174 protein-coding genes and 16 pseudogenes are annotated in these 218,837 nt (G+C 69.6%); 85 read left to right on the top strand and 105 right to left on the bottom strand.

Annotation, left to right across the window (positions count from 1 at the left end):
* Nucleotides 1-23: 23 nt before the first annotated feature.
* Nucleotides 24-320 carry a zf-HC2 domain-containing protein gene (locus ACFQ6S_RS06255; protein ID WP_383404226.1) on the bottom strand — a complete coding sequence of 99 codons (297 nt, stop codon included), beginning with the start codon at nucleotides 318-320 and terminating at the stop codon, nucleotides 24-26.
* Nucleotides 313-837: an RNA polymerase sigma factor gene (locus ACFQ6S_RS06250; protein WP_383404355.1), complete on the bottom strand. Its 525-nt coding sequence runs from the start codon at nucleotides 835-837 to the stop codon at nucleotides 313-315. The genes ACFQ6S_RS06255 and ACFQ6S_RS06250 overlap by 8 nt, the downstream gene beginning before the upstream one ends.
* An 84-nt stretch (nucleotides 838-921) precedes the next feature.
* On the opposite strand from ACFQ6S_RS06250, the gene ACFQ6S_RS06245 reads away from it, so the two are divergent.
* From ACFQ6S_RS06245 to ACFQ6S_RS06230, 4 genes and pseudogenes are all read left to right on the top strand, one after another.
* The gene (locus tag ACFQ6S_RS06245) at nucleotides 922-1,527 is read left to right on the top strand and encodes a cupredoxin domain-containing protein (RefSeq protein ID WP_383404224.1); all 606 of its coding nucleotides are present in this window, start codon (nucleotides 922-924) and stop codon (nucleotides 1,525-1,527) included.
* A gap of 99 nt (nucleotides 1,528-1,626) precedes the next feature.
* Complete coding sequence (locus ACFQ6S_RS06240; protein WP_383404222.1) at nucleotides 1,627-1,899, top strand: hypothetical protein; 273 nt, start codon at nucleotides 1,627-1,629, stop codon at nucleotides 1,897-1,899.
* Nucleotides 1,900-2,324: 425 nt separating this feature from the next.
* Nucleotides 2,325-2,589, top strand: a pseudogene (locus ACFQ6S_RS06235) (DUF5302 domain-containing protein).
* Nucleotides 2,590-2,646: 57 nt separating this feature from the next.
* A pseudogene (locus ACFQ6S_RS06230) lies at nucleotides 2,647-2,970 on the top strand (RNA polymerase subunit sigma-24); the annotation flags it as partial.
* A 166-nt stretch (nucleotides 2,971-3,136) separates the two neighbouring features.
* Here the strand turns inward: ACFQ6S_RS06230 and ACFQ6S_RS06225 are convergent.
* Complete coding sequence (locus tag ACFQ6S_RS06225) at nucleotides 3,137-3,376, bottom strand: hypothetical protein (RefSeq protein WP_383404220.1); 240 nt, start codon at nucleotides 3,374-3,376, stop codon at nucleotides 3,137-3,139.
* A 72-nt stretch (nucleotides 3,377-3,448) separates the two neighbouring features.
* Here ACFQ6S_RS06225 and ACFQ6S_RS06220 point away from each other — a divergent pair, with 72 nt between their 5' ends.
* Nucleotides 3,449-3,814, top strand: coding sequence for a DUF2180 family protein (locus tag ACFQ6S_RS06220; RefSeq protein WP_383404218.1), 366 nt, complete (start codon nucleotides 3,449-3,451; stop codon nucleotides 3,812-3,814).
* 782 nt (nucleotides 3,815-4,596) lie between these two features.
* Here the strand turns inward: ACFQ6S_RS06220 and ACFQ6S_RS06215 are convergent.
* On the bottom strand, nucleotides 4,597-5,190 hold the full coding sequence (locus ACFQ6S_RS06215) for a TetR/AcrR family transcriptional regulator (protein ID WP_383404217.1): 594 nt from the start codon (nucleotides 5,188-5,190) through the stop codon (nucleotides 4,597-4,599).
* A 58-nt stretch (nucleotides 5,191-5,248) separates the two neighbouring features.
* Here ACFQ6S_RS06215 and ACFQ6S_RS06210 point away from each other — a divergent pair, with 58 nt between their 5' ends.
* Both ACFQ6S_RS06210 and ACFQ6S_RS06205 read left to right on the top strand, forming a co-directional pair.
* Entirely contained in the window at nucleotides 5,249-6,199 is a 951-nt protein-coding gene (locus ACFQ6S_RS06210) for a patatin-like phospholipase family protein (protein ID WP_383404215.1), read from the top strand.
* Nucleotides 6,196-7,677, top strand: coding sequence for a flavin-containing monooxygenase (locus ACFQ6S_RS06205; protein WP_383404213.1), 1,482 nt, complete (start codon nucleotides 6,196-6,198; stop codon nucleotides 7,675-7,677). The genes ACFQ6S_RS06210 and ACFQ6S_RS06205 overlap by 4 nt, the downstream gene beginning before the upstream one ends.
* Before the next feature lie 119 nt (nucleotides 7,678-7,796).
* On the opposite strand, the pseudogene ACFQ6S_RS06200 reads toward ACFQ6S_RS06205, so the two are convergent.
* The 5 genes and pseudogenes from ACFQ6S_RS06200 to ACFQ6S_RS06180 form a co-directional block, all read right to left on the bottom strand.
* Nucleotides 7,797-8,030: pseudogene (locus ACFQ6S_RS06200) on the bottom strand (Tn3 family transposase); the annotation flags it as partial.
* 274 nt (nucleotides 8,031-8,304) lie between these two features.
* Complete coding sequence (locus ACFQ6S_RS06195) at nucleotides 8,305-11,133, bottom strand: tetratricopeptide repeat protein (protein WP_383404211.1); 2,829 nt, start codon at nucleotides 11,131-11,133, stop codon at nucleotides 8,305-8,307.
* A gap of 49 nt (nucleotides 11,134-11,182) precedes the next feature.
* Nucleotides 11,183-11,761, bottom strand: a complete 579-nt coding sequence (locus tag ACFQ6S_RS06190; RefSeq protein ID WP_383404209.1) for a hypothetical protein — start codon at nucleotides 11,759-11,761, stop codon at nucleotides 11,183-11,185.
* Nucleotides 11,762-12,531: 770 nt separating this feature from the next.
* Nucleotides 12,532-12,981: a hypothetical protein gene (locus ACFQ6S_RS06185; RefSeq protein WP_383404207.1), complete on the bottom strand. Its 450-nt coding sequence runs from the start codon at nucleotides 12,979-12,981 to the stop codon at nucleotides 12,532-12,534.
* Nucleotides 12,982-13,559: 578 nt separating this feature from the next.
* Nucleotides 13,560-14,138, bottom strand: coding sequence for a peptidase inhibitor family I36 protein (locus ACFQ6S_RS06180; protein ID WP_383404205.1), 579 nt, complete (start codon nucleotides 14,136-14,138; stop codon nucleotides 13,560-13,562).
* A gap of 627 nt (nucleotides 14,139-14,765) precedes the next feature.
* Between ACFQ6S_RS06180 and ACFQ6S_RS06175 the strand changes: the two genes are divergently transcribed.
* Complete coding sequence (locus ACFQ6S_RS06175) at nucleotides 14,766-15,788, top strand: DNA-directed RNA polymerase subunit alpha (RefSeq protein ID WP_383404203.1); 1,023 nt, start codon at nucleotides 14,766-14,768, stop codon at nucleotides 15,786-15,788.
* 749 nt (nucleotides 15,789-16,537) lie between these two features.
* Here the strand turns inward: ACFQ6S_RS06175 and ACFQ6S_RS06170 are convergent.
* A complete protein-coding gene (locus ACFQ6S_RS06170; RefSeq protein WP_383404201.1) occupies nucleotides 16,538-17,449 on the bottom strand; it encodes a LysR family transcriptional regulator in 912 nt (303 codons plus the stop codon).
* A 136-nt stretch (nucleotides 17,450-17,585) separates the two neighbouring features.
* Between ACFQ6S_RS06170 and ACFQ6S_RS06165 the strand changes: the two genes are divergently transcribed.
* Both ACFQ6S_RS06165 and ACFQ6S_RS06160 read left to right on the top strand, forming a co-directional pair.
* A complete protein-coding gene (locus ACFQ6S_RS06165) occupies nucleotides 17,586-18,419 on the top strand; it encodes an inositol monophosphatase family protein (protein ID WP_383404198.1) in 834 nt (277 codons plus the stop codon).
* A gap of 40 nt (nucleotides 18,420-18,459) precedes the next feature.
* Nucleotides 18,460-19,056, top strand: coding sequence for an NADPH-dependent F420 reductase (locus ACFQ6S_RS06160; protein ID WP_383404196.1), 597 nt, complete (start codon nucleotides 18,460-18,462; stop codon nucleotides 19,054-19,056).
* 254 nt (nucleotides 19,057-19,310) lie between these two features.
* Here ACFQ6S_RS06160 and ACFQ6S_RS06155 read toward each other — a convergent pair whose 3' ends face one another.
* The 5 genes and pseudogenes from ACFQ6S_RS06155 to ACFQ6S_RS06135 form a co-directional block, all read right to left on the bottom strand.
* Nucleotides 19,311-19,538, bottom strand: coding sequence for a transposase (locus ACFQ6S_RS06155; protein ID WP_383404193.1), 228 nt, complete (start codon nucleotides 19,536-19,538; stop codon nucleotides 19,311-19,313).
* Entirely contained in the window at nucleotides 19,526-19,804 is a 279-nt protein-coding gene (locus tag ACFQ6S_RS06150) for a winged helix-turn-helix domain-containing protein (RefSeq protein WP_383404189.1), read from the bottom strand. The genes ACFQ6S_RS06155 and ACFQ6S_RS06150 overlap by 13 nt, the downstream gene beginning before the upstream one ends.
* A 390-nt stretch (nucleotides 19,805-20,194) precedes the next feature.
* A pseudogene (locus ACFQ6S_RS06145) lies at nucleotides 20,195-20,456 on the bottom strand (IS1380 family transposase); the annotation flags it as partial.
* A 323-nt stretch (nucleotides 20,457-20,779) separates the two neighbouring features.
* Nucleotides 20,780-21,013 (bottom strand): hypothetical protein, encoded by a 234-nt coding sequence (locus tag ACFQ6S_RS06140; protein WP_383404186.1) that lies wholly within the window; start codon nucleotides 21,011-21,013, stop codon nucleotides 20,780-20,782.
* 361 nt (nucleotides 21,014-21,374) lie between these two features.
* A pseudogene (locus ACFQ6S_RS06135) lies at nucleotides 21,375-22,214 on the bottom strand (LysR substrate-binding domain-containing protein); the annotation flags it as partial.
* Here ACFQ6S_RS06135 and ACFQ6S_RS06130 point away from each other — a divergent pair.
* Nucleotides 22,197-22,313 carry a darcynin family protein gene (locus ACFQ6S_RS06130; RefSeq protein WP_383404353.1) on the top strand — a complete coding sequence of 39 codons (117 nt, stop codon included), beginning with the start codon at nucleotides 22,197-22,199 and terminating at the stop codon, nucleotides 22,311-22,313. The pseudogene ACFQ6S_RS06135 and the gene ACFQ6S_RS06130 overlap by 18 nt on opposite strands.
* Before the next feature lie 106 nt (nucleotides 22,314-22,419).
* On the opposite strand, the gene phoU is transcribed toward ACFQ6S_RS06130, so the two are convergent.
* The 3 genes from phoU to ACFQ6S_RS06115 all read right to left on the bottom strand — a co-directional run bounded on the left by phoU (nucleotide 22,420) and on the right by ACFQ6S_RS06115 (nucleotide 26,341).
* The gene (phoU, locus tag ACFQ6S_RS06125; protein ID WP_383404351.1) at nucleotides 22,420-23,094 is read right to left on the bottom strand and encodes a phosphate signaling complex protein PhoU; all 675 of its coding nucleotides are present in this window, start codon (nucleotides 23,092-23,094) and stop codon (nucleotides 22,420-22,422) included.
* A 130-nt stretch (nucleotides 23,095-23,224) separates the two neighbouring features.
* Complete coding sequence (locus ACFQ6S_RS06120) at nucleotides 23,225-25,744, bottom strand: SpoIIE family protein phosphatase (protein ID WP_383404183.1); 2,520 nt, start codon at nucleotides 25,742-25,744, stop codon at nucleotides 23,225-23,227.
* A 387-nt stretch (nucleotides 25,745-26,131) separates the two neighbouring features.
* Nucleotides 26,132-26,341 carry a hypothetical protein gene (locus ACFQ6S_RS06115; RefSeq protein ID WP_383404181.1) on the bottom strand — a complete coding sequence of 70 codons (210 nt, stop codon included), beginning with the start codon at nucleotides 26,339-26,341 and terminating at the stop codon, nucleotides 26,132-26,134.
* Between the two features lie 957 nt (nucleotides 26,342-27,298).
* Between ACFQ6S_RS06115 and ACFQ6S_RS06110 the strand changes: the two genes are divergently transcribed.
* The 13 genes from ACFQ6S_RS06110 to ACFQ6S_RS06050 all read left to right on the top strand — a co-directional run bounded on the left by ACFQ6S_RS06110 (nucleotide 27,299) and on the right by ACFQ6S_RS06050 (nucleotide 40,691).
* The gene (locus ACFQ6S_RS06110) at nucleotides 27,299-28,309 is read left to right on the top strand and encodes a lytic transglycosylase domain-containing protein (RefSeq protein ID WP_383404178.1); all 1,011 of its coding nucleotides are present in this window, start codon (nucleotides 27,299-27,301) and stop codon (nucleotides 28,307-28,309) included.
* 54 nt (nucleotides 28,310-28,363) lie between these two features.
* Nucleotides 28,364-29,443 carry an RNA polymerase sigma factor gene (locus ACFQ6S_RS06105; protein WP_383404175.1) on the top strand — a complete coding sequence of 360 codons (1,080 nt, stop codon included), beginning with the start codon at nucleotides 28,364-28,366 and terminating at the stop codon, nucleotides 29,441-29,443.
* 164 nt (nucleotides 29,444-29,607) lie between these two features.
* On the top strand, nucleotides 29,608-30,555 hold the full coding sequence (locus ACFQ6S_RS06100) for an ABC transporter ATP-binding protein (RefSeq protein WP_383404172.1): 948 nt from the start codon (nucleotides 29,608-29,610) through the stop codon (nucleotides 30,553-30,555).
* On the top strand, nucleotides 30,552-31,322 hold the full coding sequence (locus tag ACFQ6S_RS06095; protein WP_383404170.1) for an MlaE family ABC transporter permease: 771 nt from the start codon (nucleotides 30,552-30,554) through the stop codon (nucleotides 31,320-31,322). Before ACFQ6S_RS06100 ends, ACFQ6S_RS06095 begins: the two co-directional genes overlap by 4 nt.
* A 3-nt stretch (nucleotides 31,323-31,325) precedes the next feature.
* The gene (locus ACFQ6S_RS06090) at nucleotides 31,326-32,141 is read left to right on the top strand and encodes an ABC transporter permease (protein ID WP_147996197.1); all 816 of its coding nucleotides are present in this window, start codon (nucleotides 31,326-31,328) and stop codon (nucleotides 32,139-32,141) included.
* A gap of 8 nt (nucleotides 32,142-32,149) precedes the next feature.
* A complete protein-coding gene (locus ACFQ6S_RS06085; protein WP_383404167.1) occupies nucleotides 32,150-33,397 on the top strand; it encodes an MCE family protein in 1,248 nt (415 codons plus the stop codon).
* Nucleotides 33,394-34,446: an MCE family protein gene (locus ACFQ6S_RS06080; protein ID WP_383404164.1), complete on the top strand. Its 1,053-nt coding sequence runs from the start codon at nucleotides 33,394-33,396 to the stop codon at nucleotides 34,444-34,446. Before ACFQ6S_RS06085 ends, ACFQ6S_RS06080 begins: the two co-directional genes overlap by 4 nt.
* 197 nt (nucleotides 34,447-34,643) lie before the next feature.
* Nucleotides 34,644-35,624 carry an MCE family protein gene (locus tag ACFQ6S_RS06075; RefSeq protein ID WP_383404349.1) on the top strand — a complete coding sequence of 327 codons (981 nt, stop codon included), beginning with the start codon at nucleotides 34,644-34,646 and terminating at the stop codon, nucleotides 35,622-35,624.
* A 44-nt stretch (nucleotides 35,625-35,668) separates the two neighbouring features.
* Entirely contained in the window at nucleotides 35,669-36,772 is a 1,104-nt protein-coding gene (locus tag ACFQ6S_RS06070) for an MCE family protein (protein ID WP_383404161.1), read from the top strand.
* Nucleotides 36,769-38,073, top strand: a complete 1,305-nt coding sequence (locus tag ACFQ6S_RS06065; RefSeq protein WP_383404158.1) for an MCE family protein — start codon at nucleotides 36,769-36,771, stop codon at nucleotides 38,071-38,073. Before ACFQ6S_RS06070 ends, ACFQ6S_RS06065 begins: the two co-directional genes overlap by 4 nt.
* Nucleotides 38,070-39,347, top strand: a complete 1,278-nt coding sequence (locus ACFQ6S_RS06060; RefSeq protein WP_383404155.1) for an MCE family protein — start codon at nucleotides 38,070-38,072, stop codon at nucleotides 39,345-39,347. Before ACFQ6S_RS06065 ends, ACFQ6S_RS06060 begins: the two co-directional genes overlap by 4 nt.
* A gap of 17 nt (nucleotides 39,348-39,364) precedes the next feature.
* Complete coding sequence (locus ACFQ6S_RS06055) at nucleotides 39,365-39,856, top strand: hypothetical protein (RefSeq protein ID WP_383404152.1); 492 nt, start codon at nucleotides 39,365-39,367, stop codon at nucleotides 39,854-39,856.
* A gap of 40 nt (nucleotides 39,857-39,896) precedes the next feature.
* Entirely contained in the window at nucleotides 39,897-40,691 is a 795-nt protein-coding gene (locus ACFQ6S_RS06050; protein WP_383404149.1) for a hypothetical protein, read from the top strand.
* A 173-nt stretch (nucleotides 40,692-40,864) separates the two neighbouring features.
* Here the strand turns inward: ACFQ6S_RS06050 and ACFQ6S_RS06045 are convergent, their stop codons facing one another.
* Complete coding sequence (locus ACFQ6S_RS06045; RefSeq protein ID WP_383404147.1) at nucleotides 40,865-41,161, bottom strand: hypothetical protein; 297 nt, start codon at nucleotides 41,159-41,161, stop codon at nucleotides 40,865-40,867.
* Between the two features lie 256 nt (nucleotides 41,162-41,417).
* Here ACFQ6S_RS06045 and ACFQ6S_RS06040 point away from each other — a divergent pair.
* Nucleotides 41,418-41,778 (top strand): annotated as a pseudogene (locus ACFQ6S_RS06040) (winged helix-turn-helix transcriptional regulator).
* Nucleotides 41,779-41,897: 119 nt separating this feature from the next.
* Nucleotides 41,898-43,130 carry an MBL fold metallo-hydrolase gene (locus tag ACFQ6S_RS06035; RefSeq protein WP_383404144.1) on the top strand — a complete coding sequence of 411 codons (1,233 nt, stop codon included), beginning with the start codon at nucleotides 41,898-41,900 and terminating at the stop codon, nucleotides 43,128-43,130.
* A gap of 106 nt (nucleotides 43,131-43,236) precedes the next feature.
* On the opposite strand, the gene ACFQ6S_RS06030 is transcribed toward ACFQ6S_RS06035, so the two are convergent.
* On the bottom strand, nucleotides 43,237-45,504 hold the full coding sequence (locus ACFQ6S_RS06030) for a M4 family metallopeptidase (RefSeq protein WP_383404141.1): 2,268 nt from the start codon (nucleotides 45,502-45,504) through the stop codon (nucleotides 43,237-43,239).
* A 713-nt stretch (nucleotides 45,505-46,217) separates the two neighbouring features.
* Between ACFQ6S_RS06030 and ACFQ6S_RS06025 the strand changes: the two are divergent.
* Nucleotides 46,218-46,790 (top strand): annotated as a pseudogene (locus ACFQ6S_RS06025) (IS5 family transposase); the annotation flags it as partial.
* 67 nt (nucleotides 46,791-46,857) lie between these two features.
* On the opposite strand, the pseudogene ACFQ6S_RS06020 reads toward ACFQ6S_RS06025, so the two are convergent.
* Nucleotides 46,858-47,155, bottom strand: a pseudogene (locus tag ACFQ6S_RS06020) (transposase); the annotation flags it as partial.
* 6 nt (nucleotides 47,156-47,161) lie between these two features.
* Between ACFQ6S_RS06020 and ACFQ6S_RS06015 the strand changes: the two are divergent.
* Nucleotides 47,162-47,608, top strand: coding sequence for a GNAT family N-acetyltransferase (locus ACFQ6S_RS06015; protein ID WP_383404138.1), 447 nt, complete (start codon nucleotides 47,162-47,164; stop codon nucleotides 47,606-47,608).
* Nucleotides 47,609-47,868: 260 nt separating this feature from the next.
* On the opposite strand, the gene ACFQ6S_RS06010 is transcribed toward ACFQ6S_RS06015, so the two are convergent.
* Both ACFQ6S_RS06010 and ACFQ6S_RS06005 read right to left on the bottom strand, forming a co-directional pair.
* Nucleotides 47,869-48,654 carry a hypothetical protein gene (locus ACFQ6S_RS06010; protein WP_383404135.1) on the bottom strand — a complete coding sequence of 262 codons (786 nt, stop codon included), beginning with the start codon at nucleotides 48,652-48,654 and terminating at the stop codon, nucleotides 47,869-47,871.
* Nucleotides 48,655-48,791: 137 nt separating this feature from the next.
* Nucleotides 48,792-49,076 carry an Atu4866 domain-containing protein gene (locus tag ACFQ6S_RS06005; protein WP_383404132.1) on the bottom strand — a complete coding sequence of 95 codons (285 nt, stop codon included), beginning with the start codon at nucleotides 49,074-49,076 and terminating at the stop codon, nucleotides 48,792-48,794.
* 355 nt (nucleotides 49,077-49,431) lie between these two features.
* Here ACFQ6S_RS06005 and ACFQ6S_RS06000 point away from each other — a divergent pair, with 355 nt between their 5' ends.
* Complete coding sequence (locus tag ACFQ6S_RS06000; RefSeq protein ID WP_383404129.1) at nucleotides 49,432-50,187, top strand: Atu4866 domain-containing protein; 756 nt, start codon at nucleotides 49,432-49,434, stop codon at nucleotides 50,185-50,187.
* Between the two features lie 204 nt (nucleotides 50,188-50,391).
* Complete coding sequence (locus ACFQ6S_RS05995; RefSeq protein ID WP_383404126.1) at nucleotides 50,392-51,783, top strand: amidohydrolase family protein; 1,392 nt, start codon at nucleotides 50,392-50,394, stop codon at nucleotides 51,781-51,783.
* Between the two features lie 178 nt (nucleotides 51,784-51,961).
* On the opposite strand, the gene ACFQ6S_RS05990 is transcribed toward ACFQ6S_RS05995, so the two are convergent.
* Both ACFQ6S_RS05990 and ACFQ6S_RS05985 read right to left on the bottom strand, forming a co-directional pair.
* The gene (locus tag ACFQ6S_RS05990; protein ID WP_383404124.1) at nucleotides 51,962-52,336 is read right to left on the bottom strand and encodes a hypothetical protein; all 375 of its coding nucleotides are present in this window, start codon (nucleotides 52,334-52,336) and stop codon (nucleotides 51,962-51,964) included.
* A gap of 106 nt (nucleotides 52,337-52,442) precedes the next feature.
* Nucleotides 52,443-53,318, bottom strand: a complete 876-nt coding sequence (locus ACFQ6S_RS05985; protein ID WP_383404121.1) for a helix-turn-helix transcriptional regulator — start codon at nucleotides 53,316-53,318, stop codon at nucleotides 52,443-52,445.
* Between the two features lie 262 nt (nucleotides 53,319-53,580).
* Here ACFQ6S_RS05985 and ACFQ6S_RS05980 point away from each other — a divergent pair, with 262 nt between their 5' ends.
* Nucleotides 53,581-54,453 carry a helix-turn-helix transcriptional regulator gene (locus ACFQ6S_RS05980; protein ID WP_383404118.1) on the top strand — a complete coding sequence of 291 codons (873 nt, stop codon included), beginning with the start codon at nucleotides 53,581-53,583 and terminating at the stop codon, nucleotides 54,451-54,453.
* A 95-nt stretch (nucleotides 54,454-54,548) separates the two neighbouring features.
* On the opposite strand, the gene ACFQ6S_RS05975 is transcribed toward ACFQ6S_RS05980, so the two are convergent.
* A complete protein-coding gene (locus tag ACFQ6S_RS05975) occupies nucleotides 54,549-55,406 on the bottom strand; it encodes an alpha/beta fold hydrolase (protein ID WP_383404115.1) in 858 nt (285 codons plus the stop codon).
* Nucleotides 55,407-55,506: 100 nt separating this feature from the next.
* Here ACFQ6S_RS05975 and ACFQ6S_RS05970 point away from each other — a divergent pair, with 100 nt between their 5' ends.
* The gene (locus tag ACFQ6S_RS05970) at nucleotides 55,507-55,917 is read left to right on the top strand and encodes a winged helix-turn-helix transcriptional regulator (protein WP_383404112.1); all 411 of its coding nucleotides are present in this window, start codon (nucleotides 55,507-55,509) and stop codon (nucleotides 55,915-55,917) included.
* Nucleotides 55,918-55,970: 53 nt separating this feature from the next.
* Here ACFQ6S_RS05970 and ACFQ6S_RS05965 read toward each other — a convergent pair whose 3' ends face one another.
* From ACFQ6S_RS05965 to ACFQ6S_RS05955, 3 genes are all read right to left on the bottom strand, one after another.
* Nucleotides 55,971-57,416, bottom strand: a complete 1,446-nt coding sequence (locus ACFQ6S_RS05965; protein ID WP_383404109.1) for a DUF6777 domain-containing protein — start codon at nucleotides 57,414-57,416, stop codon at nucleotides 55,971-55,973.
* Between the two features lie 95 nt (nucleotides 57,417-57,511).
* Nucleotides 57,512-58,231 carry a hypothetical protein gene (locus ACFQ6S_RS05960; RefSeq protein WP_383404107.1) on the bottom strand — a complete coding sequence of 240 codons (720 nt, stop codon included), beginning with the start codon at nucleotides 58,229-58,231 and terminating at the stop codon, nucleotides 57,512-57,514.
* Between the two features lie 347 nt (nucleotides 58,232-58,578).
* A complete protein-coding gene (locus tag ACFQ6S_RS05955) occupies nucleotides 58,579-60,372 on the bottom strand; it encodes a histidine kinase (RefSeq protein ID WP_383404104.1) in 1,794 nt (597 codons plus the stop codon).
* Nucleotides 60,373-60,578: 206 nt separating this feature from the next.
* On the opposite strand from ACFQ6S_RS05955, the gene ACFQ6S_RS05950 reads away from it, so the two are divergent.
* The 7 genes from ACFQ6S_RS05950 to ACFQ6S_RS05920 all read left to right on the top strand — a co-directional run bounded on the left by ACFQ6S_RS05950 (nucleotide 60,579) and on the right by ACFQ6S_RS05920 (nucleotide 68,517).
* Nucleotides 60,579-62,006, top strand: coding sequence for a TRAP transporter substrate-binding protein (locus ACFQ6S_RS05950; RefSeq protein WP_383404101.1), 1,428 nt, complete (start codon nucleotides 60,579-60,581; stop codon nucleotides 62,004-62,006).
* A 42-nt stretch (nucleotides 62,007-62,048) separates the two neighbouring features.
* Nucleotides 62,049-62,441, top strand: a complete 393-nt coding sequence (locus ACFQ6S_RS05945) for a response regulator transcription factor (RefSeq protein WP_383404098.1) — start codon at nucleotides 62,049-62,051, stop codon at nucleotides 62,439-62,441.
* Nucleotides 62,438-63,964 carry a sensor histidine kinase gene (locus ACFQ6S_RS05940; RefSeq protein WP_383404095.1) on the top strand — a complete coding sequence of 509 codons (1,527 nt, stop codon included), beginning with the start codon at nucleotides 62,438-62,440 and terminating at the stop codon, nucleotides 63,962-63,964. The genes ACFQ6S_RS05945 and ACFQ6S_RS05940 overlap by 4 nt, the downstream gene beginning before the upstream one ends.
* Entirely contained in the window at nucleotides 63,964-64,626 is a 663-nt protein-coding gene (locus tag ACFQ6S_RS05935; RefSeq protein WP_383404092.1) for a LuxR C-terminal-related transcriptional regulator, read from the top strand. The genes ACFQ6S_RS05940 and ACFQ6S_RS05935 overlap by 1 nt, the downstream gene beginning before the upstream one ends.
* Before the next feature lie 332 nt (nucleotides 64,627-64,958).
* Nucleotides 64,959-66,320, top strand: a complete 1,362-nt coding sequence (locus ACFQ6S_RS05930) for a glutamate decarboxylase (RefSeq protein ID WP_383404089.1) — start codon at nucleotides 64,959-64,961, stop codon at nucleotides 66,318-66,320.
* Nucleotides 66,321-66,530: 210 nt separating this feature from the next.
* Entirely contained in the window at nucleotides 66,531-67,673 is a 1,143-nt protein-coding gene (locus ACFQ6S_RS05925; protein ID WP_383404348.1) for a lipase, read from the top strand.
* Between the two features lie 160 nt (nucleotides 67,674-67,833).
* Nucleotides 67,834-68,517: an MBL fold metallo-hydrolase gene (locus ACFQ6S_RS05920; protein WP_383404086.1), complete on the top strand. Its 684-nt coding sequence runs from the start codon at nucleotides 67,834-67,836 to the stop codon at nucleotides 68,515-68,517.
* Here the strand turns inward: ACFQ6S_RS05920 and ACFQ6S_RS05915 are convergent.
* The gene (locus ACFQ6S_RS05915; protein ID WP_383404083.1) at nucleotides 68,465-69,724 is read right to left on the bottom strand and encodes a PP2C family protein-serine/threonine phosphatase; all 1,260 of its coding nucleotides are present in this window, start codon (nucleotides 69,722-69,724) and stop codon (nucleotides 68,465-68,467) included. The genes ACFQ6S_RS05920 and ACFQ6S_RS05915 overlap by 53 nt on opposite strands.
* A 714-nt stretch (nucleotides 69,725-70,438) precedes the next feature.
* On the opposite strand from ACFQ6S_RS05915, the gene ACFQ6S_RS05910 reads away from it, so the two are divergent.
* The 3 genes and pseudogenes from ACFQ6S_RS05910 to ACFQ6S_RS05900 all read left to right on the top strand — a co-directional run bounded on the left by ACFQ6S_RS05910 (nucleotide 70,439) and on the right by ACFQ6S_RS05900 (nucleotide 75,424).
* A complete protein-coding gene (locus tag ACFQ6S_RS05910; RefSeq protein ID WP_383404080.1) occupies nucleotides 70,439-72,199 on the top strand; it encodes an MOSC domain-containing protein in 1,761 nt (586 codons plus the stop codon).
* 110 nt (nucleotides 72,200-72,309) lie between these two features.
* Nucleotides 72,310-73,761: pseudogene (locus tag ACFQ6S_RS05905) on the top strand (dihydrolipoyl dehydrogenase family protein).
* A 664-nt stretch (nucleotides 73,762-74,425) separates the two neighbouring features.
* Nucleotides 74,426-75,424 (top strand): DUF6215 domain-containing protein, encoded by a 999-nt coding sequence (locus tag ACFQ6S_RS05900; protein ID WP_383404077.1) that lies wholly within the window; start codon nucleotides 74,426-74,428, stop codon nucleotides 75,422-75,424.
* Between the two features lie 95 nt (nucleotides 75,425-75,519).
* On the opposite strand, the gene ACFQ6S_RS05895 is transcribed toward ACFQ6S_RS05900, so the two are convergent.
* The 5 genes and pseudogenes from ACFQ6S_RS05895 to ACFQ6S_RS05875 form a co-directional block, all read right to left on the bottom strand.
* A complete protein-coding gene (locus tag ACFQ6S_RS05895; protein WP_383404074.1) occupies nucleotides 75,520-75,999 on the bottom strand; it encodes an HIT family protein in 480 nt (159 codons plus the stop codon).
* A gap of 69 nt (nucleotides 76,000-76,068) precedes the next feature.
* Nucleotides 76,069-76,335 (bottom strand): hypothetical protein, encoded by a 267-nt coding sequence (locus ACFQ6S_RS05890; RefSeq protein WP_383404071.1) that lies wholly within the window; start codon nucleotides 76,333-76,335, stop codon nucleotides 76,069-76,071.
* 407 nt (nucleotides 76,336-76,742) lie between these two features.
* A complete protein-coding gene (locus ACFQ6S_RS05885; RefSeq protein WP_093907424.1) occupies nucleotides 76,743-76,946 on the bottom strand; it encodes a cold-shock protein in 204 nt (67 codons plus the stop codon).
* Between the two features lie 251 nt (nucleotides 76,947-77,197).
* Nucleotides 77,198-77,525: pseudogene (locus tag ACFQ6S_RS05880) on the bottom strand (MerR family transcriptional regulator).
* A 430-nt stretch (nucleotides 77,526-77,955) separates the two neighbouring features.
* The gene (locus ACFQ6S_RS05875) at nucleotides 77,956-78,897 is read right to left on the bottom strand and encodes a GNAT family N-acetyltransferase (RefSeq protein ID WP_383404068.1); all 942 of its coding nucleotides are present in this window, start codon (nucleotides 78,895-78,897) and stop codon (nucleotides 77,956-77,958) included.
* Nucleotides 78,898-79,122: 225 nt separating this feature from the next.
* On the opposite strand from ACFQ6S_RS05875, the pseudogene ACFQ6S_RS05870 reads away from it, so the two are divergent.
* Nucleotides 79,123-79,263 (top strand): annotated as a pseudogene (locus tag ACFQ6S_RS05870) (IS5/IS1182 family transposase); the annotation flags it as partial.
* 15 nt (nucleotides 79,264-79,278) lie between these two features.
* A pseudogene (locus tag ACFQ6S_RS05865) lies at nucleotides 79,279-79,572 on the top strand (transposase); the annotation flags it as partial.
* Nucleotides 79,573-79,665: 93 nt separating this feature from the next.
* Here the strand turns inward: ACFQ6S_RS05865 and ACFQ6S_RS05860 are convergent.
* The 3 genes from ACFQ6S_RS05860 to ACFQ6S_RS05850 form a co-directional block, all read right to left on the bottom strand.
* Nucleotides 79,666-80,496 carry an SDR family oxidoreductase gene (locus ACFQ6S_RS05860; protein WP_383404066.1) on the bottom strand — a complete coding sequence of 277 codons (831 nt, stop codon included), beginning with the start codon at nucleotides 80,494-80,496 and terminating at the stop codon, nucleotides 79,666-79,668.
* Nucleotides 80,497-80,985: 489 nt separating this feature from the next.
* Nucleotides 80,986-82,446 carry an MFS transporter gene (locus ACFQ6S_RS05855; RefSeq protein ID WP_383404063.1) on the bottom strand — a complete coding sequence of 487 codons (1,461 nt, stop codon included), beginning with the start codon at nucleotides 82,444-82,446 and terminating at the stop codon, nucleotides 80,986-80,988.
* A gap of 167 nt (nucleotides 82,447-82,613) precedes the next feature.
* Nucleotides 82,614-83,756, bottom strand: coding sequence for a transposase (locus ACFQ6S_RS05850; RefSeq protein WP_383404059.1), 1,143 nt, complete (start codon nucleotides 83,754-83,756; stop codon nucleotides 82,614-82,616).
* 234 nt (nucleotides 83,757-83,990) lie between these two features.
* Here ACFQ6S_RS05850 and ACFQ6S_RS05845 point away from each other — a divergent pair, with 234 nt between their 5' ends.
* The 6 genes and pseudogenes from ACFQ6S_RS05845 to ACFQ6S_RS05820 all read left to right on the top strand — a co-directional run.
* Entirely contained in the window at nucleotides 83,991-85,055 is a 1,065-nt protein-coding gene (locus tag ACFQ6S_RS05845; protein ID WP_383404056.1) for an LLM class flavin-dependent oxidoreductase, read from the top strand.
* A 255-nt stretch (nucleotides 85,056-85,310) separates the two neighbouring features.
* Nucleotides 85,311-85,934 carry a hypothetical protein gene (locus ACFQ6S_RS05840; RefSeq protein ID WP_383404053.1) on the top strand — a complete coding sequence of 208 codons (624 nt, stop codon included), beginning with the start codon at nucleotides 85,311-85,313 and terminating at the stop codon, nucleotides 85,932-85,934.
* A gap of 104 nt (nucleotides 85,935-86,038) precedes the next feature.
* Nucleotides 86,039-86,242 (top strand): hypothetical protein, encoded by a 204-nt coding sequence (locus ACFQ6S_RS05835; RefSeq protein WP_383404050.1) that lies wholly within the window; start codon nucleotides 86,039-86,041, stop codon nucleotides 86,240-86,242.
* A 651-nt stretch (nucleotides 86,243-86,893) separates the two neighbouring features.
* On the top strand, nucleotides 86,894-88,141 hold the full coding sequence (locus ACFQ6S_RS05830) for a ThuA domain-containing protein (protein WP_383404047.1): 1,248 nt from the start codon (nucleotides 86,894-86,896) through the stop codon (nucleotides 88,139-88,141).
* Nucleotides 88,142-88,462: 321 nt separating this feature from the next.
* On the top strand, nucleotides 88,463-88,672 hold the full coding sequence (locus ACFQ6S_RS05825; RefSeq protein WP_383404044.1) for a DUF317 domain-containing protein: 210 nt from the start codon (nucleotides 88,463-88,465) through the stop codon (nucleotides 88,670-88,672).
* A 512-nt stretch (nucleotides 88,673-89,184) separates the two neighbouring features.
* A pseudogene (locus ACFQ6S_RS05820) lies at nucleotides 89,185-89,463 on the top strand (ATP-binding protein); the annotation flags it as partial.
* 79 nt (nucleotides 89,464-89,542) lie between these two features.
* Here ACFQ6S_RS05820 and ACFQ6S_RS05815 read toward each other — a convergent pair.
* The 4 genes from ACFQ6S_RS05815 to ACFQ6S_RS05800 all read right to left on the bottom strand — a co-directional run bounded on the left by ACFQ6S_RS05815 (nucleotide 89,543) and on the right by ACFQ6S_RS05800 (nucleotide 93,687).
* Complete coding sequence (locus ACFQ6S_RS05815) at nucleotides 89,543-90,067, bottom strand: hypothetical protein (RefSeq protein ID WP_383404041.1); 525 nt, start codon at nucleotides 90,065-90,067, stop codon at nucleotides 89,543-89,545.
* 111 nt (nucleotides 90,068-90,178) lie between these two features.
* Nucleotides 90,179-90,562 carry a PPOX class F420-dependent oxidoreductase gene (locus tag ACFQ6S_RS05810; RefSeq protein WP_383404346.1) on the bottom strand — a complete coding sequence of 128 codons (384 nt, stop codon included), beginning with the start codon at nucleotides 90,560-90,562 and terminating at the stop codon, nucleotides 90,179-90,181.
* A gap of 103 nt (nucleotides 90,563-90,665) precedes the next feature.
* Nucleotides 90,666-92,018, bottom strand: a complete 1,353-nt coding sequence (locus ACFQ6S_RS05805; protein WP_383404038.1) for an aldehyde dehydrogenase family protein — start codon at nucleotides 92,016-92,018, stop codon at nucleotides 90,666-90,668.
* Between the two features lie 79 nt (nucleotides 92,019-92,097).
* Nucleotides 92,098-93,687: an MFS transporter gene (locus ACFQ6S_RS05800; protein ID WP_383404035.1), complete on the bottom strand. Its 1,590-nt coding sequence runs from the start codon at nucleotides 93,685-93,687 to the stop codon at nucleotides 92,098-92,100.
* A gap of 116 nt (nucleotides 93,688-93,803) precedes the next feature.
* Between ACFQ6S_RS05800 and ACFQ6S_RS05795 the strand changes: the two genes are divergently transcribed.
* Both ACFQ6S_RS05795 and ACFQ6S_RS05790 read left to right on the top strand, forming a co-directional pair.
* Complete coding sequence (locus ACFQ6S_RS05795; protein WP_383404032.1) at nucleotides 93,804-94,220, top strand: MarR family winged helix-turn-helix transcriptional regulator; 417 nt, start codon at nucleotides 93,804-93,806, stop codon at nucleotides 94,218-94,220.
* A gap of 1,492 nt (nucleotides 94,221-95,712) precedes the next feature.
* Nucleotides 95,713-96,363: a class I SAM-dependent methyltransferase gene (locus tag ACFQ6S_RS05790; protein ID WP_383404030.1), complete on the top strand. Its 651-nt coding sequence runs from the start codon at nucleotides 95,713-95,715 to the stop codon at nucleotides 96,361-96,363.
* 504 nt (nucleotides 96,364-96,867) lie between these two features.
* Here the strand turns inward: ACFQ6S_RS05790 and ACFQ6S_RS05785 are convergent.
* The 3 genes from ACFQ6S_RS05785 to ACFQ6S_RS05775 all read right to left on the bottom strand — a co-directional run bounded on the left by ACFQ6S_RS05785 (nucleotide 96,868) and on the right by ACFQ6S_RS05775 (nucleotide 99,225).
* Nucleotides 96,868-97,344, bottom strand: coding sequence for a type 1 glutamine amidotransferase domain-containing protein (locus tag ACFQ6S_RS05785; protein ID WP_383404027.1), 477 nt, complete (start codon nucleotides 97,342-97,344; stop codon nucleotides 96,868-96,870).
* A 662-nt stretch (nucleotides 97,345-98,006) separates the two neighbouring features.
* The gene (locus ACFQ6S_RS05780; protein ID WP_383404024.1) at nucleotides 98,007-98,420 is read right to left on the bottom strand and encodes a DUF4345 domain-containing protein; all 414 of its coding nucleotides are present in this window, start codon (nucleotides 98,418-98,420) and stop codon (nucleotides 98,007-98,009) included.
* Nucleotides 98,421-98,463: 43 nt separating this feature from the next.
* On the bottom strand, nucleotides 98,464-99,225 hold the full coding sequence (locus ACFQ6S_RS05775) for an SDR family NAD(P)-dependent oxidoreductase (RefSeq protein WP_383404022.1): 762 nt from the start codon (nucleotides 99,223-99,225) through the stop codon (nucleotides 98,464-98,466).
* 132 nt (nucleotides 99,226-99,357) lie between these two features.
* Here ACFQ6S_RS05775 and ACFQ6S_RS05770 point away from each other — a divergent pair, with 132 nt between their 5' ends.
* Nucleotides 99,358-99,966: a TetR/AcrR family transcriptional regulator gene (locus ACFQ6S_RS05770; RefSeq protein WP_383404019.1), complete on the top strand. Its 609-nt coding sequence runs from the start codon at nucleotides 99,358-99,360 to the stop codon at nucleotides 99,964-99,966.
* Between the two features lie 1,097 nt (nucleotides 99,967-101,063).
* Here ACFQ6S_RS05770 and ACFQ6S_RS05765 read toward each other — a convergent pair.
* Nucleotides 101,064-102,551: a long-chain fatty acid--CoA ligase gene (locus ACFQ6S_RS05765; protein WP_383404017.1), complete on the bottom strand. Its 1,488-nt coding sequence runs from the start codon at nucleotides 102,549-102,551 to the stop codon at nucleotides 101,064-101,066.
* 149 nt (nucleotides 102,552-102,700) lie between these two features.
* On the opposite strand from ACFQ6S_RS05765, the gene ACFQ6S_RS05760 reads away from it, so the two are divergent.
* A complete protein-coding gene (locus ACFQ6S_RS05760) occupies nucleotides 102,701-103,885 on the top strand; it encodes a PucR family transcriptional regulator (RefSeq protein WP_383404014.1) in 1,185 nt (394 codons plus the stop codon).
* Here ACFQ6S_RS05760 and ACFQ6S_RS05755 read toward each other — a convergent pair.
* Complete coding sequence (locus ACFQ6S_RS05755) at nucleotides 103,879-104,121, bottom strand: hypothetical protein (protein ID WP_383404012.1); 243 nt, start codon at nucleotides 104,119-104,121, stop codon at nucleotides 103,879-103,881. The two genes, ACFQ6S_RS05760 and ACFQ6S_RS05755, sit on opposite strands and share 7 nt — an antisense overlap.
* Nucleotides 104,122-104,158: 37 nt before the next feature.
* Complete coding sequence (locus tag ACFQ6S_RS05750) at nucleotides 104,159-104,488, bottom strand: histidine kinase (RefSeq protein ID WP_383404009.1); 330 nt, start codon at nucleotides 104,486-104,488, stop codon at nucleotides 104,159-104,161.
* A 148-nt stretch (nucleotides 104,489-104,636) separates the two neighbouring features.
* On the opposite strand from ACFQ6S_RS05750, the gene ACFQ6S_RS05745 reads away from it, so the two are divergent.
* The gene (locus tag ACFQ6S_RS05745) at nucleotides 104,637-106,388 is read left to right on the top strand and encodes a cellulase family glycosylhydrolase (RefSeq protein WP_383404007.1); all 1,752 of its coding nucleotides are present in this window, start codon (nucleotides 104,637-104,639) and stop codon (nucleotides 106,386-106,388) included.
* A 100-nt stretch (nucleotides 106,389-106,488) separates the two neighbouring features.
* Nucleotides 106,489-107,550 (top strand): AraC family transcriptional regulator, encoded by a 1,062-nt coding sequence (locus tag ACFQ6S_RS05740; protein ID WP_383404005.1) that lies wholly within the window; start codon nucleotides 106,489-106,491, stop codon nucleotides 107,548-107,550.
* Nucleotides 107,551-107,584: 34 nt separating this feature from the next.
* Here the strand turns inward: ACFQ6S_RS05740 and ACFQ6S_RS05735 are convergent, their stop codons facing one another.
* The 6 genes and pseudogenes from ACFQ6S_RS05735 to ACFQ6S_RS05710 all read right to left on the bottom strand — a co-directional run bounded on the left by ACFQ6S_RS05735 (nucleotide 107,585) and on the right by ACFQ6S_RS05710 (nucleotide 114,999).
* Nucleotides 107,585-109,015, bottom strand: a complete 1,431-nt coding sequence (locus ACFQ6S_RS05735) for an aldehyde dehydrogenase family protein (RefSeq protein WP_383404002.1) — start codon at nucleotides 109,013-109,015, stop codon at nucleotides 107,585-107,587.
* The gene (locus ACFQ6S_RS05730; protein WP_383403999.1) at nucleotides 109,012-109,887 is read right to left on the bottom strand and encodes an SDR family NAD(P)-dependent oxidoreductase; all 876 of its coding nucleotides are present in this window, start codon (nucleotides 109,885-109,887) and stop codon (nucleotides 109,012-109,014) included. Before ACFQ6S_RS05730 ends, ACFQ6S_RS05735 begins: the two co-directional genes overlap by 4 nt.
* Entirely contained in the window at nucleotides 109,884-111,230 is a 1,347-nt protein-coding gene (locus tag ACFQ6S_RS05725; RefSeq protein WP_383403997.1) for a flavin-containing monooxygenase, read from the bottom strand. Before ACFQ6S_RS05725 ends, ACFQ6S_RS05730 begins: the two co-directional genes overlap by 4 nt.
* Before the next feature lie 169 nt (nucleotides 111,231-111,399).
* Nucleotides 111,400-111,777: a hypothetical protein gene (locus ACFQ6S_RS05720; protein WP_383403994.1), complete on the bottom strand. Its 378-nt coding sequence runs from the start codon at nucleotides 111,775-111,777 to the stop codon at nucleotides 111,400-111,402.
* Between the two features lie 128 nt (nucleotides 111,778-111,905).
* A complete protein-coding gene (locus tag ACFQ6S_RS05715) occupies nucleotides 111,906-113,471 on the bottom strand; it encodes a non-reducing end alpha-L-arabinofuranosidase family hydrolase (RefSeq protein WP_383403991.1) in 1,566 nt (521 codons plus the stop codon).
* Nucleotides 113,472-113,581: 110 nt separating this feature from the next.
* A pseudogene (locus ACFQ6S_RS05710) lies at nucleotides 113,582-114,999 on the bottom strand (RICIN domain-containing protein).
* A gap of 341 nt (nucleotides 115,000-115,340) precedes the next feature.
* On the opposite strand from ACFQ6S_RS05710, the gene ACFQ6S_RS05705 reads away from it, so the two are divergent.
* Together ACFQ6S_RS05705 and ACFQ6S_RS05700 are read left to right on the top strand one after the other, a co-directional pair.
* Nucleotides 115,341-116,771: an alpha-L-fucosidase gene (locus ACFQ6S_RS05705; protein ID WP_383403989.1), complete on the top strand. Its 1,431-nt coding sequence runs from the start codon at nucleotides 115,341-115,343 to the stop codon at nucleotides 116,769-116,771.
* A complete protein-coding gene (locus ACFQ6S_RS05700) occupies nucleotides 116,738-117,682 on the top strand; it encodes an RICIN domain-containing protein (protein WP_383404344.1) in 945 nt (314 codons plus the stop codon). Before ACFQ6S_RS05705 ends, ACFQ6S_RS05700 begins: the two co-directional genes overlap by 34 nt.
* Nucleotides 117,683-117,861: 179 nt before the next feature.
* Here ACFQ6S_RS05700 and ACFQ6S_RS05695 read toward each other — a convergent pair whose 3' ends face one another.
* Complete coding sequence (locus ACFQ6S_RS05695) at nucleotides 117,862-118,242, bottom strand: substrate-binding domain-containing protein (RefSeq protein WP_383403986.1); 381 nt, start codon at nucleotides 118,240-118,242, stop codon at nucleotides 117,862-117,864.
* Nucleotides 118,243-118,330: 88 nt separating this feature from the next.
* Here ACFQ6S_RS05695 and ACFQ6S_RS05690 point away from each other — a divergent pair, with 88 nt between their 5' ends.
* From ACFQ6S_RS05690 to ACFQ6S_RS05675, 4 genes and pseudogenes are all read left to right on the top strand, one after another.
* Nucleotides 118,331-119,764, top strand: coding sequence for a glycoside hydrolase family 43 protein (locus tag ACFQ6S_RS05690; RefSeq protein ID WP_383403983.1), 1,434 nt, complete (start codon nucleotides 118,331-118,333; stop codon nucleotides 119,762-119,764).
* Between the two features lie 50 nt (nucleotides 119,765-119,814).
* Nucleotides 119,815-120,105: pseudogene (locus tag ACFQ6S_RS05685) on the top strand (hypothetical protein); the annotation flags it as partial.
* A gap of 122 nt (nucleotides 120,106-120,227) precedes the next feature.
* Nucleotides 120,228-120,500 carry a hypothetical protein gene (locus ACFQ6S_RS05680; RefSeq protein ID WP_383403980.1) on the top strand — a complete coding sequence of 91 codons (273 nt, stop codon included), beginning with the start codon at nucleotides 120,228-120,230 and terminating at the stop codon, nucleotides 120,498-120,500.
* Entirely contained in the window at nucleotides 120,409-122,205 is a 1,797-nt protein-coding gene (locus ACFQ6S_RS05675; protein WP_383403977.1) for a TIM-barrel domain-containing protein, read from the top strand. The genes ACFQ6S_RS05680 and ACFQ6S_RS05675 overlap by 92 nt, the downstream gene beginning before the upstream one ends.
* Before the next feature lie 15 nt (nucleotides 122,206-122,220).
* Here ACFQ6S_RS05675 and ACFQ6S_RS05670 read toward each other — a convergent pair whose 3' ends face one another.
* Nucleotides 122,221-122,943, bottom strand: coding sequence for a FadR/GntR family transcriptional regulator (locus tag ACFQ6S_RS05670; protein ID WP_383403974.1), 723 nt, complete (start codon nucleotides 122,941-122,943; stop codon nucleotides 122,221-122,223).
* Nucleotides 122,934-123,766, bottom strand: a pseudogene (locus ACFQ6S_RS05665) (aldo/keto reductase); the annotation flags it as partial. The gene ACFQ6S_RS05670 and the pseudogene ACFQ6S_RS05665, both read right to left, overlap by 10 nt.
* Before the next feature lie 383 nt (nucleotides 123,767-124,149).
* On the opposite strand from ACFQ6S_RS05665, the gene ACFQ6S_RS05660 reads away from it, so the two are divergent.
* Nucleotides 124,150-125,094 carry an expansin EXLX1 family cellulose-binding protein gene (locus ACFQ6S_RS05660; protein ID WP_383403971.1) on the top strand — a complete coding sequence of 315 codons (945 nt, stop codon included), beginning with the start codon at nucleotides 124,150-124,152 and terminating at the stop codon, nucleotides 125,092-125,094.
* A 31-nt stretch (nucleotides 125,095-125,125) separates the two neighbouring features.
* Here ACFQ6S_RS05660 and yicI read toward each other — a convergent pair whose 3' ends face one another.
* Both yicI and ACFQ6S_RS05650 read right to left on the bottom strand, forming a co-directional pair.
* The gene (yicI, locus tag ACFQ6S_RS05655; protein WP_383403968.1) at nucleotides 125,126-127,408 is read right to left on the bottom strand and encodes an alpha-xylosidase; all 2,283 of its coding nucleotides are present in this window, start codon (nucleotides 127,406-127,408) and stop codon (nucleotides 125,126-125,128) included.
* Nucleotides 127,405-128,799: a GH1 family beta-glucosidase gene (locus ACFQ6S_RS05650; protein WP_383404342.1), complete on the bottom strand. Its 1,395-nt coding sequence runs from the start codon at nucleotides 128,797-128,799 to the stop codon at nucleotides 127,405-127,407. Before ACFQ6S_RS05650 ends, yicI begins: the two co-directional genes overlap by 4 nt.
* A 253-nt stretch (nucleotides 128,800-129,052) precedes the next feature.
* Between ACFQ6S_RS05650 and ACFQ6S_RS05645 the strand changes: the two genes are divergently transcribed.
* From ACFQ6S_RS05645 to ACFQ6S_RS05630, 4 genes are read left to right on the top strand one after another with little or no spacing between them, the layout of a single operon-like run.
* Nucleotides 129,053-131,038 (top strand): beta-galactosidase, encoded by a 1,986-nt coding sequence (locus ACFQ6S_RS05645; protein ID WP_383403965.1) that lies wholly within the window; start codon nucleotides 129,053-129,055, stop codon nucleotides 131,036-131,038.
* A gap of 16 nt (nucleotides 131,039-131,054) precedes the next feature.
* Entirely contained in the window at nucleotides 131,055-133,190 is a 2,136-nt protein-coding gene (locus tag ACFQ6S_RS05640) for an alpha-galactosidase (protein ID WP_383403962.1), read from the top strand.
* Between the two features lie 41 nt (nucleotides 133,191-133,231).
* Nucleotides 133,232-134,743 carry a glycoside hydrolase family 43 protein gene (locus tag ACFQ6S_RS05635; protein WP_383403959.1) on the top strand — a complete coding sequence of 504 codons (1,512 nt, stop codon included), beginning with the start codon at nucleotides 133,232-133,234 and terminating at the stop codon, nucleotides 134,741-134,743.
* A gap of 35 nt (nucleotides 134,744-134,778) precedes the next feature.
* Entirely contained in the window at nucleotides 134,779-136,545 is a 1,767-nt protein-coding gene (locus ACFQ6S_RS05630) for a cellulase family glycosylhydrolase (RefSeq protein ID WP_383403956.1), read from the top strand.
* 68 nt (nucleotides 136,546-136,613) lie between these two features.
* Here the strand turns inward: ACFQ6S_RS05630 and ACFQ6S_RS05625 are convergent, their stop codons facing one another.
* From ACFQ6S_RS05625 to ACFQ6S_RS05605, 5 genes are all read right to left on the bottom strand, one after another.
* The gene (locus ACFQ6S_RS05625; protein ID WP_383403953.1) at nucleotides 136,614-137,594 is read right to left on the bottom strand and encodes a LacI family DNA-binding transcriptional regulator; all 981 of its coding nucleotides are present in this window, start codon (nucleotides 137,592-137,594) and stop codon (nucleotides 136,614-136,616) included.
* Between the two features lie 262 nt (nucleotides 137,595-137,856).
* The gene (locus ACFQ6S_RS05620) at nucleotides 137,857-138,573 is read right to left on the bottom strand and encodes a hypothetical protein (RefSeq protein WP_383403950.1); all 717 of its coding nucleotides are present in this window, start codon (nucleotides 138,571-138,573) and stop codon (nucleotides 137,857-137,859) included.
* Nucleotides 138,574-138,709: 136 nt separating this feature from the next.
* On the bottom strand, nucleotides 138,710-139,636 hold the full coding sequence (locus ACFQ6S_RS05615) for a carbohydrate ABC transporter permease (protein ID WP_383403947.1): 927 nt from the start codon (nucleotides 139,634-139,636) through the stop codon (nucleotides 138,710-138,712).
* Nucleotides 139,633-140,685 carry an ABC transporter permease gene (locus ACFQ6S_RS05610; RefSeq protein ID WP_383403944.1) on the bottom strand — a complete coding sequence of 351 codons (1,053 nt, stop codon included), beginning with the start codon at nucleotides 140,683-140,685 and terminating at the stop codon, nucleotides 139,633-139,635. Before ACFQ6S_RS05610 ends, ACFQ6S_RS05615 begins: the two co-directional genes overlap by 4 nt.
* Entirely contained in the window at nucleotides 140,685-142,352 is a 1,668-nt protein-coding gene (locus ACFQ6S_RS05605) for an extracellular solute-binding protein (RefSeq protein WP_383403941.1), read from the bottom strand. The genes ACFQ6S_RS05610 and ACFQ6S_RS05605 overlap by 1 nt, the downstream gene beginning before the upstream one ends.
* 472 nt (nucleotides 142,353-142,824) lie before the next feature.
* Between ACFQ6S_RS05605 and ACFQ6S_RS05600 the strand changes: the two genes are divergently transcribed.
* On the top strand, nucleotides 142,825-145,278 hold the full coding sequence (locus tag ACFQ6S_RS05600) for a SpoIIE family protein phosphatase (RefSeq protein WP_383404340.1): 2,454 nt from the start codon (nucleotides 142,825-142,827) through the stop codon (nucleotides 145,276-145,278).
* A gap of 13 nt (nucleotides 145,279-145,291) precedes the next feature.
* On the opposite strand, the gene ACFQ6S_RS05595 is transcribed toward ACFQ6S_RS05600, so the two are convergent.
* The 3 genes from ACFQ6S_RS05595 to ACFQ6S_RS05585 form a co-directional block, all read right to left on the bottom strand.
* The gene (locus tag ACFQ6S_RS05595) at nucleotides 145,292-146,776 is read right to left on the bottom strand and encodes an RICIN domain-containing protein (protein ID WP_383403938.1); all 1,485 of its coding nucleotides are present in this window, start codon (nucleotides 146,774-146,776) and stop codon (nucleotides 145,292-145,294) included.
* Nucleotides 146,777-146,841: 65 nt separating this feature from the next.
* Nucleotides 146,842-147,114, bottom strand: coding sequence for a hypothetical protein (locus tag ACFQ6S_RS05590; protein ID WP_383403934.1), 273 nt, complete (start codon nucleotides 147,112-147,114; stop codon nucleotides 146,842-146,844).
* On the bottom strand, nucleotides 147,111-147,929 hold the full coding sequence (locus tag ACFQ6S_RS05585; RefSeq protein WP_383403931.1) for a phytanoyl-CoA dioxygenase family protein: 819 nt from the start codon (nucleotides 147,927-147,929) through the stop codon (nucleotides 147,111-147,113). Before ACFQ6S_RS05585 ends, ACFQ6S_RS05590 begins: the two co-directional genes overlap by 4 nt.
* 73 nt (nucleotides 147,930-148,002) lie before the next feature.
* Between ACFQ6S_RS05585 and ACFQ6S_RS05580 the strand changes: the two genes are divergently transcribed.
* On the top strand, nucleotides 148,003-148,797 hold the full coding sequence (locus ACFQ6S_RS05580; RefSeq protein ID WP_383403928.1) for a helix-turn-helix domain-containing protein: 795 nt from the start codon (nucleotides 148,003-148,005) through the stop codon (nucleotides 148,795-148,797).
* A gap of 337 nt (nucleotides 148,798-149,134) precedes the next feature.
* On the opposite strand, the gene ACFQ6S_RS05575 is transcribed toward ACFQ6S_RS05580, so the two are convergent.
* A complete protein-coding gene (locus ACFQ6S_RS05575; protein WP_383403925.1) occupies nucleotides 149,135-150,307 on the bottom strand; it encodes an epoxide hydrolase family protein in 1,173 nt (390 codons plus the stop codon).
* 91 nt (nucleotides 150,308-150,398) lie between these two features.
* On the opposite strand from ACFQ6S_RS05575, the gene ACFQ6S_RS05570 reads away from it, so the two are divergent.
* The gene (locus ACFQ6S_RS05570) at nucleotides 150,399-150,974 is read left to right on the top strand and encodes a CGNR zinc finger domain-containing protein (protein WP_383403922.1); all 576 of its coding nucleotides are present in this window, start codon (nucleotides 150,399-150,401) and stop codon (nucleotides 150,972-150,974) included.
* 91 nt (nucleotides 150,975-151,065) lie between these two features.
* Here the strand turns inward: ACFQ6S_RS05570 and ACFQ6S_RS05565 are convergent, their stop codons facing one another.
* Nucleotides 151,066-151,839: a TIGR03084 family metal-binding protein gene (locus tag ACFQ6S_RS05565; RefSeq protein ID WP_383403919.1), complete on the bottom strand. Its 774-nt coding sequence runs from the start codon at nucleotides 151,837-151,839 to the stop codon at nucleotides 151,066-151,068.
* Between the two features lie 532 nt (nucleotides 151,840-152,371).
* Between ACFQ6S_RS05565 and ACFQ6S_RS05560 the strand changes: the two genes are divergently transcribed.
* The gene (locus ACFQ6S_RS05560) at nucleotides 152,372-153,556 is read left to right on the top strand and encodes a type III polyketide synthase (protein ID WP_383403916.1); all 1,185 of its coding nucleotides are present in this window, start codon (nucleotides 152,372-152,374) and stop codon (nucleotides 153,554-153,556) included.
* A 96-nt stretch (nucleotides 153,557-153,652) separates the two neighbouring features.
* Here ACFQ6S_RS05560 and ACFQ6S_RS05555 read toward each other — a convergent pair whose 3' ends face one another.
* Nucleotides 153,653-155,815 (bottom strand): SpoIIE family protein phosphatase, encoded by a 2,163-nt coding sequence (locus ACFQ6S_RS05555; protein ID WP_383403914.1) that lies wholly within the window; start codon nucleotides 155,813-155,815, stop codon nucleotides 153,653-153,655.
* Between the two features lie 808 nt (nucleotides 155,816-156,623).
* Between ACFQ6S_RS05555 and ACFQ6S_RS05550 the strand changes: the two genes are divergently transcribed.
* Nucleotides 156,624-157,586 carry a hypothetical protein gene (locus ACFQ6S_RS05550; protein ID WP_383403911.1) on the top strand — a complete coding sequence of 321 codons (963 nt, stop codon included), beginning with the start codon at nucleotides 156,624-156,626 and terminating at the stop codon, nucleotides 157,584-157,586.
* Between the two features lie 263 nt (nucleotides 157,587-157,849).
* Here ACFQ6S_RS05550 and ACFQ6S_RS05545 read toward each other — a convergent pair whose 3' ends face one another.
* Both ACFQ6S_RS05545 and ACFQ6S_RS05540 read right to left on the bottom strand, forming a co-directional pair.
* Nucleotides 157,850-158,335, bottom strand: coding sequence for a hypothetical protein (locus ACFQ6S_RS05545; protein WP_383403908.1), 486 nt, complete (start codon nucleotides 158,333-158,335; stop codon nucleotides 157,850-157,852).
* A gap of 235 nt (nucleotides 158,336-158,570) precedes the next feature.
* Nucleotides 158,571-159,038 (bottom strand): hypothetical protein, encoded by a 468-nt coding sequence (locus ACFQ6S_RS05540; RefSeq protein ID WP_383403905.1) that lies wholly within the window; start codon nucleotides 159,036-159,038, stop codon nucleotides 158,571-158,573.
* 253 nt (nucleotides 159,039-159,291) lie between these two features.
* Between ACFQ6S_RS05540 and ACFQ6S_RS05535 the strand changes: the two genes are divergently transcribed.
* Nucleotides 159,292-160,746 carry a DUF1996 domain-containing protein gene (locus ACFQ6S_RS05535; RefSeq protein WP_383403902.1) on the top strand — a complete coding sequence of 485 codons (1,455 nt, stop codon included), beginning with the start codon at nucleotides 159,292-159,294 and terminating at the stop codon, nucleotides 160,744-160,746.
* Nucleotides 160,747-160,827: 81 nt separating this feature from the next.
* On the opposite strand, the gene ACFQ6S_RS05530 is transcribed toward ACFQ6S_RS05535, so the two are convergent.
* The gene (locus tag ACFQ6S_RS05530) at nucleotides 160,828-162,081 is read right to left on the bottom strand and encodes a low temperature requirement protein A (protein ID WP_383403899.1); all 1,254 of its coding nucleotides are present in this window, start codon (nucleotides 162,079-162,081) and stop codon (nucleotides 160,828-160,830) included.
* Between the two features lie 395 nt (nucleotides 162,082-162,476).
* Between ACFQ6S_RS05530 and ACFQ6S_RS05525 the strand changes: the two genes are divergently transcribed.
* The 9 genes from ACFQ6S_RS05525 to ACFQ6S_RS05485 all read left to right on the top strand — a co-directional run bounded on the left by ACFQ6S_RS05525 (nucleotide 162,477) and on the right by ACFQ6S_RS05485 (nucleotide 173,141).
* Nucleotides 162,477-163,919 carry an FAD-binding protein gene (locus tag ACFQ6S_RS05525; protein ID WP_383403896.1) on the top strand — a complete coding sequence of 481 codons (1,443 nt, stop codon included), beginning with the start codon at nucleotides 162,477-162,479 and terminating at the stop codon, nucleotides 163,917-163,919.
* A gap of 5 nt (nucleotides 163,920-163,924) precedes the next feature.
* Entirely contained in the window at nucleotides 163,925-165,010 is a 1,086-nt protein-coding gene (locus ACFQ6S_RS05520) for an NADP-dependent oxidoreductase (protein ID WP_383403893.1), read from the top strand.
* Between the two features lie 214 nt (nucleotides 165,011-165,224).
* Nucleotides 165,225-166,289, top strand: coding sequence for an ABC transporter substrate-binding protein (locus ACFQ6S_RS05515; protein ID WP_383403890.1), 1,065 nt, complete (start codon nucleotides 165,225-165,227; stop codon nucleotides 166,287-166,289).
* 68 nt (nucleotides 166,290-166,357) lie between these two features.
* Nucleotides 166,358-167,497: an ABC transporter ATP-binding protein gene (locus ACFQ6S_RS05510; RefSeq protein ID WP_383403887.1), complete on the top strand. Its 1,140-nt coding sequence runs from the start codon at nucleotides 166,358-166,360 to the stop codon at nucleotides 167,495-167,497.
* A 4-nt stretch (nucleotides 167,498-167,501) separates the two neighbouring features.
* Nucleotides 167,502-169,232 carry an ABC transporter permease gene (locus tag ACFQ6S_RS05505; RefSeq protein ID WP_383403884.1) on the top strand — a complete coding sequence of 577 codons (1,731 nt, stop codon included), beginning with the start codon at nucleotides 167,502-167,504 and terminating at the stop codon, nucleotides 169,230-169,232.
* Between the two features lie 21 nt (nucleotides 169,233-169,253).
* A complete protein-coding gene (locus tag ACFQ6S_RS05500) occupies nucleotides 169,254-170,063 on the top strand; it encodes an SDR family NAD(P)-dependent oxidoreductase (RefSeq protein ID WP_383403881.1) in 810 nt (269 codons plus the stop codon).
* Nucleotides 170,064-170,130: 67 nt separating this feature from the next.
* The gene (locus tag ACFQ6S_RS05495; protein WP_383403878.1) at nucleotides 170,131-171,333 is read left to right on the top strand and encodes an acyl-CoA dehydrogenase family protein; all 1,203 of its coding nucleotides are present in this window, start codon (nucleotides 170,131-170,133) and stop codon (nucleotides 171,331-171,333) included.
* On the top strand, nucleotides 171,330-172,370 hold the full coding sequence (locus ACFQ6S_RS05490) for a phosphotransferase family protein (RefSeq protein ID WP_383403875.1): 1,041 nt from the start codon (nucleotides 171,330-171,332) through the stop codon (nucleotides 172,368-172,370). The genes ACFQ6S_RS05495 and ACFQ6S_RS05490 overlap by 4 nt, the downstream gene beginning before the upstream one ends.
* Before the next feature lie 15 nt (nucleotides 172,371-172,385).
* Nucleotides 172,386-173,141 (top strand): SDR family NAD(P)-dependent oxidoreductase, encoded by a 756-nt coding sequence (locus ACFQ6S_RS05485; protein WP_383403872.1) that lies wholly within the window; start codon nucleotides 172,386-172,388, stop codon nucleotides 173,139-173,141.
* Between the two features lie 15 nt (nucleotides 173,142-173,156).
* Here ACFQ6S_RS05485 and ACFQ6S_RS05480 read toward each other — a convergent pair whose 3' ends face one another.
* The 17 genes from ACFQ6S_RS05480 to ACFQ6S_RS05400 form a co-directional block, all read right to left on the bottom strand.
* A complete protein-coding gene (locus ACFQ6S_RS05480) occupies nucleotides 173,157-174,212 on the bottom strand; it encodes an MBL fold metallo-hydrolase (RefSeq protein ID WP_383403869.1) in 1,056 nt (351 codons plus the stop codon).
* Nucleotides 174,209-175,741, bottom strand: coding sequence for a class I adenylate-forming enzyme family protein (locus ACFQ6S_RS05475; RefSeq protein WP_383403867.1), 1,533 nt, complete (start codon nucleotides 175,739-175,741; stop codon nucleotides 174,209-174,211). Before ACFQ6S_RS05475 ends, ACFQ6S_RS05480 begins: the two co-directional genes overlap by 4 nt.
* Before the next feature lie 31 nt (nucleotides 175,742-175,772).
* On the bottom strand, nucleotides 175,773-176,093 hold the full coding sequence (locus tag ACFQ6S_RS05470; RefSeq protein WP_383403864.1) for an EthD family reductase: 321 nt from the start codon (nucleotides 176,091-176,093) through the stop codon (nucleotides 175,773-175,775).
* A 38-nt stretch (nucleotides 176,094-176,131) separates the two neighbouring features.
* Nucleotides 176,132-176,521, bottom strand: coding sequence for a hypothetical protein (locus ACFQ6S_RS05465; protein WP_383403861.1), 390 nt, complete (start codon nucleotides 176,519-176,521; stop codon nucleotides 176,132-176,134).
* 18 nt (nucleotides 176,522-176,539) lie between these two features.
* A complete protein-coding gene (locus tag ACFQ6S_RS05460) occupies nucleotides 176,540-176,890 on the bottom strand; it encodes a nuclear transport factor 2 family protein (RefSeq protein WP_383403858.1) in 351 nt (116 codons plus the stop codon).
* A gap of 106 nt (nucleotides 176,891-176,996) precedes the next feature.
* Complete coding sequence (locus ACFQ6S_RS05455; RefSeq protein ID WP_383403856.1) at nucleotides 176,997-177,623, bottom strand: TetR/AcrR family transcriptional regulator; 627 nt, start codon at nucleotides 177,621-177,623, stop codon at nucleotides 176,997-176,999.
* An 81-nt stretch (nucleotides 177,624-177,704) separates the two neighbouring features.
* Complete coding sequence (locus ACFQ6S_RS05450) at nucleotides 177,705-178,514, bottom strand: enoyl-CoA hydratase/isomerase family protein (protein ID WP_383403853.1); 810 nt, start codon at nucleotides 178,512-178,514, stop codon at nucleotides 177,705-177,707.
* Nucleotides 178,499-179,260 (bottom strand): SDR family NAD(P)-dependent oxidoreductase, encoded by a 762-nt coding sequence (locus ACFQ6S_RS05445; protein WP_383403851.1) that lies wholly within the window; start codon nucleotides 179,258-179,260, stop codon nucleotides 178,499-178,501. Before ACFQ6S_RS05445 ends, ACFQ6S_RS05450 begins: the two co-directional genes overlap by 16 nt.
* Nucleotides 179,257-180,033, bottom strand: coding sequence for an SDR family oxidoreductase (locus ACFQ6S_RS05440; RefSeq protein WP_383403849.1), 777 nt, complete (start codon nucleotides 180,031-180,033; stop codon nucleotides 179,257-179,259). Before ACFQ6S_RS05440 ends, ACFQ6S_RS05445 begins: the two co-directional genes overlap by 4 nt.
* Nucleotides 180,030-181,244, bottom strand: coding sequence for an acyl-CoA dehydrogenase family protein (locus ACFQ6S_RS05435; RefSeq protein ID WP_383403846.1), 1,215 nt, complete (start codon nucleotides 181,242-181,244; stop codon nucleotides 180,030-180,032). Before ACFQ6S_RS05435 ends, ACFQ6S_RS05440 begins: the two co-directional genes overlap by 4 nt.
* 15 nt (nucleotides 181,245-181,259) lie before the next feature.
* On the bottom strand, nucleotides 181,260-182,228 hold the full coding sequence (locus tag ACFQ6S_RS05430) for a phosphotransferase family protein (RefSeq protein ID WP_383403843.1): 969 nt from the start codon (nucleotides 182,226-182,228) through the stop codon (nucleotides 181,260-181,262).
* On the bottom strand, nucleotides 182,225-183,463 hold the full coding sequence (locus ACFQ6S_RS05425) for an acyl-CoA dehydrogenase family protein (RefSeq protein ID WP_383403840.1): 1,239 nt from the start codon (nucleotides 183,461-183,463) through the stop codon (nucleotides 182,225-182,227). The genes ACFQ6S_RS05430 and ACFQ6S_RS05425 overlap by 4 nt, the downstream gene beginning before the upstream one ends.
* Before the next feature lie 25 nt (nucleotides 183,464-183,488).
* Nucleotides 183,489-184,625 carry a thiolase family protein gene (locus ACFQ6S_RS05420; protein WP_383404338.1) on the bottom strand — a complete coding sequence of 379 codons (1,137 nt, stop codon included), beginning with the start codon at nucleotides 184,623-184,625 and terminating at the stop codon, nucleotides 183,489-183,491.
* 23 nt (nucleotides 184,626-184,648) lie between these two features.
* Nucleotides 184,649-185,002, bottom strand: coding sequence for a Zn-ribbon domain-containing OB-fold protein (locus ACFQ6S_RS05415; protein WP_383403837.1), 354 nt, complete (start codon nucleotides 185,000-185,002; stop codon nucleotides 184,649-184,651).
* Nucleotides 185,003-185,007: 5 nt separating this feature from the next.
* The gene (locus ACFQ6S_RS05410; RefSeq protein WP_383403834.1) at nucleotides 185,008-185,796 is read right to left on the bottom strand and encodes an enoyl-CoA hydratase/isomerase family protein; all 789 of its coding nucleotides are present in this window, start codon (nucleotides 185,794-185,796) and stop codon (nucleotides 185,008-185,010) included.
* Nucleotides 185,797-185,864: 68 nt separating this feature from the next.
* Nucleotides 185,865-187,037 carry an acyl-CoA dehydrogenase family protein gene (locus ACFQ6S_RS05405; protein WP_383403831.1) on the bottom strand — a complete coding sequence of 391 codons (1,173 nt, stop codon included), beginning with the start codon at nucleotides 187,035-187,037 and terminating at the stop codon, nucleotides 185,865-185,867.
* Between the two features lie 85 nt (nucleotides 187,038-187,122).
* Nucleotides 187,123-187,926, bottom strand: a complete 804-nt coding sequence (locus tag ACFQ6S_RS05400; protein WP_383403828.1) for an SDR family NAD(P)-dependent oxidoreductase — start codon at nucleotides 187,924-187,926, stop codon at nucleotides 187,123-187,125.
* A gap of 62 nt (nucleotides 187,927-187,988) precedes the next feature.
* On the opposite strand from ACFQ6S_RS05400, the gene ACFQ6S_RS05395 reads away from it, so the two are divergent.
* A complete protein-coding gene (locus tag ACFQ6S_RS05395; protein WP_383403825.1) occupies nucleotides 187,989-189,125 on the top strand; it encodes an NAD(P)-dependent alcohol dehydrogenase in 1,137 nt (378 codons plus the stop codon).
* Nucleotides 189,126-189,157: 32 nt separating this feature from the next.
* Here ACFQ6S_RS05395 and ACFQ6S_RS05390 read toward each other — a convergent pair whose 3' ends face one another.
* The 8 genes from ACFQ6S_RS05390 to ACFQ6S_RS05355 all read right to left on the bottom strand — a co-directional run bounded on the left by ACFQ6S_RS05390 (nucleotide 189,158) and on the right by ACFQ6S_RS05355 (nucleotide 199,333).
* Complete coding sequence (locus tag ACFQ6S_RS05390; RefSeq protein ID WP_383403822.1) at nucleotides 189,158-189,673, bottom strand: hypothetical protein; 516 nt, start codon at nucleotides 189,671-189,673, stop codon at nucleotides 189,158-189,160.
* Between the two features lie 84 nt (nucleotides 189,674-189,757).
* Nucleotides 189,758-190,828 carry a YncE family protein gene (locus ACFQ6S_RS05385; RefSeq protein ID WP_383403819.1) on the bottom strand — a complete coding sequence of 357 codons (1,071 nt, stop codon included), beginning with the start codon at nucleotides 190,826-190,828 and terminating at the stop codon, nucleotides 189,758-189,760.
* A gap of 22 nt (nucleotides 190,829-190,850) precedes the next feature.
* A complete protein-coding gene (locus ACFQ6S_RS05380; RefSeq protein WP_383403816.1) occupies nucleotides 190,851-194,786 on the bottom strand; it encodes an amino acid adenylation domain-containing protein in 3,936 nt (1,311 codons plus the stop codon).
* Nucleotides 194,783-195,013 carry a phosphopantetheine-binding protein gene (locus ACFQ6S_RS05375; RefSeq protein WP_383403813.1) on the bottom strand — a complete coding sequence of 77 codons (231 nt, stop codon included), beginning with the start codon at nucleotides 195,011-195,013 and terminating at the stop codon, nucleotides 194,783-194,785. Before ACFQ6S_RS05375 ends, ACFQ6S_RS05380 begins: the two co-directional genes overlap by 4 nt.
* Complete coding sequence (locus ACFQ6S_RS05370) at nucleotides 195,010-195,648, bottom strand: isochorismatase family protein (protein ID WP_383403810.1); 639 nt, start codon at nucleotides 195,646-195,648, stop codon at nucleotides 195,010-195,012. Before ACFQ6S_RS05370 ends, ACFQ6S_RS05375 begins: the two co-directional genes overlap by 4 nt.
* 11 nt (nucleotides 195,649-195,659) lie before the next feature.
* Nucleotides 195,660-197,288, bottom strand: coding sequence for a (2,3-dihydroxybenzoyl)adenylate synthase (locus ACFQ6S_RS05365; protein ID WP_383403807.1), 1,629 nt, complete (start codon nucleotides 197,286-197,288; stop codon nucleotides 195,660-195,662).
* Complete coding sequence (dhbC, locus tag ACFQ6S_RS05360; protein ID WP_383403804.1) at nucleotides 197,285-198,484, bottom strand: isochorismate synthase DhbC; 1,200 nt, start codon at nucleotides 198,482-198,484, stop codon at nucleotides 197,285-197,287. The genes ACFQ6S_RS05365 and dhbC overlap by 4 nt, the downstream gene beginning before the upstream one ends.
* Before the next feature lie 423 nt (nucleotides 198,485-198,907).
* Nucleotides 198,908-199,333, bottom strand: a complete 426-nt coding sequence (locus ACFQ6S_RS05355) for a DUF3291 domain-containing protein (RefSeq protein ID WP_383403801.1) — start codon at nucleotides 199,331-199,333, stop codon at nucleotides 198,908-198,910.
* 86 nt (nucleotides 199,334-199,419) lie between these two features.
* On the opposite strand from ACFQ6S_RS05355, the gene ACFQ6S_RS05350 reads away from it, so the two are divergent.
* On the top strand, nucleotides 199,420-200,094 hold the full coding sequence (locus ACFQ6S_RS05350) for a MerR family transcriptional regulator (protein WP_383403798.1): 675 nt from the start codon (nucleotides 199,420-199,422) through the stop codon (nucleotides 200,092-200,094).
* 206 nt (nucleotides 200,095-200,300) lie between these two features.
* Nucleotides 200,301-201,200, top strand: a complete 900-nt coding sequence (locus ACFQ6S_RS05345) for a BTAD domain-containing putative transcriptional regulator (RefSeq protein ID WP_383403795.1) — start codon at nucleotides 200,301-200,303, stop codon at nucleotides 201,198-201,200.
* 74 nt (nucleotides 201,201-201,274) lie between these two features.
* On the opposite strand, the gene ACFQ6S_RS05340 is transcribed toward ACFQ6S_RS05345, so the two are convergent.
* The 7 genes from ACFQ6S_RS05340 to ACFQ6S_RS05310 form a co-directional block, all read right to left on the bottom strand.
* A complete protein-coding gene (locus ACFQ6S_RS05340) occupies nucleotides 201,275-202,564 on the bottom strand; it encodes an NAD(P)/FAD-dependent oxidoreductase (protein ID WP_383403792.1) in 1,290 nt (429 codons plus the stop codon).
* An 11-nt stretch (nucleotides 202,565-202,575) separates the two neighbouring features.
* The gene (locus ACFQ6S_RS05335) at nucleotides 202,576-203,307 is read right to left on the bottom strand and encodes a 4'-phosphopantetheinyl transferase family protein (protein ID WP_383403789.1); all 732 of its coding nucleotides are present in this window, start codon (nucleotides 203,305-203,307) and stop codon (nucleotides 202,576-202,578) included.
* Between the two features lie 25 nt (nucleotides 203,308-203,332).
* A complete protein-coding gene (locus ACFQ6S_RS05330) occupies nucleotides 203,333-205,126 on the bottom strand; it encodes an acyl-CoA dehydrogenase family protein (RefSeq protein ID WP_383403786.1) in 1,794 nt (597 codons plus the stop codon).
* Between the two features lie 10 nt (nucleotides 205,127-205,136).
* Entirely contained in the window at nucleotides 205,137-206,825 is a 1,689-nt protein-coding gene (locus ACFQ6S_RS05325; protein WP_383403784.1) for an acyl-CoA dehydrogenase family protein, read from the bottom strand.
* A complete protein-coding gene (locus tag ACFQ6S_RS05320) occupies nucleotides 206,825-208,447 on the bottom strand; it encodes a PfaD family polyunsaturated fatty acid/polyketide biosynthesis protein (RefSeq protein ID WP_383403781.1) in 1,623 nt (540 codons plus the stop codon). The genes ACFQ6S_RS05325 and ACFQ6S_RS05320 overlap by 1 nt, the downstream gene beginning before the upstream one ends.
* Nucleotides 208,448-208,532: 85 nt before the next feature.
* Complete coding sequence (locus ACFQ6S_RS05315; RefSeq protein WP_383403778.1) at nucleotides 208,533-216,101, bottom strand: beta-ketoacyl synthase N-terminal-like domain-containing protein; 7,569 nt, start codon at nucleotides 216,099-216,101, stop codon at nucleotides 208,533-208,535.
* A 134-nt stretch (nucleotides 216,102-216,235) separates the two neighbouring features.
* On the bottom strand, nucleotides 216,236-218,837 hold a 2,602-nt coding region (locus ACFQ6S_RS05310), incomplete at its 5' end, for an SDR family NAD(P)-dependent oxidoreductase (RefSeq protein WP_383403775.1).

Here is a 218,837-nt window from a genome sequence, read left to right as displayed (position 1 = left end):
ACCCCCGACCGACCCCCCCCCTCCTATCCCCCCTCTCCCCCCCCCCCCCCCCCCACGGCGGCACGTGGTCGCCGCCGTCGTGCGGGCCGGTTCAGGCGCAACCGGTCCATCACCCGTGTCTCGAAGCCGACGGGCGGCTCGCTGCCCGGCAGGAGACAGAGCAGTCCGTCTGCGACGGGCGTCAGCTGCTCGACGTGCTCCCGGCAGGTGGCGCAGCGGTCCAGGTGGGCGATGGCCTCGGCGCGCTCCTGACCGGAGAGGACACCCAGCGCCAGCTCGTCGGCGACGGACCTCAGCCACGCGCAGTCCCGGTCAGTCATGATCGGCTCGCTCGGGTCCCAGAACCGTCCGCAGTCTCCCCATCGCCGTCCTGATCCGCGTCTTCGCGGTGCCCAGAGGGATCCCCTCCAACTCGGAGATCTGCCGTGCGGTCATCCCGTAGATCCCGGCCATGACCACGGCACGCGCCTGCTCGCGCGGCAGGCCACCCACCGCGGCCCGTATCCGGGAGGCCGTCTCGTCGGCCACGGCCCACTGTTCGGGCGTCCGGGTCACGATGCCGAGCAACGCGTCGAGGTCCTCGGGCGAGACCGGGGTCGCGTTGCGCGAGCGGACGGCGTCGACCGCCAGATTGTGCGTGATGGTCCCCAGCCAGGTCTTCACCGATCCACGCCGGGAGTCGTAGACCTGCGCGTGACGCCAAGCCCTTTCGAAGGCCTGCTGGGCGATGTCCTCGGCGAGCTGTGAGTCGTCAACGACAGCGATGGCGATGCCGAAGACCATGCGCTGGAACCGGCGGACGAACGCGAGGGCGCTCTCCGGGGCGCCTGCCGCCATTCCCGCCAGCAGCGCCTCGTCCGAGAGCCGCCCAAGTGGCAGGCCCGATCCGCGCACACCAGTGGATACGGCGAAACTCGCCCAATGGATTCCCCCAGTGCCACGCGGGATCACGGCCCCATTCTCCCGCTTGATGCTGTTTGCCGGAAATCCCCTGGCGCGGCCCGTCCGTACCTCTGGGCAGGACGATTTCTCACGGAGGGCCGAGACATGGCGACGACGCTCATGACGTTCGTGCGTAGGAACGTCGGGCCCGGGCTGGCTGCCGGAGCAGTGGCGGGCATTCTCGTGGCGTGCGGAGGCGGTAACGGCGACGGTGGCGGCTCTTCATCGCCGGCCCCGGAACAGAGTGGCGAGCCGGGAACCACCCAGGTGGACGTCAAGATGACCGACTTCAAGATGCAGCTTTCCGAGACGACGCTGAAAGCGGGTGACTACACCTTCGTCGCCAAGAACGACGGAGGCCACGACCACGCCCTGGAGATCGAGGGCTCAGGAACGGAACAGAAGACGCGGACGCTGGAACCCGGGGAGTCGGCGAACCTCACCATCACGCTGAAGGACGGCACGTACGAGGTCTACTGCCCTGTCGACGACCACAAGGGCATGGGCATGAAGACCGAGCTCACCGTGGGCGGCACCACCTCACCGGACGACAGCACCAACACCAACGACAGCAATGGCTACTGAGCGCACGACCGCGCTCACCGCGCTCCGGCCGGCCGCGGCGGGAACGGCCGTGGCCATGGGCGCCGCCACCTCCACCTTCGGTACGACGGCTGCCGCTATGTGGAGACGATCGGCCGACTGTTCCTCCTGAACGCGATCGGGGCCGGGCTGCTCGCCGTGTCACTCCTGATCACACCCACCCGTCTGCTGCCCATCCTCGCGACGCTTGGCACGCTTCGTGGCCGGCACACTGGGGGCCCTGATCGTGAGCCTTACCTCGGGTCTCTTCGGGCCCAGGAGGCTTTCGACGCGAACATGGTCAAGCCGATCCTCACCGTCGATGCTGCAGGGTGCGTTCTGTTGATGGCGCTTGCCTTGCTGAGCAGACGCTGACCGACACGCGTGATGAGTCGCCGGCCGCGGCGCGGTCCTGGGTGATCGATCGGCTGCGCGCAAGCATCAGGCCGAGCAGAACATCCGGTCCAGGACGTTCCGCACTGCAGACATCTGGCCGTCAGGCCGACCTGGCCGCCGCGGTCCTTGCCCGCACTCGCCGCATCCGCCGCCAGTGCCGCGAGCGACACCCGCCGAGCAGAACACCGCCATCGCCTTCGCCGCCGGCCAGCGGACCACCACAGCGGCGGCATAGCCGCGGCCCCTCCATCGTCGTCCATGGCAACGACCAGACACAGTCGGGGCAGCACGTCCCCGCCCATGGGACCAACGTACGTTCGGCAACCGCATCCGCCCCCAGTTGGGGCGGATCCGCCACAAAGGGGCGAGCCGTTGACCTGCACCAACAGGCCAGCCAACTTGTCATGCAAGGACCCGAAACAGCTTCTCAGCTGTCTTTTACCTCTGAGGCTTCGGAGCCTGCCGAGCCCGAGAGCGCTGTCCTGGCGCCCGGCGGGGACGGCGAGTATGACCTGAAGGGCAAGTTTCGGGATGCCATGGCGCGCAGGCGCGCCAAGCAGGAGGAGGCCTCGGCCGCTCTGTCTGCGAACGCCGACGCGTCGAAGGTTCGAGGCGTGCGTGGTCCCCGCTGCCACTCAGCGGTCGTTTCGGCGAAAGAGCGGCGGCTGAGTTTGCTCCCCTGATTCCTCCCGTATCGGCGGGAGGAACGCCTTCTCAGCTGACGCGGTGGTGGCCGCGATCGACCGCTCCGAGGTGGAAGGGCTGCTCACCCTCATACTGCTCCGCCACACCCGGCGCGCCGCCCCGACGCGGCCTCTGGGACACCGCGTCGATCGCCGAAGGCGTCCAGATCCTGCAAGAGGCCTTCGCCCGCAACCAGCCGGGCGAGTACCAGGCCCATGCCGCGACCGCGGCCTCCACGCCGACGCACCCACGACCGATCAGACCGAGCGGGTACAGATCGTCAAGTGGTACGACGAGCTCAACCGCCTGACCGGCAGCCCGGTCGTCCGCCTCAACCGTGCGGTCGCCGAAGTCGACGGACCGCGCTGGCCTGGGCGAATCCGGATCCAGTGACACAGCCGTCGACGAGGCCGGGCGGAGCTGAATGTGGCACAGGCCCCGGCGGAGGATGGGGCCGGGCACGCCTGGCGGAGTGCCATGGCCTCAGGCGCGGCGGTGGGCTCGCCACGTCCTCTCCCCCATCCCTGAAGGCCTACTCGGAACTCACACGCGCGGCTGCCCGTGGGCGCCCGGCGACTTCGAGCGGGGCGAGGGCGAGCACGGTCAGGACTTCTAGGAGCCGGCTGGCACCGCTGAGTGCTTCGCTGATGAGGGTGGAGCGGTGGCTGGCGAGGAGTTTGCCGATCCGGGACTGCAGGTCGTCGAAGGTGTCCGCAGGGAGGCGGAAAGGCGGCTCTTCCAGTCGCCGTTCGATGCGATCGATGCCTGCCAAGAACTCAGAGTGGGCCGCCGCGTGACGTGAACCGAGAGAGCGACGCGATGTACCACCTCATCGCCTACGGTCATGGTCAGCTACGAGGGCACCGTCGGCGGGGCGACCGCCGGGCGCGGGCCCGACTTCACAGAGCTCCCGCCGCAGCGGGACCTCGATGCCCGCGACAAGCGATTCCGGCCCTCGGGCGATACGCTCGTGGTGTCTCCTGCACGACGGAGAGGCATGGGGATGAACTGCTACGAATGCGCCCAGTCGGGGCGCACCACGGAGGCAGTAGCTGTCTGCCGAGTATGTGGGGCCGCTGTCTGCCCCGAGCACGTGCGTTCTGAGTCGGTGGTCCTGCGGGGGACCGCCCAACCCGGCGAGGTGATCCACGACCGGCCGGCCAGGCGGTTGACCTGCCCGATGTGCCGTGAGGCGGAACAGGCTCCCTGAGCCGTTCGCCGACCGCACGACAGGTCAGGTATCCAGGGAACTCAGATCACGCCGGAGTACGACGCGAGCCGCTTCGCTTGCGTTTCCATACGACACATCGAAGTCGACGCGATCTCGTCGGGCGCAGTGAGGCATGTCCTCGCGCATCCTCCGACAGGAGACGAGACCCACCGGTAGCCAGCAGCAGCCTTATGTCCGAGCTTCTGTGTAGGAGCGATCACGGACGGCTACGTCTTGTGAGCCGACATCTGATTCGCAGTCATCCTCCGATGGCCGCGTCTGGTCCGGCCCTCGGGGGTCTGTGCTGCCTGCAGTGCCTGGACCGGCGGAGCGGAATGGTGTCCACGGCCTGCTGCGGCGGTGCTCGGCGGATGCCGACTCATGCGAGGGTGTCGGTTTCCCGCCCTCGGTCAGGACTTGGAGCACCGTGGCGAACAGGTCGTACGACTCGCCCTCCCGGTCGGCGGAGGTCTTGGACTCGCATCGACCGCAGGAAATACGGCGTTTTCGTGGACTGCTGGAGCCCGAGAGTGCCGGTGGCGCGAAGCTCGGCCCGCTCACGCGCGAGCGCTCCGCCTCGGCCAACTGGCCGTACAGCAAGCCTCACTGCGCGGCGCGCCAAGAGCCGTCCGCGGGGGTTCCGGGTCGGCGACGGCTCCGCCAGTGGTGCAACGCCCCAGCGCCCCTCGGCATCACGGCTTTCGCGCAGATCGCCCCGCTCGCCTCCGAGCCGCCCCTTCCAGCCGGGTGCCCGCACCGTCAGCACAGCAGCATGGGCACCCTCAGGGGCGCCCACTCATGACGCTGCGCAGCAGGTCGACGATGGGCTGCACCGGGACGGTCGGGTCGAAGGCGCGCTGGACGCCGAGCCCGATGCCGAGGCTGAGCAGGGTCAGGGCGGCGGTGTCGGCGGGCAGGGCAGGTGTAGTGCCGAGTTCGTCCGCCTGCGCCCTGATCAGGTCTGCGAGCGCGCCGGTGACGGTGCGTCGACGCTGGGCGAGCTGCTCGCACACCTGCTTGTCACGGCGGTTGGCGGTGGCGAACTCGACTTCCAACGAGGTCCACGAGCTGTCGCCGATGGTCTCGTCGGCCCAGCGGGCGAATCCCGCGATCCGGTCCTCGAAGCGGGGCGCGTCACCCATCGCGGCGGCCAACTGTGTCACCTGTTCCGCGGCGATGCGGTCGAGCACGGCAAGGCACAACTCGTTCTTGGTGGCGAAGTTGGAGTACACCGCCCCCTTCGAGTAACCCGCCGCCTCGGCGACACGCTCCATTGACGTCGCTGTGAAGCCGGCGTCCAGGAAGAGCGCGTACGCGGTGTCGAGGACGTGTTCGCGGGTGCGGGCCTGGCTCTCGGCCCGGGTCAGTCTTGCCATCCCCGGAGGATACCGCTAGCTTTCAGATTCCCTTGGGATTCAAATACCAGGAGAATCTATGACGGGGAGTCAACGACGCGGGCTGGTCGTCGGGTGCGGCGGCACCCTCGGCTTCGCATGGGCGGTTGTAGCGCTGGCCGCGGTCGAGGAGCAGCTCGACTGGGATGCCCGCACGGCAGAGGTGCTGGTGGGGACGTCGGCGGGGGCGGAGGTGGTATCCGCGCTAGGGTCCGGCCGGTCGGTCTCCGACCTGCTTGCGGCACTGCAGGGCCGGTCCGAGGCGGACCCCCTGCTCCTGCGGCACGTCGACGCGCACCCGGGCGCCCTGCCACCGGTTCCGTGGCCGGGACTGCCGGGCGCCGGGCTGACGGCGGCGGCAGCCCGGGGCCGTGTCCCGCTCGGGTCGGGGCTGCTCGGCCTCCTGCCGCGCGGCCGGGGAGACGCGGGGTGGCTGCGGGGCTTCGGCACAGCCCTGGCGGACGGCCACCTGTGGCTCGCCTCGTCACGTACATGGCTGGTGGCGACCGAGACACGCTCCGGCAGACGGGTCGCGTTCGGTTCGCCGGACGCCCCGGTCGCCGACATCGGCAGCGCGATGGCCGCGTCGTGGGCGATCCCGGGCTGGTTCCCTCCCGTACGGATCGACGGGCGCACCTACCTCGACGGAGGGATGTTGTCGCCGACGTCGGCCGACCTCGTTGCCCCGCTCGACCTGGACGAGGTGGTGATCGTCGCCCCGATGGCGACGTCCGGGGGCGCGCCCGCCACCGGGCTGAGCCGCCTCGAACGCGTCGCCAGGCGCTGGATGACCCGAACCCTCGACGGGGAGGAACGCCTGCTTCGGGCAGCGGGGACCCGCGTCGTCCGGATCGAGCCCGGCGCCGAGGAACTGGCCATCATGGGCTTCAACTTCATGAACGTCGCCCGCCGCCCGGCCACCCTCGATGTCTCCCTGCGTACCGCGCCCGACCGTGTCAAGCGAGCCATCGATAGGAGCACCACGGCATGAGCCCCCATTTCGAGGTCATCGTCATCGGCGCCGGCATCTCCGGGGTCGGCGCGGGGGTCCGGTTGCGCGAGGCCGGGATCCGGGACTTTCTGATCATCGAGACCGCCGACGACTTCGGCGGCACGTGGCGGGCCAACACCTATCCTGGCTGCCAGTGCGATGTGCCGTCCCGGCTCTACAGCTACTCGTTCGCGCCGAACCCGGACTGGACGAGGGTGTACGCGCATCAGCCGGAGATCCTCGCCTACGTGAAGGGAGTCGCCGACCGGCATCGGCTGCGCGAGCACACCCAATTCGGCGTGCACGTGACCGAAGCGCGCTGGCAGCCGGACGCGGCACGGTGGCGGATCAGCACCAATGCCGGCGAGTTCACCGCCCGGTTCCTGATCGCCGGTGCCGGGCCGTGGAACGAGCCTCTCGTCCCCGAGATCCCGGGTCTTGCGGAGTTTCCCGGTGAGGTGTTCCACTCCGCGCGCTGGAACCACGACTACGACCTGCGCGGCAAGCGGGTCGCGGTGCTCGGCACCGGGGCATCGGCCGTGCAATTCATCCCGGCCATCACCCCGCAGCTGGACCGGCTCCACCTGTTCCAGCGCACTGCCCAGTGGGTGCTGCCCAAGCCGGACCACCGCATACCGAAGGCCGAGCGGTGGGTGATGCGGCACGTGCCCGGCGCCCAGGCCGCGGTGGCCGCGGTGGAGTACCGGGCCATGGAGATGTTGGGCCGCGGATTCCGCAGGCCCTCGCTGCTGCGCGGTGTACAGGCCGTGGCGCGCGCACACTTGCGCGCCACGGTCCGCGACCGTGAACTGCGCCGCAAGCTGACACCCGACTACACCATCGGCTGCAAGCGCATCCTGTTCTCCAACCACTACTACCCGGCTCTCACCGGCCCGAATGTGGATGTGCACGCCTGCGCCGTCCGCACGGTCGACGGCAGCACCGTCATCGGCACCGACGGCAGCAGCGCCGAAGTGGACGCGATCATCCTCGGCACGGGCTTTCACATCCTCGACATGCCCCTGTCGAACCTCATCCACGACGGCGGCGGACGTTCCCTCGCCGACCACTGGCAGGGCTCCCCCGAGGCGTACCTCGGCACCGTCACTGCCGGGTTTCCCAACGCGTTTCTGCTTCTCGGTCCCGGTCTGGGCACCGGACACAGCTCCGCGTTCACCATCCTCGAAGCCCAGCTCGATCTCACCTTCGGCATGATCCGCTCAGCACGCGCCGAGAGGTGGGCGTCGGTCGAGGTACGCCGCGACGTGCAGACCGCCTACAACACCGAACTGCAGGCCGCCCTCTCGGGCACCGTCTACAACACCGGCGGATGCCGGAGCTACTACCTCGACGCCAACGGCCGCAACAGCTTCAGCTGGCCCTGGTCCACCGGCCGGCTCCGCACACGGGTGGCACGCTTCGACGCCCGCGACTTCACCGTCGTCCACCCCAGCAACCGGCAGGAGCTCAGCGCATGAGAATCCCGCCATCGACATGAGCGGCGCCGACATCGCCGTCACCGGCGCCGCACGCGGCATCGGACTCGCCACCCGCGAAGGCGTACACCCCCGGGTGCCCATGTCACGCTCGGCGACGTGGTGTCGGCCACCGGGTCGACCACACGCAGCAGATGCACGGACTTGCCGATCCGGCCGTACTCGGTGAACACCTGCCCCAGCGTGGCAGCCGCCCCAGGCGGCCAAACATCCGCAGCAGGTGGCACGGACGGACCTGCCCGGCCACCAGGGAGCTGGCCACCCCGCAGCGTGTCCGGCCAGTGCGTGCTCACCTTGGTCAGGTTGGCCTTGTTGCTGGCCAGCGACAGAACGGCTGGTGGTCCAGATCATTGAAGCGCGAGGAGAGGAATGTGCAGCGAGTCGAGCGGCGCGCCGGGCACCACCATCTGTCCGATGCCCGTCCAGGACACCCGCGGCCTCGACGATCACACCGCCTACAAGGTCCCGGATCCCTCAGCACACCCGTCTTCACCACCGCCACCGAGGGCGGCCATGGTTCACGCAGAAACGCCCACCGGTGTGGTAGATGCCGGGACTCACAGCCGCCGCCTGGCAGGTCAGGGAGCGCGCCCTGTGGGCCTCGGCGCCTCAGCCACGTTCGCCCAGGTCCAGCTGTGGCAACTGATCGAATACCTCGTCCGCGAGGACGGTCAGCTGGTTGCTCTCGAGCGGGCCGGTATCGGGGTGATCTCGTAAGACGGTTCTGGCGTAGCGAAGAATCCTGACGCTGTCCCGCATGAGCGGCAGGCTGCTCCTGCGCAGGAGCGGTAGTACGAACTGGCGAATGCTCTGCCATCGGCCGATCTGGTGAATCCAGACCGGTGCGTTGTGAACCGCATCCCGTATCACCTCGTCGTCGCGCCGGTAGTGCCGCCGCAGGACGTCGAACAGGCGGTCAGCCAGTTCCTGCGCGTAGGGCGCGTGCCGGCTCCATTCGTCCGCGGCACGGCTGAAAGCTTCGTGGGCCTCGGTGGGGCGCTGCAGCCACAGCAGTGTCAAGGCGAGGCCAAGGTGTGCCCACTCATAGTCGGGTTCCAGGACAACCGCACGTTCCAAATCGGGCAGTGCCTGCGCCGGTTTGCCGGCTGCCCAGTACAGCCAGCCGCGGGCGGCGCTCGGCCATGAGTCGTTGGGCGCCATGGCCACGGCCCGATTGAGATCATCGAGGGCTGCGTCAGCGTGGCCCAATCGCCCAGTAGCCCAGCCCCGCCATGTGAGGGCCCAGACGTTCTCCGGCTCGACGTCCAGCGCACGGTTAAGAGCGGCTACGCCGTCCGTCAGCCTCCCCAGCCGACACAGCACAAAGCCATGATTGGCGTGCACATAGGTTGTGTCGTCCTCAAGTTCAAGCGCACGCTCAATTGCTTCCAGAGCCTCCACGGCGCGGTCGGCGTGGTACAGGCACGCGGCTCGTTCCACCAACGCCCACGCCGATTCGGGATGCTGCTCGACAGCGTGGTCGAAGTCGGCCAAGGCCCGGGCAAGGTGCCCCTTGCGACGCAAAAGCCGTCCTCGGTGCACGCGGGCCCCGAGATGTTCCCCGGCCGTCTCGACCGCATGGTTGAAGTCCTGGAGCGCGGCTTCGTCTCCGCCCAGCGTTTCGAACGTCAGCCCTCGGAAGACGAGTGCCTGGACATGGTCCGGTGCGGCGGCTAGAACCTGGTGGAAGTCGTCCAAGGCGTCGTGGTGCCGTCGCATCAGTCGGTAGACATAGCCGCGGCGTGTCAGAGTGTCCGCGTTGTCCGGTTGGAGCTGCAGCACGCGATCGACGTCCGCCAGGCACGACTCCAGTCGGTTGGCGAGTTGATGCAGCCAGGCTCGTTCGGCGAGCGCGGCGATCCGATGGGTCTGGTCCAGGCGGCTGTCATCCAGCAGCATGGAGAGGAAGTCGGTGCAGTCCCTTGCATCGTCGCCCACGGTGGCAGCAAGCGATGCGCCGAGCCTTGCCACTCGAGCAGCGGCGGAGTTCTCGCCCGCTTGGGCCATCGCTTCGGCCAGTTGTCGTGCCATGACCGTGCCGACTTCGGCTGCCCGCACCGCCGCGCACAACGCACTGGCCAGGGCGCCTTCCTGATACGCGCACAGAAGATGGTAGGTCTCCTCCACCGTGCAGTCCTGCCAGTTCGGATCCCACCAGCCGTCCCGCTCGTCCATGCGCAGGCCCTCTCGCCAGCTGCGCCATGCGCCTGCCAGGTCATGATGCCGCTGTCGCCACCGCTGGGGTGAGCGGCTGCGTTCCAGCCGTAGCATCGCGGTGCGCACAACGTCGTGGAACCGGACCTGCCCAGCATCCTCTTGGACGAAAGGCAACGTTCGCAGCCATGGGTACAACTCGCGGCTGACAGGCTCACCGAGCAGGACGTCCATCACATCCTGGTTGACCACACGGGGCAACGCGCAGGCCAAGGCCGCCGCATGGCGCTCCGGCGGCTCCCACCGCAAGAACCGGTCGACGGCATCGCCCGCGTGATCACTCACCGCGGTGATGTCAGCCGGTCGGCTCTCGGCCAGCATGGCCACCAGCACGGGGAGGCACCCGGTCATCTCGAGGATCGCCTCCACAACGGGCTCTGTCGTAATACCCCTGGCGGCCAGCAACAGGCGTGCTTCTTCGTCTGTGAACGGCTGCAACGGCAGGTAGGTGATGGCACCCAGATAGGGCGCCCAGATTCCGGGATGCAGGCGACGCTGTCCCGCGACGGTCAGTACCAGGTTCGCCGGCAAATCCCCGTAACGGCCGCCCACCAGGTCGAGCAGCCATTTGCCGAGGAACACCTCGGTGCGCTCATAAGTGTCAAAGAACAAGGCCAGCCAGGGGGCATCCCCGGAGAGCCGGCGCAGGAGGTCTACGAACGGTCCGCTGAGAGCCGCTGCGGGAGTAAGCGGCATACTGTCGGTATTCCAAGCCCGCTCCGCCAACGCCGATCCCACGCGACTCGCGGCCTGACTCACCTCCTGCGCGGTGACGACGCTGGCCAGCGGACCGACCACGGGCATGCTTTGCGCCACCGCCAGCCCGACCCCAGCCGCAATCCGTCCCGTTGCGGAGGGGCCTTCCGCAGCAGCAAGGTCCGGTACGTTCTGGGCTTCCCGCAGTTGTTGACGGTGCGCCGCAAGCGCCTTGTCGAATGCCTTCGCTGCGCCCTTCGGCGCCAACTGGCCAACCAGCGCCTCCAGGGTGGCAGCCAAACTGTCCGACGACTCATCCGCTCGCGCCGTCAGTGCTCCCGCCTCTTCCCTCGCCACGCGCTGGAACTGCTCTGTCAGCAGCGTCTTCCCAACGCCTGCGTCACCGTAAATGCTGAACAGGAACCGTCGTTGCTCTTCAGCAGCTGAGAAGTTGCCACGAAAATCGCCAAGTTCACTCTGCCGACCGACAAAGCCGGCCTGCCGTCGACGCCGGATCAGCTCCTGCATGCTCGGGGCCTGAGCCACCGTGCCACCCCCTTGGCGCTGGACACTTCCTTTAATGTGACAGCGGCCAGGACTGCGCGCACCAAGAAGCACAAGCCGTATTGCGGTTCGTCCGTGGAGGCTGCGGCTGGAGGCGCGCCCCTTTCGGCGACCATGCGGCTGAGTACATCTCGTCCGGGTCGTCCATGCGATCGACCGCGTTTCTGAGAAGGACGAAGAACAGGTCGTCGAAGGTGGTGTCCGTGAGGTTTTCGACCCGCATGGCGAAATCGTGCCAGCGGCTGCCTGCCGTGATGTCCGCAGGGAGGCCGGAGAGTGTGAGCCTCAGGCCCTGGTCCCCACGCCTGTATTCATACAGTTCACAGTCCTCCTCGGTCCATCGCGGCAGGGATGTGGAGGGGGAGGCTGTCTGGGACGGGGACGCCGGTCCGGACATGGTCGGCGACGGCGACTGTGCCGCGGGCACGGCTTCGGGAGCGGACGCGGACCAGAAGGGCGCGCCGGACGTGATCGGAGCCGTGACCGTGGGCGGCGGCAAGTCGGCGGAATAGGCGGTGGTGCCGGTCAGCAGCGCCGCCGGGAGCAACACGGCGGCGGTGACCAGCAGCGGCTGACGGCTCTTCATGACCACACCTCGGATGCGGGAACCATTGTGTTACGAGTGACCGCTATAACGAGAGGTCGATGGTGGTGGCCCAGCATCGCGTCACCGGAAGTTCTCCCGGGCTTCGCTGCCGGCCCCCGCCCTACCGAGAGCCTTTGGCCAGGCGGATCTCTCTGGCCAACTACCACGCTCATAGTGGCCAACTGAGGGGTTGTGGCCACACCTCAGTGAGGGATGGGCTCGATGCGGTGGAGGCTGACTGTGCAAGGGTCGCAGTCGCCACTGAGCCGAGGAGGCTGGGCAGTGGCTGACTCCGCCGCACGCCAGGACCTCGGGCCGCTGGGGCTGCAGGCCGGTCGTGCGAGTGCGCGGCCGCGGCTCCAGACGGGTGTCAATGGCGGGTATGACCTGCTACAAGCCCGATGAACGGTCACGGATGTTCTGCGCGGTCCGGGAGTACACAGGGCGCAAAGACCAGCCGAAAGGCTTCTGCTGGCGCGACTTCCGCGACCTGATCGTCCGGGCCCGCATCCAGCTCGGCGGCCCTGTCGTGCTGGTCTGGGACAACGTCCGCCTCCACCTGACGCGCCCACTACGGGACTTCATCGCTGCGAACGAAGAGTGGCTGACCATGAAGCGGCGCCCTCCAGGGCGGCCAGCTCGCCGTTGTCGACGGCCAAGGTCCAGCGGAGTTTCGTGCGGCCCAGAGCGCCGACTGCCGGACTGCTGACCAGCTTTCCCCCACACACAGCTGCGGCGGGTCACCGGAAGGGCCGGTAGCCCGCCGCAGCCCGTGCTCAGTACCAGGCGGTCCAAGCCATGTCGTGGCCGTCGCAGGAGAGGACGGCTCGCGACACACGGCCGTTGAGGTTGTTGCCCATCTTCGTGTAGGCGTAGTTGATGCCCGCATCGACCGTCTCGGAGACCCAGCCGTCGTTGCGGCCCACGCCGTCGTTGGAACGCTGCAGCACGGCCACGCAGTTCTCCCGGGAGTTCTCGATCCGGGCGAACGAGCCGCACTTGTCGGAGTAGAAGTATTTCAGGGCCATGTTCCCGGCGTACTGAGTGGATCCGACCTGCCGGAACGTGCCCGTGCAGTAGTTCGTGGTCGGGTACTGCCCTTCCATCCCGTAGGCCCCGTAGTTGCCACCCGAGAACGAGGCGGCGTGGGCGGAGGTCGGCAGGAGCGCCATCACCGCGGCGGCGCTCCCGGCGGCCAGCAGTGTCCTGAGCGATCGGCGGCTCATGAGTCCTCTTTCGTGTGTCGGCGAGTGTGGTGGGCGTGCGCGGGCGACCGGCAGTCCGGCCGGCCCTCGCTCACCCTTGGTGACCGTACGATCGGTCACCCGCCCCGCGACACCTGACATGTATCAGGGTCCGGCCCCTGGACGTCCTCGCATGTCCCGGTACGTCCGGGCAGGCTCCTTTCGTGGTTGGCAGGGCGATGCAGACGGTCCTGCCAGGTAGCGACCATGAGCATCAGCTCCATAAGCAGCCGCTCGGCTGTGTCGTTGCCTCGCTGCATCCGGCCCTGGCGACGACCTTCTCCAGATCATGGGCGGCGATCCAATCGCCCTGGTGCACGTCTGTTCCGCATCGGACGCCGCACCTCGACCCGGGCAAACCGGCTGCCCACCCGCAGGAACAACTCCTCCAGCTCGGTCGTCCACGGCCCCGTAACGAAGTCCGCCATCACGACCCGACCGTGTGCGGCCTCGCCCGCCGAACCGACCGGCTTGCTCGAACCGTTCCTGATGCCACGTCAACCCACGAGGCTCGAAACTACGCCTCTGACCTGCGGGAATGGCGAAGTCCCTCTGCGGTATCAGCAGGGCCTGACGTACCAGACGGGGGTCCAGTCATAGCTCGGGTTGCCATAGGGAGCGCCAGGCGTGACGTGGATGACCGTACGGTTCTGGTTCTTGAGCAGTGCCTGGGTGCCACGGGTCTGGAGGTTGTAGTAAGAGCCCTCGCCGGTCCAGTCCTGCAGGGCGTAGTCCTGACAGTAGTACAGGGCAAGTCGGTCGCCCATGCCCAATTGCTGGCGGTACATGCAGAAGTACTCGTCGGCGCACTCCCACTGCGCCGCGGCGGCACGGCTTCCGGCCGACGTGCTCAGCTCACGCACATACTTCTCGCCGGGAACGGTGACCGTCAGCGTGGCACCTTCGGCCAGGACGATCTCATTCGCCGCGACCTGCCGTCCGTCGTGGCGGGCAAGGTAGCGGTCCACCTTCGTCTGGAGAGCCTTGGCATCGTCTCGGCTGAGGCCGGCAGCCCGGGCCTGTTCGCCGAAGGCCGCCTGGGTGCGCGTTGTCTCCGCGGATGCCGGTCCCGCAAAGCCCACAGACAACACAGCCACGGCTGCAGCTGCGAGGGATGCGTAGCGCTTCATTTTGGACATGCAATTCCTTTCCTGACGAAACAAGAGGCAACTAGGAACTGGTCCGGGTGCTGGGCCGCCCCCGGGCAACGGGTGCGCCGGGAAGCAACGGACATGGGGCACACCGGTTGGTCACCTGGCGTGTGCGCCCGCCGCTAAGCGGTGGGCTCACGCGCCGATGCACAGCAGCGCGTAGGGGAACGTATTCGGCCTGCGCTGCCGTGCCTTCCTGACATCTGTCAGGTAGACACGCAAAGGGACCACGCCCCGGCGCTGACTCCAGGGGGCGCTAGCTGCATACAGCCGGCTCCCTTCGCGGTTCCGTGCCGGGACGTATCGGCTGAGCACAGCGCCGTGAGCGGTGCACACCACCCCTGCCAACCAGCCCGGCCAAGGCCCAGGCCATGATCACGACATCACCAGATCGTGACCGAGCCTGCCCGGCTGTCATGAGCGCCCGAGAGCTGGACGCGGGCAAGGCAGAATCGCCGTCGGAGCGACGGGCGGAAAGGAGTCCCGAAGCCCTTTCGCTGGGTTGGTGGCGGGTGGTCCGGCCTGTGTGGCGACCGGATCGCCCTTATCGGACGTACCCTTCATGGTGTCTACGGCGTCACATAGCGGGCGCCAAACCACTGGAGGCAACACCTCGTGCTGATTGCTCAGCGTCCGTCCCTGACCGAAGAGGTCGTCGACGAGTTCCGCTCCCGGTTCGTGATCGAGCCGCTGGAGCCGGGCTTCGGTTACACCCTCGGCAACTCCCTGCGTCGTACCCTCCTGTCCTCGATCCCGGGTGCGGCGGTCACGTCCATCCGTATCGACGGCGTGCTGCACGAGTTCACCACCGTGCCGGGCGTCAAGGAGGACGTCACCGACCTGATCCTCAACATCAAGCAGCTGGTCGTCTCCTCGGAGCACGACGAGCCGGTCGTGATGTACCTGCGCAAGCAGGGTCCGGGTCTGGTCACCGCCGCCGACATCGCGCCCCCGGCCGGTGTCGAGGTACACAACCCCGACCTCGTCCTCGCCACGCTGAACGGCAAGGGCAAGCTGGAGATGGAGCTCACGGTCGAGCGTGGCCGCGGCTATGTCTCCGCCGTGCAGAACAAGCAGGTCGGTCAGGAGATCGGGCGCATCCCGGTCGACTCGATCTACTCGCCGGTTCTGAAGGTCACGTACAAGGTCGAGGCCACGCGTGTCGAGCAGCGCACCGACTTCGACAAGCTGATCGTCGATGTCGAAACCAAGCAGGCGATGCGTCCGCGTGACGCCATGGCCTCCGCCGGTAAGACCCTGGTCGAGCTGTTCGGTCTCGCCCGCGAGCTGAACATCGACGCCGAGGGCATCGACATGGGCCCGTCCCCCACGGACGCCGCCCTTGCCGCCGATCTGGTGCTGCCGATCGAGGAACTCGACCTCACCGTCCGTTCGTACAACTGCCTCAAGCGCGAGGGCGTCCACTCCGTGGGTGAGCTCGTGGCTCGTTCCGAGGCCGACCTCCTCGACATTCGTAACTTCGGTGCGAAGTCCATCGACGAGGTCAAGGCGAAGCTGGCCGGCATGGGCCTGGGTCTCAAGGACAGCCCGCCCGGATTCGACCCCACGGCCGCTGCCGACGCCTTCGGCGCCGACGACGACGCGGACGCGGGTTTCGTGGAGACCGAACAATACTGAACCCTGCGCCGGGCCGGTCGTAGAGAGACTTCGCCTATGGGGACGGGAGAACATCAAGCTGTTCCCTGCCCTCTGGGCGACCTCGGCCGGGTCCGGGCCCGCACACAAAGCCTGGCGAAGGCAGCCGGCCGCCAGGCGGCGCAGCTCCGGCGCTACACATACAACCCGCCGCTCGGCCAGCAGCTTCCGGCAGACCACGTGTGACCTGCCTGAATCTGGCCGACAAACACCGAAACCCAGACGGCTTGGTGGGTCGTAGCCGTTTGGGCCCTGGCTCTGCTCATCCGGCTGTTTCCGACCTGGTGCGGCACGGCCGCGGGTTGGATGGACGGTGGCGGACAGCACACCTGCCGGTCGGCCACCGGGCTTGCGTCAGGTCCCCTCCGGAGGGGCTGTTTCCCAGGGGACAGGGAGGGCCTGCCGCGCGCGGGGGGAGGAATCGGTACTCGGTGCGAGGCGGTGAACCCGTCGTGCGGTGGCCTCGGCACCGTCTCGTACGGAGACCGCGGGGAGGCTGAACGCGCCGGTGGGCCGCAGCGCGACGCACACCACGGGCCAGCCCGGCCACACCAACGACGAGGTCCTCTCCCCCATCGTGGCCCCGCGTACCCACGCACAACGCCACAGGAATCGACACGCCGCCCTGGGCGACCCCCCCCCTCGGGCACGCCACCAGTCAGGTTCGACGATCACCCGACGCACCGCCGCGAGCGGCCCTCGCACAGCACAGTGGCGTGCGGCCGCTGTCTCTAAGGGTGTGGGTTAGGCCGGGGCGCCAACGCGGTCCGCGCCAGATCGCGTAGCCAGATGTGTGCGGGGTCGGTGTCATAGCGCTGATGCCATGACAGGTACACCACGGCCGGTGGCAGTTCGAACGGCAGTGGGAGCAGGGTCAGACCGAGAACCGTGGCCGCTGAACGCGTCGTCGATTCGGGGGCTGTGACGATGAGGTCGGAGCCGCGCACGAACTCGAACGCGGCCCCTTCGGTGGGCGCGGTCGCCACTACCCGTCGGGTGAGGCCGAGCCGCGCGAGAGCGTCGTCGAGGGCGTTGCCGAGCCTTCCGCGCCGCGAGACGGTGATGTGATCGGCCGCGGCGTACCTCGCAGCGGTGACAGCCTTGACCCGGGTGAGCGGGTGCCCCCGCCGCACAACGATGACGTGCTGGGTCTCAGCCACCCGATCGGCGCGAATGTCGGGCGCCGTCGGGCGGTTCGCGTTCGCCTCCAGGTCGACCTCGCCGCGCCGCAGCCCGGGGGTGTCGACGCTCGATTCCGCGATGAAGCGCAAACGCACGCCCGGCGCCTGCTTGCATACGGCCGCGAGAAGCGCGGGGCCACTGAGGGCGACGAGTGAATCGTGCCAGCGGAGTGTGAAGGTGCGCTCGAGCGTCGTGAGGTCGAGTTCGCGGCTCGGTGCCAGCACGCCCTGGACCTGCTGCAGCAGCTCGTGCACCTGTTCCCGGACGGCGATCGCGTACGGCGTCGGGGTCATCGTGCGCCCGGTGCGCACCAGGATCTGATCCCCCGTCGTGCGCCGGATCCGGCCGAGGCTTCGACTCATCGCGGGGGCCGTGACGTGCAGGCGCTCAGCTGCTCCGGCCACGCTGCCTTCTTCCAGGAGCGCATCGAGCGCGGCGAGCAGGTTCAAATCCAATTGCATGAGACTCATCCTAGCCGTGCTTTACATGCACTTGCAGTTAATGATGGGTCCTCCTACCTTCGAGATGCGGGCGCGAAGGAAACACGGTTTTCGTCTGGTCCGCCTCATCACCCCCTACTCAGATGGGAGCACCGCCATGCCCGAGTCGATTCAGACCACCGGAATTGCTGCAACCGCCGGCTTCGGGTCCGACGCCGACCTGCTGGCGCAGACCGCGATCGCCGTGCGCGCGGCGGGTTCGGCGCTGCGGGAGCGGTTCGGCGACGTGGTCCGCTACGAGACCCGCGAAGAGCTGATGCTCGCGCTCGCCGCCAATGACGACGCGGCCCTTGACGTCCTGCGCCCCCGCCTCGCCCTCCTGCGCCCGGACGCCGGCTTTGTGGAGGACGAGCTCGCGGGCGGGGCCCTGCCCCCCGGTGAATGGTGGGTCCTCGATCCGGCCGAAGGCAACGTCAACCACCTGCACGCCCTGCCGGAGTGGGCGGTGACCGCCACTCTCGTGCGCGACAACCAGCCTGTGCTCACCGCAGTTCATCTGCCGTTGACCGGCGAGACATACACCGCGCTCACCGGCGCCGGCGCACACCTCGACGGCCGCCCGCTGCACGTGTCCCAGACCACGGACCTCGGCCTGAGCCTCGTAGCCACGAGCCAGGCCAGGCCGGATGAGGACGAGAAGGTCGTGCGGCGCATCGGCTCCTCGATCACCGCGATGCTCTTCGATGCGCTCGTGGTGCGGACATCCGTGCCCGCCACCCTGCACCTGCTGAATGTGGCCGCCGGCCGGATCGACGCTTTCTGGCAGTTCGCCGGCGCCCGCGCGGACCTGCTGCCCGGAGCGCTGCTCGTCACCGAGGCCGGCGGGCAGATCTCCGACGCCCAGGGCCGCACCTGGACCCCGCAGAGCGAGAGCTTCCTGGCCGCCGCGCCCGGCGTGCACACCGAAGCCGTCACCACGCTCTCCCGCTGACTCCCACGAGAACCACAAGCACCGGAAGGACCACATCAGCATGACCATGATCGCCGTACTCGGAAACGGCCGCGTCGGCGGCAGCCTCGCCCTAGCCCTCACCCGGGCCGGGCACAAGGTGGCCGTGGCGGACCGCTCACCAGGCTCTGCCGCCGACGCCGCCCGGACAGCGCAGATCGTCATCAACGCCACCCCGGGCGCCGGCTCGCTGGAGCGGCTCATCGCGCTGCGCGAGGAACTGCGGGGCAAGATTCTCGTGGACGTCTCCAACGCCACCGTCGACGGACCAGACGGACTGCCGACCGACCTGCTCTACCCCGGCTCAAGCCTCGCGGAGCAACTCCAAGAAGCGCTCCCCGACACGCGCGTCGTCAAGACGCTCAACACGATGCTCTACACGGTCATGACCGCTCCCGCCGCGCTCGCCCAGGCACCGACCGCCTTCCTCTCCGGCCAGGACCCGGAGGCCAAGCAGGTCGTACGCGGGCTTCTCGCCGACCTCAGCTGGCGGCAGGAGTGGATCACGGACCTCGGCGGAATCGAGACCGCGCGGGCGGCCGAGGCCGCGATCCTGTTCGTACCACACGTGATCCGATCCAGCGGATTCGCACCCTTCGCAATCTCGATCACCCGCTGAAAGCCCGACGCAACTCTTCCGGAGTGCCCGAACGGCTGTCAGGGCGGTGGGTGTGTCAATCCAACGACCCTGTCTCACATTCGGTGGTGACGGAGGGTGCTGCTAGAGATCTTTAACTGAGGTTACGGCGGTTGGAGGTCGAGCCCGGGCTTGGCGATGAGGCCCTCGATGAGCGACCGCTTCAGGTGCGACCGCACGCCCTCGACGGGGTTGAACTCGGGGGCGTATGGCGGCAGCTGGTAGACGATCAGCCATTATCGGGCGGCGACAAGAACCTGCATGGTGCGGCTGACATGTGTGTTCCGGTTGTCCCCGACCAGAACGATGGGGCCGCCAAGCGGTTGGTGCACGGCATCCAGCAGGCGGGCGTAGTCGGTCTCGGTGAAGCCCTTGCGACGGCCCTTGGCGGGACCACCGTCGAGCTGGATGCGGTGGATCAGCCGTGGCCGGTGGCCGGCTTTGGTGCAGATCAGCGCCGCCATCGAGACACGTTTGATGCCCCCGGTGGTGACCCGCACCACCGGGGTGTGGGGCCCCGGCGGCTCCAGGTGCGGCCCTTGGGCGCGGCCTCAGGCCCTGGCCGGCTTCGTCCTCGGAGCAGAGCCAGGCGCCCCAAGTCCGCCGCCCCCTTTATGACGGGCGACTGCTCTTCCTTCCAGACGGCGATCTTCACCTCGTTCCGCTCGATGGCCTTGGCGGAGGGCACCTGCCCGCTCCAGCCGATGCGCTGCAACAGGGTGTCGAGCATGTCCGATGCCGGGCGCCACTTCTCCCGATGCGTGGCCTTGGGCGGGAAGATGGTCTTGGCGCGGCGGTCGCTGTCTGAGGCCCATTCCTCAACCAGGAACAGGCGTCACGCAGCGGGCAGGGGGCCCGATACCCGCCGAACAGGTACAGCAACGGTGGCCGCTCTGCCTGCCATGAGTGCCGCGAGGGCTGCTGCGGCTCCGCCGATGGCAGTGCTGAGCGTTCTCCTGCTGAAGGCGGGCCGTCGTAGCCTACGGCGGTGCGTCGGACAGGAGATGCCGCGACTCGTTCGTACCCCGGTCCCCCGGCTTTGCTCTGCGTCCAAGCGGTGCCGCGTCACATGCCAACATCCCTACACATTCGCGGACTTAAGCCCGAGCCGCCGCATCCGCCCGAACACCGACGATTCGGCCCGCAGCATGCCCACGTCCGCCAGTCAGTCCCGCTCAGCGCGAACGAGGGCGCACATCCAGCAGGATTTTGCCCGGCTCAAGCACCAACCGCGGATTGCGCCAGGTCGCCGCCGAAATTGCCTCATCAAGACCGGACTTGCGGACCGTCGCCACCAACAGCACAGTCTCAGCCTGGGACACCATCCCGCGGCCACCGCGCTCGACGCGGACACGCGAGTACGACCCGGTGCCATTCTTCACCCGAAGAGTGCTCCCTTCATGCGACGAATTTGGACCCTAGATAGTCCCATCACCGCAGGTCAGAAGCACTCTTCGCGTTTATGATCACCTACCGGACGCTCTGCCTCGTGAGAACGCGAGGCTAGTCATCACGGCCATTGAGTTCTTCGATCACTGAGCATTTGCCGCCCCGGCCGGCGCAGTGGGCGCAGGCCTCCAGTTGTGGCCGACAGTACGGTCAGGAAGAGAGATCCTGCCCCCTGTTCTGCCCGCCCCGGGGGTGGGTGGGCCTCCTCCATGTGCGGTTGTGTGGTCTGCGGGCAGGAACTGCCCTCGGTTGTCCGTCAGTTGCAGAAGTTCAGGATGGGCAGGAGGCCGTTGCCGCACTGGAAGTGCTCGCCGTCCTCGCCGCCGTAGGCTGGGACGGCCTTGGCGGCGACGTGCGTAGCGGGCGTCGCCGCCACGGCAGATGTGGCAGTTGCCACCCCCGCCGCACAAGCGATGCCCACGGCGGCACACACCGCGAGTGCTCGCGGAATCCGGGAAACTGCCTTCTTGGGGTGAGGTGTAGTGTTCATGAACTCACCATGCACACCCCCGCGACCAGTTGCCCGCCGAGCGCATCCGAGCGGGTGAGCCACTCCCACGGGGCCGGATCAAACGTCGCTTGCAGCCTCGACATCATGACGGCTCACCAGGCCAACTGGCGGACCATCTCGGCTGGTTGGGCCGCTGGCCGACAGAGGAAGGGACCGGCTGCCGCGCCGGACGGGCGCCCGGTTCCACGGCACCGGCGGGCCAGTGCGGGTTCGGAGGGGCGGGAAGGCTGCAGGTCAACCTGGTCGTGTTGCGCTCCTTGCCGGAACCGAGCGGCCAGCCGCCGACCTTCCCCCGCCGGGCCCGGCTGGCGGCCTGGTCGGGCTTCTCGGCGGTGTCGTACTACTCGGGGTCGTTGGCGTCCGCCGCGGTGATCTCAGAAGCTGCTGTCGGTGTGCAGAGAGTCCGGCGGAGGGTGTCGCGGAGCCAGTGGTGGGGCGCCGTCGGCCGTGTGTCGGGGGTGCCCGGCCATGCCGATGGTCAGTGGTGGCAGCGCCAGCGGGATGTCGAGGAGGTGCAGTCCGAGGGCGTTCGCGTCGTGGGTGAGGGCCGAGGGGGCCGCGCCGGGGGGGGCGGCGGGTACGAGGCAGACGAGGTCGCTGCAGGCAACGAGGGTCATCGCGGCCAGGTGGCTGGGGAGAACGACGCTGACCCCCCGGTGGAGATTCAGCTCGGCGAGGACGGTGTCGAGGGGGCCGGTGAAGCGGCCGCGGCGGCTGACCGCGACGTGCTGGGCGGCAGCAGGCCGGCTGGGGTGAGCGGTCCTTCGGTGAGTGGATGGCCGGGCCGGACGGTCGCGACCATTCGGAGGCCGACCAGTTCTTCCATCTGGGTCTCGGGGTCCACGTGGTCGATGGATCCGATCTCCAGATCGATCCGGCCATCGCGTAGCGCGGGTCCGGCCTCCAGTTCTTCGGTCCGGATCGGGAACTGGACCCCCGGCACCTCCCGCCGGGCCAGTTGCAGCAGCCCGGGGTCCAGAGCCGCGCCGACCAGGTCGACGGTCTGGAGGGTGAAGGTGCTGCGGAGGCCGGCGGGGTCGACGCTCGCGCCGGGCTGAGCAGCGCTCCGAGGCTGCGTACCACCGTGGCGGCTTCCTCGCGCAGGGCCTGGGCGCGTGAGGTGGGAACCATGGTCTGTCCGGTCCCGGACCAGGAGAGGGTCCTGGAGGGCACAGCGCAGAGGTACCGCTACTTCGATGTCATCGACTTTTTCGTCGGCACTGAGAACGGCTACGCACGAACCCACGGTCTCGAACCCGTCGCCACCATCACCACCTGACACACCGCCCCTCGCGCAGAAGAGCCAGAGGTATCGGCTGTCCGGAGCGGAATGGTTCTGCCGAGTCTCGTCGAGTCGTTGATGGGACTGTGGGAGATGGGCAGGGTCAGGCGGTTGCGGGCGAGTCGCTGGGCGGTTCGTCGGCGTGCTCCCCTGTGGCGAGGTAGACCACACGCCGGGCCACGGACACGGCGTGGTCGGCGAACCGCTCGTAGTAGCGGCCTGCCAACGTGGCGTCCACAGCCGTTTCCACGCCGTGGTGCCACTGCTCGTCCATCAGATGCTGGAATATCAGGCGATGCAGCTCATCCATGCGGTCGTCGTCCTGCTCCAACTGGCGCGCCGCCTCGATGTCATGAGTGATGAGCACCTCGGCGGCCTGCGCCATCAAACGCTGCGCCAGCTGGCCCATTTCCAGGATCGTGCGGCGTAGGTCGCGCGGCACCGACCGCTCGGGATAGCGCAGCCGCGCCAGCTTGGCCACATGCTGGGCCAGGTCTCCCGACCGTTCCAGGTCTGCGCTCATCCTCAGTGAGGTGACCACGATCCGCAGATCCCTGGCGACCGGCTGCTGCCTAGCCAGCAGAGCGATCGCCCGGTTCTCCAGATCACGTTGCAGGTCATCGACCTTCTCGTCGGCTGAGATCACGCTCTCGGCAAGCTGTAGATCGGCATCGAGGAGAGCGGTGGTGGCCCGGCCGATGGCCGAGCCGACCAGGTGGGCCATCTCCACCAGTCCGTCAGTGATCGATTCCAAGTCTTCGCGATAGGCCGTCCGCATCGCTCGCCTCCGTATGTCGTTGTCCATTCTCAGCCTCCGTTGCTGGCCAGGCTTGCACACCTCACGCAGGCGGCCACCGGCCGTTACCGCCCGCATCCCATCGAACCCTGCTGTGCAGCTCGGTGCAGGGTCACCGATCGGACGGTCGCGAGCTGGGGCTGTACTGGGTGAGGAGGAGCGCAATGTCGTCGGTGCGATTCGGCGCATGGCGGGCGCTGTGCAGGAGGGTGTCGGCGAGGTCGTCCAGGGAGTCCATGTCGGCGTGGGCGAGTCGGGTGCGCAGCCGGTCAAGGCCGATGGTGATGTCTGCATCACGGGTTTCGACCAGCCCATCGGTGTAGAGGGCGAGGATGCAGCCGCGCGACAGGGTCAGCCGAGTCTGCGGATAGTGGGCGCTGCGGTCGATGCCAAGCAGCGGACCGCCGGGCAACTCCAGGATGTCCGTAGCGCCGTCGGGCTCGTGCAGCAGAGGTGGGCAATGTCCGGCCCGGACTACGTCGGCGACTGCTTTGCCCGGGTCGAGAAGGACGTAGCAGCAGCTGGCGAGATGGTCGGGGCCGAGGTCGATCAGGAGGCGGTTGGTGCCGGCGATCACCTCGGCCGGTGTGTGGCCGGCGGTGGCAAACGCCCGTACCGCGCTGCGCAGTTGGCCCATGGTGGCTGCGGCGGCGACGTTGTGGCCCTCGACGTCGCCGACGATGAGCGCGATGCCCTGGTCGGTGGGGATCACGTCGTACCAGTCGCCGCCGATGTCCATCCCGCGCGTAGCGGGCACGTATCGGCCGGTGACCTGTATGCCGCTAAGGGCGGGCAGTTCCTGCGGGAGCAGGGCGTTCTGCAGTCCGTGCGCGAGGGCGTTCTTGGCGTCGTACAGCCGAGCGCGTTCCAGTGCCTGCGCGATCAGGCCGCTGAGTGCGGTGAGCAGGCTGCGCTCCTGCGCAGGGAAGGAATGTTCCCCGTCGAAGCCGAGGGCGAGGACCCCCACGGGGTGGTTGGAGGCGATCAGCGGCAGGATAACCAGGGAACGGGAGACGGCCTCCAGTTCGGAGTAGGTTCGTGCGAGTTCGTCCGGCGTTTCGATGAACAGCGGGGTTCCGGAAGCCAGCGCCCCGCTCACCGGTCCCCAGTTGTGTTGCAGTGACAGGCCCTCGAACTGTTCCAGGAAGCTCTCGCGGTAGCCGCGCTGGCGAAGCAGATGGAGGCGCCGCTCGCGCACCACGTAGACGGCCACCCGTTGGCCACCGAAGGCCGGCAGCAACTGGTCGGCGACGACCTCGCACACGTCACGCGCAGTCACCGCCTCGGTCAGCGCACTGCTCATCTCCAGGACGCGATACAAGGCACCGGGACGCGCCGGCGAGGGCTTGGTGGCGACCGGAGTGGGCCCTCCTGCGGCCGTGGCGAGGTCGGGTCGCTCGGTTGCCGGATCCGGGGGCGCGGCTGCGGCTACCCATCCGGTAATGCCCTGAGCATCCGGACGCAGTGAGAACGTCAGCCACCCGTCCGGGCCGCGGGCGAGGAAGCTGACAGTCTGCTGGGAGACCTGCGCGGCCCGGAAACGGTCTTCGTATTCGGGATCGGCCAAGCCCGGCAGGACCTCCCAGGGGCGCCGGCCCACCAGATCACCACGGCGCACGTGGACCATCCGCACCAGTCGGTGGTTGGCATAGGAGATCCGCCACTCCCGGTCGAGCGCGAAAAATCCGTCTGCGAGCCGCTCCAGGGCCGCGACGGCGGCCATCCCGGTCCCGAGGTCCAGCACCCCTCCCACCAGGTGGGAGCTCGCTTCGCCCTCGGAAGTGGAGCCGGCTATTCGCCCCCACAGCTCCACGGTTCGATGCCCGCCGCCCGTTTCCGGGATGCGGAGACACTGAGCGAGGACACGGCCTTCCTTGGCCGCGGTTCGGGCGGCGGCCCGGAATGCGGGACGGTCCGCTGGGTGTACCTGAGCAGCGAGGGTGGCCGCCCGTCCGTCGTACTCGTCCGGGGCCAGACCGAAGATCGCACGCACGGTGGCGTCGGCGACGAAGGTTCCGGTGGCCACGTCCCAGTCGAACAGGCCCACCCGCACTGCGGAAGTGGCGGGAATCGCGATCTCCAGCGCATCACCGCCCAAGCCGCCCACTCCATCAGCACCGTCCGCTCGCAACCCGGCCAGCGACACGCCCAAGCGCGCAGCCGTGGTGCGCAGGTGGCGCCGCTTTGCCTTCGACAGCCCCTGCCCGCCGGGCCGAGCGGCCCACACCACGGCCAGAGCCCCCAAGCGCTCCTCCCCCGCCGCGACTGGCACGGAGGCCGAGCCGAACGGGTAGGGAATGGCGACGGCCAGCTGGGGAAACCTGCGCATGGTCGCCTCGGCGTCAGCCAGGTGGACCATCCGCCCGCACCGGAACGCCTCGGCCACCGGAATCGGACTGCTCACCGGGATCCGCCGCCAGCCGCCCAGCAGCGAGGGCGGCAGCCCGGCCGCCGCGGCCAGCAACAGCGTGCGACCATCATCCGAGGCCAGGAACACGCTGCCCGCATGGGCCCCGGTCACCTCGACCGCCCGGAGCACCGCATCTATCAGCGCATCGTCACGCTCCGCGGCCCTCTCGGAGCTCGTCGTACCGAAAGGGTGCGTGCCCAACCTGCTGGTGGTGGACGACATGCTGACCCCGATCACTGCACTGGTGACGCGGCAGGCATATGCGAGGCTTTTGCACCATTCTCGTACGGGACAGACCGAGGTGAAACCTCGGCGGGGGCGTCATCAAGCACGAGACGACTGTGCTTGCAACGCTCAAGAAGCACCGGCTCGGTCAAGCCGTCGCCGCCGGGTCGACTGGCCGTGCAGACGGACGGAGAGCTCGGGGCGGCTGGGCCCTTCGCTCGACGACTGGTGAACGAGCACGAAGCTCCTGGCAGAGGCGGGTGATCTTGATCAAGAGCCCGCGGCCGCCAGGAGCTTCACCTTTCCGTACCGCCCGCCTGCGCCAACACCCCGACCACACCCTCGGGTTGGCACGGAGTCACGGACTGGCGATCGGACTGCAGATCAGAGGGAGGCGCTGACGCTGACGTGGTTGTACTGGCCGGCGGCGCCCAGAACCTCGTTCTTGACGGCGTCGAGCTGAGCCAGGACATCCGCACTGCTGACCGCCGCGGGGCCGGCGACGAGGCTGGCCTGCGGGTTCAGGCCTCCGGAGATGTTGTCGAGCGCAGCGTCGGAGATCGCAACGGTCTGAACCTGGGGAGCGGAGTTCATAAGGAAACTTCCCTTTCGTATGGATGATCCACAAGAGGGGCGGCCTCGCCGGGGACAGAGAGCGGGCCTCGGTTGCAGGGGCGCGCGACACCCGTTCCCGGACACTTTCGCGCGGCTCCCGCGGTGCGGAGGATGAAAGCACGGAGCTCACTGGGTGATCAAGCAACCGGAGCACGCATCCGGGACGTTGAACGAACAGGCTGCGTATCCGTGCAGGCATGCGCACGACTCGAGGACAGCTTCTCCATATGCCGCGCGACACCGGAGCCGACCAGCACTGCAACCTCTCTTCGAACAGGGCACTCCACATCAACAGAGCATCATCGGGTCGGCGCTTTTGCGGATCCCTCGCGTAGCGCGCCGAGGTTGCGACTCCGATGTGCAGATTCGCTGAAGCCGGGGTACGACCCCACCTCGGACACCGAATGTCATCAATCGATCGCAGCATGTATCCACAGCTCAGGGTGGCGCTATGCCGAGCATCGTCTGCCCTGCGGCAACGGTGTGGACGACGACTGCTTCGATGTGCGATCAGCCGACTTGCTGCTCTGGGACCACCGTCACCGGGCAGGCATCGTGACACAGCACCGGTTGCCCCACCCGACCGAGATCCATCCGCAATGCCCTTAGCGCAGTCAGCGTACGGAACCCTTGACGAGGACACGGCGCACAAGGGTGCGGGCAGCTCGTCCATGGGGCGGTCCATGGCGGCAAGGGCTCCATCAACCAGGAAGCGGGCACGCTGGCCGGAGCCTCGTCCTTCTGGACGAGGCACAAGCCCGCGCGACACCGGACCGCGGTCCCGAGCCTCCCCCGGTGCGCAGCCTCGAAAGCCGCCGCAGCGGCACGCGCGGAAACCGTGCGACGGACCCGCCCTCCCGCCCCGTAGAGCAGAGGACAGACGGACGTCTGCAGCGAGGGGGCAGAAAGTTGGCAGGGCACGGAGCGAGATCCGTCATGGGTACGGCGGCCGCGGTGGCGGCGATGGTGGCGCTGACCGCGTCACAGGCGCCGAAGGCGATCCCGGCGCCGACCTCGGCACCGGCACCCGCCGGGCCCGGACCGAGCGTCTCCGGCGACACCCCGTACCGCACCGACCTGCCGCCACTGCGGGCCGGGAAGCGGAACGGCGACGCGGCGCCGGCGGAGGTGGGCGCCGCGCTGTCGGCGAGCGTGTTCGCCGCCTACCGGCGGGCGGAGGAGCGGCTCTCGCATGAGACGCCCGGCTGCCGGTTGCTGTGGCAGCTGCTGGCAGCGATCGGGCAGGTGGAGTCCGGACAGGCGCGAGGTGGTCGAGTGACGTCGGACGGGACGACGGTGACGCCCATCCTCGGGCCACGGCTGGACGGCGTCGCATTCGCGCAGATCCGGGACACCGACGGCGGCATTCACGACGGGGACACGGAGTACGACCGGGCGGTCGGGCCGATGCAGTTCATCCCGTCGACCTGGGCCCGCTGGGGCGCGGACGGCAACGGCGACGGGCGTGCGGATCCGAACAACGTCCTCGACGCGGCGCTCGCCGCCGGACGCTACCTCTGCGCGGGCGGGCGGGATTTGTCGGATCCCGCCCAGCTGGACCGGGCGATCCTCGGCTACAACCACTCGACGGCGTATCTGCGCACGGTCCGGGCCTGGTACGGGTACTTCCTGGACGGGCACCGGGTGCTGCAGGACAGCTCTGCCGTTGCGTCGGCCCGCCCCGAGCCGTCGCCCTCGCCCTCCAACCCGGACTCACGCACACCCTCCCCCAGCCCGAGCGCCACCCCGTCCCCTACCTCGCCGACCCCCACCACCTCCCACCCGGCCCCCGACCCCAGGGAGACGGAGGAACCGCAACTCCCCCTGCCCGCCCCGGATATCGAGCTCCCCGCCGACGACCTGCCGCCCAGCGCCGACCTGCTGACCAGTAACAGCGCGGACTCGATGACCGCCGCCCCCTCAACAACCACCGATACTCGGCGGTAATGTCGCCCCCCGCCGGACGGCACGAGACCGGCGGGTGAGCGCGAAGGGGCCCTCATGGCGACGGACAGGCCTGCAGAGCAGCCGGCAGAGACCACTGCGGAATCGCCCGCAGAAATACCTGCGGAGCTGCACGCCGACGACGACCGTTGGCAGCGCATGTGGAGTCACCGCGAGCAACTGCTCAAGGTGGCCCGGCGCCGGTCGATGAGTGCGGAGGACGCCGAGGACGCGGTGCACGAGGCGATGCTGCGCGCCGCCGAGCGCCCTGACCTGGACGATGAGCGACTCGGGGGCTGGCTGACCACGGTCACCATGCGGCTGTGCGTCGACCGCTATCGGCAGGTGAACCGCGACGCCCAGGTCCGCACCAGCCCGACGCTCATCACCCCCGGCCCGGTGCCCGTCGAGGAGGCGGTGTGCGATCGGGCCGAGGCGAAGTGGCTGGCGGTACGCAGTGGTGAGCTGCCCGCACGGCAGGCCGAGGCGCTGCGGCTGAGGTCGGAGGATCTGGATGTCGGCCAGGTCGCCGTTCGGATGGGGCTGAGCTACCGGACCGTCGAGTCGCTGCTGGCCCGGGCGCGGCGGACGCTGCGGCAGTCGCTGGCGGCCACGCTCGGGGTCGCGCTGTTGCTGATCAGGTGGGGGCGGCCGCGCGGCGGCGGCAAGGTGCAGGCCGTTGCGGTCACCTCGACGGCGGCGACGCTGGCGGTGGCGGGGTTCGTGCTGCCGTATGTCCTTGAGGGAGGCGGGGACGGTGGCGGCACGGCACCTCAGCCCACCGTCGCCTCGCCCGGCTCGGAGGCACTGCGGTCGGACGACGGTGGCGAGGGACGTACGCCTCAGGGGAACAGGCCCACGCCGACCGATCGGAGAGCAGCCGAATTCCCTACGAGCGAACGGTTCCTGCCGCTCACCGTGCCGACGCTGCCGGAGGTTTCCGTGTCCCGCCTGCCGGTGCTGTCCGCGCCGGCGGTGCCGCCTGCGCCCAAGGTGCCGGACGTCCCGGAGCTCCCCGAGGTCCCCGATCTGCCGGTCACGCCCTCCACCGTTTCCACCGACGCGGCGCTCCCGGACGCCTCCACGGTCGTACCGTCCGCCTCGCTCCCCGTTCCGACGGCGACTCCACTGCCGTAACTGCGGACACGCGGTCGCAGATCCCCGCGAACCCCTCGGCAAATCACCGCTAACCCCTCGGCCGGAAACCCGCTCGAAAAAATCCTCGATCCGAGCGACGGACGCCCGCCCCCTCCCCGTAGAGCAGATGTCAGAGCTGCTCCAGGGGCTGAAGGGTGGACCGGATGGGTGTCGAGATCTGTGTGGAAGGGCTGACCAAGTCCTTCGGTCACCAGGTCATCTGGCAGGACGTCTCGCTGACGCTGCCCGCCGGGGAGGTCTCGGTCATGCTCGGCCCCTCGGGCACGGGCAAGTCGGTGTTCCTCAAGACGCTCGTGGGACTGCTGAAGCCGGAGCGCGGCTCGATCACGATCCAGGGCCGGGACATCACGAGGCTGCGCGAGCACGACCTGTACGAGGTGCGGAAGCTGTTCGGCGTGCTGTTCCAGGACGGCGCGCTGTTCGGATCGATGAACCTGTACGACAACGTCGCCTTTCCGCTGCGCGAGCACACCCGTAAGTCCGAGAGCGAGATCCGGCGCATCGTGCTGGCGAAGATGGACATGGTCGGGCTGATCGGCGCCGAGGGGAAGCTGCCCGGCGAGATCTCCGGCGGGATGCGCAAGCGGGCCGGACTGGCCCGGGCACTCGTTCTCGACCCGGAGATCATCCTTTTCGACGAACCCGACTCGGGCCTCGACCCGGTCCGCGTCGCCTACCTCAACCAACTCATCGTCGACCTCAACGCCCAGATCGACGCGACCTTCCTCATCGTCACGCACGACATCGCCTCGGCCCGCCAGGTGCCGGACAACATCGGGCTGCTGTTCCGTCGTGAGCTGGTGGTGTTCGGGCCGCGCGAGGACTTGCTGACCAGCAACGAGCCGGTCGTACGGCAGTTCCTGAACGGCCGGATGCAGGGTCCGATCGGGATGGCGGAGGAGAAGGACGCCGCGCAGGTCGAGCAGGAGCTGGCCGCGCTCGGCGACGACGGCAAGGGCACACAGTCTCCCGGCAGTCAGGATCTGACTCCCCGCCTGCTGCCGGGGCCGGGTATTTCCCGACCGCCACGCTGGGAGGTCATCGCCCGGCGCGAGGCGGCGCAGCACCAGAAGGCGGGGGCCGGCGCATGAGTCTGTCTCCGATCGGAGCACTGCGGCACTCGGGGAGCCTGTTCGCGATGGCGCTGGACGTCCTGCGGACGATCCCCCGACGGCCCTTCCAGGCACGGGAGTTCATCCAGCAGGCGTGGTTCGTCGCGAGCGTCACCATCCTGCCGACGGCCCTGGTCTCCATCCCCTTCGGCGCGGTCATCGCGCTGCAGATCGGCAGCCTCACTCGGCAGCTCGGCGCCCAGTCCTTCTCCGGAGCCGCCTCCGTGCTGGCCGTGCTGCGCGAGGCCTCGCCGATCGTCACCGCGCTGCTGATCGCGGGCGCCGGCGGCACGGCGATCTGCGCGGACCTCGGGGCGCGGAAGATCCGCGACGAGATCGACGCGATGCAGGTGCTGGGCATCGACCCCATCCACCGCCTGGTCGTCCCGCGGGTGCTGGCGTCGATGGTGGTGGCGGTGCTGCTCAACGGCCTGGTGTCGGTGGTCGGCGTGGCGGGCGGCTACTTCTTCAACGTCGTTCTGCAGAACGGCACTCCCGGCGCCTACCTCGCCTCCTTCACCACGCTCGCCCAGCTCTCCGACCTGTGGGCGGCCGAGGTCAAGGCGCTGGTGTTCGGGGCGATCGCGGCGATCGTCGCCTCGTACAAGGGGCTCACGGCGAACGGCGGCCCGAAAGGTGTGGGCGACGCGGTGAACCAGTCGGTGGTGATCACCTTCATGTTGCTGTTCGTGACGAACTTCGTGATGACCGCGGTGTACTTCCAGGTCGTCCCGCAAAGGGGTTAGCCGATGAGACTTCTCGACCGACCCTTGCGCTCTCTCGAAGCGCTCGGCATCCAACTCGCCTTCTACGGCCGCTCGCTGGCGTGGACCGGCCGTACCCTGCGCCGCTACAAGAAGGAGATCCTGCGGCTGCTCGCCGAGGTGAGCTTGGGCCGGGGGGCGCTGGCGGTGGTGGGCGGCACGGTCGGCGTGATCGCCTTCCTGTCGTTCTTCACCGGCACCGAGGTCGGCCTCCAGGGCTACGCGGCCCTCAACCAGCTCGGCACTTCCAACTTCGTGGCGTTCCTCTCCGCGTACTTCAACACCCGGGAGATCGCCCCGCTGGTGGCCGGGCTCGCGCTCTCGGCGACCGTCGGCGCCGGATTCACCGCGCAGCTCGGGGCGATGCGGATCAGCGAGGAGACCGACGCGCTCGAAGTCATGGGCGTGCCTTCGCTGCCGTTCCTGGTGACGACCCGGATGATCGCCGGGTTCATCGCCGTGATCCCGCTGTACGTGATCGGCCTGCTGTCCTCGTACCTCGCCGCCCGCACCATCACCACCGGCTACTACGGACAGTCGGCCGGCACCTACGACCACTACTTCCAGCAGTACCTGCCACCGGTCGACGTGCTGTGGTCCTTCGGCAAGGTACTCGTCTTCGCCGTGCTGATCATCCTGGTGCACTGCTTCTACGGCTACTACGCGAGCGGCGGCCCGGCCGGCGTCGGCGTGGCGGTGGGCCGTGCGGTGCGGACCTCCATCGTGGCGATCAACGTCCTTGACTTCTTCCTGTCGCTCGCGATCTGGGGCGCCAACACGACCGTAAGGATCGCGGGGTGAGCGGCCGTATGAGGGTGCTGAGACTGCGGTTGTACGGCCTCGTCTTCATCGCCGTACTCGCACTGCTGCTGTCTCTGTCGGTCGCCGTCTACCGGCAGGTGTTCACGCCGGTCGTGCGGATCACGCTCGAGGCCGACAGCGTCGGCAACCAGCTCGATCCGCGCGCCGACGTCAAGCTGCGCGGGCTGCTGGTCGGCGAGGTCCGTGAAGTGCGGGCAGACGGGACGAAGGCGACGCTCGACATCGCGCTCAAGCCGGAGCACGTCGCCCACATCCCTTCGGACGTGCGGGCGCGGCTGCTGCCCAAGACGCTGTTCGGGGAGAAGTACGTCGACCTGGTCGCGCCCGCGCGCTCCGAGTCCTTGTCAGCTCGCCCGATCCGCGCCGGTGACGTCATCACCCAGGACCGTACCCGCGTCGGCATCGAGGTGCAGCAGCTGATGAACGACCTGCTGCCCCTGCTCCGGACGGTGCAGCCCGGCAAGCTCAACGCCACGCTCTCAGCGTTCGCCACCGCCCTCGAAGGCCGCGGCGACCGCATCGGCGACAACCTCATCCGCCTGGAGGCCTACCTGCGCCGCCTGAACCCCCATCTGCCGTCCCTCACCGAGGACATCTCCCGTTTCGCCGAGGTCGCCGAGGTCTACGGCGACGCGGCACCCGATCTGATGGAGATCCTGCGCAACACCGTCACTACCAGCCGCACGGTCGTCGAGGAGAAGCACCGGCTGTCAGCGGCATTGAAGACCACGGCAACCGTCGCGGGCACGGCGGAGGACTTCCTCGACGTGAACGGCGGCCGGCTGATCACCCTCGGCCGGGTCTCGCGTCCGACGCTGGAGCTGTTCGCCCGCTACTCCCCCGAGTATCCGTGCCTGCTGGCCGGCCTGGTCCGGCAGGAGAAGGCTTCCGAGGAGGCGTTCCGGGGCGGAAAGATGCACATCACACTGGAGGTCGTACGGCCGCAAGGGGCGTACGAACCGGGCGAGGAGCCGCGCTACGGCGAGCGGTCGGGGCCCGACTGCCGTGATCTGCCGAGCCCTGCGGTGCCGGCGCCCGGGGCCCACCTCAACGACGGTTCGACGTCGCCGAGTTCGTGGTCGGGTCCGGCCGGCGTCTCCGCCACGCAGGCCGAGCAGCGGGCCGTCGGCTCGCTCGTGGCCCCTGTCCTGGGCGTGCCCGCCGACGAGGTGCCGCCGGTGGCGACGCTGCTGTTCGGGCCGCTGGCGCGTGGGACGGCGGTGAGTGTGGCATGAGGACCGGTCGTATCACGAGCGCAGGAGCCCGGCAGACCGCTGCCCCGCTCATCAAGTTCAGCCTGTTCGCACTGGTGACGATCCTGGCCACGGCCCTGCTGGCCGCCACCATCGTGAACATCTCCTTCACCCCCGAGCACAGGTACCGCGCGGTGTTCAGCGACGTCACCGGTCTGGAGGAGGGAGACGACATCCGGGTGGCCGGGGTGCGGGTCGGCGAGGTCGAGGGCATCCGGATCAAGGACCGGACGCTGGCCGAGGTCACCTTCACGGTCAGCCAGGACCGGCCACTGCTGACCGGCACGGGCGCGGTCATCCGGTACCGCAACCTGGTCGGGCAGCGGTACCTCGCGCTGACCGAGGGCGCGGGCGACGGTACCCGGCTGCGGCCGGGCGCGACGATCCCGCTGGCGCGCACGCAGCCCGCCCTCGACCTCAACGCGCTGCTGAACGGCTTCAAGCCGCTGTTCGCCGCGCTCAGCCCGAAGGACGTCAACCAGCTCGCCACCGAGATCATCAAGACCCTCCAGGGCGAGGGCGGCACCGTCAACAGCCTGCTCGTGCACACGGCGTCGCTCACCTCGACGCTGGCCGGCAGAGACAAGCTGATCGGCTCGGTGATCGACAACCTCAACACCGTGCTGGGGACGCTGGACAAGCGCGGCGCCCGCTTCTCCGGGCTGCTCAAGCAGCTGCGCCGGGTGATCTCGGGACTGTCCGCCGACCGCAAGCCCATCGGGCGGTCGCTGGTGAACATCGGCGATCTCACGGAGGCCACCTCGGGCCTGCTGAAGGACGCGCGCCCGCCCCTCAAGGACGACATCGCCGGGCTGACCGAGCTCACCGGAACGCTGAACGAGAGCGAGAAGACCGTGGAGGGCGTGCTGAAGCGGCTGCCGAACAAACTCAACGAGCTGACGGGGACGGCTTCCTACGGCTCGTGGTTCAACTTCTACCTCTGCGACTTCGACGGCCGGATCGTGCTGCCGAAGACGAAGCAGGTACTCACGCCCGACATGCATGTGGCGAGGGCGAGGTGCGGGGCATGAGCCGTAGGAGCCGTAAGAACCGCCGCCCGGAGCCGCTGTTCAAAGTGCGTGTGGAACCGCCGAGGCTGCCGCGCGTACGGCTGTCGAAGGTACGGCTCCTGCCGCGCCGCAACCCGCGCCCGCGCCGCCCGGAACCGCTGATCAAGGTGCGGGTCGAGCCACCGAAGCTGCCGAGGATACGGATCCGCCGCCCTCGCCTGAGCCCCTTCCGTGAGCGCAACCCGATCACCATCGGCGCCGTCGGCCTCACCACCCTCGCGCTGTTGGCCGTGGCCGCGTTCAACGCCGACCGCCTGCCGTTGATCGGCGACGGCGAGACCTACAGCTCGGCCTTCGCGGAGGCCGGCGGACTCAAGCCCGGTGACGAGGTGCGGATCGCCGGGGTCAAGGTGGGCAAGGTCGAAGAGGTCGACCTGGACGGCGACCACGTCAAGGTCACCTTCAAGATCAAGGGCGAGCCGGACTTCGGCAGAGAGACCGGCGCGTCGATCCGGGTGAAGACGATCCTCGGCGCGAAGTACCTGGCGCTGCACCCCAAGGGTGGGGGCCAATTGGCGCCCGGCAGCGAGATACCGCTGAAGCGCACGGTCCCCGCCTACGACGTCGTACAGGCCTTCAGCGACCTCACCACCACGACGGAGGAGATCGACACCGACCGCGTGGCGAAGGCCCTCGACACCATCTCCACCACCTTCGAGGACTCACCGCAAGAGGTACGGGCGTCCGTCAAGGGCCTGTCGCAGATCTCTCGGACGGTGGCCTCCCGCGACAACGCGCTGCGCGAGCTGCTCGACCACGCGAACGGCGTCACGGGCGTCCTGGCCGACCGCTCCGGGGACTTCACCGCCCTGGTCAAGGACGGCGACAAGCTGTTCAAGGAGATCAGCAGGCGGCGCGAGGCGATCCACAAGCTGCTGAAGAGCTCCGCCGCACTGGGCATCCAGCTCTCCGGCCTGGTCCAGGACAACGAGAAGGAGATCGGGCCCGCGCTCAAGGGCCTGAACCGGGTGGTGGACATGCTCGAACGGAACCAGTCCAGCCTGGACCGGAGCGTCAAGCTCCTCGCGCCCTACGTGCGCGTCTTCACCAACACCCTCGGCAACGGCCGCTGGTTCGACTCCTACGTCCAGAACCTGGTCGCCGCTCCGGTGGTGCCGCGGACGGGAGGAGCACAGTGAGGAGCCGTTGGAGAGGCGCACTGAGCGGCCGTTGGAAGAAGCGTGTGGCCCTGCTGACCACCCTGGCCCTCGTCGCGGCGCTCGCCTATGTCCTGTGGCCGGGCCCCGAGCCGATCCGTGTCACGGCGTACTTCCCGCGCACGGTCGGCATCTACCCCGGTTCGGACGTCCGTGTCCTCGGGGTCCGGATCGGTGAGGTCAGGAAGATCACGCCGGAGGGCGACCGGGTGCGGGTCGACCTGGAGTACGACGCCGGCCGCAAGGTCCCGGCGGACGCACAGGCGGCGATCATCAACTCCTCGGTGGTCAGCGACCGTTATGTGCAGCTGCTGCCGGTGTACCGGAGCGGTCCGGTGCTGCGGGACGGGGCGGAGATCCCCGAGTCGCGCACGGCCGTACCCGTAGAACTGGACCGCGTCTTCGACAGCCTGCACACCACGGCAGAGGCGCTCGGCCCCGAGGGGGCCAACAAGGACGGCTCCCTGTCGCGGCTGCTCGGGGTGAGCGCGGACAACCTCGGCGGCCAGGGCAAGAATCTCAACCAGACGGTCGAGGACCTCTCGAAGGCGGTCACGACCCTGTCCGACGGCCGCACGGACCTGTTCGGCACGGTCCGCAACCTCCAGGTCTTCACGGCGGCGCTGGCGGCCGACGACAAGAGCGTGCGGTCGTTCAACAGCAGCCTCGCGAAGGTCGCCGGCCAACTCGCGGGCGAGCGCCAGGACCTGGCGGCGGCACTGAAGAACCTCGGGACGGCGCTGGGTGACGTGTCCGACTTCGTGAAGAAGAACAAGAAGTCGCTGACCTCGAACGTGGAGGGTCTCAGCAAGGTGACCAAAGTACTCGTCACCCAACGGGCCGCGCTGGAGGAGCTGTTGGAGGTGGCCCCGACCGGCATGTCGAACCTCAACAACGCCTACAACCCGTCGGCCGGCACTCTCGACACCCGCAACAACGCCGCCCAGGCGCAGGATCCGGCATCGCTGCTGTGCTCCGTACTCAGGACGACCGGGGACGAGGGCGGCAAGAACCCCGGCTGCGAGGAGCTGAGGGACCTGTTCGACTCCCTGCCGGAGGTCCCGCAGGGCCCCGCGGTGACGGGCACGGTCGACCGGACCCTCGGCGGAATTCTGGGGGTCGGCGCATGAGCGGGCCACGCAAGGGCGGGGCGGCGGCCTGGGCGGCGGTCGGTTCACTGCTGTTGACCGGCTGCGAGTTCAACGGCTGGTACGACGTCCAGCTCCCCGGCGGCGCGGCCTCGGACGGAAACGCGTACCACATCACCGTCGAGTTCCGTGACGTACTCGACCTCGTGCCGCAGTCGGCGGTGAAGGTCAACAACGTCACCGTGGGCGCGGTCGAGAAGGTGGAATTGGACGGCTGGCACGCGCGCGTGCGGCTGAGGGTCGCCGACTCGGTGAAACTGCCCGGCAACGCGATCGCCGAGCTGCGGCAGACCAGCATGCTCGGCGAGAAGTACGTGGCGCTGTCCAAGCCGGTGGGCACGGCGCCGGTCGGGCGGCTCGGCGCCGGCGATGTGATCCCCCTGTCCCGCAGTGGCCGCAACCCGGAGATCGAGGAGGTGCTGTCCGCCCTGTCCGCACTGCTCAACGGAGGCGGGGTGGCCCAGCTCAAGACGATCACCGTGGAGCTCAACAAGGCACTGGAGGGACGGGAGAACCGGGTCAAGTCCCTGCTCAAGGAGTTGAACGTCTTTCTGGGTGGCCTGGACGCCCAGAAGAAGAACATCGTCCGGGCCCTGAAAGCCGTGGACCGACTCGCAAAGAGACTCGGCAAGGAGAAGGAGACCATAGCCGCGGCCGTGAACGCGATGCCGCCGGCCCTGAAGGTGCTGGCCGACCAGCGCCGCGACCTGACACGCATGCTGACCGCACTGTCGAAGCTCGGCACGAGCGGCACGAAGGTGGTCAACGCCTCGCACGACGACACGGTCGCCAACCTCAGGCAGTTGCGCCCGATCCTGCAACAGTTGAACAAGGCCGGTGACAACCTGCCCGACTCCCTTGAGTTGCTGACCACTTACCCGTTCCCGCGCAACGCGGTGGACGCGATCAAGGGCGACTACGTCAACCTGCACATCACGGCTGAGATCGACCTGGCCGGGATCTACGGCAACCTGACGGACGAGCCGGGCAGCGGGGGCGGCGACGGGGAGACCCCGGGACCCGAGCTTCCTGACACCCCGGAACTGCCGCACCTACCGGACGTACCGGACCTGCCAGGCGTCCCCACCCCCACCGCCCTGCCGAGCCCACCGAGCGTGCCGTCGTCCCCTTCGGCCCCGTCCGGGGGTGACGGTCACCCGTTGTGCCCGCCGGTGTGCACCAGCGCATACAGCAGCTATGGCGGTTACGGCGCAGGGGCCGAATGGCCAGAAGGCATCGACCTGGACCTGGCCGAACTGATGCTGAAGGGAGTCCGGCCGTGATCACACGTACGGTCAAGGCCCAGCTGCTCGCCTTCGCGACCATCACCGCCGTAGGAGTGTCGTACGTCGGCGCCGAGTACACGGGTTTGGTGGACGAGATCCTGGACCGCGGCTACACCGTGCGGGCGGACTTCGCCGACTCCGGGGGCATCTTCCCCGGCGCCGAGGTGACGTATCGCGGAGTGCCGGTGGGCAGGGTGGGCGCGCTGCACCTCACGGGCCCCGACGGCGTGTCCGTCGCCCTCGACATCGACGGCGAGGCGCCGCGCATCCCGGCGGACACACTGGCGGTCGTGGCGAACCGTTCGGCGGTGGGCGAGCAGTACGTGGACCTGCAACCGCGAACGTCCGACGGCCCGTACCTCCTCGACGGCAGCACGATCTCGCGCACGAGCACGCGCGTTCCGCTCCCGACGACCGACCTGGTCCTCAGCCTTGACCGCCTGGTGAACTCGGTGGGCAAGGACGATCTACAGGTCACGGTCGACGAGTTGGGCAGGGCGTTCGCGGGAACGGGCCCGAACCTGAGCCGCCTGGTGGACTCGGGCAACGGCCTGATCGAGTCGGCGTCGGAGGCACTGCCGGAGACGATCGCGCTCATCGAGGACTCACGGAGGGTCCTGAAGACCCAGGCGGACCAGGGTTCGTCGATCAAGTCGTTCGCGAGCGATCTGGCGGCCCTCACGGCCCAGTTGAAGTCGAGCGACGGTGACCTGCGCAAGCTGATCGGCAACGCGCGGCCGGCGGCGCAGGAGGTGAACTCCCTGCTGAAGTCGGCCGGGCCGGAGCTGTCGGTCCTGCTGGCGAACCTGATCAGCGGCGGCCAGGTGACGCTGGCCCGCCTGCCCGGAGTGGAACAGGCCCTGGTCACCTTCCCGGTGATGGTGGCGGGCAGCCACACGGTCGTGCCGGGCGACGGCACGACCCACTTCGGCCTGGTGATCAACGCCGACGACCCCCCGGCGTGCACCCAGGGCTACGGGACGGCGCGCCGCGACCCCGCCGACACGAGCCGCCGCGAGGCGAACACCAACGCCCGCTGCACGCTCCGGCGGGGCAGCCAGTCGTCGGTACGGGGCGCGCAGAACGCCCCAGGCGCGTCTGCCGCCGACGGAGGCGCCCAGCAGACGGCGCACGTCACGCCGTACGACCCGGAGACCGGCACCACCACCGGCCCGGATGGAAGGGCTGTCGAGATCGGCTCGACGGGCGGCCAGCGGGCCGTGTTTGGAAAGGAGTCGTGGCAATGGCTGCTAGTCGGACCGATGGCGTGAGGAAGGCGGTGGAGGCCATGGTCAAGACACTGTCGGGACGAGCGTGGTCACTGGGCCTGGCGACGGCGACGGTCGTGGTCACCGCGCTGGTGATCTCACTGACCCTCGACCTCTACGAACAGCACCAGGCGGACGAGCGCCGCCAGGACATCCTGTCCGCGGCCCGCCAGTCAGCACTGAACTTCACCTCCCTGGACTACCGGCACTACGACCGCGACAGCGCGAACGTCCTGGCAGGCGCCACGGGCGACTTCAGGAAGCAGTTCGCGGCACAGACGGACCAGTTGACCCGGCTGGTGGCCCAGAACAGATCAGTGTCCGAAGGCCAGATCCTGGAGGCCGGCATCGTCCGCTCCGGCGAGAACTCGGCCCGTGTCCTGGTGGTCGCCGACAGCAGGGTGACCAACACGGCCGTGCCCCAAGGGGAGGCGCGCACGTATCGCCTGCAACTGGATCTGGTGCACCGGGACGGCCGCTGGCTGACGTCGGACGTCGAGTTCGTCGGCTGACCGGCACCGCCGCGAGAAGCCCTTACCAAGGAGTACGACGATGCCGAAGACGACCCCCAGCCGCACCCCCGGGACCACCACCCGCCGCACGATGACGGCGGCAGCCCGCGCGGCAGCCAAGCGCGCGGCACGCAATCACCACGACGCCGGCTCGGTGACGGTCACCGCCGACAAGGCCGCGGGCCGGTCCGAGGACCCGCACACGGGCCGCACCGTGCTCATCGAGGCCCCGAAAGGCGGCTGGCAGGACCCACCGGAGCCGTCGCCGGATGAGTTCGAGGGGGCCGACACACCCCAAAGGCCGGAGAAGCCCGGCAAGCCCGGCAAGGTCAGCCGTCGAAGGCTGCTCACGGTACTGCTCGGCTTCCTGCTCGTGGCGGGCTTGGTGGCACTCGCCGTGCTGGGGTGGCACTACCGGGATGGACGGCAGACGGAGGCCGCCCGCACCGAGGCGGTCGCGGCCGCACGCAAGGCGGCACCGACCATCCTGTCGTACGACCACCGCCACCTGGACCGCGACTTCGCGAAGGCCCGCGCCCACCTCACCGGTGGCTTCAGCAGGGAGTACGGGAAGACGACGAAGACCGTGGTGGGCCCAACGGCCAAGAAGTACCGGGGCGTGGTGAAGGCAACGATCGCCGCCCCTGTCTCCGGCGGAACCCCGGCGGTCTCCGTCGTGTCGGCCTCCCCTGACGAGGTCGTGGTCCTGCTCTTCGTCAACCAGGTCACCGAGAGCACGCAGGTCTCGGGGTCCCGATTGGACCTCAACCGGGTGCGGATGACGATGTCCCACACGACGGACGGGTGGAAGGTGAGCGCGGTCGACGCACTCTGACAGGGATTCGATCGTCACAGACGGCGATATCGCTGAAACCTGAGGTAGTGGATCGCTATCAGGAACAACCCGCCCATCGGTGGGCCCGGCCTGCGCGTACGCGGGACCAAGGCGACCATCCCAGTACCCGCGCGGGCTGGGCCCCAACCGACAGGGAGTCTTTCCGACCGGCCTTAGAAGGCGGTGTTGTTGCAGCCCATCGTCGAGCCCAGGTGCGTCTTCTGCGCACCGGGGTCGCCTTCGCCGTTGAGCGCGCTGCCCAGCAGCCCGTTGAGCAGGCCGACCTGGCCGAGGATGTCGAGGTTCAGGTCGTGGGACTTGCAGTTGCTGCTCTGCAGGACGCTGTAGCTGCCCCCGTCCTTCTTGTCGCCGTGGCCGTCGAGGCCCTGGGCGGTGGCGGTGCCGGCGCTCAGGAATCCGGCGCTGCCGAGGGCGACGACCACGAGGGCAGCCTTGCGAAGCTTGTGCATTTCATCTCCGATGAGAATGAGGGGGTGACGATCCGTGAGGGATCGACGTCGTACGGTCACAGGAAATTAGAATCAGAAATCTCGAGATGCCCTCGTTGACACACCGAGGGTTCTGATCTCATGGCCGCACGGTCAGGCGAACGGCCGGATTCGATTTCCTTCGGCAACTACGTATGCGGCATTGCCCGCGGGACGGGGACAACCTGGCCTCCGGCCGACGACTGCCCGAAGCGTCCCGCCCTATGAACGACACTGACTGCATGCATCTGAGCAAGACGAACCCGACTCGGCCGCATGCCCCAGTCGGCCACTGCTGGATCTGATCGGGGCCAAGTGGACGATCCTGGTCGTCGGTTGCCTGACCCGGGGTGCGCGGCGGTTCAGCGAACTGGCCGTCGAACTCGAGGGAGTCACCCCGAAGGCGCTCACCCAGACACTGCGGCAGCTCGAACGCAACGGCCTGGTCCTGCGCACCACGCACCCCGCCGCATGTCGAGTACGAGCTGACCCCTCTGGGACACACCCTCCGCGAGCCCGTCGAAGCGCTGCTCGACTGGACCGATGCCCACATCGAGGAGTGTTCTGCGGCACAACGCGTCTACGACGCTGACGCCTGAGCTGCACGCTTCACTCGGATATAGCGACTATAGAGAAAGTACACACTTCAAGTACTTTCCGCGCATCCCTAGCGTGACCGAGGTACCGACAACGGCACCCGGCCTCCAGGGAGTACGTCATGTGTGAAGCAGAGCACGATCATCAGTCACCGTCCCGCCGCGGCCTCCTGCGCTGGGGCGCGATGGCCGTGCCCGCAGCCGCGGGGGCGACCGCCCTGGCCTGGCCGACGCAGGCCAGTGGCACAACGCCCGCCGCGGCGGGCGGCGGTGCGTCTTACCAGGCCGCCCGCGGAGACACCCTGCGCAGCATCGCCGGCCGCTTCCTCGGCTCCGAACAACGCTGGACGGAGCTCTATCGCTTGAACCGGAAGATCCTGGATAGGAGTGGTGAGCCGCGGCCCGGCCAGCGCCTGGAGCTCCCCGAATCCCCGGACGGCGCCACGACCCGGAACTTCGCGCCGCTACCGGCCACCGCCAAACCCCTGCCCGTCCCACCCGAGGTCTACCGGCTCGACCGCATCGGCGACGCGTTCTACGCCGTTACCGCCGGTGGTACGCAGGCGGCCTTCCTCGTCACCCACGCCGGAGTCGTCGTCATCGACGCCCCGCCTGCGCTCGCGGAGGCACTTCCGGCCGCGATCCGCCGCGTCACCAGCCGCGAGGTCACCCACCTCGTCTACAGCCACGACCACGCCGACCACACGGCGAACGCGTCGGCGTTCGGCGACGTGATCCGCATTGCGCACACGGCGACGGCGGAGCGGATCAAGGCCAACCAGGACCCGGGCCGCCCGATGCCCACCGTGACCTTCACCGACCGATACCGCCTCGACCTCGGCGACCAGCGACTGCTCCTCAGCTACCCGGGCGCCAACCACGAGGCCGGCAACATCCTGATCCATGCTCCACGCCAGCGCGCGGCCATGATGGTTGACCTCGTGATGCCCGGCTGGGCACCCTTCCGGGCCTGGGGCACCGCCGACAGCGTCCCCGGTGTACTGCGGACCCACGACGAGCTCGCCCGAATGGACCTGGACACCTACATCGGCGGCCATGTCCACCGGCTCGGCACCAAGGAGGACATCAAGGTCTCCCGCGAGTTCGTGCAAGATCTGTGGAACGCCACCAGTAAGGCCATCGCCGCCACCGACATGGCCCCGTTCTTCGGCAAGGTCGAACCGGGCAACAACTGGGCCGGCTTCAACCTCTACCTGCAAGCTGTCGCCGACCAGGTGGAGCCGGTAATTCTCCGCAAGTGGCTCGGCCGCCTCGGAGCAGTGGACGTGTTCACCCGCGAGAACGCCCTCACTGTGGCGCTCTCCCAGATCGTCGACACCCCGCACGACCTCTGACTCCCGTTGACACTTGGCCACCCTGTGCGTCACAGGGTGGCCAATTCGGGCGAAGCGTTAGGCGGCAGTTCCACTGACCACCGCGGGCGGCCTCAACAACCCCTGCTTAGGGGGTCAACGTCCAGCGGGCGATGTATCCGACGTCGATGGATGCCCGGTCCTGCACGCGCAGCGTCCAAGTGCCGTTGAGTGGCTGTGCGGAGGCGTCGACCGTGAAAGTCTGGTCGACGTTGTCGGCGGAGCCGCCACTTCGGTTGAGCAGCGGGTAGACGGTGCCGTTCGGGCCGACGAGGTCGACGGTCAGGTCACCGCGGTAGGTGTGGATGATGTTGACGTAGACCGTGGTGGTCGCGGCGGCGTTGCCGTCACGGCCGGTGATCGTCACGGGCGATTCGACGGCCGCCCCGTTGTCGGGGATGTCCACGCGGGTGGTGTTGGCGTAGACGTAGGCGATCTGCCAGCTGAAGGTGTCTGACGCGGTCGCCCCTGTGCTGTCGGTGACCGTGATGGTGACGTCGCCGGTGCCGAGGGTGGTCGGGGTGCCGCTGATCAGTCCGCTCGGGCTGACGCTCAGGCCCTCGGGCAGCCCGTTGGCCTCGTAGGTGAGGGACGCTCCGGAGTTGGTGGTGTAGGCGTCCAGTTGAAGGCTGACCTCCTGGTTGACGCCGCTGACCTGGTCGGCGATCGGGGCGAGGTTGACGCCGAGAGCGATGCGGTTGCCGACGTTGATCGCGGCCCAGGCGTCGGCGACAGCGAGGTAAGTCGGGCTGTAGGCGCCGAACAGGTCCGCGGCTGCCGACAGGGTGGCGGTGCGGGCACCCGCGTAGTTGGTCGTGGAGGTCATGTACGTCGTCAGCGCGCGGTACCAGATCGCGGCGGCGTTCTGGATGCCGATGCCGGTGACGGGCTGCCCGTCGTACGTCGGGCTGTCGTAGGACACTCCGTTGACGGTCTTGGCGCCGCTGCCCTCGGAGAGCAGGTAGAAGAAGTGGTTCGCGGGGCCGGACGAGTAGTGGACGTCGATGCTGCCCAGGGTGGAGCTCCAACTGTCCTTGGAGGCACCGTCCTTGGAGGGCTTGTCCATGTAGCGCAGCGGGGTGCCGTTGCCGTTGATGTCGATCTTCTCGCCGACGAGGTAGTCCGCGGGGTCGGCGGCCAGATCCTCGTGGAACTCGACGGCGGCGGCGAAGATGTCGGAGGTGGCCTCGTTGAGCCCGCCGGACTCGCCGGAATAGACCAGGCCCGCGGTGGCGGCGGTGACGCCGTGGCTCATCTCGTGGGCGGCCACGTCGAGTGCTGTCAGCGGGTGGGTGTTGCCCGAGCCGTCGCCGTATGTCATGCAGAAGCAGGAGTCCTGCCAGAAGGCGTTGACGTAGTTATTGCCGTAGTGGGCGCGGCTGTAGGCGGCGACGCCGTCGTTTCGGATGCCGTTGCGGCCGTGCGTCTCCTTGTAGTAGTCCCAGGTTGCCGCGGCGCCGAAGGCCACGTCGACGCCGGCGGTCTGACGGTTGGAGGGCTGGCCGTCGCCCCAGATATCGTTGTCGTCCGTGAACAGGGTGCCGGTGCCCGAGGTGCCCTGGTTGAGGTCGTACGTCTTCTGCCCGGCGCGGTCGGGGTCGACGAGCAAGTACGTCGATTCGGACAGGGTGGTGCCGAGCGGGACCGTGCCGGCGTACTGGCCCGTTCCGGAGCCGGTGTGCACCTTCTCGGCGGCCAGGAGCTGCTTGCCGGTGACGGCGTCGGTGACGACCTGGAGCTCGCTGGGCGTGCCGTCCTTCTGGGTGCCCCCGACGAGGGTCTCCCAGGCCAGGACGGGCTTGCCGGTACCGGCCCACACCACGAGCCGGGGCGCCTGCTCAGTCTCGGAACCCTTGACCTCGGCCTTCTTCGACACACCGAGTGCCCTGTCGGCGGCCTCGGGAGCTGTGATCTTCGGGCTGAGGGAGGACAGCCGGAGGTTGGCCTTGCTCGCCTTGGTGACGGTCGTACGACCGCTCTTGACGTGGACGACGAGGTCACCGCCGAGGACGGGTATCCCCGCGTAGGTGCGTTCGTATCGGGTGTGCGTGCTGCCGTCGGCGTCCTTGATGACGTCCTTGGCGACGAGCTTCTCCTTCACGCCGAGGCCGATCCGCTCTGCCGTGCCCCTCGCCGCGGACTGAGCGGTCTTGATCAGGGCGGTGCGGCGAGCGGGTGTCAGGGACGTCTGGTCGGCGCCTGCTCGGGGTGTGGCGGTGATCTTCGCAGGGGCCGGGTCGGCCGGGACCGCGGTGGCCAGGCCGGGGGCGGCCAAGGCCAGCATGGCCCCAACCGCCGTGAGGGCGACAGCGGTGGCACGTCTGCGCCGGGTGAGGGCGCGGTGTCGCAGGGACAACGGGATCTCCTTCAGTACGACGGCCGGCCCGTGGTGGGGGCCGTGGACGAGATGGAGCGGCGGGGTATGCCGGTCCGAAGCGCTGCACGGCATGCGGGTGGAAGGAGGTGGGGGGTGGAGGGAGAGCGGTTGTGTCGTGTGGTGGACACGTCAAGGAATGGTGAACTTCTGCAGAAGAGTGGCATCGCACATACGGGGTTGTCATGCCAATGCCAAGGTGACGGCTTGAATTGACCATGCACGTCAGGCAAATTGGTGCGGAGAGCGCAGATTTTCGGCCTCACGCAGCCGGGCGACCATCCAACACGGGGCGACTGGACCGGAAGAGTCCCACCCGTCAGCGTTGATCCGTGGGAGAGAGCGCACCGGCCGCCCTCGCAGAGGCTCTCCCTCACCCGGTGCTGTGGAGTTGGAGCCCTTCTTGTGGTGTGAGGGACTGCTGTATGCCTCGCCCGTCACCGGGTCGGGGACTCTGGCCGCGTCGTGGCGGATGGCCGGCCAACGGATCTCCGAGACCGGGCCAGGCGGTGTCCCACCGATCGTCAGGCGATGGGCAGTTGACCGGGCGGCTGGCGTTCATCCGCCTTGGCGATGAACAGAGCGGGCCCTTCGGCCCGAACGTGCCGGCGCCGCCTCGAAAAGGGTCTGCAGTTTGCCTAGGGCCTGTCCGGCGGATCTTGTGACCATCTCGCTTCTGGTTCGTTGGCATGCTCATGGGGCAGGGAGATCTCACAAGCGAAGAATGGGCCCGGTTGAAGCCACTCCTGCCGAAGTCCGGTCAGCGGGGCGGCCGTTGGACTGGCCACCGTAGGATCATCAACGGGATCTTGTACCGGAACCGGACCGGGGTGCCGTGGCGGGATGTGCCTGCACGCTTCGGCAAGTGGAAGACCGTTTACGAGCGGCATCGGCGCTGGTCAGCGGATGGCACGTGGGACAGGCTCTTCGCGGCCGTCCTGGCCGATGGCGACGCGGAAGGCCGCATCGACTGGTCGATGGTGAGCGTGGACTCCACCTCCTGCCGGGCCCATCAGCACGCCGCTGGAGCACGCAGGAAGCCTCCGCGGCTGCCGGGAAAAGGCGCACGCCCCTGCGGCACCGCCCCGATGAGGGACTAGTCGCTCCCGGGGCGGCCTGACCTGCAAATCCATCTCGCTGGTGAGGGCGGACGCCGCCCGCTGACCCTCTTGATCACCCCGGGCCAGCGGGGCGACGCCCCGCAGTTCATCCCGGTCATGAATCGGGTCCGTGTCGCCCGCGTGGACGGTGGGCGTCCGCGGACTCGGCGTCAGGGCTGCGGGAGGCGGGGCCGGGTCGACCCTGGGACCTGGCCGGCAGGTCATGGGTGGAGCAGAGCCGGATTGAGGCGAGGGTGACGGTGCCGTGGAAGATGTTGGCCCTCTTGTCGTACCTCGTGGCCACGGCCCGCGAGTTCTTGAGGGCGTTGATCGTCCGCTCGACTTCGTTCCTTCGCTTGTAGGTCGTCTTGTCGAAGCCAGCGGGGCGGCCACCCTTTATTTCCGCGGGCCTGGCGGTTGACCCGCTGATTCCTCGGTTCGGGGATGGTGTGCTTGATCTGGCGTCGTCGTAGGTAGCGGCGATTGCGGCGGGAGGAATACGCCTTGTCTGCGCCGAGATGGTCGGGTTTGCTATGCCGATGAATGACCTTTGTATCCACGCGGTAGGCACCGACGCCTCGATCCGCGATTGGCAGTACGCCCACAATCTGATTGTGCCCGGCGACGTGCTGTCGCTCGACGACGTCCGCGCCCGCTCGGGTCGTAACCGCATGGAGGTCGCCTACCTCGGCGACGTCCTGATCGGCTGCACCACCGTGCGCCCGCCCACCAAGGACAACCGCGCCACCGCCACGGTAATAGCCCGCGTTCTGCCTGAGCACCGCCGCCGCGGCCTCGGCACTCGGCTCTACGAGCGCGCCCTGGAGCAGGCCCGTTCTCTGGATGCACAGGTCATCGAGACCGTGGTACTGGCCTCCAATCCGGATGGGCTGCGCTTCGCCGAACAGCACGGCTTCGTCGAGCTCGAACGCTATCTGCTGCGCGAGGGCGACACCGTGCCCTGGATCGACCTCCGTCTGGCCTGATCCGCGGGACAGGGCCTCGTGTTGTCAGGTCGAGCACGCCGATCCGGGTGTTCCAGGTCTGGGTGACGGGTCGTAAGTGGGCACGGCGCGTTGCTGGTTCCAGCTGGTGTCGTGGGCGCGCGCCGACTGGGGCGGGACCTTGAGCAGCCGGGTTCGCTGGGGCGCGGGGTCGTACGACAGAACGGGGCCGTCGGATGCGATCCGACGGCCCCTTCGATTCGATCCCTGTCCTCGAACTCCGAGAGCCCTTCCGGTGCCTGCTACTTCAGGGTCACGGCGTCCCCGGCCGACACGACCCGCGCGGTTGTGGTTGTTCCCGGGAAGTACCAGCGCCAGCTTCCCGCCGAGGTGGCGGTGACCTTGGTGCTCAGCTGACCGGACTCGCCCGTCTTCACTGTCTTGACCGTGCTGTACTGGGCACTACCGGCCTTCTTGAACTGAAGCTTCACGTCCTGCCCGGCGTATCCGTGGTACTTCAGGTCCTCCCAGTTGGCCCGGGACAGCTTGCCGGTGACGGTGAGCTTGGCGCCCTTGGCCACGGGCTCGGGCGCGGCGTTCGTCGTGAGCTTGGAAGCGCGCTTCATCTTGAACTCGGCGATGTGGTCGGAGATCCAGTAGTCACCGTCGTTGGCCTTGACGGTGGCGTTGACCTGCCAGACGCCCGCGGCGCGGTTCACATCCTCGGGCAGACTGCCCGGGAGCCAGGCCGGGGCGATCGTCATCGTGGCCGTGCACACCGACGTGGTGGAACTCTTCTTCTCGCATCGGGTGTCCACCCAATCGCTGAAACCCCAGCCGTTCGTCTTGTTGAACACACTCACATGCGACAGGCCCTTCACACCGGAGTTGTCCCGGATGGTGATGGCGATCGGATAGGTGACGCGCGCCGATGTGCCGATGATGACGTTGTTACCGCCGTTGACGACCGTCTTGGTGACCCGGATGTCCCCCCTGCCCTCCGCATGGGCCCCCGTCGCGGACAACAGCGTCAGGGCCACCGCCCCGCCGGCCACGATCCAAGCCGCTCTGGTCGTTCTACCTCGCATGATCCCTCCCCTTTGATGTGGGAAGCGAGGTTACACAGCCAGCCGGGCCGGGTTCGCACAGAGGTTCGCCTTGGAGCGCGGCATCATGGCGGCGGCACCCGTAACGGCGGTACTGGTGTCGATCGGGGCAGTTCACGTCATGGTTCCCGTCGGGTGTATTCGTCGCCCTCGCGGTAGAGGACCAAGTGCTCGTGGAAGAGGACGCCGTCGCGGATGTCGCCGGCGGCGGTGAAGCCGGTGTCGTCGACGTAGTCGATGTGGTTGCCGGTGACGGTGTAGCTGCCGGTGTAGGCGCTGCGGCGGTTCCCGCGAGCTTCGTCATAGCGGCCGTTGGGCAGGAGTTCCTGGCGGATGAAGCCGTCCTCGGTCACCCACATTCCGACGTGGGGGTGCGGGTCTCGGGGCGTGTCGTTGCTGGTCATGGCTCTACGATCGCCGCGGCGGGCGGTGGCAACCAGGCCGCGGTCTGCCCAGGTGAGGGCTTCCTGGGTGTGGCGCACCCAGCCTTCCGAATGACGGGGCCCACGGTGCGGTGCGGTGCGGTGCCGTGCGGCAGTGGCGCGGGCTGGACGCCCCCTTGCCCCTGTGTCGTAGGCGGTGGGACGGATCGTGGGTGTCAGACACCTAGGGACAGGGCGGCCTGGTTCCGGCTGCACCGCGCGACGAGTCTGGTGGTCAGGCGGTCACTGGAGCTGCCGAACTCTCGCCCCGGACCTGCACCGACGCTCATCTCGCGCGCGGGGAAACCGATGAAGGCACCCCACTGAGGAGCATGCAATGAGCATCACCGACACCAGCAGCGTGGACTGGAACCCCGAGGTCCTCAAGGAGATCCTCTCGAATGACCAGGGACGGCCCGTCCTGTTCACCAACGCCCGCATCCTGACGATGGATCCGCTGATCGGGACCATGACCGGCGCCGACCTGCTGTTCGTCGGCTCACTGCTCGTGGGTGTCGGCCCAGGCATCGTCACGGCCGCGGAGGACGACAACGCCATCGTCGTCGACTGCACGGGCATGACCATCGCTCCAGCCGTCGTGGACACCATTGCGCTGGCCGGAGGCCGCGGTCACCGCTCGGCGTATGTCGCGACGCTGACCCCGGGCAACACGACCGACTTCCTGGTGATGCCCGACTCGCTGGCCGCCGACGTTCCGAGCGCGGTGGCCACCCTCATGACCCGGCCGGAGCAGGTCCGCGCACTCGTCGCGGCTGGCCGGCCAGTCCTGTGGGCCGGTACCGATGTCCCCGGTCGAGCCACCGCGCCCGAGGCGGGCATCCCGGCCGCCGCGGACCTGACCGGCAGCCCGCGCATCGGCGTCTGGATCGACAGGAACGACTTCCTGCACCAGGAACTCACCGCCGACGGCCGCTACGACGAGACCCGGGGCGGGCGCCCGCACGCGTACCAAGGCCGCTACTGGATCGACGGCGACCGCATCGACTACCTGGACGACCTGGGCTTCTGGGCCTACGGGGAGTTCCAGGGCGACGAACTGCACCACGCGGGCTACGTCATGAAGCTCGGCTGACCTCTGTTTCGGTCGGCGCCCCCTCACGGTTCCGATCCAGGGTGCGCGACACCTGGGGAAACCGCGGCCTCGTTGCCGCAGTGGGCGCGCTCGAGGCTGACGGTCGAGCACCTCGGCCGGCCGGAGGCGATCGGCACACCCAGCCCTCTCCAGCGGATGGCCCGTCTTCCGGGTCCTGTCTGCCGTACGGAAAGAAGACCTCTCATGCACGTCAACGACACCACCAGCGCCGCCGTCCTCGAAGAGCTCCGGCGTCGGCCCGCCGACCGTCGGCGCATCCTGTTCACTGGCGCGACCATCGTCACCATGGACCCCGACCTCGGCGTCATCGACGGCGGCGACCTCCTCGTCGAGGGCGACACGATCACCGCTGTCGGCCGCGACTTCGACGTGGACGGTGCTGTGGTCGTCGACGCCGCCGGCACGATCCTCACCCCGGGCTTCGTCGACACCCACAGGCACGCTTGGCAGGCTCAGCTGCGCCGGATCATGCCGGACGTCGACGACCTCGGCGGCTACGTCATGGCCACCCTGGCGGGCTACGCCACCATCTACCGGCCCCAGGACATGTACATCGGCACCCGGCTGGCCGCCCTGACCGCGATCGACAGCGGCATCACGACGATGCTCGACTTCTCCCACAATTCCCGCACCCGCGAGCACTCCGATGCCGCCGTCGAGGCCCTCATCGACACCGGCATCCGCGGCGTGCACGCCTCCATGGGCCCGCACTTCGGCGAGTGGGACCGGCAGTGGCCCGGCGACCTGACTCGCCTGAAGAACGAGTACTTCAGCAGCAACGACCAGCTGCTCACGCTGCGCCTGGCGACCCTCGCCACCGACGAGATCGCCGGACCTGCCCTCTCCTATGGGTCCGAACTCAATCGCCTCGCAAACGAGTTGGGCATTGGAGTGAGCGTTGATGCCGTCTTCGGCACGTCCTCGTCCGACGCGGTCCTGCGCTGGGCCAAGGACGGCCTCCTCAGCCCCGACGTCACCCTCATCCACTCCACCGGACTGACCTCCGAGGCATGGAAGGCCATGGGAGAAACGGGCACCACCGTGGCCCTCGCCCCTACCTCCGACGCGCAGATCGGCCTGGAGACCGCGATCCCCGCCGTCGACGAGGCACTCGCCGTCGGTATCCGCCCCGGACTGAGCATCGACGTCGAAGTCGCCCTGGCCAGCGACATGTTCACGCAGATGCGGGCCCTGCACGCCATCCAGCGGATGCGGGCGGTCAACGCCGCCTATGGCACCGACCAGCAGCCCTTGCGCGTCACCACCCACGACGTCCTGGACTTCGCCACCCTCCAAGGCGCCCGCACCAACGGCCTGGCCGACGTCACCGGCTCACTCGCCCCGGGCAAGAAGGCCGACCTGCTGGTCATCCAGGCCGAGGACCTCAACAACATGCCGCTCAACGACCCGATCGGCACGATCGTGCTGGGCTCCGACGCCCGCAACATCAGCGCCGTACTCATCAACGGGGAACCCCGCAAGTGGGATGGACACGTCCTCGACGTCGACCTGGCCGCCCTGCGCAGTGAGGTGCACGCCTCGCGCGAGTACCTGCTGAACACTCCGGCCACCTGAGCGGCCCTGCCGCCCGGGCACTCCCTTCCATCGTCCCCCGGCCGCTCCCCCACGGCCGGGGGCACCACTGCAGCCCCGGTCGCCCATCGGCCGATCGTGCTGCGCGCGCAACATAGGGGTGCGGCAACAAGCCACCCGGGCGTCGCAGCACTCGCCGAGCAGTGGGTGAGTTAGTTAGTTAGTTGAAAGCGTCAGTCATGCAGTCCACCCTGCAGTCCGCGGCCTCAAAGCGCTGGCGGAGGGCGGCAGCTGCCTCTTCGTGTTCCACGAAGAAGTCCCCGTAGTGCTGGAACGCCACTTTGGTCACGTTCCCGACCGTGACGATGGCCGTTTCGCCCTGTGCGGCGCGGCGGCGCGCTTCGGCGATCGCCATGTCCGCAGAACGCAGGAGGTTTCTGGAACGGTCCCGGGTCTCGGCCGCCTGGGCCCGTTTCACAGAGAGGGGGCGCAGGACACGTCCCCGCCAGACGAAGCCGGCGGCGACGAGTACGAGACCGAGCGCTACGAACAGAAGTCCGCCGGGGGCGTGAGGCATCTGTCCAGTCTTCACCATTCGCACGGTGACCGTCAGGCTCGCGCGCCCGCGTGACGCTGCCGATTTCTCGCAGCGACTGGTGTTGAGTCGAGCCCCTGCGGCGATTTTCCGGCGGCCTCCTGGTTCAGCCGCCGTGTGCGGGACTCTGCTGGTGCGGTACCTCGGGTGCGCTGAGGGAGCCCAGCAGGGCCAGTCCGTCGGCGGAGGGCGAGCCCGGCTCGGCCTGCAGGATGATCAGCTGCTGTCCTGGGGCGCTGCGGATGTTGAGGGCCTCGTGCCGCAACTCCAGGTCTCCCACGACGGAGTGGCACACCTGATTGTGGTCGTAGGGCGGGATCCGCGTGTACTCACGTGCCCACAGCGACCGGAACTCGCCGCCGCGCACCGACAGTTCACCGACGAGTTCCAGGATGCGGGGATCCTCCGGAGTGCTTGCGGCGGCCTGCTGGAGGTCGGCGACCGCACGATGACGGGCCCGCTCCGGGTTCCGGTGGAAGGCCTTCGCCGCGGGGTCCAGGAAGAGCATGCGCAGCACGTTGTCGCGCTGGGCGAAGTCGCAGTAGAGGGCGTCGGCCAACGCGTTGGTGGTCAGCAGGTCCTGGGCGTGCCCGACGATGAAGGCCGGTGTCCTGGTCCAGCTCTCGATCAGCAGTCGCAGGTGCGGACGGACACGCTCGACCTGGACCGGGGACTTCGTGCGGCGGGCACTCGGCCGGGCCAGCCGGAAGAGCTCCCCTCTGTCCTCATCTCCGAGCTGCAATGCGCTGGCGATGGCCTCCAGCACCCGGGGCGAGGGGCTGACGTCACGGCTCTGCTCAAGACGGCTGTAGTAGCTCAGGCTCACCCCGGCGAGCATCGCAACCTCGTCGCGCCGCAGGCCAGGCACCCTTCGCCGACCCGCACCGGACAGTCCTGCTGCGGTAGGGCTAAGGCGTTCCCTGCGGGAGCGGAGGAACTGACCCAGCCCTCCAACCGGGTCAGGGTGCGCGTTGTTGCCCATGCTGCCAAGGCTATGTGGAGAACACCGGGCATGGTTCTGCCGACGGTGGGTGCATTACACCCAGGAATGCGGATGCCACCTAAGGGGCAACAGCACGAGAGGGACCACGGGACGTCTTCAGGCAGCACGCGTCACCAGGCCGCGTAGCCCCATCATCCGACCGGGAATTACCCTGTGTGAACAATGAGGCACGTGGTGCCATATATGCCGTCTTGCGCGACTGATGGTTTCTCGTCGGCCGAACGGCATCTAGTCTTGCCATATGAGCAATGGGACACCTCTGGGTGATTTCCTCAGAGCCCGTCGAGAAGCCCTCAAGCCACACGACGTCGGTCTTCCCGAGCACGGGCGACGCCGAGTGCCGGGACTGCGTAGAGAGGAAGTCGCTCTACTCGCCGGGGTCAGTTCCGACTACTACATCAGGCTGGAACAAGGGCGCGAGAACAGCCCGTCCCCACAGGTTCTGGATGCCGTGGCACGGGCCTTGAAACTGGACGCGGAAGCCACCGCCCATCTCCACCGCCTCTGCCTCACCGCCTCGCAGCGTCCGCGCGACTGGGGCGAGACGGACGTCAGCCAGCAGTTGTTGGAGCTGATGGACGGATGGGAGCACACGCCGGCCTTCGTCGTCGGCCCGGCCGTCGACATCATGGCGGCCAACTCCCTCGCAATAGCCCTCCACAACGGGTTCGAGAAGTTCGACAACCTCGCCCGCATGGTGTTCATCGACCCGGCTGGGCGCGAGTTCTTCCAGGAATGGGCGCGAGCTGCGCACTCCTGCGTGGCCGAAATCAGGGCGGCCTACGGACACGCCCCCGAATCAGCCCGCATCGCCGAAGTCGTAGCGGAACTGTCCGCCCAGAGCGAGGAATTCGCCGAGATCTGGCACATGCACGAGGTGAAGGGCAAGTCCCAAGAGGGCAAGCACCTCAAGCACCCGCAGGTCGGAGACCTGCACATCAAGTTCACGGCTTTCACCGTCAACGGCGCTCCGCACCAGCAACTGGTGGTCTATCAAGCTGAACCGGCGAGCCCGACAGCGGCCGCCTTCGAGACGCTGCGGGCCATTGCCGCCCAGCCGAAGCATGCCCAGGCAGCGGTGCCCGCGGCCGGCTTTACCGTCACGGAGCAGTAGCGGCGTAGATGGGCACATGAGCCATGGGCCCGGTGGAGGCTGACCTGCCTTACGAGCGTCGCGACGCCGACCGTGATTCTTCGCCCCGGCTCTGGTCACTTCGGCAGATCGGCGGAGAGGAAGGGAGCAAGGAGCGCGAACAACGCGTCGGGGCGGTCGAGGGGGATGATGTGGCCGCAGTCCTGGAGACGGTGTCCGACCAGGTCATCGGCGAAGGGACGGAGTTGGCGTTCGAGCCCGGTGCCGACAGGGTGAGAGCCGACGGCCATGGTGGGCATGGTCAGCCGAGCCGTAGCGACGGCGTCCTGGATCTGCTGCGCGCTGGTGGGCAGGGCCCGGTAGTAGGAGAACGCGCAGCGCAGGGCCTCGGTCCCGGTATACGCGTGGACGAAGGCCGTACGGATGTCGTCGGGTACTCCTCGCCCGAGCGTCCCAGAGTCGAGGAACCAGTCGATGTACGGGGTCTCGTTGCCGGCCAGGACGGTCTCGGCAAGGCCGGGGACGGCGTGGAAGCCGAACCACCACGGAGCACCGCCCGCGACGACGTGTTCTGCTCCGGGCAGGCGGCCGAGCAGTGCCTCCATCACGACCAGGCGCCGGACGAGGCCGGGCCGGCGCAGCGCGAGCAGGACGGCGGGGGCGGTGCCCGCGTCGATGCCGACCACCGCTGCCGAGGGCTCGCCGAGTGCGTCGAGCAGCCCTTCGGCGTCGGCGGCGAGGGTGCCTGCGTCGTACCCCTCGACGGCACGTGCACTGTCACCGAAGCCTCGTAGGTCCGGGGCGATGACCCGGTACCGCCCGGCCAGTCGGTCCATGATGCCGCTCCAGAGTTGCCAGGTGTGCGGGAAGCCGTGCAGCAGGAGAACCGCAGGTCCGTCCCCGGCGATTGCGACGTTGAGTTGGACGCCGTTCGTCGTGATGCGGTGCAGTTGGTGTGCGGGGGTGAGGGGCATGACGGTTCCTCCGGCTGGTTACCATTGGTGACCCCAGAACGATAGGTAACTGTCCGACCGCTTCCTAGACGGCACTTTCAGGGAAGGTGGTGAGCCACGGGTGACCACCCGAGGAGCCCGGGCCGCCGGTCGCGGGGTACGCGGCGATCTGTTCGATCCCCAGTGCCCGACGCGGCAGTTGCTGGACCGCATCGGTACGAAGTGGACGTCGATGGCCGTCAAGACGCTCGCCGATGCCGCACCGGACGAGGTGCGCTTCGCGGAGCTGAAACGCCGGATGCCCGGCGTCTCGCAGAAGATGCTGTCCGTGACCCTGCGAAGCCTGACCCACGACGGGCTGGTGTCACGCCGGGTCGAACCGACCGTACCGCCACGGGTCTTCTACCGACTCACCGGACTCGGGCTCTCCCTGGAAGCCGCGCTTGCGGGGCTGCGGACCTGGGCGGAGGAGCACATGGCCGAGATCGACCGCGCCAACGAAGCCGCCGACCAGGAGGTCGATGAGGGATAGGTAGGTAGAGGGGGGTGGGTGCGCAGCCGCACCCACCCCCCGTCAGGGATCCGTCACTGCCCTGCCTGCAAGGCCGCCCACGTCTCGGGCCCCACCACGCCGACGGGGTCGAGGCCGCGAGAGGACTGGTACGACCGCACGGCCTCCCCCGTCGCCGGGCCGAACTCGCCGTCGATGACAACCGTCTGCCTCAGGGCGGCCGTCAGGGCGCGTTGCACCCGGGCAACGGGCTCTCCGCTCGAACCCGGCTCCAGCGCCGAGGCGTCGCCGCGCGCCAGCAGGACCGTCCAGGTCTTCGGACCGACGTTCCCCAGTGTCTGCAGCCCGTAGTCGGCCTGCAGGCTCCGTGCGGCGGCTGCCGTCGCCTGGCCGAACTCCCCGTCCACCGGGCCGGGATCGTAACCCGCGGCTTTCAGCAGGCATTGTGCGGCTGCGACGAGGTCACCGCTCGACCCCTGTGCGATCGGGTCATACGCCGTGAAGTCGACGCCCACCTCGGCACAGTCGGCCACCGGTCCGCCGGCGTCCTCCGGGAGGTACAGCGTGACCGTCATGCCCTTGACCGCGACGGTGCCGGCTTCCGGATCCTGCCGTACGACCTGGCCGGCCTCCGCCCCGCCCTCTGCCGCGGTGGCCGTCTCGACCTCGAACCCCGCTTCCCGCAAGGCGAGTTCGGCTTCCTCGGCCTGCTTGCCGACGACGTCCGGGACCTCGATGTCCTCCAGGGTCGTAGGGTCGGTCTCCAGCACCTGGTCCTGCTCGCCGGCCGTACCGGTGGGCCGTTCCAGCCCGGTTCCCTCCGTGGTGTGCTCGACGAGGATGACAGCGGCCAGCGGGTCCTCGGCGGACTCGACCTTCACGATCTTCTTCTGGTCGAAGCCCTTCCACTCTTTGCCCTTCTTGCCCTTTCCATCGCCCTTCCCGTCGCCCTTGTTGCTCTTGTCCACCTCGAAGTCGATGTCCACGTCGTCCGGCGACTTGTCGAAAGACTGCATCGGGTTACCGCAGCGGCACTGCACCACGGGCAGGCCGTAGGCGTCGATGAGAACGGCCACACCGGCTTCCAGCAGGGCGTAGAACGACTTGGGTTTCTTCTTGCGGGGGTCGAAGTCGAAGTTCTTGACCAGGGTGTCGTTGCGCAGCAGCACCGGGGTGAGCTTCTTGATGTATCCCTCGATCTGCTTGACGTCGATGCCCCGGACCTCCGCCCAGGCCGCTGCCTTGTCCGCGTTCTCCTCGAGGTACTTGATGAGCTGCCACTTGTCGCAGCTCGACTTCTTCCGCGTCCCGCCGTAGAGCCCGGGCGTGGCACCCGACTTCGAACCGCCCTCCAGCACGGAGATCGTGCCGAGGAGGTCGACGGCCAGGCCGGCCGTGCGGAGGAAGGGCGAAGCACTCATGGCGCCCCTGGCCAGCGCCCTCACGGCGACCTTGGAGCTCGGGCACCCGGCGGCCCCGATGGTGAGCATCAGTACGGCAGCCAGACCGAGTGTGGTCATCCGGACCGCCCGGTTCCTCGCGGCGGGCCGCAACACCCGAGATAACGCCTTGGACCAGGCCATTTGTCCCCTCCTGTCCCGTCCTCCGCCCCAGCTCACGGATGCACCACCGCCGCGGACGACGCCCTCCACACCTGCCACGCCACCAGCCCGTACAGCACCCCGAGAGCTGCCAGGGCCAGGCCGGAGACCAACCCCTCGGCCACGAAAAGGACGACGTTGACGACGATCACGGCCGGCGGCAGCCATACCGGTACGGCGCGCGCCCGCCATAGCGCCACAGCCAGCAGCAACTGAGCCAGTGTCATCACCAGGAACCCGGGAACGACCACGCCGAGCGCCGGACCGCCTTCTTCGTTGACGTACTCGATCAGCCCCTTCCCTGCCGCCAAGGGAAGCGCGTCAGACTCCGTCGCGTACGCGCCCAGCAGGCCGAACGAAACGGAACCCGCCGAGAACACCAGACCGCCGAGCACGGCCAGGGCGGCTCCGACGGTCGCCCAGCGGGCGCCCCGGGCCTGGACGAGGAGGCAGACCGCGAAGGCCAGGCCGACCATGAGCAGTGCGGTGCCGAGGCCGTCCAACAGGTGCCAGGTCAGCCAGCCGCCACGGTGCGAGCGGACCCCCTCGAACGGGAGGTCGTCGCCGGTCCGCAGCTCATCGACGGGCGTCCACACGCCCACGGCGATCCAGGCGGCGGCCCCGAGCGCGAGTGCGGCGGCGAGCAGTCGGATACGGGCTGCTGTCGGCCGCGCCGCGAGCGCGTCACCGCTCCCCGCGAGGTCGTCCGTCGTCTGGGTGGTGTCTTCAGCCATTTCTCCCCCTAAGGCCTGTGTACGCGCGGACCGCGTCAGACGCCAGAGTGCCGCCCACCGTGCTGTCCGCTCATCAGGGACAGCCCTCGATTCACCGCGCCGGAACGAGGGCCGGCCCGGAATACAGCCGCGCCGACGGCGGTGCATGGTGACGGCGGGTGGGAGGAGAGTGCACTGGCGGCGCGGCCCGCCGCCGGTGCATTCTCCGCGGCGCCACGGCAAGTCAGAGCACCGCCTCCAGCGACCGGCCTGCGGACAGCGCACGGACGGGTGCCGGCTGGGTTGGGAGCGGATGGCCCCGTGCGGCGGCTGCTCGAACTCGATGGCCGGAGTGAGCTGACGTCTGCTCATATCCGCTTGGTGGCACGGGTGTCAGGGAAGTCCGAGTGGACGGTGTGGCGGTCGCTGTCGGTGGCGTGGGCGGCGTCGCCGTCCGGTGGCGGCAGGCGGAGGGTCAGGGTCCAGCGGGTGTCGTCGGCGCCGGGGGTGGTCAGGGTGCCTGCCAGCGTGGTGACGCGGTCCGCCAGGTCCGTCAGGTCCGGCCGGGCGGAGCCGTCGGTGCGCACCGTGACGACCAGCCGATCCCTCTCGGCCTCGACATCCACGGTGGCCGGCTGCCGCTCGGTCAGGCGGTCGACGAACCCGTACGCCGTGGACTCCGTCACGCCTGGGAAGCGGCCCAACGGCACCTGCATCAGCCGCAGGCTGCGCTCCTCCGTGAGGGCGTCGAGGGCTACCGCCAGGCCCGCGTCCTTCAGCAGGACGGGATAGATGCCCCGGGCGAGCCGTCGCAGCCCGTTGATCGCCGCCCGCACCTCGTCCTCCGCCGACTGCAGCCGGGCCTCCTGCCCAGAGGCGCGCGTACGCAGTCCTCGCAGGCCCAGTACGAGCCCGACCAGGCGCTGTTGCGCTCCATCGTGGAGATCGCGTTCCAGCCGGCGGCGTTCCTCGTCGCCGGCCGCGACGACGCGTGCCCCGGATGCGCGCAGGTCCGTGAGCTGGTCGAGGAGTTCCGCGTGGAGTCGTGCGTGCTCCAGGCCCAGGTATACGGCCGAGACGAGATCGTCCACGGCGCCGGGGCGGTCGAGGAGGCCCGGACGGTGTATCAGGGTGGCGATCTCCATGTCTCCGTAGCGCAGAGGCGTCGCCGCCGTGCCTTCGGGCAGGGGCAGGAGGAGCGGGCGGGCCCTCTCGTCGACGTGCCGGCCGCCGTCGACCGCGTAGGCGATGTCGAGTGCGGGATCGCCGAGTCGCCGGCCGATGGCTTCCCGCAGCCGGGACGGGCTCGTTGCTCCGCCCAGCTCGATGACCAGGCGGGTCAGTCGCTGGTGTGTGCGTCGGGCCTGCAGCAGTCCGGCCAGGACCGCGAGGGAGAGCAGGGCAAGGGCCAGGGCCTGGAGCAGCCAGAGGCGGCCGTCCCGGGAGTCCGAGCCGAGGAATCCCCGGTCGAGGCTGTACACGTAGGAGGCGCCGACCGCCGCTAGGCAGGCGCCCGCGCAGAGGGTGACCGGGGCGATCGCCCGGCGCCGGGCTGCGCTCACGCGTACCAGGTCCCATGCCAGGGAGCACAGCACCAGCGTGGTCCAGGCGGCACCGGCGCGTACGCCCAGCAGTTCCATGGCCGTGGAGCGGTCGGGATCGTCGGCCAGCGCCCACCAGTTGGGTGGGCAGTTCGTGCAGCCGCGGGCCGTCGGTTCGAGGAAGACGGCTGTTCCCACGCCCTGCAGACCGACGGTCACGGCATAGCCCGTTGCGGCCAGGGCCCTTCGCGCCCAAGAGCGCAGGTGTCCGGTCGGGAAGGACAGCGCCGCATGGGCCACGATCGCGGGCCAGGCCGCGTACAGGGCGAGGCCCAGGGAGAAGGACCAGCCGGCGGCGGCGCCCGGGGTGTCCCACTCGGCCAGGAACCATCCGCAGCCTGCGAGGAACAGCAGTCCGGCGGAGCGGCCGGCCGGGCGACGCTGAGCGAGGGCGAATGCGGCAAGCATCAGCGCCCAACCTGCTGCGAGCAGAGCGAACTCACCGTACGGGGTCGTAAAAGCGGTCGAGTAGACGGGCCTGCGTGCGGCGAGCGCCATCGTGCCCACACCAAGGGCGATGCCGCCGAAGGCGGGCAACAGCAGCAGTACGCGTACCGGCATACCCACCCCCTTGGTGGTTCGGTCGCCCACCGTCCGCGCTCCCGGGGCGACAACTCACTGGTTCCGCACGCATGATGCGGCTGCGCGGCCCGGCGCGCGAGAGGGCTGTCCCCGATTGCGTCCGGGCCCTCATGCAGGGCGGTCCCCGATGCCGCGGCTGCGGCGGCTTCCTATGGTCGTGGGGCATCGGGAGAGGGAGGTGCCCAGTGAACGGACACAGACACCGACTGCGGGCGATGGCCGCGGCGTTGGCGGGACTGCTGTTGGCCGTCCCGGCCTGCCAGTCCCGGGACCGGGCCGGCGGAAACGCCGGTGCGGAGGTCACCGTGATCACCATGGCCAATATCGGCGGAACCATCAGGCCAGGGCAGCTCAACGAGTGGGCACAGGAGGTGCAGCGTCGCTCGAAGGGTTCGCTCAGGATCGAGTTCCGGGACGAGTACCGCGAGGGCGAGAAGAACGCCGAGGTCGCGACCGTCGAGGACCTGCGGCGGAACAGGATCGACCTGGCCTGGATCGGGGCACGGGCGCTGGATCGGGTCGGCGTACAGCATTTCCAGCCCCTGCTTGCGCCCATGCTGGTCGACAGCTACGAGCTACAGGCCAAGGTGTTCGAGGCGGGGATCCCGGACCGGATGCTGGCCGGACTGAACGAGGCGGGGCTACGCGGAGTCGGCGTGCTGCCCGGGCCGTTGAAGCGCCTGGTCGGGGTGGAACGTCCGGTGGTCGGCGTGGAGTCCTTCGTCCGGCGGAAGTTCGCCGTCTCGGATTCGGCGCTCGTGGATCTGACCTACAAGACGCTCGGCGCGTCTGCGGTGCCCGCCCCCGCGGACGTGGACCTGGCAGGATTCGACGGCGTCGAGTTCCAGCTGGGGACGGTCGTGGGTCGGCACACCTATCGCCAGGCGGATTTCGTGACCGGCAATCTGGTCCTGTGGCCCCGTCCACTGGTGGTGGTGATGGCGCCGGCGGCACAGGACAGACTCACCGGTGACCAACGGCGGATACTCGCCGAGGCACTCAAGAGCAGGCAGGCGGCGGCGATCGATTCGGCCCGGCAGGAGGACCGGGAGTCCGCCGAGACCCTGTGCCGGCTCGGCATGAAGATCCCGCACGCCTCCCCGGCACAGCTGCGCGGTCTGCACGAGGCGGTGCAGCCCGTGTACCGGGAGCTGAGGAAGAACGAGCGCAGCGCCCGCTGGCTCAGCGAGATCGAAGCCCTCAAGGAGACGACGGGAGCCGGACCGGACAGCGCATCCTGTCAGGAGAAGACGACAGGAGCGAGCCCGCTGGAGGGCACCTGGCAGCGCGACATGACGGACGGCGACTGGATCGCTCTGCCACCCGACAGGGCGGACGGGCCGCTCAACGGCACTTGGACGATCACCTTCCGGGGAGGTGTGCTCACCAAGACGGATCCCGGCGGAGACATCGAGCAGTGGCCGTACGAGACCTTCCGGGACCGGATGCACACCTCGGGAACGGTCAACATCGACGCGACGTTCCGTATCTCGGGCGACCGCCTCACCTTCAGCGACTTCGGTTTCGGTAAATGTATGGACTGCGAAGGCTACGAAGTCACTTTCGGCGGCGGCAAGAAGCCCTGGATCAGGACACGGGACCGACGGGACTGAACGGACGGCACGGGCCGGGATCGCGCATGAGGGGCAGCCCTGATGCGTGATCCCGGCGCATGCTGCCATCATCGGCTCGTGAAACCAAGGCTGTTGCTGGTGGACGACCACGCCGGCTTCCGGTCGTTCGCCCGGGCGCTGCTGGAGGCCGAGGGCTATTCCGTGGTCGGGGAGGCCGCGGACGGAGCGTCGGCCATCCGGGGCGCCGAGCGGCTGGCACCCGAGATCGTGCTGCTGGACGTGATCCTCCCGGATCTGGACGGTTTCGAGGTCTGCGAACGGATCACCGGGAAAGGAGCGCGTCCCATCGCGGTGGTCCTGACCTCGAGCCGCGATCCGGCGGCGTATCGCGACCGGCTGGCACGCAGCTCTGCACGCGGCTTCATCGCCAAAGAGGACCTGACCGGGGCGGCGCTCGCCGCGCTGACGGGATGAACACGATGGCCTCGCAGCTGCTGGCGGCCGCGGATGTCACCGTCGGCGTGGTCCTCCTCGGCGCGTCGGCTGTGGCCTGGGCGGTCCGCCGGGGCAGCCGGGTGGGGCCGGTGATGGCCATTGCGGGCGGATGCTGGTTCCTGGGCAGCGTCTTCCCGGGCCTGGTCTTCCTGCACCGGGGAGCGATGGCCCATCTGCACCTGTCCTATCCGACGGGCAGGCTGCACCGCCGGCCGGCCGCCACGGCCGTGGTCGCGGCCTACGCCGCCGCCGTCTATGAGGGCTTCGCCGACGCGGCCTGGCTGACGGGCGGGCTGGCCGTGCTGATCGCAGTGGTCGCCGTCGACACATTCGTACGCACTTCGGGAACCGCACGGAAAGCGGGCCGGCCGGCCCTCGCGGCGGCGCTGGTGTTCGCCGCAGTCCTGGCCCTCGGCACGGCGAACGCCAGGCTCGGGCTCGAAGCCGATCTCGAGGTCGCGTTGGCCTACGATGCCGCGTTGTGCGCCGTGGCCGTCTGGCTGACCGTGGATCTGCTGTACGGACGCTGGACCGACGCCACCATCGCCGAACTCGTGACCCAACTCGGCGGACGAGGCGGCAACGCGGACCTGCGGGCAGTGCTGGCCCGCACTCTTGGCGACCCGAGTCTGGTCATCGGCTACCGGGTGCCGGGGCAGGAAGCGTACGTCGACGAGGCCGGGCGCCCGCTGGACGTCGTAGCGGCCGGACGGGTGCTCACGTCGGTCGAGGACGACGGGGAGCCGGTCGCCGTCCTCCTGCACGACCCGGCCGTGCTGGAGGACGGCCGGCTGCTCGACGGGGCGAAGGCCGCGCTGCGTCTCACCGTGGCCAACGCCCGGATGCGGGCCGAGGCCCGGGCCCGGTTCGATCGGCTCGCGGCGGCTCGGCGCCGGCTCGTTCAGACGGCGGACGAACAGCGGCGCGTCCTGGCACAGCAGGTGAGCTGCGGTGCGGAGCGCAACCTCGCCGAAGCGGACCGGCTGCTCGCGGAGCTGGAATCCGCCGCCGTGGGCGAGGTCCGCAAAGAGGTCGGTGCGATACGGGCCGAGGTGACCGCGGGCCGGCAGGAGCTGCGGTCCTTCGCCCACGGAATTCGGCCGCGGAGTCTGCACGACGGCGGGCTCGGCGCCGCGCTGCCCGAATTGGCCGACCGCGCGGGACTGCCGGTCTCGGTCACCGTCGGCATCGACATCGGCCGGCTCGAGCCGTCGCTGGAGGCGGCGGCCTACTTCGTCTGCGCCGAGGCCCTGACCAACGTCCGCAAGCATGCGCGGGCCAGCTGTGTGAGCATCGAGTGCGTCCAGCAAGGCGACGGCCTCACGGTGCGGGTGGCCGATGACGGCCGGGGCGGGGCGGATCCCGGCGGGTCGGGTCTGCGCGGGCTCGCCGACCGGGTGGCGGCGCTGGGTGGGCGATTGCGGGTGACAGAGCGAGCCGCTGGGGGGACCGTGGTGGAGGCCGGGTTCCCGGTCAAGGGGGGTGGGGCGCTGTGCGAGTGATGATCGCCGACGATTCCGCGCTGGTCCGGCGCGGGACCACGGGGCTGCTCACGGACGCCGGATGCCGGGTGCTGGCGGCGGTGGACCATGCCGAAGCCCTGCTGCTGGAAATGGAGGAGGAGGTGCCCGATGCGATCATCGTGGACATCAGAATGCCTCCCACCTTCTCCGACGAAGGCATCACTCTCGCGCAGGAGGCGCACACCAGGCATCCCGAACTGGGGGTGCTGGTTCTCTCCCAGTATCTCGAGACGCACTACGCGCTGCGGCTGATCAGCGAGGTGCCGGAGCACGTCGGCTACCTGCTCAAGGAACGAGTCGCCGACGCCGCGGTGCTGACCGACGCGCTGCGCAGGGTCGTCGACGGCGACTGCGTCGTGGATCCGACCATCGTCACCCGGCTGATGCGCCGCTCACGCACGCGAGAGCCGATGGAGTCACTGACCGCCAGGGAGCTGGAGGTCCTGGCGCTGATGGCGGAGGGCAGGTCCAACTCGGCCATCGCACAGCGTCTGTTCATGAGCCCCAAGACGCTGGAGTCCCATATCCGGCAGCTGATGCGGAAGCTCGATCTCCATGAGTCAGCGGCGGATCACCGGCGGGTACTGGCTGTGCTGACGTACATGCGGGCGAGGAACGGGGCGGGGTCTGCCGGTGGCTGATGGGGTGTCGGCGGTGATGCGACGGTGACACTACGCTTCCGGCTGCCCGGCCCGGCCGCGCAGCCAGGCCGACCCCGGCAGCAACGCCGGACAGGTTCCTGCCGACACCGGTAAAGACGCCGGACACGTTCCGGGTCACGAGTACGAGTCGGACCAGGACCTCATCGACCGCAGCGTCGCGACAACAGCCGGTATGCACAGGGGAAAATCCAGTTCATCAGTCTGCAAATCGATCACTGGATCGGTGTAATCGGCACGGATGGCGGGCCGCCCGTGGATCTAGCGTCGGAGGTGCACGGGGTCACACAGGCCAGAAAGGCATTCACGTCCTCATGTCCATCCCGCAAACCGACGCCATGCCCGTAACCGAGTTCGACGCTCCCGCCCCTTCACATCACCTCGGTCTCCAACCCACCGACGCCCTCGTGCTGCCGGTCGACGAACTGCCCGAGTCGGCGTCGTCGCCGGAACTGGTCAGCCGCCGGGTGCGTGACGAGCTGATGCTCGACGGCAATGCCCGGCTGAACCTCGCCACGTTCGTGACGACGTGGATGGAGCCGCAGGCTCAGCAGCTGATGGCGGAGACCGCGGAGAAGAACCTCGCCGACCGCGCGGAGTATCCGCAGATCACGGCCATGGAGGAACGCTGCGTGCGGATGCTGGCCCGGCTCTGGCACGCGCCGCACCCGGAGCAGGTCCGCGGCTGTTCCACCACCGGATCGAGCGAGGCGGCCATGCTTGGCGGACTCGCGCTGAAACGCCGCTGGCAGGACCGCCGGCGCACCCAGGGCAGGGACACTGGCCGCCCGAACATCGTGATGGGCGCGAACGTCCAGGTCTGCTGGAAGAAGTTCGCCAACTACTTCGAGGTGGAGCCCCGTTTCGTCCCGATGAAACCGGGCCGCTACCACCTCACCCCCGACACCCTCACCGCCCACTGCGACGACAACACGATTGGCGTGGTGACCGTCCTCGGCTCCACATTGGACGGCTCCTACGAGCCCGTTGCCGACATCTGCATGGCTCTCGACGGATACCAGGCCGCCACCGGCACCGATATCCCCGTCCATGTCGACGGTGCGTCCGGCGCCATGGTGGCGCCTTTCCTCGATCCGGGCCTCATGTGGGATTTCCAGCTCGAACGAGTCGCCTCCATCAACACCTCAGGGCACAAGTTCGGGCATGTCTTCCCCGGCCTGGGCTGGGCCCTTTGGCGCAACGCCGAAGCCCTCCCCGACGACCTGGTCTTCGAGGTCGACTACCTCGGCGGCCACTCCCCCAGCTTCACCCTCAACTTCTCCCGCCCGGGCGCGCACGTCGTCGCGCAGTACTACAGCTTCCTCAGGTACGGCTTCGAGGGGCTGCGAAACCTGGCGGCCCAGAACCGGACGACGGCCCGCGTACTCGCCACCCGTATCCAGACCATCTCCCCCTACGAGCTGGTCACGGACGGCTCCGAACTCCCGGCCTTCGCCTTTCGCCTGACACCCGGCACGCAGGGCTTCACGGTCGTCGACGTCTCGCAAGCGATGCGGGCGCGAGGCTGGCATCTTCCCGCCTACGCCTTCCCCGCTCCCTGCCAGGACGTCTCCGTACTGCGCCTGGTGGTACGCACCGGATTCACCGCCGAGCTCGCGGCAATGTTCATCGCCGACCTGACCGAGGTCACAAAGCAACTCCACACCACGTACTGACGTTCAGGACAGGCGCAACCACTGGTCAGGCTCCACCAGAGACTCGCCTGCGGCTTGTTTGGCGCCATTCAAAGGCTGATGATCACGGGACGCGTACCCGGCGAGCGCTGCATGGCACGGAGCACTGGTGCGCTGCCCGCGCGGGAACTCGCAGGCGTGTGCGCGAGTTCCGATCCTTGGTCGACCTGAGCAGGATTGGTGGCGGTGGCGATGCGAGTGGTTCCGCTGGTGGGCGGGCCGGTTGAGTTACGGGGTGCGCTGGATCTGGAGAGCAGGCCGGCGGGGGTGATGCCGCGCCGGTTGCCCGCGTGGACCAAGGAGCAGTATCAGGACCCGTCGGTCTACGGGGTGACCCTGATGCCGTCGGGTGTACGTCTGGTGTTCCGCACCGATGCGCGTGAGCTGGAGCTCGAAGTCCTCACCTCCACCGGGCAGCTCGACACCGACCCCGAACCCCGCCCGACCGGGATGCTCGAGCTGGTGGTCAACGGCACCCTGGCCGGGCGTCGCCGAGCGCCGGTGGGCAACGTCGTGCGGATGGCGGGCCCGGGGGCCGTGCAGCGAATGATCCCGGGCGACCCGAGCACCGTTCGGTTCGGCGGGCTGCAGGCAGGCATGAAGAACGTCGAGCTGTGGCTGCCGCAGCAGACCCCCACGGAACTGGTGGCATTGCGCGCCGACGGTGAAGTACTTCCGCCGCTGCCGGACGGTCGACGCCGCTGGGTGCACCACGGCAGCTCCATCAGCCACTGCATCGAGGCCGACGGCCCGACCGGCACCTGGCCGGTAGTTGCGGCCGCCCTCGCAGGAGCGGAGGTCATCAACCTCAGCCAGGCGGGCAACGCACTGCTGGACCCCTATGTCGCCCGGACCATCCGCGATATGCCCGCCGACCTGATCAGCCTCAAGGTGGGCATCAACATCGTGAGTCTGGCCGCCTTCCGGCTACGCACGTTCGGCCCGGCGGTGCACGGGTTCTTGGACACGATCCGGGACGGGCACCCGGGTACCCCGTTGCTGCTCATCTCCCCCGTGAGCTGTCCGGCGCTCGAAGAGACCCCCGGCCCGACGGCGATGGGCCCGGACGGGAAGATCACAGCTTTGGGTGACCCGGCACAGGTGGCGGCCTCTGGAGCGTTGTCGCTGGCGGTGGTCCGCGCCGAGTTGGAACGGATCGTGACCGCCCGACAGCCCCGCGATCCCCACCTTCACTATATGGACGGCCGCGAGTTGCTGGGCCCGGAGGAGACGGACGATCTGTCCGACGGCCTGCACCCCACCGCCGCCGCGTACCGCCGAATGGGCAAACGCTTCGCCACCCAGGCCTTCGCGAACGACGGTCCCTTTCGTTGAGCTTGTCTCTTGACTCGGCCTGCGCCGTCTCCCGGCCCAGGTCTGCTCGCTGGTCGGATTTTCCTGGGCCCGGACGAGGCGTACGACTCGCACGACGGTCTCCTACCCATTGCGGACGCGTACCCGCGTAGCAGAGCGCTGCTCGCCCGGCGGTTCCCGGATGAGGAGACCAAGCGCTGAAGAGGACTTCAGGACGTTCAGCGGTCCTTCAGCGTCCGGGAGCGATCATTTCTTCGGTGCTCCCGCCGTGCTCGAACGCTTCCCGGACGCCCGGGTCGTCGCCACACCGGGAGTCGCCGCGCATCTGGACGCTCAGCGGGGACCTCGCTGGTTCGACGGATTCTGGGAGCCACGCTTCCCCGGCCAGATCTCCGGCCGACAGGTCCCGGCAGAACCTTTGCCCGACGGCCTGATCGACCTCGAAGGACACCAGCTCCACGCCGTCGAGCTGGGGCACACCGACACGGATGGCACCAGCGCTCTGTCTGTGCCCTCCATCGGATTGGTCGTAGCGGGTGATGCGGTGTGCGGCGACATTTACCTGTGCCTGGCCGAATCGCCAGGGAGCGGCCGACAAGTCTGGCTGCACGCCCTGGATGCAAACCATCATGGCTTGAGCATCCGGCATCGAGGATCGTCGTCATCGAGCCTGGGCGCGAGGGGCGGCCTTCACGACCCGCCAGCGCCTGCTTCCGCACACATTCGGGAGACGAGGTGGCCAAGCGCGGGGGCTGACCGTCGTCCGCGTGAGCGGCGCTGTCCGGTTGGGACTCGGTTGACGTCCAGGCTGCTCAGTCAACAACCGCGAGATGGTCGGCGACGCCACCGTGCCACTCGACCATGAAGAGGGTGGCGTCGTCGCTGGTGCGCCCGCCCCGTTCACTCTTCAGCGTGTGGGAGAGCCGTCGCAGATCCGCTCGCACGCCCTGTGACGGCTCTTCTCCCAGGCGGTTGACCAAGTGGATGAGGCGATCCTCGCCGAACGGCTCGCCGCCGGCTACGTGTTCCTCGATGATGCCGTCGGTGTAGCACAGCACCCGGTCGCCCGGCTGGAGCGTGTGCTCTCGGACCCGGGGCTCCTCACCGCCGAAGCCGACAGGCAGCGTCGTCGCGCTCTCCAACTGCCGCAGGACCCGGCCTGCCCGGATCAACAGCGGTGCGGGGTGGCCCGCGTTGACCAGTTCCAGCTCACCGGTGGCGACGTTGATGTGCATCAGCTGCGCCGTGACGAAGTGATCGGGCCCGAACTGCCGGGAGATCGCGTCGTCCATGAACGCGTACTTCTCGGCCAGGCTCACGAACACGCGCCGGGCATGCCGGTAGGCGCCGATGGCCACGGTCGCCATCACGGCGGCATCCAAGCCGTGGCCCATCGCGTCGATCACCGCCATGTGCAGGATGTTGCCGTTGAGGGCGTAGTCGAAGCTGTCGCCGGCGACGCGGTACGCGGGCTCCAGTATGCCGGCCACCTCGATCTGCGGCATGGTCATCGTCAGCGGTGGCAGCAGGCTCCACTGGATCTCCGCGGACACACTCATCGGCTCCCGGCGCCGGGCCAGGAAGAAAAGGTCGGTGTAGGCGTTCTTGGTGACCAGCACGTCGGCGACCAAACTGGCGAGCCTGCGCAACAGGCGTCGGTCGTCGTCGCCGACGGCATCCAAGGTCAAAGCCATCACCCCCACCTGATCGCTGCCGTCCAGCAGTGGCAGATACATCCGCACGCCGCCGTGGGCCTGCGGCACCTCGACGACGTCCACGCTCAGGAAGGCCTGGCCTGCGGGGGAGTCGGCCATCGGCTCGGGCTGGCCGACGTGCAATTTCCTGCCCGAAAGCGGCACCAGCACTTCCTGCGCATAGTCCTGGAGCAGGATGGAGACGTCACGACCACCGATCCCGGCCACCTCCTCCGCGATCAACGGAGCGATCAGCTGTGGCGGCATCAGATGTGCCCGATCCAGCAGCAGGCCGAGCAGCCGCTCGCCAAAACCCTCCGTCCGGTCCACCCTCTTCTCGCCCATGACCCGCCTCGCCGCCTCCTGCCTGCTGCCCATACCGGCCGCCGCCTCCGCACAACGTGACCTGGGAAGCCGCTGGAGCCGCTCCATTACGCCATGCGCGGCATGTCGGGGCCGGTGGCGCGACACGGCTGGGCGCGGGTCTTTCTCCTCGGCGTCTGGTGTGAGGCGCCCCTTTGGGTCTCCACGCCTCCGAAGCCGGCCCGCGCCGTCCAGTGCAGCGCGGCGAGCTTCCAGGCGGGGATCTCGCGGCCGAGGCAGGAGCCTTGCCCCAGCCATTCCTGGAGACGGTCGCTGGCGATCACCCGCTCGGGCCCTGGGGCGTTCGTCGAAGGTCGCCGTCGCCACGTACGTCTGATCGGGTCGGAAGCGCCTGGGCGTGCTGCGGGTGAAGGATCAGCGTGCCTCGACCTCGTCGACGTCCAGGCCGCGGTCGACGCCGTGTCGACGTCGTTCACCAGGCGGATGACGACCTCGAGCCCGTACTCCATGTGATCATTCTGGTGCGCCACAGTGCAGGCCGCCCACCTTGCGAGCATGCACGATACGAATGGTTCGCCCAGGAAAACGAATGGGCATTGGCCTTCCGCGCCGGCCCCTCCATTTCGAAGAATCTCAGCGAATGCCGCGATGGATTCGTGATCACGAAATCGCGGCGGCACCACCACACGAACTAGGATCGATCTCAGGCACAGATCACAGCGCCATGAGGGGCTGCCCCGCCCGGACACCCCCCGCAGGAGGTCCGCAATGGCGACGCTGCTGTCCGTCAATGTTGGGATGCCCAAGGACGTCCCCTGGCAGGGAAGAGCGGTCCACACCGGAGCCTGGAAGTCCCCCGTCCAGGGCCCCCGAATGGTTCGGCAGCTGAACGTCGATGGAGACGGTCAAGGGGATCTGGCCGGACACGGCGGCGAAATTCGAGCCGTCCTCGTCTATCAGGCGCAGTCCTACCAGTACTGGCAAAAGCAACTCGGCCGCGACGACCTGACCTTCGGGATCTTCGGGGAGAACTTCACCGTCGACGGCCTGCCCGACGACGAAGTATGCGTCGGCGACCGATACCGCATCGGTGAGGCCGAATTCGAAGTCACCCAGCCGCGCGTCACCTGCTATCGCGTCGGCATGCGTCTGGGCGAACCGACCATGGCATCCCTGCTGGTCGCCCACCACCGCCCCGGCTTCTACCTGCGCGTCCTCACCGAAGGGCGCGTCGCGGCCGGCGACGAGATCAGCCTCACCCGCAAAGGTCCAGAGCAACTCAGCGTTGCCGAGATCGACGCACTGCTCTACCTCCCCGGCCGCGACCCCGCGAAGCTGCGCAAGGCACTGAACATCCCCGCCCTCAGCCCCGGATGGCAGCAGTCCTTCCGCGAACTCGCCGCCGCCCAGCAGCCCCCACAGGAACCGGGATGGCCAGGCGAACGCGCCAGCAATCAGCAGCCCAGACAAGAGCCGGGATGGCCTGGCTTCAAGCCCATGCGGGTCGCCCGCATCGTTCCCGAGACGCCCACCGTCTCGTCGATCTACCTCGCCGCCACCGACGGCGCGCCCCTGCCCGAAGCCCGACCGGGCCAGTACCTCTCCATCCGCCTCACCGTCGGCGAGGCCGCCCCCACAGTGCGTAGCTACTCACTCTCCTCCGCACCCACCGCCGACACCTACCGCTTCAGCGTCCAGCACGAACCCCACGGAAAAGTCAGCAGCTACATCCATGCCGTGCTCCGCCCCGGGGACCTCGTGGACGTCGCGAGCGCCCGCGGAACGTTCGTACTCGAAAAGAGCACCCGCCCGATCGTCCTCATCTCCGCAGGGATCGGGGTCACTCCCGTACTCGCGATGCTCCACCAGCTCGCCTCCACGCGAGACCCGCGCCCCGTCTGGTGGATCCACACCGCTCACGACCGCGCCCACCACGCATTCGCGGACGAGAGCCACGCCCTCCTGGCCCGCATTCCCCATTCCCACGAGCACATTTACTACACCTCCCAAACTCCACGTTCAGACGAGCCCCACATCACCCACGGCCGACCGACCGCCCCATCACTCGCGGCCATCAATATCCCCAGCAACGCCGACGCCTATCTCTGCGGACCAACCGCCTTCATGGACGACCTCAGTTGCATCCTGCGCGATCACGGTCTGGGCATAGAGCAGATCCATACAGAACAGTTCAGCGCCCTTCCGGCCATCAACCCCGGCGTCACAGCCACCGCCACCGTCCGGCCGCACCAACCGCCTGGTCCACAGGGGACGGGCCCACTCATCACGTTCACCCGCAGCGGCATCACCACCCCGTGGTCACCCGCCCACCCATCACTCCTCGATCTCGCCGAAGCCTGCGACATCCCCACCCGCTGGTCCTGCCGCACCGGCGTCTGCCACACCTGCATCACCCACCTCGTGGCAGGCGACATCAGCTACACCACCCCACCCCTCGAACCCCCCGAAGCCGGCACCATCCTCGTCTGCTGCAGCAAACCGACCACCGAGGTCGTCCTCGACCTCTAGCCGGCCGGCAACAGCACAGGCCGGGCAACAGATCCGCTTGGTGGCTTTCCGGCGTCGGGCAATCCCGTACTCGAACCCATGATCCAGCCCGATCCTGATGCGAGGACACCGTGAGCGAAGCACAGGCAACCGAGAGAAGCGGCACCTACGACGTGATCGTGCTGGGTGCCGGCCCGGTCGGCCAGAATGTCGCCGACCGCGCCCGCGCCGGCGGCCTCACCGTAGCCGTCGTGGAGCGAGAGCTCGTGGGCGGCGAATGCTCCTACTGGGCCTGCGTCCCCAGCAAGGCGCTGCTGCGGCCGGTAATCGCCATCGCGGACGCCAACCGCGTGGACGGTGCCCGAGAGGCCGTCACCGGCCGGATCGACACCGGCCAGGTCTTCGCCCGCCGCAACCGCTACGTCAGCGACTGGAACGACAGCGGCCAGGCCCAGTAGGTGAAATCCATCGCCGCCGACCTCTTCCGGGGCCACGGCCGGATCGACGGCCCACGCCGCGTCACAGTCACCCGAAACGACGGCGCACAGCACATCCTCACCGCCCGTCACGCGGTGACTGTCGCCACCGGCAGCCGACCGGCGCTGCCCGATATCCCGGGCATCGAGGAGGCCCGGCCCTGGACCAACCGGCATGGCACCGACTCCAGCGCCGTGCCCACCCGGCTCGTCGTGGTCGGGGGCGGCGGGGTCGGCGTGGAGATGGCCACCCTGTGGCAAGGCCTCGGCTCGCAGGTCACCCTGCTCGCCCGCCGTCGCCTGCTCCCCCGCATGGAGCCCTTCGCGGGCGAGCTGATCGAGCAGAGCCTCACCGCAGCCGGCGCCGACGTACGGATCGGGGTACAGGTGATGGCCCTGCGCCGCCCGGACCCCACCGGCCCCGTCACACTCACCCTCGACGACGGCAGCGAACAGGAGGCGGACGAGGTCATGTTCGCCACGGGCCGCACCCCGGCCACCGACGACATCGGGCTGGACACGGTCGGCCTCACCCCCGGCTCCTGGCTGGACGTCGACACCACCTGCCTCGTCCGGGGCGTCGAGGGAGACTGGCTGTACGGCCTCGGCGACGTCAACCACCGCGCCCTGCTCACCCACCAGGGCAAGTACCAGGCCCGCACCGCCGGCGACACCATCGCCGCCCGCGCCGCCGGTCGCTCCCTGGATGACGCCGCCTGGGGCGACGACGCCACCACCGCCGACCAGCACGCCGTACCCCAGGTCTTCTTCACCGATCCCGAGGCGGCGGCTGTGGGACTGACCACCGAGCAGGCGGCCGACGCCGGCCACCGGATCAAGACGGTCGACGTCGACTTCAATGCCGCCCAAGGCGCCAACCTCTACGCCGACCGCTACCGCGGAAAGGCACGGATGGTCGTCGACCTCGACCGGGAAATCCTCCTCGGGGTCACCTTCGTCGGCCCCGGGGTCAGCGAGCTCCTGCACTCCGCCACCATCGCGGTCGCCAGCGAAGTCACAATCAAGCGGCTCCGGCACGCGATCGCTTGCTTCCCGACCGTCAGTGAGATCTGGCTCTTCCTCCTCGCCGCCTACCAGCGCGACTGACCTGTCGCCTGCCCCGGATGCAGGGCCTGGTCAGCCCGGGTGCACGGCTCCTACCTGCGGTCTCGCGGACGTACCGAGTGCCGGGCGAAGGGTGCTACTCCGGTTGCGAGTTCGGCGGTTTCGGTGCTGGAACACCAGGTGTCAGCGCCGGACCTTCGTGGAGCAGACATGCGGCCTTACTGGCCGGACCGGCGCCCGGCTGACCGCGTCCATGGCGTGTCCGTCAACCAGGAGCCCTGCGCCTCGTCGAGTCAGAAGGACACACGGGTCCGCGACTGGGCCGCGGCCAATAGCGTCGAACTCGCCTACCCCCACGACCAACAGCTCCTGGCTGAATCGAATCGAGGCCCAGTTCACCAGAGCATCAGGCAGCTCTGACTCAGCCCTTGACGGCGGAGCAGGCGCCGACCTTGACGAACCATCGCTGGATGAACGCGAAGACGATCCGCGCGAGCCGGACGAGGAGGACGCCGAGGACGCCGAGGACGCCGAGGACGCCGAGGACGCCGAGGACGAGAACCTGGCCGCAAACGCCTGCCCCCGGCCGTCCCGATAGCGATCTCGGGATCTCGGTTTGGCGTCTCTTGCTTCGGCAGGCCCCGCACGCGCCGGAACTGTGGCTTCCACCACGGCGAATGTGTTCTTGACCTGGTGAGATCACCGGATGCTCGGTTTCCTCCTCCGTCTCCTGCCGTTCTGGGTCCGCGAGCCCCTACTCATCGCGGTCGGCTCGGTTCTCGGCGTACGCATCATGTATCTCGCCATCCGCGATCACGATCGGGTCGCGGCCGGTCTCGGCGTGGTGTTCCTCGTGTTCACCGCCATACGCGTCTACGTGGTGGTCCGGGCCCTGCGCGCACGCCGGAACCCCAGTCCGGCAGCCTCCGCAGACGGGGCGCCGGTCGATGCCGCCGTCCAGGTCAGCGCTGTAACTGGGCCGCGTCCCGGCCCGCATACTCCGGAGAAGGAGCCCAACGCATGGGGCCAGGCCATCGCGGCTGTAGCCGTGTTCGGGGCAATCGCGGCCGCGCTGTGGGTGGGCCCACGCGTGATGCCGTCCGACGACAGCACCCCGCAGCCCGCCTCATGTTCGGACGGGACACACGAGGAGCTGCCCAAGGCCTACCAGCAGACGCCCCAGCCCGTGACCGGTGAAGAGTTGTGCAAGGCACTCAACCGGCCAGACCTGGCCAAGCTCCTGGGAACGCCTGGAGAGACCGCGACCACCGCTTCCGGCACCAACAACACCGCTCCTCTGACTGATGGGAAGGTCGCCCAACCGGAGGCGCAGGTCGCGTTCGACACGTACACCGTGAACGTCTCGGCCACGTACAACGACCTGTCGACTGACCAGTACGTGAAGCTGATGGAGTTCGGGGATGAGAAGGACATCAAGACGCTTACTGTCCTTGGTCGGCCCGCGGTGTTCTTCTCGGATCACACCATGAAGCTCGAGATCGATTTCAATGGTGGCGGATCCGGCGGACCGGTCCAACAGGGTCCCCTGGCCAGGACGCTGTCCGTGGCCCTGGACCGTAGTGACCGGGGCGGCTCCTTCGACATCACCGTGTGGAGCACGTCCGGAGCTCTCCCGGACGACAGCGCGCTCCTAGCCATCGCTGAGAAGGTTCTTCCGAAGATCCCCGAACGGCCTGTCCGTTGAGACGCCGAGAACAGCCCACCTAGCACCCGGACCCAGCCACCGCGTTGGGCATATCGGCTTCACCGGCAGATCTTCGGGTCAACGGGCTCACCCTGTCAGGCGACCGACCCCAGCTGGTCCAGTTCGCTGCCGATCGCATCCCGCAGTACATCGTGCTGGGGACCGAGCCGGAACCGCTCGTCACTCCACCGGTCACGCGGATACAGCCACACCGGCTTGCCTACCAACTCGGCCGACTCCCACTCGAACCGCGGCCAGACGTGGGCATGCAGGAACGGGTCCGTGTTGCCGAGGATCTCCAGGTTGACCCGCCGGAAGCCGGGGTCCAGCCGCCGGCAGGCCCGCTCAACGGCCTCCCCCAGTTGGTCCATGTCGGCAAGGAACGACAGGCGCTTGGCTCTCGGCAGGTCAGACAGCCGTCGAACACCCGGTTCGTCCGTGAGGAGAACTGAATACCCGGGCAGGAACTGAACGTCACCGATCGCCGCGAAACCAGACCCAAGTCGCCGCAGCACGGTCGGGTTCTCGCCCCGCAGAGCAGCCCCGACCCGGTCCGTCCGCCAGTCACCGGTCATGGACCGACGTTACCCCGGTTGGCCCCGGCCGATTTCAAGCCGTTGTCTCGATTGGCGAACGTGCCGTGGTTACAACTCGCACCAATCGCCCAGATCGCCAGGCACCCCTGTCTGGATGAAGTTGCCCACGAGGGCCCATGCGCGATCGACAGTCAGGACGAAGTCGCCACTGAATGCGGCCAGGTCATCCATGACCGGGACCTCGACCACGCCATCGGCCCCGACGGTGCCGTCGCCGACGAGCAGGGACGACGTCTCCGGATCGTCGAACAGATGGATGACCGCTTGATCACCTTGAAAGCCGAGAGTTAGCTGGGGGAACTCGCTGCCGGTCATTCGGACTTCGAGGTACCCCTGACCGCGAGAGCGCAGTGCGTTGAAGTGATCAGCCAGCTCCCTGACGTCCGAATCCCTCTCAACGGCGGAGTGCCGTCCCGACGGCTCCAGTGCCGTTGCCGTCCATGTCACTCGCGTCACTGCACCTCCGACGCGCACCCCGCTCCCTGGCCATCTCATGAGAACTCGAAGTATGTCGTGATCTGGTGATGCTCGGTGGCAGATCAAGGCACCGGCCAAGCCGACGGGGGCCAGGAGGCTCACTCTTGCACTTGCAGAGGAGGGCTTCGGAGGATCCGGACCCGGCAAACAGAACAGGGGCCCGCACCCAAGGTGCGGGCCCCTGTTTCGCCGTATGCGCATACGAAACGACGTCAGACGCGTTCAGGCAGGTTCGCTCGCGAGTGTCAGGCGGGAACGATGTTCTCCGCCTGCGGGCCCTTCTGGCCCTGCACGACGTCGAACGTCACCTTCTGGCCTTCCTGCAGCTCACGGAAGCCCTGAGTTGCGATGTTCGAGTAGTGAGCGAACACGTCAGGGCCGCCACCCTCCTGCTCGATGAAGCCGAAGCCCTTTTCCGCGTTGAACCACTTGACGGTACCGCTGGCCATGCTGATTCTCCTGAGGCAGTGCTGGAGACCCGCACCTCGCGAGCCCCCTGATCGCTGCGATGATCACCTGCCCCGGGAATCCGAGATACGGCAACCACAACTGCAATTTACGTTAAGCATAGCACCGAAAATAGCCAGCAACCAGGGGGAGGGAAAACCATGAGGCAAAACTACCCGAAAAAGCCGAAAGAGCGATTTGAATAGACTCCTAATTGCATCGGTCAAATTTATGCTCTGGCGCCATCAAAATTTTACTCGCCGCTACCGTCGGCCCCTCTTCCGGACAGCTCAGCGTTGGCGTCCAGGACCGCCTCCAGCCGGTCCTCGAGGTCGATGATCCGGCAGGCGGCCTCGATCGACGTCCCCTGATCGACCATCTCGCGGGCCCGAGCGACAGGGCGCAGCTGGTGACGCGAGTACCGCCGCCCTTCTGCCTCCTCGGCGTGCTAGGCCCGCTCCTCCGAGGGCCCGGAGGAAACCGGGTGTCACCCGATCACCCTCGGCGGCACGGCCCAGGGCGCACGACGGGTGGTCGTCGTCGAGCCGGTCGGCAGCACGCGGCCGGTCCTGCGAGGGCATCTGCGCCTTCCCGCCGGCCGTCGAAGTCACGGCCCGCCCAGGGGAGCGGATTCCCCATGCGGAACCCTAGTGGCCCTGGCGAAAGCCTGCCGTCGTCGACACAGATGTCTTCTATCTCTCGGCTCCCGGTCCGCTCCCCGTCAGCGGAGAACCAGGACTCGGCAGGGAGGAGCGCACAACTCCAGTTCCATGCTGTGGCCGCTTGGCGCATGTCGTCGGGATCGGTGCCGGTGGTGAAGCTGCCGGGGGCGTCGGTGGCGGTGCAGGTGAAGGCCTCGGCGTCGACTCACTCCCCCGTCCTCGGCTCGGGTTGCCGGGCTCACTCCCTAGACGAAAGAGAACGCCGAGTTGCAGAGCGAGATCGCGCCGAGGATGAGCGCGCCGCCCTTACGCAGGCCTCCAGTCTCACGTTGGGTGGGGAGGTGCCCGATCAGTCCCAGCGCATGTCGATGCGCCCGGCGAAGTTGTCATACCCGGCACGCTCGAATGCCCGGGCCATCGGCTGGTTTCCCAGATCGGTGTCTGCGGTGACGCGTTCGGCCCCCTGGGCAGCCAGCACCTGGGTCCCTTCGGCGAGCAGGTCGTTGACGAAGCCCTGGCCTCGGTGGCCGTCGATCACGCCGAGGTAGGCGATCACGAAGCCGTTCGGGCTTTGCGCAGGAACAACCAAGCCGATCGGTTCGCCGTCCGGGCGGACCCCGATCCGCCACCATGCGCGCGGACTGGGATAGCTCAGCAGTTCGTCGTGGTACTGCACGCGTGCGTAGTCGTTGGCTGAGGAACGGGCGACGTCGGCCTGGCTGTAGGCATCCAGCGTGCCCGGAAGGATGCGGGTGAGAAGATCGATCGCTTCCTCATCGCTGCCGACCGGGCGGAAGGTCAGGCTGCCTCGGTGTGAAGGCACTGGTGTGCTGGACGTCCAGCGATAGCGGAGCCTCTCAACGAAAATCGTGCCGCCGGTGCGCTCCACCACCTCTATCCGGTCTTTGATACGACGTTCAGTAGTGGCGTCGTCGCTCCAATTCGCCGGGAGGGGCTGGAGAACGTACGGGGGCGGCAGGGTGCCCGCAGGGAAGAGCGCGGTGAGGGCGGTGCGCAGAAGACGCGTGCCGATGTCCATCCGGAGCGGGGCGCCGTGGGCGTCGTCGATGTCGAGGGTTTCCATCACTTCGGGCCTGATGCCGCTGCGGGACCACCAGCCGACCCGTGCCACCGGTCGGCCGTCTCGCAGGGCCACCCACATCCAGTCGGATTTGCAGTGTCCGTTCTGGAGATCTTCTGCGAGACGGTCGTTGTAGGGGCCAGGCAGAGCATTGAAGAGTTTGACCTCCTCCAGACCGGTGATGGGGCGGAAGATCAGGTCACTTGTCACGTAAGGCTCCATGGGCAGCGAGGTTGAGTGCATGTACCAGGTGCACGACGCCGCCCCTTCGCTCCTCCTGCCTGCTCGGCGACCGGGCCGCTGACCCGACTCGCCGCTACTTGGCCGGCGGGGGCAACACGCGAGACGGCGTGGGCCCTGCCGTGGAGGTATAGACGATCAACGTCTCATCCGCATGTGATTTAAGGGCTCTGCCAGATGCGGTGATCACGAGTCATCGCCGGAGTGATCACGGCGTCGGAGCCTTCCTGGACAGCCCTCTTCAGCGGACTGAGCCCACGTCAGTTCGGCAAGCTTGTAGCTGCATTGCGCCGCGAGGGTGCAGACCGTGTTCGCAGGGGCCGACCGTCGAGCCTCATCCGGGGGTGTGGGGTGGCTCGGCCGAAGCCGGGGGAGGTCGACGACGAGTTGTGGGCGGTGATCGAGCCGCTGTTGCCCAAGGTCGAGCGTCGGACCCGGCACCCGGGGCGCAAGCGGCATCCTGACCGGCTGGTGTTCCGGGGCATCCTGTTCGTGCTGCCCACCAGGATCGCCTGGGAGCATCTGCCGCAGGAGCTCGGCTTCGGTTCGGGCATGACCTGGTGGCGGCACCTGGCCCAGTGGACTGAGGCCGGTCTGTGGCCCCGGCTGCACGAGGTCCTCCTCGCCGGGCTCGAGCGATCAGGAGCTCACCTTCGACCCATCAACCGAGCATTTAGGTCCTGGAGTGATTCGCCAGGCGGCGATACCAAGGACAGGCGGACCGTTGCACGCAGCCATTCATTGAGTTCCCTTGGCCGCCCCGGCGATCGACCTGACCCTGCGGTCGAACTCCCTGTTGAGCAGCGGCATCAACACACTGCCGAAACGCGCCAGCGCCCGTGTGCCTGTGTCAGGGCAGATCACGAAACGCCGCCGGTCGATTCCTGCCACGATCGCGGCCGCGACCTTCTCAGCGGTCAGCGGTTTGATCGTTCCGCCGACCGCCCGGGTCTCCTCCGGCTTCCATCGGTTCTCCTCGGCGAGCTGCGGAGTGTCGACGTCCGGTGGGAAGACGACACCGACGTGCACTCCGCGCGGCGTCAGTTCGGCCCGTATCGACTCCATCAGCCCGCGTACGGCGAACTTGGCCGGTCCGTAAGCGCTGTAGCCGAAGATCCCGATCAGCCCGGCGGCCGAGGACACCGCGACCACGCTGCCCCGCCCGCGTTCCACCATGCCGGGGGTCACGGCCCTGAGCGCGTTCAGCGTCCCGAAGTAATCGACCTCGATCATTTCTCGGAAGACCTCGTCCGACAGCTCCAGGAAGTACCCCGGGCGAGCGAGCCCCGCCGACGTGATCAGGATGTCGCAGGGCTGTCCCTGTTCATGCTCAAGCTCGGTGATCGCGAGGGTCAGGGCCGCCTGATCGGCCACGTCGGCCGCCCGCGCGACGGCCGACAGCTCCTTGGCCGCAGCAGCCAGACGGTCCCGTCCCCGCGCGATCAGGGACACCTTCGCGCCCCGCTCCGCGAGCAGCCGGGCCGTGGCCAGACCGATGCCGCTCGACCCACCGGTCACGATCGCATGGGCCGAACTGACCTCCAGGGCACGTGCTTTCTTCACGGTCATGCCCTGAACAGTAGCGGTGGCCGAACCGAGGAACGCGGTTCGAACTGGGCAAATGCTCCTACTCATGGCGGGTGTACCAGGGTTCGGTCTGCTGGACCCCGCCTGGGCCGCTAGGTCGCCGAAGCGAGACCGCCGCGGAACCCGTCGTATCAACGGTGAAGTCCTGATGACCGGTGCCGTGCACGAACTCCATGCGTCCCGCCAACTGCCGTTCTGTCAGGGCGAGGTCGAGTGGGCAAGTGAACTAGTAAGTCCAGAGGCGCGGCATCGCAAATCTCCGTCTGAGCCGCGCGGCCACGTCGCGATGGACCGCCCACACGCCGAACACGAAAGGCAGACCCTCTGCATAGTCCCGGTGCGCAGGCTGAGGTGCGAGCAGCTCCACCACCGGCCTTTCCATCGGTGCGATCCACCTTGCAGCAGGCATTGCTCCTTCTCCTCACGACATTTCCGGGCTCGTTGATCGCGAGGTGTCGGTAGGAACAGCCCTCAGCATCGACGCCCCTGGCAAGGTACCGGCGCCCGTTCCGTTTCGGCTGGTCTCGCACGCCTGGACAAGGCGACGAGGAAGGTCAGGACGATGCCCCCAGCTACCACGAACAGGGTGGTACTGATGCCTTCTGCCGTCTCGTTCTGGAGTCGCTCGCCAGTCAGGTCATCAAGACCGGCTGTCGCCACGAGAACCAGGATGGCGAGGCCCACCGCAGCACCCATCCCCGAGCCGGTAGAGGCGATCCCTGAGGCGATGCCCTGATCCCGGTCGGACACACCGGTTCCGGCGGCGATGAACATGGTCGTGAACACGATTCCGTCGCCGATGCCGAGCGCGACGAGCCCCGGGATCAGCGAGGCGTACGAACCGTCCGGGGAGATGGCCAAGCCGAGCAGGACGGCACCGAGCGCACCAATGGCGAGAGCACCGAGCAGCGTCCAATTGAGTCCGAATCGCGTCACCATCTGGCCGGCCGTTGTCGAACCTGCGACGACAACCACTGTAGGAATCAGGAACCCGGCGCCGGTTTGCAAGGCGTCGTAGCCGAGGATCTCTTGGAAGTAGATCGAGAGGAAGTACAGCACGGAGCCGAATGTCGCCATGAACATGAAGGCGATGACGAGGCTCGTGATGAGGCTGCGGTTGGCGAGCAGCCGTGGCGGCACGAGCGGGTCGCTGCTGTTTCGCTCGATGAGCGCGAAGACTCCCAGCAGGAGGAGTCCGGCCGTTGCGCTGAAGAGGATGCCGGGTGAGAGCCAGCCCAGTCCCGGCCCCTGAACCAGGGCGAACACGATCATCGTGACCGCGAGGGTGACGCTGAGCGCACCGGGCAGGTCGAACTTGCGTCCTCTGTCGCGCTGTCGGTCCTTTGGAATCAGCACGAACGCGAGGACCAGGGCCGGACCTGCCAAAGCGACATTGACCAGGAACACCGCTTCCCATCCGAATGCGCGCGTCAGCAGTCCCCCGAGGAGTACGCCGATCACCAGTCCGGCCGCGCCGGCGCCGCCCCAGATCCCCAGCGCGCGGTTACGTGCGCGGCCTTCGGCGAACATGACGTTGATGAGCGCCAGCGTGGTGGGAAAGACGAGCGCGCCACCGAGGCCCTGGAACGCGCGCGCTGCGAGGAGCACCTCGCGCCCAGTCGCGAGTCCGCCCACGAGTGCCGCACCGGCGTAGAGGGCAAGGCCGGTGACCAGGACCCGGCGTGGTCCGATGAGGTCTGCTGCGCGCCCGCCGAACAGCAGAAAGCCGGCGGAGGCAACGGCATAGGCGCTGATCACCGACTGGAGTGTTTGCGCTGAATAGCCCAGGTCACGTGCGATGTCAGGCAGTGCCACAACAACGATGTACTGGTCGAGCGAGACGATCAACATGGCGAACGACAGCAGCGCCAGCGTCGCGGTCTCACGGTTCCAGCCGAGCCCGCCTTGCGGAGACCCATCGACGGATGCCACAGCAGCACTCCTGGGCGAGAGCCTTGTAAGTCCGTTACAGACAGAAACATAGCAATACGTCACCCCATGATGAATGTGAGAGCTCGCTGCCAGCGCGTTGCCGTTGAGCAGCACCGGAAGGCTCCGCCGAGCGTCGGCGTGTGACGTCGCTTCGGAGGTCGACCTCCTCAGACGCTGCCCGTAGCGGATGTGATGTTCGCGCCATGGCTGCAGGAACTGAGCTCGTCCCATCTCTGAGGCGAGCTGTCGTCAACGCGACCATTCGCGGCCTGGATCTGGCGCAGCTGGTGAAGAAGCAGCCGGGAGGGGCCTATCTCCCCCGAGGACGCCATCGCGGCCGTGAAGGCGATGTCGAGGAAGGACGAGGCGACGTCCGGTACGGATGCGGCTGGCGTCCTCGGCGCAGGTTGTGTCGCGCACGAAGTGCAGCCGGTTTTCGATAGCCAGTGCGAGCGTGTCAGGTCGCCGAGCTGCTGCGGTGACGCCTGCGTCGAGGGCAAGTCGGTAATCGCGTCGGTCGTCTTGCGGGTGAGTCGGCCGGTTCCGGCGTTCGCGCGAAAGCGCGTGATCCGGGCGGCCTGGACCGCGCCGGGAAAGTCCAGCCCCAGCCCGTCAACGGTCAGCTCCCTGACGACCCGCAGTTCGCGCCGCCGGTCCCCGCGCGGCTGCTGGCCGCAGGGCGAGCGGTGACCCGGCTCCAGGGCAGCGAGCGCAGCGCCGCGAATCGGGACGGGGTTGTTCTCGACCACCAGCAGGTAGTGCGCCTGCTTGTCCTGGGTGAGGAAGCGGACGTGCTCGCGCTGGGTGTGCGGCGCGTCGGCGGTGACGACGATCCCGGTCAGGTCGAAGGGGGCGAGCAGCCGGGCAAAGCCCGTGAGCTCGTTGGTCTTGTCCGGCACCCGTAGCTGACTGATCGTCTGCTCGTCGCCGGTCATCGCGGTCAGCAGATGTGGAGGCGGGACGTGCCCGTCGCGGGAACCGCGGGCACTCTTGCCGTCCACCGCGAGTGTGGTGGCCCCGGCCGAATCGCCACCGGTCAAGTCGGCCAGCCCACCTGGGCATACCCTCTCCAGCACCCGGCGGATGGTCGCGGCACCGCGATACGCAGCACGAAGACGCCGACGAGACGGGTACCCAACCGGGCCAGGGTGGTCTGCCAGGGCGGCAGCAGCGCATTGCCCGATCGCCGTGTACGAGCGGGCGGCGGCCACCGCAGACGCCACGATCAGCACCACACTCACGAACGGATAACGCACTCCCCGCCCACGACGCGGGTCCGGCAACCTGACCAGCCGCTCCGTCAGCGACATGCCCGCCACCCGGGTCTTGACGAGACCCGGGTGGCAGACTGACGGCGCATCGAAGCTCCGTTGCAGGCACACGACTTGGGAAGGTCATCCGCATCAACGGGGCTTCGTTGCGTCAAGCACGGCCACCCCGCCCTGCGACGCTTCAAGACCACGCGACTCCGCAACGGCCCTGCGCCGGGATCTGCCATGCTGAGCAGGCGGTTTCGTTTCGATCCTCACACCTTGGAGGTTCTGATGCGTGCAGGCGTCGTTGTCGCCGCGCAGCCCGGTGTGGAGGACCTCGCCGTGCGGGCCGAGGAGTTGGGCTTGCACAGCTTCTGGGTCAACGACACTCCGATGGTCCACGGCGATCCCTTCGTCGCCTTGAGCCTGTGCGCGAAGGCCACCAGCCGCATCAGGCTCGGCATCGGCGTGACCTCACCGGCGCTGCGCTCGGCCCCGGCCGCCGCGAGCGGGCTCGCCAGCCTCAACGCCCTGGCACCGGGCCGGATCATCTGCGGCGTCGGCACCGGAAACACCGCCCGGCGTACCCTGGGCATGCGGCCGACCACGCCGGTCAGGCTGGAGAACTTCACTGCCGCACTGCAGGACCTGTGCGCGGGCCGTTCGGCCGAGTATCGCGAAGGTGACCGGGTCCGCGACATCCGGTTCCTGCACACCGGAGGGCACGTGAACACCGCCGACCCGATCGAGTTCGTCGTGGCCGCGCTCGGGCCGCAGGCCGCCGCCGTCGCCGGCCGCCACGGCACCGGCCTCATCTCCTTCGGCCTGCTGGACCCCGCCGCCTGGCAGGCGCTGCACGACGCCCGCCGCCAGGCCGCCCACGGCACACCGCGCGAACCCGGCTCGCGCCCGGGCTCCTACGTGGTCACCTCGCTCCACCTGCTCGCCGAGGACGAGGATCCACACGGCGACGCGGCCCGGGACGCGACGGGCCACCTCGTCCTGTCGCTGCTGGCCTTCGCCGCGGACACTGCCGCCGACACACCCGCCTTCGACGAGCAACTCGGCCCCGAGGAACGCGAGGCGGTGCGGCGGCTCCTCGACCGGCGCGGCACCACGGCCACCGCGCCGGACCGGCACACCAGGCTCTACCCCAACTACCTTGGACGCATCGCACCGCAGGACCGGGACCTGGTTCTGCCCTCACTGATGAACACCCTGGCCCTGGTCGGAACCCGCGACGACATCCTCGCCCGCATCACCACCCTGGAACAGGCCGGCATCGAGGAACTCCTCATCCAGCCGGTGATCGACCCGCCCTCCGAGATGGCCCAGCTCGCGAAACTTCTCACCTGAGTGGAACCGACGGCCGCACGCCCATGATCTGCACCTACAAGATCGCCAAGGCGTTGCAATCGCCTCGCTTCCTCCTCCTACGTGGTGAACGTCCGCACCGGCTCGCTGAGTTGGACCAGGCAGCCACGTGGGAGGCCGGTGGCGGGTTCCTATTGAGGTCCACTCCTGGGTACCGGGCCGAACGGTAGATCGACGGGGCGCCGGTGCCCCATGATGGAGGCGCCCGTCCCGTCAGAAGCGAGGTGCCGCGTCGCGATGAATCGCAAGACCAGAATCCTCCTCGCGGGCCTGGCCTCCGTGGGCGGCGTCGTCGCCGGCGCCGGCCTGCTGCACAACCGCCGGCCTGATCGTAGGGAACACCTCCACGTCACGGTGTTCAGCGAGCCCGACTACATGGGCCGCAACGAGAGCCTGACCTGGGCCGGCGGCGAGCACGAGGTCGTCCCGCTCACCCGGATCCAGCTGCCGCGCATGGGCTCGGTCAGGCTGGAGAGGTTCGTGTACCGCTTCCAGCCCGAGGTGCGGCCACCGAACATGTACATCCTGTGGCACGCGCTCACCGAGCGCCCGGACCGCACGGATCCCGAAAGCGGCGTGGCCAGTTTCATCGCCATGCACCAACTCGCCGGCATGTTCTCGATGGGTTTCTGGGAGACGGTCAGCGAGTCCGAGGCGCGGTCAGGAGTGCGGCTCTGGGCCGGGCGCCCCGGCCATCCGCTGCCCGCGAACCACGAGGGGGACCCTTCCGGCAAGCCTGCATCTCCCGGTGCCCAGCCCTGGCACGACGTCCTCGCCAACACGCCTGACCTTGGCTCTTGGAGCACTCGCACCCGCTACCTCGAACTCGGCTACCACGACGCGAGCGGCCCTCGCGCCTGACCGGCCACCTGCCAAGTCTGCTCCCCCGGCCGCTCCCTCGGCAGTTGGCGACGCGGGCGGTCAGGCGGGTGATGCGGTCCACGCCGTGCACGGTGACACTCCGCATGCTGATCCAAGAGCTGGGCGACGACGACATCGAGAAGGTCGCGGTGCGGGAGCTCCGGCTGCCGCTCCGGCGTGAAGGCGCCCGGGTCCTCCCGGGCGATGATCGCCAGCAAGATGCAGACGAAGCCGTACGCGTTGCGGTAGTTGACCCGAACCAGGCTGCGGCGATGAACGTACATCCCAGGTACTCCCCCTCGTCCTGAGCTCGGTCCATCGGCAGCCTGCGGTGCCAGTCTGGTGCGCAATCCGGCGGCTTCCGGTCCTTGCTGGTGATCGGAGCTGGGTCCAGCGCCTACGACGCCCGCGACTTCCTATCCTGCTTTGGCCTCAGCCGCGGCAACCATCACACGGAAGCGCTGCATGAAGAGCGTCGGCCCGCTTCGCCTTTGGCGTCACGGGCCGACGGAATGCACCTCAGCCGCCCCAACTGCCGGACACACGCGGCCAAGGCCATCCGGTCGCTTCCGCGACACGCCTGGGCCGCGCCTTACGAATCCCTCCCGCATGCATCTCACGCCTGGCTGCGACGGTGGCCGCGGATCTGACCCGGTGCCCAGCGAACCGCCGACCCTGAGTCGTGGCCCACGACAGCGCAGCGACCCGTCCGGACTGCCGACGGGCTGGGGTTGCCGGGCCGGGCATAGCGATTGGCCTATACCAAAGCCTTGACAGTGCATTCCCGCCCTCCTTAAATCATGCAGTGAAATAAGTACCGTGTCATGCCCACGCCGAACGACCTTCCCCCACACAGCCGCTTCGTCGGCCGAGGAGAAGACATGCCTCACACTCCACGACGCCAACCCGGTGAATCGCCCGTGAGGCGGCTCGCAGTACGGCTGTTGGCAGGGCTTGCGATGGTGCTGGGACTTACAGCAGCCCCGACACCCGCCTCGCCCGCTGCTTCCGTCGCACCCCAGGCACCCGCCTTCAAAGTCATCGCCTTCTACAACGGCACCTGGGACGCCGCGCACATCGACTTCGTGAAGGAAGCCAACGAGTGGTTTCCGCGCACCGGAGCCCAGAACAACTTCACCTACACCGCGACGACCAACTGGGATCTCCTCGCGAACGGCGGCGTGAACGACTACCAGGTCGTCCTCTTCCTCGACGACGCGCCGGACAGCGCGGCACAGCGGGCCGGATTCGAGCGGTACGTGCGGGCCGGCGGCGGCTGGATGGGCTTCCATGTCTCGGCGTTCACCACGGACGCCGGATCGTGGCCCTGGTACTACAACACCTTCCTCGGCAGCGGAAACTTCCGTTCCAACACCTGGGGGCCGACGACCGCAGTGCTACGTACCGAGGACCGGACCCACCCGTCCACCACCGGTCTTCCCTCGACGTTCACCTCGGCGGTCAGCGAGTGGTACAGCTGGTCCAACGACCTGCGCACCAACCCGAACATCAAGATCCTGGCGTCCGTCGATCCGTCGAGCTTCCCTCTGGGTACCGACCCCAACCAGTCCTGGTACAGCGGCTACTACCCGATCCTGTGGACCAACACCCAGTACCGGATGCTGTACGCCAACTTCGGCCACAACGCCATGAACTACGCCACCAACACACGACTGTCGTCCACCTTCGACAGCCCCACCCAGAACCGCTTCCTCGTCGACGGGCTCAAGTGGCTCGCAGGCGCGAGTGGCACCCCCACACCCACCGACCCGATCTCGGACACGGCCTGGTACTCACTGGCCAACACCGCGAACGGCGCCTGCGTCGACGCCCGGGCGGCGGCAACGGCCAACGGCACCGCGATCCAGCAGTACACCTGCAACCAGACCCTGGCCCAGCAGTTCCAGTTCCGCCCCACGGACAGTGGCTACGCACGCATCGCGATCCGCAGCAATCCCCAGCAGGTCGTCGATGTCACCGGCGTCTCGACCGCCGACGACGCGCCCCTGCAGTTGTGGTCCTACGGCGGTGGCGGCAACCAGCAGTGGCGTCCCGTGCGGGAGTCATCGGGAAGCTACCACTTCGTCGCGCGGCACAGCGGCAAGTGCCTGAGCTCCACGGGCAGTTCGGCGAACGGCGTGCAGCTGGTGCAGCGCACCTGCAACGACTCGGCTGCGCAGTCCTTCCGCCTGGCCGAACAGCCCTGACGGGGGGTGATCCTGGCCCCGTCCGCCCGCCGACGAGTCGCCGTCGCGTCTCAAAGAGTCGGCGGGCGGCGGGGCCGTTTCCGTGAGGCGCGGTGGTCTCGCCGTGAGTCCGCAGTTCGCAACGACGCTGGGGGCGGCCGAGTCGTCGGTGACCAGAGTTCAGCCCTCAGGCAGCATCGTGGTCGCTGTGAGCGGCCAGCAGGTCCCGGTGGAGATCGTCGCCAGCCAGGACCGACGCCCTCGCCCCCCGCCCACGCAGCCACCGTCTGGGCGCCCCAGGATGAGCAGGACTGGCATACGCGTGTCGAGGGCGAACACAGCATGACGACCAGCCCCGACCGCACCGCGTGGATTCAGTATCACCATGGCCTCGACGGCGAGGCGATGTGGTGCACCGGAGCGAAGGACAACCAGGGCAACGTCTGGACGGCCAACTACTCGCCGAAAACTCCGATACACCCGGCGCAAGGGTTCTCGGCTGAACTCGCCAGCCCCAATCCCGTGATCGCCCGCGCGGACGCGTTCCGTTGAGCGCGCAGATCCGCACCTGGTCGGTCTCCGTCAAGCCCGCCCAGCTCATCGCATGGCAGCAGGCGCGGATCACGGCGACCCGCGCCGCCACCTGGGCCCGCAACAGCGCCCAGAATGCCCGGCCGCCTACAACGCCCGTCCCTACACCCCGGCCGGCGGCGCCCGAACCCGCCCCTGACCCGACGCCCCGTTCCAAGTACCTGGTGCCCGCACTCACCCCGGACACCATCCGCACCGCGACCGAAACCCGGTCTGACCTCACCGACTATCTGCGCGAGAATCCCGACCCGGTGAAGGCACTCACCCTCGTCGAGCCCCTCCTGGACGAGTACACGGGCCTGCCCGTCCAGCTCGCCGACACCCCGCGCGTCCTCCACCACGCCGTGCAGGATCCCCGAACACCCCGCGCAGTACGGCCACCGACCTCACGCTCGACGAGTTGCGCACAGCCGCCTGGGAGCAGACCCACCAGCACACTCTCCACTACGCCCTGGACGATGTCCGAAACCAGCACTCTGGTGATGGCCATGGCTGTCCTGGTCGAGCAGTATTGGCGCGAGATCAGCATGGGCCTCGTTCAACATGCCATCCCAGTACGGCACTTCGACCTCCACTCGGCCAAGACACCCTCCGGAGGCGCATCGGGAGACACTCTTGTTGGCCCCTCCCCATTCCGCCTCAAATGCCTCAAGCCCTATGCCGAGGCGGCCACCTGGCTACACGAGGAGGCCGAGGTCATCGACACCACTCACCTCAAGCCCGCCCAGGCCGCCCTACTGATCGCTGGCGCACCGCCGCTGGGGCGTGATGTGGACGTCGGTCCACGGCGAGGCTCCTCGTCCCGCGGAGCGGGCCGGCCCGGTGGGAGGGTCAGGCGGCGCGGCTCAGCATCACTGGGCCTGCGGGTATTGCGGTGCAGGCCGCGGTCGCGTGCACGTGACGGGCGGCGCGAACTGTGGCCGCGGCCTGCGAGCGGCTCCGCCTGAAGACAACGAGGCGCAGCACCGCGAACCGCGCGACACCGGCGAATGCGGAGGCGGACAGGTAGACGACTTGCTCGAGTACCACACCGGGTGCCGCCACCAGTTGCTGCAGGGCAAGCATCGCCACGGAGGTCACCGCATACGCGGCCGCCGCGGACCCAGCCGACTGCGCATGCTGGCGCCAGGTCGCGCGCTCGCCTGCGCCGAAGGTGAAGCGGGCATGCAACTCGGTGGCGAGGAGCGTGGAAGCCGCGGTGATCAGAGCGTTGGCCAGGCCCCAGTAGATCCAGGAGGCGAGGGCCGCCACGGCGAAGCTGGAGGCGAGCCCCACTCCGCCGCCGAAGAGTACGAAGCGGGCGAAGGCGGTGAAGGTGCCGGGTACCGCCTGCTGCTGACTCAGCGTTGTCTCCATAGTCCGACCCCCTTGAAGGTTCGCTCTTGTGTGCCGTGACCGTCTGATGGCATTCACCAACGCCATCCGACAGGCGGCGCCCGATGCGGGAGCTGATGATGCGTCAATCCGTCACGGTGTGAGCCGCACACGGATGCCCAGCGTCCGGTTCGCTCCCCGCAGCCAGCTGTCGAAGATCATGAGGCGGCCGACGATGCCGTACTTGCGCGCGATGAGTGAGCGGTAGCGGACGCCGGTAGCCGCGTCGGTGATCTCGGCGGTGGCCGGGACCGGATCGCCCGTCGGGTTGCCGCGCAGGTCGCAGGGGCCAACGAGGATGTCGCCGCGGGCCCGGATCCGCTTGACCTTCCAGGAGTCTGCGGGGGTCCGCACGCCCAGGGTGTCTCCGTCGCGCACCACCCACACCGGGGTGGCGACCGGGGTGCCGTTCTTGCGGTAGCTGGTGATCAGCATGTACTTGCCGGCGCCGAGCTGCTCCAACAGCGTGTCGTTCATGGCTCGTTTCTGCTCCTTGCTGCCGAGTTCGGGGTCGTCGGCCACCGGCGTGGCGTACTGCGATGTCACTTCGTGCATGGGGAGGCCTTCTTCAGTGGAGGTTTCAGCTCAGGGGCACGTCGAGGACGGCCTTGCGGTGACTGAAGGTCTCGATGGAGTAGCGGCCGTGGTAGTTGCCCATGCCGCTCTCACCTACACCGCCGAACGGAAGCGTCGGCACGGCGAGGTGGTGCATCGGCAGGCCGAAGTTGAGACCGCCCGAGGAGGTCTCGGCGGCGAGGCGCCGCTTGGTGGTGTTGTTCTCGGTGAAGGCGTACAGGGCGAGCGGCTTGTCACGGTCGTTGATGAACGCGATCGCCTCGTCCAGGTCCGCCACGGTCAGGATCGGCAGGATGGGGCCGAAGATCTCCTCCTGCATCACGGGCTCGTCGGGCCGGACATCGGCCAGCACGGTCGGGGCGATGTACGCGTCCGCGCGATCGGTCTGCCCGCCGGTGACGGGGTGGCCGGAGCCCAGCAACGCGGACAGCCGGTCGAAGTGCCGCTCGTTGATGATCCGTCCGTAGGCGCCGGAGGTCTGCGGATCCTCACCGAACTGCCCCTTGATCGCGACGACCAGGGCGGCCTGCAGCTCGGTCGCGGTGTCCGGGTCGGTCAGGACGTAGTCGGGGGCGACGCAGGTCTGTCCGGCGTTGGCGAACTTCGTCTGCGCCAGGCGCTGCGCGACCGTGGTGATGTCGGCGTCCCGGTCCACGAACACCGGTGGCTTACCGCCGAGTTCGAGGGCGACGGGGGTGAGGTTCTTCGCGGCGGCGGTCATCACGATGCGGCCGACGGTGCCGTTGCCCGTGTAGAAGATGTGGTCGAAGTGCTGCTCCAGCAGCACCGTGGTCTCCGGCGCGCCGCCCTCGACGACCGCGGTCGCGTCGGTGTCCAGGTACGCGGGCAGCAGCTCGGCCAGCAGTGCCGAGGTGTGGGCGGCGTATTCGGCGGGCTTGATGACGACGGCGTTCCCGGCGGCGAGTGCGCCCGCGACGGGCACGAGCAGCAGGTTGATCGGGTAGTTCCACGCCGAGATGACGAGGGCGACACCCAGGGGGTCGAACTGGGTGCGGGCGGTGCTGCCGGGGACGCCGGGCACCGTCACGGGGGCGGGCTGCGGGGCTGTCCACTCCTCCAGGTGCTCCAGGTAGTCGTCGATCTCGACGATCGTGGTGCCGATCTCCATGGCGTCGACCTCGGCGCGGTTCTTGCGCAGGTCGGCGTAGAGGGCGTCGGCTATCGCCGCGCGGTTGTCGGTGAGCAGGTCGCGCAGGCGGGTCAGCTGCTGTCGGCGCCAGGCCAGGGGCTTGGTGCGGCCGGCGCGGAAGGTGGCGCGCAGCCGGTCGACCAGCGCGGTGGCTTCGGCGGCGGTGAAGGTGTCGTCGAGGGTGAAGGCTGCCTTGGTGTCGGTCACGGTCGTGTCCTGTTCGGATCGGAGGGAGAGCCGGTCGGCATCGAGGGGAAGGAACGTCGTGGCCGGGCCGGTGTTGCGGTCAGGCCGTGACAGCCGTGCGTTCGGGCGTGGTCTCGCCGTCGCTCGACGGGGCGAGCGTGGGTTCGCCTTCGTCGCTCGACGCGGCGGGCTTTCCGATGGCGGACGACGCAGGCCTTCGGCGGATCGCCAGGCCGACCATGGCCACGCCGATGACCAGCAGGAACGCCATGCCCGCGAGGGCGAAGCTGAGGGTGTACTGGCTCTCGGCGGGCAGCGCGGGGACTCCGGCGGGCAGGTTGTCGAGCGTCTTCGAGGCGAGCAGCGAGGTGACGACCGCGCTGCCGATCGCACTGCCGGTGGAGCGGGAGATGGAGTTGATGCCGTTGGCGATGCCGGTCTGGTGGTGGGGAACACCGGCCACGATCAGGGCGGGCATCGCGGCGTAGCCGAAGCTGATGGCGACGCCGACGACCATGCCGGCCAGGATCACCGACGCGGTGGTGTCGTGGGCGAGGGTCAGCCAGGCGAACCCGACGACGCCGAAGACGGCACCGGCGGCGAGGGTGAGACGCGCACCGATGCGGCGCACCAGCACGCCTCCGAACTGTGCGGCGACCAGCGAGACGAGAGCGGAGGGCAGCAGGTAGACGACGGAGGCGCGCAGGACGGAGGCGCCGAAGCCGTAGCCGGCGATCTCGGAGGGCGTCTGGACGAGGTAGGAGACGCCGATGAACTGCGCGAACATGGCGAACCCGACGAGCAGCCCGGCGACGTTGGTGAACAGCACCGGCCGGTGGACGAACATCTTCATGTCGACCAGCGGGTCCCGGACCCTGCGTTCGACGACGACCCAGAGGGCCGCCGTGACGACGGCGCCGGCGAACAGGGCGAGCGTGCGGGCCGAGGTCCAGCCCCAGGTGTGCCCCTGCGAGATGGGCAGCAGGATCAGCACGAGCAGCAGGGCGAGACCTGCGGCGCCGAGCCAGTCGGTGCGCCCGCCCGTCCGGGTCCGCGGCGCGGGGACGACGACCGCAACCGCGATCAGGGCGGCGACGGCGAGCGCGGCGGCCAGCCAGAAGACCAGGTGATAGTCGGGGTCGGCACCCGTGGTCAGCAGGCCGGCGCTCACCAGGGCGAGGCCGCTGCCGAACCCGAGCGTCCCGCTGACCAGGGCCATGGCGCCGGGCAGCCGCGCGGGTGCGACCTCCTGGCGCAGCACGGACAGCGCGAGCGGGAAGATCGCGGTGGCGGCACCCTGCATCACACGGGCCACGATGAGCCACAGCATCGAACTCGTGGTCGCGGCAAGCACTGATCCTGCGACCATCACCACCAGCACGCCGAGCAGCGTCGGCTTCGTCCCGCGCTGGTCACCGAGGCGGCCCAGCAGCGGCGTGAACACCGCGGCCGACAGCAGCGTGGCGGTGGTGACCCAGCTGACCTGGGCCGTGGTGGCGTCGAGGTCGTTCTGGATGATGCCGAGGATCGGGATGACCAGGGTCTGCATCATCGACACGACCATGGCGGCAAGGCCCAGCACCAGGACGAGGCTGAGGCTGCCGGTGCGGCGTTCCGGCGCGGCGGCGAGGGAGGACTTCACGGTCTTCTTTCCGGTGGAAGGTTGTGGTCGCCCGAAGGGCGGAAGCATTGGATGGTCGAGGAGTCAAACCATTGAGGTACTCGATGCTTGAAGACATCAAATAATAAGACGCCGGTAGATGTCAAAGGTTGAGGTGTTCAAGCTTTGCGCGGTACTCTCGACGCATGCCACCCATCCCGTCCAAGGCGCAGCTCATGGAGCTGCTCGCCCATTCGGTCAGTACGCACTACGCCGACTTCACGGCCGCGGCCGCCGACATGGGCCTGACCTCCAGCCAGGCAAAGACCCTCACCGTGCTGCGCCGCGCGCCCGCCTCGATGCGCTCGCTGGCGACCACCCTCGCCTGTGACGCGTCGAACATGACCGGGATCATCGACCGGCTCGAAAAGCGTGACCTGGTCCACCGCGAGGTCAGCACCACCGACCGCCGTGTGAAGAACGTCGCCCTCACCGAGACGGGTCAGAAGGCAATCGACGCGATCCGTGAGCGTATGGAGCAGACGCAGACCGGCCTGGACAAACTGTCCGACGAAGAGCGCGCCGAGCTCTTCCGCCTGCTGACGGTCGTGTTCCCGCGCTGATGTGGGCAGGTGCCGTTCCGTCGAACACGGAGCGGTGACTGAATAGTCGAGACCTGTACGTCGGATGACTCGCGTTCGTGGGGGTGGCGGAGGCGATGACGGTTCTCATCCAGTGTCTGAAGCGTCACTGCGGTTACCGACGTACGGATCGGTCTCGACGTCGCCGATCGGCGAGGAAACAGTGATGGACCGGCCTCTTGGCCTCGTCCCGTCGGCGTCGCGGTGGTGGTGGCGCCGGCCGCGTCGACGGACCGACGGCGGTGGCATCGTGTTGTCGGTATGTTCGCCCGGCGGTGAGTGCAGGAACGTGTACGGCGTCCGCACCCAAGGACGGTCACTCGCGGTTCCGGGCGCCTTTCGCCGACAGCCACAGTGAGCCGAAGCCGAAGAGACGCTGGCGTTGATCCGCGAGGCTCGGCCCCGCGCAACCGTCGGTTGACAAGGGTCGGGTCGAGGTGGGCTGTGGCGAAAGTGGACTCAGCGGGCTCGCTCGTCCCCAGATGGACCCAGCGTTCGGTGGGGAGTCGTACACCCGCAGCTCGCCCTCGTCGTCGGTGATCTTCTCGACCGCCTCGGGGACTACGCGTTGCGGAGCCGGGTGAACGTCTGGACCCGCCCGACTCGCGGTAGCCGTCCTTGAGCGCGACCAGCTCCTGGCGCCGTCCGCCCGCGCGTACGCCGACAAGGACGAGTACGCAGGCTTGGCCTCTTCCGGGCGGACGTTGAAATGGATGCCGTCGACCCACGCACAGACGCGGTCGACCTACGCGCGGTCGCGGTCAAGAACGCGGCGTGGCCGGCCTGCCGCTGCGGGGTCAGGCGGGTGATCTCCGGATTCTTGCGGCACCAGGAGGTCTTCCATGTCGGTGGTGGACGAGTGAGGGATGCCTCAGTCGGGCCGAGTACTGGCACGAGGCCACCGGGGGGAGCTATCGTCGAGCGCAGTAGAGTTACCGGTCATCCTACCTAGCAAGGACTGCCACGGGGTTCCCGGTGCACGTCAAACAGGGATGAAGAATCTCCATGAAACCAATCCGCTCCCCCATTGGGGTCACCCCCGCAGGTGAGTCCCTCGCCAGCCTGACGCGTTGCGCCAGGGACCAGTTGGCCAGTTCCGAGCCGGTGCGCGACGCCCTGGGCGACCGATCTCGCGCGGCCCTGGTCGGGGTCAGCCTCTTGTGGGCGGCCGTCGAGTCGTCCAGATAGCCGGGCTGCCATCGGTCGATTGCCTCCTCGGGCGGGTGTCCGGCCGCCAGCGGTACGGCCCCCTCACGGCAGTAGGCGCCCTTGGTCACCAGATGGGACACGACCAAGTCCTCCTTGGAGGCGAAGGGCCGGCAGGAGGCGCCGCGTATTCCAGCGTCGACGTCGCCCTTCCAGCCCTCCCGCCTTCAACAGAACCGGCCACTGCACCACCAAACGGACCTCACCGCGCATTGCCCCTTCACGCCGACACGATCGAGCATCCGCACTCCCCGACAAGGGCATCGACATGACCACCAGCACCGCGCGCCGCACAGCCCGGCAGTGCCGTCTCTGCACGCCCTCGCAGGAGCCGAACGACTACACCCTGTTCCTGCGACAGTGGGTGCGCTCACCGGCCCGCATGGGGGCCATCGCGCCCAGCTCGCGGCACCTGGCCGAGGCGGTCTGCGCTCCGGTGCCCGAACGCGGTGAGCCCGTCGTGGTGGAACTGGGTGCCGGCACCGGGCCGTTCACCGCCGAGATCCAGCGCCGGCTCGGCGGACGCGGCCGCCACCTGGCCGTCGAGATCGATCCGCTCCTCGCCCAGCGTCTGCGCCACCGCCACCCGGGTGCGGAGGTGATCCAGCGCGACGCCGTTCATCTGCGCCATCTGCTGGACGATCGCGGCATCGAGCGCGCCGACGTGGTGGTCAGCGGCCTGCCCTGGGCCCTCTTTCCCACCCCCACCCAGCACCAGCTCATGGACGCGACAGCCGCGGTGCTCGCCCCGGCGGGGGCCTTCACCGCGTTCACCTACCTCCACGCCGTTCCCCTCACTCCCGCTCGCCGGTTCCGCGACCTGTTGGCCGACCGCTTCGAGGAAGTCGTCCCCAGCCGCACCATATGGCGCAACACACCCCCCGCCTTCGTCCTTCATGCACGCAGACCCCGCACGTGACCCCCTTGAACAAGGGCGGGCCTGACGCCACTTGGGGTCGCGATGGTGATCTCCCGGACAGCCTGTGTGAAGGTCTCGTGGGGCATCGCCGGCTCCTCGTCCAGGGGTAGAAGACGGCGGCGTAGTCGGCGAGGTCGACGTCCTCCAGCCTGATGGGGCGCCGGATCTCGCTGATGGAGGAGCCAGGCTGCCCTGCTCTAGGGCGGCACGACGCCGCCCGGCATGGCGATGACGAGCTCGTGGCCGGCGGCTGTGAACGCCTCGTAGGGGGTGACCCGGGGCCTCCTCGGCCCAGAAGCCGGTCGGGGCTCGGTGCCGTCCCCGGCGTCCGGTGGTCGGCGCCCGCCATCACAAAAGGATCTTCGACATGATGCCGTTTCTTCGAGCTCGGTTTATCGGGTGACGCCTCGCAGCTGCCGGCGCCCCAGGTTTCTGTACTGGTTACTGGGTCTCGGCCAAGGCAGTGAGAATCAAGTCGCTGACGGCCTTGGTGGACACGGGGATCTAGCCCGTGGTCAGGCGGCCGTCGCGCACGTCGTGCGGCTTCATCGGGACGGTGGAGCGCACATACTTGGCTCCCTTCGCGCGCAGTTCGTCCTCCAGGAGGAACGGCACCCTGCTCTTCACGGCGGCAAGTCTTTCCTCGACCGTCGCGAAGCCTGTGACAGTGCGGTTCTGTACGAGTGGATTCCCGTCGGCGTCATGAAGGTTGATGAGGGCGCAGGCGCCGTGGCGGACCGATGAGACGATGCCGCCCCCGGCGTAGATGGCCTCGGCTGTTCCTCGCAGGTCGGCATTGTCGGGAAAGTCCCACATGGTGCCGTGTCCACCCGTGAAGAAGATCGTGGAGTAGTCGTCCGGATCCTCGCCGGCAATAGAAGCCGTGGACTTCAGGGAGGCCATGAAGGCCGGGTCGGCTCGATAATTGCGAACCGTCTGGTCGGCGAACGACCGGCCGAGGCTTCGCGGGTCGAGGGGCACCTCTCCGCCCGCCGGGCTGACCACATCCACGGTGTGGCCGTCCTTGACCGCCTTGTCGTAGAAACAATGTCGGCCGACTGCGCATTCGGAACCGGGTGAGGAAGCACGACACCGACGCTGGTGGTCGATAGAACCCAGTGCTCTTAGGTCTCAAAACCAAAACTGCTGAAGTAACCGCGCCAAGGAAGAGACCGATGCCAGGTATCGATGCCCCGATGACTCTTCCCCGCCCTGGAGAACCCCCTGGGCCGCGAGCTGTTCGACCGCCGAGCGCAAGGCGTCACCCCGCTGTCCCACGCGGACGAACGACTGCCGGTAGCCATCGGGCTGGCCCAACCGCCGCTCGCGATCACCGTCCCCGACCTGCGCAGCTTCCTCACTGCCGTCGGCACCGGCGCCGGCGCCAGCTGGAGCGTCCTGCCCGGCTGTCTCTGCCAGAGCGAACTCACCTCCGGCGCCCTCCGGTCGCCGCACCAGCCGGAGGACCGCCGATCAACACCGCCTACCTCGTCCAACGCCCGGGCAGCTCCACCAACCCGAACGTGACACTCGTCCGCGAGCAGCTCCTGGCGGCGGCGAAAATCTGGCGAGCCGACCCCGCAACGCCGAGCCCAATTCGACGCATCGTGCCTCCTGCCGCTCTGCCGCCCGGGATCGCCGCCTCAGGCGGCGGCCACCACTCGTCTGGACCTGAGTGCGATGGAGTGCGCCCAGACGATGACGATCGGGAGGACGAACTCCAGGAGGGCGGAGGCGAGGAAGACTCCCGCCGGGCTGGGCATGCCGTCCCGGGCGAAGGAGACCAGCCGCCCGATGCCACCGAGGAAGATCGGGACGGCCAGGAAGTAGACGAGTACTCCCTGCCAGCGGATCGTTGCCGCCACCCAGGCGAACAGGGGAGCCCAGCCTACGTAGACGCCCGCCAGGAAGCGGTGCGCGTTGTCCGCGTCCGCCGTGCCCGCTGGGCCTCCCTGCGCCAGTTGTTGCAGGCCGTCTCCGAGCGCGATGGCAGCGGCCAGCAGCAGGCAGACACGGACGATGGTGTTGGCTGCTGTGACAGGGGTGCCGGCCGCCATCATGACTCCTTGCTTGTCTCGGAGTTGGCCCCGGTGTCGGTGTTCAGGCCTGCTCGGTGGGGCGTACGAGCAGTTCGGCGACGGCCACGTGCCGGGGGCGGGTGACGATGTAGCCGACGGTGTCGGCGATGTCCTGGCTCTGCAGCCGCTCGATGTCGCCGAGGGCGGCGACGATGTGCTGCTGGATGACGTCGGGGTTGTGCGTGCGCAGTTCGGTGTCGACGCTGCCCGGCTCGATGACCGACACGCGGACGTGCTGGCGTGTCAGTTCCTGGCGCAGCGCCTCGCTGAAGGCACCGACGCCGAACTTGGTGGCGCTGTACACGGCGGACATGGCGTAGGCGTTGCGGCCGGCGAGCGAGCCGACGTTGACGATGTCGGCGACCCGACGCGGCTCCTCGGCGGCGGCCTTGACCAAGTGGGGGACGGCCGCATGGGCGGTGTACATCAGGCCCATGAGGTTGATGTCGATCATGCGCCGCCAGTCGTTCAGGTCCGCACCGGGGGCGGGACCGAGCAGCATGAGGCCGGCGTTGTTGACCAGCGTGTCCAGGCGGCCCAGGCCGTTGACAGTCCGCTCGACCGCTTCCGCGGCGGCCTCGGCGGTGGTGATGTCAGCGGGCACGACCAGGGCCTTGCCACCGGCGTTGGAGATTTCCGCGGCGAGGTCGGTGAGCCGGTCCTCACGCCGGCCGACCACGGCCACCGACGCGCCCTCGCGGGCAAGCTCCAGGGCGGTGGCGTGGCCGATGCCGCTGGATGCTCCGGTGACAAGGGCGACGGTTCCTTCAAGACGACGAGTCATCGTTCAAGCCTTTCGATACGCGGCACGGCCACCTTGCTGCGAGCCGTGCGGGATAAGGGGGATACGGTCCTGCTGATGGGGCCGTAGAGGGGTGCAGGCCTCTCAGGCCCGGGCCGAGGGCACAATGGGGAAGTGAGCATCACTGGGAAGAAGACCACCAACGCCGGACATCAGGGGGCCAAGACCGTGGCAGACCTCCCGCCTCGCGAACGCCTCGTGCAGGCCGCGTCGCGGCTGTTCTATTACGAGGGCGTACGCGCGGTCGGCGTGGAACGGCTGATCTCCGAGGCCGGGGTGACGAAGGTGACCTTCTACCGGCACTTCGCCTCCAAGGACGACCTGGTCGTGGCCTATCTGCTGACCAAGGACGCCTACTACAAGGAGGTGGCCGAACCGCTGGCCGCCGGACACCCGCCCGCGGAGGCGATCGACCTGATCTTCGAGGCGATCGCCGAGCACGCCCGCGAGCGCGGCTTTCGCGGATCGCCGTTCCTGAACGCGGCCGCCGAATACCCGGACGCCGACCACCCGGTCCGCGCCCTGGTGACATCCCACCGGGACTGGATCCGCACCCTCTTCCAGGACCTGCTCACCCGGCTCGGCCACACCGACCCGGAGTCGGCCGCCGGTGCACTGCTGATGCTGTACGACGGTGCGATGGCAGCCGGCTACCTGGACGACTCGACAGCCGCCCACAAGACCCTGCTCGATGCGGTCCGGCTGATCCGGTCGGGAGGCTGACCCCATCGAGGCCGCGCGAAACACCGGCCCTCTGTTGGACCCCGGGCAAGCCGGGGCGCGGATTGGCTTCATGGAGCTCTTCATCTCTGTTCGACATGCACCGGGACCCACTGGCAGTTCCTTGCCCGGTTGGCAGTCCCGCCCGGAAGGCCGAGGCGTCTCTGTGAGGTAGGGTTACCGGTCATTCTACCTCTCGTAGATAACGCCCTGGGCGGCCACGCGCCAGCGGGGTGGTCCGTTTGTGGGATCCCCCACGGGCTGCTGCTGCCCGGAGGGCCTTGTCTGTCGCGGCGTCGAAGGTGAAGACCCACCCGGGCGGTGACGGAGGTCAGGCGTAGTCGCAGCGGACAGTTCCCGGCGGGATACCGCGGTGGACCAGGACCTCGTCAACAGCCTGGAGGGACGGCCAGGGCGGCAGCCCTTGCGGCCAGACCGGGAGCATCCCGGACGGATCAAATATCAAGGAGTTCCACCTCCGCGAGCGGCCTAGGGCAGAAGGCGCGGCGCAGGACGGCGGCGCGTCCGATGACGCCGGGCCCGAGCCTGTCGCGGACGTGGTCGACGGCCGCGCTGCAGACCGACGGCGTCCATCAGCTGGTGGGCGATCACGCGCAGGTCGTCGTCGGGCGCGGACGGCTCGGTGAGGCGCGGGTCTTCTCCAGGTTGCTGCCGCCGGCGAATGGAGCAGCGCGAACTCCATTGGCTTGAGGGTCGCGATATGGCGGGTGACGGTAGCCGCTTCGACGTGCGCCGGCACGCGGGCCAAGCCTCCTGGCACGGACGGAGGAAGTGCGCGCCATCGGATAGCTGGGCGCCGCCCTGGCCGACAAGGCCGAAAGCCGTGAGCCGTCCAGTCGTTCTCGGAAGTGGCGAGAGTCTGGCCACGAGTGACTAGCAGGCCGCTGCGGCAGTCTGAAGGGCGGCACCAAACGGTCCCGGCCACGGATCAGGCGGAGAGAAGTGGCACCCGAACAGGCGTAACCGCTCTGCCAAGTCATCTGGTGTCGCCGCCGGTCGTCGGCCGGGAGCCGGCGAGAACCCGGGGGCGCGTAGGCGTTGCTGCTCGTCGATCCCTGGCCGAGTCGACCACGTCGACCTCATACCGTCGGCGCGCTGATCTCCCTTTTGAGGATCTTGCCGCTGGGGCCGGTCGGCAGCGTGTCCACGAGCCACACCTCGCGCGGGTACTTGTACGCCGCCACCCGCTCCTTCACGAACTGCCGGAGCTCGTCGGGCGTGACCTGCGCCCTCGGGCGCAGCACCACCGCGGCCGCGATCTCTTCGCCCAGATGCGCGTGGGCCACGCCCACCACCGCGGCCAGCGCGACGGCCGGGTGCTCGTGGAGCACCTCCTCGATCTCGCGAGGGTAGACGTTGTAGCCGCCGCGGATGATCATGTCCTTCTTGCGGTCGACGATGTACAGGTAGCCGTCCTCGTCCTGGCGCGCGAGGTCACCACTGCGTAGCCAGCCGTCCGGGATGGTGGCCGAGGTCTCCTCCGGGCGGTTCCAGTACCCCTTCATCACGTTCGGCCCGCGAACGGCCAGTTCGCCGATCTCGCCGGGAGCCACGTCCTGGCCCTTGTCGTCGAGGAGCCGCACTTCCACGTCCCTGATCGGGGTACCGATGGACCCGGCCTTGCGCGGCCGGTCGGGGTGGTTGAAGGTGACCACCGGACTCGTCTCGGACATGCCGAAGCCCTCCAGCACCACGCAGCCGAAGCGCCGCTCGAAGCCGTGCAGGATCTCCACCGGCAGTGAGGCTCCGCCGGAGACGCACATCCGCAGCGTGGACACGTCGGCCTCGGACGGGTGCTGGAGCAGTGCCGCGTACATGGTCGGTACGCCCTCGAAGATCGTCGCCCGGTCGCGGGCGATGGCGTCCAGCACGGTCTGCGGGTCGAAGCGGGGGATCAGGGTGAGCGAGGCACCGGCGCGGACGGTCACGCTCATCGTGCAGACCTGGCCGAAGATGTGGAACAGCGGCAGACAGCCCACGACCACGTCCTGGGCCGTCATCCGCTGCACCTCGACCGCGTTGACCTCGGTGTTGTGCCGGAGCCCGGTGTGGGTGAGGGTGGCGCCCTTGGGGCGGCCGGTGGTGCCGGAGGTGTACAGCAGCACGGCCACGTCCTCACCGTCCGGCTCGCTCACCTGCGGCAGCGGCGCGTGTTCAGCCAGGAGGCCCGCGAAGGCGGCGGGCTCGACGGCCCTGTGCCGCACTCCGGCGGCGGTCGCCCCCTGCGCGCCCTCCCCCGGCGCCTGATGCCACTCGAAGAGCATCTGCGCGCCCGAGTCGCGCAGGTGGTACTCGGTCTCCCGGGTCTTGAGCAGCGGGTTCATCGGCACCACGACCGCCCCGGCGCGCAGCACGCCGTAGTACAGGACGACGAACTCGGGAACGTTGGGCAGCATCAGAGCGACCCGGTCTCCCGGCCGTACGCCCTCGGCCCGCAGCAGCGCGGCGGCGCGGGCGCTGCCTTCGTCGAGCTCCGCGTAGCTGGTGACCTGGCCGCCCAGTCGCAGCGCGGGGCGTTCCGGCTGCCGCCGTGCCGTCTCCACCAGGAACTGAGCCAGATTGGCCATGACCGCCTCCACGAATGTCACCGTCGAAATGCGCTGTTCACGTTGACGACATCGTGCAGATGTCGGTGGCGACGGCCTATATGGGCCATGACAGCGTCTGGCCTCCCGGATTGTTCCCGAGGACAAAACAGGGGCGTTACGCTGCGGGAATGAACCTCACAGGGGTGGTCTCGGCGCTTCAGGCGAGGCTGCCGGAACTGGGCGAGCGGATGGCGCAGCGCATCCGCTCGGACGTCGATGCCTACAAAGACGAGTCGCTGATCCCCTTCGACTCGCTGCGCCGCTCGTGCACCGCCAACGCGGACCTGCTCCTGGACCAGCTCGGCCGCGCGGGCGCGCAGGACCCCAGCCCGGCGCGCGAGACCGGCCGCATCCGCGCCGAGCAGGGCGTGCCGCTGGCGGACACCCTGCACGCGTACCGGATCGGCTTCGAGCTCCTGTGGACGGACATCCTCGCCGAGGCACGCAACCGTCCCGAGGTCACCGATGCCCAACTGGTGTCCCAGTCCGCGGAGATCTGGGCCCTGTTCGGCCGCTACGCGGAGGCGGTGGCGGCGGCCTACCGGGAGACGACCGCCGAGCTGACCTCACGGCGTCAGGCACGCCGCTCGGCGCTGGTGGAGGCGCTGTTCACCGGAGTCATCGCCGACCGCACGCTGTGGGAGGCCGCCCGCGAGCTGGGTCTGCCCGACCGGGGACCCTATGTGGTCGCCGCGGCGGCGGCCGACGCGCCCGGCGAGGAGCCGCTGGCGGGGACGGAAGCAGCGCTGCGTCAGGCCCAAGTCCCCTTCGCCTGGCGGCTGCTGCCCGACCAGCAGATCGGTCTGGCCGCCCTGCCCACGGCGACGGCGGAGAGCACCTGTCTGAGCATCCTGCGCCGGTCGGGCGCCCGCGTAGGCGTCAGCCCGTGCTTTCACTCCCTGCAGGACACCCCCAGGGCTCTGCGCTTCGCCCGTCTGGCTCTGGTCGGCCTCCAGGGCACCGGCCCCGGCGTCGCGCGGTTCGACGACAACCCGCTGGCCATGGTTCTCGCCGCCGCCCCGGCCGAGGCGGCGCACCTCGTGGAGGTGGTCCTCCAGCCCCTGCTCGATCTGCCGGCAGCGGAGCGTTCCCGTCTCCTGGACACCCTGGAGCACTGGTATGCCGCCGCCGGCTCCGCCACGGACGCGTCGCGGAATCTCTTCGTCCACCCCAACACCGTCCGCTACCGGCTGCGCCGCGTCGAGGAGTTGGCGGGCCGCCCGCTGTCCGATCCACGAGCGGTGGCGGACATCGGCGCGGCCCTCCTAGCGCTCCGCCGGGCGGGCGCTTCATTCAGTGACGTCATTCAGTAACTTGGCTGCGTACTTCTGCTGGCGTCCGAGGTGTCGCAGGTCTGAACGACGAAGTACCGGCATCGATCCGCGACGAGCCACGGGGCGCGCACGGCAGCGTTGAGTAATTGGGGCAGATGGCTCCTCGCGATCCGGTACGCGGCCAGATCGACCGGGGCGGGCAGCGAGCGTTCCGCCCCGGTGCGAACGATCTCCGTGAGCCCCGTCGGCTTCGCCGAAGGCGCCAGCTCGTCCACCCGGCCGAGTCCCGGCGCGGGTGCCGTGGGCGCTTCCTCATCGACCTGGCGGAGCCCCCCGGCTGGCCCGAAGCTCCCGCAGGGTCTCCCGGCTCCCCGCTTTGATCGCACCGAGCGCCTCCTCGGCCTGTGCCGCATCCTTCTTCAGTCGATGAAGCGCCGCACCCGCTTGCACATTGCTCAACAGGTGGTAGTCACCCGTGGCCAGCGCCGTGAACCAGCCCACCGCCACCGGATACCGGCGCCGGAACAGCGGTGCTCCGCACACCGCGGCGATCAGCAGCCAGGACGCGACAAGCGAGGGCGTCGAGCCCTCTCCGCTCCGCAGCATCTGCCCGTCCGCGACCGCGACCGCGACCGCGACCAAGACGAACGTCCCGAGGCAGGTTGAGCAGCCGGTACCTCTGCGAGGGCGGTGGCCGTTTCTGTGCATTGCCTGTGATCGACGGCAACCTCCCGCCCATCGGCGGCCACTAAGGACCGACACCGGCTCGATCTTCCAGAACGGATGAGCAATGAACAAGCAGCAGGCCCCACAGCACCGCCGGCGCCGGCTTCGGCTCGCAGTGGGTACACCGCTGGCGCTGGTCGCCGCGGGCGTCGTCGCCTACGGCACGGTCTTCGGGGCGTTCGGCGACGACGCCAAGCCTGAGGCGTCCGCCGCCCCGGCCCCGGTTCCCGACAGCGCGATGGCGGCCGTGGCCGCAATGCAACCTGGATGGAACCTGGGCAACACTCTGGACGCCATTCCCGACGAGACGTCGTGGGGTCAACCCCGTACCACCAAGGCCTTCCTGGCCAAGATCCGCGCGCAGGGCTTCAACAGCATCCGCATCCCGGTGACTTGGAGCGACCACCAGGGAGCCGCGCCGGACTACACCATCGATCCGGCGTACTTGAGCCGTGTCAGGCAGGTCGTCGACTGGGCGATCGACGAGGGCTTCTACGTCGTCCTCGACGTCCATCACGACTCATGGCAGTGGGCCGGGACGATGTCCACCGAGCACGACAAGGTGCTGGCCCGCTTCAGCACGACCTGGAAGCAGCTCGCCACGGCGTTCCGGAACGAGTCCGCCAAGCTGGTCTTCGAAAGCATCAACGAGCCCAAGTTCGACAACGCCGACAACGCTCGCCAGGCCGAGCTGCTCAATGAGCTGAACACGTCCTTCCACAAGGTCGTGCGCGCGTCGGGAGGCAACAACGCCAAGCGCCTGCTCATGCTGCCCACCGAGGTCTGCACCCCCGACCAGCGGCTGATGGACAACCTGGCCACGACGATCAAGTCGCTGCACGACCCCCGGCTGATCGCCACCGTGCACTACTACGGCTACTTCCCGTTCAGCGTGAACGTCGCGGGCTCCACCCGCTTCGACGCGCAGGCCCGGGGAGACCTGGACAAGACGTTCAAGCGGATGCGCGACACCTTCGTCGCCCGGGGCATCCCCGTCGTCCTCGGCGAGTACGGCCTGCTCGGCTACGACCACGGTCCCGGCGCCGTGGAACGCGGCGAGATGCTGAAGTACTTCGAGGCGCTCGGCCACGCCGCCCGGAGCAACAAGGTCACCACCGTGCTGTGGGACAACGGCTCCTTCTACGACCGCGACAAACTCCAGTGGAAGGACGCGGGGCTCTTCCAGCAGCTCAAGTCGAGCTGGACGACGCGATCGGCAACCGCTTCCTCGGACGACGTATTCGTACCGAAGTCCGGTCCAGTCAAGGACCGTACGCTCACACTGAACCTCAACGGGGCGGCCTTCAAGGCCCTCAAGCAGGGCACCGCCAAGCTGGTCAGCGGCAGGGACTACACCCTCTCCGGCAACCGGCTCACCCTGAAGGCGGCCACGCTCACCCGGCTGGTCGGTGACCGTTCCTACGGGGTCAAGGCGACGCTCCAGGCCGAATTCTCCCGAGGCGTCCCCTGGCGGATCCGGGTGATCTCCCACGACGCCCCGGCGCAGTCGGGCACGACCGGAACGGCCGGTTCGTTCCGCATCCCCACGCAGTTCCGGGGTGACGTGCTGGCCACGATGAAGGCCGAGTACGCCGACGGCGGCAACGCCGGTCCGACCAGTTGGACTCCGTACCAGCAGTTCAACACCGCCTTCGCGCCGGACTACGGCAAGAAGGAAATCCGCCTCACTCCCGCCTTCCTCGACGCGGTGAGGGACAACGCGCGGGTGAAGCTCACCTTCCACTTCTGGAGCGGCGCGACGGTGACGTATCACGTGGCCAAGTCGGGAAGCACGGTGACCGGAACGACGTCCTGAGTTGAGCCGGTGCCCGCCCGGGGAGGCTCCTGGGCGGGCGGCTCGGACAGGACGCTTCTACTGTGTGCACAGCGAGCAAAGCCCGGTCACAAGGATCGCCATGTCCGAGAGCCCTGCCCCGGCGGAGTCGCCGGGAACCAGCCGCAGTACCTCGGCGACCATCGCGCCGAACATTTTGCGCTGTCTCACGCCGGTCACCGACGGGTACGGAGTCGACCTCCGGCCCGAGCTGAGCCGGGTCGGGCTGGACGAGGGGACGATGGGCTCGGCGGCGCTGCGGGTCTCCTACCGCCAGGGCAGTGCCGTCATCCGGCGTGCGCTGGAGCTCACCGGTGACGCTCACCTGGGTCTGCGGGTGGGTGCCGTGCAGCACCTGACCTCCTGGGGCCTCCTGGGGTTCGCCCAGATGGCCGCGGCGACCCTGCGGGAGGCCATCGAGACGGGCGTGCGCTTCCAGAACCTGTCCGGGGCGATGGTGGTCTGGTCGGCCGGCCAGGAGGAGGCCGGCTACGTGCTGCGGGCCGCACTGCCCGACCCCGCCCTCGATCCGGCGGTCGCCGTCTTCCTGGCGGAGGAGGCGTTCGCCAGCGTCGTCGCCCTCACACGGTTGAGCTCCGGGGAGGAATTCGCCCCGCAGAGCGTCGAGTTCGCCTTTCCCGCCCCGCGCGACATCGGGCCGTTCACCGAGCTGTTCCGGTGCCCGGTACGGTTCGACGCCGCGGGGAACCGCATGGTGTTCCCCACGGCGTGGGCCGGGCGGCCGATGCCGGGCCGCGACCGGGTCACCTACACCGGTGTCGTGGAGCTGCTGGCGGAACAGGTGGCGTCGAGGCGCGATCAGCAGGATCTGCTGGAGGTGCTGGAGATCTCGATCGCGCAGAGCCTGCCCGATGTTCCGTCCTTCGTCGAGCAGGCCCGACGGCACGCCTCCAGTGAGCGCACGCTGCGCCGTCGGCTGGCCGAGTGCGGCACGACGTACGAGGCGGTCGTCGACGGAGTGCGTCGCGAGCGGGTCGAGCAGCTGCTGCGCCGACCCGAGCCGACCCTGCGGGACGTCGCCCGGCAGGCGGGTTTCTCCGACGTGCGAGCGCTGCGGCGGGCGGTGCACCGCTGGCACGGGGTGACCCCGGCCCGGCTGCGCGAGGAGGGCACGGGCCAGTGACGGGAGTGCCCACGCCCATCAGCGGGCCACCGTGTCAACGCGTGCGGATCCAGATGGTCTTCTCCCTGGTCCACTGTGCGAAGGCGTCGGTGGACTTCTCCACGCCGCCGAAACCCGACTGCTTCCACCCGCCGAAGGGGGTGGTGATGTCGCCTTCGCTGTAGGCGTTGACGGAGACCACCCCGGCTTCGATGCCCCGCGCGAGCCGGAGCGCGGTGTCGAGGTCGCGGGTCCAGACCGAGGCGGCGAGTCCGTATTCGGTGGCGTTCGCCAAGCTCAGCGCCTCGTCCTCCGAGGTGAAGGTCTGGACGGTGACGACAGGGCCGAACAGCTCCTTGGTGAGCACGTCGCTGCCCGCCGGGGCCCGGCTGATCACGGTGGGCGGGTAGTAGGCGCCGCGCGGCGGCAGACCGTGCGGCAGTCCACCGGTGTGGATGTGGGCTCCGGCGGAGCGGGCACCGTCCACCGCCGCCGCGACCCGGTCGAAGGCGGCACGGCTGATGAGCGGCCCCACCTGGGTGCGTGCGTCGGCGGGGTCGCCGACGGTGAGGCTCTTCGCGGCCCGGGTGAAGCGGTTCAGCACCTCTTCGGCGATGCTGTGGTGGACCAGGACGCGGGAGCCGGCGGTGCAGTTCTGCCCCATGGTCAGGAACGCGGCCTCGACCATGTGGTCGATCAGTTCGTCGCCGTATGCGAGCGCGTCCGGCATCAGAACCTGGGGGCTCTTGCCGCCCATCTCCAAGGCGACCCGCTTGAAGTTGGTCTCCGCCGCGCCCGCCAGGATGCGGCGTCCGGTGGCCGTGGATCCGGTGAACGACAGTGCGCGCACGAGGGGGTTGCGGGCGAGCGCCGTACCGGTGACGGTGCCGTGGCCGGGCAGCACGGTGAGCACACCGTCCGGCAGGCCCGCCTCGGCCGCCAGCGCGGCCAGGTGCAGGGTGGAGCGCGGGGTGGCCTCGGCGGGTTTGAGCAGCAGGGAGTTGCCCGCTGCGAGCGCGGGCCCGACCTTCCAGGCGGCCATCGCCAGCGGGTAGTTCCAGGGCAGGATCGCGGCGGCCACCCCGACCGGTTCCCGGCTCACCAGGCCCAGGCTCTCGTGACCGGTGGGGGCGACCCGGCCGAAGACCTTGTCCGCCGCCTCCGCGAACCAGCGGGTCGACTCGATCGCCGCGGGCACGTCGCCGGTACGGCACTCCGTGATCGGTTTGCCCGCGTCCTCGCAGTCCAGCCGGGCCAGCAACTCGGCGTCGCGCTCCATGAGACCGGCAAGGCGCAGCAGCACTGCGGCCCGCTCCCGCGGGGACCGGCCGGCCCAGACGCCGCTCTCGAAGACCTTGTGCGCCCGCTCGGCGGCCAGCGCGACGTCCTGCTCGCTCGCCGCGATCACGGTCGTGATCAGCTCGCCCGTCGCGGGGTTGACGACGTCGAGCGTCACCTCGTCACCGGTGAGGTGGGTCCCGCTCATGCTTCCTCCATCAGTTCCCACCGGCCGCCGACCTGACGGGCCAGTCCCCTGCGGCGCAGGTCCTCCAGATAGCGGGCCATGCCTCGCTCACCCCGCTTCCGGAACAGTGGGAAGAGCCGGGGCAGCAGGTTCGGCGCCAGCAGCGCGCACCGCACCAGCCGGGACTCACCGGGGCGGACGTAGGCCTCCAGGCGAGGTTTGTCCAGCAGGCTCACAGCCGCTCTGACGACATCGGAGGGCTGCTGCGGCGCGTCCTGGAACTGCATGGAGTTCCCGCCCTCGACGGCTTCCTGACGGAGCATCCGCGTGTCGGTCGCCGACGGCAGCACCGAACCCGCTTGGATGCCCTTGCTCCGCAGATCCAGCCCGATGGCGAGCATCGCGCCCCGCAGCCCGAACTTCGAGGCGGTGTAGACGGGGGTCTCGCCCAGCGGGAAGATGCCGCCGAGGGACACGGTCGTGATCACCCGAGGGTCGCCGGAGGCCCGCAGCAGCGGGATGGCGAGCCGGGTGGTGACCAGTGGGGAGACCAGGTTGAGGTCGATCTCCAGCTCGATGCTCTCGACGCTGCGCGCGTCGAACCGTTCGGAGCTGGTCATGCCCACGTTGTTCACCAGGACGTCGATCCGGCCGTGGGTGGCCGCGACACCGTCGAGCATCTCCTCCACCCCGGCACGGTCCAGCAGGTCGCAGCCGAGCCCCGCGTGCCCGCTCCCCGGCAACTCGGCAGCGGTCCGCCCGGCCCGCACCTCGTCGATGTCGACCACGACGAGACGGGCACCGCCCGCGGCGAAGCGGTGGCACAGGGCGCTGCCGATGCCTCCGGCGCCGCCTGTCACCAGGATGACCTTGTCACGGAAGTCGTACGTCATGACGCCACCGCCTCCTGCCGCAGGGACGTCGCCCGAGGCGGCAGGCCCGCGGTACGCCAGCCCATCCCTTCCGCGACCTTGCCGAGGTACTTCACGATCGCTTCGCTGTGGACATAGCCGGTGTGGCGCGGCGAGTCGACGAACTTCAGTCCGCCGGACAGATCGGGCCGGTCGCCGCGGACCATGCGGGCGAACCGCTCGGCCGTCGGCAGCCCGGCCTTCGTGTCCCGGATGAAGGAGGCGATCAACTGGGCCTGCCCGTCGAAGAGTTGATAGGCACCGGAGTTGGTCTCCACGAAGCCGACACCGAACAGGCCCTCGTGCTCGCGGGAGAACGAGGACAGGTAGAGGTCGGGATGCTGCTCGTCGCCGAAGTACCGCTGCGCGACGGGGACTTTGTGGACGTATCCCGTGGCCAGCAGGATCAGATCGAAGTCGTCGCTGGTGCCGTCGGTGAAGTGCACCGTCCTGCCCTCGGTGCGCGCGATGCCGGGCCTGGCCGTGATGTCGCCGTGCTGGAGGTGATGGATCAGCAGCGAGTTGAGGGCAGGGTGGGTCTCGAACAGCTTGTGGTCGGGCTTTTGCAGGCCTAGCCTGCGCGGGTCGCCGTTGAGGAGTCGCAGCAGGCCGCCGAACAGCTTCTGCTGCACCCACATCGGCAGGTGGGGTCCGCCTGCCGCGATGGTGTCCACGGGCCGGCCGAACAGATGCTTCGGTATGAACCAGTAACCACGGCGCATGCTGATCGCCGCGTGGTCGGCGGACCGCGCCGCGTCGCAGGCGATGTCCAGTCCGGAGTTCCCCGCGCCCACCACCAGCACCCGCTTGCCCCGCAGTTCGGCGCTGCTGCGATAGGTGACCGTGTGGCGGACCTCGCCGGTGAAGTCGCCGGGCAGGTCGGGGACGTTGGGGTGCCACTGCGCCCCCGTGCACACCACGACCTGCCGGTGAGTGCCGGCCCGGCCGTCGGCCCGGGTGACCGTCCAGGTGCCGTCCGGGTTCTTCGCCACGCCGCGGACCTCGGTGCCGAACTCGATCCGGTCCCCCAGCCCGTACGCCTCGGCGAACGACGTCAGATAGGACAGGATCTGCCGGTGCGGCGGGTAGTCGGCGAAGTGGTCCGGCATCGGATAGCCGCCGAACCCGGAAAGGGTCTTGCTGGAGATGAAGTGGGCCGACTCGTACATCGGGCTGCCCGGGTTGTCGATGTCCCACAGCCCGCCCGGTCCGGTGTGGCGCTCGATGTGGGTGTACGGCAGGTCCCGCTCGGCCAGCGCCCTCGCGACCGCCAGGCCCGCCGGTCCGGCACCGATCACACAGGTGTCGTACTGGTTCTCACTCACCAGTCCGCCTCCTTTCTGGGATGTCTCAGATGTTGTTTGCCAGGAACCTATGCACCGGGCGACCAGCGGGAACTGACCCCTGCGGCCACAGAGGGGACCGCAGCGGCCAGCGGCGGGCCGCTGATGCCCGGCCATGCCTCGGCCGTGTCGGACGACCCGGCCGAAGTGCTCACCCGGGCTCGGTGGAGGAGGGCTCGAGCCCCTTCTCGGGCGATGCCTTCGTGCCGCCACCGTCATCCGGAGCAGGGCAGCGCGGCGACGACGGTGCCGAGCGCCAGGACGATGCCGAGCACGTCGGCCCCGGCGGCGTCGAGGACGGCTCCGACGGCCAGGGGTCCGATGCCGGTACCCAGGGCGCCCGCCCCGGTGAGAGAGGCGAACAGGCAGCTCTGGTCGGGGCGATGAGCGCGGCGGCGGCGAGCATCTGCACCCGGACGGCCAGTTGGCACTCCTGCCGGAGGACGGCCGCGACGGTGAAGAGCACGGGGTCGTGGGTGAGAACCAGGACCGCCATCGCGAGAGCCTGTGCCGTGACGAAGACGGCCATGGAACCGGACGCTCCTTCGCGAGGAGTTGAGGGCGCCCGCGACCGGCGGGAGCGCGGAAACAGCACGTCACCCCGCCGGGCAGGCCGCCCGGCGGGGTGACGTGGATACTCGATGACGGTTCGGGCCGTCAGCAGGGGGAGTTGGTCTGGGTGAGCAGGCCCATCCGCCAGGGCAGCGAGTTGTAGTCACCGCCCGCCTTGGGGTCCAGGCCTTGGTAGACGTACTGCATACGGCAGGGGTCGATCGGGAGGGTCTGGTCGTTGCCGGCGCGGACCATCTCGCCGTGGCTGATGTCCTCGGTCCAGGCGCCGTTCGGGAAGGTGACGTTGCTGCGGCCGGCGAAGGGTTCGTCCCATGTGTGGGCGAGGGGGGTCCAGCCGCCGGTGAGGCTGGTCGAGGTGAAGGAACGGAAGTAGCGCCGGCCCGTGTTGTTGCCGATGGCCTCCTGAAGGAGCAGGTACTGGTTGGTGCCGGCCACCTTGTACACGTTGGTCGCCTCGAACAGGTTGTTCTTGGTGTCCGACATCACGATCTGCGTGTTCCCGAAACCGTTCGGGAAGTTCCCCAGGCTGGTCTCGGCACGGTAGATGTGGCCGTTGTCGTCACTGAAGAACAGGTGGCAGTTGGCCGTGTCGCAGATGACCCAGAAGTCGATCCAGGTGCCGTTGCCCTTGTTCTCCGTGACGATCGGCGGCTCCTTGTCGATGAAGGTACGCGGCGCGGACCACGACTTCGGGTCGGCGGGGTTGGTGCTGGTGGAGTAGGTGGGCGCAGGGGTCTGGTAGACCATGTACCAGAGGTTCTGCGGCGCGAAGTAGAACACCTGGGGCGCGGCCCGGTAGCCCGGCCCCATCGGCGACTGGTCCAGGTACGAGTGTGGTGCCGACCCGGCCTGTGACCAGTCACCGAAGCTGAACTGCTCCAGCCCGTAACCGAAGTTCGGGCCCACGGCCGAGGCGTAGACCAGCCACTGGTTGTTGTGGCGGATCACCGAGAAGTCCTTGATGGCCACGGTGTTGTGCTGGCCGTCCTGCTTCGGGCCGGCCAGCACGCCGCTGGAGGACCACCGGAACGTCGACGGCAGTGAGCCGCCACCGCCACCGCCGCCGCTGCCGCTGCCGCTGCCGACGCGGACCAGTTGCCACTGCTGGTTTGCCCCGCCCCAGTCGGTGAACTGCACGACCTTGGCACCGTCCGCGGTCGAAGCGTTGTCCACCTCCACGGCTTTGCCGCTGCTGCGGACGATCAGCCGGACATGACCGTCCGACGAATCAGCCAGCCGGAACTGCTGGTTGGCACTGTTGGCGTCACCCCACTGCACGATGTCCGCGTGGTCGGCCATGGAGTTGTTCAGCACGTCCAGGACCTTGCCCGAGTGCTGCGCCTTCAGCCGGTAGTAGCCGCCCCCCGAGTCGACGAACTGGAACCGCTGGTTGGCGTTGTCGGTGCGGGTCCACTGCGTGAGGCTCGCACCGTCGGCGGTGCTGACGCCCGCCACATCAAGAGCCTTGCCGCTGCCCCGGTTGACCAGCACATACCACGCACTCGTGTCCACAGTGGCCGCCTGCGCCGTCCCGGCGGCGCCCAACCCGGTCAGCAGCGTTGCCATCAGGGCGGTCACCGCGGCGAGCACGGCCGTTCGCCTGCCGCGTCGCCACCACGGCACCCTGCATGCCGTACGCATGCCCGTCATCTGCTTCTCCTTCACTGAATGCGGCCGCCCGGCCGCAGTGGGGGGACGCGCCCCGGGAAGGACCGGGGCGCGCTGCTGTTGGAGATCGTCGGTCGGCGTTGCCGCCCGTCTCACACCGCGGGCCGCTGGAACTGCTGGTTGGCGCCGGTACCGCAGGGCCACTGGATGAGGCGGGCGCCGTTGGCCGTCGAGGCGTCGGCGACGTCGAGGCACTTGCCGCTGTGCCGGGCCACCAGGCGGTGGTAGCCGCCTCCCCGGTCGTCGAACCGCCACTGCTGGTTGGTGCCCGTCGTGCAGTGGTACTCGCTTACGAATGCGCCGTCAGCGGTGGAGCCTCCCTCGACGTCCAGGCACTTGCCGCTGTGCTGGGCGAGCAGGACGTAGCCGCCGCCCGCGTCCTGAAGCCGCCACTGCTGGTTGAGGCCACCGTTGCAGGTGTACTGCAGCGCGATCGCGCTGTCGGCGGCCGAGTTGTCGGCGATGTCGAGGCACTTTCCGCTGTGCCGGGCAACCAGGCTGTAGTACGGGCCGCCGGCCACGCCCGTGACCGTGCCGGCGGCCGTGTCGATGGCGACCTGCGGGTACCACGGCAGGTTCATGGTGGTCCGGGTCGGGAAGGTCAGCGGCAGCCACACGTACTGCGAGTCGTTGACCGTGCCGCCGATGGAGTTGCCCCAGCGGTCGCCCATGTAGAGGTAGGAGGTGCCCGAGGTTCCCTGCACCGGCAGCACGAACGCCGTCTGGGAGCCGTAGGCGGTGGCGTCGCCGATCTCGGTCATGGGGGTCCAGGGGCCGGCCAGGCTGGTGGCGGTGGCGTACCTCTGCTGGTTGGGATTCCAGCCGCTGGTGCCGGACGTGAGCATGAAGCAGACGCCGTCGCGCTTGAACAGCGCGGGCGATTCGCGGTAGTTGTTCGGCCACGGGCTGACGATGAGGCTGTCGTAGCCGGTGTGGTCGGCGGTGAGCTTGTAGATGTGCAGATCGGCGTTGCCGGCCGCGGAAGTGACCTGATACGCCGTTCCGTCGTCGTCCTTGAACAGGGTCATGTCCCGTGACGTGGTGCCGGACGGCGGCCGGAAGCTGCCCCGCCAGGCGTAGTCGCCGTCGACGGCGGAACGGGACTCGTTGTAGTCGCTGCCGTTCTCCTTGTGCATCCACATGACGAACTTGCCGGTCGCGCTGTTGTAAATGACCTTCGGCCGCTCGATGTTGGCGACCGCGAGCTCGGGGTCGCTGGCCTGGGTCAGCACGTGGCGTCTGAACTCCCAGGTCTTCAGGTCGGTGGAGCGGTATGCGGATACGGCCTTGAAGGTGTTGTCGGCGTTGCGGTTCTCGCCGAACCAGTAGTGGTACGCACCCACCTTGATCACCCGCCGCCATGGGCGCGCACCACGGCTCCGGTGGTGTCGGTGAACTGCGTCCCGTTGGTCACGGTGACCGGGGCTGCCTGGGCCGGCGCGCCGGAGACGAGCAGCGTGAACACGCCCAGGACGAGGACGAGAAGAGAGGGGAAGGCACGTCTGAGCATGGGTACTCCGCTCCGGGCGACAGGCTTCCTGTTGTTGAAATCTGTGCGGATCCGTCGCAGGACAGTAGGCACAGGGCATGCCCTCGTCAATGGCTACTCCAGGGTAAATACATCCTATGTAAACGGTTCGGCCATCAGGGGCCTACACTCACGCGTTCTGCAACTTTGAGGCATTCCCGTCGAACCTCTGGACAACTGACGCCTCAACACCCGGTAATACATCCCATGTTCTTTCGTGGTGCAGCGACATGCGGATCACCGTGGGGCTGCCCTCTCTGTACTTGCTCCCCCCTAGGCCGCAACACCGTCCGTGCGGTTCTGCGAACAGTCAGGAGAGAACCTTGCCCGAACCGATCAGTCGCCGCAGAGTGCTGACCGGCATGGCCGCAGTGACGGTTGCCGCAGCCGTCTCGCCGACGCTGGCGACCCCCGCCCACGCCGCCGCCTCCCCACAGCCGCTACCTCTCCTCCCACTGCGGGTCCCCCAGCCGGACCTGGGCATCGAGCAGCAGTCCGACGAGAAGATCAGGTGGCTGCAGGACGCCAAGCTCGGCATGTTCATCCACTGGGGGGTCTACTCCGGCCCGGCCAGGGGCGAGTGGTACATGGAGAACGCCGCCGTCACCCCGGAGAACTACCGGAAGTACGTCACCGACGCCAACGGCGAGCAGTTCACCGCGGCTGCGTACCACCCTGCCGACTGGGCGCAGCTGGCCAAGGACATGGGCGCCCGGTACACGGTGCTTACGGCCCGTCACCACGACGGGTTCGCGCTGTGGCCGTCCACGCACCCGAACGCCTGGCACAGCGGACAGGCGCCCCTGCAGCGCGACTTCATCGGCCGGTACGTCACCGCCGTGCGCGACGCCGGGCTGCGGGTGGGTCTGTACTACTCGCCGTTGAGCTGGCGCTACCCCGGCTATTACGACGTCCGCGGCACCAACTGCCTCCCGAACAAGTGGGGTTACGTCACCGATCCCGCGCACAAGGAGAACGCGCGGATCATGAAGAACGAGGTGTACCAGCAGGTCAAGGAGCTGGTCACCCAGTACGGCAAGATCGACGACCTGTGGTGGGACGGCGGCTGGCTCGGCCAGCAGGGTACCGACGCGGACGCCGCCTTCTTCTGGGAGCCCGGCAAGTTCCGCGATCCCGCCAACGAGTGGCCGGTGGACGCCGCGTACAGCGAGACCGACTCCGCCACCGGCAGGCCGTTGGGGCTGACCGGCTTGGCGCGCAAGCACCAGCCCGACATCGTCACCACTCTGCGCTCCGGCTGGATCGGCGAGTTCACCAGCGAGGAAGGCGGTTCCGTGCCGAGCGGCGCGATGCGCACCGGCAGGCTGGCGGAGAAGTGCTTCACCATCGGCGGCGCCTGGGGCTACACGGCGGGCGCGCCCGTGATGAGCTTTGGCAACATCATGAACATCCTGGTCAACGCCTGGGTGCGGAACATGACCGTCCTCCTCAACGTCGGCCCCGACCGCACCGGCGTGGTCCCCGCGACCAGGCGGCGGCGGCGCGCAAGGTCGGCTCCTTCCTGTCCACCTGCGGCCAGGCCGTCTACGGAACGCGCGGCGGGCCGTGGGAACCGGTGGACGGCCAGTACGGCTTCACGCAGAAGGACAACACCTTCTACGTCCATCTGCTGCCCGGGTACAGCGGCACGGCCTTCACCACCCCGTCCACCGGGGACGCCAAGGTCACCCGCGTCTTCGAGGTCGCCACGGGTACCGACGTGTCGTACACCGTCGGCTCGGACGGGAAGGTGACGATCACCGGCATCAACCGCACCCGCATCCCCGAGGACAGCGTCGTCGGGGTCACGCTGGACCGCTCAGTGCAGCCGGCCGACATCGCGGTCGGCAAGACGGCCACGGCCGGCAGCGAGGAGGCCTCCAAGGGCAACACGGCGGCCAAGGCCGTCGACGGCTCCACCGCCACCCGCTGGTGCGCGAGCAACGGCGACACGGGGCAGTGGCTGAAGGTGGACCTGGGGTCGGCGAGGTCGCTGACCGGAACCCGTATCGCCTGGGAGTCCACGGCCACGAACTACCGCTACCGGATCGAGGGTTCCACCGACAACGCCAACTGGACCACTCTGGCCGACCTGACCGCGACCACCGGCACCAGTCAGGTGCAGGTCTCGGTCTTCCGCGCTCAGGCACGGTATGTGCGGGTGACGGTCACCGGGCTGCCCTCTGGTATCTGGGCGTCGATCCGCAGCCTGGAGGTCTACGACCGGCCCTTCAGCGCGGACGTCGGCACCGTCCGGCTGGTGAACCGCAAGAGCGGCAAGGTACTGGACGTCCGCGACGGCTCGACCGCCGACGGGGGCGCCGTCATCCAGTGGCCGTGGGGCGGCGGCACCAACCAGCAGTGGAAACTGCTGCCCAACACCGACGGCTCCTACCGGCTGTCCAACGTCCGCAGCGGAAGGGTGCTGCAAAGCCCGAGCGGCTCCGCCCAGGGCGACGGCCTGAACCAGTGGAGCGACGACGGCGGCGACAACCAGTCGTGGAAGCTGGTTCCCTCCCAGACCAGCGGCTACCACCAGCTGGTGAACGTCCGCAACGGGTGGTGCGCCGACGTGAAGGACGCCGCCACCGCGGACGGCGCTCCGGTCATCCAGTGGCCCGCCACCGACGGCTCCAACCAGGACTGGCAGATCCTCGCGCTGTGACACACCGGGCGGGGGCCGTGCCGCGCGACGGCGCGGTCCCCGCGGCGGGACGGACAGGCCGTGCGGTCACGACGTGTCGTTTATCCTCCGCACCGCCCGCCGTGTGGACCGTCGAGGGAGCAGCACCGGTTGCACGAGCCGGTGCCGGTCGACGCCGCCGCGGGCGTTGATGACGGCGATCAGCAGGTCGACCGCCTCGTCGCCCACCAGGTCCGGACGGGGGCTGATCGTGGTGACGGGCGGGTGGTCGCCGCGTAGTCCGGATCCTCGCTGATGCACGCGACCAGCAGGTCCTGCGGCACCCGGTGCCGGTGGTGGCGAGCGGCGGCGAGGATGTTGTGACCGGAGTCGGAGTAGACGCCGAGGACGGCGTCCGGTCGTGGATCGTGGTCGAGCAGCCGTCTGACCGCGTCCAGTTCGGCCGTGAAGGGGTCGGGCAGCGGGGCGTACTCCTCCACGAGCGCGTGCATGCCGTGTTCGTCGCACCAGGGCCGGTAGGCGTGCGCGATCAGGCGCGGGTAGCGGATGTCGAATGTATTGACGCCTCTTGCTGCCCACACTTAGCGTCTGCCCGAGCTTACGAACAATGTTCGACACATCGAACGACTCGAAGGCCGGAGAGCGTTCGCAGAACGACAGGAGAAGTACATGCCCGCGCTTCGCGCCCGGCTGTCGGCGATATTGCTCGCCGCGTGCCTCCTCTTCACAGGCCAAGCCCTGACCACACCGCAGCGGGCCGCCGCCGCTGACCCGGGCTACCTGATGGTGCACTTCACCGGGGACGGGTCGACCGGTCAGCAGATGTACCTCTCGCACAGCACGGACGGCCTGCACTGGAACGACCTCACCGGCGGCGGCATGGTCCTGCGCTCCACGGTCGGCACGCAGGGGGTGCGCGACCCCGCACTCGTGAGATCCCCCGACGGAAGCAAGTACTGGATCATCGCGACCGACCTGTGCATCGGCTGCGGGCAGAACTGGGACCAGGCCGTGAACAACGCCAGCCGCAACCTGGTGGTGTGGGAGTCGAAGGACCTGGTCACCTGGTCCCAGCCGTGGCTGCTCAACGTCGCCGGCGCGATCCCCGACGGCCGCAACGCCTGGGCGCCGGAGGCGATCTGGGACCCGGCCACCAACGACTACGTCCTGTACTGGGCGACGAACGCGACGCTGAACGGCGTGCTGAAACACCGCATCTACTACGCCCGCACCAGCGACTTCCGCACCATCACCGCCCCGCAGCTCTACATCGACCGCCCCGGCACCCAGAACATCATCGACACCCAGATCATCGAGGTGCCCTCCGGAGTGGGTGGCTTCCGCTACGTACGGGCCTCCGGCGACGGCCAGATCACCCTCGAAGGCAGCAACTCGATCCTGGGGACCTGGACCAGGATCGGCGACCTCTCCGGCATCGGCCTGACCGGCTCCCAGGTCGAGGGCCCGATGTGGATGAAGTTCAACGGCACCAACAAGTGGGGGCTCTACCTCGACCAGTACGCCAGCAACGGCGGTTACATGCCGGTCGTGACGACCGACCCATCCAATCCCGCTGCCTACCAGAAGCAGACGTCGGGAAGCTACAACATGGGCGGCACCAAGAAGCGCCACGGCTGGATCCTGAACATGACGGCCGCCGAGGAGAGCCGTGTGCTCGCCCGCTGGCCCAACACCGCGGTCAACCGGATCCAGTCGTTCAACTTCCAGGACCGGTACGTACGGCACACCAACATGGACGTGCGCATCGACCCGAACGTCAGCCCCGCCGACGACTCCCGCTTCCGGCCGAGGCCCGGCCTCGCGGGCTCCGGCACCGTCTCCTTCGAGTCGGTCAACTTCCCCGGCTACTTCCTGCGGCACTCCAACTTCGACTTCCAACTGACCTACAACGACGGCACCCCCCAGTTCGCCGCGGACGCCACCTTCCGCCAGGTCGCCGGGCTCGCCGACGCGAACTGGTCGTCCTTCCAGGCGTACAGCCACCCCGACCGGTACATCCGCCACTACGGATACGCACTCCGCCTCGACCCGATCACCACCGCGACGGGACGCGGCGACGCCACCTTCCGAGTGACGAACTGACCCGGCGCGCACACACGTCAACGCAGACGGCTCACAGAAGGGGACGCAGCATGACAAGGTCATGGGTCTTACCTCTGATCACGCTGGCCGGAAGCAGTACGGGCAACGGCTACCGGGGCCCGTTGTGGGACAAGCTCGCGGCCGACGGTCATCCGCTGGACTTCGTCGGCACGTTGCGGGGCGGTTCGATGTCCGACCCCGACAACGAGGGCCACTCCGGATACAAGATCCACCAGATCGCCGCACTCACCGACGCCTCGCTGACCCGCTACCGGCCCAACGTCGTGACGCTGCACATCGGTACCAACGACCTCAACGAGAGCTACCAGGTCTCCACGGCCGACGGCACGCAGCTCCACCTGTGGGACTGCACCGGCGCCTCCAACCAGAAGTGGACCACTCTGACCGTGGGATGACCCCCGCTCCCTGTCAAGGCCGGCACGACGTACACGAGAGGAACGCTTTGCCCTACAACATCCGCGCGGGCGGTCTGGAACGGCACACCGCCGAAGAGATCCTCCGCATCGAGCCCTGGGGCCCACACGGCGTCCGGGTCCGGGCCGCTGCCGGGACCCTCGATCCCGACGCCACCGGCGCGTTGGAGAGCTCCTCCCCCTCCCCGCACGCCGAACTGTCCGTACGGGATGACGGATCCGCCCGCCTGGTCAACGGCCGCCTCGCCGTCGGCCTCGGCCCACGGCCGGCTGAGGTTCCTGCACGCCGACTCGGGTCGTGAACTGCTCGCCGACAAGACTCCGTACCACCACCACGGCGGACCCCGCGTGCATGCGGCGGACGGCCGTACGGAACAGCACTTCGAGGGGTACGACGGTGAACGGCTGCACGGCCTCGGACAGCATCTGCACGGGCGCCTTGACCAGAAGGGCTGCGTGATCGACCTCGTCCAGGGCAACACCGTGGCCGCCATCCCCTTCCTGCACTCCTCGCGCGGCTACGGACTGCTGTGGAACAACCCCGCCACCGGCCGTGTCGAACTGGGCACCGACACCACCCGATGGACCGCCGACGGGGGCGGACGCGTCGACTACTGGGTCACCGCGGGCGACACCCCGGCCCAGATCATCGACGCGTACACCCAGGTCACCGGACGGCCGCCCCTCCTCCCCGAGTGGGCGTCCGGTTTCTGGCAGTCGAAGCTGCGCTACCGCACCCAGGACGAACTCCTCGCGGTGGCACGGCAGTACAAGGAGCGCGGACTGCCGCTGTCCGTCATCGTCTGCGACTTCTTCCACTGGCCGCACATGGGCGACTGGCGTTTCGAGGAGAGCGAGTGGCCCGACCCCGCGGCCATGGTCAAGGAGCTGACCGAACTCGGGGTGCGGCTCGCGGTCTCGGTGTGGCCGACCGTCGAGCCCGGCAGTGACACCTACGACGAACTGCGCGCGTCCGGGCATCTCGTGCGGGACAAGGACGGCGGCCTCCTCACCTTCCCATGGCCGTCGCGCAGCACCGAGGAACCGATGCGGCCGATGGCGTACTACGACGCCACCCACCCCGGAGCACGCGCCGCGCTGCGGCAGCGACTGCACGACAACTACCTTACGATGGGCGTGAGTTGCCTCTGGCTGGACGCCTGCGAGCCCGATCTGAGCCGGGAGGTCGCCGAGCGCGCCGTCTATGCCGCGGGGCCGGCCTCCGAAGCCGCGCACCTCTACCCCGTGCTGCACACCCGCGCCGTCGCCGAGGGCCTGGCCGCGGCGGGCGACGACCGGCCGCTGTCGCTGGTCCGGTCCGCGTGGGCCGGCAGCCAGAAGTACGGCTCCGCGCTGTGGTCCGGCGACATCCCCACCACTTTCGACTCCCTGTCGCGCCAGATCAGGGCGGGGCTGAACGTAGCGATGAGCGGCATCCCCTGGTGGAACACCGACATCGGCGGCTTCGGCGGCGGCAACCCGGACGACCCCGCCTACCGCGAGGTGCTGATCCGGTGGTTCCAGTACGGCACCTTCAGCCCCGTCATGCGCCTGCACGGCGACCGTGAACCCAACCACCCCACGTTCTCAGCGGACATGAGCGGCGGGCCGAACGAGGTCTGGTCCTACGGGGAAGGGGCTTACGGCATCCTCCGGGAGCACCTGCTGTTGCGCGAGCGGCTGCGCCCGTACCTGAGGGAGCTGTCGGTGGAGGCCCACCGCACCGGCGCCCCGCCGATGCGCCCGCTGTTCTTCGACTTCTCCGACGACGAGCGCGCGTGGGACGTGGACGATCAGTTCCTGCTCGGTCCGGATGTGCTGGTTGCGCCCGTGTACGAAGCGGGCGCGCGGACCCGCCGGGTGTACCTGCCCTCCGGAGCGCGCTGGCTCGACCCGGTCACCGGAAGCGTGGTGGTGGGCGGTACGACACTCGACGCCGACGCCCCGCTGGAGCGCGTCCCCGTCTTCGTACGCGAGGGGGCAGCCGTCGCGGCGCAGTTCGGCTGACCGGACGTACGCCCGTCACTTCCCCGTCGTCGTCCCGAACGGGAGGGGTTCGCCCGAGCGCAGGTGCTCCCTCAGCCACTGCTCGGTGTTGCTCACATGCAGCAGTGCCGCGGCCTGGCTGAGGGTGGCGTCACGGGTGGACAGGGCCTTGAAGATCGCCTCGTGCTCGGCCAGCGTGCGGCCCCCGGCCTTGTCGTCGACCAGGCCGCGCCAGATGCGGGCGCGCAGGGTGCGGCCGGAGATCCCTTCCAGGAGGGTCAGGAGGGTCTCGTTGCCGGTGGCCGAGACGACGGCGCGGTGGAATGCGGCGTCGTGGGCGTTGAGCCGTTCGACGTCGTCGCGGGCCTCACGCATGGCGTCCAGGTGCCGCTTCACCTCGGCCAGCTGCTCATCGGAGATCCGCGTGGCGGCAAGGGCCGTGGCCATCGGTTCGAGGAGTCGTCGTACCTCCATGAGGTCCTGCAGGGCGACCGAGTCGCCCTGCAGCAGTTCCACGGCGCCGCCGAGCCCTTCCAGCAGCACGCTCGGCTGGAGGCTCGTCACATACGTGCCGTCGCCGCGCCTGACCTCCAGGACCCGAGCGACGGCCAGCGCCTTGACCGCCTCGCGAGCGAGGTTGCGGGACAGGCCCAGCTGCGCGGCCAGGTCCGCCTCCGGCGGGAGCTTCGAGCCCGGAGGCAGCGCACCGCTCCGGATCAGCTCGCGGATCTGCTCGATGGCCCTGTCCGTCAGCAACACCGCACACCCCTCCCCCCACCGTGCCTCACGAGCACGTCCGACCTGATCAGCCCCTGCGTGCGCAGATCGTCCCAGAGACCGTCCGGGACGCGCTGATCATGGAGTTCCAGGTTTCGTCCGACCTGTTCCGGAGTCCGCATGCCGAGGGTGACGTTGATGATACTGGGATGGGTGTGCGGGAAGGCGATCGCGGTCGCGGGCAGGGTGGTCCCGTGTGCCGCGCAGACCTCGGCGATCGCGCGGGCTCGGGCGATCCGAGCCGGCGGGGCGTCCTGGTAGTCGTACTTCATGCCCTCGGTGGGCCGATCACGCGAGAGCAGTCCCGAGTTGAAGACACCCACAGCCACCACGCTCTTGCCGAGGTCCCGCGCGGCGGGCAGGACGTCGTCCAGCGCCGACTGGTCAGGAGCGTGTAGCGGCCGGCCAGCACCACCACGTCGGCGGCCGTCTCACGCAGGAAGCGGGCAAGCATCGCCGACTGGTTCATGCCGGCGCCGATCGCGCCGATCACACCCTGGTCGCGCAACTCCGCGAGTGTGGGCATGGCCTCCTCGGCGGCCTGCCGCCAGTGGTCGTCGGGATCGTGCAGGTGGACGATGTCCAGGCGGTCCAGGCCGGTGCGTTCCAGTGTGTCCTCGATCGAGCGCAGTACGCCGTCGCGGCTGAAGTCCCATTGGCGGCGCAGGTCGTCGCGGACGACGAAGCCCTCGGTGTCGACGCCGCGTGGCTCCTCGTTGGGCACCAGCGGCCTGCCCACCTTGGAGGAGATGACGTACTCGTCGCGCGGTCGGCCTCGCAGCGCGGCACCCAGGCGGCGCTCGGTGCGCGCGCCGTCCTTCCGTGGAGCCAGCTCCATAACCGGAGCGCGTGGTGGTCGACTTCGCCGGAGGAGACCTCCGCGTGCGCGGGCCGGAGCCAGGTGCGCACAGCGAGCTTTCCGCCTTCGGTCGCGCACGCAATCCCCGTCCGCTCTCCCTGGCCCGCCGGCCGGAAGGCTGCGTGATCCAGGAGGCGCGCGGTCTCGACGAGCCCTGCTCGGACCGGTCGTGACCTGCTGCCGCCTCTGCGTTGGAGGAACACGTCCCAGTCGCCCTCGGCGAGTTCCCAATGGCGTCTGTGAGAAATGGTCGGCATCGTCGGCAACCTTTTCGCCGTCGGCGACCACTGAGCAGTGCACCATCGGCTCGATCTTCCGAACGGACAGGTATGCAGACAGCAAGGCAGGCCGCGCGGCAGCGCAGGCACAGACGCCGGCTCATACTGGGCACCACGTTGGCACTGACCGCCGCGAGCGCGCTCGCCTACCTGGTCATGGGGGTGCTCCCCGACCACCGGGCGGATACGGTCGCAGCCGCGCCCACACCCGTCGCCACCAACCAGGTCAAGGCCACCACCCCGGCCACCACGAGCACCCCGAGCGCGTCGGGGACGCCTACGCCCACCAGCAGCCCCAGTCCGACGGCCACCGCGAAGGCACGACCGTCGGCCACAAGCACCCCACGGTCCCAGCGAACGGCGACCACCACGGCCCCATCGGCAGGGCGGATTCGGCCCGGTAACACCTACACCGGGGTCGCCACCGCCTACGAGGCCGCGGACGGAAACGGCGCCTGCCTGCTCGGTCCGAGCCCCGACCTCATGATCGCGGCCATGAACACCACGGACTACGAGACGTCCAGGGCGTGCGGGGCGTACGTGCTCGTCCGTGCGGCCAACGGCAAGTCGATCACCGTACGGATCACCAACGAATGCCCGCTGCCCTGCGCACCCGGGCAAATCGACCTCAGCCAGCAGGCCTTCGCCAAGCTCGCCGACCTCAAGGTCGGCCGGATCCCGATCACCTGGCAGCTGCTGAGCCCCAGCACCTCCGAGACGATGTCCCTCAGGTACAAGACCGGGTCCAACCCCTATTGGTGCGCCATCCAGGCGATCGGCCACCGCAACCCGGTCGCCCGCCTGGAGGTCCAAACCGGCGGCGGCTGGCGGCAGTTGCCCCGCACGGAATACAACTACTTCGTCTCCGCCGACGGCAGCGGGTGCGGTGGCTCGATCAGAGTCACCGACATCTACGGGGAACGCCTGACCGTCAACGGGATCGCGCTGCGGCCGGACGTCGCGCAACCGACCGGGGTGCAGTTCGCCCGGCACTGAACGCGGCCAGTTCGAAGGCGGTGGTGGGCGCTCAGTCCTCGTAACGCACCTCGGCCCTCGCCCGCCCCGCCGTGTTGGTGTACACCGTGCCACCGGGGCCGCCGATCCGCAGTCGCCAAGGGTGCTGGCTGTCGGTCGTGATGCTCAGGCGGCCTCCCTCGCGGTGGACGTCGAAGCGGGCTGTCTCGCCGAGGGCGTCCGTGCGCGGGATCACCACCGTGCGACGGGCGCCGTCCGCGAAGGCGTGGATCCGCAGTTCGACGTCGTCCGCCCAGGCCGACACCGGATGCCGGTCGTCGGCGGCGAAGGGGACGACGGAGTCGGGGCGGGCCAGCAACGGCAGGGTGTGGAAGCCGTGTTGTTCGCGCACCCAGCGGGGTCCGGTGACCTGGGCGCCGGTGAGGATGTTGGTCCACGTGCCCTCGGGCACGTAGTACTCGACCGTGCCGTCGTCCGTGAAGACGGGCGCGACGAGCAGGTCCTCGCCGAGCATGTACTGCCGGTCCAGCACGGCGGCGGTGGGGTCGTCGGGGAACTCCAGGACCATGGCCCGCATCACCGGGACGCCGGTGGTGTGGGCCTGCTGGGCGGCGCGCTGGAGGTAGGGGGCGAGGCGGTGTTTGAGGAGGGTGAACTCGCGGGTGACCTCGACGGCTTCCTCGCCGTAGTCCCAGGGAACGCGGTACGACTTGCTGCCGTGCAGGCGGCTGTGCGAGGAGAGCAGGCCGAACTGCACCCACCGCTTGAAGACGGTCGGCGTCGGGGTGCCCTCGAAACCGCCGATGTCGTGGCTCCAGAAGCCGAACCCGGACAGGCCGAGCGAGAGCCCGCCGCGCAGTGACTCGGCCATGGCGCCGAAGGTGGAGTCGCAGTCACCGCCCCAGTGCACCGGGTACTGCTGACCGCCCGCGGTGGCCGAGCGGGCGAAAAGCATCGCCTCGCCCTCGCCGCGCTCCTTCCGCAGGAGGTCGAACACGGCCTGGTTGTAGAGGTGGGTGTAGTAGTTGTGCATCCGCTCCGGGTCGGAGCCGTCGTGCCAGACGACGTCGGTGGGAACGCGTTCGCCGAAGTCGGTCTTGAAGCAGTCCACGCCCTGGGCGAGCAGGGTGCGCAGCTTGCCGGTGTACCAGTCGCGGGCGGCCGGGCTGGTGAAGTCGACCAGGGCCATGCCCGGTTGCCACAGGTCCCACTGCCACACGCTGCCGTCCGCGCGGCGCACGAGGTGACCCTCGCGCATGGCCTCCTCGAACAGCTCGGACTTCTGGGCGATGTACGGGTTGATCCAGGCGGAGACGCGCAGTCCCCGCTCCTTGAGCCGGGCGAGCATGCCCGCCGGGTCGGGGAAGGTCTCGGCGTCCCAGTCGAAGTCGCACCACTGGTAGGCGCGCATCCAGAAGCAGTCGAAGTGGAAGACGCTCAGCGGGATGCCGCGCTCGGCCATGCCGTCGATGAAGCGGCTCACGGTGGCCTCGTCGTAGTCGGTCGTGAAGGACGTGGTCAGCCACAGGCCCAGTGCCCAGGCGGGCGGCATGGCCGGGCGCCCCGTGAGCGCGGTGTAGCGGTCCAGGACCTGCTTCGGGGTCGGGCCGTGGACGACGAAGTACTCGAGCGACTGGTCCTCGACGCTGAACTGGACCTGGCCGACGGCCTCCGAACCGACCTCGTAGGCGACCTTGCCGGGATGGTTCACGAAGACGCCGTATCCGCGGTTGGTCAGGTGGAACGGGATGTTCTTGTAGGCCTGTTCGCTGCTGGTGCCGCCGTCGGCCTGCCAGATGTCCACCACTTGCCCGTTCTTGATGAACGGGGTGAACCGCTCCCCCAGCCCGTAGACCAACTCTCCTACTTCCAGGGCCAGTTGACCGACCATGTGGTGCCGGCCCTCGGCATCGGTGACGAAGCCGGTGCCGCGCTCGCCGACGGAGGTCAGCACGCGTCCGCCGGCGGTGAACTCCAGCCGCCACGGCTGTTCCGTGTCCACCCGCAGCGCCAGTTCGCCGGAGGACAGCTCCAGCACCGCTCCGTCCCGGCGCACCTTGCCGGCGTCCGCACCGGCGCCGGGCAACGCGAACTCCGGTCCCCGGCGCATCGATCCGGCGTGGTGGGTGGTCCGCACGCCGATGATCCCCTCGGCCGGGGACCAGCACTCCACCGTCAGCAGCGGGCTGTTGAGGGTTTGCCCGCGTCGGCTGACGTGCTTCACGGGTGCGTACAGGGTCATCCGGTGGTCGTCGGCGCGAGCGTCCGCGACCTCGGTGGCGTAGCGGGCGGTGCAGCCCGGACGCATCAGCCAGTAGCCGTCCGTGAACTTCATCGGGCAGGTTCCTCCGTCCCCGCGCGGTGCGCGGTGATCAGCCCCATGTACCAGTGGTAGCTGTCCTTGGGGGTGCGGGTCAGGGTGGCGTAGTCGACATGGACGAGCCCGAAGCGCTGGTCGTAGCCTCGCGCCCACTCGAAGTTGTCCAGCAGCGACCAGGCGTAGTAACCGCGTACGTCCACACCGGCGGCGACGGCGTCGGCCACGGCGGCGAGGTGGTCGGCGAGGTAGCCGATGCGGTCGGGGTCGTGGACGCGGCCGTCGGGTGAGACCGTGTCGGCCTCCGCGGAGCCGTTCTCGGTGATCCAGATCGGGGGCAACTGCGGGTAGCGGGCGTCGAGGTCACGGAGCAGTTCGGTGAACGCGGACGGGACGACCGGCCAGCCCATGGTGGTGTGCCGGGTGCCGTACGGGTCCAGCTCGGCCACGCCGACGTCGACGGCGGTGCGCTGCTCGGGGTCGGACACTTGGTGCGGTGCGGCGGCCACGGTGAGGGGCCGGTAGAAGTTGAGGCCCACGAAGTCCAGCGGGATACCGATCAGGTCCAGGTCGCCCGGCAGCCGCCAGGGGCCGTCGGCGAGCCCGGCCCAGGTCTCGGCCTCGTCGCGGGGATGGCGCCCGGCGAAGAGCGGCTCCGTCCAGATCTCGTTGTGCAGGGTCTCGGCACAGCGTAGGGCGGCGCGGTCCTCGGGACCGTCGGAAGCGGCGTGGATGCGGTCCAGGTTGAGGGTGATGCCGATTTCCCGGGCCCCCGAGGCGCGCAGGGCGCGGACCGCGAGGCCGTGGCCGACTAGCAGGTGGTGGGCGGCGGCCAGGGCGCCCCGTCCCTCCCGCGCGCCGGGCGCGTGCCGGCCCTCGGCGTAGCCGACGAAGGCGGAGCAGTAGGGCTCGTTGAGGGTGATCCAGCGTTCGACCCGGTCGCCGTAGCGCTCGGCGGCGAGCGCCGCGTATGCCGCGAAGGCCTCGGCTGTCTCCCGCACGCGCCAGCCGCCACGGTCTTCCAGGGCCTGCGGGAGATCCCAGTGGTAGAGGGTGACGGCTGGTGCGACTCCGGCGGCGAGCAGGTCGTCGATGAGGCGGTCGTAGAAGTCCAGCCCCTTGGGGTTGACCGGTCCGACGCCCTGGGGCAGCAGCCGCGACCATGCGATCGAGAAGCGGTAACCGTCGACGCCGAGATCGCGCAGCAGTGCCACGTCCTCGCGGTGGCGGTGGTAGTGGTCGGCGGCCATGTCGCCGGTGGCACCGGCGTGGGTGCGCCCGGGGGTGTGGCTGAAGGTGTCCCAGACGGACGGTCCGCGGCCGTCCTCGTCGTGGGCGCCCTCGATCTGGTAGGCGGACGTGGCCGCGCCGAAGCGGAAACCGGCGGGCAGCTTCGGGAAGCCCTCCATCGCCGTCACGGCGGTCACGGTCATACAGGACGGAGAAGCCACGAGACAGATCCCTCGGCAATCGGGCGTGGACGTGGGACAAGAGACTGACTTGTCGAAGCGCATCGACGCTGTCATTTTCGCTCACTGGCTGTCAATGGACCAGTAGAGAGAAACTTTCCTCCCGCACGGGCTCTTGTTTCGCTCGAAACATGTCCGTTAACTTCCCTCGCAAGTGAAGCGCTTCGACACTTCGTGGGAAAGGGTCTCCGTCATGACGGCACGCCGCATCACCGACCGCTTGGGCGGTCTCGCCTTCGGCGGCGACTACAACCCCGAGCAGTGGGACGAGCCGGTCTGGAAGGAGGACGGCGAACTCATGCGCCGGGCGAGGGTCAACCTGGCCACTCTCGGCGTCTTCTCCTGGGCCCTGCTCGAACCTGAGGAGGGGCGCTACGACTTCTCCTGGCTGGACGCCCACATCGAACGCCTGCACGCGGGCGGCGTGGCCGTCGACCTCGCCACCCCGACGGCCTCCCCGCCGCCCTGGTTCACCCTCGCCCACCCGGAGGCGCTGGCGGTCAGGGCCGACGGCACCCGGCTCGTCCACGGAAGTCGCGACACCTACTGCCTCGCCTCGCCCGCCTACCGCAGCGCGGCCCGCCGGATCGCCTCCGCGCTGGCCGAACGGTACGGCGACCACCCCGCCCTCGCGCTGTGGCACGTGCACAACGAGTACGGCACGCTCTGCTGGTGCGACCACGCGGCGGCCGCGTTCCGCGTGTGGCTGCGTGCCCGGCACGGCTCGCTGGACGCCCTCAACGAGTCGTGGGGCACGGCCTTCTGGAGCCAGCGCTACACGTCCTGGGAGCAGGTGCTGCCGCCGCGTGCGACGCAGTACCACAAGAACCCTGGCCAGACGGTGGACTTCCACCGCTTCTGGGGTGACGAGATCATCGCCGCCTACGGCGAGCAGCGCGACGCGATCCGCGAGCACAGCGACCGCCCGGTGACGACGAACCTGATGCTGCCCTACGACCTGCGGCTCAACCTGTGGGCGTTCGCCCGCGAACTCGACGTCGTCAGCTCCGACCAGTACCCGGACGCAGGCGGCCTCGACGGCGCCGCACATGTGGCCTACTACGCCGACCGCTCCCGTTCCCTGGCCGGCGGCCGCCCGTGGCTGCTGATGGAGCAGGGCACCAGCACGGTCTACGACGGCGATCAGGTGATCGGCAAGGAACCGGGTGACGTGCTGCGCCACAGCCTGGGCCACATCGCGCGCGGTTCGGAGGGCGCCCTGTTCTTCCAGTGGCGGCAGTCCCGGGCGGGCGCCGAGACCTGGCACTCGGCGATGCTTCCGCACGCGGGCCCCGACAGCCGTATCTTCCGCGAGGTCACGCGGACCGGCGAGGCGGTCGCCGCGCTCGGGGAGCTGGCGGGATCGACGGTCACCGCGCAGGTGGCCGTGCTCGACGACCCGGACGCCATGTGGGCACTGGAGGCGGACGGCCTGCCCTCCTCCCGCCTCGACTACCACGCGCCACTCGCCGGGGCGCACCGCGCGCTGTGGGACGCGGGCGTCACGGTCGACTTCGCCCACCCCGAGCACGAGTTGAGCCGCTACCGGCTGGTCATCGCCCCCTCCCTGTTCCTGCTGTCCGACAAGGGTGCGGAGAACCTGCGCCGTTACGTCGAGGACGGGGGGACGCTCCTCGTCCAGCACGCCGCCGGCTACGTCGACGACCGCATGCACGCCCGGCTCGGCGGCTATCCGGCCGCACCGATGCGCGAGGCGCTGGGCATCTGCGTCGAGGAGCACCGGCCGCTGCGAACGGGCGAGCGGATCACCCTGTCCGACGGCTCGCACGGCACCGTCTGGAGCGAGGCCCTGCGCGTCGAGGGCGCCGAAGCGCTCGCCGCCTACACCCACGGCATGCTCGCGGACAGCCCGGCGCTCACCCGGCACCGCTTCGGTGCCGGACGGGGCTGGTATCTGTCCACCCGCCTGGACGACGCCGACTACGGCGCCCTTGTCGGACGGCTCCTGAAGGAAGCCGGCGTCGAGCCGGAGCTGCCTGACCTGCCGGACGGTGTCGAAGCCGTCACCCGGCACGCGGCCGACGGCCGCCGCTGGCACGTCCTGATCAACCACACCGAGGACACCGTGCCCCTGCCGGATCCCGCCCACGACCTGCTCACCGACCGGGCGGCCCACGAACTGCCGCCCGGCGCCTGCGCGGTCCTGCGCGGCCACTGACCCGGAGAAGGCCACCATGGAAACAGAAAAGCGGAGCTTTCACTGGGGTCACGACGCCCTGCGCCTCGAGTTCGTCCTCGGCGACGACGGCAGTACCCGCCTGACGCACCTCGGACGTCCGGGCGAGGTGGGCAACGGCCCCCGTGGGTCCCTGCCTCTGGTGGAGGTGACGGCCACGGGGCACGGGCGCAACTGGTCGGGCAGCCGTCTGGTCCAGACGGGGCTCGGCGAGCGGCTGCGCCACCGGTCCCACAGTGCGGCCCGCGAGGGTGACTGGCACATCCTGACCGTCCAACTCCACGACCCGGACACCGGACTGGTCGCGGAGGTGACCTATCGGTCGCCGGACGGCTTACCCGTGCTCCGCAGCGAGGTGACGCTTCGCAACGAAGGGCAGGACACGCTCCACCTGGAGTCGGTCAGCTCGTTCGCGACCGGGTGCCTCACCACGCCGGACCCGGCGGACCTGGACGCCGCCGACCTGCTGTGGGCGGAGAACGACTGGCTCGCCGAATGCCGCTGGCAGCGGCGCCCGTTGCGGCTGACCACACCGGACCACGCAGGACGCGTGAGTCACGCGAACGGCCGTTCCGGCTTCGCCCTGACCGGCCAGGGCACCTGGTCCAGCTGCGGGCAGCTGCCCATGGGCGGCCTGACGGACCGGCGCACCGGCCGCTCCTGGGTGTGGCAGATCGAGCACAACGGCGGGGGCTGGCGCTGGGAGTGCGCCGAGCGCGAGAGGACGGCCTACCTGGCACTGTTCGGGCCCACCGACTCCCACCACGGCTGGCGGCAGCCGCTGGAACCGGGTGCCGTCTTCCGCACCGTACCCGTGGCCCTGTCCTTCAGCGCCGACGGCGGCCCCGACGCCGCGTTCGCCGCGCTGACCCGCTACCGACGCATCCAGCGCCGCCCGCACGCCGACCATCAGGGCCTGCCCGTCATCTTCAACGACTACATGAACTGCCTGATGGGAGACCCCACCACCGAAAAGCTGCTGCCGCTGATCGACGCGGCGGCCGAGGCCGGAGCCGAGTACTTCGTCATCGACGCGGGCTGGTACGACGACGGCGGTGACGGCTGGTGGACCACCGTCGGCGCCTGGGAGCCCGCCGCCTCACGCTTCCCCGGGGAGAAGGGCATCCACGAGGTGCTGGACCGCATCCGGGAGCGCGGCATGGTGCCCGGCCTGTGGCTGGAGCCGGAGGTGATCGGCGTCCACAGCCCGGTGGCCGACTCCCTGCCCGACGAGGCGTACTTCCGCCGCGACGGCGTCCGTGTCACGGAGTCCGGCCGGTACCACCTGGACCTGCGCCACCCGGCCTCCCGCGCCCATCTCGACCAGGTCGTGGACCGGCTGGTCGGCGAGTGGGGCGTCGGCTACCTCAAGCTCGACCACAACATCGACCCCGGCTCCGGCACCAGCGCCCATCCCGGCGAGAGCGCGGGCGCCGGACTGCTCGGCCACAACCGCGCCCACCTGGACTGGCTCGACGGGATCCTGGACCGCCATCCGCACCTGGTGGTGGAGAACTGCGCCTCGGGCGGCATGCGCCTGGACCACGCCCTGCTGTCTCGGCTGCAACTGCAGTCCACCAGCGACCAGCAGAACCTCCACCACTACGCGCCCATCGCGGCCTCCGCACCCACCGCAGTGACCCCGGAGCAGGGCGCCGTCTGGGCCTATCCGCAGCCGGAGGACTCCCTCGACGAGGTCGCCTTCACCATGGCGAGCGCCCTCCTCGGCCGCATCCACCTCTCCGGCCGCCTGCTGGAACTGGGGCCCGAGGCCCGCGCCCTGGTCCACGAGGCGGTGGCGGTGTACAAGGCCATCCGCGCCGACCTGCCGCAAGCCGTGCCCTCCTGGCCCCTCGGCCTCCCCGGCTGGGACGACCCCTGGATCGCGCTCGCCCTGCACACCCCCGCCACGACCTACCTCACCGTGTGGCGGCGCGCGGGCGGCGAGGCCACCATCACCCTCCGGCCGGCTGAGCGGGCGGGCGGCGCGGCCCGTGCCGAGGTGCTGTACCCCGCCGCGGGTCAGGCAGTTGCCGTCTGGAACCCGGACACCGCCGACCTCACGGTGACCCTGCCCACCGCGCCGTCCGCGGCGCTGCTCCGCATCACCCGCACGGAACCGGACGCTCCCTGAGCGCCGAGCCTGCCGCCCACCCGACGAAAGGACGACCGAGGGTGCCCGCTCAGAACCCGCCCGCCCACGCGACCAACCCGGTGCTCCCCGGGTTCCATCCCGACCCGAGCATCTGCCGTGTCGGCGACGACTACTACCTCGCCTGCTCCAGCTTCGAGTACTTCCCCGGCGTACCCCTCTTCCACAGCCGTGACCTGGTCCACTGGCGGCAGATCGGCAACGTCCTGGACCGGCCGGAGCAGTTGCGTCTGCCGGCCTCCATGGCGTCCTCCGGCGGGATCTACGCCCCCACCCTGCGCCATCACGACGGACGCTTCTGGCTGATCGTCACCAACTGCAGCGAGGGCGGCGGCAACCTGATCGTCACGGCCACCGACCCCGCCGGACCGTGGTCGGACCCCATCTGGGCACCGGGCGTGGCCGGCATCGATCCCGACCTGGCCTGGGACGGGGACGGCACGTGCTGGTGCACGGTCGCCGGGGTGTCGCAGGTCCGTATCGACCCCTCCACCGGACAGACGCACGGCACACCGCACAAGCTCTGGTCCGGCGCCCCCGGCGCGAAGGCTCCGGAAGCGCCGCACCTGTACCGGATCGGCGACTACTGGTACCTGCTCATCGCCGAGGGCGGCACCGAGCGCGGCCACGGCGTGTCGATCGCCCGCGGCCGTACGCCGACCGGTCCGTTCGAGCCGCACTCGGCCAACCCGATCCTCACTCACCGCGGCACCGACCACCCGATCCAGAACACCGGGCACGCGGACCTGGTCCAAGGCCCCGACGGCTCATGGTGGATGGTCTTCCTCGGCGTACGACCGCGCGGCGGCACCCCCGGCTGGCACGTGCTCGGCCGGGAGACCTTCCTCGCTCCCGTGACCTGGGAGGACGACTGGCCGGTCGTCGGCGAGGTCGCCCTGGACGTGTCCGCGCTCCCCTGGCCGCTCACCCCCGGCTCCGTCGAGGAACGGCGCGACGACTTCGAGCTCAGCGAACTCGGGCCGACGTGGATCTCCGTGCGGGACCGCCCCGCCGAGCTCTGCACCACCAAGGAGCGCCCCGGTTGGCTGACGCTCCGCGCACGTGGCGCCTCCCTGGACGAGCCCGACGTGGTGTTCACGGGCCGGCGTCAGCAGCACTTCTCCTGCCGGGCGCGCACCCTGGTCGACGCGGGGCAGGGGCGCGGCGGCCTCGCCGTACGGCTGGACGAGCGGCACCACTACGCGATCGAGGCGTGCGGCGCGGAGGTGCGGGTGATCGCGCGCGTCGGCTCCCTGCGCACGGTCGTGGCCGCGCGGACCGTACCGGCCGGGCAGGTGACCCTTGCCGTCGCCGTCACTGACCCGCCGTCACCGCACGGGCCCTGCACCGGACCCGACTTCGTCTCGCTGGGGGTCGAAGCCCCGGACGGAACGTTCACCGAGCTCGCGAACCTCGACGGCCGCTACCTGTCGACCGAGGTCGCCGGCGGCTTCACCGGCCGGGTCATCGGCATGTACGCCACGGCGGGCACCGTCCACTTCGACTGGTTCGACTACGAGCCCCTCGACGACTGAACCCCAACCGCTGCGACCGAACGAAAGGAAAGAACATGAAGGACATACGGCAACCCACCCGCGACCGCCGCCGCGGCCCCGGACGCCTGGCCGGCCTGCTGCTGGCGCTGCTCGTCATCCTGGGACTGTCCGGCACCGCGCTCGCCGCGCCGGGCGGCACCGCACAGCAGAGACCCTCCACGGCCGGAGTTCCGTCCCGCGCGATGGACGCCGTCGACGCGATGCAGCCCAGCTGGAACCTGGGCAACACCTTGGACGCGATTCCGGAGGAGACGTCCTGGGGCAACCCCAAGGCCACCAGGGAGCTGTTGGAAACCGTCCGGGCGCAGGGCTTCCGCAGCGTCCGCATCCCGGTGACCTGGAGCGCACATCAGTCGGCCACCGCGCCCTACACCGTCGACGCCGCGTACATGAGCCGGGTCAAGCAGGTGGTGGACTGGGCGCTCGCCGAGAACCTCTACGTCGTGCTCAACGTCCACCACGACTCATGGCAGTGGATCGAGAAGATCGCCACCGACCACGACAATGTGCGCGCCCGCTACGACGCCCTGTGGACCCAGATCTCCGCGGCGTTCCGGAACGAGCCGCGCAGCCTGCTCTTCGAAAGCGTCAACGAACCGGGCTTCGCCGACGCCACCGCCGAGCAGAAGACCAAGTTCATGGACGAGCTCAACACCTCGTTCCACAAGATCGTCCGTGGCTCGGGGGGCGGAAACAAGAGCCGCCTGCTCGTCCTGACCACACAAGGCGGCAGCGCCTCCCAGGACCTCATGGACGACCTGTACACCACGATCAGCGGGCTGCACGACAGCAACCTGGTCGCCACCGTGCACTACTACAGCTACTTCCCGTTCAGCGTAAACATCGCGGGTGGCACCCGGTACGACGACACCGCCCGCAACGGCGCGGACGACACCTTCGCCAGCATGCACCACACCTTCGTCGCCAGGGGCATCCCCGTCTACGTCGGTGAGTACGGTCTGCTCGGGTATCCCGATCACAATCATCCCTCCCGCATCGAGCGGGGCGAGGCGCTGAAGTACTACGAGCACGTCGGACACCTTGCACGCGTCGCCGGCGTCACCACCGCCCTCTGGGACCCCGGAACGTGGGCTTATCTGAACCGGGAGGCCCTGAAGTGGTCGGACCCCGCCCTGTTCGCCTGGATCAGGTCGAGCTGGACCACCCGCTCGGGAACCGCCTCCTTCGACAAGTTCTTCGTGGCGAAGTCGAGCCGCATCACGGCCCAGTCGCTCACCCTGAACCTGAACGGCACCAAGTTCCGGGGCCTGTGGCACGGCGACACCAAGCTGGCCGAGGGCCGGGACTACACCGTCTTCGAGAAGCGGCTCACCCTTACGGCAGCGGCCCTGACCCGGCTGACCGGCGATCGCGACTACGGCGTGAACGCGACGCTCCAGGCCCGGTTCTCCAAGGGGCTGCCCTGGCAGATCGACGTGGTCACCTACGACACTCCGGTGCTGTCGGACGCCACGGGCACCGCCGAGAAGTTCACCATTCCCACGAAGTACCAGGGTGACGACCTGGCGACCATGGAGGCCACGTACGCCGACGGCACCAACGCCGGCCCGACCAGCTGGACTCCGTACCAGGAGTTCAACAAGGCCTTCCGGCCGGACTACCCGAACGGCACGATCATCCTGACCACCGAGACCCTCGAGTCCCTGCGTGACGGTGAACCGGCGACGCTGACCTTCCACTTCCACAGCGGCGCCAAGGTGAAGTACAAGGTCACGAAGTCCGGAGACTCGGTCACCGGTACGGCTGTCAAGGAATCCTGACCGACAGGCCCTCGCCCTGGTTGCCCGCCTCCTGAGCAACCAGGGCAACGGCGTCTCTGCGCGCCGCCTCACTCCTCCTTCGGCGGAGCCGTGCTCTCCCGGACGGCCAGAGTGGTGGCGATCTCCAGCCCCATCTGTGCCACCTGCTCCCCCCGCCCGAGCGCCAGAGCCAGCTCGGTGGCCGCCGTCGCCATCTCGGCCAGCGGCTGGTGGACGGTGGTCAAGGGCGGATCCATCCAGGCCACGGCCGGTACGTCGTCGAAGCCCACCACGCTGAGATCGTGCGGGATGCGCAGGCCCAGCTCGCGCGCGGCCTGGTAGACACCGAGCGCCTGCATGTCGTTGGCGGTGAACACGGCGGTGGGGCGATCGGCTCGGGACAGCAACTCCCGCGCGGCGGCGTACCCGTGCTCTCGTGTGAGCTGGGTCTTCACGACCAGGCCGGGTTCCACCGGCAGTCCGGCTTCCGCGAGAGCGGACGAGTAGCCGGACAACCGGGCGAGACAGAAGGGGTGATCAGGTCCGCTGATCATGGCGATGCGCCGGTGCCCGAGGCCGACCAGATGCCGGGTCGCCGCCTGCCCGCCCCTCCAGTTCGTGGCCCCCACGAACGGAACGTCGTCCGGCAGCTCGTCGATGGGGTCGAAGACGACGAACGGGATGCCCTTCGCCTTCAGCTGTTCCCGCTCCGCTTCAGAGAGTTGTGCCACCGACAGCACACACTGGGGACGCCGGCCGACCGTGTCGTCGATGGTCATGCCCGCCGTGTCATGCAGCCCGAACTCCGAGACCAGCACGCCGATCCGGTTCCTGCGGGCCACGCGCTCGACACCGCGGATGATCTCCACGGCCCACATGCTCTCCAGCTCGCGGAACACCAGCTCCACGAGATTGCTGCGGTTCTTCGGAGGTTTGCGGTAACCGTGCTGGTGGATCAGTTCCTCGACGCGGGCCCGGGTCTCGTCCGACACCCCCGAGCGGCCGTTGAGCACCTTCGACACGGTGGGTATGGAGACGCCCGCGGACTCGGCGATATAGGCGATCGTCACCGATGCGGGTCCCCCACCGCGCTCGCCGGGGTCCTCCGTCGAAGGCCTTCCCGCTCGGTTGTCCGGCACGGTCGATTTTCCCCATCCCCTCGCCTGCCACTGCCGGCATTCTCGCACCCGGCAGCAGAACCCACTCAGCGCATGGGGCACGGCTTCCGACAGCCGCCTTCGCGGAGGACAACGCGCTGCGGGCCGAGATCGGCCGCGCCTACGGAAGGACGCGGACCAACCTCGGCCCTGATGCTTGGTCAGTCGCCGTTGATCAGCCGCCGTTGATTGTCAGGTTGTTGGTGTTGAAGTTGAGGCCGCCGGACGAGGAGGTGATCTCGTAGCCGAACTGCACCTCACCGATGGTCTCGTTACCGGCCATCCAGCGCTTGTTGTAGGCGAGCCACTGGAGGATCGGCTTGATGTCCACGGTGCCTGCGTTGGAGTCGGACGTCCGCAGGAACGAGAAGACCTCGTTCGACCCGTTGGTGCCCTTGTAGACGTTCCAGTTGTGGCCGCCGAGGGAGACGTTGCCCTCATAGCCGCCGATCGGGCCGACGGCTCCGTTGTAGTTGACCCAGAGCATGATCTCGTAGTCGTGGTCGGTGTCCCAGATGTCGTACGACGTGTTGTACGCGCCGGACGACGGGACACTGACGTTGTAGTCGCTGGTGAGCCAGCCGAGGGAGTCGATCGTCTTGTTGATCGCCTTCGTGGAGTTGGGGTAGGACTTGATGCCGCCGCTGTTGGGGTGGTCGGCCCAGACACCCCAGCCGGTCCCGGAGTTGGCCCATATGCACTGGCCGCCGGCGCCGGAGCCCCAGATGTTGTTGTAGAGCGTGTAGCCGTTCAGATTGGTGCTGGCCCACTGGTCGCAGGAGTTCCAGACTGCGGCCGAAGCGGGGGCGGAGGCCAGTCCGACGGTGGCACCGAGAGCCATCGCCGGCGCGAGCACCGCCATGGTGATCTTGCGTACTCTGCTTTTGACCATGGTGTCCCTTCCACGGGTGGGGGGAAATGTGGGGGGTGCTGCCACGCCCCTGTCTTGAGGGGCGCGGTCCTCTCCGGCGACGAGGTCGATCGATCGGCTCCGCGTCGCCGGAAGAAGTCCTGACTGCGAAGGGGGCTCAGCCCTTGATGGCTCCGGTGAGCATGCCCTTCTTGAAGTGCCGCTGGACGAAGGGGGAGGCGACCGCGACGGGGATCAGCGCGAGGACCATGACTGCCATCTGCAGCCCCAGCGAGGACAGTTGTCCGGTCCGGACCGCCTGCTGGAGGCCGGTCGGCGCCTCGGTGTTCCTCTGGACCAGTTGGATGAGCACGTTCTGCAGCGGCATCATCTGCTGGTCGCTGAGGTAGATGGAGGCGTTGAACCAGGCACTCCAGTACCCGACCGCGTAGAACAGCGAGATGACGGCCAGCACCGCACGCGACAGCGGCATGATGATGGTCAGCAGGATCCGCAGATCACTGGCCCCGTCGATGCGGGCGGACTCGGTGAGTTCGGGTGAGATCCCCATGAAGAAGGCCCGCAGGACGAGGATGTTGAACACGCTGACCGCGCTCGGCAGGATCAGGGACAGATAAGTGTCCGTAAGGCCCAGCGACTGCACGAGAAGGTATGTCGGAATGAGCCCGGCACCGAAGAACATCGTCGCCATCATGGTCATCAGGAAGAACCGATGGCCCAGACTCCCCGGCCGCGACAGGCCGTAGGCCGCCAGCACCGACACCGTCATCGAGAACAGTGTGCCGAAGAGCGTGACTCCGACCGAGACCATGATGGCCCGGCTGACCTGGCCGCCGCCGAGCAGTTCGGTGTAGTTGACGAACGTGATGCCTTGGGGGATCACGACAAGGCCGCCGACCCGGTCGATCACGGGCTTGGGAGAGAGGCTGGTGACGATCACGATCCACAGCGGTCCGAGTACTCCCAGGCAGCACAGCACGAGGAAGCCGCTCTTGGCGGTGAGTCCGACCTTGCTCGGCGGCTCCTCCCACACCGGGCGAGCGGGAGCCTTGAGACTGCGGATGAGCTGTGTGTTGAGGCTCATTTCTTGTACACCCCCTGCTCGCCCAGCAGGTGCGCGAACTTGTTCGCGCCCAGGACGAGGCCCACTCCGATGAGTCCCTTGGCCAGGCCGACCGCGGCCGCGTAACTGAAGTCGCCGTTCTGGATGCCCATGTTCCACACGTAGGTGTCCAGGACCTCACTGGCGCCCGCGCCAACCGCGGCGCGCTGGAGCAGGAACTGCTCGAAGCCCACGCTCAGGGCGTCACCCACCCGCAGCACCAGCAGCAGCGCGATCACCGGGCGCAGCGCGGGCAGCGTCACATGCCACATCCGCCGCCAGCGACCCGCGCCGTCCATCGCGGCGGCCTCGTACAGATCGGTACTCACCGCGGCCAGCGCGGCGAGGAAGACGATGATCCCCCAGCCGGCGTCCTTCCACACGGCCTGTGCCGTGACCAGGTACTTGAACAGGTCCGCGTTGGTCATCAGGTCGAAGCCGCTCCAGCCGTGCCGCTCCAGGGTCTGCGCGATGATGCCCGCGCCGCCGAGGATCTGCTGGAAGACGGTGACGACGAGGACCCAGGAGAAGAAGTGCGGCAGGTACATGATCGCCTGCGCCACGGCCCGCACTCGGGGCCGGATCACACTGTTGATGACCAGCGCGAGGGCGATGGGGACGGGGAAGAACAGCGCCAGTTGGAGCACGAACAGGACGAGGGTGTTCTTCGTGGCGCTCCAGAACAGCGGGTCGTCGAACATCCGCGAGAACTGCTCCACGCCCACCCAGGGGCTGTGGAAGATCGCCATGATGCCGTTGCCGGAGACGTACGGGTCGTACTCCTGGAAGGCGACGACGTTGCCGAGCAGCGGGACGTAGTTGAAGATCAGGAGCAGGACGATGACGGGCAGGGTCATCAGGATGAGCGCGCGGTCCCGGCGCAGCCGGATCCGCCAGGGAACCTTGCCGGCCTCGCTCGCCTTGCGCGGCGCCCGCGCCTTCGACCCCGCGGCTGCGAGCGCGGCCGTCGGCTCCTCGACGGCCACGGGGGGACGAGTCCCGTCGGGCCTGCTCCCGGCCGTGAGAGCCATCAGTTGCCGCTGCCGTTCTTGTCGAGGAGCTCCTTGTACCAGTCGCGCAGCTTGTCACCGCCGGAGGACCGCCAGGTGGAGATGGCGTCCTGCACGTCCGACAGCTTCTTGTGGCCGCGTACGTAGTCCTTCTGCAGCTGCTCGTGCTGGCTGGCGAGGTTGGCGTAGCGGGTCGGCTCGATGACCTTCATGCCGTAGGTGGACGTCTTCTTCGCGAAGGCACCCATCCGCTGCTGCCACTCGGTCTGCTTGCGGGCGACGTCCGGGAAGTCGGGGTGGGCGAAATAGGGAGCCGGGGCCGCCAGCATCACCCAGGCGTTGATCACCTCGGAGTTGCCCTGGTCGGTCTTGACCGGGACGCCGCCCTTGACCGTGTAGTGGGTGCCCTCGACGCCGTAGTCGACGAGCATCCGCTCCTTCGTGCCGTACGGCGCTGCCGCGAAGTCGGCGGCGGCCAGCGCGTTCTCCACGGCCTCCTTCGAGGCGCCCTTGCGGATCATCGTCCAGATGTTGGCGGGCGAGGCCGCGGTCAGCGTCGGGTTCCCGCCGTCGGCGCCGAAGATGTCCATGGCCTCGATCTGGAAGTCCGGGTTGGCCTTGGCCTGTTCGGCAGTCTTCGTGTACCAGGCGGAGGCGTCGCTGACCCAAGTCATGATCTCTCCGGCGGTGAACCGCTGGCCCGGGTCGCCGGACTCCGCCTTGTCGTCGGGGTGGACCACGCCGGCGTCGAACAGCTTGCGGACCCACTCCAGGGCCTCGAGGTACTCGGGCCGCTCGATGCCGTATCTCAGCTTGCCGTCGTCATCGATGTTCCAGCCGGCGAGGTTGCCGAAGATGGCCCCCGAGATCCAGGACATGTCACCGCAGGCGTACACCTTGGCCTTGGCGCTGGTGGCCTCCTTGGCCCAGCTGAGGAACTCGTCGGCCGACTTGGGTACGGAGTAGCCCTTCTTGTCGAAGAGGTCCTTGCGGTAGTACGGCGTGATGAAGCTCGCGGGGGCGGTGGGGAGCGGAATGCCGCGCAGCGCGCCGCCGAAGATGCTCATGCGCCAGGAGTCGGAGGGGATCGCGGCGAGGTTCGGGTACTTCTTGGCCTTGTCGCCCGCCAGGTAGGGGCCGAGGTCCATGAACTTCGCGGTGACCGCGTTCGGGATCTTGCCGACCAGTTCCCAGTCGGGCACGACCACCATGTCGGGTATGGAGCTGGAGGCCAGGATGGCGCCGAGCTTCTGGCCGTAGGTGTTGCCGTCCTGGTTCTGCCAGGTGATCTTGGTGCCGGCCGCCGCGTCGAGCGCCTTGTAGTAGGCGCACCCGGGCTTCGGCGGGGTGCCCCAGAGCGGGGACATGATCTTGAGGGGTGCGCCGGTGCCGAGCTTCGCCGGGACGGAGACGGCGAGGGCCGCGAGGTCGACCTTGCCGGTGTAGCCGGCTGACGAACCGTTCTTCGACGGCAGATCCGGCTGGGCGACCGTGCTGGCGACGTAGGTCGGTATCAGCTTGTCGGCGGCCTTGCCCGAGGTGGCGCCCTCGCGCGACTCGCTGTCCGATCCGCCGCAGGCGGTGAGCAGAGGCATCCCGCCGGCCACCGCTGCGGTGGCGACCGCCGTGGAGGCGAGGAAGCTTCTCCGGCTTGGTCCTGAGGAGATGGAGGCGACGTTCGGCGTCATTGCGTCAACCCTTCATGGCGCACCTTGACGCCCGGCGGGGGGCGTCGGCTGCGGTGTCGTGACTGGAACTGGCTGAGCTGAAAGGACATCCCATTACTGCGACGCACTTCATAGTCGAAGCGCTTCGAAGTTGCTGTGAGGTTAAGTCAACCCCCATGGGCACACAAGGGTCGCTTCCAAGATTCCTGTGAGGTGCTGGAGGGGACTCTGGGCATGTACTGCTTGAAGAACCCGTGAAGACCTCTTGGCACTCTCCCCGGTGTTGGACGCGCATCGAAGCGCTTCGAAAGTACTCACTGCTGCATCGCATGGAATCCCATGTATCCGCCACATACGCCACGCCTTCTGTCCCAGGCGCTCCCTAATGCACCAACCGGAGCGCCGAGGAGCGGGGGCCGATCTAGGCTGGGAGCGGCCGCTGGAGACCAGCCCTGACGGGCACGGCTGTCCGGACGGAGGCGTGGCTGTGGAGATGGCCGACAAGCAGGACGCGCCCACTGCCGTTGCCGTTGTGGACCCGGACGGCATGCTGAGCGGCTGGAGCGAGGGGGGTCGGATACTGCTGGGCTGGACGGCGGAGGACATCGTCGGCCGCCCCGTGACCGACCTGCTGGTCGATCCCCCGCCACCCGACTTCCCCGAGAGCAACGGCTCCGGCCCCGACCTCACGGGGTTCGTCCCCCTGCGCCACCGGGACGGTTCGACGGTGGACGCTGTGGTGGCGGCTCATCCGCTGTCCGGCCCCGACGGGCGGGCACTGGGTCACGCGGTGACCGTCCAGCGCTGGGGAAGCCGCCCGGTGATCGCCGACCGGGCCTTCGAGCAGTCACCCTTTGCCCTGGGCGTCTACGACCCCGAGCTGCGGTTCCTGTGGATCAACGCCTCCTCGGGCCGGGTGATTGCGCACTCCGAGGAGCAAGTGCTCGGTAGGAAGTACCGCGAGGTGCTTCCCGAATTCGACCGCTCGCTGTTTCCCGAGAGGGACGACAAGCCCTACACGGACGCGCTCGCCGAAGTGGCGAGGACGGGCGAACCCACGCGACTCATCACCGTCTTCCGCCCTCGCGGCAGTGACTACGCCAATGCCTGGGCCACCAGCATCTGGCCCGTCCGGGATGCCGGGGGCAAGGTCCGCGCGATCGCCAACTGGGGATTCGACATGAGCGCCGAGTACTGGGCTCGGCAACGCCTGCTCATCCTCAACGAGGCCAGCGGCGGCATCGGCCGGACGCTGGACGTGATCGGCACAGCCCAGGAACTGGCCACGACCCCGGTGCCGGGATTCACCGACCTCGTCACCGTGGATCTCTTCGACGAGGTGCTGCGTGGAGAAGAACCGCCCTCCCCTTCCGCGTTCACCTCCGGCGAGCCCATCGTGCTCAGCCGTGCCGCCCAGCACGGCACGAAGGGGGACACCGACCGACCTTCCGGGCCCACGAATCCGGTCAGCCACCCTCCCGGTTCCGTCGCCGCCCGCTGCATGGCCACCGGCAGGTCCACGGTTGAGCTCGCCGCCGAACCCGGCGAGGGCGGCGAATGGGCCTTCGGGCCCGGGCTCGCCGCCGACCCGGCCCACTGGCCACCGGGCAACCCGGTGATCGACGGGTCCATCGCCGCGGATGGGCTGACCGGCCGGATCACCGTGCCGCTCCGGGCGCGCGGCGCGCTGCTCGGGGTCGTCGCCTTCTCCCGGCTCGACCGGCCCGAGGCCTTCACCGCCGACGATCTGATCCTCGCCGAAGAGCTGACCGCCAAGGCGGCCGTCGCCATCGACAACGCCCGCCGCTACTCGCGCGAGCGCACGACCGCGCTGACCCTGCAACGCAGCCTGCTGCCGCAGGAGCTGCCGGACCATGAGGCGGTCGAGGTGGCATCCCGCTATCTGCCCGGCGGGGCCGGTGCGGAAGTGGGCGGTGACTGGTTCGACGTCATTCCGCTGTCCGGCGCCCGGGTCGCCCTGGTCGTCGGCGATGTCGTCGGTCACGGGCTGCACGCCTCGGCCAGCATGGGTCGGCTGCGGACGGCGGTCCGCACCCTCGCCGACGTGGACCTGCCGCCGGACGAACTACTGACCCATCTGGACGACCTCGTCCTCCACCTCGCCGGCGACCTCCAGCCCACCGGCCACTTCCAGCCGACCGGCGAGTCCGGTGCCACCTGTCTGTACACCGTCTACGACCCGGTCTCCCGACGGTTCACACTGGCGAGCGCCGGCCACCCCCTGCCGCTGATCATCGCCCCGGACGGCACCAGGACCCCGGTGACCGCCCAGCCGGGACCTCCGCTCGGCATCGGCGGGCTGCCGTTCGAGGCCACCGAGCTCGAACTGCCCGAGGGCAGCCTTCTCGCCCTCTACACCGACGGGCTGCTGGACGGCCGCGCACCCGACGTCGACAAGGGAATCGCCGAACTGCAGCGGGTCCTGAACCAGTCGGCCACCTCACTGGAAACCCTGTGCGACACGGTGATCGACGCGGTGCTCCCCGATCGCCGCACCGACGACGCGGCCCTGCTGCTCGCACGCACCCACGCGCTGGCTCGCCACCACGTCGCCGACTGGGACATCGAGCCGGACCCCGCGCAGGTACCGCGCGCAAGGAAGTTCGCCGTCGACCAGGTGGACGCGTGGGGCCTGGAGGAGGCCGCCTTCGTCACCGAGCTGGTCGTCAGCGAGCTGGTCACCAACGCCATCAGATACGGCCAACCGCCGATCAAGCTGCGGCTGATTCGCGACACCTCCCTGATCTGCGAGGTCTCAGACGCCAGCAACACCGCTCCGCACCTGCGCCGGGCCCGTGCCTTCGACGAGGGCGGCCGGGGCCTGTTGCTCGTCGCCCAGCTGACCCAAGGGTGGGGCACGCGGCACACCACCAACGGCAAGACCATCTGGTGCGCACAGACCCTCCCTCAGTCCGAGCCGCACTGAGGGAGTGTGCCGGTCACCAGCCCGTCGGCAGACCGGCGATGAATGAGGTGAGCCGGTCGGCGATGAGTCGGTCGTCGTGGGCCGAGTAGTGCCAGTCGCAGCCGAGGAAGTCCAGGCCCGAGTCGTCGAGGAACCAGTAGCGGACCCGGCTGTCGCCGGCGTCGTTGCGCGCCTTGACCACTTGCTGGACATGACCGGCGTACTGGCCAGCGCCCACCGCCACGATGGTCGTGTCGGCCCCGTAGCGCGCCCGCAGTTTCTCCATGAAGTCGCCGTAGGCGGTGCGGTAGCCGGCCGCGAGGCTGTCGGTCGTCCATGGCTCACCGGGGTTGATGGCGGTCGAGAAGTCGTTGGTGCCGAGGTTGACCACGACGACCTGGGGGCGCCAGGTGCCCGGGTTCTGCCAGACGTCGCCGGACGCGTTCAGCAGGGCACGGTCGTAGAAGGTCCGGTACGTGACGTCCGTACGGCCTCCGTTGTAGTTGCGCACCATGCCGAGGCCCGAGTAGCCGTTGATCTGGTAGTCGGCGTTCAGCCGCCGGGCGGTGAGGGCGCCGTAGCTCACGTCGGAGTTGGTGGTCCGCTTGAGCTGGTCCGAGGTGCAGGTGCGGGAGGCCGAGAGGTTGCCGTAGCCGACCGTGAGGGAGTCGCCCATGAACTCGATCTGGCGGCTGCGGGCGGCCGGCTTGCTCAGTACGGCGCCTCCGGGGGCGGCGACGAAGCCTCCGAACGCGCTGGTGTCCCCCGGGGTGTCGTTGCGCTTGACGAGCCGGACGGTGTGCGTGCCGTTGGACAGGCCGTCGATCCAGTGCATGGTGTTGCCGGGCGTGACGAGCGTGGCGACGGTGGATCCGTCGATCTGGACGTCGTAGTCGGCGGCCGAGTCGTTGAGCACGATACCCACGCCGGTGCCGCTGACGCGGCCCTCGAAGTAGACGCCGGGCCAGCTGTACTGCACCGTGTTTCCGTTGTCCTTGACCCGCCCCGCGGTGTGCACCTGCGACAGCGCTGCCGTAGCGCGGACCAGTTGCCACTGCTGGTTGGCCCCGCCCCAGTCCGTGAACTGCACGACCTTGGCGCCGTCCGCAGTCGAGGCGTTCTGGACCTCGACGGCCTTGCCGCTGTTGCGGTTGATCAGCCGGACGTAGCCGTCCGACGAGTCGGCCAGCCGGAACTGCTGGTTGGTCCCATTGGCGTCGCCCCACTGCACCACGTCCGCGTGGTCGGCGGTGGAGTAGTTCAGGACGTCCAGCACCTTGCCCGAGTGCTGCGCCTTCAGCCGGTAGTAGCCACCGCCCGAATCGACGAACTGGAACCGCTGATTGGCATTGTCGGTGCGGGTCCACTGCGTCAGACCCGCTCCATCAGCCGTGCTCACGCCCGCCACATCAAGAGCCTTGCCACTGCCCCGGTTGACCAGCACATAAGACGCGCTCGTATCCACCGTGGCCGCCCGCGCCGTCCCGGCGGCGCCCAACCCGGTCAGTAGCGTTGCCATCAGGGCGGTCACCGCGCCAAGGACGGCCGTTCGCCTCCCGCGTCTCCGCCACGGAAATATGGATGTCATCGAGAGCCGTCCTCCACCTTCTCGAAGAAGAACTCGTGTTTGAGGAAGGAGACGTCGTACTCGTGACCGGCCTGCGGCGGCAGCAGTTGGGATGCCTGGAACAGGCGCCACCCGTCGAGCAGCGCGGCAAGCCCTGTGGGATAGGGCGGCTCGTCGCTGTCACCGGTCGTCGGGTGGGTCCGGCCGGTCCCGTCGTATCGGGACCAGCCGACGACGTCGGAGTCCAGCGCCGACGTGGCGAGGTAGAGGACCAGGACCTGCTGCCTCATGCGTGACTCCTCAGGGTCGGCCGGTTGCTGACGCGCGTGACCCAGTACTCGACATCGAACGAGCCGTCACCGGTCAGGGCCCGCCACAGCAGGACTCGGTTGTAGATCTCCAGTCGGGCCGTGGCCTGCTCGTACCAGGGGAGGTACGTGTTGAGTTCCGCGGTCACCGCAGGGTCGTGCAGGTCGGAGGTGTCCCAGAGGCGCACCTGCGGCACGGTCGGGTTGAGGCGGAGTTTGTACATGTAGCGACGGCGCTCGGTGTCGTTGCGGCGGCCACCGTGCCAGATGCCGTGGTGCACGAGAACGACCGTGCCTGCCGGACAGGTCAGACGGGTCTGCCCCCTGAGGTTCTGGACGCGGCCGATGTCCGTCTCGTTGATCCGGCGCAGATGGCTTCCGGGCACACTGAGGGTGCCGCCCATCTCGGTGGTCACCTCGTGCGGGTAGTACATGAGCTGGATGTCGAACGCATCCGGCCGCACGTCGATGATCGCGTCTCCGTGAAGCGGCTGCGCGCGTCCCTCGTGCGGCTCGCGCACATGCACCGCATGGTGGTCGACGGTCGGCTCGGGGCCGACCAGGCTCTCGACGGCGCCTGCGACGACCGGCAGGCTGAGCAGCTCGTGGACGAAGGTGTCCGGCGCGAACGCTCCGCCCAGCGCTGTGCCGTAGGCCACGTCCGGCAGGCCATCGGTCAAGGTCGCGATGGCCCGTTCATTGATTTCCTGCGGCACCACCCCGTCCAGGCGCAGGAATCCCTGCGCGGCGAAGCGCGCCACCTGAACCGATGTCAGGAGTTGTTTGCTGGTTGACATGCGACGAACCTACGGGTCCGATCTGGATCGGTCGTGGGCTGAAATCGTCCAGTGCTGGTAATTTTCCATCCTCGTGAAACACGCGACAGTACGCATCGACCAGGCGCCCACCGTGGTCAACGCCGGCATCGGGGTGCACGGCGTCTCCAGCGCGCACGACGTCTTCCGGCTGCCCGACCTGTGGCAGCTGCACCTCTACAACTACGAGGGCGCACTGTCTCTCGGACAGTCGGTCCACCCCATACGCCCCGGTCACGTCAGCCTGGTGCCTCCCAACACTGAGGTGCACTTTCACTACCGGGGCAGGTCGGAGCATTTCTACGTCCATCTGCGGCTGCACGACGGCGGAACCGCGCGGGTGGTACCGGTGATGCAGGACGCCGCTGCCGAGAGCACACACCTGGCCGATCTGCTCCGCCACGCCGTGACGGCCATGCCGACCGCTCCCCCGCGAGCCACGGCCGAGGTCTGGACCGCTCTGTGGCGCATCGCCGAGTTGCCGAAAGGCGTTGGAGCCGGGCGCCGCCACCCCTTCGTTGCCGCCGCACAGGCCTACGTCGAGGAACACCTGGCCGGCCCGGTGTCCGTACCGGACGTCGCTCGCGCCGTCGGAATATCCCACACACACCTGACGCGTGTGTTCCGTGCCGAAACCGGCCTCACGGTCGTGTCGTACATCCGGCACCGACGCCTTCAACGCGCCCGCCACCTCCTGTTGTCCTCCACCCTGTCCATCACCGCCATCGCCGCGGCCGTGGGCATCGCCGATCTCCAGGCCTTCAACAAGGCCTGCCGCCGTGAATTCGGCGCGAGCCCGCGTGACGTACGTGCGGCCGGCCGTGCGGGGCTGGACCGCCGAGGACCGTAAGCGGTGCCGACGGACAGCTGCCGGCGGCCAGGCAAGGCGCGTCCACAGGGCAGTGCCGCGCAGGCTGATCACCGCGGTGTTCGGCGAGGCGCCCACGCTGGGCAGCGCGGCCACGGTCGACGACGGCACGGAGGGCCCCTCCCCAGCACACGCTGTTGCCGAGAAGTCGGACACAGGCAGAGGGCTGGCATCGGCCACAGGGGCGGAACTCCGGGATGCCCAGCCTCCTACAACGGGTCCCGTGGATGTCCCGCTTCCAGACGCCCGGCCTGGAAGCGTCGGGCAACGCCTGGAGCCGGATCAGGGGGTGACCGAGTGCCGGGTCGCCGAGCCGCGTTCACCGATTGGCGGCCAGCACTGCTCCAAGGCCCTCTTGCAGATCCTTGACGAAGCACTCGGGAACCTCCAGCGAGGGGAAGTGTCCCCCGATTTCGGGCGACCTCCATCGGACGATCTGTCGGTACCGCTCCTGTGCCCAGGCGCGCGGACACTTCTCGACGTCGCGCGGATACATAGTGATCGCTGACGGGACGTCGACCCGAAGTTCGGGGTCCAGCGAGTTGTGGCTTTCGTAGTAAATGCGGGCCGCCGATGCGCCGGACCGCGTCAGCCAATACAGGGTCACGTCGTCAAGAATGCGGTCTCGGGAAATCGTCTCGAACGGGCTGTCTTCGGTGTCCGACCACTCGGCGAACTTGTCGAGGATCCAGGCAAGAAGCCCGACCGGCGAGTCGACGAGGGAGTAGCCGATGGTCTGCGGTCGGGTCGCCTGCTGCTTCGCGTACGCCGCGCGGTGGCGCCAGAAATCGCGGGTCTCCTCGGTCCACTTGCGCTCGACCGCCGTCAGCCCGTCCGTGGTCAACCCGGGCGGGCCCTCCGCGAACGTTGTGTGGATGCCGAGAACGTGAGCCGGGAACCTACCGCCGAGAACCGTGGTGATATTGCCTCCCCAGTCGCCGCCGTGGGCTGCGAACATGCTGTAGCCGAGCCTGCCCATCAGTTCCACCCATGCGGCCGCGATCTTTTCGGTCCCCCACCCGGTGGTGGCCGGCTTGTCGCTGTAACCAAAACCAGGTAGCGACGGGACCACGACGTGGAACGCCGGCGCGTCCGCATCTTTCGGATCTGCCAGCTCGTCCACTACATCGATGAACCGAGCAATGCTGTCGGGCCACCCGTGCGTCAAGATCAGAGGAGTGGCGTCTGCGCGCGCGGATCGGCGGTGCAGGAAGTGGATCCCCAGATCATCAATGGTCGTGCGGAACTGGCCGATCCGGTTGAGGCGCTCTTCGAACGGCCGCCAGTTGTACCCGGTGCGCCAGTAGTTCACGACATCGACGAGGTCGGCCAGCGGAACGCCCTGCTCCCATCGGCGAGGGTCGGGCGCGGGGCGATAGACCGTCTCGGCCTCCGGCAGGCGCGCCGCGGCCAGTCGCGCGCGCAGATCGTCGAGGTCGGCGTCAGGTGCATGGGCTTCAAATGCTTGCACGTCGCTGGTTGGACGGGGCATGAGACCTCCTGGCCATCGCGGCCATCGCGGAACCGGCTAAGACGGTTCTAGCAGTTCCCCGAGCCACGTTGCAACCGGCTAAGGTGGTTCCATGCGTGCTGGATTCCCTGACTTCCGCCTCGGTACTGTGCTGGCGACCAGCTTCACGGGGACTCTGTCCGAGCGTCATGGCGACGCTGTGGAGCGCATTCCCACGCCGCAGCGACTCGTCGACTGGCTGGCGATGAGCGGCCTCGCCGTGGACTCCTGCACCACTGCACAGCTCGACCTCGCTCGGGAGCTGAGGGAGTCGATTCACGCCGTCGCGACAGCGGCCGCGATCCAGGACGCTCTTCCTGCATCTGCTGTCCAAGTCATCAATGACTTCAGCGCTCAGGGTCGGGCCGCAGCGATTCTGACGCCCGAGGGCAAGCGGCAATGGCGTCTCAACTCGGCTTCCTGCGTGCAAGATGCCCTCGGCGTGATCGCCGCCGACGCGATCAGCATCATCGCAGGCGAACGAGACGGAAAATTGGCCTTGTGCGCATCACCAACCTGCCAAGCCGCCTTCTTCGACACCAGCCAGAGTCGCACCCGCAAATGGTGCGACATGAACACGTGCGGGAATCGTCAGAAGAAAGCGCGCTTCAATGCCAACCAGCGCAAAAATCCCAGATCGGCGGAGTGATCGACGCGGTCACCAGCAGCGTCCCGGCAGCGCTCGTCGAGAGCCGACGCCTCGGCCGCACCCTGAAAAGGCGCTCGGCCGACGTTCTTGGTCAGAGGAAAACACGTGCAATATCAAGCCACTTGTGCGCGTCCTCACCGACCGCTGTGAGGTCAGTTTCAGCTCGGGACCTGCGCTGGGTAACTCGGAGGCAGAAGTCGAGGGCGCTGCCCTGAACCCGTTGCTGGGCATCCTCCGGGCCCCATGCCCACGTTTGGCCGGCGGGACCGGTCAGTTCAATGCGGAACGGCTCTGCCGGACCGGGCAACTGAGCAGCGTAGAACGACAGCTCTCGTCCTATCACTCCCAGCGAGGCCACATGCTTGAGCCGACCTGTAGGACGACGTGACACACCCAGTGAATCGACAACGTCCTGCCCGTGGGCCCACACTTCCATCAATCGAAGCGGTGCCATGAGCGCTGCGGTGATCTGCGAGCCGTACCAAGGAAACCCGTGATCCTCTGGAACGTCACGAAGCGCCGCCGCCACCTCGGTTCGGCCGGCGCGCCATTGTGCCAACAGTGCCGAACGCGGTTTGGCCGCTCCCGCGGCCGCGTCGAGATCCGCGTATTGGCTGCCCGCGGCTGCGGCCTGCTTCAGCACGGTGTCGAACGCCTCAGGGGTCCGCACGGCGATGAGAGCGTTCGCATCGGCTGAAGCAAGATGAGCGATCTGATGGGCGATCGTCCAGCCCACTGCCGGTGTGGGCTTGGTCCAGTCCGGCTGGGCCGATATCAGGGCGTCGAGATCATCCCCTTCGGCCACCAAGTCGGGCACAACGAGATCGCGCTCTAACCCGGAGACATCGAGGTCGTAGTTGAGCATCCGGTATCACCCTTCAGACGGGTTGACGACTGACACTGGCGATGGGGTCGATCCACGGATGACCATAGTCAAGCCGCTCCACGGCGCGCGAGGCGACGGACTCGCGAAGGACACTGCCGGGGATGCGGACGCATCCGTCCGACCTTGACGTATCGGATGCGCCACTCCCGATGGACCGGCGGGGAAACGCGTCCGCACCTGCTCGCTCCCCCCTTGCACGGTTCTCCAGGACCTCCCGGGAGCGATGCCGAGAACGCACATCGCGGACCTCTGAGCTCTGGACTGACGGCGCGTCAGGGAGTACGGCACCGCGCCTAGCCCCTTGCGCAGCAGTGTGCGCCGCGTCACGCACAACAAGGCCATCCAAGTTGCCCAGATCACAGCGCAAATGTCCATTTAGCATCCATGCTCGAACCGGACACTGAGGCCTGAAGTAGTGCACATAGTCATTGACTTGGATGCGCCGTGCCGAAGTGATCCATGACACAGCGTTCGTGACGTTCTTCCTCGTTCCCGTAGAAAGGTGCCAATCATGGCCGCTTACCTGTGCCCGCCTGCCGTGATACACGGCGAGCACACCGTGAAGACCAGCGAGATCGTGGCGGAGGTGCGCGACCGACACCCGCACGCGGCGTGGGCGCCGCGGATTGACGGCATCGCGGCCAGTACGGGCATCGAAGCTCGCGGATGGATGGTGCCGCTGGAGACCGCCGTCGCGCCTGGCAACGGGAGCGGCGTGCCGGCCGCCGGCATCGCGCCGACCCGAGAGGCGCTGGCCGGTGACGGGTTCACCGAACAGGACGTGGATCGCGTGATCGCCGCCCTCGAGGCGATACCCGCGCCGCAGACCGTCCAGGAACGCACCGCGCCGGCCTGGGCGGCCGTACAGGCCTGCGGGGAGCGTGCGGCGCGCGGGGCCCTGCAGATCGCCGGGCTGGACGCCACGGACGTCGACTGCTTGATCACCAGCAACTCCACCACCCCGGCGCTGCCGGGGCTGGACGTCGCCCTGGCCAACAAGCTCCCGCTTCGCAACGACGTGCTGCTGCTGCCGGCCACGCAGTGGGCCTGCATCGCCGGGACCCGCTCCCTGGCGCTGGCGGCGGATCTCGTGGCCGCGGACCCCGACCGGGTGGTCCTGGTCGTGATAGCGGAGGCCCTGAGCACGACCTACCAGCCCGCGGACGACACTCTGGAGTCCTTGATCGTCCGGTTGCTGTTCGCGGACACCGCGGTCGCCGCGGTGGTCACGGGCCGCCCGAGGCCCGAGTCGGTGCTGCGACTGGACGCCTCCTGGAACCACACTCTGCCCGGCACCCAGGACCTGCACCGCCTGGAGACTCAGGCGGACGGCACCCACTTCGTGATGGACCGGCGCGGCCCGCGCGCCGTACAGGAGACGGTCACTGCGATGTGGGAGTGGTTGCAGGCCCGCTACCGGGACGACCCCGACTCCTGGCACCCCGATGTTCTGCTCGCGCACCCCGGCGGGACGCGGGTGCTGGAGTACATGGAGCAGACGATGCCCGACGGCTGGCCGTCGGGGCTGCTGGACTACAGCCGGGACAGCTACACCAGCGGCAACCGCGGAGGTGCCGCCGTGTTCGACATCCTGCGGAGGGCGCACGACGCCGGGCAGGCACCGGGCAGTCGTGCCGTCCTGTATGCGGCGGCCCCGGGACTCACGGCCACCGCCCTGGAAGGGGAATGGCTGTAGGGCCCGCTCACGCCACCCGTACCGAACCGGTCGCCGCCCGTGCCGCCGGTGACGGCTCCCGACGAGGGCACGCCGCGCGAGCCGGCCGTAGCCGCGTCACCTCGCGACCGAAGCCCAGACCACCTTGCCGGTGTCCGTCCACCGCACCCCCCACCGGGTGGTCAGTCCATGCACGACGTGCAAGCCACGGCCACCGTCGTCGAGGAGCCCGTCGCGGCCCAGCCGCGGCCTGCCGTTGCCGGTGTCACCCACCTCGCACAGCAGCCCGTTACCCGTCCTGATCAACCGCAGCGTGAGGGGTCCTTCGGCGAAGCGGACCGCGTTGGCGACCAGTTCGCTGACCACCAGCAGCACGCTGTCCCGGGTGTCATCTCTGGTGCCCCATTGCTCCAGCAGCGCGGAGACCAGCGTGCGGGCCCGGGCGGCCGCGTCACTGCGGGCGGGCAGCCGCCAGGTCGCGGTGTCCCCCTTGCGGTAGCCGATCATGCGCGCGAGCAGCAGGGTCACGTCGTCGCGCCGGCGCACCGGCGCCAGTGCGGAGACCAGGCTCCGCGCGGCCTGCTGCAGGACATCCCAGGGGTGCACCGTGGACACGGCTTCCGCCAGCCTGTCGATACCCTCGTCGATCGATACGGCGGGGTCCTCCACCAGGCCGTCGGTGTAGAGGGCGAGCAGCGAGCCCGGGGGTACGGCGAAGGCGTGCACGTCGAACGGCTCCCGCAGCGCGAACTCGGCGCCCAGTCCGGGGTGGGGGCGGATTGAGACCGACCCGGCGGGCCCGTCCGGAGGCACCAGGACCGGGGGAAGGTGGCCGGCGCTGGACAGCGTCACGCGGTGGCTGACCGGGTCGTAGACGGCGATGCAGCAGGTCGACCCTAGGGCGCTGTAACCCGCCGCCAGCCCGGACTCCGCGTCGTCCAGCAGCGACACGGTCTCGTCCAGGTGCTCCAGCACCTCATCGGGCGCCAGCCCCGCGGACAGCAGCGCGCGGGCCTCCATGCTCAGCTGCCCCATGGTTGCCGCGGCTCCCAGGCCGTGCCCGACGACGTCACCGACCACCAGCGCAGTACGGCCGTCCGGCAGCGGAAAGCTGTTCACCCAGTCACCGCCGACGCCCGCGCTGTCGGGGGTGGCGGGCTGGTAGACGCTGGCGGTCTCGATGGTGTCGCCGGCGGACCTTGGCAGCAGTCGGCGCTGCAACGCCAGTACCTGCGTGTGCTCGCGCTGGTGCTGACGGGCCAGGTCCACGTGATGAGAGGTCCTGGCCACCAGCTCCTGGAGGTCGAGCAGCTCGCTGTCGTGGAAGGGGCGGTCCGCCCGACGCCAGACCTCCGCCACACCCAGAACGACGGGCGGCGTGCCGTCCAGGACCAGCGGTATGTACGCCACACCCGCCGCCCGGTCACTGGGCACCAGGGCACGTACCAGTCGGGCACTGCCGAGCACCCGCTCGATCGCCTGCCGGTCGGGTATGACGATGGCCTGCGCGGCATCGTCACGCAGTATGGCCTGTGACAGCAAGCGACTCGCATCGCTGGGCAGGTCGTCACCCGGAGTGACGTAGCCGTCGGGCCACGCCCGGTCCGGCACCAGGGCCGCCCGCCGCAGCCGGATCCGCCCTTGCGGCTGCTCGGTGACCACCTCGCCCGTCCACACGGCGAAGTCGAGGTCGATGGCGGCCACGTCTCCCCAGGCCAGCAGAGACTCCGCCAGCGACTGCGCGGTCTCGCCGATGTCCAACGAGGTACCGATCGCGGTCTCGGCGGCGTACAGGTGCAGCCTCTTCGCCATGGCGATCAGCGTGACGGTCAGGCCCTCCTGAGGCACCGCGGCGGCCAGGATGCTCATCGAGACCACCAGCTCCGACCCGTCGCTGCGCCGCAGGCGCTGGACCCTGGCGACGTGCGGCTCACCGGTCTCGAGGACCTGCCGCAACCGTCGTGTGACCGTCGGTACGTCCCCGGGAGGCAGAAGATCGACGAAAGGGCTCCCGGTCACGGCCTCCACCCCAACGAAAACGGGGGCGTCCAGGTTGCTGCGGGTGATTCTCAGATCCGGGTCCAGGTTGACCGCGCCGAGGATCTGCCCCTGACGGCCGGGGGCCGGAGGGGCGTGTACGCGCTGGCGGGCGGTGCGGTCGCCCTCGGAGTCGGCAGAACCGGCGTCCGCAGCCGCTTCGCCACGTGGGATGTACCGCCCCAAGGCGCTGCTGACCATGTCGAACGGCGACGAGGACGAGGGGGAGGATGTGGAGTCCATACGGCTCCCTCAGCTCGCTCGCCACCCCCGGCACAGCGCCGGGGCCGTAACAGAACCCGGGCGACAGGGTCCCGAAATTCCTGAGCGCACACCTCATTCAATAACACCCGGGGCTGCTTCGCCTCCACCAGCGGATCGCATGGTGAGTGCGGACAGTGGTGGGAGGCTACGTTCGGTGACGGATGCCCGATGAAGCGCGCTGCTTCAGTGCGCCCATGTCGATCAGGGCTGCCAGGTGCTGCAGGTCTGTTCCGCTGGGGTGCATGAAAAGGAAGCGGTGTCCCGCCCCGTGCCGGCGTGCCTCGGGCCGGATCTTCGCGCTCAGCATCCCGAACACCACGGCCGGCATTGGGCCCCTGCCCATGCCCTTGCGGGCGGTATCCGGCTCCGAGGTAGTCGATGACGGTTATCGCGACGAGCGAGCGCACCAGGTCGGCGCCGCGCGGCGAGGCGGTGGTGGCCACCTCGGCGCCCATGGAGACGGCGAGTTGAGTCGCCAAGGTGCCCACGCCGCGCGCGCCGCCGGAGATGAACACCCGGTCACCGGCTTTCAGGCCCAGCTCGTCGCGCAGCGCCTGCGGTGCGGTCAGTCCGGCGAGCGGGCAGCCCGGCGGCCTCCGGTGAAGCCGAGCTTCGCGGGGTCGAGGCCGCCCAGCGGCATCCGGACACCTGAGCAGCCACCACGCTCATGACCAGGCGTCTCGCACGGAAAGGCGCCACGCCCAGCCGGCCAAGGACGTGGGTTTGCGGTCGGGAACCGTGGCCGGGCTGGGTCGCGTCTCTGACCGGGACCGTGGAAGGGACACCCATGACCATCGACCCACCCCGCCCGTCCGGCCCGCCGCCCGCGACCGGCGGGCCGCGGCCTGCGGGCGACCCGCCGCTGCCGTACACGCCACTGTGGCGACGGCTGCGGGAGGACGAATGGCCCCCGTTGGGTGAGGTGTTGAGGGGGCGGCGGGGGCAGGCGTCCCCCTGGGTGTTGCTGGTGCTGATCCTCCCGTGCCTGTGGTGGCTGACCGTTCCGCTGCTGGTCGGCTACCAACTGGCCCGTACGGCCCGCCGCATGGCGCGCCGGGTCTTCCCCGTACGCCCGGCAGGGCGGGTCGAGGATCCCGAGGTGTTCCGGGTGCAGCGGGTACGGGCCTGGATGGCCCTCGTCATTTCGGTGGGGCTGCTGACCGCGTTCGGAGGCTGGCAGGACCTGCCGGGGGAGCTCCTGCAACAGATGCTGTTCGCACCCTGGTTGGCGCTGTTGAGCGCGGCGGTGGTGGTGGCGCTGCTCTTCTGGGCAGCCAGGCCCGATACGCGGCGGGCCATGCGGACACAGCTGTGGCCGGCCGGCAGGTCGGCCCTGTGGTACTTCGGCGCCTGGACGCTGGTGCCGCTACTGTTCACGGCGGCCGGCGAGGGGATGAGTCTGCTGCCCAGCAGCGCCAACGGGCTGTCCGGGCTGCTGCTCTGGGCGTCCGTGATGTTCGTGTGCTGGGCGCCGTTCTGGTGGGTGATCTTCTTCCTCTGCTTCGCCACCGGTCCGGCGCTGCGCCACGCCTTCAACCTGTCTGCCCTGCACGCGGCGCTGCCCGCGCTGGTCACCACCGTCGTGGTCTGGGTGTTCGCCTACCTCGGCCTGTCGTCGGGCGGGCTGCCGCCGGGCCCTGTGCCGCTCGCGGTCTGCGTGTTCCTCGGTGGCCCGGTGTCGGTGACGGCATTGGCCTGGTGGGAGATCCACCGGCTCCGGCGGCGGCACGGGGTGCGGTGGCGGGGGTAGCGCCGCGGAGCTGCGCGTCTGCCACACGTTTCCGTTGATCTTCTTGCCGCGTCGTAGCCTCGGGTGGCCTTGGAGACGGTTTCGACAAGGGGATGCGCATCCGGGTCCGGCGCCTAGGCGGAGGCCACCCACGCCCCCAGCCGGACCGCTTCGGAGGCGGCAAGGCGTACGTCTCCCGACGCAACGGCCGCTACCTGCGACGACGCCACCGTCGCCTCAGTCTCCACGATGGAACCCTCTACAACCGCAGCCGTCGGCCTCAGTCACCTGGCCAGCGGATCTGCGAGGACGACGACTCGATCAGCATCGACGTCGAAGCCGAGCACCGGATGGCCATAGTCGCCCTGCGGGTCCATCAGCACCGGCTTACCCAACCGCCGCCCGATCTCCCGGAGGAAGCCGCAGAACACATCAATTCGCTCCTGGCCCTGCAACTCCCGCAGGTCGACGTCGAAGTCGACTTCATCGGCGGCGTGAAAACGGAAGATCGCCAACACATCTGCAGTGGGCCAGACCCGCAGGTCCGGGAACTCGGCATCCGCCGGGCGGGCGAGCACGGGCTCCGCCCGGGGCATCGGAAGCACCGTCCCTCCCTCGCAGTACCGGCACTTCCAGCCCTTCTCCACGACAAGATCGAGAACCGTCTGCCAGTCCTCCACCGAGGCATCCGGGACACGCACATCCGGCAGCGGCCCCATCAGGTCAGGGTCGAAGAAGTCACTCACGTCATCCCACAGCAGATCAGCCACCCCACCAGGCTGCCCGGCCGCCAGGCCCAACGCACTCCCGTTTCGCGAGTCGCCGGACCGCCCGCTGACCATTGCTGCGCGTCAGTCCATCGGTCAGCTCCACGCTCGGCGGGGGAACCTGCTGCGCCCGTTCCTGGCATGGGCGTCGCCCTGACGGCCGTGCTGAGCGGCGGGCGGGCGGATCAGGTGGCGCGGAACGGGCGGACGTCGGGACCGGCCAGGAACCCGGCGGCACTCACCTTGTCCCTGCCATCCGTACGACGGCTGCGGCACGCCCCAAGCCGGAACGGCTCGCCCCCGCCCCGGGCCGCCCGCCCGCCATCCCCTTCTGTCGCCCTTGCCCGTCCAGTTCCTGTTCGTGAACCGCTACGCCCCTCGGCCCCGACCCGGCGCCCTCCGCCGCCCCACGCATCCCGCGGTCCACCCCGATGCCAGCGGATTTGTCGGCCACCGCATCGACGTCCGAGCAATACACGGCGGAGCCCAGACATCCGGCCCAGGGAAACACCGCCAAGGCTCCCTTCAAGTCGCATTGCGGCCTGCCCCACACGGGCACCACCAGTCCGAGCACGAGGAGCGAGAAGACGGGCAGCAGGCCGATGTGCAGTCCGGCCCAGCGCACTGCCGTCAGCGCCGTCACATGGCGAGGGTGCATCACGCCGGTGGCTGCCAACAGCAGCGGAACGGCGGTCGCCAGGGCCATCACACGCAAGGTACGCAGGGATCGCATCGGCCCACGCTAGGCGGCCGCCCGGTGGCGCACGGCGCCCGTCGGACGTGCGTAAGACATCCGTAAGACGCAACCGGCCCGGCATCGCTCACCGCCGGTGCACCCGAGTTCTTACGTAGGCATGACATGACGCCAGAAGGCCCGCTCCCTCGCTGACCCCACTCGTAACTCTGGTCACGTCAGCCGTCGTCGACACATCTGACGCCCAGAACCTCAGAGGAGTCCCATGCGACACAACACCCGCAAGCGATCGAAGACAACACACCGGGTCATCGCCGCAACGGCAGGTCTGGCTCTCGGAGCGGGAGGGCTGGTCGCGGTCAACGTGTACGCCTCCGCCCACGAGAGCGCGAACAGCGACTCGACGAAAGGTGCTGCCCAGGGGCTGGCTGATCGGGCCGACGGGGCCACCACCATCAGCTGCCCGGATGTGGGTGCCAAGCTGACTTCGGTCCCCGCCCGGGCCAGGGCGCAGGTCGACAAGGAACTCGCGCTGCTCGACAAACAGGTGGCCGAGGCCTACCAGCGGCTGCGAAGTTCGACCAAGGTCATCCAGCAGGACGGCAACTTCGCCACCAACTCGATCATGGCTCCGTTGGAAGACAAGCGTGTCGCGACCATCGACCGGATCGCGATCACCATAGGCCAGTCGGGCACCAGGCCGCAGGGCCTTGATTCCCTCGCCGCGTGTACGCTCCTCGCCTCCGGCGCCCAAGAACAGGAGCGGGACCAGGAGCAGGAGCAGAGTGACGCCGTCGACCGAGGCAACGGCCCCGTGGCCGGCGACTTCGTGGACATCACCACGGTCCGGCCCAATGTGAAGAGCCCTCGCAAGTCGCGTGGCGCTTCCCCGGGCACCTTCACCACCCGGTGCGGCGTCAACGAGAACAAGCTCTACAACTCCGACAACATCATCGTCGCCCCCGGCGTCGACAACGGCGCGCACCATACGCACGACTACGTCGGCAATCAGGACAACGACGCGTTCACCACCAACGAGGAGTTCGCCTCCGCCGCGACCAGCTGCCGCAACCAGGGCGACAAGTCCACTTACTACTGGCCGGTGCTGCGTCTGCAGGACGGCACGCAGGAGTTCGACGCTCAGGAGCTCGGCGGCGGCGCCGAGGGCAACGGCGGCAAGATCCTGACCGCCTCCAAGGTCACCTTGAACTTCGTCGGCAGCACGCGTGGCAAGGTCGTGGCGATGCCCAAGTTTCTGCGGATCATCACCGGTGACGCAAAGGCATTCACCAACGGCACCGCGAACGCGAACGCCGCGTGGAGCTGCACCGGCTTCGAGAACCGGCAGCTGACGGACAAGTACCCGGTCTGCCCGGAAGGCAGCAGCCTGGTCCGTACGTCCAAGTTCCAGAGCTGCTGGGACGGCAGGAGCACCGACAGTGCCAACCACCGGTCACATGTCGCGTTCGCGGACCCGAGGACCGGTGCCTGTCCGAGCGGCATGAAGGCCATTCCGCAGCTGGTCCAGCGTCTGGTCTACGACGTGGACGCGCCCAGCCTCGACGACAACGGGCAGTCCAGCCCCTTCTACGCGGTGGACGGTTTCCCGGAGCAGATGCACAAGCCGATCACGGACCACGGCGACTTCATCAACGTCTTCGACGACCGCCTGATGAACCGGATGGTCCAGTGCATCAACACCGGCCGAACGTGCCGCTGACCTCCTAGCCGGCAAGGAACGTGACGGCGGCCGTGCCGCGTACGGCACTGGCCGGACCCGGGCGTCACCGGGTCCGGCCACTCAGTCGGCCGACCTCTCGTTGATCAGGGCGCCTTGGCGCAGCCATCGAACGAAGGCGAATACCCAGGTCGCGGAGAGAAGGAGCAACAGGGTGAGAGCCAGGAGCCAGGGGGCAGGACGGGACCAGCCGGCGAGGAGGGCGACGACGGCTGCCGTGACGAGCACGGCCTGCACCGACTTGTAGACGGAGGGGTGGCGGTCGTAGTCCGCCAGGGTGGGCAGCAGCACTACGGTGGTGATCAGCATGACGGCTACGGACCCACCCATCAGCCAGCTCAGGGCGACCGGTGTCCGGTGATCGGTGGCGTGCTCCACGAGCCCGACCATGCCCGCTCCGGCCGCCGCCACGGCCATGCCCATCGGCAGGTGAGTGAAGATCCACGTCGCCAGCGAGTGGCCGGCCTCACGGGGCGGCCGTCGGGACACCAAGTCGGCGTAGTTCCACCAGAAGCCGAAGCCGATGGCGAGCCCGAGCAGGCCCGTGGTCGTGACGAGTGTGCTGCGTTCGGTGTCGGTCAGGCCGTTCACGACACCGATGACGACCTCACCGAGCACGATGATGATGAACAGCCCGAAGCGCTCGACCATGGGGTCGGTCACGACGGCATAAGTCGGCCCCCTGCGCCAGAAGATGAGAATGACGCACTCCACGCTGCACCACGCGACGACGAACACCGCCCAGACGACGAGACGGACGTCGGCGGAGAGAGGTACTGAGGCAGCGATCAGGATGATGCCGGCGACCATGACGATCAGATAGCGGCGGGGCGTACTGCGCAACTCCGGTGGGTCCTGGCGGTACACGGAGTACCACTGGTAGGTCAGCAGGGCCAGCAGCAATGCGTAGAGTGCGGCCAGCGTGCGGCCGTCGTCGCCGTCGGCGTGGCCGACGTAGACCGCCATGAGGGACAGCAGCAGCATCTGCACGAAGATCAGCGAGCGGGTGTGACCGTCTTCGCGGCCGTGCAGTTCGTAGAAGAGTGTGCCGTTCAGCCAGGCGATCCAGATCAGCCCGAAGACCACTGCGAAGGTTGCCGTGCCGCGCCAGGCGAAGTCCTCCGCGAGGGTGTGGGCCGCCTGGCCGACCAGGACGACGTAGACGAGGTCGTAGAAGAGCTCAAGAAAGCTGACGCTGCGGCCTGTGTCGACCTCGCCGTGGCGCCGTGGCGGGCGGAAGAGCCAGCGGCGGGTACCGGTGCCCAGGGGAACTGCCTCCGCGGTGACGGGACGGGGCTCGGGGTCACTGTCGGGCATGTGAGGCTCCTGTATGGCGCGGCCGAACGTGTGGCGAAGTGATGGTGACGGCTGCACTGCCGCGGTAACCGCGGCCACGCCGCAGTATGTCGGACAGCTGTCGGTGATTCGGCAGGGCGGAGCAGCGAGGGTTGCGCACCTCGGCAGTCGCCGGTGAGACGCTTCCACTCCCCCAGCAACCAGGGCACGCCGACCGTGCGGGGCGTCACGCCTCGGCTCCGACGGTTTCGCGGACTTGAGTCATGAAAGTGAATTCACTTCGGACCCAACTCGGATCTGGTGCTCCCCCAAGCCGTGATGCACCCTGGTAGCGCCGCCTCGAGCGCGTGACATGAGGAGGCATTGATGGGCACGACATGAAGTCACCTTCAAGTGATGAGAAGGGCTGAGTGCGGATGTCGGATCAACAGGTGGTCGACCTCCTCGTCATCGGGGCGGGGATGGCAGGACTGACCGCAGGCGCCAGAGCCGCACGTGACGGACTGTCCGTCGTCGTCACCGAGATCGGTGACCAGGTCGGAGGATCCGCGCGCTACGCCGGATACGCCTGGACCGCCCCGAGCCACGAGGTCATGGAGCGGCACAACCCTCGCGGCGAGACCTCACTCAAACGCGCCCTCGTGGACCGATTCGCGGATGGCATCGCCTGGATGAGGGGCACGGGAGTCGACGTCAAGGACGCTCAGCCCATCCTCGGTTTCGGTCAGGGGCACCAGTTCGACACGAACCACTACGTCGACACCTGCCGCCGTATCGTCGTCGCGGCGGGAGGTGAGGTGCTCACGAGGACCGATACCGAACGGCTCCTGCTGGAGGACGGGGCCGTGACCGGAGCGGAGCTCGTCGCGGGCGACGGCACGCGGCGAACCGTTCGCGCGGCCTCGACGCTTCTGGCCACAGGGGGCTTCCAGGGAGACACGGAACTCCGCAACAGATTCGTCCATCCCCACGCCGAGCGCATGGAACTGCGGTCCAACCCCCACAGCCGCGGCGCCGGTTACCGTCTGGCGACTTCCGCCGGGGCGGCGACCGGCTCCTTGGGGGCGGGCTTCTACGGGCATCTCATCCCGAGTGGCATCCCGTTCGCGGACCCGTCGGACTTCGTCGACCTGTCGCTGTACTACAGCGAGCACGCACTGCTGTTGAACCTGCACGGTGATCGGTTCACCGACGAGACACTGGGCGATCACCTCACGACCATGGCGCTGCTGGAGCAGCCCGAGAGCCGAGGGCTTCTCATCGCCGACTCGCGGGTCTTCCGTGACTGGGTGGTGGGGTCGTACGTGAAGGGCGCGGTCGCGGTCGACAAGTTCGCACTGGCCGCCAAAAGGGGCGGGCGGGTCGGCCTGGCCGAGAGCCTCGACGAATTCGACTTCCTTCCCGAGGAGTGGGGTTACGACGGGTCGGCCGTCCGCGCGGCCGTCGAGGCGTACAACGCCGTGGCGACCGCGGGCGAGGAGCCGGTGCCGGGGCGGCTGCTGGACCGGATGCCGCTCGACCGGCCTCCCTACTACGTGGTCGAGGCGGTGCCCGCCATCACCTTCCCGTTCCACGGGGTCCGCATCGACGACCGGGCCCGCGTCCTGGGCGAGGACGGTCGACCCGTGGCGGGGCTCCTCGCGGCCGGCTCGGACACCGGCGGCCTGTGGCACCGGGCCTACGCCGGCGGCATCGCGTCGGCCCTCGTGTTCGGGCTCACCGCGGCCGAGACCGCGATTCGGACCGCGGCCCGAACCCCCGCCGTTCGAACCCCCGCCGCTCGAACCGCGGCTGAGACCACCGTCGGCGCCGCGGCCGAGACCGCGGCGGCCAGGGCCCCCTCCCATGGGCAGCGGTGAGACACGTGGCGACGATCGGACGTGAGGTCCGGCCCGTCTCCTATCCCCGCGGCGAGGTCCGGGCGTCGGACTTCCGTGTCGTCGAGGTCGATCTCCGGCCGCCGCGACCGGGCGAGGTACTGGTCCGGAACACCTGGACTTCCGTAGACGCCGCTCTCCGGTTGCGGCTTCGGGAAGAAGCGCCGCCCGGGTACTTCCCGGCCTTCCCCCTGGAGCAGCCGATGGACGGCATCATGACCGTCGGCGAGGTCGTCGAGTCCCACGCCGACGGATTCAACCCCGGCGACACGGTGTGGCACGCCTCCGGCTGGCGGGACTACGCGCTCGTCGAGGCGGAGAGACCGGCGCTCGGCGGCGTCGGCACACTCACCAAGCTCGACGTGCGCGGTGCGCCGCCGCAGGCCTACCTCGGTCCGCTCGGCGCCAACGGCCTTACCGCCTACGCCGGTCTCCAGGTCGCCGGGCTGCGCGAGGGGGACGTGGTCTGGGTCTCCGCCGCGGCCGGCGCCGTCGGCAGCCTCGTCGTGCAGCTGGCGAAGATCGGCGGGGCCCAAGTCATCGGCAGCGCGGGCTCGGCCGACAAGGTGCGTCATCTCGTGGCGGACCTCGGTGTGGACGCCGCGTTCAACTACAAGGACGGCCCTCTCCCCGACCTCCTGCTCGAGGTCGCTCCCGACGGCATCGACGTGTACTTCGACAACGTGGGCGGCACCCATCTCGAGGTCGCTCTCGGGGCACTGCGCAGGGCGGGCCGTGTCGCGATCTGCGGGATGATCTCCGAGTACGGCGCCCCCAAGCCGCCACCGGGTCCCGGGAACCTCATGCTTGCGGTGACGAAGGGCCTGACGATCCGCGGCTTCCGCGCCAGTGACCACACCCACTTGCTGCCCGAGATGAGGCGGCGGATGGGTACATGGCTGCGCGAGGGCCGTATCCGCCACCGCGAGACCGTCGTCGACGGGCTGGCACAGGCGCCGGCCGCGTTGGCGGCACTCCTCCGGGGCGACAACACGGGCAAGACGCTTGTGCGGATCGAGGACCTCCCGCATCGTGAAGGCGTCGCCCACCGATTCGACCAGCAGCAATCGTGAACTGAAATGAGTTCAAGAGCGGATTCCGCACCTGCGCCCGTGGGTTCGTGACCTCCGGCATCCTCTCCCGTCCGCCCCCAGCACGGTCTTGATCGGTCATCCACCTACCCCACCCAACCTCCTTCCACCGTTGCCCGCACTATTGCCTAACCTAGTTCAGTTTGGTAACTTCCCTGAAATCTTGGCCGTGCGGTTTCAGGCAAGGGAGCCGTGAATGAGATCCGATCCGCGACGGCGCGGGACTTTCCTCATCCTGCTGTCGATCACCACACTGCTGGCCGCCGGATGCGGCGGCAGCACAACCACCGACGCCCAGTCCAAGGTCGTACCCGCCTCGGCGAGCACGGGTGAACTGGTCGCCGCAGCGAAGAAGGAAGGACAGGTCACCGTCTACTCGGCGCAGGATCTGACCTCGCTCAACAACCTCGCGAAGGCCTTCGAGACCAAGTACCCGGGGATCGACGTCAAGACCGTCCGGGGCGTCGACGGCGACCTCGGGGTGAAGGTCGAGACGGAGTTCAACACCGGCAAGGGCATCGCCGACCTGTATGTCAGCGCGAGCCTGTCCTGGGTGAAGCCACAGGCGGAGGCCGGGCGGTTCCTCAGGCCGGTCGGGCCCGAACTGACCGGCAAGGGCGCCTACGACGTCAAGAAGTACGTGTACAAGGGCAACTACTTCGAGACCAACTCCGCGGTGCTCACGTTCGGCTGGAACACCAAGCTCTACCCCAAGGGGCTGACCGACTACTCGGGCCTGCTGGACCCGGCGCTGGCCGGCGGGAAGATCGGGGTCATCGAGCCGACGGCGCCCTCCATCGTGGACTTCTATCTGTGGCTGGAGGAGACGTACGGGGCCGACTTCGTGAAGAAGCTGGCCGCCCAGAAGCCGCGCATCTATCCCAGTTCCCTGCCGATGGGCGAGGCACTGCAGTCCGGTGAGATCGCCGCCGGCAGCTTCATCGCGCCGATCGCCCTCGACCCGGCGAAGAAGAAGGGCGCGCCGGTCGACTACCGCATGCCACCGAACGGCGCATGGGGCGCCCGCTACTACGGCATGGTGCTCCAGACCGCCCCGCATCCCAATGCCGGTCAGCTCTTCGCCAACTTCATGGTGACCGCCGAGGGACAGAAGCTGATCACACCGTCGGCCGGGTCGGTGCTGCCGAACGTCCCCGGCACCGTGATCACCAACGACAAGGTGCGGATCCAGGACCCGGCGAAGCTCACCCCGGACACCGTGGCCGCGTACCAGAAGAAGTGGAAGTCCCTCTTCCAGTAGAAATCCCTCTGCCCCTATGTCCCCCCTCTGCCCAGTGCGGGCCGATCTTTGGATGTAAGGAGTCCTCCGTGTCCCACGTGCGCATCGAGGGTCTGACGAAAAGGTTCGCCGGCAAGCCGCCCGCGGTCGCCGTGGACGACCTGTCACTGGAGATCGAGCCGGGCGAGTTCATCGTGCTCCTCGGCCCGAGCGGCTGCGGGAAGACCACGACCCTGCGCTGTCTGGCCGGTCTGGAGACACCCGACGAGGGACGCATCTCGCTCGGCGACCGGACCGTGCTGGACCAGCGCGAGAAGGTCGACCTTCCGCCGAACAAGCGGAACATCGGGATGGTGTTCCAGTCGTACGCGCTGTGGCCGCACATGACCGTGCGCCGCAACATCGGCTATCCGCTGCGAACCCGGCGGGTGGCCCGGGAGGAGGCGCGCGAGCGGATCGAGGAGGCGGCCCGGCTCGTCGACTGCGCCGCCCTCCTCGACCGCTATCCGGCACAGCTCAGCGGCGGTCAGCAGCAGCGGGTCGCGCTGGCCCGGGGCCTGGCCGCCCGGCCCGACCTGGTGCTTTTCGACGAGCCGCTGAGCAATCTCGACGCCCGGCTGCGCGACCAGGTCCGCGCCCAACTGCACGAACTGCACGCGCGGCTGGGCTTCACCGCCGTATTCGTCACCCACGACCAGAGCGAGGCTCTGGCGCTCGGCGACCGCCTCGCGATCATGAAGGCGGGACGCATCGAGCAACTCGACACACCTGAGCGGGTGTTCGAGCAGCCTGCCACCGAGTACGTCGCCGGTTTCATCGGCATGTCTAACCGGCTCGCGCTGCGCCGCGCCGGCGAGGCGTGGACGGTGGCCGACGGTGCGGCCGTGGCGGGCGAGCTCCCGGTGCCCCGCTCGTACGCGGAGGTCACCGTCCGGCTGCGCCCCGACGACCTCCAACTCTGCCCGGCCGAGGAGAACCCGCCCACCCATGGCGTCGGCCTCGCGGCGGAGGTGGTGGATGCCCAGTTCGGCGGGCGTCACATGGACGTGGTCGTCACGATCGCGGACAGCCGGCTGCACGCCCGCGCGCCCCTCACCGGCACGCCCTGGGCCCGCAGTCTGGCGCGCGGACAACGGGTGACCGCCTGGTTCGCCAAGGACACGGCCCTCTACTACGACGCGGACGGGGTACGGACAGCCGCGCACACCCCCGCCGCGGTGAGGGCGTGACGCCGTGACCTCACCCGCCGTATCTGCGCCCTCCCCCACCACGGCCCCACCGCCGCCGCATACCACCGCACTCACACATCTGCGACGCCATCTCCCCCGGCTCGGCGCGCTCGTCTTCCTCGCCGCGATCGGTTATCTCGTGATCGCACCGCTCGTGGGGCTGCAACGGCTGGCGTTCGAGAACGACGCCCGTGGCTACAGCACCGCCTTCGACGACCCGGACATGGCGAAGACGCTGTGGACGACGGCCGGTCTCGCGCTCGGCTCGCTGGCCATCGCGCTCGTCCTCGGCACGTTCCTGGCCTGGGCGGCGACCCGACTGCCCCGCCGGCTGCGGCTGCTGCGCGTCCTGCCCATCCTCCCCATCGTGATCCCGGCCGTGGCGTCGGTGACCGGCTGGGCGTTCCTGTTCTCGCCCCGCCCCGGCTACCTCAACGCAGCGCTGCGCCAACTCCCCTGGTGGAACCACCTCCAGGAGGGCCCGGTCGACATCTACACGCTGCCGTGGATCGTGCTCATCACCGGCTTCGGGCTCACCGCCTTCGTCTATCTGTTCGTCAGCGCCGGCTTCGGCAACATCAACGCCGAGCTGATCGAGGCGGCGCAGGTCAACGGCTCTTCGGCGGCCGGGGTGTTCTTCCGGGTGACGCTGCCGCTGCTGCGCCCCACCCTGGTGTACGGCGGGTTCGTCGCGCTGCTGCTGGGGCTCGGCCAGTTCACCGGGCCTCTGCTGCTCGGCCGGAGCAACGGCATCGACGTACTCACCACCGACATGTACGTCGCGGTCTCGCAGAGCCCCGTCGACTACGGCCGGGCCGCGGCCATCGGCTCACCCCTGCTGCTCTTCGGCATCGCCGTCGTCCTCTTCCAGAAGGTGATCCTCGGCGACCACAGCCGTTTCGTCACCCACGGCGGCAAGGCGTTCCGGTCCGGCGGGCGGCCCTCATGGGTGGCGGTCGTCGGCATCGTCCTGTACGCCCTGGTGGCGCTCGCCCTGCCGCTGGCCGCGCTCACCGTGGTGTCGCTGTCGTCCTTCTGGAGCGGGAAGATCGATCCGGGCGGATTCACCCTGGGCAACTTCCGGCGGGTGTTCCAGGAGTCGGGGATCACCGACGCGATCGTCAACAGCCTGACCACGTCGGTCATCTCGGTCGCGATCGCGCTGCCGCTCGGATTCGTCGCCGCCTCGCTGCTGCTCAAGGGACGCCGGTTCCGGATCATCAGGGCGGCCGTCGACTTCATCGTCGCGATGCCGCTCGGGATCCCGGCCGTGGTCTTCGGCGCCGGCTTCCTGCTGACGTACAGCCGCGAGCCGTTCATCCTCTACGGCACCCGCACGGTGATCGTCCTCGTCTATGTGACGCTGATGCTGCCCTTCGCCACCCGCATGCAGCTGTCCGGCATGGTGGCGCTCGGCGACACCTATCTGGAGGCGTCCCGGACCAGCGGGGCGGGCGCGCTGCGTACGACGACCTCGATCGTGCTTCCGCTGCTGCGCCCCACGCTCGCGGGTGCCGCCGCGCTGATGTTCGTCCTCCTCACCCATGAGTTCACCGCCTCACTGCTGGTGCGCGCGCCCACGACCCAGGTGATGGGCACGATCCTCTTCGACTACTGGTCCAACGGCTCGTATCCCCTGGTGGCGGCCATCGCGCTGGTCATGACGCTGGTGACGTCGGCGGGAGTCTTCGTGGCCATGTCGGTGGCGGGCTCCGACATCTTCGAGAAGCTCTGAGCGGAAGGCGTGCAGACGTATATGGGCATCGGTTCGCTCGACGGAAAGACGTGTCTGGTGACGGGCGCGGGACAGGGCATCGGACAGGCGATCGCCGTGGAGCTGGCGCGGCAGGGTGCGGCGGCGGTCGCGGTCGCCGACCTGAACGAGAAGACCGCGGCCGAGACCGCCGACCTCGTGCGCGCCGCGGGCGCGCAGGCGGAGGCGATCGGCTGCGACCTGCGCGACCGGGCGCAGATCGAGGGCATGGTGACGCGGACGGTGGAACGATTCGGCTGCCTCGACGTCCTCGTCAACAACGCAGGGGTGATCGAGTCGGCGTTCGTGGACCGGCCTCAGGACCGCGCGGTGGACACCCTCCCGGAGGAGGTCTGGGACGCGGTCTACGAGGTCAACCTCAAGGCCGTCTGGCTCACCACGAAGTTCGCCGCGCCCCATCTGCGGCGCTCCGCACGCGGCCCGTCGATCGTCAACACGGCGTCGGTGTCCGGGCTCACGGGCTTCGCCCAGGCCCCGATCTACGGCACCACCAAGGCGGGCGTCATCCATCTCACCAAGGTCACCGCCGTCGATCTGGCGCCGGTGCGCTGCAACTGCTTCTGCCCCGGCGTCATCGAGACTCCCCTGGCGCGGGACTTCTTCGCGGCGGCCGACGACCGCGACGCCATGGAACGGGAGCTGACCGCGCCGCAGTTGGTGCGGCGGCTCGGCCGGACTGAGGAAGTGGCGCGGCTCGCCTGTTTCCTGGCCTCCGACGACGCGGCGTTCATCACCGGCGCGTCGTACGTCGTCGACGGGGGCGCGCTGGCGTGGCGCGGGGTCAGGGAGTGAACAGCGAGGCCGGGGAGTGAACAACTGGGTCGAGGAGCTCACACGTACATGACCGGAGAGGGGCCGTATGGCCATCGAGTTCGGCATCGACGAGGAGGCCGCCGACATCGCGCGGCGGGCCGCCGTATTCGTCCGGGACACCGTTCTGCCCGTGGAGGACGAGTGCCACGGTGACGTCCACGCCGGTCCGGAGTCGCTGCGGCGCGACCTCCAGGAGGCGGCCCGTGCGGCGGGGGTGTTCGCGCCGCAGGTCGCGCTCCGGTGGGGAGGACTCGGGCTGGATCTGCGCGGCCAGGCCGTGGTCTTCGAGGCCGCCGGGTACGCGCTGCTGGGTCCGCTGGCCCTGAACTGTGCCGCGCCCGACGAGGGCAACATGCATCTGCTCGAAGTGGTCGCCACCGAGGAGCAGAAGGCGCGGTTCCTCGGGCCCCTGGCGGCCGGTGAGACACGATCGTGCTTCGCGATGACCGAGCCCTCCCCCGGCGCCGGCTCCGATCCCAGGGCCCTGGCCACGACGGCGGTCCGGGTGCCGGGCGGCTGGCGGATCAACGGGCGCAAGTGGTTCATCAGCGGGGCGGACGGCGCCGCGTTCACGATCTGCATCGCGCGGACCGGCGGCGAACCCGGCGACCCGGGCGGCGCGACGATGCTCCTGATCGACTCGTCCAATCCCGGGATGAAGGTGGTCCGGAACATCGGCACCCTCGACCGTGCACTGTTCGCCGGGCACAGCGAACTCCTCTTCGAGGACTGCGAGGTGTCCGACGACGCGGTGCTCGGCGAGGTGGACAAGGGCTTCGACTACGCGCAGGTGCGCCTCGGGCCCGCCCGGCTGACCCACTGCATGCGCTGGCTCGGGGTGGCCCGCCGGGCGCAGGACATCGCCCTCGACCGGGCCGCCCGACGCCGGGCCTTCGGCGCCACCCTGGCCGAACTCGGCATGGTGCAGCAGCAGTTGGCCGACTCGGAGATCGACATCGAGACCAGCCGGGCGATGCTGTGGCGGGCCTGCTGGGAACTCGATCAGGGCAGGCCGGGCGCCCAGCTCACCTCCATCGCGAAGACCTTCGTGTCGGAGGCCGTGGGCCGGGTCGTGGACCGGTCGGTCCAGATCTGCGGAGCGCTCGGCATCTCGGAGGACGCGCCGCTGGCCGCCCTCTACCGCGAGGTCCGGCCGTTCCGCGTGTACGACGGGCCGTCGGAGACCCATCGATGGGCCATCGCCAAACGTGCGGTCCGGGCCGCGTGGGAACGAGGGGGCGCGGCATGACGGCCACCCTGGCCGGGGTCGACCTCCCGGCGCTCCAGCGCTTCTTCGCACACGAGGTCCCGGGATACGGCGGCTCCCTGGAGGTACGTCCGCTGTTCGGCGGGCGGTCCAATCTCACGTACCGGGTGACTGACGGGACCCATGCATGGGTGCTTCGCAGGCCTCCGCTGGGCACGCTCACGCCGACCGCGCACGACATGGACCGCGAGTACCGGGTCATGGCCGCGCTCGCCGCCACCGAGGTGCCGGTGCCGCGGACCGTGGTGTCGTGCAGCGACGCGTCGGTGATCGGGGCGCCGTTCAGCGTCGTCTCGTTCGTCGACGGCGACGTACTGCGGGACTCCGCGCAGGCGGTCAAGTGGTCGGCCGTCGACGCACGGCGGTGCTCCGAGGCCCTGGTCGACCAGCTGGCGGCGCTGCACGCGCTCGATCCGCAGGAGATCGGCCTGGCCGAGTTCGGCCGCCCCGCCGGGTATCTGGCACGGCAGGTTCGGCGCTGGCGCGGCCAGTGGGACCGGGTCGCCACCCGTGAGCTGCCCGAACTGGACGCGCTGCACGGGAAGTTGGAGGGCGCGCTGCCCAGGGTGCGGGACGACGGCGCCGCGCCCGCGCTGCTGCACGGGGACTACCGGCTCGACAACGTCATTCTGGGCGCCTGGGACCCGGGCCGGATCGCCGCGATCGTGGACTGGGAGATGGCGGCGCTGGGCGACCCGCTCGCGGACCTCGGTCTGCTGCTCGTCTACTGGGACCCGGCGAGCGAGCCGGTCCTCGGTGGGGGCCACGTCCCCGCCGCCAACCCGGGTTTCCTCACCGCGCGGGAACTGACGCAGCGATACGCGACCCGGTCCGGCCGCGACATCTCCGCGCTCCCCTTTCACCTGGCCCTCGGCTACTTCAAGCTGGCGGTCGTCGCGGAGGGCGTCCACGCCCGTCACCTCGCCGGGAGCACCGTCGGCCCCGGCTTCGAGCGGGTCGGCTCTGCCGTCCCGGCACTCTTGCGCTCCGGCCTGTCGGTCGATGTCCGGCGCATCTGAGAAGGGATGTGAGCAGTGGTCACGCAGAACAGGCTTGCGGAAAAGGTCGCGCTGGTGACGGGTGCCACGGGAGGCATCGGCGAGGCGGTCGTGCGGCGGCTGGCCGCCGAGGGCGCCACCGTCGTCGTGACCGACCTCGACGCCGAGCGGTGCGAGAAGCTCGCCGGTGAGCTGCCCGGCAACGCGCTGGGCCGGCGTCTGGACGTCACCGACGAGACGGCCTGGGAGTCGCTCGTGGCCGAGGTGACCGACCGGCTCGGCGGTCTGTCGGTGCTGGTCAACAACGCGGTGATCGCCACGATGAACACCGTGGAGACCGAGACCCAGGAGACCTGGGACCGGGTCATCGGGGTGACACAGACCGGGGTGTGGCTCGGGATGAAGCACGGCGGCCCGGCCATCGAGCGCTCCGGCGGCGGCTCGATCGTCAACGTCGCCTCGATCTTCGGCACGGTCGGCGGCTTCGGCGCCCAGTTCTCCTACCACGCGGCCAAGGGGGCCGTACGGCTGATGACGAAGAACGCGGCGCTGCACTGGGCGAAGCGAGGTGTGCGGGTCAACTCGCTGCATCCCGGGTTCATCGAGACGCCCCTGTCCCGGGAGCTGTGGCGGGGCACGCCGCGGCTGACCGCGATGATCGAAGGCACCCCGCTCGGCCGGCTGGGCACGACCGAGGAGGTGGCGGCGGCCGTGGCGTTCCTCGCCTCGGACGACGCGGGCTTCATGACGGGTTCCGAGCTGTACGTCGACGGGGGCTGGACGGCACGCTGAGCCACCGGCCCGGAGCTACGCGGACAGCGACTCGTGTGCACCGGTGCAGCGCGTGTACCGGTGCACCCCGTCCACCGAGATACAGCCGGCCCGGCCGCGGGCCACCAGGACGTCGAGGTGGGCCGCGGTCTCGTTGACCGCCAGCATCTGGTTGAAGGGGTTCAGGTCCTCGAACGCCACCTTGCGCCTGGTCCAGCCGAGTTCCCGGGCCACGGCATGGGCGTCGAGGGTGCGTCCGCCGAGGACGGCGAGCGTCTCGTCGAGCCGGTCGTCGTGGTGGGCGAGCAGTTCGGCGACCCTTCCGTGGACGCTGTCGCCGACGGGTCCGTGCGCGGGCAGCAGCGCCGCGTCGGCGAGCGTGGTCATGAGCCGCAGTGAGGCGAGGTAGTCGCCCAGCGGCAGGCCGGGGTCGTCGCCCAGTTCGAAGCCGATGGACGGGGTGATGTGCGGCAGCACGTGGTCCCCCGAGAACAGCAGGCCCCGGGCCTCGTCGAGATAGACCACATGGCCCCGGGTGTGGCCGGGGGTCGGGACGACGCGCAATGTACGGTCCCCGAACCGCAGTTCCTCCGCCTCCAGCCAGCGATCGGGCGCTTCCCACACGGAGGGGTCGAAGCCGCCGTGGTCCATCGCCTCGATACGGTCGGCCAGTTCGTCGGCCCCGGCCAGGCGCAGCGTCCGCAGCGAGCCCACGGGCTGGTCGGTGCGCAGCTCGCCGAGCAGCTCCAGGCCGCGTCGCTCACCGGAGCCGAGGTAGACGCGGGAGCCGAGCAGCCGGCGCAGTTCCACGGCCTGCGTGTAGTGGTCGCGGTGGATGTGGGTGACCAGCACGTGGGTGATGTCGGCGAGGTCGTGGCCGAGACCTGCGAGGGCGTCCTCAAGTGCCTTGCGGGACTCGGGGATCGACCATCCGCCGTCGATCAGGACCAGGCCGTCGTCCTCCTCCAGCACGTAGACGTTGACGGCCCGCAGCCCGTCCTCCGGTAGCGGGAGCGGTACGCGATGCACCCCGGGCCGCACGGTCTGGGCTCCGCTCTGTGCCCACTGTCCTCGGTCGAATCGGGTCGTCATACGTCTCCCAGTCGATGGTGTTCGGGGTGCGCGCCGGAGAGCCGCTCGTACAGGTCGCGTACGAGTTCCCCGGCGCCCCCTCGGTCGAGCTTGCCGACTCTGGTCTGCGGCAGCTCGGTCACGGTGAACGCGAACTCGGGCCACTTCGCCTTGGACAGGCCGGTGCGTTCCAGGTGGGCGGTGATGTCATCCAGGCGGAGGTCGCCTGCGTCGGCCTCGGGAACGACGAGCACGGCCGGGCGTTCGCCGAGGAGGGGGTCCGGGACCGGGGCGACACAGACCCTGGCCACCTTCGGGTGGCTGGCGACGGCGCGTTCGATCTCGGTGATGTCGAGGTTGCGGCCGCCCCGGATGATGACGTCCTTCTCCCGGCCCATGATGGTGACGGTGCCGTCGGGGGCGGTCATGAGCAGGTCTCCGGTGGGCAGGAAGCCGTCGGGGGTGAGGGCGGGGGGGTCCACCGCGCCGTCGCGGGCGTAGCCGAGGAAGAGGGACGGGCCCCGCACCTGGGCGCGGCCGGTCTCGCCGGGGCCGAGGACGGTTCCCGCCGCTCCGACGGCTCGCAACTCGGTCCCGGGGAAGGGGCGCCCGTCCCGGTCTAGCCGGATCTCCTCGGGGTCGTCGGGGCGCGGTGAGGTGTGGCCGAGGCATTCGGACATGCCGAAGACCCGCAGGATGCGCGTGCCGAGCGACCGCTCGGCGCGGGCGAGCGCGCCCCGGTCCATGGGGCCACCGCCGACCGTGATCGAGCGGACTCCTTCGAGGGCTTTCGAGCCCGAGGCCGCCGAGCCCATCTGCAGGGCCATCGTCGGGACGCACATGGTCCAGCGGGCGCCGTGCTCGGCCATCCGCTGCACGGCGACGCCCGGATCCCATCGGCCCGGCAGCACCAGCGGCCCGGCGAGCATGAGGGACATGCAGACCCCGAAGCAGTACGCGGCGGTGGAGGAGAGAGGCACGACGGCGGCCACCGCGTCGCCGGGACCCAGGCCGTTGATCTCACGGGTGCGGGTGCACGCGTAGCGCAGAGCCGCCTCCGACTGGACGACGCCCTTGGGGCGCCCCGTGGAGCCGGAGGTGAATCCGATGACGGCGCCGCCCTTCCAGCGGGTGACGTCCCTCGGCCCCCGGTTGGACAGCACGGTCCAGCCGTCGAGCGCCTCCGTCTTACCGCCGGTCGGCATGCCCGGTCCGTGCCACTCGCGCAGCGCCGACGGCTCGGCGACGACGACGTCCGGCCGGATGTCGTCCAGGGCCGCCTCGAACTCGGCGGCCGTGGTGTGCCGGTTGACCACGGCGAGCACACCGCCGGTCATCCCCACGGCCAGGGTGGCCACGACGGTGCGCCAGGAGTTGTCGGCCTGTACCAGCACCGTGCCGCCAGGCGTCCCGTCCGGGGTCATCGCCTCGGCCAGGGTCACGGCGGCGTCGAGGAGGTCCCGCGCGGTGTGGCGGCCGTGATCGTCGATGACGGCGATGAAATCGCCCTGCTCCGCGAGCTGTTGGAACTCCCGCACTGTATGTCGCATCCGGCTCCTGCCTTCTCGCTCATGGTGCGTGTCAGCCCGCGTACATCTCCCGCTCGCCGCCCATGACGGCGATCCGGCGGCCCTTCATGTCCCCGACCTGGGCGACGGCCGCCGCCCACTGTGGGCTGTCCAGGGCCTTGCGGAGATCCTCGGCGGTGTCGAAGCCGAGGACCGAGACGCCGTCCCAGCCTTCGGAGCGCGGCTCCATGGCCGCGTCGATCTCGGTGTGCCGCCAGGAGCGCAACCCCGGGAGCAGGCAGGTCAGTTCGGCGTGTTCGCCACGCCACCAGTCGATGAAGCGCTCATGGGTCCAGTCGGGCGGGCGCGAGGCCAGCAGAACGAGGTTGTACATGGCACCTCCCGGTGAGGGCGGATGAGTCGGCGGGTGCGTCAGGCGAAGAGCACGGCCGGCGAGCGGCCGATGAGCAGCCGGCGGACCTTGCCCGACTCGTCCAGCCGTGCCCAGGCCACGAAGGTCGCCTCCGGCACACCGGAGCGGCGGACCTCGCCGAGGAACAGTTCGTCGCAGCCGTCGGCACTGGCGCTCAGCAGGTGGTGGGTCCGGGTGCCCTGCTCGCGCTGGGCGAGGTAGCCCTCCATCTCGGCCCGGCCGCCGTGGAAGTCGGTGGCGCCGTCGCCGCCGGTGGAGAAGAGGATCGAGAACGAGAAGTCGTCGCTGATCAGATCGAGGATCCGGGACGCGTCAGGACTGTCGAGGAGCGCGAACCACGCGCTCAGGAACGGTGCGAGCGTCGACGGCTGCGTCTGTGTGACGGGCATCTGCTGTGCGCCTCCTGCTCAGGGCCGGTCCACCAGGTGGAAGACGGGGGTGAAGAAGGACTGGTAGCGCGCCATCAGACCGTTCGGCGAGACGACGGCGGCCGACAGGAACGCGCCGGTCGTGGTGCCTCCGTCGACCACGAAGCCGTAGACGGTCTCGAGGTCCTGATCCACGGAGGACCGCACGATCTCGTGCACCCGGTCCACGGCGTTGCGTCCGGCGATGTACGCGGCGAAGTCGTCCTTGGATTCCCCGCTCCGCTCGCCGTTCGGCAGGGCGATGAGGAAGCGGAACCCTGGCTCCAGGAGCTCCAGGGCCTTCTCCGGATCCTGGCCGTCCATTCGGGCCATGTACTCGCGAAGCACCATGGTCTTCGTCCCTTCCACACCGGGCATCAACCTGAGTTCAGTTCAGTTTGAGGATAATGCGGGTGCCCCGCCCCCACAAGAGGCGGGGCACACCCCGGTTCTGCTGCTACTCCCCGACCATCCGCACCACGCTGCCCTCGATCAGATCGCTGATCTCCGAGAGCGGGATCGCCCCGCTCGGGCGGTACCACCGCCACACGCTCACGATCATTCCGAGCACGGCAAGGCCGAGCATATGGGCGTCCCGTACCGGGAAGGCGCCCTTTGCCATGCCGCGTACCAGCAGGTTCGTCCAGTCCCGCTCGACCATCTGCACCAGCTGCCGGGCGGCGATCCGCTCAGTCTCCTCGCGCTTGGACTTCCGCGGCGTGGCGAGCAGCGACATGTTGGCCTGAAGGACGCGCATCTGCCGGATCTCCTGCTCCGACACCGCGAAGGCGGCGCGGACCCCGGCCCTGAGCGCCTCGACGGGATCCTCCTGTTCGGCGGTGGCCTCGGTGAACATGTCGTGGGAGCGCTGCAGTTCCAGGCGCATGATGGTGAGCAGGCAGTGGGCCTTGGACTCGAAGTAGTGGTAGAGCGCCGTCTGCCCGATACCGACCCGGTCGGCCACGTCCGACCATTTGGTGTTCTCGTAGCCGGTCTCGCCGAAGTACTCGACCGCGGCCTGAAGAATGGCCGCACGCTTCGACCTGGGTCCCTGGTCCGGATCCACGATCCGCGCCCTCGCCATCGGCTCTCCCTGCGCTCCATGACCGGCGCCACTCGCCGATCGGATGTCTGAGGGTAGACCTACTTGAACTCGGTTACGAAGTCAGGTGGCCCGGGAAATCCCATGGTCGGGCCTGTGCCGGGCCAGGAAGGCCGCCACACCCGCGCGGCCCTCGGCCGAGACCGCGGCGCCCGTGAGGTGGCGGGCCTCCGCGTCGAGGTGGGCGTCGAGGTCCGCGGAGAGGCCCGCCGCGACGAGTCTGCGGGTCGCGCCGAACGCCCCGGTGGCTCCGCGGGCGAGCGCTTCAGCTGCCCTCCCGGCCTCCTCCCTCAGCCGTTCGGCGTCGACGACCCTGCTGACCAGGCCCATCTCCGCCGCTTCGGTCGCCGTGACCCTCCGGTTGGTCAGCAGCAGGTCCAGCGCTCGCTTGGGACCGATGAGCCGTGGCAGGGACCAGCTGACGCCGGCGTCCGGGGAGTATCCGATGCCGGTGTAGGCGGCGACGAAGACGGCTTCGGAGGCGGCGAGCGTCAGATCGGCCGCGGCCGCGAGTCCCAGCCCGGCGCCCGCTGCGGCCCCCTGTACGGCCGCCACCAGCGGCGCGTCCAGGCCGGCGAACACGCGCAGCGCGCCGTGCAGGGCGTCCGTGACCCGGTCGAGGTGCGCGGCCAGCTCGTCGCCGGACAGTTCGGCGAACTCCCGCAGGTCGCCGCCCACGCAGAAGGACCGTCCGCGTCCGGTGAGCAGCACCGTCCGCACGCCGTCCGCCTTTTCGCACGTCCTGGCGGCGTCCAGCAGTCCCGTCGCCATGGCCAGTCCGATGGCGTTACCTGCCTGCGCACGGCACAACTCGACATGCGCCACGCCGCTGTCGTCGATACGGACCGCCACGGCCTTCATCGTGCCGTCCATCCGCCGTCGACGGTGAGCACCTGTCCGGTGCAGTAGGAGGACGCGTCCGAGGCGAGGAAGAGCAGCGCCCCGTCCAGTTCGCCCGGCCGGCCGCCGCGGCCCAGCATGGTGCCTCGTTCGACCCAGCGGCGGGAGCGGTCGTCCGCGAAGAGGTCCTCGGTCATCTCCGAGTGGAACCAGCCGGGGGCGAGCGCGTTGACCCGTACCCCCGCCGGTCCCCACTGGCCCGCGAGTTCGCGGGTGAGCCCGATCAGGCCCGCCTTGGACGCGGCGTAGGAAGCGCCGCCCAGTGGGGCCCCGGCCACCAGGCCCAGGACGGAGGAGACGTTCACGACCGACCGGCCCGAGGTGCCGGTGGACTCGGCCATCAGCCGGGCGAGGTGGAAGGGCGCGACGAGGTTGACCGCGAGCACCGCGGCGAAGTCGTCGGCGCTCTCGTCCTCGGCCCTGACGGCGCCGGGCGCGCCCGCGTTGTTGACCAGCACGTCGAACCGTCCGCTCTCGGCGAGCGCGGTCTCGGCCAGCCGTACGCGGTCCTCGTCGCGTGCGACGTCGCAGCCGACCGGGTGGATCCGGGGATCGTCATCAGCCAACTCCTTCAGCCGGTCCAGCCGCCGGGCGGCGGCGAACACGGTCGCGCCCGCCTCGGCGAGTACGGCGGCGAAGCGCGCGCCGAGCCCCGAGGACGCGCCCGTCACCACGGCCGTACGGCCTTCCAGGGACAGGAGTCCGGCCGCCGCGGTCATTCCTCCACCCCGATCGGCAGCACCGTCGCGCCCCCGTCGAGGACCAGGGTCTGTCCCGTCATCCAGGACGAAGCGTCGGACGCCAGGAACAGCGCCGCGTTCGCCACGTCCTCGACCGTGCCCAGCCTGCGCAGCGGCAGCCGTGCGGTCAGGATCGGTTCCCTGGGCTCCCATACGGCCCTGGCGAGCTCGGTCTTGATCAGGCCGGGCGCGATGGCGTTCACGCGTGCCCGCGGGCCGAGTTCGTAGGCGAGCTGCCGGGTCAGGTGGAGCATGGCCGCCTTGGTGGCGTTGTACCAGCCGATGTGGGGGTCGACGATGAGCCCGCCGACGGAGGCGATGTTGACCACCGCTCCCCCGTGCTCGGCCATCCACGACCGCCAGGCGTACCGGGTCCAGGCGATCATCCCGTACTGGTTGACGCGTACGGTCTTCTCCGCACGCGGCGGGTCGAGGTCGAGCAGGTCGCCCATGTACGGGTTGGTGGCGGCGTTGTTGACCAGGACATCGAGCCGGCCGAACGTGGCCATGGTCTCCTCGACGCACCGTTCCGCCTGCTCCGGTTCCCCGGCGTTGGCGACGACCTCGTGGACGTCGCCGTCGCCCTTGACCCGCAGCAGCGCGGCCCGCGCCTCGGCGAGTCCGTCCGGTTTGCGGGCGGCGATCACGACATGCGCGCCCGCCTCGCGGTACGCGGCGGCGATGCCCAGGCCGATCCCGCGCGAGCCGCCGGTGATCACGGCGACCCGGCCGCGCAGTGGCTGTCCGTTCACGCCTTCTCCTTCGGGTACTTGGCGAGTTCCTGCCGGGCCACCGTGCGCAGATGGACCTCGTCCGGTCCGTCCGCGATGCGCAGCGCCCGGGTGATCGCGTACAGCCGGGCCAGTACGGTGTCGTCGCTGACGCCGGCCGCACCATGGGCCTGTACCGCCCGGTCCACGACCCGGTGCGCGACCTCCAGCGCGGCCACCTTGATCGCCGCCACCTCGGTACGGGCCGCCGTGTTGCCCTGGGTGTCCATCAGCCAGGCCGACTTGAGGACGAGCAGCCGGACTTGTTCGATCTCGATGCGGCTGCGGGCGATCCACTCGCGTACGACGCCCTGCTCGGCGAGGGGTCCGCCGAAGGCGGTCCGGCTGAGGGTGCGGCGGCACATCAGGTCCAGGGCGCGCTCGGCGAAGCCGACGGCCCGCATCGCGTAGTGCATCCGTCCGGGTCCGAGCCGTCCCTGGGCGAGCGCGAAGCCCTCCCCCTCGCCGCCGAGGAGGTTGCCGACCGGTACGCGCACGTTCTCGAACAGCACGTCCCCGTGGCCGCAGCGGTCTGTGTAGCCGAACATCGGCAGATCGCGCAGGACGGTGATGCCGGGGGTGTCGCGCGGGATCAGCAGCATGCTCTGCTGCCGGTAGGTCTTCGCGTCCGGGTCGGTGACGCCCATGAGGATGATCAGTGCGCAGTCGGGGTCGAGGATCCCGGAGGTGTACCACTTGTGGCCGTTGACGACGTAGGAGTCACCTTCGCGGGTGATGCGGGTGCGGATGTTGCGGGCGTCGGAGCTGGCGACCTCGGGTTCGGTCATGGCGAAGCAGGACCGGATGCCGGCCGTCAGCAGAGGCCGCAGCCAGCGGTTCTGCTGCTGGGGCGTGCCATAGAGGGAGAGCAGTTCCATGTTGCCGGTGTCGGGCGCGGAGCAGTTGAACACCTCGGGGCCCATGACGGACCGTCCGGCCAGCTCGGCGAGCGGGGCGTATTCGAGGTTGGTCAGGCCGGCGCCCCAGTCGCCGTGCGCGAGGAACAGGTTCCACAGTCCCTCGGCGCGGGCCTTCTCCTGCAACTCGCGCATGACGGGGGGCTGTTGATGCGGGTTGTCGCCCTCGGCGAGCTGCCGGTCGTAGACGGTCTCGGCGGGGAGGACGTACTCCCTCATGAACGCGCGCATCCGGGTGTGCAGTTCCCGTGTCCCCGGGGAGAGCTCGAAGTCCATGTGTGTGTCGCTCCTTCAGCCGAGGATGTCCCGTGCGGTGCGGATCATCGCCGCGATGGTCGGCGGCAGCCGTTCCTGGTCGGGGTCGTGGTGCTTGCCCTCGCGGTGGCGGCGCAGGTTGTGGCCCATGATCGCGGCCATCTTGGTGCGGGCCAGGGCGCGGAACCAGTCGAGGTCGGGCGGGGCGGGGTGACCGTCGAGGTAGGCGGCGAGCAGATCGTCCTCGGTGGGCAGGCCGGGGATCTCTCGGCCGAGTCGGGGAAAGTTGCGGTGGTCGGCGAAGAGGAGGAACCAGGCGAGGTCGATGCGCGGGTCGGCGTAGCCCCAGATCTCCCAGTCGACGACGGCGGCGGGCCGTTCGCCCGCGCACAGGACGTTGCCCAGTCGGAAGTCGCCGTGGGTCAGGACCGGTGGCAGGCCCGTGGGCACGCGCGCGGCGATCCTTGTGGTCAACTCTTCGGCCCCCTGCCGGAGTTCGGGGGGCACGGCGCGCATGGTGCGGATCCACCGGTCGAGTTCGGCGGTCGGGTCGAGGGGGTCGGCGGCTTCGAGGGCCGGCGGCCCGGACCGGTGCAGTTCGCGCAGGACGGCCGGGAGCGCGAGCATGCGCGTACGGCACAGTCCGGCGTCGAGCCGGTGGTCGTCGAGGACGGGCTCGACCGCCTCGCCGGTGACGAACTCCATGGCGAACCAGGCGGGTTGACGTTCTTCGACGGCGACGACCTCGGGCACGGGCACCGGGCCTTCGGCGAGCGCGCTGAGGACGCGGGCCTGGCGCAGGACGTCGTTGCGGCCTACCGGCCGTTGCCTGGGCGGTACGGCCTTGATGACGTACGACGCCGGGCCCGCGGTGATGGAGAAGGTGAGGCCCGAGTGGCCGCCGGGCAGGGTCTCCAACTCCCCGATCGCCGAGCCGGAATGGAGTTCGCGGAGCCGTTCCCGCACCCGCGCGGTCAGTTCGGTCACCTCGGCTAGCGTGCTCAACGCGGTTCCTCCTCCGGGTACTTGGGTTCCCTGGGCAGGCCCAGGACGCGCTCGGCGAGGATGTTGCGCTGGATCTCGTCGCTGCCGCCCGCGATGCTGTAGCCGGGGGCGCCGAGGAGATGTTCGGTCCAGGCGAAGGTGCCCCACTCCCCTGTGTCGGCGGCGAGGCGTGGTCCGAGCAGCTGTTGTGTGAGGTCGGTGGTGGCTCGCATGGTGGCGGTGGCGTAGAGCTTGCCGACGGAGGCCTCGGCGCCGGGCTCCCGGCCGGCCACCAGGGCCGCGGTGACCCGTAGGCCGATGAGCCGCTGGACGAGGGTGCGGACGAACAGGTCGCCGGCCTGCTGCTGTTCGCCGCCGGTGAGCGGGCGGGGCAGGTTGCGGGCGAGGTCGAGGGCGCGGTCGGCGTTGTCCAGGCCGAGGGTGCCGGAGTCCAGCCGCTCGGCGGCGAGGACGGTGAGCGTCACCCGCCACCCCTGGCCGACCGGACCGAGCCGGTCGGTGTCGGGGACGCGGACGTCGTCCAGGTACACCTCGTTGAAGCTGGCGCCTCCGGTCATCTGACGGATCGGCCGGATCGTGACGCCGGGGGCGTCCATCCGGACCAGGAAGACCGTGATGCCGGCGTGCTTGGACGCGTCCGGGTCGGTGCGGCAGACGGCGACGCCCCAGGTGGCGACCCGGGCACCGGACGTCCAGACCTTGTGGCCGCTCAGGACCCAGCCGCCGCCGTCCGCGGCATGGACCGCTCTGGTGCGCACGGCGGCGAGGTCGGAGCCGGCCTCGGTCTCGGAGAAGAGCTGGCAGGCGAGTTCGTCGGTGCGCAGCATGGGGCGCAGCCAGCGACGCTGCTGCTCCTCGGTGCCCCAGATGCGGATCGCGGGGGCCACGAGCTGCTGGGTGACGGGGAAGACCTCGGTGCGGCGGGGCGCGTCGAAGGCGGCCTCCTCGGCGCGGTACAGCTGCTCGCAGGAGGCGGGCAGCCCGCGTCCGCCGTACTCCTCGGGCCAGCCGAGGGCGCCCCAGCCCTGGTCGTAACGGGTGCGTTCCCAGGCGCGGATGCGCTCGGTGCGGTCGCGTTCCTCGTCCTCGGTCCAGTTCTCGAACACGGCCACGGAGTCGTCGCCGCTGCCCCACCGCTGTCCCTCGAGGGCTCGCCGGTCCGCCACCGCGGACAGCCAGTGGCGGGCTTCGGCGCGGAACTCCTCGGGCGTGGGCGTCGGATGCGCGCTGTTCACCGTGTCCCTCCCTTCAGCGGGTCGATCAGCGGGTCAGTACGGTGCAGGCGCTGACGCCCGGCGCTCCGTAGACGTGGGTGAAGCCGGTGCGCGGGTCGCCCGGTACCTGGTGTTCGCCGGCCCGGCCGCGCAGTTGCTGGACGATCTCGTGCACCTGGCGCAGCCCGGAGGCTCCGATGGGCTCGCCGTTGGCGATGCAGCCGCCGTCGGTGTTGACCGGCAGCGCGCCACCGATCGCGGTCGCGCCGGCCGCGATCATCCGTTCCTGTTCTCCGTGTTCGCAGAATCCGCACTCGGCCATGTGCATCACCTCGGCGCCGCTCTCGGTGTCCTGGAGCTGGCACACGTCGATGTCGCCGGGGCCGATCCCGGCCTCCTCGAAGGCGGCCCCCGCGGCGTCCGTGGTGACGCTGGTCGGGATGCCGCCGGGTGCCCAGGGGCTGAACACCTCGAAGGAACCGAAGCGCCGGGTGCGGACGACCGCGGCGCGCAGTGCGACCGGTACGGCGGTGTCACGCAGTTCGCGGGCGACCGTGCGGTCGCACAGGACGAGGGCGACCGCGCCCTGGCCCGGCGAGCAGAACATGTAGCGGGTCAGCGGGTCGTTGACCATGCCGGAGGCCAGGATCGCGTCCGCGTCCAGCGCCTCGCGGCGCCACGCGTGCGGGTTGCGCACTCCGTTGGCGTACGCCTTCTCCGCGACCAGAGCGAGGGTGCGCGAGGTGATGCCGTGGTCGTGCATGTACCGCTGGATCTTCATGGCGAAGAACTGGGTGGTCACCATCAGGCCCTCGTCGCCGTACGCCTCGTCCAGCCCCCAGTCGGCGGGCCGTGGGTCGAAGGCGCCGCGAGGGTGCTTGTCGAAGCCGACCGCGAGGGCGACGTCCGCCGCGCCCGAACGGATCGCGTTGACGGCCGACACCAGGGCGCTGCCGCCGGTCGCGCAGCCGTTGCGGACGTTGACGAACGGCACTCCGGTCAGACCGAGCCGGGTGACGAGAGTGTCGGCGTTGCCGGCGGCGTCGCTGCCGCCGAACGCCGCCCGCACCCGGGACCAGGGCACCCCGGCGTCGGCCAGTGCCGAGTTCACGGCCTCGGCTGCGAGTTGCAGCCCGGTGGCCTCCGAGCGGCCGAAGGGGGTGATGCCGACGCCGCAGACCATGACGTCGGTGGCGCCCGCCCCGCTCACACCGTCACCCCCGCCGGACGGGCGCGGGGCACCCCGTCGCCCGCCGTGAGGGTGACCGGCATGCCGATCCGTACGTCCTCGGGGCGTACGCCGTCCAGGACCGCCAGGACCCGTACGCCTTCCGGCAGTTCGACGTAGCCGACCCCGAAGGGCCGGAACCCGTCGTCGGGCGCCGTGTACGGCGGCGACTTGGGCGCGTATCGCTGTACGGTCCAGGTCCACAGCGTGCCCGTACCGGAAAGGACCACCGGTGCGGCCGGCCCTCCGCAGTTCGGGCACGCGGGGTCCGACGGGTAGACGGCGACCTCGCAGCGCGAGCAGCGGGAGCCGCGCAGCGCGCGATCGGGCACGGCCGTCAGCGCCCCTTCCACTGCGGGTCGCGCTTCTCCAGGAACGCGGCGACACCTTCCGCCGCGTCCTCGGAGTTGAGCATCACGCCGACGGCGAGGTGCTCCATGACCATCAGGGACTGGATGTCGGCGTCCAGGCTCCGGTCGATGGTCATCTTGGTGATCCACATCGTGAACGGGCTCTTGTCGGTGAGCTGGTCCGCGAATTCCTCGACCGTCGCGTCGAGCTTGTCGGCGGGCGCCGAGTCGTTGATGAGGCCGAACTGGGCGGCCTCGACTCCGGTCAGGAGTTTGCCGGTGAGCATGAGCTCCTTGGTCTTGCGGACGCCGATCATGCGGGGGACGCGGTAGATCGGGCCCGCGCCGCCGAACAGTGCCCGGCGGATGTGGAAGTCGCCGATCAGGGCGTCGTCCGCGGCGATCGCGAAGTCGCAGGAGATCATCAGCTCGAACCCGCCGGCCGTGACGTGCCCTTCGAGCACCGCGATCGACGGTGTCTTCATCGAGTACAGCCGGTCGCACACCTTCGCCGACAGTACGGCGACGTCGATGGCGGTGGAACTGCCGATGAAGTCGGCCTTGAGCTCGTCCAGGTCGAACCCGGAACAGAACGTGTTGCCCCGGCCGCGCAGCACCAGCACACGCAGTTCGGGATCCGCGTCGACCTCGGTGATGATCTCGTCCAGCCGGTTCAGGATCGGCACGGTCACGCAGTTCTTCTTGTGCGGCCGGTTCAGCCAGACCCGGGCCACATGCCCGTCCCGCTCGAACTGGATCTCGTCTTCGACAGCCATCCGGCGCCTCCCTCGGACCGAACCACGGACTGAGCTACTGACTGAATTACAGACTGAACTGAATTCACTTAATCTTCGGTGTGACTCGCCGCCCTGTCAACCACCTGGTTCCGACCCCCGACGAGACCGAGGACTCCGGCCAGCCTGAGCCGGTGGTCGTCGGCCGTGCCGAACAGCGCCTCGTCGGCCCGTGCCCTGCGCACATAGAGATGGGCCGGGTGCTCCCAGGTGAAGCCGATCCCCCCGTGGAGCTGCACATATTCGGCCACCGCCCGTCGGTAGGCGGCCGAGCACGCCACCGCGGCGGCGCTCGCCGCCACGCGCGGTTCACCGGCTTCCGGGGCTGCCAGACAGACGGTGGCGTACCCGGACGCAGATCTGGCCGCCTCGACCTCGACCAGCAGATCGGCCAGCCGGTGCTTGACGGCCTGGAACGACCCGATCGGCCTCCCGAACTGAGTTCGGTGGACCACGAACTCCAGGAGCGCGTCCAGCGCGTGCGCACAGCCGCCCACCTGTTCGGCGGCCAGCGCGGTGCGGCCGGCGTCCAGCACGGCGTCGATGACACCAGGAGCCTCGCCCGCCTCGCCGACCGGTTCGGCACGTGCCCCGCGGAAGCGCAGCAGCGCCTGGCGGCGCGTGGGGTCCAACACCCGGCGCGGCGTACGGCCGACGTCACCGGTGTCCGGCCCGCAGGCGAACAGCCGTGGGCCGTCCTGCGCCCGGGCCGCGACCAGAAGCAGGTCGGCGCCCTCGCCGTCCGGCACGAAGTCCGCCTCGCCGCGCAACAGCCAGCCGTCCGGCCCCCGTTCGGCGGTGACCGTCCCGGGGTGCAGGATCCCGGCGACGGTCGCGGTGAGGGCGCCGGTCGCGATGCCCGGCAGCCAGCGTTCGCAGGCCTGCCGGTCACCGGAGACCAGCAGGGCGTGTGCGGCGAGCACGACGGTCGAGAGCAGCGGTGCGGGACACAGGACGCGCCCGGTCTCCTGCAGAGCCACGGCGAGTTCACGGAAGGAGCCGCCGGCGCCCCCGTACTCCTCGGGCAGCGCGAGCCCGTGCACGCCGATCTCACCGGCCAGGCGGTCCCAAAGCAGCTGATCGAAGCCCCGTGGGCCGGCCATCTGTTTGCGCACCTCGTCGGGTCCGCAGGACTCCGCCAGGAACTGCCGCAGCACGTCCCGCAACTGCCGTTGTTCGTCCGTCTCCCTCAGCAGCTCAGGATCGACATCGAGCTGGAACATCAGGGCCTCCCGCAAGTCGCAGTCAGGTCATGGGTGGGCCCCGGGGCCGCCGTGCGGCTCCGGACGCCGCCGGCGCAGCCGCTCGCTACGCCGTGAAACGCCCGCCGTTGGCGAGCAGCACCGCGCCGACGAGGTTGGCCGCCGCGTCGCTCGCCAGGAACAGCGCGACGTCGGCGATCTCCTCCGGGGTGGCGTACGGGCGTACGCGGGGGTCGGCGAAGCCCTCGCGCAGCACCGCCGGGGTGTGGGCGGCCATGCCGGTCTCGGTCGGACCGGGGGCCACGGTGTTCACGCGCACGCCGAACGCGATGGCCTCCTTGGCGACGGACTGGCTCAGCGCGTGCACTCCCGCCTTGGCGGCCACGTAGTGCGGATATCCGGTGAGCGCGTCGAAGGCCGCGGAGGAGCCGAAGGTGACGACGGCTCCCGAACCGTTCGGCCGCATCGCGCGCAGGGCGGCGCGCAGGACATGGAAGGTGCCGTCCAGGTTGACCCGCATGACGCGCCGCCAGGCCTCGTCGTCGAGGCGTGCGGTGACTTCGGGCGGCCGGCCGGCGAGCACCACGTCGGCCAGCCACTGCTTCACGGTGGGGTCGTCGACGCCGGCCGCGTGCACCACCACGTCCAGCCGGCCGTACCTGCGCAGGACCTCCTCGAAGACACGGTCGACCTGCCCGGCGTCCGTCACGTCCAGCGTCACCGCACGTCCCGCGCCCAGCCCTTTCGCCACCGACTCGGCGGCCGGGCCGTCGACGTCCGCGAGGACGACGGCCTCGGCGCCCCGCGCCGCCAGTCCCCGCGCGACCGCCGCGCCGATGCCGGAGCCCGCTCCGGTGACCAACACGACCCGCCCGGTGAACCCGCCGTGCTCCGCACCCTCGTCACCCATCCGAGTCACCAGCCCCTTCGGCGTCGCACGAACCATATTGAACTGACTTCATTTTTGCTACCGTGAGCGGGCCGCTGTCAACAGGCGGCGTCGACATGCGGCGTCGGGAGGACGTGATGCGAGCGGTCCGGTTGACGCACTGGGGCGGCCCACCCGTGATGACCGAGCTGGACCGGCCCTCGCCCCAGGGCGAGGAGGTTCTCGTACAGGTCGAGGCGGCCGGGCTGTGCGGCTCCGATCTGCACGTCATCGACGCGGCGCGCGGCGCTCTGCCCTATCGGACGCCCTTCACCCTCGGCCACGAGGTCGCCGGCCGCGTGGCCGAGCACGGCCCGGACGCCACCGGACCGGGGATCGGGGAACGGGTGGTGGTCTACGGCCCCTGGGGCTGCGGGTGCTGCGGCAACTGCGCGGCAGGGGCGGAGAACTACTGCGACCGACGCTCCGAGTTGGACACGTCCCGCGCCGGGACCGGGGTGGGACTCGGCCGCGACGGTGGCCTGGCCGACTTTCTCCTCGTGCCGTCCGGACGCCTGCTCCTGCCGGTGGGCGATCTCGCCCCCACCCAGGCGGCACCCCTGTCCGACGCCGGGCTCACGTCGTACCACGCGATCGCCGGCATCCGACCGGCGCTCGGCGACGCCGACGGGGGCGGTACGTGTGTGGCGGTCATCGGCGTCGGCGGCCTGGGGCACTTGGCGGTCCAGATCCTGCGCGCCACCACCTCGGCCCAGGTGCTCGCGGTGGACGTGAGGGAGGAGGCGCTCGCCCTGGCCACCGACTGCGGGGCGCACTTCGGCACACTCGTGCGGCCGGACACGGCCGAGGCGCTGCGCCGACGGACCGGCGGCGCGGGCGTGGACGCCGTACTCGACTTCGTGGGTACGTCCGCCACGCTCGGGTTGGGGTCGAGTGCCGTACGTCCGGGCGGAGCGCTCGCCCTAGTCGGGAGTGGGGGCGGGGAGTTGATGGTCCGCAAGCCGGGCGCGCTGCCGCCGGGCCTGCGGATCTCCCTGCCCTTCTGGGGCACACGGACGGAGCTGGAACAGGTCATGACACTCGCCCGGGCCGGCGCCGTCACGGTCGCGACCGAGCGGTTTCCACTGTCCCGCACCCTCGACGCGATCGACGCCCTCCGGTCCGGCAAAGTGCGTGGGCGCGCCGTACTGATCCCAGCCGAAGGTCTCAAGCAGTCCTGAACTGAACTGAACTCAGAATTAGCGATTCCCGCCTACTTCGACTGCGGCTTCTTGTGCGTCTGACGGCGCCGGTCGACCAGGCCCAACAGCCCTTCGGCTTGGTAACGGCGGCGGAGATTGCCGACCGTGCTCATGCCGACCGGCCAACCGTCACCGGTCAGCTCTGTCGCCTTGGCCAGCTCGCGTGCCGTCAGTGAACGGCGGGCCGGATCGTATTCGGGCCGTGGCCTGGCTTCGGCATCTGCCCCGGGAGCAAACCCATGGAGGACCTCCAGGATGTGCACTTCCCACCAGAGGGCCCTTTCCCTTGCCTGCTCCGGGATTTCCTCCAGCAGCGACTCATGCGGCAACGGCATCCGCACACCGTTGCCGAGCACGTCAAAGTCCGTGTCGCCCAGCAGGTTCTCGAGCCGCACCTCGCGCGGTGAGCCACCTTGGTCGGTCACCCGGACCGACTCGTCGCACACGGCGAGCACCGTCCGCACCTGTCCGGCGAACCGCACCCATGCGCCGGCACGTACCGATGCAGGACGTGACGACTTGCGCATCTGACTTCCTCTCGCGTCGTCGCGTGCCCGCGCCAGTGGGACGGAGCCTGTGGTCCCCAGCGGGCACACGACGATGCCGGCGCGTCAGCGGCCGGCGCGGATGCGGTGGATCGAGTCGAGGGACTGGGGGCCGGCCGCCGCCTTGTCGACCACGTACGCGGTGCCACGAACGACGGTGACGTGGTCGGTGTTCGCACCGGTGGGCAGGTCGGCGATGACGGTGCCCGCGTATGGGTCCACGACGCTCGTCGTGCCGGCGTCCTTGTTGGCCACGAAGATCCGGCCGGTCCAGGCGTCGGTGGCCACGGCGAGGGTCCCGGCGCCGGTCTTGATCTCGTTGGTGACGTCACCCGTGGCCAGGTCGACGACGGAGACGGAACCGGCGGCCTGGTTCGCGGTGTAGGCGGTACGGCCGTCGGCGGACAGGGCGACGTCGATGGTGCCCTGCCCGGCGACGATCAGCCGCGGCCGGTCGGAGCCGGGGCACACCTCGATCAGGCGGCCCTTGGCCAGGTCGGCGGCGTAGACGTTGCCGGTGAACAGGTCGACGGACAGGCCCGTGGGCCAGGCACCGTCGACGGTGACCCGCTTGCGCTCCACGTACGTCCGCAGGTCGAAGGCGACGATGCTGCCCTCCTCCAACGCGCTGCACCAGACCAGGCCGCGCGGAAGGTCGAGGGCGACGTCGCGCGGGTGCTGCACTCCGGGCAGCTTGGCCAGGTGGCGTCCGGTGCTCTGGCTGTAGACGGCGAGGGCGTTGTCCAGGGTGGCCGTGGTCCAGACGGTGTTGTGCGCGTCGTCGACCGCCACGCCGTAGACGGCCTCCACAGCGCCGGTCGCCGGGTCGCTGAGCGGCGGCTCGTAGCTCGCCAGCACCTTGAGGGTCCGCGGGTCCACCTTCAGCAGCCGGGACTGGGTGACCGGGGGGAAACCGATCGAACTGGTCACCCACAGCACGTCGTTACGGCTGGAGTGGGCCACCTGGTAGAGGCCCTGGGCGAGTTCGGCGGACGTCACGGCGTAGGTCGCCGCCTTCGTACGGGCCCGGTCCGGGCCGGCGGCGGACGCCGGCCCGGCCGCACCGAGCGCACCGCCTGCGGCGAGCGCAGCGCCGAGGACGGTGCGTCGACCGATCGGGTTGGGGGTGCCGGACATGGTGTTCCTCCTGGGTGAGGGTTCATGGTGTGAGGGGGGTCGAGGTGTCGGCCAGGCCGTCCAGTTCCTTCAGCCGGGCCGCAAGGGTGGCGGCGATCTCGTCCAGCGGGCCCGGCCGGGTCATCTCCGGGTGCAGACAGTCGAGTGGGTGCTCGTCGATCGTTCCGGTGGCATACGGCGTCCAGGCCCGTGGTGTCAGCCAGTGCTCGCCGCGGGGCGCGGCTGCCGTGAAGAACAGCAGGTCGCCCTCGAAGGCCTGGTGCCGTTGGGTGCGCATCAGCCGGGCGTTGTTGGTGACGATGCCGATGACAGCGTCGAGGACCCGTTCCGGCAGTGCCGCGAGCGCGCTGCCCTCTCGACGCAGCACCTGTAGGACCTCGTCCCGGGTCAGTCCGGTGCCACCCTCGTAACCGGCCATCCGGAGCAGGGCGTTGAGGGCGTCGGCCTCGGTGGGCCCGGCGAGATCGCGCCACTGGTCAGAGGGGTAGGCGTCCATCAGCGCCAGCAACTCGACGCTCTGGCCCGCCTGCTGGAGGCGGACCGCGACGGTGTGGGCGATGACGCCGCCGACCGACCAGCCCAGCAGACGGTACGGGCCGTGCGGCTGTACCGAGCGCAGCTGGTCGGCGTAGTCGGCGGCCATCTCGTCCATCGTGGCGGGCAGTTCTTCGCCCTCCCGCAGTCCGCGGGCCTGCAGGCCGTGGATCGGCTGGTCCGGGCCGAGCCGGGAGAGCAGACCCGAGTAGCACCAGCTGATGCCGCCGGCGGGATGGAAGACGAACAGCGGTGTGCGTCCGCCCGAGACGCGCAGCGGCAGCAGGACGTCCAGCGCGGTGTCCTGCCGGCCGGTGTCGGTCAGCCGGTCGGCGAGTGCGGCGGGGGTGGGCGCCCGGAAGAGCGTGCCGAGCGGGGTGCGTGTGCCGAGCGTGTCGCGGATGCGGGCCATCAGGCGGGCGGCGAGCAGGGATGTGCCGCCCAGGTCGAAGAACGCGTCGTCCACGCCGACCCGGTCGAGGCCGAGCACCTCGGCGAACAGGCGGGTCAGGGTCTCCTCGGTGGGCGTGCGCGGTGCGCGCCCGTCGGTTCCGGCGGAGGTGGCGGGTGCCGGGAGTGCCGTGCGGTCCAGCTTGCCGTTGGGGCTGAGCGGGAAGTCGTCGAGGGCGACGAACGCGGAAGGGACCATGTAGTCGGGCAGGACGGCGGCGAGGCGGGCGCGCAGGTCGTCCGGGTCGGGGGCGCTGCCGGTGACGTAGGCGACGAGTCGCTGGTCGCCGGGGCGGTCCTCGCGCAGGATCACCGTGGCTGCGGCGACGCCCTCGATCGCCGTCAAACGGGCTTCGATCTCGCCGGGTTCGAGGCGCTGTCCGCGCAGCTTCACCTGATGGTCGGTCCGCCCGAGGTAGACGACCTCCCCTTCGGCGTTCCAGCGGGCGAGGTCGCCGGTGCGGTACATGCGCGATCCGGCCGGGCCGTACGGGTCGGCGACGAACCGGGTGGCGGTCAGGCCTGGTCGGCCCAGATAGCCGTCGGCGAGCTGGACGCCCGCGAGGTACAGCTCGCCCGCGACGCCGGGCGGGCACGGCTGGAGGGCGGCGTCCAGGACGTACAGGCGCGTGTTCCACACCGGGCGGCCGATCGGCACGGTGCCGGTGTGCTCGGGTGAGCAGGTGTGATGGCTGACGTCCACGGCGGCCTCGGTGGGGCCGTAGAGGTTGTGCAGCGGGACCGCGGGCAGCACGCGGTGGAAGTGGTGGGCGGTCTCGCGGGGCAGGGCCTCGCCGCTGCTGAAGACGTGCCGCAGGCCGGTGCATCCGGCCGCCTCCGGTTCGGTGAGGAACACCTGGAGCATGGAGGGCACGAAGTGACAGACGGTGACGGCCTGTTCGCGGATGAGGCGGGCCAGGTACGCCGGGTCCTTGTGCCCTTCGGGGTCGGCGAGGACGAGGGTGGCGCCGACCCTGAAGGCCCAGAAGAACTCCCATACGGAGACGTCGAATCCGGACGGCGTCTTCTGCAGGACGCGGTCGCCGGGCGCCAGCGGATAGGTGTGCTGCATCCAGCGCAGCCGGTTGTCGATCGCCGAGTGCGGTACGACGACGCCCTTGGGCCTGCCGGTGGAGCCGGAGGTGTAGATGACGTAGGCGGGGTGGCTCGGGGTGAGGGGGCGGGGTGGGTCGAAGGTCGGCAGCCGTTCCAGGTCGGTGCGGTCCAGCAGGACGTGGCGGCGGCCGGTTCCGGGCAGTTTCCCGGCGGTGGCGGCGTCGGTGACGACGCAGACGGGGTCGGCGTCGTCGAGCACGTGGGCGAGCCGGTCGGGCGGATAGCCCGGGTCGAGCGGCAGATAGGCGCCGCCCGCCTTGAGGACGGCGAGCAGAGCGACGATCAGCTCGACGGAACGGGGCAGGGCGACGCCGACGATCGTGCCGGGGCGCACTCCCCCGGCGGCCAGATGATGGGCCAACTGGTTGGATCGAGCGGTGAGTTGTGCGTACGACAGGGTGCGCTCACCGTGCACGAGGGCGGGCGCGTCGGGGGTGCGCCTCGCCTGGGCCTCGATCGGGCCGATCAGCGTGGTGGCCGGAACATCGTGGTCGGTGGCGTTGAACTCGGTGAGCACCTGGTGGCGTTCCGCGTCCGTGGCGATGCCGAGCCCGGCGAGGGGGGCTTCGGGATCGTGGGCGGCGATCCGGGCGAGCAGGGCGAGGAACCGCTCCTGGTGGGCGGCGAGTTCCTCGCGGGTGTAGAGGGCGGGGTTGGCGTCGTGGTCGATGCGCAGGGCGCGGCCGTCGGCCCGGTCGTAGACGTTGACGGTGAGGTCGTCGACAGGGCCCGCGGACAGGTTGTGCGGGACGACGGGGGCGCCGGCGAAGGTGAGTCCGTAGTCGAACGGCATGACGTTGATCAGCGGGCCGACGAGTGCGCGGCCCGCACCGAGCAGGCCCAGGTCGCGTCTGATGTCCTCGAAGCGGTAGCGCTGGTGGCGGCGTGCGGCGCGCATTCCGAGGACGACCTGGCGGGTCAGCCGGGCGAGCGTGGTGGCCGGGTGGACCTCCAGCCGCAGCGGCAGGACGTTCATCACCATGCCGGGCACCCGCAGTGCCACCGAGCCCATGCGGCCCATCAGCGGGAGACCGAGCACGATGTCGGAGCGTCCGGTGGCCCGCGAGATGTAGAGGGCCTGTGCGGCGACGATCAACTCGGCCCAGGTGGCTCGCAGTTCTCCCGCGAGCGTGCGCAGTCGCGCGGTGACGCCGTCCGGTACATGGGCGGTCGCGCGCAGGAAGGTGCGTGATGGCAGTGCGGTGCGGCCCGCCGGTGTGGGGGGCTCGGGTCGGTCGGCGAGGACCTCGCTCCAGTGGGCGCGGTCGAGGTCGTACCGCTCGTCGGCGCGGTAGGCGAGGTCGTCGGTCACCAGGTCGTCGATCCGGCCGAACGGGTTGTCTCCCGGCTGCCGGCCGGACGCGAGCGCCGAGTAGATCTCGGCGGTGCGGCGGGCGACCATCGAGTAGCCGAAGCCGTCCAGGACGATGTGGTGCACGCGCTGGTACCACAGCCAGCGTTCGTCGCCGACCCGCAGCAGGGCGTGCTGGAAGAGTGGTCCGGCTGCGAGGTCGAAGGGGCGCGCGAGGTCCTCGTCCATCCAGGCACGGGCGGTGGTGTCCGGATCGGGCGGCGCGTCGCGCAGGTCCGCCTTGTACAGCGGAAACCCCTCATTGGATACCGCGTGGATGAACTGCCGTGGTCCGTCAGGGGTTTCGGCGATGCTCACTCGCAGCGCCTCGGCCTCCTCGGCGGTGCGTTGCAGGGCCTGCTCGAACAGGTCGGGCCGTATGGTGCCGTGGATCTCCAGGTACTCGGCCGTGTTCAGTGCGGGGCTGCCGGGGTCGAGGGCCTGCGCGTACCACATACCCGTCTGGGCGGCGGTAAGCGGCAGTTGCCGCTCGGAAGTACTCGTCATTCCCGGGCTCCCAGCAGCGGGGCCCACGCCTCGATGGCCGTACGGTCGGCGAGGTCGACGAACGAGACGTCGGCGCCGTGCTCGCGCCGCCACCGTTCGACGAGGCTCATCAGCCGGACCGAGTCGAGGCCGTAGTCCACCAGGTTCTCGTCGACGGGGATGTCCACGGGGTCCTCCCCCAGCACGTCCGCGACGTCCTCACGGATCCGCTGCACGGTCAGGGTCATGGCCGGGCCTCTTTCAGGACGGCGTCGCACGTGGTGACGAACGCGCAGGAGCGGGCGGCCCAGTTGAGTGCCTCGATGTGCTCACGCGGCCCGAAGTCGGCGACGGCGTCCGCGACGACGAAGGCCTGGATGTCGCGCATCCAGGCGTCGCAGGCGGTCATGTTCACCCCGAGGTGGGCGTACACGCCGGTGATGACCAGCTGGTCGCGCCCGTCCTTGGCGAGGAGGTCGGCCAGCTCGGTGCGGACGAACGCGCTGTACTTCCACTTGGTCAGGACGGTGTCGCCCTCGTGCGGGGCGACAGCGGAGGCAATGGCCTGTGCGTGCGCGTCATCGGGCAGACCCGGACCCCAGAAGTCCCGCTGCAGACCCCGCTGTTGCGGGCTCTGACCGCCGGTCTGCGCGGAGTAGACGACGGGGATGCCGAGCCGGCGCGCCTCGTCCGCCAGGCGGGCGACCCGGGTGACCAGCTCGACGACCGGCGATTCTCCCTGCACGAACGCGGACAGGAAGTGATTCTGCAGGTCGTGCACGAGCAGCACGGCCCGGTCCGGATCTACGGTCCAGTCCACCCGGTTGGCCGGCAGATCCTGGTCGGTGGGCATGGGGTACGACGGGATGGACGGAAGTCCCATGGTGAGGTCGCCTAATGGTGGGAGGCCGGTGCGGGGGCGGCGGCGGTCGCGCGCAGGTCCTTCTTGCTGACCTTGCCGACCCCCGTGTGCGGGAAGACGTCGACGAACTCGACCCGGTCGGGCACCTTGTAGGCGGCCAGTCCCTGTTCCCGTACAAAGCGTCGAAGCGCGACGGGGCGCAGCTCGGCGCCCTGGCGCAGGATGACGTAGGCGCAGCTGCGCTCGCCGAGGTAGTCGTCGGGCACGGAGACGACGGACACGTCGTGCACCGCGGGGTGGCCGAGGATGACGTTCTCGACCTCCTCGGGTGCGATCTTCTCGCCGCCCCGGTTGATCTGGTCCTTGCTGCGCCCCTCGACGACGAGGTGGCCGCTGTCCGTCAGCCGCACGAGGTCGCCGGTGCGGTAGAAGCCGTCCTCGGTGAAGGCGCGTGCGTTGTGCTCGGGGGCGCGCCAGTAGCCGCGGATCGTATAGGGGCCGCGGGTGAGCAGATGACCGGTCTCCCCCGGGACGACGTCGTGGTCTTCGTCGTCGACTACGCGGATCTCGTCGTGCGGTGAGAGGGGACGGCCCTGGGTGGTGACGACGATCTCCTCCTCGTCGTCGAGCCGTGTGTAGTTCACCAGGCCCTCGGCCATCCCGAAGACCTGCTGAAGTGCGCAGCCCAGCGCGGGCCGGACCCGGCGCGCGGCCTCGGCGCTGAACTTGGCGCCGCCGACGAGCAGCACCTCGAGGCTGCCGAGGTCGTAGGGGGTGTCGACCGCGGACGCGGTCCAGGCCAGGGCGAGCGGCGGGACGAGCCCGGTGAGGGTCACGCGCTCGCGCTGGATGAGGGGGAACGCGGTGTCCGGGTCGGGCCTCGGGCACAGCACGACCCGGCCGCCCGCGGCCAGCGTGCCCAGTGAACCGGGTGAGCTCAGCGGGAAGTTGTGTGCGGCGGGCAGGGCGACCAGGTACACGCTGTTCTCGTCGACCGCGCAGATCTCGTTGGAGGCGCGCACCGAGTAGAGGTAGTCGTCGTGGGTGCGCGGGATGAGTTTCGGTACGCCGGTGCTGCCGCCGGACAGCTGGAGGAAGGCGAGGTCGCCGGGTGCGGGTCCGTCGTGCGGGACGGGGTCGCGGGGCAGGTCGGCGAACGAGGTGTGCCCCAGGGCGTCTCCGACGACGAACACGTGCCTCAGCGAAGGCGCCTTCGCCTGCACGCGTGTGGCCAGCTCCCGGTGGTCGTAGCCCTCGTGCACGTCGGCGACGATGTAGGCGACCGCTTCGCCGATCGTGCAGAAGTGCGTGATCTCCGTGTCCCGGTGGGCGGGCAGGGCGAAGACGGGCAGCGCGCCGAGCCGGAAGAGGGCGAAGACGGTCTCGAAGAACTCGGCGATGTTGGGCAGTTGGACGACGACCCGGTCGCCGCGCCCGATGCCGGCCTGGAGGAGGCCGGCCGCCAACCGGTCGGCGCGGACGTCGAGTTCGGCGTAGGTCCAGCTGCGTCCGGAGCCGGACGGGTCGAGGACGGCGATCCGGTGCGGGTGGCGTTCGGCCCGCTCGCGCAGCATCTGCCCGAACGTCTGGCCGCGCCAGTGCCCGGCCGCGCGGTAGCGGTCGGCGAACTCGGCGGGCCAGGTGGGTGCGTCGGCACTCACAGCTCGGCCCCCACCGCGTCCAGGAAGGTGCGGAACTTGGCGCCGGTCTCCGCGGTCTCGGCGGCGGGGTCGGAGGAGGCGACGACGCCCGCTCCGGCGTACAGCCGCAGGCCCTGCTCGGTGGCCTCGGCGCAGCGGATGGTCACCACCCACTCGCCGTCGCCCTCGGCGTCGCCCCAGCCGACGATCCCGGTGTACAACCCCCGGTCGAAGGGCTCCAGTTCATCGATGACCCGGCGGGCGTGCGCGGTCGGGGCGCCGCACACGGCGGGCGTGGGGTGCACGGCGCAGGCGAGTTCCAGGGCGGAGACGGACGGGTCGGCCAGGGTGCCCTTGAGGGTCGTCGACAGGTGCCACATGGTGGCCGTCTTCACCAGCGAGGGCCGTTCGGGGACCTGGAGCTCGGAGCAGTACGGGGCGAGGACGGCCCGCATGGCGTTCACCACCACGGCGTGCTCGTGCAGGTCCTTGACGGACTCCAGCAGTGCGGCGGCCCGGCGTACGTCCTCGGCGAGGTCGTCGCTGCGCGGGGTGGAGCCGGCCAGCGGATTGGCGACCAGGGCTCCGCCGCGGCGGGAGACGAGGAGTTCGGGGCTGGCGCCGAGCAGGGTGCCGCCGGCGGGGGTGGGCACGGCGAAGGTGTAGCCGTGGATGTCCCGTCGGGCCAGGCGCTGCAGCATCGCGGGGATGTCCGGGGCCTGTCCGGCGGTGAGGTCGAGGGCCCGTGCGAGGACGACCTTGTCGAACTCGCCGGACGCGATCCGGTCCACCGCGGCCGCGACGGCGGCACCGTAGCTCTTGGGTGCGGGGACGGGGCGGACGGTCCAGGCGATGGGTTCGGGCCGGGGTGCCGGAAAGGCGACCAGGGGGTCCGTGCGCAGGGCCGGGGCCCGGTGCAGTACGGAGGGCACGACCAGCGCCGCGGGGGTCGAGCCGTCGAACGGGATGGCGCCGATCACCACGGGAGCCGGCTCTCCGGCGGCACGGGCGCCGGCCAGCGTGTCGCGTACCCGGTCCGTCAACGGCCGTTCGTCGTGGGGTACTTGGCAGTGCTCCCCGTAGGCGAGGAGGGTGCGGGCCGGCGAGGCGAAGAAGCGGTGCGCGCCTGGCCGGTAGGCATCGAGAAGGGCTGTCGCCGTGCCGACGGCGCCGACTTCGGTCTCACCCCGGGCGAGGGTCTCGTGGACCGTGGTCACGTTGGTTCTCCGGGTTCTCCGGTACCGCGGGTACCGGGGCGAAGGTGTCGGTCAGGGCGGGGGCCGGTACGGCCCCGGTGCGCCGGAGTGGTGCACGGACGCGTCCGGTCGGCGCTCATGAATTCGGCGCCGGTTCGGCTGACGGAGCATCGGATACCCCGCCGGGGTGGCTCGGCGGGAACAGTAGTGGCGGCGCGTCCTGCCGGTCTCGTCTACTGACAAGGCCTGACATTCAGCCGCAAGGCGGTGCAATCACGCCAAGAAATGGCAAAGGGGTCAACCGGCCGCGCATTGCGGCGGTCCCGCGCGCATCGGCCGCGCGCGGGCATGCCGGACCGGGCGCGGCGACAGCAGGGCCGTCACCGCGCCGGATCCGGGCAGACAGACCCGGCCCGACGGCGGGGGTGGCGTCGGGCCGGGCGTTCAGTGGGCGGCGCGGCCGCCGTTCACGGCGTCGACGCGAGCCTGCTCGTCGATGCGCCGCTTGGCGTCGTTCCAGTCGATCGGCAGCTGCCCGACCGGCACCTCCCAGAAGGTGAAGGTCGAACCGCGCATGGTGGAGCGCACGTCGCGTACGACGTCCTTGTGCGGGTTGGTCCTGGCGTACGTGTAGAGCGCGTCCTTGCTCTCCCACGCGGACAGGGTGAAGAAGACCCCCTTGAACAGCTGGGCCTCCAGCGAGGCGCCGAGGGCCCCGGGGGCCTTACGGACCTGGCCCCAAGCGGTGAGGGACTTCAGGAAGAAGCGGGGGACGTGTTTCAGGGACCGCACTTCGAGCCGGGAGGCCATGACGAAGGCGCTGGTGTCGGGCCGGGCCGGATTCGGCTTGACCCAGGGAAGGGTGGGCACAGTAGCCTCGCATCCACAGTTGGTGAGTGGCACTATCTATATTAGACAGTGGCACTACCCAATTGCCAGAGGAGAGCGGGAAGCCGATGAGAATCTCGGAACTCAGTCGTCGCAGCGGGGTGGCCAACGCGACGATCAAGTACTACTTGCGCGAGGGCCTGCTGCCGCCCGGCCGTGCCACGGCCGCGACACAGGCGGAGTACGACGACACACATCTGAGGCGGCTGCGGCTGATCCGCGCCCTGATCGGGGTGCGCGGTCTGTCCGTGGCCGCCGCCAAGCAGGTCCTGGACGCCGTCTCCGAGGACCAGGCGGACACGCATCAGGTGCTCGGCCTGGTCGTAGGCATACCGACGGGCAACGGCACGCCCGAGCCGGCCCGTCCGGACGACGGGGCCGAGGAGCACGGCAGTGAGGCCGACGCCCTGCTCACCGCGATGGGCTGGGAGGTCTCCGAGTACAACCCGTCCCGGCACGTCATCGACGAGACCCTGCAGGCCCTGCGCTCACTGGGCCTGGAGCACGACTGGCACTTCCTCCTCCCCTACGCCGAGCTCGCGCGCCGGACCGCCCGCCTCGACCTGGACGAACTGGAGTCCCTCAAGGACCCGTTGGAGATGGCCGAGCGAGCCGTTCTCCTGACGTTCCTCCTCGAACCCGCCCTGATGGCGCTGCGCCGGCTCGCCCAGGAAGCCGAGTCGATGGTGCGGCACGGCGAGACCGCGTCACCCCTGCCCCGTTCTTCCGATGCGGCTCAATGAGGCCCGGACCGGCATGAGTGCGGGGTACTCACGTCTGCCGAGGGGCAGATGGACGTTCCCGGCCGACCGGTATCGCCACACGGCGCAAAGGTGAGTGACAGCGACTCAGGCATGGCCCTTCCTCCGCGTGGTCTTCTCGTGTGCGGAATTCGTGCGGCGCGCGACGACACGCGCCTCGCGGTCACCGCAGACGGGAAGGCGAGGGAATGCAGTTCCGGATTCTGGGTCCGCCCGAGTTGTACGACGAGATCCGCGACCGGAGCGTGCCGCTCAACGCCCCCAAACAGCGGCTGCTGTTCGGCTCTCTGATCGCCCGGCCCGCCTGCCCTGTCTCCCGTGAGGATCTCATCCGGGAACTGTGGGGTTCCGCGCCGCCGCGCCAGGCCGCCACCAGCCTCAACGCCCATGTCTCGGGCCTTCGCAGATCGCTGCTGCAACTGGAGGCGGAACGCGGCGGCTTCCCGCGCCTTGCCACCGTCGAGGCGGGCTACGTCCTCAGGGCCGATGCGGCGGAGACCGACGCCGGGCGCTTCCGCCGGGCCCTGGCACAGGCACGCCGCAGGACGGCCGAGGACCCCGAGGGCACCTACACCTCGCTGCGTCAGGGCCTCGATCTGTGGCGCGGCAGCGTGTTGGGGGGCGGCGCCCGCGGCCCGGCAGGCACCCGGCTGGCGACGCTGCTGGAGCGGGAGCGCCAGGACGCGCTGGAGATCTACTTCGACTGCGCGCTGCGCACCCGCCGGCATCACGGCGTCGTCGCCGAACTGGAGCACGCCACCGCGGCCCACCCGCTGCGCGAGCGCCTCCATGACCAGTTGATGCTCGCCCTGTGCCGCAGCGGGCGCGGTCCGGAGGCCATCGGCGTCTACCGGCGCGCCCGGCGCCGGCTGGCCGCGGTGACCGCCCATACGCCGCTGCTGACGGCGCGCCTGGAGCAGATCAGCGTCTGCTCGCCCGTCCTCACCGATCCCTCCGCCGAGGCCCCCGCACTCGGCCGGTGGCAGCACGGTCCGAGCGGCGCCGAGGCAGCGGCGGAAGAGCCGTCGGCGCGCTCGGTGATGGGGTATCTGACCGAACTGCTGAGCGGTCGGGTGCTCACGCCCTGAGGCTTGCGGCCTCCCCACACACGACAGCGCGCCCTCCGCTCGAAGCGGAGGGCGCGCTTTGCGCCGCGAAACCTTCAGAGTTCGCTGATGAGCTGTCGCGCCACGTCCATTCCGGAGGAATAGCCAGCCTCGTGCGAGCCGATCTGGTCCACGCCGTGCCGCTTGGCGTGGAAGTAGGAGCCGCAGAGCTTCACACGGGTTCCCTCATTGACGCCGTAGATGTCCTTCTGCATGTCCCGGACGTGAATGTCGATGACCGGGTGGGTGTACGGGAATTCGGCGATGACCGTGTCCGGGTCCACCTCGAGCGGATAGTCGAGGGTGACGAAGTAGTCCTTCTCCGAGGTGAATCCGTGGAGCTTGTTCATGTAGTAGGCGACGTAGGTGCGGTCCTCGCCGTCGGCCTCGACCTTGCCGTAGTTCCAGGCCTCCCAGCGCTCGCGGTCGGCGGGCATCACCGAGGGGTCGGTGTGCAGGATCACCGAGGAGCCGTTGTAGCGGACCTTGGACAGGACCTCCTGCTGACGGTCGCTGGGGTTGTCGAGCAGGGCGAGGGCCTCGTCCGCGTGGGCGCCGATCACCACGTAGTCGTAGTGCTCGCTGCCTTCGGCGGTCGTGACGGTGACGCCGTCGGCCTCCTGGTGGATGGCGGTGACGGGCTCGCCCTTGCGGACCTCGGGGCCGATCGCGGCCAGCGCCTTGCGGACGTAGGAGATGGAGCCGCCGCCGACGGTGCGCCAGTCCACCTGACGGCCGCCGAGGCCGCCCTCGTCATGGCCCATGAAGAAGGCGATGGCGGTGCTGGCCGGCATCTCCCAGATCAGCTCCGCCGGGATGGACCAGACGGCCGAGCAGAGCAGGATGACGTACGAGTTGCGGAACGCCTTGCTGTAGCCGCCCCGGTCGAGGTACTCGCCCAGCGGGATGTCGGCCTTCTTGCGGACGAAGTCCTTGCGGCCCTCGGTGTGGAAGCGGGCGGCCTCGCGCCAGATGGTCAGGAACTCCTCGGAGTAGCGGGCGGCCACCTCCTCCTCGGTCATGCCGAGCTCCTTGGTCCCGTACTCCAGGCCGGAGTCCAGGTCGAAGAAGTTGAAGGCGCCCCGGTGCTCCACCGCCTCGACGCCGAGCTCGTCGAAGAACTCGCAGAGGTTGGTGTAGGCGGGCCGGTTGAAGACGACGAACGCGGTGTCGATGCCGAGGGTGCGGCCGTCGTCCTCGACCTCCACGGTGTTGGCGTGGCCGCCGAGGCGGTCCTCCCGCTCGTAGATCGTGATGCGGGCGCGCTCGCGCAGGTGATAGGCCGCGGAGAGGCCGGCGACACCCGCACCGACGATGGCGACACGCGGAGTGGTGGGTTGCGTCATGGTGATGTCCTTCATGCGGTGGTCTCGGCGGAGAGCGAGAGGTCGGACAGGTCGATGCGGCGCAGGGCTCCCGGTCGGCCGTGCTCGACGGCGACCGCGAGGACGTGCCGGGGGCCGGGGTGGATCAGGTCGAACGACCAGCGGGCGTCCGCGCCCGGCTGCTGTGGATCCCGGACGGCGATACGGCCGTTCGGACCGCGTACGACGGTGAAGGTGCCCAGGGCCCGGGTCAGCCCGGTGCCCAGGGCCTTCAGGTACGCCTCCTTCAGCACCCACAGTTCGCCGGCGAGGGCGGCGCGTGTGCCGCGCGCCGCACCGGCGAGCTGGGCCCGCTCGTCCGGGCCCAACCGCCGGCCGAGGTGGACGAGCAGTTCGCCGGAGGCGGCGGTGGGGCCGATGTCGACCCCGCAGCCGCCCCCTTGGGTGACGACGCAGGCGATGAGGCCGTCGTCGTGCGAGAGGTTGAACCGCACCCCGGCGTCGGCCGGTTCGGGCTCCGGCCGGCCGTGGATGCCGCGCCGGAAGCGCCAGTGGTCCACGGGACGGCCGGTGCGCGCGGACAGCGCGTACCGGCACAGCAGCCGCGCGCCGAGGTAACGGCGCCGCGCACCCGGGGTGAGGCGTCGGTCGAGTGCGTGGCGTTCCTCGGGTGTGAGCAGCCGGGTGCCGCCGAGCGCGGCGGCGAAGCCGTCGACGGCCGCTTCGGGCAGCAGCCACAGGAACGCCGGAGCACTGCCGTTCATGGGTTGTCCCCCGGTCCGTGGCGTCTCAGAGGGAGGCGGCGGACTCGTCGGCGGCCCGCTTGGCGAGCGGGAACTGCCAGTAGGAGAACAGCCGGTTGTCCTGGTGGAAGTGGCGCAGGACCTCCATGACCTCGTCGACGACCGCCTGGGAGGTGACCGGCTCATGCGGAAACAGCTGGCGGCGCACCCGCTCCAGCTGGAGCAGCAGCAGCGAGGCGCTGGGCAGCGGTGTGTCCATCGCGTCGCGCGAGTGGACGTAGGTGAGCACGCAGGCGGCGGCCGCGTGCACCAGGCAGTACTCCTTGGCCAGTTCGAACAGTTCCGGCGACTGGGCGTAGTCCTTGCCCAGCGCGGTCTTCAGGGCGGTGGCGCGCTCGCGCAGCGAGGCGGTCCGGCCGACGAGTTCCTCGGCGAGGTCCGCAGCACAGCGCAGCCGGTCGGCCTCGGTGCCCTCCGCCGTCTCGGCGAGGGCGCGCAGCCGGCGCAGCCCGTCGGGCGCGGCCAGCACGGCGTCGTCGCCGGCCCGGCTGAACAGCTCCTGCTTGACCGGCTCGTAGACCGGCAGTTCCCGGTCCATGCCGAAGAGGGTGGCGGCCCGCTCGACGGCGCGCTCACGTGCGCTGTCGTCGGCCTCGGTGGCCTTCTCCAGCAGGCCGGCGAGCTGGTGGCCGAGGTTGCGCAGGTTGACCACGGTGTTGCCGTCGGCGATGTCGGTGATCAGGATGTCGCGGACCATCTTCTGGTGCATGCCGTAGTGCGGGTGGTCGCGCAGGAAGGTGCGCGCGCCGAGGACGACGGTCAGCTGGGACAGCGTCTTCTGCAGCAGGGTCGGCACCTGGTACTTGACCACCGACGACCAGACGCTGATCTGCTCCGGCGCCGCCTGCAGGGCACGTGCGGCACCGAGGACCATGGCGTCGGCGACCATCAGATCGGCGAAGGCCTCCGCCAACTGGCGCCGGGTGTAGGGCACATCGCTGATCCGGTCGCCGAGCAGCACCCGGCGCTCGGCAAAGTCGAGGGCGAGGCGCAGGCTGGTGTCGGCGGCGGAAAGCGCCAGGTGCAGCAGCACCACGCGCGCGGTCTGGCTGGTCTTGAGGGCGATCTCCAGGCCCTGGCCCTCGCGGCCGATCATCGCCGAGTCGGGGACGTACGCCCGCTCCATGCGCACGCCGCTGAGGTCGAGCGCGCGGGTGCCGTAGAGGTCCTCGAAGGGCAGGTCGTCGACGGTACCGGGTTCGGCCCGCCACTTGTCGAGGACGAAGAGCGAGTACGCGGCGGGACCGGGGCGCTTGCCGGTGCGGGCGAAGACGACCATCTTGTCGGCGACGGTGGCGTTGCCGATCGGCCACTTCTCGCCGGTCAGCAGCCAGCCGCCCTCGGTCTTCTCGGCGAGCACCTCGTTGGCGACCAGGTCGCTGCCGTGGGCCCGCTCGGACAGGCCCCAGGACACCGAGCTGCCGCGCTTCATGTCGGCGACCAGTGCGCTGTTCTGCTCGGGGGTGCCGAGGATCCACGCGGGCATGAAGCCGAGGCTGTTGAGGGCGAGGGCGACGGCGGTGGAAGGGTCGCGGCGGGCGACCAGCCGCATCAGGCCGATGCCGGTCTCCACGTTGCCGGCCATGCCGCCGTCGGTGTCGGGCAGGCAGTGCAGATGCAGGCCCCAGCGGCGCAGCAGGGCGACGAACTGGTAGGGGTACTCACCGCGGACGTCGTGGTCCAGGATCTGGGTGAAGGGCATCCGGCTGTTCGGGTCGTGCGGGTCGCCGAGGTACTCCTCCAGCCATGCGGCCAGCACACTCACGTCGGACTTGGACATCGATGAGCTCCTATCGGGTGGTGGCCAGCCGTACGGGCGAAGCGGTGAACAGCCGGTCGCCGTCGCGCAGTTCGAGGACGGTGTCGAGAACGGGGATCAGCAGGTCCCCTTGCCGGCGCGGGTCCACGCCGTCGGCGCGGGCGAGCAGATAGGCCAGGGCGGCGCCGAGCCAGCCGGTGGCGCCGGGCTCGGCGCCGTACAGGGACCGGTCGCGATTGGCGTGCCACAGGTGCAGGCAGCAGGCGGCGGCGTGCAGCCAGGCGTACCGTTCGGCGGCGTCCACCAGGGCGTTGGGGTCGGCTCCGCGCTGCTGCGCGGCCCGGACCAGCTCGCCCAGCCCGGCGACCGCGTCCGCCAACTGCCGTGCCAGTACGCCTGCTTCGCCGAGGTCGTCGGCGACGGCGATGGCGGTCTGCGGCAGTCCGGCGAGGATCGGGTCCGAGCCGCGGGCGAACATGTCCAGCCGGGTGGGATCGTACGGCGGGAGTTCGGCGTCCAGCGTGAAGACGCTCTCCACGGCCGCCGGGTCCGGCTCGGCCTTGCCGTCCGTGAGGGTGGGCAACTGACCTGCGAACGAACGGAGGTTGGCGAGGGTGCTGGCGTCGATGACGCGGACCACGGCCGAGTCGCGCTGAAGCTTCTGGAACAGCGCGGCGCCCTGCTCGCCCTCGCGCAGTACCGAGCGGGTGGCGAGGACGGTGCCGCAGCGACGGATCAGTTCGTCGGTGGCCTCGGCGACCACGTGCTTGGCGGACAGCGCCCACACGCTGAACGCCTCCGGCACCACGTGCACGCCACGCGCCGCGCTGAGCGCCACCGCGTCGGCGGCCAGCAGCGCCGCGGACGCGACGGCCAACTCCCGTCGGGGCCACGGGGATCCGGTGAGCCGGGTGCGGCCGATGCGGCGTTCGGCGGCGAAGTCCAGGGCGAGACGTACGGCGGTGTCGGCGATGCCGAGGCTGCCGGCCATGCTCATCAGGCGGACCGCCTGCTGGGCCTTGACGGCTGCTTCAAGTCCCGTGCCCTGCTTGCCGACCAGTGCCTCGGACGGCACCGGGGTGTCGTGGAAGCGCAAGGTGGCGAGGTCGATGCCGCGCATGCCTCCGGTGCGCGGGGCGGGCACCCGCTCCAGTTGTTCCTGCGGGATGCCGGCGGTCTCCAACAGGACCGCGGAGAAGGCGCCGGGGCCGCGTTCGCCGGTCCGGGCGATGACGTAGACCGCCTCGGCGCGCAGGCCGAGGCCGACCAGCCACTTCTCGCCGCTGAGTACGCCGTCCTCGCTCAGCCGCACCTCATTGGTGAGCAGGTCGCTGCCGTGGGCGGCCTCGGTGAGGGCGAAGGCCACGGCGCCGCCCCCGCGCAGGATCTCGGCCGCCCGCAACTGCTGCTCCAGGCTGCCGTGCACCTGCAGACAGGTCGCGGCGATGATGCTGAACATCGTGCCGGGCATGATGTTGACGTCCCGGCGGGCCGCGGACCGGACCAGGGTGAGGCTGCGGTCGAAGGACTCGAAGGTGCCGCCCCACTCCTGGGGCAGGTAGTTGAGGTGGAACCCGGCCCGCACCAGCTCCGCGCACAGCTCCTCGGGGAAGGCGTCGTGTTCGTCGCGGGCGACGGCGGCGGCGAAGCCGTACGGGTTGGCGTCGTCGGCGGGATCGCCGAGCCGCTGCTCAAGCCGCTCGGGGGTGAGCGCGCTCATCACAGCGCCACCGAGGGTCCGTGGGCCGGGCTCTCCAGCGGCACCGGCCGGTAGTCGGCGGCGGTCGGCGGGATGGTCACGCCGGCGGTGCGCAGCTGGGCGAGCCGGGTGTGGAAGGCGGCGCCGCGCATCAGGTGGTGGGCCACGTCCGCGACCCGGCGGTTGCCCGGCGTCTTCAGGTAGCTGCCGGTCACCCAGTCGTTGAAGCTGCCCATCGCCGGGCCGCACCAGACCTGGTAGTCCATGGTGCGGCCCTCGTCGCCGGTGACCGCCCAGCGTGAGGACATGCCCAGGTACCAGCGGAAGACCAGCGCCATCCGTCGCTTGGGGCTGCCCTGGGCGCGGGCGAGCTGCTCGGGGTCGCGGCGGGTGAAGTAGGTGACGCACTCCTGCCAGACGTCCTCCAGGGAGCGGCGGAAGATCTGCTGCTCCAGGCGGGCACGGTCGGCCGGCGGGATCGACTCCAGGCCGTCGCAGCTCTGGTAGAGCTCGTACAGGCGCTTGGCCCGCATCGGGAAGAGCGTGCCCTTCTTCAGCACCTGGAGTTCGACGCCCATCTCGAACATGTCGGCGGCCGGGGCCATCTCGCAGTCGGCGATGCCTGCCTCGGCGAGCATCGCCTTGGACTTGGCGGAGGCGCCGGACTCCAGGCAGGACTGGTTGACGGAGCCGGTCACGACGTAGGCGGCGCCCATCGCGAACGCCGCCGCCACCGCCACGGGTGTGCCGAGGCCGCCGCCCGCGCCGACCCGGACCGGGACGGCGTAGCGGAACTCGCGCTGCACGCTGTCGCGCAGCCGCAGGATGGACGGCAGCAGCGCGGGCAGCGGACGCCGGTCGGTGTGGCCGCCGGAGTCCGCTTCCACGGTGATGTCGTCCGCCAGCGGCAGATGGTGGGCGAGCGCGGCCTGCTCGGAGGTGATCAGACCCTGTTCCAGCAGAGCGCTGACCACCGGGGCCGGGGCCGGGCGCATGAAGCGCTCGGCGGTCTCGGTCCGGGAGATCTTGGCGATCAGCCGGTTGTCGGCGACCACCCGGCCGTCCGCGTCCCGGCGCAGTCCGGCCAGCCGGTAGCGCACCACGTGCGGGGTGAGGTCCATGTACGCGGAGGCCTCCACGCAGCGCACACCGTGCCGCAGGAACAGCTCGACGGCCTCCCGCTCCAGCCGGTCCTCGCTGGGGCTGTGGATCAGATTGACCGCGTACGGCAGTCCGGGGATCTCGGCGGCGAACCGGGCCAGGGTGCGCTCGATGGTCTCGGGCAGCAGTCCGGCCGCGCCGAAGGAGGCGAGGAAGCCCTCCCTGGCCAGGGCGATCACCATGTCGGCGGAGGCGATCCCGCCGGCCATGGCCCCGGCCATATAGGGCTGGGCGACGCCGTGCGCGGCGCGGAAAGCGGCCGAGCCGAGGCGCTCGGGCGGCAAGGGCTGGGCGGCGGCGAGCAGCGGCAGGCCTTCGCCCTGGGCGGTGGCGAAGCCGCCGGAGGCCGCGCCGATGCCCTCCGGGGTGATGACGATGAAACAGGGCTGGTCCAGATCGGCCAGCGCCTGGTAGATCCCGGCCGGATCCGTGGCGGGGTACCGGTCTCCGTACCAGCGGAGAGGGGTGTCGCGGATGTCCATGGTGAAAAGAAGCTCCTTGGCTGGGCGGCGGGTGCGGGTGGGGCCTGTGCCGGGCCAAGAGGAACTTCCGGCACAGGCCCCGCCGTCACGCCTCGGCGGAACGGACCTCGATGGCCACGTCGGTCAGTTCGTAGATGCGCAGGCCCGGCTTCCACAGGTCGGCGTCGCCGATGACCAGCAGCCGGCCGTCCTCGCGGCGGACCTCCTTGACGTGCACGTCGAAGAAGAGCTCCTTGTCGTGGCGCAGGATCTGGCCGCGGTACTTCCAGGACATCTCGACGTCGGTGGCCATCGCGAAACGGGGCCGCTCCATGCCGTCGGCGAGGTTCTGGTCGAGCACGAACAGCCTGAGGGCCTGCAGGACTGCCTCGACGCCGAGGGAGCCGGGCATCACCGGGTCGCGGTGGAAGTGGCAGTCGAAGTACCACTCGTCGGGCCGGATGGCCCGGTAGCCGTGCAGATGGCCCTGGCCGTGCCGGCCGCCGTCGGTGACCAGATCGACGCGGTCGACGAGCGCGAACTTGTCGCCGGGCAGATGCAGATGGCCGCCGCTCGGGTCGGTGAACGCCGGGGCGCCCTCCGGGAGTTCGATACGGCGGACTCGGGCGGCGTCCGGCTTCTCGGTCTCCAGCCAGGGGGCCACGTACTGGCCGTTGTCGAGGCCGACCTGGTTGGCGAGGGCCGCGGCGCTGAAGTAGCCGAAGAGGGACTCGCCGGTGTAGAAGACCTCGCCGTCGGCGGAGAGTTCGTAGCTGAAGTTCTGCAGGACCGCGCCATGGACGGCGCTGGTCATCAGCAGCTTGGAGTGGTGGCGGATGGTCTTGCCGCGCAGGTCGATGTCCTTGACCAGAGTGGCGCGGCCGTCGAGGTTGCGGATCGCGTACTGCTCGTCGGTGTTCTTCAGCGTGGCGCCGAGGTAGTAGCCGAGGAAGATCGCCGCCTGGAGGGAGGACTCCATGTAGATGGCGTTGGGCATGTGCGGGAAGGAGTTCTGCTCGTAGTACCAGGCGTCGCCCGGGGAGTCGTACTCGGTGACCATCTCCGAGCCGGGCGACAGGTCGCCGCGGGTGCCCTTGAGGGACATGACGCGGTCGACGAACTGGAAGTCGCCGTTGGGGATGTAGGGGGCGCGGCTCTCGCGGTAGACCTCGAACTCCGGGCCCATCGCCATGTCGAGGAGGCCCTTGGCGGCGTGCGCGAGGTGCAGCTCGTTGATCATCGCGGGTTCGCCGGAGCGGTTGCGGCGGCCGAGGAACTCCGGGATGCCGCCGGCCTCGGGACGGTAGGGCGAGCCCTCTTTCTCGCGCACCTGCAGGCCGAGGTTCTTCATCCGGATGACGGGCTTGTCGCCGAGGTAGATCAGAACGTCGGCGATGACCGTGGCGCGCGGCAGGAGCGTCAGCTCCATGACCTCGACCTCGTAGCGGATCTCCTCGTGGGCCTGGGTGATCTGGCCGCGGACCTGGACCTCGATCGGGGTGTCCGTGACGCACTGGAACCGGGCGTCGGGAAGGGTGAGGTGCATGCCCTGGTGCAGCAGGTAGATCTGCAGCAGCTGGACGGCGCCCTCGGCGACCAGCGAGCCGGCCAGTACGTGGTCGTCGGGGAAGTGGCAGATGAAGTACCAGGCGTCGGGCTGCAGCTTCTTGATGGCGCTGAGCGTGCCGAGTCCGCGCGGGCCGCCCTTGCGGTCGATGACGACATCGTCGACCATTCGCAGCTTCTCGTCGGGCAGTCGCAGCGCCGGGTTGATGCCCGGGTCCTGGGCGTGGTCCGGGCCGAAGACGTCGCCGGGCCGGCCCTGGGCGAGCAGGTCCAGGTCCTCGCGGGTGAGGTGGTTCTTCTCGGTGTACGCCAGCGGCTTGAAGTAGCCGCGGGGCAGCTGGGCGCGGGCGGCCTTCTCCTTCTCGGTCATCACCACGCCGAGCGGGGTCTCGAGCTCCGCCTGGCTGAAGAACCCGGCGCAGGCGTCGTGCAGTTCGAGGATCAGCTGGCCGTCGGCGTAGCACTTGTAGCTGAAGAAGAAGAGCGTGGTGTCGCCCTGGTGCACGAAGCGGTCGATGGAGATGTCGTAGCGCAGGGTCTGGCCGACGCGGGGCAGGTTGCCGCGGAAGATCAGGGTGCTGTCGAGCAGCCGGTAGACCCGCTCACCCTTGTTGCGGAAGTCGATGCCGAGGTAGCTGACCAACAGCAGGTCGCACTGGCCGGCCTCGACGGTGACGGCCGGCGGGACACCACCGTCGACGGCGTACCAGGCGTCCTCGGGGACGTCGTACTCCGTGGTGATGGTGGCGGGCTTGAACTCCCCTGTCTTCCCGTCCATCGCGGTCACGCGGGAGACGAAGTGGTACGGCGGTGCGGGCAGCCGGACGCGCTTGGCGTAGCCGTCGATCACGCCGAACTCCGGGCCGAAGACCTTGGCGACGGAGCCGACGGCGAACTCGAGGAGGTCGGCCTCGTCCCAGATGACGCCTTCCTTGACGTCCTTCTCGGCGTTGCCGTGCGAGTCGGCGGCCGGGGTGGCGGGCGTGCTCGGGGCGGCCGTGGGCAGGGCCGGGGCGGGGGGCGCCGGGGGCAGGGTGGGCCGGGGTGCGGGGGCGGGCGGGGCGACGCGCTCCGCGTGGACGGTCGTCTCGATTGCCGGCTGCGGGCCGGCGCCGTCCAGGAGGCCCTCCATGCGGCTGAGCGCGGCCGACTGAAGGACGTGCTGGGTCTCCATCACCACCGAGTGGGTGGCCACCATCTGACGGCGCATCTCCCGCACGATGTCGGCGGCGACGGCTGCGGACATCCGTCCGTCCCGGTGCGTGGTGGGTCCGGCCGGGGCGGACTGCGGCAGGACCGGGGCCGTCGGGGCGGGCGGCGGCACGGCGGCGGGCGTGCCGTCCGGCGTGTCGGGTGTCCAGGGCAGGTACGAGATGGGGGTGCCGTCGAAGGTGATGACCTCGGCGTCGGCGAGGGTCGGGTCTGCGGGCATGAGGGCTGAGTCCTCCGGCGGTACGGACGGGACGGGAGCGGGCACCGAGGGGGCCGCGACGGGATGCGGGGCGGGCGCGGAGGCCGGCGGGAGCGCGGCCGCGGGACCGATGCCCGGCACGGTCGGGTTTCCGGCGGAGGGGGACGCCGAGGCGGATGCTGTCGGGGCCGGACGGGTGTCGGCGGGCGGGACGGCGGGACGGGTCGCCGCGGTCATGGCCGGCAGCGAGGCGGATGAGGTGGGCGCGGCGGCTGACCGAGAGGTGCCGGACACATCGGCCATCGCCGTCGTCGCCGAGGCGGCCACGGGGGGCGTCGTCCCGGCCGGCGTGGCGAGTTCGCGGGCGATGCGGGACGGTGCCGGGTCCGCGCCGCCCACGCGGAAGCGGGTGGGGCGGGCCGGGCGGGCCGGGACGCGTTCGGCGGCCGGGGCCAGGAGCACCCCCAGGTCGACGTCGAGGCCGTGGGCCGTGAGTCTGGCGGCGAGTTGGGCGATGGACTTCGTGGCGGCGACGCCCCGGCGGTCGACCGGCGCGGCGACGTGCGCCGACTCGCCGAGGGTCTCGCGGACCCAGCGGGAGCAGGTGGCGCTGGGTCCGACCTCCAGGAAATAGCGGAAGCCGCGCTCGTAGGCGCCGCGCACCAGCCGCGGGAAGTCGATCGGGGACCGCAGGGTGTGCGCGATGCGGCGGGCGATCTCCTTCCGGTCCAGCGCGGGCAGCGGCTCGTAGTCGTAGGCGCTGAGCAGTTCGAGGTCCCCGAAGGAGCCCGTCGGGTAGTCGTTGAGACCGGCCAGACCGTCGAACTCGGCGTCCACCACCGGGCAGTGCATGACCGCGTTGACGGGCGAGCGCGCCGCGGGGCAGTCGAGTTCCTTGATCAGGGCGCGGCACTGGGCCGGGTCGCCCGCGATGACCAGCTCGGCCGGGGTGTTGACGTGCGTGAGGTGCACGCGGCCGTAGCGGGGCAGCACGGCCCGCACCGACTCCGCGTCGGTGAGCAGCACATGGCTGGCCCACACATCGGAGTCCCTTGTGACGTCGGGCAGTTGCCACGCCTCGCGCACCGTGCGGCGCGGCCCGCACAGCCGGTCCTTGAAGATCGGGGTGTTGCTGATCAGGGCGTCGTCGCGGCCCTCCGGCTGCCAGCCGCCGGTGGCGAACAGCATGCTCGACTCGCCGAGGCTGTAGCCGAATCCGCCGTGCGCGGTGATGCCGAGGACGTCGCGGACGAGGTCGGTGTAGAGGATCGCGAAGCTGGTGCCGGTGGCGAGCATGAACGGGGTGTCCTCGCCCAGCCCCGCCTCAAGGCCCATCAACTCCCTTCGCCCCAGGGCTGCTTGGGAGCGGGGGTACAGCGCGGCGGCCCGCAGGTGGCGCTCCGGCGCGTCCGCCTGGGCCTCGAAGCGCTCCAGCAGTCCGGGGAAGGCGCGGAACAGGTCCTGCCCGAGGCCGGGATAGGAGTTGAAGGCACCCGGGTAGACGAGCGCGACCTTCCCCTCGGGGCCGATCGGGCGGGCGGTGAAGCAGCTGCCGGCCGGGGTGGTCCACTCGCCGCCCGAGGCGTGCACGACGGGCAGATCCCGTGCGGCGAGGTCGAGTTGGGCGCGCAGCTCGGCGCGGTCGCGTCCGACGAGCACCGCCCGCAGCGTGCGGCCGGGGAGCTCTCCGGCCGCCTCGCGGGCGAGGGTGTACGGGTCGGCGTCCCCGGCGAGCAGTTCCCGGTGCCTTTCGATCGCGGTGAGCAGTCCGTCGAAGGAGTCGGCGGACAGCGGGAGGACGACGGGGCCGCCGGCCCGCTGCCAGTCGCCGGCCGCGAGGGTGCCGCGGGTCGCCTCGGCGGACAGCACGAGGTGGCCGTGGGCACCGGACGCGCCGATGAAGCCGACGGCCGCGTACCGGCGCGAGCCGGCCCTGCGGCGCAGCCAGGGGCGGGAGGCGTCCGGCACGTACAGGGCGGAGGACGCGAAGGTGTCGGCGAGTTCGGCGTCCGGGCGGCTCCAGCCGCTGGTGCCGGGCAGGTAGCCGTGGTGCAGACAGAGCACGGTCCGGATGAGCCCGGCCATGGTGGCCGCGCAACCGGCGTCGCCGATCTGCGCCTTGGCGCTGCCGAGCGCGACCCGGCCGGTGCTGCCCGCCGGGCCTTCGGGGTCGGCGGCCGCCGGGTACACCTGTGCGAGTCCGGCGATCTCCGCCCGGTCCTCGGCGGGTGTGCCGCCCGCGTGGGCCTCCACGTAGCCGATGTCCTCGGCCGTGACCCCGGCCGCGGTCAGCGCAGCCTCGGCGGCGGCCGCGTAGGTGTCGGCGTCGGCCTCGGGCACCTGGCCGTCCACGGGCGCCGCGTGCCGGATCGCGACCGCGTCGAGGCGCGCGTACACGGGGGTGGCGGCCTCGCCGGGGCGGGTGACGACGATCGCGCCGGCGCCCTCGCCGATGCGGCGGCCGCGGCTGTTCTCGCCGAAGGTGAGCCCGGCCTCGGCGACCACGTCGGGCCGCAGCAGCAGGTTCTCGGCGGAGCCGGCCAGGTCGACGGCGCCGACCAGGACGGCCTCGATGCCCGGGTCGAGCAGCAGCAGCCGGGCCACCTCAAGGGCCTCGGCGGTGGCCGAACCGTCGGAGGAGACGGTGAAGGACGGGCCGGTCAGGTTCCACAGGGAGGAGATGCGGCTGGCCATCACGTTGCCGATGTAGCTGAGCACCTCGTTGGCGACGATCGGGTCGACCACCGCGTCCCGGCCGGCCGCGGTCAGCCGGGCCAGCTCCTCCTCGTCGACCTGGACCCCGGCGCGCGCGAACTCCTGGCGCACGAAGGCCCCGAGACCGAAGCGGGTGATCCTCAGGTGGGTGGTGGGCTCCGTCTCCATGCCGACGACGACCGCGATGCGGCGCGCCTTCGGGGCGCTCTCGCCCTTGGGTACGGCCCTGCTGTAGCCGGCGTCGTGCAGGGCCTCGTCGGCGACCTTGATGGCCAGGGCGTGCTGGAGGTTGTAGGTACGCAGGTCGGCGGGCGGGATCTTCAGGTCGATCGGGTCGATGCCGAGCCCGTCGACGAAGGCGCCGTGCGGCAGCGCGTCGGGCGAGACGCCGGCGCCGTGCTGGAGGGAGCCGCCGCGGGTCTGGTCGAGGCCGCGCCAGCGCCGTTCGGGCAGCGGGATCAGCGCGTCCTGCCCGGTGTGCACGGCGCGCTCGTAGGCGTCGAGGGAGTCGAAGGAGCCGTAGTGCGCGCCGAGTCCGGCGATGTCGAGGGCCGGTACGGGCGTCTTGGCGGCCGGGGCGTCGGCCGTGACGGCGTGCGCGGCGGCGTCCGTGGCGGTGTGCGCGGTGGCGTCCGGTGCGGACAGCACGACGTGTGCGTTGGTGCCTCCGAAGCCGAACGCGGAGACCGCCGCGCGGCGCGGTCCGTCGCCCTCGGGCCAGTCACGGCCGGTGCGGACGAGGGCGTCCGGGCCGACCTGCCCGTCCTTGGAGCTGACGGGCTGCGCAACGCCGGTCGTCGGCGGGATGTGGCCGTGCCCCATGGCCAGGATGACCTTGAGCATGCTGCTGAGGCCGGCCACGGTGAGCAGGTGGCCGATGTTGCCCTTGACGGAACCGATCAGCGGGACGTGGCCGGCCGCGCCGAAGAAATCGGCCACGGACTGCGCCTCGGTGGCGTCGCCGATGGGTGTGCCGGTGGCGTGGCATTCCAGGTAGTCGACGGCCGTCGGCTCGATCCCGGCCTGCTCGTAGGCGAGTTGGTAGGAGCCGAGCTGGCCCGAGCCCTGCGGCACGAGCAGGTGACGGCCGCTGCCGTCATTGGTGAGGCCGATGCCGTCGACGACGGCGTGGATGCGATCGCCGTCGCGCACCGCGTCCGCGAGCCGCTTGACGGCGACCATGCCGGCGCCCTGCCCGGTGAGGATGCCGCCGGATTTGGCGTCGAAGGGCTGGCTGAAGCCGTCGCGCGGGTAGGCGCCCAGGTCGCCGAAGGACAGGTGGATGAGGGTCGGGTCGGGTGCGCAGACGCCGCCGGCCAGGACGAGATCGGCCTGTCCGGCGGCGAGGTGGTCGCAGGCCAGCTTCAGCGCGTACAGGGCGGAGGAGCAGGCCGCGTCGAGGGCGTAGCGAGGGCCGCCCAGGCCGAGCGCGGCGGCGGTGACCCCGGCCGGGGAGCCGCTGACCCGCAGGTCCTCGGCGTTGAGGCGGGCGAGGTCGATACGGTCGTCGGCGTGGGCGAGCGCGCCGAGCGGCGGGTGTCCGGCCCGGCGCAGCCCCTCCAGCACGGCCTCCTGCACCAGGGGCACGCTGACCTCGGCCGAAGTGGGCGTCGGGAAGGAGTAGTTGCCCAGGATCAGGCCGGTGCGGGCCAGGATCTCCGGGCGGCCTTCGTGTCCGCTGTCGCGCAGCACCTCTCTGGCCACGTGCAGGGACCAGTGGAAGATCCGGTCGAGTCCGGCGAGGTGGGCGGCATCGAGCAGATAGCCGTCGGGGTCGAAGGCGAAGTCGGTGATGAAGCCGCCCCGGCGGCAGTAGATCTCGTGCTGCGGGTCCATGTCGCGGGGCTCGGGCGTCTGGCCGAAGACCTCCTCGCCTCCCTCGCGGCGGCTGTCGGCGCCGGAGTGGAGGTTGTGCCAGAACTCGGCGGGCGTCTCCGCGCCTGGGAACAGGCAGGAGAGGCCGACTATGGCGTACTTGCTCATGAGAGCTCTCGGGTCCCTTCTGACGGGCGGTCGGCCCGGACGGTGGCAGGGTGAGGAACCGTCCGGGCCGACCCGATCGCTTGCGCTGGCTGTGTCGATCGCGGCTCCGCCGCGCAGAACGCGGCGAAGCGGTATCAGCCGCTGATGAACTTGGCCGCCAGCTGCGGGGCCGAGACCACGCGGACACCGTCGAACCGGGCCAGCACCGTTCCGTCGGGGGCGCAGGCGGTGATGGTGAGCGACGCGGTGGTGGAGGTGCTGCCCTTGGCGGGCTCGACGGCGATCAGGAAGGGCGCGCCGTCGGGCAGCGGGTGGTGCAGTTCGGCGCGGGCCACCCCGAGGGGCAGGGACGCGCTGTCGCGGAACAGCCGGACCCAGACCAGGCCCGCCTGGAGCAGCAGGTCGGCGGTGCCGGGCGCGAACCGGGAGCCGCCGAACGCGCCGCCCTCGGGCCGGAGTTCGGCCAGCTCGCACTGCAGGACCAGCCGCGCCTCGTCCTCGGCCAGGATGCGGCGGATACCGCGCAGGGCCGGGCCGTGGAAGAGGGTGCCGTCGGTGTAGAGGGCGTCGGCGTCCCGTCCGCCGCCGAGGGCCGGCAGGCCGGTGACGGTGGCGGGGGCCGGTGCGCCGCCGGGGGCGACCACGGCCGCGTAGTGCGGGCGTACGGCGCCCTTGGCGTCGGTGGAGCGGATGGCGACCTGGACCGTTCCGCCGGCCGGGCTCATGGTCAGGGCGAGCCGGTCGGGCTGGGTGCCGTCGAAGACGATGCCCTTGTGGACCTCGAAGTCCCTCACCTGCCGCACCTCGGTGCCGGCGCCGCGCTCGACCGCGCCGATCGCCCAGCCGAGGGCGACGACCGCGGGCAGCACCGGGGCCTCGCCGATCACGTGCTCGGTGACGATCGGGTGACCGGGCAGGGCATCGAGTTCGCGCTCGACGGTCACCGGGCCGGTGGCGGCGGGGCGCTCGGGCTCCGACAGGGGCGTCGTCGGGCCGAGGACCGTCACCACGTCGGCGGCACGCTCGTGGGCGAACTGCTCGGTGAACAGCCGGGCGCCGGTATCCACCGGGATCAGGGTGATGCCGCGCTCCCGGAAGACGGCCTTGATCTCCGGGGAGACCATGCCGCTGTCCCAGGCGCCCCAGTTCAGCGAGGTGACGCGGGTGGCCGGGTGGCGCTGCTTGAAGGAGGAGGCCCAGGCGTTGAGGACCTCGTTGGCCATCGCGTAGTCGGACTGGCCGCGGTTGCCGAAGAACCCGGCGACCGAGGAGAACAGGACCACGTGGCGCAGCCGGTCGGCGTCGAGCGCCTCGGCCACGGTGCGCAGGCCTGCCAGCTTCGGTGCGAAGACCCGCTCGATCTCGGAGGCCTTCTTGTTGGCGATGAGCTGGTCGGCCAGGACTCCGGCGCCGTGCACCAGGCCGGTGACGCGCTCCTTGTACGGGGCGAGGGCGGCGGCCATGGCGGTGGCGTCGGTGATGTCGGCGGCGAGGTACTCGACGGTGCTGCCGGCCGCGCGTATGCCGGCGAGCGTGGAGCGGATCTCGCGGGCGCCGGTCACGGCGCGGAAGAGCTGCTCGACTCGCTTCGGGGTGGGCTTCTCGCCGGACGCCTTCAGCTGCGCGGCGGCGGCGGCCTTCAGGCCGGCATCCTCGACGCCCTGCGCCCAGGTCGGCTCGTCCTCCAGGGGAGTACGACCGAGCAGGAGCAGTCCGGGCTGGTGGCGCCTGGCCAGTTCGGCGATGCAGGAGGCGGTGATGCCGCGTCCGCCGCCGGTGACGACGATCAGGTCGTCGGAGGTGAGGGCGGGGATGTCGGCCGCCGCCGGGTGCAGCGGCTGCTCGGCGAGGCCGAGTCCGACGCGGCGGGTGCCGTCGTGCCCGGCCTGCGTGGCGTCGGTGGCCGCGTCCTGCGTCTCGGCCAGCACCAGAGCGGCACCGGTCTCCGCGGTGAGCTCGGGGGCCAGGTCGACGGACCGGCAGAACAGCCGGGGTGCCTCGACGGCCAGGGTCTTGACCAGGCCGGCCACGCCCGCGGCCGGGACGAGGTTCTCGGCGACGCCGGTGAGTCCGAAGGCGCCGTCGAGGCGGGTGACGGTGACGAAGGCCGCGCGGCCGGCGTCGGCCGCGGTGTCCAGTGCCTCGACCGCGTGCTTGGCCACGAGCAGCGTGTGGGCGAGGCGGCGGGTGCCCGCGGCGAAGTCGTCGTGGTGCGCGGCGGAGAGGTCGAGGACCAGGCTGATCCGGTCGGCGAGGACGAGTTCCATCTGCTCGGCGAGTTCGGTCACCCCCCAGCCGGACAGGGAGTGGTCCTTGACGGCGCTGATGCGCTGGGCCACGCCGGGCAGTCGCAGCACGTGCACTCGCGTGCCCGTCTCGGTGAGTCGGCCGGCCAGCGCGGTCGCCAGCTCCGAGCCGTCGTCCACGATCAGCGCGCCGGAACCCTTGGGGAAGGCGTCCACCAGCCGGTCGGGCGTGGGCAGTTCGACGAGCGCGGCCTGTGCGCGGCCGATGCCGCCGTCGGGCTGCTCGTCGCGGGCGGGCTCTGTGGCAGCAGGGGCTGTGACAGCGGCGGCCTGCGTGCCGGCGTCGCCCGAGCCGCCGGACATGAAGTCGACGATGTGACGCAGCGTGCGCAGCTCGGCGAGCTGCTCGGGACCAGCGGCGACACCGGAACCGAACTTCTCCTGCATCACACCCATGATCTCGACCCGCTTGATCGAGTCGATCCCCAGA

Origin of the sequence: Streptomyces sp. NPDC056479, assembly GCF_042795335.1 — a bacterium.
GTDB lineage: Bacteria > Actinomycetota > Actinomycetes > Streptomycetales > Streptomycetaceae > Streptomyces.
This window is presented reverse-complemented; position numbering and strand designations above follow the sequence as displayed.

Bases quoted from the DNA above. Each gene is read 5' to 3' on its own strand.
- ACFQ6S_RS05690 (WP_383403983.1), top strand. From the start codon at position 118,331: ATGCCCGCGCTTCGCGCCCGGCTGTCGGCGATATTGCTCGCCGCGTGC.
- ACFQ6S_RS06055 (WP_383404152.1), top strand. From the start codon at position 39,365: ATGGTCAAGACACTGTCGGGACGAGCGTGGTCACTGGGCCTGGCGACG.
- ACFQ6S_RS05935 (WP_383404092.1), top strand. From the start codon at position 63,964: ATGATCGCCGACGATTCCGCGCTGGTCCGGCGCGGGACCACGGGGCTG.
- ACFQ6S_RS05930 (WP_383404089.1), top strand. From the start codon at position 64,959: ATGTCCATCCCGCAAACCGACGCCATGCCCGTAACCGAGTTCGACGCT.
- ACFQ6S_RS05990 (WP_383404124.1), bottom strand. From the start codon at position 52,336: ATGGTGAAGACTGGACAGATGCCTCACGCCCCCGGCGGACTTCTGTTC.
- yicI (WP_383403968.1), bottom strand. From the start codon at position 127,408: ATGAAGTTCACGGACGGCTACTGGCTGATGCGTCCGGGCTGCACCGCC.
- ACFQ6S_RS05890 (WP_383404071.1), bottom strand. From the start codon at position 76,335: ATGACCGGCAGCGAGTTCCCCCAGCTAACTCTCGGCTTTCAAGGTGAT.
- ACFQ6S_RS05730 (WP_383403999.1), bottom strand. From the start codon at position 109,887: ATGACGTACGACTTCCGTGACAAGGTCATCCTGGTGACAGGCGGCGCC.
- ACFQ6S_RS05815 (WP_383404041.1), bottom strand. From the start codon at position 90,067: ATGGAGACAACGCTGAGTCAGCAGCAGGCGGTACCCGGCACCTTCACC.
- ACFQ6S_RS06010 (WP_383404135.1), bottom strand. From the start codon at position 48,654: ATGCGAGGTAGAACGACCAGAGCGGCTTGGATCGTGGCCGGCGGGGCG.
- ACFQ6S_RS05320 (WP_383403781.1), bottom strand. From the start codon at position 208,447: ATGGACATCCGCGACACCCCTCTCCGCTGGTACGGAGACCGGTACCCC.
- ACFQ6S_RS05645 (WP_383403965.1), top strand. From the start codon at position 129,053: ATGACGGCACGCCGCATCACCGACCGCTTGGGCGGTCTCGCCTTCGGC.
- ACFQ6S_RS06085 (WP_383404167.1), top strand. From the start codon at position 32,150: ATGAGGGTGCTGAGACTGCGGTTGTACGGCCTCGTCTTCATCGCCGTA.
- ACFQ6S_RS06150 (WP_383404189.1), bottom strand. From the start codon at position 19,804: ATGCTCGACACCCTGTTGCAGCGCATCGGCTGGAGCGGGCAGGTGCCC.
- ACFQ6S_RS05660 (WP_383403971.1), top strand. From the start codon at position 124,150: ATGCAGACAGCAAGGCAGGCCGCGCGGCAGCGCAGGCACAGACGCCGG.
- ACFQ6S_RS05455 (WP_383403856.1), bottom strand. From the start codon at position 177,623: ATGGCGAGGGCGCGGATCGTGGATCCGGACCAGGGACCCAGGTCGAAG.
- ACFQ6S_RS05885 (WP_093907424.1), bottom strand. From the start codon at position 76,946: ATGGCCAGCGGTACCGTCAAGTGGTTCAACGCGGAAAAGGGCTTCGGC.
- ACFQ6S_RS05715 (WP_383403991.1), bottom strand. From the start codon at position 113,471: ATGACGGGCATGCGTACGGCATGCAGGGTGCCGTGGTGGCGACGCGGC.
- ACFQ6S_RS05895 (WP_383404074.1), bottom strand. From the start codon at position 75,999: ATGACCGGTGACTGGCGGACGGACCGGGTCGGGGCTGCTCTGCGGGGC.
- ACFQ6S_RS05540 (WP_383403905.1), bottom strand. From the start codon at position 159,038: ATGGCCCTGGCGACCGCCGTTCCGCTGCTGTTGGCAGCCACCGGCGTG.
- ACFQ6S_RS05775 (WP_383404022.1), bottom strand. From the start codon at position 99,225: ATGACTCGTCGTCTTGAAGGAACCGTCGCCCTTGTCACCGGAGCATCC.
- ACFQ6S_RS05385 (WP_383403819.1), bottom strand. From the start codon at position 190,828: ATGTCCGGCACCCCCAACCCGATCGGTCGACGCACCGTCCTCGGCGCT.
- ACFQ6S_RS05515 (WP_383403890.1), top strand. From the start codon at position 165,225: ATGAGATCCGATCCGCGACGGCGCGGGACTTTCCTCATCCTGCTGTCG.
- ACFQ6S_RS05800 (WP_383404035.1), bottom strand. From the start codon at position 93,687: ATGCTTCCGCCCTTCGGGCGACCACAACCTTCCACCGGAAAGAAGACC.
- ACFQ6S_RS06095 (WP_383404170.1), top strand. From the start codon at position 30,552: ATGAGTCTGTCTCCGATCGGAGCACTGCGGCACTCGGGGAGCCTGTTC.
- ACFQ6S_RS05480 (WP_383403869.1), bottom strand. From the start codon at position 174,212: ATGACGACCCGATTCGACCGAGGACAGTGGGCACAGAGCGGAGCCCAG.
- ACFQ6S_RS05675 (WP_383403977.1), top strand. From the start codon at position 120,409: ATGACGGATCCGCCCGCCTGGTCAACGGCCGCCTCGCCGTCGGCCTCG.
- ACFQ6S_RS05955 (WP_383404104.1), bottom strand. From the start codon at position 60,372: ATGCCGGTACGCGTACTGCTGCTGTTGCCCGCCTTCGGCGGCATCGCC.
- ACFQ6S_RS06170 (WP_383404201.1), bottom strand. From the start codon at position 17,449: ATGCAATTGGATTTGAACCTGCTCGCCGCGCTCGATGCGCTCCTGGAA.
- ACFQ6S_RS05335 (WP_383403789.1), bottom strand. From the start codon at position 203,307: ATGAACGGCAGTGCTCCGGCGTTCCTGTGGCTGCTGCCCGAAGCGGCC.
- ACFQ6S_RS05900 (WP_383404077.1), top strand. From the start codon at position 74,426: ATGCTCGGTTTCCTCCTCCGTCTCCTGCCGTTCTGGGTCCGCGAGCCC.
- ACFQ6S_RS06000 (WP_383404129.1), top strand. From the start codon at position 49,432: ATGAGCATCACCGACACCAGCAGCGTGGACTGGAACCCCGAGGTCCTC.
- ACFQ6S_RS05840 (WP_383404053.1), top strand. From the start codon at position 85,311: ATGAATCGCAAGACCAGAATCCTCCTCGCGGGCCTGGCCTCCGTGGGC.
- ACFQ6S_RS06120 (WP_383404183.1), bottom strand. From the start codon at position 25,744: ATGTCGTCCACCACCAGCAGGTTGGGCACGCACCCTTTCGGTACGACG.
- ACFQ6S_RS06160 (WP_383404196.1), top strand. From the start codon at position 18,460: ATGACCATGATCGCCGTACTCGGAAACGGCCGCGTCGGCGGCAGCCTC.
- ACFQ6S_RS05590 (WP_383403934.1), bottom strand. From the start codon at position 147,114: ATGAGGCAGCAGGTCCTGGTCCTCTACCTCGCCACGTCGGCGCTGGAC.
- ACFQ6S_RS05630 (WP_383403956.1), top strand. From the start codon at position 134,779: ATGAAGGACATACGGCAACCCACCCGCGACCGCCGCCGCGGCCCCGGA.
- ACFQ6S_RS05825 (WP_383404044.1), top strand. From the start codon at position 88,463: ATGACGACCAGCCCCGACCGCACCGCGTGGATTCAGTATCACCATGGC.
- ACFQ6S_RS05585 (WP_383403931.1), bottom strand. From the start codon at position 147,929: ATGTCAACCAGCAAACAACTCCTGACATCGGTTCAGGTGGCGCGCTTC.
- ACFQ6S_RS05595 (WP_383403938.1), bottom strand. From the start codon at position 146,776: ATGGCAACGCTACTGACCGGGTTGGGCGCCGCCGGGACGGCGCGGGCG.
- ACFQ6S_RS05925 (WP_383404348.1), top strand. From the start codon at position 66,531: ATGCGAGTGGTTCCGCTGGTGGGCGGGCCGGTTGAGTTACGGGGTGCG.
- ACFQ6S_RS05760 (WP_383404014.1), top strand. From the start codon at position 102,701: ATGAACCTCACAGGGGTGGTCTCGGCGCTTCAGGCGAGGCTGCCGGAA.
- ACFQ6S_RS05720 (WP_383403994.1), bottom strand. From the start codon at position 111,777: ATGGCCGTCTTCGTCACGGCACAGGCTCTCGCGATGGCGGTCCTGGTT.
- ACFQ6S_RS05795 (WP_383404032.1), top strand. From the start codon at position 93,804: ATGCCACCCATCCCGTCCAAGGCGCAGCTCATGGAGCTGCTCGCCCAT.
- ACFQ6S_RS05920 (WP_383404086.1), top strand. From the start codon at position 67,834: ATGAGGAGACCAAGCGCTGAAGAGGACTTCAGGACGTTCAGCGGTCCT.
- ACFQ6S_RS05975 (WP_383404115.1), bottom strand. From the start codon at position 55,406: ATGCCCCTCACCCCCGCACACCAACTGCACCGCATCACGACGAACGGC.
- ACFQ6S_RS06110 (WP_383404178.1), top strand. From the start codon at position 27,299: ATGGGTACGGCGGCCGCGGTGGCGGCGATGGTGGCGCTGACCGCGTCA.
- ACFQ6S_RS06210 (WP_383404215.1), top strand. From the start codon at position 5,249: ATGACGGGGAGTCAACGACGCGGGCTGGTCGTCGGGTGCGGCGGCACC.
- ACFQ6S_RS06015 (WP_383404138.1), top strand. From the start codon at position 47,162: ATGAATGACCTTTGTATCCACGCGGTAGGCACCGACGCCTCGATCCGC.
- ACFQ6S_RS05495 (WP_383403878.1), top strand. From the start codon at position 170,131: ATGGCCATCGAGTTCGGCATCGACGAGGAGGCCGCCGACATCGCGCGG.
- ACFQ6S_RS05940 (WP_383404095.1), top strand. From the start codon at position 62,438: ATGAACACGATGGCCTCGCAGCTGCTGGCGGCCGCGGATGTCACCGTC.
- ACFQ6S_RS05570 (WP_383403922.1), top strand. From the start codon at position 150,399: ATGCGTGCTGGATTCCCTGACTTCCGCCTCGGTACTGTGCTGGCGACC.
- ACFQ6S_RS05790 (WP_383404030.1), top strand. From the start codon at position 95,713: ATGACCACCAGCACCGCGCGCCGCACAGCCCGGCAGTGCCGTCTCTGC.
- ACFQ6S_RS05555 (WP_383403914.1), bottom strand. From the start codon at position 155,815: ATGGACTCCACATCCTCCCCCTCGTCCTCGTCGCCGTTCGACATGGTC.
- ACFQ6S_RS05985 (WP_383404121.1), bottom strand. From the start codon at position 53,318: ATGGGCAACAACGCGCACCCTGACCCGGTTGGAGGGCTGGGTCAGTTC.
- ACFQ6S_RS05465 (WP_383403861.1), bottom strand. From the start codon at position 176,521: ATGCCCGTCACACAGACGCAGCCGTCGACGCTCGCACCGTTCCTGAGC.
- ACFQ6S_RS05575 (WP_383403925.1), bottom strand. From the start codon at position 150,307: ATGCCCCGTCCAACCAGCGACGTGCAAGCATTTGAAGCCCATGCACCT.
- ACFQ6S_RS05330 (WP_383403786.1), bottom strand. From the start codon at position 205,126: ATGTCCAAGTCCGACGTGAGTGTGCTGGCCGCATGGCTGGAGGAGTAC.
- ACFQ6S_RS05380 (WP_383403816.1), bottom strand. From the start codon at position 194,786: ATGACGAGTACTTCCGAGCGGCAACTGCCGCTTACCGCCGCCCAGACG.
- ACFQ6S_RS05845 (WP_383404056.1), top strand. From the start codon at position 83,991: ATGCGTGCAGGCGTCGTTGTCGCCGCGCAGCCCGGTGTGGAGGACCTC.
- ACFQ6S_RS05605 (WP_383403941.1), bottom strand. From the start codon at position 142,352: ATGACGCCGAACGTCGCCTCCATCTCCTCAGGACCAAGCCGGAGAAGC.
- ACFQ6S_RS05315 (WP_383403778.1), bottom strand. From the start codon at position 216,101: ATGAGCAAGTACGCCATAGTCGGCCTCTCCTGCCTGTTCCCAGGCGCG.
- ACFQ6S_RS05345 (WP_383403795.1), top strand. From the start codon at position 200,301: ATGCAGTTCCGGATTCTGGGTCCGCCCGAGTTGTACGACGAGATCCGC.
- ACFQ6S_RS05995 (WP_383404126.1), top strand. From the start codon at position 50,392: ATGCACGTCAACGACACCACCAGCGCCGCCGTCCTCGAAGAGCTCCGG.
- ACFQ6S_RS06245 (WP_383404224.1), top strand. From the start codon at position 922: ATGGATTCCCCCAGTGCCACGCGGGATCACGGCCCCATTCTCCCGCTT.
- ACFQ6S_RS05410 (WP_383403834.1), bottom strand. From the start codon at position 185,796: ATGGCTGTCGAAGACGAGATCCAGTTCGAGCGGGACGGGCATGTGGCC.
- ACFQ6S_RS05765 (WP_383404017.1), bottom strand. From the start codon at position 102,551: ATGGCCAATCTGGCTCAGTTCCTGGTGGAGACGGCACGGCGGCAGCCG.
- ACFQ6S_RS05400 (WP_383403828.1), bottom strand. From the start codon at position 187,926: ATGGGTGACGAGGGTGCGGAGCACGGCGGGTTCACCGGGCGGGTCGTG.
- ACFQ6S_RS06080 (WP_383404164.1), top strand. From the start codon at position 33,394: ATGAGGACCGGTCGTATCACGAGCGCAGGAGCCCGGCAGACCGCTGCC.
- ACFQ6S_RS05640 (WP_383403962.1), top strand. From the start codon at position 131,055: ATGGAAACAGAAAAGCGGAGCTTTCACTGGGGTCACGACGCCCTGCGC.
- ACFQ6S_RS05435 (WP_383403846.1), bottom strand. From the start codon at position 181,244: ATGGACTTCGAGCTCTCCCCGGGGACACGGGAACTGCACACCCGGATG.
- ACFQ6S_RS05475 (WP_383403867.1), bottom strand. From the start codon at position 175,741: ATGCGACATACAGTGCGGGAGTTCCAACAGCTCGCGGAGCAGGGCGAT.
- ACFQ6S_RS06100 (WP_383404172.1), top strand. From the start codon at position 29,608: ATGGGTGTCGAGATCTGTGTGGAAGGGCTGACCAAGTCCTTCGGTCAC.
- ACFQ6S_RS05460 (WP_383403858.1), bottom strand. From the start codon at position 176,890: ATGGTGCTTCGCGAGTACATGGCCCGAATGGACGGCCAGGATCCGGAG.
- ACFQ6S_RS05745 (WP_383404007.1), top strand. From the start codon at position 104,637: ATGAACAAGCAGCAGGCCCCACAGCACCGCCGGCGCCGGCTTCGGCTC.
- ACFQ6S_RS05375 (WP_383403813.1), bottom strand. From the start codon at position 195,013: ATGACCCTGACCGTGCAGCGGATCCGTGAGGACGTCGCGGACGTGCTG.
- ACFQ6S_RS05650 (WP_383404342.1), bottom strand. From the start codon at position 128,799: ATGGAGGGCTTCCCGAAGCTGCCCGCCGGTTTCCGCTTCGGCGCGGCC.
- ACFQ6S_RS06255 (WP_383404226.1), bottom strand. From the start codon at position 320: ATGACTGACCGGGACTGCGCGTGGCTGAGGTCCGTCGCCGACGAGCTG.
- ACFQ6S_RS05910 (WP_383404080.1), top strand. From the start codon at position 70,439: ATGGCGACGCTGCTGTCCGTCAATGTTGGGATGCCCAAGGACGTCCCC.
- ACFQ6S_RS06090 (WP_147996197.1), top strand. From the start codon at position 31,326: ATGAGACTTCTCGACCGACCCTTGCGCTCTCTCGAAGCGCTCGGCATC.
- ACFQ6S_RS06195 (WP_383404211.1), bottom strand. From the start codon at position 11,133: ATGCAGGAGCTGATCCGGCGTCGACGGCAGGCCGGCTTTGTCGGTCGG.
- ACFQ6S_RS05610 (WP_383403944.1), bottom strand. From the start codon at position 140,685: ATGGCTCTCACGGCCGGGAGCAGGCCCGACGGGACTCGTCCCCCCGTG.
- ACFQ6S_RS05780 (WP_383404024.1), bottom strand. From the start codon at position 98,420: ATGGCGGCCGGCACCCCTGTCACAGCAGCCAACACCATCGTCCGTGTC.
- ACFQ6S_RS06005 (WP_383404132.1), bottom strand. From the start codon at position 49,076: ATGACCAGCAACGACACGCCCCGAGACCCGCACCCCCACGTCGGAATG.
- ACFQ6S_RS06180 (WP_383404205.1), bottom strand. From the start codon at position 14,138: ATGTCCAAAATGAAGCGCTACGCATCCCTCGCAGCTGCAGCCGTGGCT.
- ACFQ6S_RS05615 (WP_383403947.1), bottom strand. From the start codon at position 139,636: ATGAGCCTCAACACACAGCTCATCCGCAGTCTCAAGGCTCCCGCTCGC.
- ACFQ6S_RS05980 (WP_383404118.1), top strand. From the start codon at position 53,581: ATGAGCAATGGGACACCTCTGGGTGATTTCCTCAGAGCCCGTCGAGAA.
- ACFQ6S_RS05350 (WP_383403798.1), top strand. From the start codon at position 199,420: ATGAGAATCTCGGAACTCAGTCGTCGCAGCGGGGTGGCCAACGCGACG.
- ACFQ6S_RS05810 (WP_383404346.1), bottom strand. From the start codon at position 90,562: ATGAACGACACGCTGTTGGAGCAGCTCGGCGCCGGCAAGTACATGCTG.
- ACFQ6S_RS05740 (WP_383404005.1), top strand. From the start codon at position 106,489: ATGTCCGAGAGCCCTGCCCCGGCGGAGTCGCCGGGAACCAGCCGCAGT.
- ACFQ6S_RS05340 (WP_383403792.1), bottom strand. From the start codon at position 202,564: ATGACGCAACCCACCACTCCGCGTGTCGCCATCGTCGGTGCGGGTGTC.
- ACFQ6S_RS05370 (WP_383403810.1), bottom strand. From the start codon at position 195,648: ATGGGACTTCCGTCCATCCCGTCGTACCCCATGCCCACCGACCAGGAT.
- ACFQ6S_RS05960 (WP_383404107.1), bottom strand. From the start codon at position 58,231: ATGGCTGAAGACACCACCCAGACGACGGACGACCTCGCGGGGAGCGGT.
- ACFQ6S_RS05965 (WP_383404109.1), bottom strand. From the start codon at position 57,416: ATGACCACACTCGGTCTGGCTGCCGTACTGATGCTCACCATCGGGGCC.
- ACFQ6S_RS06215 (WP_383404217.1), bottom strand. From the start codon at position 5,190: ATGGCAAGACTGACCCGGGCCGAGAGCCAGGCCCGCACCCGCGAACAC.
- ACFQ6S_RS06105 (WP_383404175.1), top strand. From the start codon at position 28,364: ATGGCGACGGACAGGCCTGCAGAGCAGCCGGCAGAGACCACTGCGGAA.
- ACFQ6S_RS05830 (WP_383404047.1), top strand. From the start codon at position 86,894: ATGGTGCTGGGACTTACAGCAGCCCCGACACCCGCCTCGCCCGCTGCT.
- ACFQ6S_RS06050 (WP_383404149.1), top strand. From the start codon at position 39,897: ATGCCGAAGACGACCCCCAGCCGCACCCCCGGGACCACCACCCGCCGC.
- ACFQ6S_RS05445 (WP_383403851.1), bottom strand. From the start codon at position 179,260: ATGACCGCGGCGGCCGGACTCCTGTCCCTGGAAGGCCGTACGGCCGTG.
- ACFQ6S_RS05915 (WP_383404083.1), bottom strand. From the start codon at position 69,724: ATGGGCAGCAGGCAGGAGGCGGCGAGGCGGGTCATGGGCGAGAAGAGG.
- ACFQ6S_RS05490 (WP_383403875.1), top strand. From the start codon at position 171,330: ATGACGGCCACCCTGGCCGGGGTCGACCTCCCGGCGCTCCAGCGCTTC.
- ACFQ6S_RS05565 (WP_383403919.1), bottom strand. From the start codon at position 151,839: ATGCTCAACTACGACCTCGATGTCTCCGGGTTAGAGCGCGATCTCGTT.
- ACFQ6S_RS06140 (WP_383404186.1), bottom strand. From the start codon at position 21,013: ATGAACACTACACCTCACCCCAAGAAGGCAGTTTCCCGGATTCCGCGA.
- ACFQ6S_RS05860 (WP_383404066.1), bottom strand. From the start codon at position 80,496: ATGACCGTGAAGAAAGCACGTGCCCTGGAGGTCAGTTCGGCCCATGCG.
- phoU (WP_383404351.1), bottom strand. From the start codon at position 23,094: ATGCGGACGGCCTATCGCGAAGACTTGGAATCGATCACTGACGGACTG.
- ACFQ6S_RS06185 (WP_383404207.1), bottom strand. From the start codon at position 12,981: ATGAGCCGCCGATCGCTCAGGACACTGCTGGCCGCCGGGAGCGCCGCC.
- ACFQ6S_RS05620 (WP_383403950.1), bottom strand. From the start codon at position 138,573: ATGGTCAAAAGCAGAGTACGCAAGATCACCATGGCGGTGCTCGCGCCG.
- ACFQ6S_RS06205 (WP_383404213.1), top strand. From the start codon at position 6,196: ATGAGCCCCCATTTCGAGGTCATCGTCATCGGCGCCGGCATCTCCGGG.
- ACFQ6S_RS05550 (WP_383403911.1), top strand. From the start codon at position 156,624: ATGACCATCGACCCACCCCGCCCGTCCGGCCCGCCGCCCGCGACCGGC.
- ACFQ6S_RS05735 (WP_383404002.1), bottom strand. From the start codon at position 109,015: ATGAGCGGGACCCACCTCACCGGTGACGAGGTGACGCTCGACGTCGTC.
- ACFQ6S_RS05835 (WP_383404050.1), top strand. From the start codon at position 86,039: ATGCTGATCCAAGAGCTGGGCGACGACGACATCGAGAAGGTCGCGGTG.
- ACFQ6S_RS06220 (WP_383404218.1), top strand. From the start codon at position 3,449: ATGGTCAGCTACGAGGGCACCGTCGGCGGGGCGACCGCCGGGCGCGGG.
- ACFQ6S_RS05420 (WP_383404338.1), bottom strand. From the start codon at position 184,625: ATGGTCTGCGGCGTCGGCATCACCCCCTTCGGCCGCTCGGAGGCCACC.
- ACFQ6S_RS05405 (WP_383403831.1), bottom strand. From the start codon at position 187,037: ATGTTCCAGCTCGATGTCGATCCTGAGCTGCTGAGGGAGACGGACGAA.
- ACFQ6S_RS06155 (WP_383404193.1), bottom strand. From the start codon at position 19,538: ATGGCGGCGCTGATCTGCACCAAAGCCGGCCACCGGCCACGGCTGATC.
- ACFQ6S_RS06115 (WP_383404181.1), bottom strand. From the start codon at position 26,341: ATGAACTCCGCTCCCCAGGTTCAGACCGTTGCGATCTCCGACGCTGCG.
- ACFQ6S_RS05325 (WP_383403784.1), bottom strand. From the start codon at position 206,825: ATGAGCGCGCTCACCCCCGAGCGGCTTGAGCAGCGGCTCGGCGATCCC.
- ACFQ6S_RS05850 (WP_383404059.1), bottom strand. From the start codon at position 83,756: ATGTCGCTGACGGAGCGGCTGGTCAGGTTGCCGGACCCGCGTCGTGGG.
- ACFQ6S_RS05390 (WP_383403822.1), bottom strand. From the start codon at position 189,673: ATGCGCAAGTCGTCACGTCCTGCATCGGTACGTGCCGGCGCATGGGTG.
- ACFQ6S_RS05470 (WP_383403864.1), bottom strand. From the start codon at position 176,093: ATGTACAACCTCGTTCTGCTGGCCTCGCGCCCGCCCGACTGGACCCAT.
- ACFQ6S_RS05530 (WP_383403899.1), bottom strand. From the start codon at position 162,081: ATGCCCGACAGTGACCCCGAGCCCCGTCCCGTCACCGCGGAGGCAGTT.
- ACFQ6S_RS05560 (WP_383403916.1), top strand. From the start codon at position 152,372: ATGGCCGCTTACCTGTGCCCGCCTGCCGTGATACACGGCGAGCACACC.
- ACFQ6S_RS05450 (WP_383403853.1), bottom strand. From the start codon at position 178,514: ATGGACGGCACGATGAAGGCCGTGGCGGTCCGTATCGACGACAGCGGC.
- ACFQ6S_RS06045 (WP_383404147.1), bottom strand. From the start codon at position 41,161: ATGCACAAGCTTCGCAAGGCTGCCCTCGTGGTCGTCGCCCTCGGCAGC.
- ACFQ6S_RS05945 (WP_383404098.1), top strand. From the start codon at position 62,049: ATGCGTGATCCCGGCGCATGCTGCCATCATCGGCTCGTGAAACCAAGG.
- ACFQ6S_RS05600 (WP_383404340.1), top strand. From the start codon at position 142,825: ATGGCCGACAAGCAGGACGCGCCCACTGCCGTTGCCGTTGTGGACCCG.
- ACFQ6S_RS05535 (WP_383403902.1), top strand. From the start codon at position 159,292: ATGCGACACAACACCCGCAAGCGATCGAAGACAACACACCGGGTCATC.
- ACFQ6S_RS06165 (WP_383404198.1), top strand. From the start codon at position 17,586: ATGCCCGAGTCGATTCAGACCACCGGAATTGCTGCAACCGCCGGCTTC.
- ACFQ6S_RS05500 (WP_383403881.1), top strand. From the start codon at position 169,254: ATGGGCATCGGTTCGCTCGACGGAAAGACGTGTCTGGTGACGGGCGCG.
- ACFQ6S_RS05525 (WP_383403896.1), top strand. From the start codon at position 162,477: ATGTCGGATCAACAGGTGGTCGACCTCCTCGTCATCGGGGCGGGGATG.
- ACFQ6S_RS06035 (WP_383404144.1), top strand. From the start codon at position 41,898: ATGTGTGAAGCAGAGCACGATCATCAGTCACCGTCCCGCCGCGGCCTC.
- ACFQ6S_RS06250 (WP_383404355.1), bottom strand. From the start codon at position 837: ATGGCGGCAGGCGCCCCGGAGAGCGCCCTCGCGTTCGTCCGCCGGTTC.
- ACFQ6S_RS06065 (WP_383404158.1), top strand. From the start codon at position 36,769: ATGAGCGGGCCACGCAAGGGCGGGGCGGCGGCCTGGGCGGCGGTCGGT.